This is a genomic window from Paraglaciecola sp. G1-13 (assembly GCF_055809255.1).
Genome location: NZ_CM147903.1, coordinates 690,633 through 921,318, shown reverse-complemented (window position 1 = coordinate 921,318; position 230,686 = coordinate 690,633). Strand labels below are relative to the sequence as shown.

188 protein-coding genes, 3 tRNA genes, 3 rRNA genes and 2 riboswitches (2 of these 196 only partly in view) are annotated in these 230,686 nt (G+C 44.3%); of the genes, 73 read left to right on the top strand and 121 right to left on the bottom strand.

The window, feature by feature from the left end; genetic code table 11:
- The 4 genes in view from AC0L6N_RS03805 to AC0L6N_RS03790 are tightly spaced (at most 21 nt apart) and all read right to left on the bottom strand, a layout consistent with a single transcriptional unit that may run on beyond the window.
- A protein-coding gene (locus AC0L6N_RS03805; protein ID WP_473478986.1) for an FkbM family methyltransferase crosses the window boundary here: on the bottom strand, nt 1–149 show its 5' portion. Its footprint begins 751 nt before the window's first position; only the first 149 of its 900 coding nucleotides appear in the window; it begins with the start codon at nt 147–149; its stop codon lies off the left edge, out of view.
- Nucleotides 150–160: 11 nt separating this feature from the next.
- Nucleotides 161–1,654 carry an exosortase A gene (gene xrtA / locus AC0L6N_RS03800; protein ID WP_473478984.1) on the bottom strand — a complete coding sequence of 498 codons (1,494 nt, stop codon included), beginning with the start codon at nt 1,652–1,654 and terminating at the stop codon, nt 161–163.
- Nucleotides 1,655–1,675: 21 nt separating this feature from the next.
- Nucleotides 1,676–2,521 (bottom strand): XrtA system polysaccharide deacetylase, encoded by an 846-nt coding sequence (locus AC0L6N_RS03795; RefSeq protein WP_011574032.1) that lies wholly within the window; start codon nt 2,519–2,521, stop codon nt 1,676–1,678.
- Nucleotides 2,522–2,523: 2 nt separating this feature from the next.
- Nucleotides 2,524–3,936 (bottom strand): TIGR03013 family XrtA/PEP-CTERM system glycosyltransferase, encoded by a 1,413-nt coding sequence (locus tag AC0L6N_RS03790; protein ID WP_473478982.1) that lies wholly within the window; start codon nt 3,934–3,936, stop codon nt 2,524–2,526.
- A gap of 173 nt (nt 3,937–4,109) precedes the next feature.
- Here AC0L6N_RS03790 and AC0L6N_RS03785 point away from each other — a divergent pair, with 173 nt between their 5' ends.
- The 4 genes from AC0L6N_RS03785 to AC0L6N_RS03770 are packed head-to-tail and all read left to right on the top strand — an operon-like array spanning nt 4,110 to nt 8,856.
- Nucleotides 4,110–4,745, top strand: a complete 636-nt coding sequence (locus AC0L6N_RS03785) for an XrtA/PEP-CTERM system exopolysaccharide export protein (RefSeq protein ID WP_006991419.1) — start codon at nt 4,110–4,112, stop codon at nt 4,743–4,745.
- A gap of 30 nt (nt 4,746–4,775) precedes the next feature.
- Nucleotides 4,776–6,356: an XrtA system polysaccharide chain length determinant gene (locus AC0L6N_RS03780; protein ID WP_473478980.1), complete on the top strand. Its 1,581-nt coding sequence runs from the start codon at nt 4,776–4,778 to the stop codon at nt 6,354–6,356.
- A complete protein-coding gene (locus AC0L6N_RS03775; RefSeq protein WP_473478978.1) occupies nt 6,353–7,249 on the top strand; it encodes an XrtA-associated tyrosine autokinase in 897 nt (298 codons plus the stop codon). The genes AC0L6N_RS03780 and AC0L6N_RS03775 overlap by 4 nt, the downstream gene beginning before the upstream one ends.
- On the top strand, nt 7,249–8,856 hold the full coding sequence (locus AC0L6N_RS03770) for a porin family protein (protein ID WP_473478976.1): 1,608 nt from the start codon (nt 7,249–7,251) through the stop codon (nt 8,854–8,856). The genes AC0L6N_RS03775 and AC0L6N_RS03770 overlap by 1 nt, the downstream gene beginning before the upstream one ends.
- A gap of 3 nt (nt 8,857–8,859) precedes the next feature.
- Here AC0L6N_RS03770 and AC0L6N_RS03765 read toward each other — a convergent pair whose 3' ends face one another.
- The gene (locus tag AC0L6N_RS03765; protein WP_011574026.1) at nt 8,860–10,617 is read right to left on the bottom strand and encodes a monovalent cation:proton antiporter-2 (CPA2) family protein; all 1,758 of its coding nucleotides are present in this window, start codon (nt 10,615–10,617) and stop codon (nt 8,860–8,862) included.
- A gap of 172 nt (nt 10,618–10,789) precedes the next feature.
- Here AC0L6N_RS03765 and AC0L6N_RS03760 point away from each other — a divergent pair, with 172 nt between their 5' ends.
- From AC0L6N_RS03760 to AC0L6N_RS03750, 3 genes are all read left to right on the top strand, one after another.
- Nucleotides 10,790–11,347, top strand: a complete 558-nt coding sequence (locus tag AC0L6N_RS03760) for a hypothetical protein (RefSeq protein WP_011574025.1) — start codon at nt 10,790–10,792, stop codon at nt 11,345–11,347.
- A 226-nt stretch (nt 11,348–11,573) separates the two neighbouring features.
- A complete protein-coding gene (locus tag AC0L6N_RS03755; RefSeq protein WP_473478975.1) occupies nt 11,574–12,209 on the top strand; it encodes a peptidylprolyl isomerase in 636 nt (211 codons plus the stop codon).
- 205 nt (nt 12,210–12,414) lie between these two features.
- Nucleotides 12,415–12,591 (top strand): DUF6435 family protein, encoded by a 177-nt coding sequence (locus AC0L6N_RS03750; protein ID WP_473478974.1) that lies wholly within the window; start codon nt 12,415–12,417, stop codon nt 12,589–12,591.
- 6 nt (nt 12,592–12,597) lie between these two features.
- Here AC0L6N_RS03750 and AC0L6N_RS03745 read toward each other — a convergent pair whose 3' ends face one another.
- On the bottom strand, nt 12,598–13,518 hold the full coding sequence (locus AC0L6N_RS03745) for a histone deacetylase family protein (RefSeq protein WP_473478973.1): 921 nt from the start codon (nt 13,516–13,518) through the stop codon (nt 12,598–12,600).
- A 102-nt stretch (nt 13,519–13,620) separates the two neighbouring features.
- On the opposite strand from AC0L6N_RS03745, the gene AC0L6N_RS03740 reads away from it, so the two are divergent.
- Entirely contained in the window at nt 13,621–14,313 is a 693-nt protein-coding gene (locus AC0L6N_RS03740; RefSeq protein ID WP_473478972.1) for a YceH family protein, read from the top strand.
- Nucleotides 14,314–14,432: 119 nt separating this feature from the next.
- Here the strand turns inward: AC0L6N_RS03740 and AC0L6N_RS03735 are convergent, their stop codons facing one another.
- Nucleotides 14,433–14,999, bottom strand: a complete 567-nt coding sequence (locus tag AC0L6N_RS03735) for a phosphoribosyltransferase (protein ID WP_473478971.1) — start codon at nt 14,997–14,999, stop codon at nt 14,433–14,435.
- A gap of 147 nt (nt 15,000–15,146) precedes the next feature.
- Here AC0L6N_RS03735 and AC0L6N_RS03730 point away from each other — a divergent pair, with 147 nt between their 5' ends.
- Nucleotides 15,147–15,728 carry a phosphoribosyltransferase gene (locus AC0L6N_RS03730; protein WP_473478970.1) on the top strand — a complete coding sequence of 194 codons (582 nt, stop codon included), beginning with the start codon at nt 15,147–15,149 and terminating at the stop codon, nt 15,726–15,728.
- Between the two features lie 68 nt (nt 15,729–15,796).
- Here AC0L6N_RS03730 and AC0L6N_RS03725 read toward each other — a convergent pair whose 3' ends face one another.
- Entirely contained in the window at nt 15,797–16,690 is an 894-nt protein-coding gene (locus tag AC0L6N_RS03725) for a sugar phosphate isomerase/epimerase family protein (RefSeq protein ID WP_473478969.1), read from the bottom strand.
- Between the two features lie 53 nt (nt 16,691–16,743).
- Nucleotides 16,744–16,908, bottom strand: a complete 165-nt coding sequence (locus tag AC0L6N_RS03720; protein WP_473478967.1) for a hypothetical protein — start codon at nt 16,906–16,908, stop codon at nt 16,744–16,746.
- 388 nt (nt 16,909–17,296) lie between these two features.
- On the opposite strand from AC0L6N_RS03720, the gene AC0L6N_RS03715 reads away from it, so the two are divergent.
- The gene (locus tag AC0L6N_RS03715) at nt 17,297–18,043 is read left to right on the top strand and encodes an AraC family transcriptional regulator (RefSeq protein WP_011574017.1); all 747 of its coding nucleotides are present in this window, start codon (nt 17,297–17,299) and stop codon (nt 18,041–18,043) included.
- 124 nt (nt 18,044–18,167) lie between these two features.
- Here the strand turns inward: AC0L6N_RS03715 and serA are convergent, their stop codons facing one another.
- The 7 genes from serA to AC0L6N_RS03680 all read right to left on the bottom strand — a co-directional run bounded on the left by serA (nt 18,168) and on the right by AC0L6N_RS03680 (nt 23,998).
- Nucleotides 18,168–19,397: a phosphoglycerate dehydrogenase gene (gene serA, locus AC0L6N_RS03710; protein WP_473478965.1), complete on the bottom strand. Its 1,230-nt coding sequence runs from the start codon at nt 19,395–19,397 to the stop codon at nt 18,168–18,170.
- A 133-nt stretch (nt 19,398–19,530) separates the two neighbouring features.
- A complete protein-coding gene (locus tag AC0L6N_RS03705; RefSeq protein ID WP_473478963.1) occupies nt 19,531–20,202 on the bottom strand; it encodes a TlpA family protein disulfide reductase in 672 nt (223 codons plus the stop codon).
- A gap of 138 nt (nt 20,203–20,340) precedes the next feature.
- On the bottom strand, nt 20,341–20,772 hold the full coding sequence (ruvX, locus tag AC0L6N_RS03700) for a Holliday junction resolvase RuvX (protein WP_011574014.1): 432 nt from the start codon (nt 20,770–20,772) through the stop codon (nt 20,341–20,343).
- 81 nt (nt 20,773–20,853) lie between these two features.
- Nucleotides 20,854–21,411: a YqgE/AlgH family protein gene (locus AC0L6N_RS03695; protein ID WP_033186426.1), complete on the bottom strand. Its 558-nt coding sequence runs from the start codon at nt 21,409–21,411 to the stop codon at nt 20,854–20,856.
- A 28-nt stretch (nt 21,412–21,439) separates the two neighbouring features.
- Nucleotides 21,440–22,402 (bottom strand): glutathione synthase, encoded by a 963-nt coding sequence (gene gshB / locus AC0L6N_RS03690; RefSeq protein WP_473478961.1) that lies wholly within the window; start codon nt 22,400–22,402, stop codon nt 21,440–21,442.
- Nucleotides 22,403–22,634: 232 nt separating this feature from the next.
- Nucleotides 22,635–23,465, bottom strand: a complete 831-nt coding sequence (locus AC0L6N_RS03685; RefSeq protein ID WP_473478960.1) for a LytR/AlgR family response regulator transcription factor — start codon at nt 23,463–23,465, stop codon at nt 22,635–22,637.
- Nucleotides 23,462–23,998, bottom strand: a complete 537-nt coding sequence (locus tag AC0L6N_RS03680; protein ID WP_473478958.1) for a sensor histidine kinase — start codon at nt 23,996–23,998, stop codon at nt 23,462–23,464. Before AC0L6N_RS03680 ends, AC0L6N_RS03685 begins: the two co-directional genes overlap by 4 nt.
- A 102-nt stretch (nt 23,999–24,100) precedes the next feature.
- Here AC0L6N_RS03680 and AC0L6N_RS03675 point away from each other — a divergent pair, with 102 nt between their 5' ends.
- Nucleotides 24,101–25,309: an IS4-like element ISPat1 family transposase gene (locus tag AC0L6N_RS03675; RefSeq protein WP_473478955.1), complete on the top strand. Its 1,209-nt coding sequence runs from the start codon at nt 24,101–24,103 to the stop codon at nt 25,307–25,309.
- On the opposite strand, the gene AC0L6N_RS03670 is transcribed toward AC0L6N_RS03675, so the two are convergent.
- The 4 genes from AC0L6N_RS03670 to AC0L6N_RS03655 all read right to left on the bottom strand — a co-directional run bounded on the left by AC0L6N_RS03670 (nt 25,282) and on the right by AC0L6N_RS03655 (nt 30,731).
- Nucleotides 25,282–25,935: a histidine kinase gene (locus AC0L6N_RS03670; protein WP_473478952.1), complete on the bottom strand. Its 654-nt coding sequence runs from the start codon at nt 25,933–25,935 to the stop codon at nt 25,282–25,284. The two genes, AC0L6N_RS03675 and AC0L6N_RS03670, sit on opposite strands and share 28 nt — an antisense overlap.
- A 27-nt stretch (nt 25,936–25,962) precedes the next feature.
- Nucleotides 25,963–26,682: a LytR/AlgR family response regulator transcription factor gene (locus tag AC0L6N_RS03665; protein WP_473481243.1), complete on the bottom strand. Its 720-nt coding sequence runs from the start codon at nt 26,680–26,682 to the stop codon at nt 25,963–25,965.
- Nucleotides 26,683–27,123: 441 nt separating this feature from the next.
- Nucleotides 27,124–30,147, bottom strand: a complete 3,024-nt coding sequence (locus AC0L6N_RS03660) for a TonB-dependent receptor (protein WP_473478950.1) — start codon at nt 30,145–30,147, stop codon at nt 27,124–27,126.
- Nucleotides 30,148–30,416: 269 nt separating this feature from the next.
- Nucleotides 30,417–30,731: a DUF3718 domain-containing protein gene (locus AC0L6N_RS03655; protein WP_011574007.1), complete on the bottom strand. Its 315-nt coding sequence runs from the start codon at nt 30,729–30,731 to the stop codon at nt 30,417–30,419.
- A gap of 280 nt (nt 30,732–31,011) precedes the next feature.
- On the opposite strand from AC0L6N_RS03655, the gene AC0L6N_RS03650 reads away from it, so the two are divergent.
- Nucleotides 31,012–31,677: a hypothetical protein gene (locus AC0L6N_RS03650; protein WP_473478947.1), complete on the top strand. Its 666-nt coding sequence runs from the start codon at nt 31,012–31,014 to the stop codon at nt 31,675–31,677.
- A gap of 117 nt (nt 31,678–31,794) precedes the next feature.
- On the opposite strand, the gene AC0L6N_RS03645 is transcribed toward AC0L6N_RS03650, so the two are convergent.
- Nucleotides 31,795–32,124, bottom strand: a complete 330-nt coding sequence (locus AC0L6N_RS03645) for a hypothetical protein (protein ID WP_006991390.1) — start codon at nt 32,122–32,124, stop codon at nt 31,795–31,797.
- A 418-nt stretch (nt 32,125–32,542) separates the two neighbouring features.
- On the opposite strand from AC0L6N_RS03645, the gene AC0L6N_RS03640 reads away from it, so the two are divergent.
- Both AC0L6N_RS03640 and AC0L6N_RS03635 read left to right on the top strand, forming a co-directional pair.
- Nucleotides 32,543–32,619: transfer RNA gene (locus AC0L6N_RS03640), tRNA-Ile, on the top strand.
- A 490-nt stretch (nt 32,620–33,109) separates the two neighbouring features.
- Nucleotides 33,110–33,487, top strand: a complete 378-nt coding sequence (locus tag AC0L6N_RS03635; RefSeq protein ID WP_473481242.1) for a Dabb family protein — start codon at nt 33,110–33,112, stop codon at nt 33,485–33,487.
- A 135-nt stretch (nt 33,488–33,622) separates the two neighbouring features.
- Here the strand turns inward: AC0L6N_RS03635 and AC0L6N_RS03630 are convergent, their stop codons facing one another.
- Both AC0L6N_RS03630 and AC0L6N_RS03625 read right to left on the bottom strand, forming a co-directional pair.
- Nucleotides 33,623–34,813 (bottom strand): PepSY-associated TM helix domain-containing protein, encoded by a 1,191-nt coding sequence (locus AC0L6N_RS03630; protein ID WP_473478945.1) that lies wholly within the window; start codon nt 34,811–34,813, stop codon nt 33,623–33,625.
- Nucleotides 34,814–34,902: 89 nt separating this feature from the next.
- Complete coding sequence (locus AC0L6N_RS03625; RefSeq protein WP_473478942.1) at nt 34,903–37,038, bottom strand: TonB-dependent siderophore receptor; 2,136 nt, start codon at nt 37,036–37,038, stop codon at nt 34,903–34,905.
- Between the two features lie 248 nt (nt 37,039–37,286).
- A riboswitch (cobalamin riboswitch) is annotated at nt 37,287–37,451 on the top strand.
- 110 nt (nt 37,452–37,561) lie between these two features.
- On the opposite strand from AC0L6N_RS03625, the gene AC0L6N_RS03620 reads away from it, so the two are divergent.
- The 12 genes from AC0L6N_RS03620 (at nt 37,562) to cobD (ending at nt 49,368) form a co-directional block, all read left to right on the top strand.
- Nucleotides 37,562–38,473, top strand: a complete 912-nt coding sequence (locus AC0L6N_RS03620) for an ABC transporter ATP-binding protein (RefSeq protein WP_473481241.1) — start codon at nt 37,562–37,564, stop codon at nt 38,471–38,473.
- Nucleotides 38,470–39,492: a FecCD family ABC transporter permease gene (locus AC0L6N_RS03615; RefSeq protein WP_473478940.1), complete on the top strand. Its 1,023-nt coding sequence runs from the start codon at nt 38,470–38,472 to the stop codon at nt 39,490–39,492. The genes AC0L6N_RS03620 and AC0L6N_RS03615 overlap by 4 nt, the downstream gene beginning before the upstream one ends.
- A gap of 238 nt (nt 39,493–39,730) precedes the next feature.
- Nucleotides 39,731–40,864 carry a nicotinate-nucleotide--dimethylbenzimidazole phosphoribosyltransferase gene (gene cobT, locus AC0L6N_RS03610; RefSeq protein WP_473481239.1) on the top strand — a complete coding sequence of 378 codons (1,134 nt, stop codon included), beginning with the start codon at nt 39,731–39,733 and terminating at the stop codon, nt 40,862–40,864.
- 35 nt (nt 40,865–40,899) lie between these two features.
- Nucleotides 40,900–41,709, top strand: a complete 810-nt coding sequence (locus AC0L6N_RS03605) for an adenosylcobinamide-GDP ribazoletransferase (protein WP_473478937.1) — start codon at nt 40,900–40,902, stop codon at nt 41,707–41,709.
- A gap of 85 nt (nt 41,710–41,794) precedes the next feature.
- A complete protein-coding gene (gene cobU / locus AC0L6N_RS03600; protein ID WP_473478935.1) occupies nt 41,795–42,349 on the top strand; it encodes a bifunctional adenosylcobinamide kinase/adenosylcobinamide-phosphate guanylyltransferase in 555 nt (184 codons plus the stop codon).
- 101 nt (nt 42,350–42,450) lie between these two features.
- Complete coding sequence (locus AC0L6N_RS03595; RefSeq protein WP_473481237.1) at nt 42,451–43,113, top strand: histidine phosphatase family protein; 663 nt, start codon at nt 42,451–42,453, stop codon at nt 43,111–43,113.
- Nucleotides 43,114–43,124: 11 nt separating this feature from the next.
- Nucleotides 43,125–44,654: a cobyric acid synthase gene (locus tag AC0L6N_RS03590; protein ID WP_473481235.1), complete on the top strand. Its 1,530-nt coding sequence runs from the start codon at nt 43,125–43,127 to the stop codon at nt 44,652–44,654.
- Nucleotides 44,655–44,658: 4 nt separating this feature from the next.
- The gene (gene cobO, locus AC0L6N_RS03585) at nt 44,659–45,291 is read left to right on the top strand and encodes a cob(I)yrinic acid a,c-diamide adenosyltransferase (protein WP_473478933.1); all 633 of its coding nucleotides are present in this window, start codon (nt 44,659–44,661) and stop codon (nt 45,289–45,291) included.
- The gene (locus AC0L6N_RS03580) at nt 45,291–46,340 is read left to right on the top strand and encodes a cobalamin-binding protein (protein ID WP_473478931.1); all 1,050 of its coding nucleotides are present in this window, start codon (nt 45,291–45,293) and stop codon (nt 46,338–46,340) included. Before cobO ends, AC0L6N_RS03580 begins: the two co-directional genes overlap by 1 nt.
- A 14-nt stretch (nt 46,341–46,354) precedes the next feature.
- The gene (locus AC0L6N_RS03575; RefSeq protein WP_473478929.1) at nt 46,355–47,098 is read left to right on the top strand and encodes a histidine phosphatase family protein; all 744 of its coding nucleotides are present in this window, start codon (nt 46,355–46,357) and stop codon (nt 47,096–47,098) included.
- A 22-nt stretch (nt 47,099–47,120) separates the two neighbouring features.
- Entirely contained in the window at nt 47,121–48,176 is a 1,056-nt protein-coding gene (locus AC0L6N_RS03570) for a cobalamin biosynthesis protein CobD/CbiB (RefSeq protein ID WP_473481234.1), read from the top strand.
- A 13-nt stretch (nt 48,177–48,189) separates the two neighbouring features.
- Nucleotides 48,190–49,368 carry a threonine-phosphate decarboxylase CobD gene (gene cobD, locus AC0L6N_RS03565; RefSeq protein WP_473478926.1) on the top strand — a complete coding sequence of 393 codons (1,179 nt, stop codon included), beginning with the start codon at nt 48,190–48,192 and terminating at the stop codon, nt 49,366–49,368.
- Nucleotides 49,369–49,377: 9 nt separating this feature from the next.
- On the opposite strand, the gene AC0L6N_RS03560 is transcribed toward cobD, so the two are convergent.
- Nucleotides 49,378–50,274, bottom strand: coding sequence for a LysR family transcriptional regulator (locus AC0L6N_RS03560; RefSeq protein WP_473478924.1), 897 nt, complete (start codon nt 50,272–50,274; stop codon nt 49,378–49,380).
- 177 nt (nt 50,275–50,451) lie between these two features.
- Here AC0L6N_RS03560 and AC0L6N_RS03555 point away from each other — a divergent pair, with 177 nt between their 5' ends.
- From AC0L6N_RS03555 to AC0L6N_RS03525, 7 genes are all read left to right on the top strand, one after another.
- Nucleotides 50,452–51,072, top strand: coding sequence for a glutathione S-transferase family protein (locus tag AC0L6N_RS03555; protein ID WP_473478921.1), 621 nt, complete (start codon nt 50,452–50,454; stop codon nt 51,070–51,072).
- 93 nt (nt 51,073–51,165) lie between these two features.
- Nucleotides 51,166–53,301, top strand: a complete 2,136-nt coding sequence (locus AC0L6N_RS03550) for a 2Fe-2S iron-sulfur cluster-binding protein (RefSeq protein WP_473478918.1) — start codon at nt 51,166–51,168, stop codon at nt 53,299–53,301.
- A 108-nt stretch (nt 53,302–53,409) separates the two neighbouring features.
- Entirely contained in the window at nt 53,410–53,877 is a 468-nt protein-coding gene (locus AC0L6N_RS03545) for a nuclear transport factor 2 family protein (RefSeq protein WP_473478916.1), read from the top strand.
- 361 nt (nt 53,878–54,238) lie between these two features.
- Nucleotides 54,239–55,315 carry a 4-hydroxyphenylpyruvate dioxygenase gene (hppD, locus tag AC0L6N_RS03540; protein ID WP_473478914.1) on the top strand — a complete coding sequence of 359 codons (1,077 nt, stop codon included), beginning with the start codon at nt 54,239–54,241 and terminating at the stop codon, nt 55,313–55,315.
- Nucleotides 55,316–55,388: 73 nt separating this feature from the next.
- Nucleotides 55,389–55,919 carry a VOC family protein gene (locus AC0L6N_RS03535; RefSeq protein WP_473478912.1) on the top strand — a complete coding sequence of 177 codons (531 nt, stop codon included), beginning with the start codon at nt 55,389–55,391 and terminating at the stop codon, nt 55,917–55,919.
- A gap of 65 nt (nt 55,920–55,984) precedes the next feature.
- Nucleotides 55,985–57,298, top strand: coding sequence for a fumarylacetoacetase (fahA, locus tag AC0L6N_RS03530; RefSeq protein ID WP_473478910.1), 1,314 nt, complete (start codon nt 55,985–55,987; stop codon nt 57,296–57,298).
- A gap of 332 nt (nt 57,299–57,630) precedes the next feature.
- The gene (locus tag AC0L6N_RS03525; protein WP_011573983.1) at nt 57,631–58,086 is read left to right on the top strand and encodes a MarR family winged helix-turn-helix transcriptional regulator; all 456 of its coding nucleotides are present in this window, start codon (nt 57,631–57,633) and stop codon (nt 58,084–58,086) included.
- A gap of 74 nt (nt 58,087–58,160) precedes the next feature.
- On the opposite strand, the gene AC0L6N_RS03520 is transcribed toward AC0L6N_RS03525, so the two are convergent.
- The 6 genes from AC0L6N_RS03520 to AC0L6N_RS03495 all read right to left on the bottom strand — a co-directional run bounded on the left by AC0L6N_RS03520 (nt 58,161) and on the right by AC0L6N_RS03495 (nt 67,444).
- Nucleotides 58,161–59,171: a LysR family transcriptional regulator gene (locus AC0L6N_RS03520; RefSeq protein ID WP_011573982.1), complete on the bottom strand. Its 1,011-nt coding sequence runs from the start codon at nt 59,169–59,171 to the stop codon at nt 58,161–58,163.
- 249 nt (nt 59,172–59,420) lie between these two features.
- Entirely contained in the window at nt 59,421–59,744 is a 324-nt protein-coding gene (locus AC0L6N_RS03515; RefSeq protein WP_473478908.1) for a DUF4387 domain-containing protein, read from the bottom strand.
- Between the two features lie 20 nt (nt 59,745–59,764).
- On the bottom strand, nt 59,765–61,123 hold the full coding sequence (locus AC0L6N_RS03510) for an acyclic terpene utilization AtuA family protein (RefSeq protein ID WP_473478905.1): 1,359 nt from the start codon (nt 61,121–61,123) through the stop codon (nt 59,765–59,767).
- Nucleotides 61,124–61,139: 16 nt separating this feature from the next.
- Nucleotides 61,140–62,429 carry a 2-hydroxycarboxylate transporter family protein gene (locus AC0L6N_RS03505; protein WP_473478903.1) on the bottom strand — a complete coding sequence of 430 codons (1,290 nt, stop codon included), beginning with the start codon at nt 62,427–62,429 and terminating at the stop codon, nt 61,140–61,142.
- Between the two features lie 224 nt (nt 62,430–62,653).
- On the bottom strand, nt 62,654–65,473 hold the full coding sequence (locus tag AC0L6N_RS03500) for a TonB-dependent receptor domain-containing protein (protein ID WP_473478901.1): 2,820 nt from the start codon (nt 65,471–65,473) through the stop codon (nt 62,654–62,656).
- A 516-nt stretch (nt 65,474–65,989) separates the two neighbouring features.
- Complete coding sequence (locus AC0L6N_RS03495; RefSeq protein ID WP_473478899.1) at nt 65,990–67,444, bottom strand: alpha/beta fold hydrolase; 1,455 nt, start codon at nt 67,442–67,444, stop codon at nt 65,990–65,992.
- Between the two features lie 708 nt (nt 67,445–68,152).
- Here AC0L6N_RS03495 and mdeB point away from each other — a divergent pair.
- Complete coding sequence (gene mdeB, locus AC0L6N_RS03490) at nt 68,153–70,852, top strand: alpha-ketoglutarate dehydrogenase (RefSeq protein ID WP_473478898.1); 2,700 nt, start codon at nt 68,153–68,155, stop codon at nt 70,850–70,852.
- Between the two features lie 2 nt (nt 70,853–70,854).
- On the top strand, nt 70,855–72,249 hold the full coding sequence (locus AC0L6N_RS03485) for a dihydrolipoyllysine-residue acetyltransferase (protein WP_473478895.1): 1,395 nt from the start codon (nt 70,855–70,857) through the stop codon (nt 72,247–72,249).
- Nucleotides 72,250–72,336: 87 nt separating this feature from the next.
- On the opposite strand, the gene AC0L6N_RS03480 is transcribed toward AC0L6N_RS03485, so the two are convergent.
- The gene (locus tag AC0L6N_RS03480) at nt 72,337–73,356 is read right to left on the bottom strand and encodes an AraC family transcriptional regulator (RefSeq protein ID WP_011573974.1); all 1,020 of its coding nucleotides are present in this window, start codon (nt 73,354–73,356) and stop codon (nt 72,337–72,339) included.
- Between the two features lie 173 nt (nt 73,357–73,529).
- Between AC0L6N_RS03480 and AC0L6N_RS03475 the strand changes: the two genes are divergently transcribed.
- The 3 genes from AC0L6N_RS03475 (at nt 73,530) to AC0L6N_RS03465 (ending at nt 79,172) form a co-directional block, all read left to right on the top strand.
- Nucleotides 73,530–74,837, top strand: a complete 1,308-nt coding sequence (locus tag AC0L6N_RS03475) for a DsbA family protein (protein WP_473478893.1) — start codon at nt 73,530–73,532, stop codon at nt 74,835–74,837.
- Between the two features lie 282 nt (nt 74,838–75,119).
- Nucleotides 75,120–76,103: a transposase gene (locus AC0L6N_RS03470; RefSeq protein WP_473478891.1), complete on the top strand. Its 984-nt coding sequence runs from the start codon at nt 75,120–75,122 to the stop codon at nt 76,101–76,103.
- An 832-nt stretch (nt 76,104–76,935) separates the two neighbouring features.
- Nucleotides 76,936–77,113, top strand: a riboswitch (cobalamin riboswitch).
- Between the two features lie 181 nt (nt 77,114–77,294).
- On the top strand, nt 77,295–79,172 hold the full coding sequence (locus tag AC0L6N_RS03465; protein ID WP_473478888.1) for a TonB-dependent receptor plug domain-containing protein: 1,878 nt from the start codon (nt 77,295–77,297) through the stop codon (nt 79,170–79,172).
- A 176-nt stretch (nt 79,173–79,348) separates the two neighbouring features.
- Here the strand turns inward: AC0L6N_RS03465 and AC0L6N_RS03460 are convergent, their stop codons facing one another.
- The 3 genes from AC0L6N_RS03460 to AC0L6N_RS03450 all read right to left on the bottom strand — a co-directional run bounded on the left by AC0L6N_RS03460 (nt 79,349) and on the right by AC0L6N_RS03450 (nt 83,492).
- Nucleotides 79,349–80,812 carry a carbon starvation CstA family protein gene (locus AC0L6N_RS03460; protein ID WP_473478886.1) on the bottom strand — a complete coding sequence of 488 codons (1,464 nt, stop codon included), beginning with the start codon at nt 80,810–80,812 and terminating at the stop codon, nt 79,349–79,351.
- A gap of 290 nt (nt 80,813–81,102) precedes the next feature.
- Complete coding sequence (locus tag AC0L6N_RS03455; protein WP_473478883.1) at nt 81,103–81,696, bottom strand: ankyrin repeat domain-containing protein; 594 nt, start codon at nt 81,694–81,696, stop codon at nt 81,103–81,105.
- Nucleotides 81,697–81,881: 185 nt separating this feature from the next.
- Nucleotides 81,882–83,492 (bottom strand): catalase, encoded by a 1,611-nt coding sequence (locus AC0L6N_RS03450; protein WP_011573968.1) that lies wholly within the window; start codon nt 83,490–83,492, stop codon nt 81,882–81,884.
- A gap of 582 nt (nt 83,493–84,074) precedes the next feature.
- On the opposite strand from AC0L6N_RS03450, the gene AC0L6N_RS03445 reads away from it, so the two are divergent.
- From AC0L6N_RS03445 to AC0L6N_RS03430, 4 genes are all read left to right on the top strand, one after another.
- The gene (locus tag AC0L6N_RS03445; protein WP_473478881.1) at nt 84,075–85,349 is read left to right on the top strand and encodes an alkaline phosphatase family protein; all 1,275 of its coding nucleotides are present in this window, start codon (nt 84,075–84,077) and stop codon (nt 85,347–85,349) included.
- Nucleotides 85,350–85,463: 114 nt separating this feature from the next.
- Nucleotides 85,464–86,876, top strand: a complete 1,413-nt coding sequence (locus tag AC0L6N_RS03440; RefSeq protein WP_011573966.1) for a hypothetical protein — start codon at nt 85,464–85,466, stop codon at nt 86,874–86,876.
- A gap of 149 nt (nt 86,877–87,025) precedes the next feature.
- Nucleotides 87,026–88,393 (top strand): oxygen-independent coproporphyrinogen III oxidase, encoded by a 1,368-nt coding sequence (hemN, locus tag AC0L6N_RS03435; RefSeq protein WP_473478880.1) that lies wholly within the window; start codon nt 87,026–87,028, stop codon nt 88,391–88,393.
- An 81-nt stretch (nt 88,394–88,474) separates the two neighbouring features.
- Nucleotides 88,475–88,894: a hypothetical protein gene (locus tag AC0L6N_RS03430; RefSeq protein WP_011573964.1), complete on the top strand. Its 420-nt coding sequence runs from the start codon at nt 88,475–88,477 to the stop codon at nt 88,892–88,894.
- A gap of 203 nt (nt 88,895–89,097) precedes the next feature.
- On the opposite strand, the gene AC0L6N_RS03425 is transcribed toward AC0L6N_RS03430, so the two are convergent.
- Nucleotides 89,098–91,500, bottom strand: coding sequence for a zinc-dependent metalloprotease (locus AC0L6N_RS03425; protein WP_473478879.1), 2,403 nt, complete (start codon nt 91,498–91,500; stop codon nt 89,098–89,100).
- A 177-nt stretch (nt 91,501–91,677) separates the two neighbouring features.
- On the bottom strand, nt 91,678–93,990 hold the full coding sequence (locus AC0L6N_RS03420; RefSeq protein ID WP_473478877.1) for a VanZ family protein: 2,313 nt from the start codon (nt 93,988–93,990) through the stop codon (nt 91,678–91,680).
- Nucleotides 93,991–94,633: 643 nt separating this feature from the next.
- Between AC0L6N_RS03420 and AC0L6N_RS03415 the strand changes: the two genes are divergently transcribed.
- A complete protein-coding gene (locus AC0L6N_RS03415; RefSeq protein WP_473478876.1) occupies nt 94,634–96,571 on the top strand; it encodes an acyltransferase family protein in 1,938 nt (645 codons plus the stop codon).
- A 396-nt stretch (nt 96,572–96,967) separates the two neighbouring features.
- Entirely contained in the window at nt 96,968–97,549 is a 582-nt protein-coding gene (locus AC0L6N_RS03410) for a golvesin C-terminal-like domain-containing protein (protein ID WP_473478873.1), read from the top strand.
- A 252-nt stretch (nt 97,550–97,801) separates the two neighbouring features.
- Here the strand turns inward: AC0L6N_RS03410 and AC0L6N_RS03405 are convergent, their stop codons facing one another.
- Nucleotides 97,802–98,716: a sulfotransferase domain-containing protein gene (locus AC0L6N_RS03405; protein ID WP_473478871.1), complete on the bottom strand. Its 915-nt coding sequence runs from the start codon at nt 98,714–98,716 to the stop codon at nt 97,802–97,804.
- A 223-nt stretch (nt 98,717–98,939) separates the two neighbouring features.
- Here AC0L6N_RS03405 and AC0L6N_RS03400 point away from each other — a divergent pair, with 223 nt between their 5' ends.
- The 4 genes from AC0L6N_RS03400 to AC0L6N_RS03385 all read left to right on the top strand — a co-directional run bounded on the left by AC0L6N_RS03400 (nt 98,940) and on the right by AC0L6N_RS03385 (nt 102,054).
- The gene (locus tag AC0L6N_RS03400; RefSeq protein WP_473478868.1) at nt 98,940–99,161 is read left to right on the top strand and encodes a hypothetical protein; all 222 of its coding nucleotides are present in this window, start codon (nt 98,940–98,942) and stop codon (nt 99,159–99,161) included.
- A gap of 35 nt (nt 99,162–99,196) precedes the next feature.
- Complete coding sequence (locus AC0L6N_RS03395; RefSeq protein WP_473478864.1) at nt 99,197–99,385, top strand: hypothetical protein; 189 nt, start codon at nt 99,197–99,199, stop codon at nt 99,383–99,385.
- Between the two features lie 396 nt (nt 99,386–99,781).
- Nucleotides 99,782–100,363 carry a golvesin C-terminal-like domain-containing protein gene (locus AC0L6N_RS03390; protein ID WP_473478863.1) on the top strand — a complete coding sequence of 194 codons (582 nt, stop codon included), beginning with the start codon at nt 99,782–99,784 and terminating at the stop codon, nt 100,361–100,363.
- A 242-nt stretch (nt 100,364–100,605) separates the two neighbouring features.
- Nucleotides 100,606–102,054, top strand: a complete 1,449-nt coding sequence (locus AC0L6N_RS03385; protein WP_473478860.1) for an oligosaccharide flippase family protein — start codon at nt 100,606–100,608, stop codon at nt 102,052–102,054.
- 39 nt (nt 102,055–102,093) lie between these two features.
- Here the strand turns inward: AC0L6N_RS03385 and AC0L6N_RS03380 are convergent, their stop codons facing one another.
- A complete protein-coding gene (locus tag AC0L6N_RS03380) occupies nt 102,094–103,068 on the bottom strand; it encodes a glycosyltransferase family protein (RefSeq protein WP_473478858.1) in 975 nt (324 codons plus the stop codon).
- A 97-nt stretch (nt 103,069–103,165) separates the two neighbouring features.
- A complete protein-coding gene (locus tag AC0L6N_RS03375; protein ID WP_473478856.1) occupies nt 103,166–104,029 on the bottom strand; it encodes a glycosyltransferase family 2 protein in 864 nt (287 codons plus the stop codon).
- Between the two features lie 649 nt (nt 104,030–104,678).
- Here AC0L6N_RS03375 and AC0L6N_RS03370 point away from each other — a divergent pair.
- Nucleotides 104,679–107,252: a right-handed parallel beta-helix repeat-containing protein gene (locus tag AC0L6N_RS03370; protein ID WP_473478854.1), complete on the top strand. Its 2,574-nt coding sequence runs from the start codon at nt 104,679–104,681 to the stop codon at nt 107,250–107,252.
- On the opposite strand, the gene AC0L6N_RS03365 is transcribed toward AC0L6N_RS03370, so the two are convergent.
- The 13 genes from AC0L6N_RS03365 to AC0L6N_RS03305 form a co-directional block, all read right to left on the bottom strand.
- Nucleotides 107,249–108,190: a glycosyltransferase gene (locus AC0L6N_RS03365; RefSeq protein WP_473478852.1), complete on the bottom strand. Its 942-nt coding sequence runs from the start codon at nt 108,188–108,190 to the stop codon at nt 107,249–107,251. The genes AC0L6N_RS03370 and AC0L6N_RS03365 overlap by 4 nt on opposite strands.
- Nucleotides 108,187–108,651 carry a serine O-acetyltransferase gene (locus AC0L6N_RS03360; protein ID WP_473478850.1) on the bottom strand — a complete coding sequence of 155 codons (465 nt, stop codon included), beginning with the start codon at nt 108,649–108,651 and terminating at the stop codon, nt 108,187–108,189. Before AC0L6N_RS03360 ends, AC0L6N_RS03365 begins: the two co-directional genes overlap by 4 nt.
- A gap of 58 nt (nt 108,652–108,709) precedes the next feature.
- A complete protein-coding gene (locus AC0L6N_RS03355) occupies nt 108,710–110,008 on the bottom strand; it encodes an oligosaccharide flippase family protein (protein ID WP_473478848.1) in 1,299 nt (432 codons plus the stop codon).
- 91 nt (nt 110,009–110,099) lie between these two features.
- Nucleotides 110,100–111,083, bottom strand: a complete 984-nt coding sequence (murB, locus tag AC0L6N_RS03350) for a UDP-N-acetylmuramate dehydrogenase (RefSeq protein ID WP_473478846.1) — start codon at nt 111,081–111,083, stop codon at nt 110,100–110,102.
- Nucleotides 111,084–111,102: 19 nt separating this feature from the next.
- The gene (locus AC0L6N_RS03345) at nt 111,103–112,407 is read right to left on the bottom strand and encodes a UDP-N-acetylglucosamine 1-carboxyvinyltransferase (protein ID WP_473478844.1); all 1,305 of its coding nucleotides are present in this window, start codon (nt 112,405–112,407) and stop codon (nt 111,103–111,105) included.
- Nucleotides 112,408–112,454: 47 nt separating this feature from the next.
- Nucleotides 112,455–113,024 (bottom strand): LbetaH domain-containing protein, encoded by a 570-nt coding sequence (locus AC0L6N_RS03340; protein WP_473478841.1) that lies wholly within the window; start codon nt 113,022–113,024, stop codon nt 112,455–112,457.
- 43 nt (nt 113,025–113,067) lie between these two features.
- A complete protein-coding gene (locus tag AC0L6N_RS03335; protein ID WP_473478838.1) occupies nt 113,068–114,174 on the bottom strand; it encodes a glycosyltransferase family 4 protein in 1,107 nt (368 codons plus the stop codon).
- Between the two features lie 39 nt (nt 114,175–114,213).
- Nucleotides 114,214–115,326: a glycosyltransferase gene (locus AC0L6N_RS03330; RefSeq protein WP_473478835.1), complete on the bottom strand. Its 1,113-nt coding sequence runs from the start codon at nt 115,324–115,326 to the stop codon at nt 114,214–114,216.
- A gap of 21 nt (nt 115,327–115,347) precedes the next feature.
- On the bottom strand, nt 115,348–116,337 hold the full coding sequence (locus tag AC0L6N_RS03325; RefSeq protein WP_473478833.1) for an NAD-dependent epimerase: 990 nt from the start codon (nt 116,335–116,337) through the stop codon (nt 115,348–115,350).
- Nucleotides 116,338–116,759: 422 nt separating this feature from the next.
- Complete coding sequence (locus AC0L6N_RS03320; protein ID WP_473478831.1) at nt 116,760–117,869, bottom strand: glycosyltransferase family 4 protein; 1,110 nt, start codon at nt 117,867–117,869, stop codon at nt 116,760–116,762.
- Nucleotides 117,866–119,146 (bottom strand): O-antigen ligase family protein, encoded by a 1,281-nt coding sequence (locus AC0L6N_RS03315; protein WP_473478828.1) that lies wholly within the window; start codon nt 119,144–119,146, stop codon nt 117,866–117,868. Before AC0L6N_RS03315 ends, AC0L6N_RS03320 begins: the two co-directional genes overlap by 4 nt.
- Nucleotides 119,147–119,181: 35 nt before the next feature.
- Nucleotides 119,182–119,772, bottom strand: a complete 591-nt coding sequence (locus AC0L6N_RS03310; protein ID WP_473478826.1) for a serine O-acetyltransferase — start codon at nt 119,770–119,772, stop codon at nt 119,182–119,184.
- A gap of 1 nt (nt 119,773) precedes the next feature.
- Complete coding sequence (locus tag AC0L6N_RS03305) at nt 119,774–120,937, bottom strand: glycosyltransferase (protein ID WP_473478823.1); 1,164 nt, start codon at nt 120,935–120,937, stop codon at nt 119,774–119,776.
- A 371-nt stretch (nt 120,938–121,308) separates the two neighbouring features.
- Here AC0L6N_RS03305 and AC0L6N_RS03300 point away from each other — a divergent pair, with 371 nt between their 5' ends.
- The 5 genes from AC0L6N_RS03300 to AC0L6N_RS03280 all read left to right on the top strand — a co-directional run bounded on the left by AC0L6N_RS03300 (nt 121,309) and on the right by AC0L6N_RS03280 (nt 126,770).
- Nucleotides 121,309–121,956 (top strand): transglutaminase-like cysteine peptidase, encoded by a 648-nt coding sequence (locus AC0L6N_RS03300; protein ID WP_473478820.1) that lies wholly within the window; start codon nt 121,309–121,311, stop codon nt 121,954–121,956.
- A gap of 21 nt (nt 121,957–121,977) precedes the next feature.
- Nucleotides 121,978–123,969, top strand: a complete 1,992-nt coding sequence (locus AC0L6N_RS03295) for a bifunctional diguanylate cyclase/phosphodiesterase (RefSeq protein ID WP_473478817.1) — start codon at nt 121,978–121,980, stop codon at nt 123,967–123,969.
- Between the two features lie 239 nt (nt 123,970–124,208).
- A complete protein-coding gene (locus AC0L6N_RS03290; protein WP_473478815.1) occupies nt 124,209–124,853 on the top strand; it encodes a hypothetical protein in 645 nt (214 codons plus the stop codon).
- 112 nt (nt 124,854–124,965) lie between these two features.
- Nucleotides 124,966–126,369 (top strand): O-antigen ligase family protein, encoded by a 1,404-nt coding sequence (locus AC0L6N_RS03285; protein WP_473478812.1) that lies wholly within the window; start codon nt 124,966–124,968, stop codon nt 126,367–126,369.
- Entirely contained in the window at nt 126,366–126,770 is a 405-nt protein-coding gene (locus AC0L6N_RS03280; protein WP_473478808.1) for a 3-phosphoshikimate 1-carboxyvinyltransferase, read from the top strand. Before AC0L6N_RS03285 ends, AC0L6N_RS03280 begins: the two co-directional genes overlap by 4 nt.
- Before the next feature lie 51 nt (nt 126,771–126,821).
- Here the strand turns inward: AC0L6N_RS03280 and AC0L6N_RS03275 are convergent, their stop codons facing one another.
- The 5 genes from AC0L6N_RS03275 to AC0L6N_RS03255 are packed head-to-tail and all read right to left on the bottom strand — an operon-like array spanning nt 126,822 to nt 132,310.
- On the bottom strand, nt 126,822–127,565 hold the full coding sequence (locus AC0L6N_RS03275; protein WP_473478805.1) for a VpsP family polysaccharide biosynthesis protein: 744 nt from the start codon (nt 127,563–127,565) through the stop codon (nt 126,822–126,824).
- Entirely contained in the window at nt 127,556–128,284 is a 729-nt protein-coding gene (locus AC0L6N_RS03270) for a tyrosine-protein phosphatase (protein ID WP_473478803.1), read from the bottom strand. Before AC0L6N_RS03270 ends, AC0L6N_RS03275 begins: the two co-directional genes overlap by 10 nt.
- A complete protein-coding gene (locus tag AC0L6N_RS03265; protein ID WP_473478801.1) occupies nt 128,281–130,548 on the bottom strand; it encodes a GumC family protein in 2,268 nt (755 codons plus the stop codon). Before AC0L6N_RS03265 ends, AC0L6N_RS03270 begins: the two co-directional genes overlap by 4 nt.
- 17 nt (nt 130,549–130,565) lie before the next feature.
- Complete coding sequence (locus AC0L6N_RS03260) at nt 130,566–131,102, bottom strand: polysaccharide biosynthesis/export family protein (protein WP_473478798.1); 537 nt, start codon at nt 131,100–131,102, stop codon at nt 130,566–130,568.
- 23 nt (nt 131,103–131,125) lie between these two features.
- Nucleotides 131,126–132,310: an outer membrane beta-barrel protein gene (locus AC0L6N_RS03255; RefSeq protein WP_473478795.1), complete on the bottom strand. Its 1,185-nt coding sequence runs from the start codon at nt 132,308–132,310 to the stop codon at nt 131,126–131,128.
- A gap of 874 nt (nt 132,311–133,184) precedes the next feature.
- On the opposite strand from AC0L6N_RS03255, the gene AC0L6N_RS03250 reads away from it, so the two are divergent.
- On the top strand, nt 133,185–134,594 hold the full coding sequence (locus tag AC0L6N_RS03250; protein WP_473478793.1) for an undecaprenyl-phosphate glucose phosphotransferase: 1,410 nt from the start codon (nt 133,185–133,187) through the stop codon (nt 134,592–134,594).
- Between the two features lie 145 nt (nt 134,595–134,739).
- Here the strand turns inward: AC0L6N_RS03250 and AC0L6N_RS03245 are convergent, their stop codons facing one another.
- The 10 genes from AC0L6N_RS03245 to AC0L6N_RS03200 all read right to left on the bottom strand — a co-directional run bounded on the left by AC0L6N_RS03245 (nt 134,740) and on the right by AC0L6N_RS03200 (nt 146,283).
- A complete protein-coding gene (locus AC0L6N_RS03245) occupies nt 134,740–137,478 on the bottom strand; it encodes a family 8 glycosyl hydrolase (protein WP_473478791.1) in 2,739 nt (912 codons plus the stop codon).
- Nucleotides 137,475–138,065: a hypothetical protein gene (locus AC0L6N_RS03240; protein ID WP_473478789.1), complete on the bottom strand. Its 591-nt coding sequence runs from the start codon at nt 138,063–138,065 to the stop codon at nt 137,475–137,477. The genes AC0L6N_RS03245 and AC0L6N_RS03240 overlap by 4 nt, the downstream gene beginning before the upstream one ends.
- A gap of 491 nt (nt 138,066–138,556) precedes the next feature.
- Complete coding sequence (gene ahpF, locus AC0L6N_RS03235) at nt 138,557–140,164, bottom strand: alkyl hydroperoxide reductase subunit F (protein ID WP_473478787.1); 1,608 nt, start codon at nt 140,162–140,164, stop codon at nt 138,557–138,559.
- A gap of 119 nt (nt 140,165–140,283) precedes the next feature.
- The gene (gene ahpC / locus AC0L6N_RS03230; RefSeq protein ID WP_473478785.1) at nt 140,284–140,853 is read right to left on the bottom strand and encodes an alkyl hydroperoxide reductase subunit C; all 570 of its coding nucleotides are present in this window, start codon (nt 140,851–140,853) and stop codon (nt 140,284–140,286) included.
- Nucleotides 140,854–141,157: 304 nt separating this feature from the next.
- Nucleotides 141,158–142,501 (bottom strand): tetratricopeptide repeat protein, encoded by a 1,344-nt coding sequence (locus tag AC0L6N_RS03225; RefSeq protein ID WP_473478782.1) that lies wholly within the window; start codon nt 142,499–142,501, stop codon nt 141,158–141,160.
- 11 nt (nt 142,502–142,512) lie between these two features.
- On the bottom strand, nt 142,513–143,121 hold the full coding sequence (locus tag AC0L6N_RS03220; protein ID WP_006991294.1) for an energy transducer TonB: 609 nt from the start codon (nt 143,119–143,121) through the stop codon (nt 142,513–142,515).
- 3 nt (nt 143,122–143,124) lie between these two features.
- Entirely contained in the window at nt 143,125–143,532 is a 408-nt protein-coding gene (locus AC0L6N_RS03215) for an ExbD/TolR family protein (RefSeq protein WP_006991295.1), read from the bottom strand.
- A gap of 30 nt (nt 143,533–143,562) precedes the next feature.
- Entirely contained in the window at nt 143,563–144,084 is a 522-nt protein-coding gene (locus AC0L6N_RS03210; RefSeq protein WP_006991296.1) for a MotA/TolQ/ExbB proton channel family protein, read from the bottom strand.
- A gap of 11 nt (nt 144,085–144,095) precedes the next feature.
- Nucleotides 144,096–145,499, bottom strand: a complete 1,404-nt coding sequence (locus tag AC0L6N_RS03205) for a MotA/TolQ/ExbB proton channel family protein (protein WP_473478778.1) — start codon at nt 145,497–145,499, stop codon at nt 144,096–144,098.
- A gap of 13 nt (nt 145,500–145,512) precedes the next feature.
- Complete coding sequence (locus AC0L6N_RS03200) at nt 145,513–146,283, bottom strand: DUF3450 domain-containing protein (RefSeq protein WP_011573924.1); 771 nt, start codon at nt 146,281–146,283, stop codon at nt 145,513–145,515.
- A 524-nt stretch (nt 146,284–146,807) separates the two neighbouring features.
- Between AC0L6N_RS03200 and AC0L6N_RS03195 the strand changes: the two genes are divergently transcribed.
- On the top strand, nt 146,808–149,141 hold the full coding sequence (locus tag AC0L6N_RS03195) for a TonB-dependent receptor (RefSeq protein WP_473478777.1): 2,334 nt from the start codon (nt 146,808–146,810) through the stop codon (nt 149,139–149,141).
- 93 nt (nt 149,142–149,234) lie between these two features.
- On the opposite strand, the gene AC0L6N_RS03190 is transcribed toward AC0L6N_RS03195, so the two are convergent.
- Nucleotides 149,235–151,136: a cytochrome c/FTR1 family iron permease gene (locus tag AC0L6N_RS03190; protein ID WP_473481232.1), complete on the bottom strand. Its 1,902-nt coding sequence runs from the start codon at nt 151,134–151,136 to the stop codon at nt 149,235–149,237.
- Nucleotides 151,137–151,456: 320 nt separating this feature from the next.
- Between AC0L6N_RS03190 and AC0L6N_RS03185 the strand changes: the two genes are divergently transcribed.
- Nucleotides 151,457–152,164 carry an alpha/beta fold hydrolase gene (locus tag AC0L6N_RS03185; RefSeq protein ID WP_473478774.1) on the top strand — a complete coding sequence of 236 codons (708 nt, stop codon included), beginning with the start codon at nt 151,457–151,459 and terminating at the stop codon, nt 152,162–152,164.
- Nucleotides 152,165–152,218: 54 nt separating this feature from the next.
- Here AC0L6N_RS03185 and AC0L6N_RS03180 read toward each other — a convergent pair whose 3' ends face one another.
- From AC0L6N_RS03180 to phoB, 4 genes are all read right to left on the bottom strand, one after another.
- Nucleotides 152,219–154,885 (bottom strand): TonB-dependent receptor domain-containing protein, encoded by a 2,667-nt coding sequence (locus AC0L6N_RS03180; RefSeq protein WP_473478771.1) that lies wholly within the window; start codon nt 154,883–154,885, stop codon nt 152,219–152,221.
- A gap of 67 nt (nt 154,886–154,952) precedes the next feature.
- A complete protein-coding gene (locus tag AC0L6N_RS03175; RefSeq protein ID WP_011573919.1) occupies nt 154,953–156,554 on the bottom strand; it encodes a hypothetical protein in 1,602 nt (533 codons plus the stop codon).
- Nucleotides 156,555–156,791: 237 nt separating this feature from the next.
- Entirely contained in the window at nt 156,792–158,102 is a 1,311-nt protein-coding gene (phoR, locus tag AC0L6N_RS03170; RefSeq protein WP_011573918.1) for a phosphate regulon sensor histidine kinase PhoR, read from the bottom strand.
- Between the two features lie 61 nt (nt 158,103–158,163).
- Nucleotides 158,164–158,853, bottom strand: coding sequence for a phosphate regulon transcriptional regulator PhoB (gene phoB / locus AC0L6N_RS03165; RefSeq protein ID WP_006991307.1), 690 nt, complete (start codon nt 158,851–158,853; stop codon nt 158,164–158,166).
- A 257-nt stretch (nt 158,854–159,110) separates the two neighbouring features.
- On the opposite strand from phoB, the gene AC0L6N_RS03160 reads away from it, so the two are divergent.
- A complete protein-coding gene (locus tag AC0L6N_RS03160) occupies nt 159,111–160,838 on the top strand; it encodes a sensor histidine kinase (RefSeq protein ID WP_473478769.1) in 1,728 nt (575 codons plus the stop codon).
- A gap of 99 nt (nt 160,839–160,937) precedes the next feature.
- Entirely contained in the window at nt 160,938–161,843 is a 906-nt protein-coding gene (rdgC, locus tag AC0L6N_RS03155) for a recombination-associated protein RdgC (RefSeq protein WP_006991309.1), read from the top strand.
- A gap of 74 nt (nt 161,844–161,917) precedes the next feature.
- Here the strand turns inward: rdgC and AC0L6N_RS03150 are convergent, their stop codons facing one another.
- Nucleotides 161,918–162,754, bottom strand: coding sequence for an HDOD domain-containing protein (locus AC0L6N_RS03150; RefSeq protein WP_011573916.1), 837 nt, complete (start codon nt 162,752–162,754; stop codon nt 161,918–161,920).
- 265 nt (nt 162,755–163,019) lie between these two features.
- Between AC0L6N_RS03150 and AC0L6N_RS03145 the strand changes: the two genes are divergently transcribed.
- Together AC0L6N_RS03145 and AC0L6N_RS03140 are read left to right on the top strand one after the other, a co-directional pair.
- Nucleotides 163,020–164,708 carry a dipeptidyl-peptidase 3 family protein gene (locus AC0L6N_RS03145; RefSeq protein WP_473478766.1) on the top strand — a complete coding sequence of 563 codons (1,689 nt, stop codon included), beginning with the start codon at nt 163,020–163,022 and terminating at the stop codon, nt 164,706–164,708.
- A gap of 40 nt (nt 164,709–164,748) precedes the next feature.
- Nucleotides 164,749–166,749, top strand: coding sequence for a putative bifunctional diguanylate cyclase/phosphodiesterase (locus tag AC0L6N_RS03140; protein WP_473478764.1), 2,001 nt, complete (start codon nt 164,749–164,751; stop codon nt 166,747–166,749).
- Between the two features lie 104 nt (nt 166,750–166,853).
- Here the strand turns inward: AC0L6N_RS03140 and AC0L6N_RS03135 are convergent, their stop codons facing one another.
- From AC0L6N_RS03135 to folB, 4 genes are read right to left on the bottom strand one after another with little or no spacing between them, the layout of a single operon-like run.
- A complete protein-coding gene (locus tag AC0L6N_RS03135) occupies nt 166,854–167,219 on the bottom strand; it encodes a histidine triad nucleotide-binding protein (RefSeq protein WP_473478762.1) in 366 nt (121 codons plus the stop codon).
- A 24-nt stretch (nt 167,220–167,243) separates the two neighbouring features.
- Entirely contained in the window at nt 167,244–168,044 is an 801-nt protein-coding gene (locus tag AC0L6N_RS03130) for an undecaprenyl-diphosphate phosphatase (protein ID WP_007991874.1), read from the bottom strand.
- The gene (folK, locus tag AC0L6N_RS03125; RefSeq protein ID WP_473478760.1) at nt 168,041–168,559 is read right to left on the bottom strand and encodes a 2-amino-4-hydroxy-6-hydroxymethyldihydropteridine diphosphokinase; all 519 of its coding nucleotides are present in this window, start codon (nt 168,557–168,559) and stop codon (nt 168,041–168,043) included. The genes AC0L6N_RS03130 and folK overlap by 4 nt, the downstream gene beginning before the upstream one ends.
- Nucleotides 168,556–168,915 (bottom strand): dihydroneopterin aldolase, encoded by a 360-nt coding sequence (gene folB / locus AC0L6N_RS03120; protein WP_473478758.1) that lies wholly within the window; start codon nt 168,913–168,915, stop codon nt 168,556–168,558. Before folB ends, folK begins: the two co-directional genes overlap by 4 nt.
- Before the next feature lie 76 nt (nt 168,916–168,991).
- Between folB and plsY the strand changes: the two genes are divergently transcribed.
- Nucleotides 168,992–169,594, top strand: a complete 603-nt coding sequence (gene plsY / locus AC0L6N_RS03115) for a glycerol-3-phosphate 1-O-acyltransferase PlsY (protein WP_011573909.1) — start codon at nt 168,992–168,994, stop codon at nt 169,592–169,594.
- Between the two features lie 79 nt (nt 169,595–169,673).
- Here the strand turns inward: plsY and tsaD are convergent, their stop codons facing one another.
- The gene (gene tsaD / locus AC0L6N_RS03110) at nt 169,674–170,687 is read right to left on the bottom strand and encodes a tRNA (adenosine(37)-N6)-threonylcarbamoyltransferase complex transferase subunit TsaD (RefSeq protein ID WP_011573908.1); all 1,014 of its coding nucleotides are present in this window, start codon (nt 170,685–170,687) and stop codon (nt 169,674–169,676) included.
- A gap of 218 nt (nt 170,688–170,905) precedes the next feature.
- Here tsaD and rpsU point away from each other — a divergent pair, with 218 nt between their 5' ends.
- From rpsU to rpoD, 4 genes are all read left to right on the top strand, one after another.
- The gene (rpsU, locus tag AC0L6N_RS03105; protein ID WP_006991319.1) at nt 170,906–171,121 is read left to right on the top strand and encodes a 30S ribosomal protein S21; all 216 of its coding nucleotides are present in this window, start codon (nt 170,906–170,908) and stop codon (nt 171,119–171,121) included.
- 84 nt (nt 171,122–171,205) lie between these two features.
- Nucleotides 171,206–171,664 (top strand): GatB/YqeY domain-containing protein, encoded by a 459-nt coding sequence (locus tag AC0L6N_RS03100; protein WP_473478754.1) that lies wholly within the window; start codon nt 171,206–171,208, stop codon nt 171,662–171,664.
- 130 nt (nt 171,665–171,794) lie between these two features.
- Entirely contained in the window at nt 171,795–173,561 is a 1,767-nt protein-coding gene (gene dnaG / locus AC0L6N_RS03095) for a DNA primase (RefSeq protein ID WP_473478752.1), read from the top strand.
- Nucleotides 173,562–173,706: 145 nt separating this feature from the next.
- Entirely contained in the window at nt 173,707–175,548 is a 1,842-nt protein-coding gene (gene rpoD, locus AC0L6N_RS03090; protein WP_011573905.1) for an RNA polymerase sigma factor RpoD, read from the top strand.
- A gap of 279 nt (nt 175,549–175,827) precedes the next feature.
- Here rpoD and AC0L6N_RS03085 read toward each other — a convergent pair whose 3' ends face one another.
- The 8 genes from AC0L6N_RS03085 to AC0L6N_RS03050 form a co-directional block, all read right to left on the bottom strand.
- Nucleotides 175,828–178,938 carry an efflux RND transporter permease subunit gene (locus tag AC0L6N_RS03085; RefSeq protein ID WP_473478750.1) on the bottom strand — a complete coding sequence of 1,037 codons (3,111 nt, stop codon included), beginning with the start codon at nt 178,936–178,938 and terminating at the stop codon, nt 175,828–175,830.
- A gap of 5 nt (nt 178,939–178,943) precedes the next feature.
- Nucleotides 178,944–180,008 (bottom strand): efflux RND transporter periplasmic adaptor subunit, encoded by a 1,065-nt coding sequence (locus tag AC0L6N_RS03080; protein WP_011573903.1) that lies wholly within the window; start codon nt 180,006–180,008, stop codon nt 178,944–178,946.
- Nucleotides 180,009–180,383: 375 nt separating this feature from the next.
- A complete protein-coding gene (locus tag AC0L6N_RS03075; RefSeq protein ID WP_473478748.1) occupies nt 180,384–184,808 on the bottom strand; it encodes a S8 family serine peptidase in 4,425 nt (1,474 codons plus the stop codon).
- Nucleotides 184,809–185,230: 422 nt separating this feature from the next.
- Nucleotides 185,231–185,752 (bottom strand): cohesin domain-containing protein, encoded by a 522-nt coding sequence (locus AC0L6N_RS03070; protein WP_473478746.1) that lies wholly within the window; start codon nt 185,750–185,752, stop codon nt 185,231–185,233.
- A 67-nt stretch (nt 185,753–185,819) separates the two neighbouring features.
- Nucleotides 185,820–190,346 (bottom strand): ExeM/NucH family extracellular endonuclease, encoded by a 4,527-nt coding sequence (locus tag AC0L6N_RS03065; protein ID WP_473478744.1) that lies wholly within the window; start codon nt 190,344–190,346, stop codon nt 185,820–185,822.
- A 449-nt stretch (nt 190,347–190,795) separates the two neighbouring features.
- Complete coding sequence (locus AC0L6N_RS03060; protein ID WP_473478742.1) at nt 190,796–191,533, bottom strand: choice-of-anchor H family protein; 738 nt, start codon at nt 191,531–191,533, stop codon at nt 190,796–190,798.
- A 121-nt stretch (nt 191,534–191,654) separates the two neighbouring features.
- Nucleotides 191,655–192,008 (bottom strand): ribonuclease E inhibitor RraB, encoded by a 354-nt coding sequence (rraB, locus tag AC0L6N_RS03055; protein WP_011573898.1) that lies wholly within the window; start codon nt 192,006–192,008, stop codon nt 191,655–191,657.
- A gap of 32 nt (nt 192,009–192,040) precedes the next feature.
- Entirely contained in the window at nt 192,041–192,760 is a 720-nt protein-coding gene (locus AC0L6N_RS03050; protein ID WP_011573897.1) for a 1-acylglycerol-3-phosphate O-acyltransferase, read from the bottom strand.
- A 185-nt stretch (nt 192,761–192,945) separates the two neighbouring features.
- On the opposite strand from AC0L6N_RS03050, the gene AC0L6N_RS03045 reads away from it, so the two are divergent.
- Nucleotides 192,946–194,085, top strand: a complete 1,140-nt coding sequence (locus AC0L6N_RS03045) for an HD-GYP domain-containing protein (protein ID WP_011573896.1) — start codon at nt 192,946–192,948, stop codon at nt 194,083–194,085.
- A gap of 66 nt (nt 194,086–194,151) precedes the next feature.
- Here AC0L6N_RS03045 and glnG read toward each other — a convergent pair whose 3' ends face one another.
- From glnG to glnA, 4 genes are all read right to left on the bottom strand, one after another.
- Nucleotides 194,152–195,558 carry a nitrogen regulation protein NR(I) gene (gene glnG / locus AC0L6N_RS03040; RefSeq protein WP_011573895.1) on the bottom strand — a complete coding sequence of 469 codons (1,407 nt, stop codon included), beginning with the start codon at nt 195,556–195,558 and terminating at the stop codon, nt 194,152–194,154.
- Nucleotides 195,555–196,634, bottom strand: coding sequence for a nitrogen regulation protein NR(II) (gene glnL, locus AC0L6N_RS03035; protein ID WP_011573894.1), 1,080 nt, complete (start codon nt 196,632–196,634; stop codon nt 195,555–195,557). The genes glnG and glnL overlap by 4 nt, the downstream gene beginning before the upstream one ends.
- Nucleotides 196,635–196,717: 83 nt before the next feature.
- Complete coding sequence (locus tag AC0L6N_RS03030; RefSeq protein ID WP_473478738.1) at nt 196,718–197,242, bottom strand: DUF4124 domain-containing protein; 525 nt, start codon at nt 197,240–197,242, stop codon at nt 196,718–196,720.
- Nucleotides 197,243–197,441: 199 nt separating this feature from the next.
- A complete protein-coding gene (glnA, locus tag AC0L6N_RS03025; RefSeq protein WP_473481231.1) occupies nt 197,442–198,851 on the bottom strand; it encodes a glutamate--ammonia ligase in 1,410 nt (469 codons plus the stop codon).
- Between the two features lie 375 nt (nt 198,852–199,226).
- Between glnA and typA the strand changes: the two genes are divergently transcribed.
- Entirely contained in the window at nt 199,227–201,062 is a 1,836-nt protein-coding gene (gene typA / locus AC0L6N_RS03020; protein ID WP_041713387.1) for a translational GTPase TypA, read from the top strand.
- A gap of 65 nt (nt 201,063–201,127) precedes the next feature.
- Here typA and AC0L6N_RS03015 read toward each other — a convergent pair whose 3' ends face one another.
- The 4 genes from AC0L6N_RS03015 to hutC all read right to left on the bottom strand — a co-directional run bounded on the left by AC0L6N_RS03015 (nt 201,128) and on the right by hutC (nt 205,957).
- Nucleotides 201,128–201,910 carry a peptidylprolyl isomerase gene (locus AC0L6N_RS03015; RefSeq protein WP_473478735.1) on the bottom strand — a complete coding sequence of 261 codons (783 nt, stop codon included), beginning with the start codon at nt 201,908–201,910 and terminating at the stop codon, nt 201,128–201,130.
- Between the two features lie 96 nt (nt 201,911–202,006).
- Complete coding sequence (gene hutH / locus AC0L6N_RS03010; protein ID WP_473478733.1) at nt 202,007–203,536, bottom strand: histidine ammonia-lyase; 1,530 nt, start codon at nt 203,534–203,536, stop codon at nt 202,007–202,009.
- Between the two features lie 2 nt (nt 203,537–203,538).
- Nucleotides 203,539–205,239, bottom strand: a complete 1,701-nt coding sequence (gene hutU / locus AC0L6N_RS03005; RefSeq protein ID WP_473478730.1) for a urocanate hydratase — start codon at nt 205,237–205,239, stop codon at nt 203,539–203,541.
- Entirely contained in the window at nt 205,223–205,957 is a 735-nt protein-coding gene (hutC, locus tag AC0L6N_RS03000) for a histidine utilization repressor (RefSeq protein ID WP_473478728.1), read from the bottom strand. Before hutC ends, hutU begins: the two co-directional genes overlap by 17 nt.
- A 96-nt stretch (nt 205,958–206,053) precedes the next feature.
- Between hutC and hutI the strand changes: the two genes are divergently transcribed.
- Together hutI and hutG are read left to right on the top strand one after the other, a co-directional pair.
- Nucleotides 206,054–207,277: an imidazolonepropionase gene (gene hutI / locus AC0L6N_RS02995; RefSeq protein ID WP_473478726.1), complete on the top strand. Its 1,224-nt coding sequence runs from the start codon at nt 206,054–206,056 to the stop codon at nt 207,275–207,277.
- A gap of 1 nt (nt 207,278) precedes the next feature.
- The gene (gene hutG / locus AC0L6N_RS02990) at nt 207,279–208,241 is read left to right on the top strand and encodes a formimidoylglutamase (RefSeq protein WP_473478724.1); all 963 of its coding nucleotides are present in this window, start codon (nt 207,279–207,281) and stop codon (nt 208,239–208,241) included.
- Nucleotides 208,242–208,311: 70 nt separating this feature from the next.
- On the opposite strand, the gene AC0L6N_RS02985 is transcribed toward hutG, so the two are convergent.
- The 6 genes from AC0L6N_RS02985 to AC0L6N_RS02960 all read right to left on the bottom strand — a co-directional run bounded on the left by AC0L6N_RS02985 (nt 208,312) and on the right by AC0L6N_RS02960 (nt 215,398).
- Nucleotides 208,312–208,968, bottom strand: coding sequence for a nitroreductase family protein (locus AC0L6N_RS02985; RefSeq protein WP_011573884.1), 657 nt, complete (start codon nt 208,966–208,968; stop codon nt 208,312–208,314).
- Nucleotides 208,969–209,797: 829 nt separating this feature from the next.
- A 5S ribosomal RNA gene (gene rrf, locus AC0L6N_RS02980) occupies nt 209,798–209,913 on the bottom strand.
- A gap of 265 nt (nt 209,914–210,178) precedes the next feature.
- Nucleotides 210,179–213,063, bottom strand: a 23S ribosomal RNA gene (locus tag AC0L6N_RS02975).
- Nucleotides 213,064–213,361: 298 nt separating this feature from the next.
- Nucleotides 213,362–213,437: transfer RNA gene (locus AC0L6N_RS02970), tRNA-Ala, on the bottom strand.
- A gap of 112 nt (nt 213,438–213,549) precedes the next feature.
- Nucleotides 213,550–213,626, bottom strand: a tRNA-Ile gene (locus AC0L6N_RS02965).
- A 239-nt stretch (nt 213,627–213,865) separates the two neighbouring features.
- A 16S ribosomal RNA gene (locus tag AC0L6N_RS02960) occupies nt 213,866–215,398 on the bottom strand.
- The 16S, 23S and 5S rRNA genes sit together here with 2 tRNA genes alongside, the layout of an rRNA operon.
- Before the next feature lie 137 nt (nt 215,399–215,535).
- On the opposite strand from AC0L6N_RS02960, the gene AC0L6N_RS02955 reads away from it, so the two are divergent.
- On the top strand, nt 215,536–215,805 hold the full coding sequence (locus AC0L6N_RS02955; RefSeq protein WP_473478721.1) for a hypothetical protein: 270 nt from the start codon (nt 215,536–215,538) through the stop codon (nt 215,803–215,805).
- A gap of 146 nt (nt 215,806–215,951) precedes the next feature.
- The gene (locus tag AC0L6N_RS02950) at nt 215,952–216,725 is read left to right on the top strand and encodes a hypothetical protein (RefSeq protein ID WP_473478718.1); all 774 of its coding nucleotides are present in this window, start codon (nt 215,952–215,954) and stop codon (nt 216,723–216,725) included.
- 414 nt (nt 216,726–217,139) lie between these two features.
- Here the strand turns inward: AC0L6N_RS02950 and rplQ are convergent, their stop codons facing one another.
- The 19 genes from rplQ to AC0L6N_RS02855 form a co-directional block, all read right to left on the bottom strand.
- Nucleotides 217,140–217,541, bottom strand: coding sequence for a 50S ribosomal protein L17 (gene rplQ / locus AC0L6N_RS02945; protein ID WP_006990557.1), 402 nt, complete (start codon nt 217,539–217,541; stop codon nt 217,140–217,142).
- A gap of 37 nt (nt 217,542–217,578) precedes the next feature.
- Complete coding sequence (locus tag AC0L6N_RS02940; RefSeq protein WP_006990558.1) at nt 217,579–218,568, bottom strand: DNA-directed RNA polymerase subunit alpha; 990 nt, start codon at nt 218,566–218,568, stop codon at nt 217,579–217,581.
- A gap of 22 nt (nt 218,569–218,590) precedes the next feature.
- Nucleotides 218,591–219,211: a 30S ribosomal protein S4 gene (rpsD, locus tag AC0L6N_RS02935; RefSeq protein ID WP_006990559.1), complete on the bottom strand. Its 621-nt coding sequence runs from the start codon at nt 219,209–219,211 to the stop codon at nt 218,591–218,593.
- A gap of 24 nt (nt 219,212–219,235) precedes the next feature.
- Nucleotides 219,236–219,628 carry a 30S ribosomal protein S11 gene (gene rpsK, locus AC0L6N_RS02930; protein ID WP_006990560.1) on the bottom strand — a complete coding sequence of 131 codons (393 nt, stop codon included), beginning with the start codon at nt 219,626–219,628 and terminating at the stop codon, nt 219,236–219,238.
- A 12-nt stretch (nt 219,629–219,640) separates the two neighbouring features.
- Nucleotides 219,641–219,997, bottom strand: coding sequence for a 30S ribosomal protein S13 (gene rpsM / locus AC0L6N_RS02925; protein ID WP_006990561.1), 357 nt, complete (start codon nt 219,995–219,997; stop codon nt 219,641–219,643).
- 125 nt (nt 219,998–220,122) lie between these two features.
- On the bottom strand, nt 220,123–220,239 hold the full coding sequence (gene rpmJ, locus AC0L6N_RS02920) for a 50S ribosomal protein L36 (RefSeq protein ID WP_007104309.1): 117 nt from the start codon (nt 220,237–220,239) through the stop codon (nt 220,123–220,125).
- 24 nt (nt 220,240–220,263) lie between these two features.
- Nucleotides 220,264–221,583 (bottom strand): preprotein translocase subunit SecY, encoded by a 1,320-nt coding sequence (gene secY, locus AC0L6N_RS02915; protein WP_006990562.1) that lies wholly within the window; start codon nt 221,581–221,583, stop codon nt 220,264–220,266.
- Nucleotides 221,584–221,588: 5 nt separating this feature from the next.
- Complete coding sequence (gene rplO, locus AC0L6N_RS02910) at nt 221,589–222,023, bottom strand: 50S ribosomal protein L15 (protein ID WP_006990563.1); 435 nt, start codon at nt 222,021–222,023, stop codon at nt 221,589–221,591.
- 3 nt (nt 222,024–222,026) lie between these two features.
- Nucleotides 222,027–222,209, bottom strand: a complete 183-nt coding sequence (rpmD, locus tag AC0L6N_RS02905) for a 50S ribosomal protein L30 (protein WP_006990564.1) — start codon at nt 222,207–222,209, stop codon at nt 222,027–222,029.
- A gap of 6 nt (nt 222,210–222,215) precedes the next feature.
- Nucleotides 222,216–222,719 (bottom strand): 30S ribosomal protein S5, encoded by a 504-nt coding sequence (rpsE, locus tag AC0L6N_RS02900; protein ID WP_006990565.1) that lies wholly within the window; start codon nt 222,717–222,719, stop codon nt 222,216–222,218.
- A gap of 9 nt (nt 222,720–222,728) precedes the next feature.
- The gene (rplR, locus tag AC0L6N_RS02895) at nt 222,729–223,082 is read right to left on the bottom strand and encodes a 50S ribosomal protein L18 (RefSeq protein WP_006990566.1); all 354 of its coding nucleotides are present in this window, start codon (nt 223,080–223,082) and stop codon (nt 222,729–222,731) included.
- A 12-nt stretch (nt 223,083–223,094) separates the two neighbouring features.
- Nucleotides 223,095–223,628 carry a 50S ribosomal protein L6 gene (rplF, locus tag AC0L6N_RS02890; RefSeq protein ID WP_006990567.1) on the bottom strand — a complete coding sequence of 178 codons (534 nt, stop codon included), beginning with the start codon at nt 223,626–223,628 and terminating at the stop codon, nt 223,095–223,097.
- Between the two features lie 10 nt (nt 223,629–223,638).
- Nucleotides 223,639–224,031 carry a 30S ribosomal protein S8 gene (gene rpsH, locus AC0L6N_RS02885; protein ID WP_006990568.1) on the bottom strand — a complete coding sequence of 131 codons (393 nt, stop codon included), beginning with the start codon at nt 224,029–224,031 and terminating at the stop codon, nt 223,639–223,641.
- A 12-nt stretch (nt 224,032–224,043) separates the two neighbouring features.
- Entirely contained in the window at nt 224,044–224,349 is a 306-nt protein-coding gene (gene rpsN, locus AC0L6N_RS02880; RefSeq protein WP_006990569.1) for a 30S ribosomal protein S14, read from the bottom strand.
- Nucleotides 224,350–224,359: 10 nt separating this feature from the next.
- Nucleotides 224,360–224,899, bottom strand: a complete 540-nt coding sequence (gene rplE / locus AC0L6N_RS02875; RefSeq protein WP_006990570.1) for a 50S ribosomal protein L5 — start codon at nt 224,897–224,899, stop codon at nt 224,360–224,362.
- A 15-nt stretch (nt 224,900–224,914) separates the two neighbouring features.
- Nucleotides 224,915–225,229 (bottom strand): 50S ribosomal protein L24, encoded by a 315-nt coding sequence (rplX, locus tag AC0L6N_RS02870; protein ID WP_006990571.1) that lies wholly within the window; start codon nt 225,227–225,229, stop codon nt 224,915–224,917.
- 12 nt (nt 225,230–225,241) lie between these two features.
- Nucleotides 225,242–225,607 carry a 50S ribosomal protein L14 gene (gene rplN / locus AC0L6N_RS02865; RefSeq protein ID WP_006990572.1) on the bottom strand — a complete coding sequence of 122 codons (366 nt, stop codon included), beginning with the start codon at nt 225,605–225,607 and terminating at the stop codon, nt 225,242–225,244.
- 626 nt (nt 225,608–226,233) lie between these two features.
- Nucleotides 226,234–227,874: an AMP-binding protein gene (locus AC0L6N_RS02860; RefSeq protein ID WP_473478710.1), complete on the bottom strand. Its 1,641-nt coding sequence runs from the start codon at nt 227,872–227,874 to the stop codon at nt 226,234–226,236.
- A 162-nt stretch (nt 227,875–228,036) separates the two neighbouring features.
- Nucleotides 228,037–228,930 carry a LysR substrate-binding domain-containing protein gene (locus AC0L6N_RS02855; RefSeq protein ID WP_473478707.1) on the bottom strand — a complete coding sequence of 298 codons (894 nt, stop codon included), beginning with the start codon at nt 228,928–228,930 and terminating at the stop codon, nt 228,037–228,039.
- 109 nt (nt 228,931–229,039) lie between these two features.
- Here AC0L6N_RS02855 and AC0L6N_RS02850 point away from each other — a divergent pair, with 109 nt between their 5' ends.
- Complete coding sequence (locus tag AC0L6N_RS02850) at nt 229,040–229,372, top strand: hypothetical protein (RefSeq protein ID WP_473478704.1); 333 nt, start codon at nt 229,040–229,042, stop codon at nt 229,370–229,372.
- Nucleotides 229,373–229,556: 184 nt separating this feature from the next.
- Here AC0L6N_RS02850 and rlmB read toward each other — a convergent pair whose 3' ends face one another.
- Together rlmB and rnr are read right to left on the bottom strand one after the other, a co-directional pair.
- Nucleotides 229,557–230,297, bottom strand: coding sequence for a 23S rRNA (guanosine(2251)-2'-O)-methyltransferase RlmB (gene rlmB, locus AC0L6N_RS02845; RefSeq protein WP_011573878.1), 741 nt, complete (start codon nt 230,295–230,297; stop codon nt 229,557–229,559).
- 2 nt (nt 230,298–230,299) lie between these two features.
- On the bottom strand, nt 230,300–230,686 hold the end of the coding sequence (gene rnr / locus AC0L6N_RS02840; protein ID WP_473478701.1) for a ribonuclease R. 2,046 nt of this gene lie beyond the right edge of the window; 387 of the gene's 2,433 nt are visible here — the last part of the coding sequence; its start codon lies off the right edge, out of view — the gene reads right to left on this strand; the stop codon is at nt 230,300–230,302.

The window sequence follows — 230,686 nt, the reverse complement described above, 5'->3', positions numbered from 1 at the left end:
ACTTTATAACGGATCAGTTTGTGCGGAAAATGCACACTCATCCATAGATAAAAGCGATGCTTTCCTCGCCATTCATGGGTCTGCGCCCAAACCAAGCAACGATTAACAAGAGGATTAAAGTGCCGCTCAGCGAAATTGAAAGATTGCATATTATTAGTCGTTACGGAAATATCTGATTGATAGCGTTAAACTTGTTGCTCATCATTCTACTGAACCATGCCTTATCAGTGTCTAACGTACTGTACTCAATTTCTGCTGAAACCATAACAAGACCACTTCCATAATGTTGCCCTAACATTATTTGATAAATTTCATATAACTTTGCATGATTTTTACTTGAAAATATCTCGCCATCAACGAAATACCAATACCCAAGCAAGCGAACTCCCCGAGCATTAACTATTTGCTCAACGTTGATCTTGTCCTCTGGATTTATAATGACTGAATAAGCAGACTCTAATGTCCAAGAGTCTTCCAAATACATACGATTAGCAAAACTCACCAACTCTCCGCGTCCTTTAGGATACCAAACCGCATACATATCAACCGCTTTGTTTTCGAACGCGAATCGAGAAGTATTTTTGTCATAATAATCGACAAACTCAGGCGACCAGTTAGCAGTTACTTGTGCACTTGTAAAAGGCAATGCTTTGAGACGCTCAGGTGAGGTTCCGGCTACTAGTTGGCTTTGGATAAGTTGGTACCAGAATAAGAAAAACAACATAGAAACCGATATTGTCACACTTGCCTTTATATAAACTTGATTAGAGGATACAAAGGGGATTGCAAGTGGTGTTTCTGGTTTTAGGTCAGAAGACTTTTCTCTTATTAACTCGCCCAGCCCTATTAAGCATATGATCACTAAACTAAAAAACACCCATCCATAGATAAGGTGATCCGCACCGACAGCATGCTCCATATTCGTCAAATGGCCGGTCAAAATAATGCCAAACACCCTTATAGCATTGGCGATAATAGGGAAAAAAATGGATATACACACGAACGAAAATCTACGAACACTCGACTGCATATTCATATAAGCATACAACGAACCAATCACAATAGATGCGATGAAAAAGCTGATACCTGAACATGCTTCTGCCACAAGAAACCGGCCCTCTGGGATCTCTATGTATAAGCCACTGCGATAGATTGGTACATTGACCCACTGCAGCATCATGACAGATAAGTCTGCGGTAACAGATTGCAACGTAGGAATTAACTCCTCGCCTACCGGAATACAAAAAACAATAAAGAATAAAGGAAATAAGATTCTTTTAGCTTGCTCGTTTCCTAATAGAAACCAAATGCTAAAAGGTAAGAAGGTAAATGTAGCAACATGCATGAAAAGCTGAACACCACCTGAGAGCCCCACCCCATATAGCCCTAAGCTACCAAAGCATAAAATTAAAACCCAGTAATTTGGTCTAATGGCTGAAAGCGAGAGTTGCTCTTTTTTACAATAAATAAAATAAATGCTGGCAGGGATTACAAATAAACAGTGATTAAAAATATCGGAAATAATCCAAATATCAATCGCGGAGACAAGCCCCTGCCAAAATGTAGCCACCCAAAACGCGACAACAATTAGCAGCGCAATAATCCCTATTACTGAATGACGTTCTTCAGGGGCACGCATACTTCCATCATTCATTGGAAAGACTCCGTCCTATTCCTAGCTAGTGCTTTCAATATTATAAACACTCTTCATGGTGTCCCATGAAAAATCATTAAGTAATCGCTCCAGTTTTCCTTGAGTTTTATTTAAGTTCACATAGTGACGAAATCTTGATTTAAGGGGTGCATTAGTCATGCGAGGTTGGTCAGCGTCTATTTCCCAGGGATGAAAATAGAAAGAGTACGGCTGTTTCTCTTTTTTCAGATAGCCGGTAATCAAAGACTTTGTCAAGGTATATGGGTACAAACGAAAGTAACCACCGCCACCTATGGGTGTTTGCCGGCCCATCACTTTATGGGTAGGGATTGGAATTTCTATAATGCCTTCTTTGCGCGTATAGGCAAAACGCGGCCAGTCTGGTGTACCGTACAAATCATGTTTCACAGGATAGGTGCTAGAACTATATTTAAAACCAAGTTCAGCTAATACCTCAAATGCCCATTCATTGTTGTAGCCTATGGAAAAGCTTGGGGCACGATAGCCAGTAAGAGCTTCCCCTAACAAATCTTCAAGATGCTCCTTCGACCGAGTTACATCAGCCGTAAACTGCTCTCGCGTTTGTTCTGTGGCGCGTCTATGCGCATACCCGTGGCTGGCGATTTCGTGCCCTTGGGCGTGAATTTCTTTTATTAATTCAGGATATCTCTCTGCAACCCAACCCAACACAAAAAAAGTTGATTTAACATTATGCTTGGCAAACATCTCAAGCAGGGTGCGTGTATTTTTATCTACTCTAGGCTGATAATCTTTCCATTGGTCAGGCGTAATAACTGACTCAAACGCAGAAACATGGAAGAAGTCTTCCACATCGACTGTCATCGCATTTAAACCTGTGACAGGCATCCCTATCTCCCTTTACCAAAAAGCACGACTTCAACGGTCCGAATTAAAATAAGGATATCCAACATTAAGCTTTGATGTTTAACGTAATACAAATCAAATTTCAGCTTTTCCATGGAGTCTTCAACGCTTGCTCCATAAGGATAATTCAACTGCGCCCAACCAGCTAAGCCAGGTTTTACATTATGTCTTTGATTGTAATACGGGATTTCTCGGATAAGTTGCTCAACGAATTGCGGACGCTCTGGCCGAGGACCAATAAATGACATCTCACCTCTGAACACATTCAGTAACTGAGGTAACTCATCAATACGATATTTCCGAATAAATTGCCCCACTCTGGTTACTCGATCATCATTTGTAGTAGCCCACTTAGCGCCATCTTTTTCCGCGTCAGGGCGCATACTTCTAAACTTAATGATATTGAATAACTTGCCGTTTAACCCTACGCGCTCTTGCTTATAAAAAACTGATGCTTTAGCCCCACTATTATCCTCAAAATAAATAATCAGCGCAGTAAGCAACATAAATGGCCATGTAAACATCAGTACGACGAATGCCAACAAACTATTCATTCCGTAGTCTAAAGCATCTCTAAGGTAATTTTGAGAATTGAAACCGTTGGAATAGATAACCCAACTTGGGTACATCAAATTTACTACAATCTGCCCTGTTTCGCGTTCCATAAAGTCAAGTAAATCAGTGACTTCAACTCCACGTAACCGGCAATCGAACAGGATCTCCACGGGTAATGTGCCACGCCTTTGGTCACACGCTATAACGACTTCGTCGATATCATTATCAGCAATAAAATTGCGAAAATTTTCATCCACTTTGACGTGAACTAATTTCTCATTTTGGATCCCTTCCTCACGGTTATCACCAGGAATCGGAATAAAACCTAAAAGCTCAAAGCCAAAACGATCCACTTCACGACGCATGCGTTTTTCAATAATCGACGCTCGCTCACCGGCTCCAATAACCACTATTTTAGTTTGCCCTAAACCAAGTAGTCCCAGCCGATTAATGAAATAACGAAAAATCACTAAGGCCACGATACACAAGCCTGCAGCTATGGGGAGGAAGTACTGATGCAAATCGATATAGGCAAGAAACGTATTTCCCAGGATTTCCATGACGAAATATCCTAGGGCGACGCTGACGAAAATGCGCCGGATAATGCCGCGGAATGTCTCTCTTAACTTTGATTCGTACAACCCTACTGATAGTGCAGATACAATCACTAAAAACGTAAATAAGCCGATATAGAGCGTCACATCACCTACAGTAGGGACAGATGAACCGGTAATCTCACTGACAATACCTAAGGTCAAATATAAAATATACGCCACAACTGATGCTTCTAATATCATCAGTATATTTGAGCGCCTAACTTCCTTTCGATTAACAAAACTCATTAATCATTTTCCTCTAATTGCAACAACTTCATCATTTACTGTTTCCCAAATATAAAATAGGTATTTGAGTTCGACTAACTTTTTATTATTGTTCATTATTTTATGTTTTGAAATAAGTCTAAATCTTGTTACATTGATGATCGATGAGTTCAACACACGGAGCTACAATTTACATGAAGACTAACAAAATAGCATTCTTCAATTTAGTATTTTTATTCATTTTAACCTTAGCAGGATGCTCAAGCAGTAATAGTAGCCTTCCTAATGCCTCAACCTATCCCTCATTGACTACTTCGGTAGGCAATTATCAGTATTTAATTGGCCCTGGCGATACTTTATCCATATTTGTTTGGCGTAACCCAGACATTTCTGGAACCTTTATCGTAAGGCCTGATGGAAAAGTAACCACCTCATTAGTTGAAGATATCGAAGTAACCGGCAAAACCCCGACAGTTCTCGCGAGAGAATTAGAAGAATCACTGGGCAAATATATTAACAGCCCACGCGTCACGGTTAGCGTAACGGGTTTTGCTGGTCCACTAAGCGAGCAAGTTCGTGTCATTGGCGAAGCCACTAACCCTAGTGCGATTAATTACACCCAACAAATGACGTTATTAGATTTGATGATATCAGTAGGTGGCTTAACCGAATTTGCTGCTGGTGATAATGCTAAACTTGTACGCACAATTGATGGTAAGCAACAAACCTTCGGTATTAATATTGATTCACTAATAAGAGATGGTGACATTGCACAAAATATCGATATTTTACCGGGCGACATCATTATTATTCCTGAAGCATGGTTTTAGTCGATACTATTAAAGGATATGGACATTTAAATGCAAGATTTACAGAAAACGCTTGAGCTTTTGCTCGACTACCTTAAAGGTGTTTGGGTAAAAAAGCGCTACGTTATGATTTGCAGTTGGCTTATATGCCCTATTGGCTTCGTGTATGTAGCTTCTATGCCGGACGTTTATCAGTCACAAGCGCGTGTCTACGTTGATACGCGCTCCGTATTACAACCTTTATTACGTGGACTTGCGATTCAAACCAATCCCCAACAAGAAATTTCAATGATGGTAAAGACTTTGCTAAGTCGTCCGAATCTTGAAATTATTGCAAGGGAATCAGATCTCGATGTGACAGCCCTCACTCCCGAAGATTACGAAGATATAATATCTGATCTTTCGAGTAATATTTCACTGCGCTCGGCAGGAAGAGACAACCTTTACACCATTGCTTACACTGACAGTGATCCTCAGATGGCTAAAACTGTGGTACAGGAAACACTCGATTTGTTTGTTGAAGGTGCTTTAGGAAGCTCGCGTAAAGACTCAGACTCAGCCAGTCGCTTCATTGAAACCCAGATTGCCGATTACGAGAGTCGCTTGTCATCCGCAGAGCAGCGTGTAGCTGATTTTCAGCGTAAATACGCTTCGCTCTTACCTGAGAAAGGTAATTTTTATCAAAATTACACTGAACTAAACGCGCAACTGGAACAGACCGTCCTCACGATTAAAGAGACAGAACAACAAATTAAAGCGCTTTCAGGTGAACTTCGGGGGCCAAATTCCCAAGTGGATAGCTTCGCAGTTAAACCTTCCGATGCTGACTCCATTTTGACTACTCGTTTCGATGCAAGGATAGAAAGTTTAGAAGAAAAGCTGGATGAATTATCCCTTAAATACACTGATTTGCATCCTGATGTGATAGAAACGAACAACCTACTTGAAGCTTTACAAAAATCTCGCCAAGAAGAAATAGACGATTACCTGTCGAATACTTCAAATGAAGATCCTAGTAATTCACTTGGCGGTCTTTCTAAAGAAATCCGTATTGAAGTCTCACGCTTAAAAAGCCTCATAGCATCTCTTAATGTGCGTAAAGATGATTTTCAGACCAAAATTGATGAGCTCAAACAGAAGATTGACCTTGTCCCTCAAGTTGAAGCTGAATTTACCGCGTTAAATCGTGATTACGGGATAACAAAACGCAAATATGAGGAGCTGTTGTCTCGTCGTGAATCAGCAGATTTAGCACAAAAAGCAGATGTTTCATCTGAAGACGTTCAGTTTAGGGTGATTGACCCTCCGCTAGCTCCACTCGCCCCAACAGGTCCTAATCGTTTAATTGGATATACCGCAGTAGTGTTTGTGGGCTTTGCTGCAGGCTTAGGGGTTGCGTTCTTAATTAGTCAACTTAACCCTATTTTAATACGAGGAAGCCAACTAACTGCATTAACGTCTTTTCCGGTCTTGGGTGTTGTTTCACACCTAAACGTCAAAGAGATTCGTAAAGTGAATCGAGCACGAATATTAGTATTTATGTTTTCTTCGGGTCTTATTCTAATGTTATATGGCGCCTTAATGGCCTCTGAAATAATGAACATCGATGTCATATCGAGGGTATTAGCATGAATACAATAGAACGCGCTTTATCTAAACAGGAAAAAGATAAGAAAGCTAAAGCCGATGAGAGTGGAACTTCTCATGATTCTGTCTCCAAAGACGATATCTTTGGCACGAGTAAGGCGGCTTCTCCCCCTCCAAAAGATCCTACTAAGCCTGCCTCCTCCGCTGGAAGCATCGAAATTGACCTGTTTAAGATGGAAGAAAAGGGTTTTGTTTCAACAAGTGCTAAGCGCCGGTTGATAAATGAAGAGTATCGCGCAATAAAACGCAAAATCATCGACAACGCTTTTGGTCCTCTTTCTAAATCCCTGAATAACAGCAACATTATTATGGTGACTAGTTCACGACCAGGTGAGGGAAAAACATTTACCGCAGTTAATTTGGCTTTAAGTATCGCGCTAGAACAAGACAAAACGGTCTTGTTAGTAGATGCAGACGTACTTAGGCCAAACGTTATGCGCACTTTGGAGTTGCAGAATCAAGATGGGCTGATGGAATATTTACTTGGTGAAAAGGCTGATATTGCCGAGGTTATGTGTCAAACCAATGTTCCAAACTTACGCATAATACCAGCTGGTAAATCACACCATTTATCTACTGAGCTGCTTGCGAGTGAAAAAATGTACGATGTGGTTCAGGAGTTCGCAAACCGTTACCCTGACAGAATTGTTATTGTAGATACCCCCCCGTTGTTAGGGATTAATGAAACCGCCATCTTAGCTAATTTAGCAGGTCAAGCAATTGTCGTAGCGGAAGAGCAAGCCACTAAGATATCAGATATTCAAGAAGCTGTAGGCCAGTTAAACCCGGATATGGCTATCGGCTTTGTCGTGAATAAAGGCCAGAAAATAAATCGCAATGGAACGGGGTATGGTTACTACTACGCAGGAGCAAATTAGTGACAATTAGAAAAGCACCATCAGTACAAAACAAGTTACTTCTGGCGGCGTCAGTCGCTTGCGGAAGTGCGAATTCAGCGTACGCTGGTGATTTAAAAATCGCTCCTTCAATTACTACGTCCGGTTATTATTACAACACGCAAACGGGTGTAGAGCCATCCGATAATACCGAAGCGGTTGCCGTAATCCCAAAGTTAGTAACGACATACCGTGGGAAAAAAGCATCTGCTGCATTTGTAATAGATAACACGACGGTTGAACAACGGAGCGACCAACCTAATACAGATAAAAGCTTCACAGAATTTAGCTATAATTCTTCTCTGCAGATCATTGATAATGTTCTAAGTATATCTGTTAACGGTGACCACAGGTACCGGGCAACTGAAGCCACTCAAGGGATAGTGGCTGACAAGATTTTATCTAGTGGGGAATTAACCAAAACGGCAAGTGATTCTTTGCAAGTTAATTTTGTAACGCCAAACCCCAAAACAGTTGGGCTATCATTACAAACAGGTTTTTCCAAAACAAGTTCTGACGAGACTCTTGAAAGCACTAGCGGAATAGACGGAGAGAATACGTTTGTCAGTGCCCAATTATATCAAGGCCGACGGTTTAAAGGTTTAACCTTTTTGCTATCCTCACAATACTACGATACCAAGCGGGAAAGCGCTCAAGACTTTTCATCTACTCTATCAAACGCTAGATTAGGGTTTGAAATTGTCAATGACATATCACTGGTCCTAGTAGGCTCTGACAGTAAATATGGACTCGATGAGAGTGGCTTCAGTACACAAAGACAAAACTTGGATACCACAAGTTACGGCGCCGGTTTCAACTGGCAACCATACGATGAAAATAGCATTGAAGTTACTTTTAATGAGTTGGATGAGGGTGAGCGTACCACCCGCTATATAGGCGTAAATACCGATTGGGCTTTTTCACAACGCACTGCATTACGGTTCAATTACAGCAAACGCTTTTATGGCGATGCTTACGCGTTTGACCTCGACTATAAATTAAAAACCTTCAGTGCTTCAGCGACTTACGATGAAGATGTGACATCTTATTCACGTTTAAGTTTTACCGAAGGCCCTAGTAGTTTATTTGTGTGTCCAATAGGCTCTACTGAATTCGCGGAGTGTTTCCAACCATCCTCTATAAATTACGTGCTGCAGGCAGGTGAGGAATACAGAAGTTTGAATAGCTTCACCACAGACGTGACCGATGAAACGCTTTTTAGAAAATCCGGCAAAATTAACTTTGGGTATGATAAGCGTAGATTTCAAGCGTCTCTTAGTTTGGCTTACATCACCACTGAATATCTAGAATCAGCAACAGAGCAAACAACTAAGACCGCTTTACTGTCTATGTCCTATGATTTGGGCCGCCGCAATAAATTAGGTCTATCATCGAGTTACTCGACCGTTGAATACAAAACGTCTGATCGTATTAATGATTCACTCAATGTGAGCATTAACTTCAATAGAGAACTAAGTCGTCAGCTCTCGATGAATGTATCAGCACGCTATGTAGAGCGAAAAACGGAAGACGAAAATCGAGATTTAACTGACTCTCGCCTAACGGTTAGTGTTAACTACCAATTCTAACTCTCATTTAATCCCTTTTTCGTCTCGCTCGAATAGGGATTGCAGCTCTGTCTTACCTTGCTCATTAATATCAATCATTTGCTGGAGGTTTAGGTTTTTAGTCGCGCTAATGTGCACTAATTTATCATCATGTTTCGCAAAAACTTCCACGGTACGAAGTGCTTTCTCCTCATCAAACCCATAAGCTTGTAACAGTTTTTCTGCAGCCTTTAAACCCGCAGGAAAGGCTTCCCGCACATAAGTATTCACACCTGCTCTTGCATAATTAATCACACTCATACGATTGCGTGCACGGGCGATAATTTTAATATCAGGGAAGTGATCACGCACCAAGTAGGCGATCTTAAGTGCCTCTTGCTCGTTATCTATTGCTATGAGTATAACCTTAACCTTGCTTATACCAGCCGTACGTAATAGATCCAGCCGACTAGCGTCTCCATAAAACACCTTACTGCCGAACTTTTTCAGAAACTCAATCTGCTCAGGATCTTTATCAAGCGCGATAAAAGGAATTTTGTTTGCCGTTAAGATACGTGCAGATACCTGACCAAAACGCCCGAGGCCCGCGATCAGAACTTTAGGCTCTTTCTCATCTGGCTCTGCATCATAAACCGCTGGGCAATTTTTACTGTTGAACCACACGCTATGCATTATGACCAGCGGAGATGTCAATGCCATTGAAATCCCTACAATTAGAGTTACTTGCTGAGAAATGAGTGTTTCAACAACACCCGTTACTTCCGCTTGTGACATCACTACAAAGGCAAATTCGCCACCTTGTGAGAGCATTAAACTTATTCTTACTGCATCAGTCGTGTTTTGCTTTGCCATTTTTAAAATGGTAAATATAACGCCGCCCTTGACCAATACAAGCACTGCACTCGCCCCCAGAATAAACAAAGGTTCTGAGACCAAAAGCGCTAGATTTAAGTTCATCCCAATCGCGATGAAAAACAACCCTAGAAATAGCCCTTTAAACGGTGCTATTTCCGTCTCAAGTTGATGTTTAAAGCTTGAGTTCGCCAGTAAAATACCCGCGACGAAGGCCCCCATCCCCATTGAAAGTCCAGCCTCCTGCATCCCCAGCGCAGTGGCGATAACAATTAATAAAGCCGATGCCGTCATCACCTCAGAATTGCCATACAATGAAATCAAGCTCAAGAAGGGGTTTATTAAGAAGCGCCCAACCACCAGCACCGCACACAAAGCCAATACACTTACCCACCAAGCTGGCCCAGTCGCTACATCACCTGAGGAAAGACTAGCAACAAGCAATAGTATCGGAATAACTGCCACATCTTGCATAAGCAGGATTGAAAAGCCCTGTTGACCAGGCGGCGTCTTTAATACTCCGTGCTCTTCCATTAGCTGTACAGCGAACGCAGTAGAAGAGAGTGCTACAGATAAACCAACCACCAATGAAGTGACGATTGATAAAGAAAGGATTGAAGAACACATTAGGGCGATAAAGGTTGCACTGAAAATAAGCTGTGAGCCGCCAGTTAGCATTATTTTTTTACGCATTTCCCAGAGCTGCTTGGGGTCGAGCTCTAAACCAATAATGAAAAGTAGGAAGACCACACCTAACTCAGCGACGTGCAAAATAGTCTGCGGATCGTTGACCCAATCCATGACAGATGGCCCAATTACAACGCCTGCAACAAGATACCCTAAAATAGCGCCTAATTTTAACTTTCTAAAAATAGGAACGGCCACCACTGCTGCCACCAAAAATACTACTGCCGAACCCATTAAACTCATCAATTTGCCCAGAAAATGTTATGCAGCCATGATCATATCAGAGCCTAAGCATTTAACACATCAGTTCAGCCGCGCTGGTAGTGTCCCCCCCAATACGTTTCTGCATGCTTTCTACCGGCACTGCTATACTTCACAGGTTAACAAGCGGTCAATAAACACTCTGGAGAAACCTATGTTTAGACATTACTACATAACTGATGATTTAGGAGATTTAGAACAAGTTGAAAGGGAACTAGTAGACAACGGCTTGACGGTACCTCAATTTCACGTACTTAGTGAAAATGACGCCGAGTTAGAAAAACACCATTTACATGCAATAGAATCCGTCTTAAAAAAAGACGTCGTTCACTCCACTCAGTTAGGCGCCGTTATTGGCATTATCGGCGCATTCCTCATTTTATTAGTGGCGTATTTATTTAATTGGCATATGACGGCTGTAGGCTGGATCCCGTTTGGTTTTTGTGCGGTGGTCGTTTTAGGGTTTTGTACATGGGAAGGTGGCTTGATAGGCATTCAAACACCTAATTACCAATTTAAGCGTTTCCAGCAACTCCTTGGGCAAGGCATGCATGTCTTTTTCGTTGATATCACCGCTGAGCAAGAATCCGTGTTACAACAGGTAACGAGTCAGCACCCCAGCTTGCGATACGCTGGTGCTGGCGAAGCCACACCAAGCTGGGTTGTTAACGGGCAACACAAGTTTAACCAAGCGATGAAAGCTATGCCGTAACAACACAAGTTGATTTTCGCTACTTCACAATACCTTAATGCCACAGCATGCCTTATCGCTGCGGCATTGTTACCGACAAGCCTTAAGCGACAGCGATACTAAACGTACAGTTAGCAAACGGCCCCAAAGTCATACCGTTGAACAATACTCGAATTCCACTCTCCATTGAAAAATGCTTACTGATGCCTTCTAATGACATACTCCCATTTAAAAAGGAATTTACAATATGTCTCCCTACCCTCGCTCTATACTTCTTTCGTTAGTGTTGCTTAGTTTAACAAATTCACTTTTTGCATCTGCGCAAACCCCACTGACGTCACAAAAAGCAACTCAACAAGCTGTCATTCAAACCGCTTTAGGGAATATTGAAATAGCACTATTTACGCAAAAAGCACCTGTTACTGTGGCTAATTTCATTGCATATATTCAACAATCAGCGTTCACGGGAGGCGAATTTTACCGCGTAGTGGGCCCTGATAACGACCAAGGCACACCACCAATATCGGTTATTCAAGGGCGCACTAACCCTCAGTTCGAGGACTTCCCGCCTATCGTGCTTGAAACCACTAAACTCAGCGGAATAAAACACAAAGACGGAACCTTATCGATGGCCAGAGGTGGGCCCAACACTGCTACTCAACAGTTTTTCATTTGTGTTGGGGAGCAGTCTTCTCTCGATTATGGCGGCGCTAGGAATCCTGATGGTCAAGGTTTTGCTGCATTTGGGAGAGTGACTGCAGGAATGGATATCGTCAAAAAAATTCAACGTAATCGACAGGCAAAAGTCGTTGAAGATCCCTACATTAAAAATCAGATCTTAGCCCAACCGATCAAAATAATAGCCATAACATTGGCTGAGTAACATCGCGAACGTGACGGCTAAGTTGACGATCAGCCCTTCTGTCACGTTCAGTTGGTGCGACCAAAAATTAAAAGGGTTGAGATAGGTGCCACATTCTAACTAAAGGCAGGTAATTGATCCCAAACACAATAACAACAGTAAGACTTTGACCCACTGATCAATGGCGTGTTGAATAACGTCTTCGTCACAACCAATAGGAAAATGTATGTTTGGCTTCTTAAAATCGTCTCCGTTAAAGAAAATGAAAAAACAATACGACCAGAAACTTGAACAAGCCATGTTAGCCCAGCGCAAAGGTGATATACGTAGCTATGCAATGTTGACCGCAGAAGCTGAGGCCCTGTGGAGCGAAATAGAGACGCTTGAAAAAAATAACAAGTAATTCGGGTCAAGCTACAACCCCTGCCGCCCTATATAGTTGTAAATGCACATCCACAAGTGCATCTATGTTTCGCTGGTATCCGCCCCCTATCACCGCGGCTACAGGGACACCGTATTTCTCACACGCTTCAAACACCATGCAATCGCGGGCGTACACACCGGGAGTCGAAACATGCAAATGCCCCAAATCATCGTTAATATGAATATCCACACCCGCATCATATATCACAGCATCGGGTTGAAACTCCGTAAACGCTTGGTTCAACGCGCGCTTCACTATCCCTAAATACTCGTCATCTGTCGCTCCCTTCGCCAAAGGAAAGTCTAAGTCAGAAGCTTGCTTACGATGGGGAAAGTTCTTTTCTGAGTGAATGGATACCGTGAAAACACGCTTATTATTGGAAGCGAGCTTGGCCGTACCATCCCCTTGATGCACATCACAGTCGAAGATCAGTACTTTTCTTATGGTGGGCGTTTGCAACATATTCAGCGCCGCTAAATACAAATCATTGAACAAGCAAAAGCCTGAACCAAAATTTGCGAACGCATGATGATACCCACCAGTTAAATTCAGGGCTTTACCGTGCTCAAGGGCAAGTGAGGAGGTTAAAACCGTCCCCCCTACTGCCGTAAGCGAACGCGCTATCAGCTGCTCAGACCAAGGGAAACCAATCCTACGCATGGCTTTAGGGTCCAGCATTCCTCGGGTAAGGTCATTCACATAGTCAGGACTGTAAACACGGTTTAACTGGCTAGGCGTGAGCGCGTGCGGCTGGTGAAATTGGCCTTGGGGGACACCTAAGCCGATAAGCTTATCGTAAATTGCTTGATACTTTTCAATGGGAAAGCGATGTTTAAATGGTAAATCTAGCTGACTGTAAATGGGGTGGAAAACTAAAGGTGTCGACAAAAGATGGCTCTCATTCATATACTTAGCTTCAGCCCGACATATAGACCAAAGCGTTATTTACCTTATTGTCTCGTCGGCTTTCCTTCGCTGCAAGGCATATTTATTTCCTAAGGAGTTATCTTGTTAGTTACCTTAACCCAGTCCCAAGCACGCGTTATCGGTGTATTACTTGAAAAAGAAGTCACCACACCTGAACAATATCCCCTTTCATTGAACAGTATCACCACCGCCTGTAACCAAAAAAGCAACCGCGAGCCTGTGATGGAGCTCACAGAGCTTGAAGTACAAAATACTTTGGATGAGTTACATGCCAAAAATATGATATTTGAGCAAAGCGGCAGTCGAGCCACACGCTATAAACATCGTTTTTGTAATACAGAATTCAGCGATTTACAGCTCACGCCACAACAGTTAGCCATTATTTGCGTGATGTTCTTACGCGGTCCGCAAACACCGGGTGAGCTGCGCACCCGTGCCCAGCGTATGGCTGGTTTTACTCATGTGGATGAAGTCGAAAAAGCCCTAAATGAATTAATGGATGTAAACGGCGAGCAGCTAGTGGTGCGCCTTGAACGAGAGCCAGGCAAGCGTGAATCACGCTACGCTCAGCAGTTTTACAGGGACACCAATGAAACCATTAGCTACGGACCTGCAACAGCGAGTAAAAGCAGTCAACCTAACGCCTCGAATACCACGGTCGATACCAACAGTCCCTCTCAAGAAGCACGCATCTGCGCCCTTGAAGATACCGTTACTGAGTTACGTGATGAACTGCAGCAGCTTAAGCAAACCTTAGATGAGTTAACCCGTTAAGAAGCCCGTTGGTATTGAGCATTAAATGTACGTTTTATTGTATCGATGGTAACTAGCGAGTTTTCGATGATGGAGCCCATAGCAATAACCGTGATTCAGACCATCGCGGTAGCTATGTTTTATGGTTTTTTGGCACCTTTTATAATGTCGTAAAGCTCAGGTCGGTGTTTGGCAATTTCTTCTTCTGTTAGGCCTTCTAACGAATGGGGGTATTTTAACCAGCTCTCAGTGGCGTGCAGATAGTAGTCGGGAACCATATCGGTTTTGTTACGCGTAGGTTTAAAGTAAGGCACAGCGACGCGAATATCACTAGGGGCGTTAAGACGTGTTTTTTCTTTGAGGTGATTGATAACCGCTTGAATCGTCAACCCCGTATCGAAAACGTCATCAACAATAAGCAATCGATCTTCTGCTCTGATGTGTTTAATGAGGTAGTTCATCCCATGAACGCGCACCTCTTTAGCCCTACCATCGATACCGCTATAGGACGATGTACGTATCGCAATGTGGTCGCTCTCAATACCGTGGTATTGCAGAATCTCTTGCACCGCTACGCCAATGGGCGTGCCACCGCGCCAAATAGCGATGATATAATTGGGTTTGAAACCATCGTTAAATACTTTGGCTCCGAGGCTAAAGGAGTCTATTAGCAGATCTTGCGCGCTGAGGTAGGTTTTTTCAGACATAATAGGCTTAATACAAACTTGGTAAAAAAGTGATTGAACGCGTATTGTACGCGATCTTCATAGAGCGTTGGTTAGTTTATTGACTTTTGACAGTCGGTAACACCGATGAACTGGCGTGGTGTTAGCCGCGATGTTAAGGACAAAGGTATGGAAAAAACATTTATTAGCGAAGATGCCCTGATCCAAGACTCATTTAGACTGGGGGTGGAGATATTTAATAGCGGCTATCGCCCCGACTTTGTGGTGGGTATTTGGCGTGGCGGCAGCACTGTGGGCATCTATGTGCAGGAATGCCTGCAGTATTTAGGCGTTGAGACTGATCATATTTCAATTCGTACTTCCTATCAGGGGCAACCAGGTTATCAACAGATGATTGATAGTGAACAAGGCATTAAAGTGCATGGTTTGCAGTACCTATTAGAGAACCTCAATCAAGATGATAAATTGCTGATTGTTGATGACGTATACAGCTCAGGCTTGAGCATTAAGGCCGTGCTTGACCAACTATCATCGCGAGCTAAGCGCAATATGCCTAAAGATTTCAAAGTAGCAGTGCCTTGGTTTAAGCCCGCCAACAATCGTACTGACAGGGTGCCTGACTATTATATTAATACCTCTGATAAATGGTTGATATTACCCTATGAACTGGTGGGGTTGACCCACCAGGAAATCATCGACAACAAGCCGGGTTTGAAAGCCGTTATGGATTCCATTGTCCCTACCCCATAGCGGACATAAATGGAGTCCAACATGCATTTCACACGCGGGGCTACTGGAGATGCGTCGCTCATTCAACGCTAGCGCGCGTCAAGAAACTCCGCTAAGCCCTGCTTTGATATTTTAACCGCTTCTAGCGGTTTTAAATCGTTAGGATATTCTTCTTGCTCAATCACAAGCCAGTGTGTTCCGCCAACGGTCATATTGGCGTCAATCAGATTCGGCCAGTTTATGGTGTCTTGACCAATTAACGGCAGCTTATCTTGAACATCGTCCGGTAGTTTGACCTTGTAATGAGTGGTAAAAGTGCGGCCAGGGTAGCGCTTAACATATTCGACAGGATCTTTCCCCGCATAGGTCGTCCAGCCCACATCTTGCTGCAAAATGACGTTTTTATGGGTGTTTTGCGCAATGTAATCCCAATAGGTACTTTGCTGGTAGTCATCAAACTCTTTTTCATGATTATGATAACCAATCTTTATGCCCTCTGGCGCTAGCTTATCAGACAACCGATTCAAATCTGCTACGACAGCGTTAACCTGCTGAGCATCAAACGCCCGAGCGTCGTAAGGTACTATCAAGCTATCACAGCCAATAGCTTGATAAAACGCCACTGTGTCAGCAAATTGCTGTTCGTCTAGTTTTTCAAACGGAATATGCGCGCCGCTGACTTTTAAACCCAGTCCATCAAGAAATGCTTTCAGTGCTTTCGGGTTTTGATCATATTTACCAAAGTCGCCTGCGAACTCAACACCATCAAAGCCCATGTCAGCCAATATAGTGAGGGTTCCTTCGAAATCACGCTTCACTTCATCTTTTACCGACCATAACTGCACACTCACTTGAGGTTCGATGGCTGAAGCTTTCTTTGCGCTTTTCTGTTTTTCAACTTGATCACAACCACTTAGCGTTATGGTGATAACGATGGCACTCATTATCAGAGCGACTCGTGATGTAAAGTTTGCTAATTTCATTTCTATTCCTTTCTATATTTTACATTTTGCATAATTTCTCACGTTGCGAAAAACTAAATGCGCCCTGGCCGCATTTCAGCGACAGCAGCCCCGACTAATGCACCTAACCCCAGAAGGAACGGGCGCATCTTTGGGCTCTCAATGGGCGTGCCTTTATCGTCTAATTGATTGGCGTCTTGTGACACCTCACCCACAACGCGTGTTGATAATTTATCCATAGAAAACGCTTTTACCTTCAAAATTGTGTTCAGCCGCTGTCAACTTATTTAACATCAAAATTTGTTAATCAAAGCGACGATTGCCCAGTTAGCCCGAGTCTTTCTCTTAGCTAAGTAGTTAATCCTGTGCATTAGTTCAAACCAATATTAGATAACCTCAGTAAAAGGGAAGCAAAGTTAACTAAGTGTAAATTATTGTAAGGCCATAAGTTAAGTCCAGATAACGTAAAATCGGATTAAACTAGGATTAAATCAGCGTTTGAAAAGAGACGTTGTTAATGTAAATCGCTATAACGCTAATAGTGAGTAGACTTTATGACTATACAGTGTGCGTTTATCTACCTATATTAAGCCTTCGGGAATATTTGACACGAGCAAGCCATTCACCATGACGACACACCACATAAGCAGTGAGCAAAGCGCACAATTTATTCAGCGCTGCAATATCAGTCAGCTGTTATCTATGTTTGATCTGCTACCGGACATTCTATTTTGGATAAAGGACACTCACAGTCGATTAATACACGCCAACCAATGCTTTTTGGAGCACGTGGGTATTCACACACTTGAACAAGCGCTTGGTCAGACCGATGCCGATTTTGCCCCAAGGCATATTGCCAAACAGTTTTTAAATGATGACCAGCGGGTGGTAAAAGGAGAAACGGTAACAGAACGTCTTGAAATGAATGTGCTTGAATCCGGTGAAGTGTGCTGGTTCACCACATCAAAACGCCCACTTTATGACGCTGACGGCACCATTATCGGCTCGTATGGGACGTCGCGCCATTTAGAGAAAACCTCAGTGGCGCTAAACAGCATGGACGCTCTCAAAACCCCTATGAGTCATATTCGCCAGCACTATATGCAAAACTTGTCTATGCAAGAGCTAGCATCTTTATCGCATCTGTCGATAAGCGCCCTTGAGAGACGGTTTAAAAAGTACTTGGGGCTCACCCCAAGGCACTACATTATTCAAGTCAGATTAGAAAATGCGAGGCGCTTATTAGTGGAAACCACCCTACCCATAAACGTGATTGCCGCAGAAGTAGGCTTTCAAGATGCCAGTTATTTCAGCCGTAAGTTTTACCAGCTATTTGAAACAAAACCGTCTGAATTTAGGCAAAGCTATCAGTAATTTTTGTGTACGAAACTGCATAAAGAGCGCGTAACAAGTATAAAAAAGCGCTATAGGTTGCCCTGTAGCGCTTTTTCTTTGTTTAGGTTTAGCTCGCTAGTCTGCATAACTAGCCCTTTTGGCTCTACAACAAAATACGTGACTTAATGGTGCCATCAATCAAGTTTAGCTGTTCTAACGCCTCATCTGCATCGTCAGTTTCAACATCAATCACCACATAACCAATGATGTCGTCGGTCTGCAGATACTGAGCTGCGATGTTGATATTCTTTTCTGCGAACGCTTGGTTAATCTGGGTTAATACACCCGGCGCATTCTTATGGATATGTAACAAACGTGAGCGGTCAGCATGAGAAGGCAAGGATACTTCAGGGAAGTTAACCGCTGACAAAGTCGAACCATTGTCGCTGTATTTCGCAAGCTTACCTGCCACTTCGATACCTATATTCTGCTGCGCTTCTTGTGTGCTGCCCCCCACATGAGGGGTCAAAATCACATTGTCGAATTTACGCAGGGGTGACTCGAATTCTTCTTTGTTTGACTTAGGCTCAACAGGGAAAACATCAATGGCCGCGCCACTTAGCTTACCCGCTTCAAGTACATCCACCAAAGCATCGATATCAATCACAGTACCACGTGCCGCGTTGATAAGAATAGCGCCTTGCTTCATCCACGATAACTCGGTCGCGCCAATCATGTTTTGAGTCTGTGCGGTTTCAGGTACATGCAAGCTCACGACATCAGAGGTGCTCATCAATTCTTTCATCGATTTGACTTGCGTCGAGTTACCCAACACCAATTTATCTTCGATATCAAAAAATTGCACGCGCATGCCCAAATGCTCAGCCAAAATACTCAGCTGAGTACCAATATGGCCGTAGCCAATAATGCCTAACGTTTTGCCACGGGCTTCAAACGAGCCATTTGCGCTCTTGTCCCACTCGCCGCGATGGGCTTTAGCGTTGCGCTGAGGCACACCGCGTAATAATAAAATCAGTTGACCTAGTACCAACTCAGCCACAGAACGCGTATTAGAGAATGGCGCGTTAAAAACAGGAATACCGCGCTTCTGGGTAGCTTTAAGATCGACTTGATTAGTACCAATACAGAAACAACCGACCGCAACTAATTTGTTCGCCGCTGCGATAACCGCCTCGGTTAGCTGAGTACGCGAGCGAATACCGATGAAATGCACATCTTTAATTTTTTCAATTAATTCGTCTTCAGGTAACGACGTTTTCAAGTACTCAATATTCTCATAACCATTTGCTTTCAGTGTATCCAAGCTGCTCTGGTGTAAACCTTCGAGAAGTAAAATTTTAATCTTGTCTTTTTGAAGCGAAACTTTGCTCATTGCGGTATCCAAGTTGATGAAGAATAAGAAGACATCTGGACGTCTATTTGCCAACGCAAAAGTAGCAGAAATCCGCCTTATAAGAAAGCAGATCTCTTAAAAACAATGATAAATAATGAACATAAGTCAGGCGTTATTTAACCAAGATAGATTTCACTACTTGCTCCAAGCGCGGATCATGTGGATCAGACAACCGAGTCGCCACCACCACTTGCCCTTTTGCATTAATGAAAAAGGTAGTTGGCGTACCTCGCACATAGAATTTATCCATGGCAACTTGGTCGCCATTGACTAACGTTTTGAACGTCATACCTCGTGCATTCAGCGCTTCTTGTGGCTTGGCGTCTTCATCTTCTCGCAAGCTAATAGCGATCATCTGTAGGCCCTGTTGTTGGTATTTCACATAGAGGCGCTCTAGCCCAGGCTGCAACTTTTTGCAGTACGGGCACCACGTCGCCCAGAAGTGAATAATCAGTGGTTTACCTGCAAAATCTGTTGAAGACACTTGATTACCGTCGGCATCTTGTAGGCTCCAGTTAGGTGCCATTTTGAGCGGCGCTGCTGACGCTGCACTTTTCTGCTCTGGCTCTGGCTTTGACTCTGGCTTTGGCTCAGTTGCATAGGTCAGTGGTGAGATAAACATCATGAGCAGTAAAACGCACAACACCGCGCTCACCCTTATAGTGCATGCGCTGTTGGTTTGTTTTAAGTCTTTTTGTAGGATCTGTTGTTGCTGGATATTCTTGAGTGGGGTACTCGTTTGCTGAGTGTTATTTGAGGTCAGAGATATAAGAGCGTGTTGCATTGGGCTTTCTCATTAACGTTGATGTAAACAAGAAAGCCAATCGGCCTTTAAACTTTCGTCACGCGATGATGTTTTATGCGTTTTCTTAACGCCGCGCACTTTCTCTACGCCTAGGTGCTCGGTACACACTAATAGAACTTAGGAGTAGGATTGCTCCACCCAACTCTCAAAGATTAGACAGGCAGATGCACTATCAATCTTCTGCTTATCGAGCTTTTTGAAACCGCCCATTTCAAACAAACGAGCTTTAGCATCGACGGTTGTCAGACGCTCGTCTACTGTTTCAACTGGGACTCTGTACTTCGCGCTTAATCGATTGCCAAACTTTTTCGCTGCAAACGTTACCTGTTGAAAGGTACCATCCATATTCAAGGGTAAGCCCACAAGCGCTAGGTCAGGTTGCCACTGCTCAAACACCTTAGCGACAACGTCCCAATTTGGTATCCCATCTACGGCTTTGATCGCATCTAGTGGCGAAGCCGTACCCGTCACCTCTTGGCCCACAGCAACGCCAATACTCTTTGTGCCAAAATCAAATGCGAGAACAGTACGCTGTCCAGTTTTTGCCATAGTTACACTCTAATGGGTAAATAAAGCGGCACACTCACACCGCTCTATGTTTGAAAGGTTGTCATTTTGGCCAGTACTGACCTAAGCATTACCTGCGGTGGGGGCTATCTGCCAAGTATCAATACCAAGCTTATGCACGGCCGCTTCCCATTTTTTATGGATAGGCGTGTCGAATAATAATTCAGTATCCGCTTCTACCATCAACCACGAGTTGGCACGAATTTCCTCTTCCAGTTGCCCAGCTGACCAACCTGCATAGCCCAGGGTGACAATTGACTTCTCAGGTGCTTCGCTGTTACCCAGTGACGACAAAATATCTTTTGAAGTGGTAACCATGATCTCTGACGTCAACGCTAAACTGGCACTCCAACCTGGTTGGGTGGTATGCAAAATAAAACCACGATCCTGACTCACTGGTCCGCCTGCTAAAACAATATTTTCGGCCTTTTCATCATCCACTATCGCTTCTTTATCAGTCTGGTTAATGAGCTCTTTCAAACTCATGCCTGCCGGCTGATTAATCACTAGGCCCATAGCGCCCTGCTCGTTGTGCTCACAGATGTAAGTCACCGAGCGGGAAAAATACGGATCTTCCATGCTAGGCATCGCAATCAGTAGATAGTTTTGAAAGCTATTCATTTTGTTATCACTCGTAGTGGGTAACATATTATTGGCTATCTCGGGCACTGAGACGCTTCTCTACGGCGTCAAACAACATGCCAATAATATCAACTGGGAAGGCCGCTTCAATTTCACGCACGCACGTTGGGCTGGTGACATTAATTTCCGTAATGCGGTCACCAATAACGTCTAAACCAACAAAAATTAGCCCTTTCTCTACCAACAAAGGTGCGATGGTATTAGCCAGCTTCAAATCACTTTCAGATAGAGGCTGCGCACGACCCGTGCCACCAGCCGCCAAGTTACCACGGGTTTCACCTTTCTGCGGTAAACGCGCTAAGGCATATGGCACAACTTGTCCGTCCACGATCAAAATGCGCTTGTCGCCATCTTTTATCTCAGGCAAATAACGTTGGAACATGGCGTACTGTGTACCCAAATGCGTCAACGTCTCAATAATAACGCCCAAGTTATTACCGTCAGGCTTAACACGAAAAATCGACGTACCACCCATGCCGTCAAGTGGCTTACAAATCATGTCTTGATGTTGTGCATGAAATTCGCGAATAAGCTTTGAACTGCGCGTTACCAAGGTATCGGGGATCAGTTCTGGGAACCAAGAGGTAAATAGCTTCTCATTAAAGTCGCGTAAACTTTGCGCTTTGTTCACCACCAACGTACCGGTTTGTTCCGCCAATTCGAACATCTGCGTGGCGTACAAGAACTCACCATCAAAAGGCGGATCTTTGCGCATTAAAATAACGTCAAGCTCACCTAAGCCGCGATTTTCTTCGTCTTGCAACTCAAACCAATTACTTGCATCTTCCTGCACCGTTAACCTGCGCATCTGCGCCATTGGTTTGCCGTTATTAAGGTACAAGTCACCCATTTCCATATAAAAAATTTCATAGCCACGGGCTTGTGCACCCAACAGCATCGCAAAGCTAGTGTCTTTCTTAATGTTGATCGATCCAATCGGATCCATCACTACGCCAAGTTTAATGGTCAAGGTCAGTCCTTAAAACGTTAGAAGGCAATCGAGAATAGGAGTTGCCATAGATTAAGCTAATTTTGAGGTAATTATCGTAATTTCAAGTACAAGATAAATAAACAGACAGGATTTTTAGATTTTAGCTTACACCGAATCAGCAATAAATTATCAGGACGTCAGAACATATAACTCGACACTCCCTAAGTCCCAATTGACTATGCCTGAAAAGGAAAGGAACTTATGCCGTTAATCATTGCGGTCTTAGTTCGTCGATACTGAACTTGTACTTACGGCCAACTTTCACCTGAATATCATTACCCAATTGTGCCACGTACTCTCCGTTTGAATTCGGAGTTAACGTCGTTAATTTTGCAATATTGATGATGGCTGAGCGGCTAACGCGAGGAAAATGCACGCTATCAAGCTCTTGTTCAAATTGCTTTAGGGTCTTGCGAATAATGTGGGTGTCACTGGTGGTATGTACACACATATAATCTCCCGCTGCTTCTATCCATACAATATCGTCTAACTTCACCCTGATCCAAACAGAGCCACTTTTAAGGGATATAACTTGCTGTAATTCGTTTAACTCGTGCGTGCTAGATAACTCGTTACTTACCTCTAAACTATGAATAAAACTGTCTATGGAATTACCGGTTTTACGACTCAGTAACCTTCCTAGTTTTTCATGCTGGCGCACGACTCGGGTAACATCACCAGCACGGGATAACTTTTCGATACACTCTTTCAATCGTTCGTCGGAAAATGGCTTAAGCAAGTAATCAGAAGCTTTAAAGTCGAAGGCGTTTACGGCAAATTCGCGAAAGGCAGTGACGAAAACAATCGTCGCTGGGTTTCCTTCTAAACGAAGTTGTTCCGCTAGTTCCAAACCTGTTTTACCGGGCATTTCGATATCTAGGAATATAACGTCAGGTTGCTTAACGCTAAGAGCATCGTATGCTTGGCTCGCATTGTTACAACACCCCAACACTGTGATGTTTTCATACTCAGCTAAACGCAGCGCTAGCCCTTCTCTTGCAAGAGGCTCATCGTCCACAACTAGGGCTGAAAAAACGCTCAAGCGCGCAGTTCCACAGGCAACACAATATTTACAGCGCAACCTGAATGCGGGCTTTTTTGAATAGAAAATTGATGATTCTCGGCATAAAGTACCTGCAAACGTTCCATTACGTTTTTCAAACCGACTCCGCCTCGTTGGCCTTCTTCGCGCAATTGCGCCGTTGATGAGGGGATACTATGTGAATTAGGACCGTTATCTGCAACCGTAAGATGTAACAAGTTGTTGTGGATTCTAGCATTGATTTCAATAATCCCTCCGGTTTCCATCTGCGCAATTGCATACTTAATCGCGTTCTCTACTAATGGCTGTAACAACAAGCCGGGTACCAGTAGATTATTAGTGGCCGCTTCAATATCAAAATGAACATTGAGCCTCTCAGCAAAGCGCTTTTTCTCAATATCCAAATAAAGCATCAAAGCTTTTATCTCGTCACGCAAACGGATTTTCTGCTCAGGGTCGTTATCCAGTGAAAAGCGTAAAAAGGTCGCTAAGCCGACTAGCATTTTATTCGCAGTACTTTTATCACCGCGCACTAACGAATCCCCTCATAATTATGAGCAGAAACAATAATATAGACACGCATAGCGCCATTTGATCTAATAAATTTCGCCAAAAACCAACTAGATAACAACACCATGCGTGATATTCATATCTTACACGATTTGCTTAAAAAACAATGTCCTAATCTACATGCCAAACGTCTTTCCTCTTTGATGGTTGCCACCCAATCTTTGCTAGATGGTCAGCAACTGTCGTTGACCCAATTAGGACGCAATATCTCAGGCTCCGTGGCCCCGAAACACAACATTAAACGCATCGACAGACTGCTTGGTAATAGCAACCTACATATTGAACGGCTCGACATCTATCGTTGGCACGCAAAGCTACTTTGCGGCGCTAACCCCATGCCGGTTGTTCTTGTGGATTGGTCTGATGTGCGTGAGCAGCTCAGGCATTTAACCTTACGTGCATCGGTCAGTGTTCAGGGGCGCTCTGTCACGCTTTATGAGCGCGTATTTTCATTCGGTGAATACAATTCACCTGTTAGTCATAATCCGTTTTTACGGGAGTTGGCGAGTATCCTGCCGTCGGGTTGTTGCCCGTTGATTGTGACCGATGCAGGCTATCGTAACCCTTGGTTTCGTGAAGTCGAAAAGCATGGATGGTTCTGGCTAGGCCGAGTGCGCGGTGATGTGGGATTTAAGCGTGATGGGCAAGCATCATGGCAAAGTAATAAGTCGTTTTATCCCAGTGCAAATTCTCGCGCCAAATACCTTGGGTGTGGTGAGTTGGGTCGCAAAAGCCCGCTTCATGCACACCTGCATTTGTACAAAGCAAAGGCCAAACATCGAAAGGATAAACGCTCTTCAAAGGCAGGGCGAAACCACACCGCCCAGCAAAGCTATCGTGCGGGTAGCAAAGAGCCTTGGCTACTCGCCACTAACCTTCCCGAGAACGATAAACTTAACTCAAAACAGCTGGTTTCCCTTTATGCAAGACGAATGCAAATAGAAGAAACTTTCCGTGATATTAAAAGCCCTCAATACGGCATGGGACTGCGTCACAGCAACAGTCGCTGTACCAAACGATTCGACATATTACTGCTGATAGCGATGCTCGCAGAATGGCTTTTACGGTTACTCGGTATCATTGCTCAAAAACAAAATTGGGAAAGAGCATTTCAAGCTAACACCATCCGTCATCGGCGCGTGTTATCTATCATTAGGCTAGGCAGAGAAGTCAGGAAAAGAGCAAAAGATTACAGGATGAACTCAGCCCAAATGACATGGGCTATCGCCCAATATATTACCCGGGTTCACAAAGAAGGAAGACCAATTCTATGAGGGGATCCCCCAGCACCGCGCAAAACCAACGTCGAAATAGCATTCAATGTATTAAATAAAAAATGCGGATTAATTTGATAGCGCAACATTTTAATTTGTGCCACATGAGACAAGCGGATAGCTTCTAAATGCAGCTGTTTTTCATGTAATAACTTGAAATGATAATTAATCCCAAAGTACAAACAACTCCATACCATAATCATAAGAAACGAATAGGTAACGGTTAAAAACAACTCCCCTACATGAAAACCTTCGGGCTGATTGCCTAAATACAAGTCGTACAAGGTTACGTGATCGAAAAAGTACATCAACAGCAGGTTTTTGATGGGAGTCCAAATTACGGCAATCAGCATGCAAACAGTAATAATCACTAACAATACTTGCAGTGGTGCACCCTTTGATAAATGCCCATAAATATAACGCAGCGGCCAAGTCAGGAGCCCACCAACTAATCCGGAAAACAACAGAGGCATTACGATTAAGTAGTTAGCATTCGCCGCATAAGGGTTAAATGCTGCATACTCAATGGTAAAAATCAGCACATAAAATGACCAGCCAAATAAGTGCAATGTCCAGAAACTAGGTTTTTCTTCACCTATTTCGCCAAAGGACTTGCGAAAACTCAAGATTCTTCTGCTGTATTAAACGATTGGCTATTCAGCATCGACGCCCAACGCAGAAAGTAATTGCGCCTTATATGATTGGCCGATTTTGACCTCATCGCCATTATCTAATTGAAGTAAAGAGAAACGACCTAATTCACTGTTCAGAGAATGGACATAATCTATATTAACGATAGCACTACGATGAACTCGGATAAACTGGGTAGGATCGAGTGTCTGCGCAAGTGCTGATAGGGTTTCCCGGTGCAAATGCATTTTCCCTTCGCAATATAATTCAACATAATTTGCCGAGCCCTTCACCCAAATAATATCTTGGGTATTAATGAACTTGACGCTGCCTACGGATCTAATAGGCAGTTGACGCCGAGTTTCGTATTTCGGTGTAATCGACTGGTGTTTTCTATGAATTTTCGCAATCACTTGCGCCAGGCGGCTATCTTGAAAGGGCTTCAATAAATAGTCGGTTGCCTCTAACTCAAATGCGGCTATAGCGTATTCGCTATGGGCAGTGGTAAACACCCAATGACACGAAACACTATTGTGCAGCTCTTTTGCTAGTTCAACTCCGCTGCCACCAATAATTTGAATATCCAAGAAGCAAATATCTGGTTGCTGTTCCAGTATCAGCTGTTTGGCATTTTTAAAGTTACTTGCTTCTGCTACGACCTCACAAAGCAGAGAGCGAGAAATATACTGCCCGATGCGCTCCCTCGCCAAAGCTTCGTCATCTATTACCACACATCGATACATCAAAGTCTCTCCATGCGCTGTTCGAAAATAAATGCGGAATATACAAGGTACATCAGGGATAAAAAACAGCGGTGAGACAAGGGACGGTAAAACAGGACAAAATGTAAAGATTAGGTAAATAAGCGTAAATAAACGTCAAAGAAAGAATAAAGAATAAACAAAGAAAAAGGACGATGCCAACGGCAACGTCCTCCGTCCAGGAAGCGATACATGTTCACTGAATGTATCGATCGGGTCACTACTCCGATGAACTAAGTATAAGGTATAGAATCGAACATTTAGTAAGCTTTGTGACCAATCTCGCATTTTTTGGGATAAACGTACTCAGTTACTATCAGAAACAACCAGAAACTTTTCGTCAATCCGAGTAATTACCCCTAACCGAAAAACAAAACCGGCAACCGAAGTTGCCGTTTGATTAATTTTGAATAATCCGTTTAATTAAAAGCGAGCTTCAAAACCTAGTTCAACATAACGCGGCGATTGCCATGTGTAAGCTGCACCGTAATAAGAATTAAATGAACCTTCCGCGCGATTATTTTCATAATGTTCATTTCGTGACGTCTCGGCTTGGCCATTTAACACATTGTACACGTTCAATGTGGCGCGCATATCTACATCACTAAAGGTAAAGTTGTAGTTTGCTGACAAATCTAGGTTAAATGTCCAAGGCGTACGTCCCCTAGTACCACGTGGGCTGAATTGATAGATTTTCTCATCCTGCCCGCATAACCCGTCTTCATTAGCGTCAGGACACTCATTGGTATAAAGGTAAAAAGTATCACCATAGCTACCATAAACTTTAGGATCATGAGAAGGATAGCCTTGACCAAAGGCACTTAACGGACGACCACTAGAAAGTGTAGAATTAAAGCCAACGGTTAAATCTTCCGTCACATCATATGAACCAAAGAATTTAAATACGTGACGTCGATCATTAGGCTGGTAACCATCTGAGCCATCCATTAGCGCTGGGAAATCGAAATCCTGTGTTACACCCGCATCGGCTTGGCCGATATCAGATTTAACCGCCCCCTCAAAGTTACCCACACTGCGGCTCCATGTATATATCAGAGACATACGCATGTTATCACCACGATAATTAACCTGTGGTTGCAATGCGGTATATTCGTTCACTGCATCAGGTAAACCAATTTCCTCCGCTGAATACGTTCTGCGGCTATCGGGATCGGTAACACTGTCAAAGTCATTATCTAATTGCCAAGTTGAAGACTTACCTGGGTTGAGCAAGGTACAGGTCGCTTGAGAAGCGAACGGCCCACAATAATCATCTAATGCTGTAGCGACTTCACGATAGATAGCGCGAACTGAGAACGAGAACTCATCGTTAATGGCTGTTTCATATCCCACGATATATTCGTCTTTACTGAAGGGTTCCGCTTCTTCCGCTTGGAATGTTTCTTTGGTGGCAGGGTTAGGTACAGAATTAACAATTTGCGAATCAGCAATCGTACCTGATACCGGCGTAGTACCAGTAGGAGCACCCGTTGCATCTGAGCCAGTGAAGGCATAATAAGTGGTTGTATCACTTAAGCCTGATGCAGCACGATAGTTAGTATTGTTGGCTACTGGTAAATAGTACGTACCGTACGTTCCGTATATTTTAGAGTCGCCCTCTCCAGTAGGATCCCAGCTGAAACCTAAGCGCGGAGCAATATCGGTTTTAAACGATGAGAAAACCTTGCCAGTTACGCCTGAGTTTTCAAACTCATCGCGACGAAGTCCTAATGACAACATCAAATCATCTGTCACTTGCCATTCATCTTCCACGTACCAGGCACTCAAATCAGTACTGAAACCACCACCACCTGTGAATATACGATCAGCGACAACATCAAATAAAGCACCGGTAGTATTAGTGAATAATGGACCATCGTTATTGTTTATTACAGCGTTCGGTTCAATCGAAGAATACGTCCAGCTGTGTCCAGTGATCGGCGAAGAAGTATGAAAAGTTTCACGCTCTTGTTTATCGTAGCCCACTCGTACTAAATGATCTTCGAACGCATACTCAATATCAATTCGCGTTTGCTTGTTTTTATCTTGATTGGTACCCGTGTTTCCACCGGCCCCACAGCTGCTTATCTTCTGATTGGTAGGAACGCTTCTGGTGTCTAGCACAGTGGGACAATCTAAATTACTTGGTGTATTGGTGTAATCCGTTTCGATTTCGCCGTACATAGCGGAGACAGTTAACTCGTCAGTAAAGTTACCCGTGTAGCTGATACTTTTGAGGTCGCCACCACGCTCTCTGATAGTGCTTTGTGTGGCCTCGCCAATTTCCCCCGTCTGTGAATCGAATTTATAAGAGGTAGACTCTGTGTCGCTCTTATTTGAATAGCCGAACAAGCTAATTTTATGATCATCGTTGATAAACCAATCGACCTTTGCTCCCCAGAACATATTGTCTGAGCCGCTTGATTCGCGTTTAATGAAAATGTTATCAGGTGCGTATTGCGAGTTACCACTAGATTGTGAAGCAAAGTTATTTTCAACGTCACGGGGGTTAACTAAGGCATAGAAAAACAAGGTGTCTTCTATCAATGCACCTGATGCTGATAAAGTGAATTCACTTTTGCTGTAGTCGTCTTGAGTTTGGTTGCGGAAAACTTCTTGACCACCCGCTCCACCGGCCGAGTATGAAATCTGACCATCTTCACGAAGCGATTTAGGAGTGAACAAAGCAGTGGCAGCAAATTCCCATTCGTTTGAACCACTTTTAGTCACCGCATTTAATACGCCGCCCGTTGTTCTGCCGAATTGAGCTGAGTACCCACCTGTTTTAACTTGGAATTCTTTATAGAATTCAAAGGGAACCGTACCACAGCCTAAACCTTGGCTCGTATTGGTTACTTCCATTCCATTAATATAACAAGAGTTTTCAGCAACTGAAGCGCCACCAAAGGAAGCCGTTCCACCTGAATTTGGCGAGCTAAAACTTGAATCGCCCATGACAGTGCCAGGAGCAAGTAAAGCAACGGCAGTAATGTTTCGAGAAACCGGCATTCTGTCCAACTCGACTTCATCAATAACTAATCCTGAGTCAGTAGAGCTTAAATCGATTGCTGAAATTCTTGCCCCGGTGACTTCAATGCGCTCGGTACCATCGTTATCGATAAAATCAAATGCTAAAGAGGTGTTTGAGCCCAAGCTAATACGCGTTTTTTGCTCCGCAACAACAGCGTCACCTTTCTTAACGGTGATGTCGTATACGCCAGTAGGTAATTTAGCGAAACGGAAACTTCCTTCGTCGCTCACCGAGATAACGCGCTCTAATCCAGTGGCCGGGTCTTTCGCGATAACGGTGTATGCTGAATAATCGTTTGCGTTAATTGAACCCGAGATATTTGCTGTTGTGTTATCCGCTAATGCAGGTAATGCAAAACCAAGTGACGCCGCTACCGCAAGAGCAGTAATACTTCGTCTAAATGATACTTGTTTCATGTGTGACTCCCTGAATTGAATTTTAATTGTTATTAATCGGTAAATTGCATACGCAATAACCCGATATTTCGAAATTAACAAAAAGTTCAACTAGGAAACTAAATGAGGGATGAAACTGACACTTGATGGTGTGAAAGCAACGTAACACAGCGGTATGATTAGAGCGTAGACACCAGCTACTTGTAGAATTTATCGTTCGCGGATGGGAAATTAACGTTACTGGCTGCGCTAACGTATCGTTAACACATCCAGTAAACAGGCTTCAATACTCATAATTTTGCCAACAACTCCTGGTAATCCACATTTAATCTGCTCGCCATTAAGGCGCCGGTTTTATTCGCGTTATTCAGCGCTGCAAACGTCACTGGATCGTGTCCATTGCAAACAAGCCCTTTGGCCAAGTGTCGTGCGTTAACGCCCGTGCGCTTCATCGCAACATGCAACCTAATGCGACTATCACTTTTAATGGCTTCACACACTCTCACTAGCTTTTTTTCCATAACCGGATCCATATACTCTGCGCTAACTGAAGTCGCGCATAAAGCACTTAGCCCAACAACACCCGCAATCATTACATTTTTCATGACATTCCTCTTTTATATTAGTTTTTTATCAATAAACCGAAATTTTAAAAAGCCACACAATCGGCTGGTTCAGCTAATAAGTAGATGATGAATGTGACATGGTTGTTTAAATATTGCTTAAGCGCGGTAAAATGAGATAAAGCGATTAAGTAAGGATTGTTCGGGTTCAACCGTCTTACAGTTAACAGCGTTCAACTGAATACATATTTATCTTGTTACGTGTCAGAATTTAGCTAGTATGAAAAACATACATGGATGTAGATATTTTTAGGGATGAAACATGACAATCTGCCAGCAACATCAACAAAGAAGCTATGCTCAAATTCGTGAAAAAATGCAACCTGGCGACATCATCGCCTTTGGCGGCAATAGTCTTTTTTCCAAATGGGCAAAGCTCACTACCCGTTCTGTGGTCACCCACGTTGCAGTTGTTATCAAAACTCAGGTTTTGGACGAAGGTAGTGGCCGGTATTTCAACCAAGCCATCGAAGCTACCAGTTATAACGGCAAATGCGGCGTCATGCTTACTCGATTGAGTGAGCGTGTTGCCACCTACGATGGCGACATGTGGTGGCTTCCTTTAGGTGATAAGGCTCGTGCCAATCTAGAGAACAACAAAAATGCTTTCTTCGACTTTTTATTTCAACAAAATCATAAACCCTACGACATCTGGCAACTATTTGGCTCTACTGTTGATGCAACAGATTCCATTCCCCTGCTTAAAGAAATGAGTTTAAACTCAGAAGACTTTTCCAGCTGGTTTTGTTCAGAGTTGGTAGCCGAAGCCATGGAAAGAGGAAAAATCATCGGTAGTGTTAATGCATCCGAGGTCACCCCAATTGATGTTTGTCGCTTTAATGTATTCGACGAGCAGTACGTACAATTCAGAGGGGAATCGAAAACAATTACCGGCTACAACTCTCTGCCGTTCGATACATGGCAGTAGCAGATTGAACAGGTTGAACGTGAAGATGTGCTAAGCGAGTTGAATGCGTAAGAACAACGCGAATGCCCAAACATAAACACTTTATGCTTGGACTTGGGCCTTAAAAAGAAGAGTTGCTTAAAACGCGTTGTCCTGATGGATTTTTATAAACAAGGGAGTGCCGTGCTTACTGTAATCAATTTTGTATTCTTTACCATTAATCGTTTGAATAAACAGTAAGGTTTTTTCCTCACCAAAAACATCACCGACCGTCACATCAACCAGTTCCATATCTTGCTGTTTAGCTTCACGTTTATTATCGGGGATCGTCCCGGTAAACTCTTTAATACTTTTGTGGCTCACAATAATCGCTGGATTATCTTCCCCATTTGTGACTAACAAATCTAACTTTCTGATTTTATGGATTAAGGTATTACGCCCACTGACGAGGAAAGGTTTTTCGGTCATGCTTATCTCCAACTGCCCTTTTGATTTTTTTGCTAAGGCCCACTCTATACCCTGCAAGATAACAAAGTTTATTTATCCTTGCACAACTTTGTTATGTGCTTGTTAAGTTTATAGTTAAAGCGCGATTTAAGTGTATATAAAACCGTCAAACGCCTTTCATTTAGTGACGCCTGCTAATGGATACTATAAACCAGTTGGGCATATCTTATTGAGTGATACAAACAAAGCGGCTAAAGCACAAACAAAGCACAGTGAAAAAGCTCTAATCCAATGCTAAAAACAGTCGTTTGCACATTTTTCCAGCAAACTATCCGACAAAGCTTCGCAAACAGATGACAAGCCTAAAAAAACTGCTTATACTGCGCGTCGTTTTATACCTTCGCTCAATTATTTGGCGAGTAAAACGGCGTTTCAGAATGGCCCAATAGCTCAGTTGGTTAGAGCACCCGACTCATAATCGGTAGGTCCCCTGTTCAAGTCAGGGTTGGGCCACCATTTTTTCTTATTTAAAACCAATCAGTTACACCTCTCCCTACCTTGAGTAGAAAGAAGAATTTAGGACCCCATCGCACCTATATCGCATAGGAAAAATGTTTTTCATACAAAAACTGACGCTTCGCATTCGATGTTATTATTGTGCTGGCTTTAAGAGCTTTGCTTCAATTATCTAACGCACACTACCTCCCGTATTCCTTACAATCCACGCAAGCAAGTCTGTATAGAAGGTAAACAAACGGCCTGCGGTCAGCATTGAAAATACAAAAAATATATACCGCTAAACCACTTCTATTGTCTTTACAAAAGGCGCCACCTCGCGGTTAAATTGAGTGCCTCTCATGTGTCCAGCAAGAGAGCTCAATGTTTAACCAACCACGAAAGGGAGATGAACATGCAGCAAAGTAACGGGTTCGGTGTTTTTATAACGTCGCTCAAGAATGTGAGCAAGAATACAATTAAGACTGCCGGTAAGAGCGCAGCTCTGGCGATGGGTTTATTGATTGCTGTATCGCTATCGGCAAAGGCAGACACAAACCACGAAATTAGCGCAGCACCTGCGGTTATTCATTCGGTGTTTTTCTGGCTTAATAATCCTGAATCAGTTGACGATCGCAAATCCCTGATAGAGGGGCTAAACAGTTTGCGTGACATTCCGCAAATCCAAGCGCTACATGTTGGGGTACCCGCATCTACCGTTTCTCGGGATGTAATTGACAGCAGCTATCAAGTCTCAGAGCTCATGTTCTTCAATAGCGTTGAGGATCAAGACGAATACCAACGCCATCCTATTCACAAGAAGTTTGTGAAGGACTACGCTCACCTGTGGCAGAAAGTAGTTGTATACGACTCGCTAAATACGTTTTAGCTAGCCCTTGAAGCGCGGATGGTAGGTCAACTGATATGGCCTACAACACTGGTTCAAAACATTCCTTAGAGATAACAAACGGAGCGCATTAGATGCTCCGTTTTTATGCGTTTAGCCGTTCATACGCACTGCAGTTTATAAAAAAGTAAAAGCGCCGTAACCGACACTGGCCATTACGCCTATCGCCGACACCCAGCCCAGCGCTTTCATTTGACTCCCTGCCCGGCGCCAAATACGTCGCCTTGGTTTTGTGTCATGCCGGGAAATACGCGCAACGCGCATACCGTACATATAGGTACCCGTAACGGTGAGGCCCGTTAAAAAAATACCGAAAATAAAATACAAAAATTTGCTAAACATACCGCCCCATTGCCCAAAATGCAGTGGGTCAGCAGCTTCTGAAATACGATTGTGCAAGGTTAAGCTAACTCCGTCATGTTGTTGAATGAGTTGCCCGTTTGCAGGTTCAAAACTGACAAAGTTCGCTCTTGGGCGAACAAGTATTGCATCTGCTTGGCCTTGCATTTCCACCACATCAGCTGATTTTTGCGGGAAGTTAATTCTGGTAATAGACAGCGCTGGAAATTTTTCATGGGCTTGCGCTAACATTAACGCTAGGTATTCAGTGTCTGGCATGAGCGAATTCGCTGTAGACTTTGCGCCGCTGGCGGTTAACTGCTCTGGGCTAGGGGCACCTGCCCCCCAGCGTTCAGCTAAATACCAGCAGCCAGTCACACTAATGATCAGCAAAAACCATAAGCTCCATACACCCACTAACCGGTGTAAATCTACCCATCTTGTTTGGCGGTGCTGCCAGCGCGGCGCACGAAAAAAGTGCTTCCACCATCCTTTATAGATATACAAACTCGACACTAACATCGCCAGCATCACCACTGCGAATAGGCTCACTACCGTGATGCCTAACGTGAGCGGCAACATCAAGTGGCGATGCAACATGCGAAAGAAACGCTGCCAGTTTTGCCAGCGCCCATCTCCAAGGTATGCCCCTGTGGTAGGATGAAAAAACAAGCGGTGGCGCTGTTCATCTCCATCAAGGTAAATAACTTCGGCGCTATACCAAGGGTGCAAAGGCGCTTGAATTGAGCGTAGTGTGCTAGCGGGGACTTCTTGCTGAGCACGGGCGTACACCGCTTGCCAGTTCATCCCCTCAACACTTGACGGTGTAACTCGCATGGCGGGGTTGCTTAGCCAGTCCATTTCGTTTGAGAGCACAGCCAACGTGCCGCTTAACACAATGAAGCACAACATAATGGCCAGTTTCACACCTAGCCAACTGTGAACGCTGAACCAAGTTGCTCTATTCAATTTTCCTACTCAAGTCACTTTGCTCTGGTTGCTTTACGCCATTTTTTACTCTAATGCCCGTGCTAGCTCAGCTCTCGCTCCAATCTAGATTAAAAACTGTATTTCAACTGGGCAATCACTTCTCTAGGTTGCCCTGGGAAATGGCCATTACGTTCGCTGAAACCGCTCACGGCATATTCTTTATCAAACAAATTATTCACGTTTACGCTTAGGAGTATATTGTCCCACTTGGTAGTCCAACTCGCGTCAAATACAGTAAATGCCTTGACCTTTTGGGCGTCAGAGCTGATTTGCTCACTGACGTAATTAACGCCCAATGCAATTGACGAATTCATGCTATGTATAGCGTAACGCCCCCATAAACCAGCTTGCTGTCGCGGCGCATTTACAAAGCGATCCCCAGCCCCAAAGGTATTGCTTGAACTGCCGTCAACCACTATGGTGTCATTGTATGCATAGTTGGCAGTGATGCTCAGCTCATCCGTAATATCCCCCACAAGCGTAAACTCAGCGCCGTCACTTTCCACGTTGCCAAAGTTTATCAAGGCTGATTCAGTGTCCTCATTCTCGCCTTCAATAAAATTAGGGTTACTGGCGATCAAATTCTCTTTGTTGATGTGATACACCGCCAAGGTGGTCAGAATGCTACCGCCTAACCATTCATTTTTCACACCGACTTCAATTGAGTCCCCAGTAACAGGCTCAAGATCTGTCACACTCGCATCAGCTTGGTCTGTGGCATCTACAGGATTAAAACTTTCAGAATAATTCACATAAAATGACATACTTTCAAGTGGTTTAAAGCTAATCCCAGCACGATAAGAAACATCTTGATCGCCATACTCAAAGGCGCTTTGTTTATCACGCTCTTCAAAGTGATCAAACCGCGCCCCTAACATCAGCGTCCACTTGTCGCCCAGTTGCAGCATGTCTTGCACGTACAAGCCTTGGCGATTACGCCTGATGCCATCGCGATTTTGATCCGTCAGGTTGTAGCTATACGGGTCGGTTTCACCATAATTAAGGTTGAATATATTCAGGTTACCCACGCCATCGGCTTCGTAGCGGGCGCGCAGATACTCGTAATCAGTGTCTATGTAATGCCAATCACCACCAAACAATAATTGGTGCTGCATGCCAGCAACACTAAAATCATAAACAAAATCAGTGGTTAAGCTAATTTCATCATTGGCTCTGTATTGATCCCGATATTCTCGGCGAATGGTTTCATCATCAATGTTTGCTTCACCGTCGCCGTTAACATCTACCCAACTTTGCGATTCGTGATAGGCCTGATCACGCTCATTAGTCATCAATCGTAAGGTTGAATTCACGCTAAACGCATCACTAAATACGTGCTCAAGTTGAGACTGCACAACCCAAGCTTCAAGATCTTGGTAATCACTTTTTTCATTGGCGTTGTAGGTGCGATCAACCAAAAAATTACCGTTATCGTCCACCGGCACGCCTCGCAGTCTGTGCCCACCCAGATTCTGCACAATGTAATCAAAAGTGGTGGTTAAGCGGGTATCGTCACTGAAATCATGTAATAGCCCCCCAGCAAGTTCGATGTTTTCCATATCAGCATTGTTACGAAAGCTATCTTGGGCTTCATAAAAGCCGCCCAACCGATACGCAGTGGTGTCGGTTAATGCTCCCGTCGCTTCCCCTGAAATACCGTGCAAGTCGAAGTTACCTAACGTCAGATTAATTTCTGCGCTTTCATTGAAGGCTGGCTTTTTGGTTATATAGTTGATCATGCCACCGGGCTCACCACCACCATACAGCGCAGCCGCTGGGCCTTTTAGCACCTCAACCCGATCAACATTAAATAAATCAGGCACGCTGAATCCTGAATAAGGATCACCTCTTACACCATCATAAAAAACATTGCCATCATCGCGAAAACCGCGAAATGTCACCCCTGAATAACTGTATTCACTGACCCCAGCGATAGAGCGATATAAATCGGTGATATCTCGCGCCGCTTGGTCAGAAATCAGCTGAGCGGTAAGCACTTGCGCTGACATGGGTATATCAAGTAAATCGGCATCAGTCTTAGTGCCTAACTTCGTGCGGGTGTCTAAATAAAACTGCTGTGCTCGCCCAGTCACTTCTAAATGCTCAATGTCATCGCTGGGTTGCTGAGCTAAAACACCAGAGCTTAATCCTAAAGCGGTGATACCGGATAAAAAACAACCAAGTGAAGCTGCACTACGAGCCATGAAATAAACATCCTACTAATATAAGGGCTGGAAAGGCGCACACCATACAGTTAATACGAATGATTTTCAATTGCAAGTATAGCTTGGTAATGTAAGATCTTGATCAATTGGCCAAATTCGCGCATTTACTGGCAGTCAATTCTTCAGGATAGGAGTCACCGCATTCATTAGGTAGGTATTTTACCCACTGACATTTACCGCTCGTAGATGGTCAATTTACTTGCTATATTGCGCGCCATATATAGGTTTTATGCTGTGCTTATTTCGGATTTAACGAATATGACGAAGGCGTAAATTAAATGGGAATCTGGTGAGATACCAGAACTGTACCCGCAACTGTAAACAAGCCACGTGTCGATGATAATCGCTCAGGTGCTTGTAAGTCAGATACCAGCCTTATTCACCCTTTATTTATTTTCACGCGGGAATACGTGAATAACAGATTGTCCTTTTAGTATGTGATACTGAGCGCACTGTGTATTCCCCCTTGGATCGTATTTTGATCGATAACAATACAGGTGCCATGCTAAATTCAGCTAACCTACAGGCGAAACAGCTTTCCTACCAGATAGCGCACAAAAGTATTTTGTCTGACATTAATCTTTCTCTTGAGCGCGGTAAAGTGCTGGGGGTGCTCGGCCCTAACGGTGCCGGCAAAACCAGCTTGCTAAAAATGTTATCCGGCCAAACTGCTAGTAAAAACCAAGTGGATTGGTGCGGTAAAGCACTTGAAGAATACAGCCCACTCGAACGCGCTCGGCAAATTGCAGTGGTCAATCAATTAAATGAAAGCGTATTCGCTTTGAGCTTGCAGCAAATTGTTCGCATGGGCTGGCTACCCCATAAAACGTTGTTGTCTCGAGAAACCGAGCAGGATCATCAACACCTCGCGGCATCAATCGCCAAGGTAGGCCTTAGCGATAAAACGCATCAAACGTTTAGCTCACTGTCAGGAGGTGAGCAACAACGGGGATTGATCGCCCGGGCATTAGTCCAAAAAGCGGCGCTCATTGTGTTAGATGAGCCCGTCAATCACCTAGATATTTATTATCAACACCAAGTACTTAAGTTACTGCGCACCCTCGCCCATCAGCAACAAATGACCGTAGTGATGAGTTTGCATGATATTAATTTAGCCGCCAGTTACTGCGATCACTTATGTTTACTAAATGACGGCAAGATGATCGCACAAGGGCCAGTTGAGAGTGTGCTAAAAGCGACAACGTTAGAGCACGTTTTTAACATTCCTTGTCGTATTCGCCGCGATGAAGTGACCGAAAATCTACGGGTAGACTTTTATCCTCCCGATGAACAAGAGCGCCCTCCTCTGCCTGAGGTAACTCAACAGTCAAAAGTGCATTCAAGCGAAGCGAGTAACAAATCAGATAAAGAAGCACATAAAGAAATAAGCGATAAGAAGGGCAAATTGAAATGACTAACCGCTGGTCGTTGCTATTTGTACTTGCGGCACTCTCGCCCATTATCGGCATATTTTTTGGTGCTGCAGACTTGCCTGCATCTGAGCTGTATCACTGCATAGTTGACCAGTGTAGCACTGACGTTAACGCGCTAATATTTTGGGAGATTCGCTTACCTAGAGTGCTCGTGGGCTTTTTAGTTGGCGCAGGCCTTGCTGTTGCCGGGGCCACATTGCAAAACATTACCCGCAACGGATTGGCTGATCCTTACCTATTCGGCGTAGTATCTGGCGCAGGGCTCGGAGCGAGTATCGCAACACTGTTGTTTGACAGTCAAATAGGCGAAACCTTAACGATATTCGGTATGTTGCCTGATGTGCCTTTTTCAATCGCACTGCCAGTCGCCGCCTTTTTAGGCGCAGTATTTGCCGTTACCTTAGTGCAAGCGCTGGCCGCAACATCTTTTGGAGGGCGCGGCGAGCACATGCTGTTAGCCGGTGTGGCGGTGTCATTTATGCTCAGTGCTCTGAGTCACTTTTTACTGTTTTTAGGTGACCCTTTCGCTGCCAACAAAGTTATTTTCTGGCTAATGGGCAGTCTTGCTCGCACTGAAATGTGGTACGCCTGGATCATGCTACCTGTGGTTATGGGCAGCGTGGTACTGCTGTTACTTTTCGGTCGGCGCTTAGATGCCCTCTTGCTAGGCGACGAAAATGCCAAAACCCTAGGCATTAACGTCACCGCTCTTCGCTTAATGGCTTTAGGTATTTGCGCTGCACTAACCGCGTGCATTGTGGCTTACTGCGGCGGCATTGGGTTCGTTGGCTTACTTATCCCCCATATTGTGCGACGCTGGGTTGGGGTGACGAGCCGCGCTTTAATTTTAGGCTGTGTACTTATCGGCGGCAGTTTTATGGTGCTAGTTGATATCGTTGCCCGCTCGGCCCTTTCAGACCAAGAAATCCCTATCGGCATTATCACTTCAGCCATCGGCAGCGTGTTTTTCTTACTCGCTATTCGTCAGCGACAGGCATAAAAACAATGCATAGTCCAAATAGTGCAAATAGAGAAAATCGGGGCAATCAAGAAAATAGAGAAAATGGCGCTCGAGCAATGAATATTAAGAACCCAATCAAATCACGATTGGAACAACACATATGTTAGATCCTGAAGTAACTGCAGCGCCAGCATCTGTAGACTCAGAGAAAGCACCCTCACGCTCAATGCAAGAAGCGATAAAGCCAGTTCACAAGACATCAAGGAAGGCACAAAAAATGTCAGAACAACAACACTCATTATCTTCATCCGTATTCGATCAGTCTCACTGGCAAATATCCCCCGTCGATACCAGTAACCTCAGCGATATAGATGAGCGAATTAACAATAAAACTAAACCCTTAGGAGCCCTAGGCCAGCTTGAAGATCTCGCTCGCCAGCTTGCTCAAATACAAGAAAGCCTCTCGCAAACAGGCAGCCGTATTGACACCCGAATCGACATAAATAAGCCAGTTATGCTGGTATTTGCCGCCGATCACGGCATTGCCGCCAATGGCATCAGTATTGCCCCATCTGACGTCACCCAGCAAATGGTGAGCAATTTTCTCAATGGTGGCGCGGCAATCAACTGCTTTAGCACCACGCTAGGCTGGCAGATGAAAGTCGTCGATGCCGGTATGCTCAGCCCAGTGAGTGGCAATGCCCGCCTGTCAGCAAGCAATATGTTGATTGAACAGCAAATAGGCCAAGGTACGGCTGATTTTTCAAAACAAGCTGCGATGACACCAGCCCAAGCAGAGCTAGCGCTGACGATGGGCGCAAACGTTGCTGCACAGCATATTGCCCAAGGCAGCAATGTGCTGGCATTTGGCGAAATGGGCATTGGCAATACCAGTAGTGCATCAGCCTTGTTATCCCTCATTTGCGGGTTGAGCCCACAGCGCACAACAGGCAAAGGCACGGGCATAACGGATGAACAACTAACGAAAAAAATTCAGCTCATCGAAGATGCTTTAGAGCGAGTCAATAAAGCCCACGGTACAAAGGCCTTTACCCCTAAAACCGCACTGATGGAAGTAGGTGGTTTTGAAATCGCACAAATTGTGGGTGCCATACTCGAAACCGCTAAAGCCGGTAAAAGCATCTTAGTGGATGGATTCATTGTCAGTGTAGCAGCGCTGATTGCCGTGCGTATTGCGCCGCGCGCACGGGATTATATGCTATTTGCCCACTGTTCAGCAGAATATGCCCACCAGCAAGTGTTGGCTCAATTAGACGCTCGGCCGCTATTGTCTTTAGGTTTGCGCCTTGGCGAGGGCACTGGTGCAGCGCTGGCTTTACCCTTGTTGCAAGCAGCAGCCAGTTTCTACAATGATATGGCCACATTTGAGAGCGCTGGCGTAACGGTATAAATGACTAGCACCACGTTAGCGAAATAAAGACGAACATGACTCGATTTTTAAAATATCAGTTCAATTTAATACTATTAGCAGTGAGTTTTTTCACCCGCTTACCGGTGCCGACTGCAATTGTTTACAGCCCACAAAAATTGCACCAAGCGGGACGATATTTCCCATTAGTTGGCTGGCTGCTGGCTGCTTTATTAAGCGCATTTTACTGCTTCATGCTGCCCTATGTAGGACGAGAACCGACAGTATGCTTGCTTATTATATTTAGTTTAATGCTAACGGGCGCAATACATGAAGATGGCCTAGCAGATACGGCCGACGGTTTTTGGGGGGGTCAGAGTATCACGCGCAAGTTGACCATCATGAAAGACAGCCAAATTGGCACATACGGCACGTGCGCACTGATTTGTGCGCTATTGAGCAAGTTTATACTGCTGAGCTCGCTAGCCGCGGATCAGCACCTACTGCTGGCCCTAGCCATTGCCTACCCTTTGTCTCGCGGGTTGGCTATTTCGCATGTGCAACACCTCGCCTATGCACGCAAAAATAGTGATAACAGTAAAAGTGACTCGTTAGCACAGCCTATGCAACCTCGGGTGTTACTTTGGCTGCTCGCCTCAAGTGTACCTGCGGTACTATGGTTACCACTATACAGTGCAATACTCGTCATAGTCAGTGCATGTGTGCTGCGCTTTGCCCTCAAACATTGGTTTAAAAAACACATTGATGGCTATACAGGGGACTGCTTAGGCTTTGCTCAACAAACCCAAGAGTTACTCATCTATCTTTTGTTGATTATCACGTTACCTAAAACAGTGAATGAGCAGACCATAGGCTTTCTTTTATGAACGTCCTATTGATAAAAACAGTCTTAAACTTACCCCTCAAACGTCGCGTTGAATCATTACAAATATTTTGTTGGAGAGCTTAACAATGCTGCATTTAATTATTGGCGGTGCTCGCTCTGGCAAATCAAACTTTGCGTTGCAACAAGCCCTCACTCTAAGCCAACAATCCGGCAAAGATGTCACCTTTGTCGCTACCGCCACCGCGACAGACACAGAAATGAGCAAGCGTATTATGCGCCATCAACAGGAGCGCCCAGCACATTGGGCGTTAGCTGAAGTGCCTCTGAATTTAATTGAGTATATCGAGCTCTATTCAGATAAGGGCGTTACAACTGATAGCGAACAGCCGATACTGCTCATCGACTGTTTAACCCTTTGGCTCAACAACCAGCTTTACCATCAACCACAACAAGATTTCAGCATCCTATTTCAAGGCTTCACCCAGGCCCTTCGCGCAAGTGAATCAAGTATAATTATGGTGGCAAACGAAGTTGGCTTGGGCGTTATCCCTATGGGGGAAGTCACTCGAGAGTTCGTTGATCAAGCGGGTTGGTTGAATCAAGCTGTGGCAAGTATTGCAGATCACGTCACCTTTGTTGCCGCAGGGTTACCCATGGCATTAAAGAGTCCTCAAAAATGAGTAGCAAACCTGTGAAAGATAGCGCAGCGAATGATAACGCGGTAAATCATGTCGCTGTGAATAGTAATACTGACGATAGCCCTGCACTGAGCAGCCGTTCAATGGGTAGCCGTTCAGTGGGTAGCCATCGACTTGACCATGGCGCAGCAACCACGTTCAATTTACTGCGCCATGGTCAAGTTGATGGCCCCAGCGCACTTTATGGCAAGACCGACATTCCCCTTAGTGAACAAGGTTTACACGCTATGCAAGCGCAAATGCAAAAAACGTCAAAAGTGGATGTCATCATTTCATCCCCTCGCCTGCGTTGCCTGCATTTTGCCAAGGCATTCGCTGAATTTTTATCCGTACCCCTGGTGATTGAAGACGACCTTCAAGAGTGTGATTTTGGTTTGTATGACGGTATCCCCTTTGATGACTTAAGCGAGCAATGGCTTGAGCTAAATGCGTTTTGGCAAGAACCTATGCATAACACCTTACCAAACGCCGAATCCTTAGAACGTTTTCATCAACGGGTAGTAAATTGTTGGCAGCGTTTAACCAGCCAGCACCAAGGGCAAAACTGCTTAGTGGTTAGCCATGGCGGCGTGATACGCCAAATTTTAGCTGATGTGTTATCAGCAAATTGGCAACAGGGTGATTGGTACGCCAAGTTGCAAATTGGCTATGCCAGCCTAACGCGTATCGCTATCGCAGAATACGAGCAAGCGGTTCCTGTGGTGAGCTTTATCGCCAAACCAGCGTTTAACGAGAACGCACTATGACCGCTAAAAGCATGAGCGCTAAAAGCGCGACCATCATGATCCAAGGCACTACGTCAGATGCAGGTAAAAGCATGCTCGTGGCGGGGTTTTGTCGCTGCCTGAAAAACAGCGGCGTTCGGGTGGCTCCCTTTAAGCCACAAAATATGGCCCTCAATAGCGCTGTTACTAAAGATGGCGGTGAAATAGGCCGTGCGCAAGCGGTTCAAGCACAAGCGGCCGGCGTTGAGCCCAGTGTTCACATGAACCCAGTGTTACTGAAACCCAGTTCAGATACTGGCGCACAGGTGATCATTCAGGGTAAAGCGGTGTCAGACATGCAAGCCAAGAAATACCATGACTACAAAAAAGTCGCTATGCAAGCCGTACTGAGTTCCCATCAGCGCTTAACGCAAGAGTACGACGTGATTGTGGTAGAAGGCGCAGGCAGCCCAGCGGAGATTAATTTGCGCAAAGGCGACATCGCCAATATGGGTTTTGCTGAAGCGGTTGATTGCCCGGTGATCATAGTGGCGGATATCGATCGCGGCGGCGTATTTGCCCAACTTGTTGGCACATTAGATTTACTCTCAGAATCTGAACAAAACCGCGTCGTCGGCTTTGTCATTAACAAGTTTCGTGGTGACATCAAACTACTCGAGTCAGGTTTAACCTGGTTAGAAGACCGAACGAAAAAACCGGTGTTAGGTGTACTGCCCTATATTCACAACTTACAATTGGCCGCTGAAGACGCCATTCAAGCAGAACAGAATTTAGATGAAAAAAACATACGAATACACATATGTGTTCCTGTGTTTAAACGCATCAGTAATCACACCGATTTCGATATGCTGCGCGTACACCCCCAAGTAAAACTGACCTTTGTGGCCCAAGGCCGCCCTATTCCAGCGTGTGATTTGATCATATTGCCGGGTAGCAAGAATGTGCGTGCCGACCTAGCATTGCTAAAAAAGATGCGATGGGACGAAAGCTTACAACGTCACCTACGCTACTCCGGTAAAGTATTGGGTATTTGCGGTGGCTATCAAATGTTGGGCCAAAGTATTGCGGATCCCAGCGGCGTTGAAGATACGCCAGGCACCAGCGAAGGCTTAGGTTATTTGCCTATCACCACGCAATTACAAGCACAAAAACAGCTTACCCAAAGTCACGGAGACTTATTAATCCATGAAAATGGCAGCGCACCTATTCGAGGCTACGAAATTCACATAGGCACTAGCGTGCGAGCTGATAATGCCAAGCCGATGATCTTATTAAACAACGGCGAGTATGAAGGCTGTATCAGTGAAGACAACCAAGTTGCGGGTAGTTATTTACATGGCTTGTTCGATTCACCACAGGCTTTGCAGCATATACTTGCTTGGGCGGGTGCCAATACAGAACTCGCCGAGGATTACGGGGCGCAACAAGAGCGCGAAATAGAGCGCTTAGCTCAGGTGTGCCAAGGGCATCTCAACTGGGATGCCATTCACACCATTATCGAACAACAATTTACCGCGCCGTCTTTTTCCAGCGCGGCCACCCACAGCAAAGAGGGAGCATAAACTCATGTCTGACACCCCATCTAACGACAATAAAGAAGAAAAAAAAGACGAAAACAATCGCCATAAAGCACGTATGCAGCAGCAAAAAGCCAAAGTGGACGAGCGTATCGCCAACGCGCAAGTCGAAAAAGGTGTATTGATTGTCATCACAGGTAATGGCAAAGGTAAGTCTACCTCGGGTTTTGGCACAGTCGCCCGAGCAGTCGGTCATGGCTTAAAAGCTTGCGTCGTGCAATACGTAAAAGGCACTTGGCCCTGCGGTGAGCGTGATTTATTAGAAAAACTAGGCGTGGAGTTTCACGTTATGGGCACGGGCTTCACTTGGGAAACCCAAGACAAGGAAACCGACAAAGCCGCAGCACAAAAAGCCTGGGAATTTAGCAAAGCCTGCTTGCAAGACCCAAGCATCGATTTGCTGCTACTCGATGAAATCACCTACATGTTGACCTACAAATACATCGATTTGGATGACGTATTAGCCGCTCTGGAAAATCGTCCTGCCAATCAGCATGTGGTAATAACGGGCCGCGCCTGTCACCGCGCGGTTATCGAATTAGCCGACACCGTCAGCGAAGTACGCCCTATCAAGCATGCATTTGAAGCAGGTATTAAGGCGCAAAAGGGAATTGATTGGTAATGGCACCGACAAAGCAAAATAGGCTCGTTTGTCTGTTAACCTGTATTGTCGTGCTAGCGTTCAATGCATCAAGCGTTTCTGCCCAAAATGAAACAACTAAAAGTGAACGTGCCAATGCTAATACCGCTGTTGATGATGTGCCTGGCAATGAGGTAAATAACGCGGCCAGCAACCCAAGCAATAGAGCGCAATCTGAAATATCAGAAGCTGACGCTATCTTTGATGAAATAAGTCAACTTAGCAAAGATAAACGGCAAAAACTGCGCATTATTGCGTTAGCGCCACATATCGTCGAATCGCTTTTTGAAGTAGGTGCGGGCCAGCAAATTATCGCCACAACCGCCCATGCAGATTACCCAGAAGCGGCCAAAGACATTCTACAAATTGGTAACTACGCCCGTCTACAAATCGAAAAGATCGTGCAACTGCAGCCTGACGTAGTGATTGCTTGGAAAACCGGTAATCCGGGAGATGATTTAGCACGGCTGAAGCAGTACAAAATTAAGGTTATATATTCAAACCCTAGGACCTTGTCACAGGTCGGTGACGAACTTCTCATGCTAGGTCAGCTTACGGGGCGCGAAGACCTTGCCGAACAGGCCGCTTCACATTATACGGCGCAGCTCGACAGGCTCAAAGCGCGCTATTCCAAAAAGCCCCCTATGCGCACCTTTTATGAGCTTTGGTCTAGGCCACTGCGCACCGTGGCAAACAATGCATGGCCGCAACAACAATTAGCCCTTTGTGGTGCCAAAAACCCGTTTGCCAACGCCAGTGATGACTATCCGTCTGTCGGTTTAGAGCAAGTGCTAGTGGCGTTGCCACAAGTCATTATTCAACCCACGCAGCATGCCTCCGATACGCCTGACGCTTTGAATTGGGCCCAGTGGCAACACATTCCAGCAGCCAAGAACGGTTTTATCTTTCACCCCAATGCTGACAAAGTACACCGCATGACCAGCCGCATGTTGGATGAAGTGGCACTGATGTGCGAACAAATCGATAAGGCCCGTCAGTTTTACCAGACTGATACGCCGTTACCCCATTAACCGAGTTTGCATACGTGATCTCTATTACCGCTGCTCCCCCTGATACGGTCCATTTTTACCTTTGCCGTCATGGGCAAAGTGAATTTAACGCCAAGGGGTTATTACAAGGGCACTTAGAAAGCTCGCTAACCGCAAAGGGAATAGCGCAAGCACAAGCCCTAGCGTTGAAAGCCAAGCATTGGAAAATCAATCATATCGTTAGTTCGCATCTTGGCCGAGCTCAGCAAACGGCGGACATTTGCGCCCAAGCACTCAACAACGGCGCAAAAGGCTCATTGCGCCTCGAGCCACAAAACTTTGCAGATTTAGCAGAACGCCATTTAGGCGATTGGCAAGGCAAACCCATAAAGCAATTACCGGAATTCCATGCATTTAATCAGCTGTGCTACCAACAAACGCACATCACTCCGCCGAACAGCCTTGAGCCAGAAAACAGCCTTGAGCTAGAAAACAGCCCTGAGCCAGAAAACAGCCTTAAGCGAACGAACAGCCGTGACCTTAATAACAACTTAAAGCAGAGTGAAAGCACAGCCACGGTTCGCGAGCGAATGCAAAAAGCGCTCGTCTGTATTGCGTATTCCAAAGCACTAAACAGCAAGCCATCACAAGCGCAGCACAATGTGCTCGTTATCAGCCATGGCGACGCCATTGCCTGCTTAATGAGCTTATTTAGGCCACCTATGTTGCTCCCAAACACCCAAGGCATATTGCTTAGCTATCAAAATGACACGCTGGAATGGGGCGGCTTGCTTGACTGAGCTCAGCGCTTGGGTGGCGACCATGTTATCTTTTTCAAGCTTGGCTGTAATAGGCGCGCAAATGCTGTTCGCCTTGCTGCTTGATAAAGTATTAGGTGAGCCTAAACGCTTTCATCCCCTTGTGGGGTTTGGGCATTTAGCAAATCGCTTAGAGGCTAAAGTTAACGCTCAACTATTCACGGCACAGCAAGCATCCCTAGCAAAAAAACGCATCAAAGGTGCTCTGTGTTGGCTCATACTTGTCCTGCCTCTACCAATGACGTTATGGGTGCTCAACTATGGCGTCATGCAATATGCCCTGAGCAACGACGCTGTATTGCTAGCGGGCTGCATGTCCTTATTAAACGCCTCGATATTGTATTTAGCTATTGGCATGCAAAGCCTCAAAGAGCACGCCATGCAGATATACCAGCCATTAGCAGAAGGAGATTTAGCCCAAGCGCGACATTTCACCAGCTATATGGTTAGCCGAGATACTACCGAGTTAACGCCAAACAACATGAGCCGCGCCGCAGTAGAATCTGTTCTAGAAAATGGTCATGACGGCGTGATAGCCAGCTTGTTTTATTTTGCCATCGGCGGCGCTCCACTGGCGGCTCTTCATCGTCTTAGCAATACCCTTGATGCTATGTGGGGCTATAAATCACCGCGCTTTTTGCACTTTGGTTGGTGGGCCGCCCGAACGGACGACCATCTTGGTTGGTTAAGCGCTTATTGCACCTCCCTACTGTATGTATTGGCCGCTCCGGCACCTATTCGTTTCACACATTTAGCACGCGCATGGCAGCAAGCTAAGGGCTACAAGAGCAAAAACGGCGGTCGCTGTATGGCCACTGGCGCCGGTGCGCTTGGCTTCACAATTGGGGGAGCATCACAATATCAAGGCAACACAGTACATAGCCCAATATTAGGCAGTGGAGAGCGCGTTACCTTGACCGACATACCCCGCAGCATTCGCCTGGTGCAGCGCAGTGCCTGGCTATTTTCAAGTGCTATTTTGCTTTGTGGGTTATTGGGGTTGATAGGGCTAATCGCACTATGCAGCTTTTGCGGCCTCAGTACCGACATCATTTTCTAAAGGATTTATTTTTATGGATAAAAATACAACGGCCGTAACCCGCGCTCCAACACAGGTCAATCAAACGGGTGATGGGGCAACCGATATACTAAAAAGTGCGCCAAGCGATGCGACAAACGTTGATGCAGAACAGCCATTAATGCACGGCGGGCAATTAAGCACCATGGCCCAGCGTTACCATATAGAGGAAAAAGACTGGCTTGATTTATCCACTGGCATTGCGCCTATCGCCTATCCTGTTGGCATAATTCCCACAGCTTGCTGGCAACGTTTACCACAAAATAATGAAGGGCTATTACACGCCGCACGTGGCTACTATCAAACCCACCATTTGCTGCCAACCCCTGGCAGCCAAAGCATTATTCAAATGCTACCGCAACTGTGCCGCGCCCGAGGCTTTGCGAACAGCAGGGTATGGCTGCCAAAAGTAGGCTATCAAGAACATCGCAAAGCATGGCAAAAAGACCAGTATCAAACTCTCGATTACACTGACGTTACTGAGTTAAGCCAAATAGGGCACAAGGATATTGTGCTACTGATCAATCCAAACAATCCTACGGGTGAACATTATCCAAAGGCGTACGTCGACCAATTACACAAAGACATTCATGCCAAACAAGGGCTTTTGATCATTGACGAAGCCTTTATGGATGCAACACCGGAAGAATCCATGGTGCAAGCATTTAGGCGGCGTAATAGCGCAACTCCGCAGCAGGCAGGCGCTAAGCACCAAGACTACAGCGACGCCTTGATTATATTACGCTCAGTGGGCAAGTTTTTCGGGTTAGCAGGTATCCGCTTAGGGTTCGTACTGGCAAATGAAACTTGGCTTAATGCAATGGCCTTATTATTAGGCCCTTGGGCGGTAAGCGGCCCTGCGCTTTTCGTTGGCGAACAGGCACTAGCAGATAAACGCTGGCAAGAAGAACAAAGGGTTGTACTCTGGCGTTTAAGTAGCGCATTACAAAGCACACTGAAACAACTATTCACACAACCTGTGCATGGCACGTTACTATTCAAAACGGTTCACACACCCAACGCCCCCGCAATTTTTGACGCTTTATGCCAGCAAGGGATTTACGTGCGCTTATGCGACGAAAAAGACGCCCTACGATTTGGTATTGCGAACGAACAGGGCCTGATAAGGTTAAAAGACGCATTACACACATCGCCGATTCAGCGACTCTTGTAAGTGACTTTATCAAAAGCACTGCTGTTGGCTAAACGTGCTCGCTAAATGATCAAGCAATGCTCTAATGCGTGCCGGCAGATGCCGGTTTGATGCATACACTGCACTCAACGTCAGTTGGTTCGCTTCGAATTCCTCAAACAATATCTGCAAGCTCCCCTCTTTTACGTAAGGTTCAGTGACATAAATTGGCCCCATGCCTATGCCCAGCCCCTGCGCCGCCATCTGCGTAACAGCCCGAGGGGAGTTTGACGCAAACACCCCATGCACATTCACATTAAACGTCAGGCCATTTTCTTTGAATTTCCAATTTAGCGGATCCACTTGTGACTTTTGCAATAAGCAGTGGTGAGTGGCTAAGGCATTCGGATGACTTGGTGCACCTTTTTGCGCTAAATACTCGGGGGAAGCAAATACCACAACGCGCATATCCATCAACTTTTTGGCGATAAGAGTCGAGTCCTGTAGATCGCCAAAGCGAATTGCCACGTCTACCCCTTCGTCGATAATGGCCACCCGCTGATCTGACAAACTAAGCTCTACGCTGATATCAGGGTGTTGTTTTAAAAACGGCGCTAGGGCGTCCACCAACTTAGTGCTGCCAAATGCGGTGGGTGCCGTTAGTCTTATAGTACCTGAAAGTGCAGATTGACGATGTTGGATCACATCTTCTAATTCATCAAATTGCTCCAACAGGGGCACACATCGCTCGAAATAAGCCCGCCCGGTCTCAGTCAATGTGACACTACGAGTAGTACGATGAAACAACAAGGCATCGTGTTTTTTTTCCAACTGGCCAATATATTTGCTTGCCAATTTTGTGCTAATACCCAGCTGTTTTGCGCCACTTGTAAACGATTTTTGCCGCGCCACTGCAATAAAAGTCCGCATACCTTCTAGTGTGTCCATCGACTTCGCCCATTTGATATCTGAATTTTCACAATTTAATTGAGAACATATTGTACATAGTAATTCTACAAATCAACATATTGTTCACAGAAATGAGCGCGTCTATTATTTGTTCAACACGACGACACTGAACAGCTTTAGGTTCAGCGCTTTAATTAATCACCAGAGGACATCTTTATGGTCAATCCCATTAAAATTTATTCATTCCCGTTATCAGGCCACGCCCAACGCGTAGAGCTTTTCGCAAATATCGCCGGCATTGCCCACGAAGTGATCAATGTGGACTTAGCTGCTGGCGAGCACAAACAAGCCGCCTTTTTAACACTCAACCCAGCGGGTCAAGTTCCTGTGGTGCAAGATGGCGAAGCCGTTATTAGCGATTCAAATGCGATCTTGGTTTATTTGGCACGCAAGTACGCGCCTGACTACTTACCTACCGATGCGGTGCTCGAAGCGCAAGTACAACAGTTTTTGTCATTAGCCGCAGGTGAAATAGCGTTTGGCCCATGTAATGCCCGCTTAATTACCGTGTTTAATGCACCCCTTGATGCTGATTTTGCTATCGCCACGGCAAACAAAGTACTAGGGAAACTAGAAGCGCATTTAGAGGGCAGAGAATTTTTGGTCGGTGAGAGCCCGAGCATCGCTGACATCGCTATTTACACTTACACAGCGCATGCGCCAGAGGGCAATGTGTCCTTGGCCAATTTCCCAAATGTTCGTCGCTTTTTAGCAAATGTAGAAGCGCTAAATGGGTTTAAACCCATGACAACCACAAAGGCAGGTCTTGTTGCCTAACGTTTAGCGTTTTTTGTTTATCTTTTGGCTGGGTAGTGCATCCAGCCATATCACTTGAATGTAGCAAATTAAATTACCTGTACTGGAGTATTCATGAAACTTACCCACACTCATACCCCATTTCACAACGGTGAGCGTCAGTTACAAGCCAGTGTAGGTGCTCTTGAGCAGATGGACGACATTGGCCGTCGCGCAATCCGCGCATACATGCCAGAGCAGCATAGGCAGTTTTTCCAGCAACTGCCGTTTATGATCCTGGGCAGTACGACAAATGAAGGGCAACTTTGGGCGTCTATTTTGCCTGGAAAGCCAGGCTTCGTGCAGTCCCCCTTCCCTACAAAACTTACGGTAAATACGCCTATTCTAACAGGAGACCCACTAGCATCCGCCGTCAAGCAAGGGGCTCGCTTGGGTCTGCTTGGGTTGGAAATGCCTACGCGGCGACGCAACCGGGTAAATGCCACCGTTACTGGGGTTTCAAATCATCAGCTTGAATTAGACGTTGAGCAATCTTTTGGCAATTGCCCGCAATATATTCAAACCCGAGAAATTCAATTTGTCCGCTCACCAGATGCCCCTATTAAGGCACCTGTTATTGAGGAATTTACTGAACTGAGTGCCTCATTAACAGCTTTTATTGGTCAAGCAGATACGTTTTTTGTCGCCAGTTCGGCGGGGCAAAACCCTCAACACACAGTGAGTAATGGAGAACCTACGCGCAGTACTATGGGGGTTGATGTCTCGCACCGTGGTGGCATGCCTGGCTTTATAAAAGTACAAGGTAATACCTTGACGATCCCAGATTATGCAGGGAATAACTTTTTCAACACCTTAGGCAACTTTGTTATCAACCCCAAAGCAGGCTTACTCTTCGTCGATTTCACAACAGGCGATGTTTTTATGTTGACCGGTGAAGTCACACTGCTTGCTAGTGACTCCCCTTTGATCGAAGGCTTTCAAGGGGCACTACGCGGCTGGCAATTTACGTTAACCCGCGGCATAACCTTAAAAGCGGCCTTACCGTTTCGGGCAGCCTTTGAAAGCTACTCTCCTAACGCAAAAGCAACTGGCACCTGGGCACAAGCAGAAGCGATAATAAAAGCACAAGCACAACGTAACCAGTGGCGCCCATTTATCGTCACTAAAATAGAAGACGAAAGCAGTACAATTCGCTCATTCTACTTATGCCCAAGTGACAATGTACCTGTATTGCCCTTTTCCCCAGGCCAACATCTCACCTTGCGTATCAAACTGCCCAACACTGACAAATGGCTCGTGCGCAATTACACCGTATCCAGCGCCCCGACAGGCAATTATTATCGCATTTCGGTCAAGCGTGAATGCCATGGCCAGGTATCAAGCGCGCTACATGCCAACGTACGCGTGGGCAGTGAAATATACATAAAATCGCCGAGCGGACACTTTTTTATCGACAACAAACAACGGCGCCCTGCTGTTTTGATAGGGGCTGGCGTCGGTATAACCCCTATGTTATCTATGGCAAATGATGCCCTTGGTGAAGAGTTACGCAGTCGTTATGTTCGCCCGATGGCCGTAATTCAAGCGGCTAAAGATAGACACCAGCGGGGGTTCTACCAAGAGCTCACTGATATCGCTAATCGCAGTGCTGGGCGTATTCAGTATTACTCTGTGTTAAGTGATATTGACGCTGGCAAGCCGCCTAAACCAATGCCATCTATAGACTACACAACTCAAGGGCGGATAAACCACACCTTATTACTCGGCGTACTCAATACAATGGGCACTGCGAATAGCAACGATGCAACATCACTATTCGACAAAGACTTTTATCTTTGTGGCCCCCAAGGCTTTATGCAAAGCATATACGACGTATTAATTGAACTTGGCGTACAAGATAACGACATTCATGCTGAAGCGTTCGGACCATCATCTTTAGTGCGCCAAACAGTAGATCTCCGTGCTCGCGCGGAGCAAGAAGCTGAATCGGCTTTAATAATATTTGCCCAATCTGGTATTGAACAAAGCTGGAACAGGGGTGACAAGTCCCTACTTGAAGTTGCCGAAAGTAGCGGGCTAACGCCAGAATACAGTTGTCGCAATGGCCAATGCGGATCATGTGCAGCAAAGCTACTAAGTGGTAGCGTAACGTATCGCAATAACCCTAGTGCCCACGTCGACGAGTCAGAAATATTACTTTGTTGTGCTGTCCCCGCTAAAGATAGCCAAACCATCGCGCTGGCCTTGTAAATAAAGCAAAAAATTCAGTTTCAATAAAAACGTTTTTTAGTAAATAACCTGAGTTCTGGTTAAATAGTTCCATCATGGAATATTAATCGACCTAAAGAGGATGTAAACATGAGTACACGCCCACCGTTACCCCCGTTCAATGAGCAAAGCGCCATGGAAAAAGTTCGTTTAGCTGAAGATGGCTGGAACAGCCGAAACCCTGAAAAGGTATCACTGGCGTATACAGCCGATACCAAATGGCGCAATCGCAGCACCTTTGTGAACAACCGCGAAGAAGCTGCCGCTTTTTTAAAAGCAAAATGGGATAAAGAACTAGAATATCGCCTCATTAAAGAATTGTGGGCCTACACAGAAAACCGTATTGCTGTGCGTTATGCCTACGAGTGGCACGACGACAGTGGCAACTGGTTCCGATCGTATGGTAATGAAAACTGGGAGTTTGACGAAAATGGCTTAATGCAAAATCGTTTCGCTTGCATCAACGACTTACCCATCAAAGAATCAGAGCGTAAATTCCACTGGCCGCAAGGTCGCCGCCCTGATGATCACCCAAACTTATCTGAACTTGGGCTATAACTTAAAAAGTAAACATAGCTAGCGCTAATCTACAACTTAGCGCTACTCGAGTGCTTCTCACTACGCGTACTGCTTCCTTTACAGTGTAAAGGACTACTTACAAATATCAGTTTTGTGGGCTGCCAAATGGGTGATTATTACCCATTTGCGTTTTAGCCACACTAGGCTCGTTTTCATTTCCTCATACAAAACATAATAACAACAATAGGTTAACAAAAAATATTTTTTTCCTGTCGCACTATTCCAACCGGGGAGAGGTCCTATTTATCTAATTCCCCCTCGTTTTTGACTTTGTCTATGGAACGGAATAGCCTACATAAAATAGTAACATTTGTTACCAAATTAATGTGAGGACGTGAAGATGACAGATCTGTTTGAAAATCCGATGGGACTTGATGGTTTCGAGTTCGTTGAATTTACCGCACCGGAAAAAGGCATATTAGAGCCTGCGTTTTTAGCTATGGGGTTCACCTTAGTCGCTAAGCATAAGTCTAAAAGTGTCGAACTTTGGAGACAAGGTGACATTAACTTGATCACCAATTATGAAAAGAACAGTCATGCATATCACTATGCAAAAGAACACGGGCCTTCAGCTTGCGGGCTAGCGTTTCGCGTTAAAAACGCTCAATTTGCTTATTCTGAAGCGATTAGAAAAGGGGCTCAAGCGGTAGACATTCCCACAGCACCAATGGAGCTACGTTTACCAGCAATAAAAGGTATTGGCGGCGCCACCCTTTATTTAATTGACCGTTATGCGCAAGGTCAGACGATCTATGACATCGATTTTAACTGGCTTGAGGGCGTAGACCGAAACCCAGAAGGGTGCGGTTTCCACACTCTTGACCATCTTACCCACAATGTTTATCGCGGCAGAATGGATCATTGGGCCCGATACTATGAAGACCTATTTAATTTTCGTGAAATCCGCTATTTCGACATCAAAGGCGAATACACAGGTTTATTATCAAAAGCGATGACCGCACCAGATGGAAAAATTCGTATTCCATTAAATGAGGAAGCTGCCGGAGGCGGAGGTCAAATTGAAGAGTTTTTGATGCAATACAATGGCGAAGGCATACAGCACATCGCATTTTCGTGTGACGATTTATATAGCTGCTGGGATCGGTTAAAAAAGTCAGGGGTTAAATTCATGACCGCCCCCCCAGAAACCTACTACGAAATGCTAGCTGAACGCTTACCTGGTCATGGTGAGCCTGTTGATGAATTGCAATCAAGAGGTATTCTGTTAGATGGCACAACTCAAAACGGCGATCCTAGGCTCTTATTGCAGATATTCTCAGAAACTACCCTTGGCCCAGTCTTTTTCGAATTCATTCAACGTAAACAAGATGACGGGTTTGGTGAAGGTAATTTCAAAGCATTATTTGAATCCATAGAGCGCGATCAACTCGAACGCGGCGTGTTGGCAAACAGCTAATCACATCGGTTAAGAAGCAGCTCTGTGTTATGACAAAGCAAGTCAAATGATTTACTAAGAGGAAGGTATACATATGGTAAAGGTAGCAGGAGTTCATCATGTCGCTTATCGATGTATAGACGCAAAAGAGACGGCTCAATGGTACAAAGACATACTGGGCATGAACTTGGTATTGTCCATTGCGGAAAACGAAGTTCCGTCTACGAAAGAGCCCGATCCGTACATGCATATTTTTCTAAACGCCGGTAATGAAAATGTTTTAGCATTCTTCGAGATCCCTAACTCACCTGACATGGGGCGAGACGAAAATACGCCAATTTGGGTCCAGCACCTTGCTCTAAAAGTAGCCAGTGTTGACGAATTGCTCGCAGCCAAAGTGCATATTGAAAGCCAGGGTGTTGAAGTGTTAGGGCCGATAGATCATACAATTTTCAAATCCATTTACTTCTTTGATCCTAACGGTCATCGTATGGAGCTTGCCGCTAATACGGGTACGCCAGAACAATACAAAATGTTAAACAGCGTGGCCCAATTAATGGTTGATGAATGGTCAGAAACCAAAGTCGCACCCAATCATGCCGCATGGCTTCATGAAGCTAAATAACGTTGGCTAGCAAGTGTGCGAAATACTGATTTAGTCGTTAAACCTGATCTAATGGATATATTCTTATGACCTTATTAAACGAAACCCATGATATTAAATTGACCAGCTGGGTAAGCTCGGCTAACCGAGACGGTGACTTTCCTATTCAGAATTTGCCTTTTGCCACGTTTCGCCGAAAAAATAGCAACGAACGCGTTCGAGGCGGTGTCGCTATTGGTAAATACGTCATTGATATGGCGGCACTCGCTCAAGCAAGCAATTTTACCGGCCTTGCACTAAAAGCAGCTAAAGCCGCCGCCCAAACGAGCTTGAACGAATTAATGGACATGGGTAAAGAAGCGAACTCCGCTTTGCGCCTAGCGCTGTCTCGCGCACTTCGCACCGAGGCCCGTGAACAAGAATGGTTGCGCGACTGCTTAATTTTACAAAGCGATATCGAGTATGCAATGCCTTGCACAATCGGTGATTACACTGATTTTTATACTTCAATTCACCATGCTACTGCGGTTGGTTCGCTTTTTCGCCCAGACAACCCCTTGCTACCAAACTACAAATGGGTACCGATTGGCTATCACGGCAGATCTTCCACCATTGATATTTCAGGGCAAGCGTTTCCGCGTCCTGTTGGCCAAATCAAAGCGCCTGATGCAGAAGCCCCCGTATTAGCGCCCTGTAAACGACTTGATTATGAAGTAGAGATGGGTATTTTCGTCGGCCAAAGCACCACCTTGGGCGAGCGAATCGATATCACGTGCGCAGAAGATCACATTTTCGGTTTATGCTTATTCAACGACTGGTCAGCACGCGATATTCAAGCCTGGGAATACCAACCACTAGGGCCTTTTCTCGCCAAAAACTTTGCATCTACCATTTCCCCATGGATTGTCACCATAGAGGCATTAGCCCCCTACCGAACCCAATTTGAACGCCCTGAAAGCGATCCGCAACCACTGCCGTACTTAAGCAGTAGCGAAAACGACAAGCAAGGGGGATTAAACATTCATTTAGAGTGCCTGATTCAAACTGAAAAAATGCGTAACAACGACGAAGATCCTTACAAGATAAGTGATAGTAATTTTAAGTACTCTTATTGGACGATTGCTCAGCTTGTTGCTCATCACAGTGTAAACGGCTGCACCATGAGAGCTGGAGACCTACTTGGGTCAGGTACACAGTCAGGGCCTGAGCATGATCAGGCAGGCTCAATGCTAGAGCTATCTAGGGGCGGTAAGGAAGCATTCAAGCTGGGCAATGGGGAAAAGCGTACGTTTTTAGAAGACGGCGACAGCGTAATCATGCGTGGCTATTGCCAGAAAGACGGCGCAGCCCGTATCGGCTTTGGTGAAGTACAAGGCACTGTGCTGCCGGCAAGTCTTTAAGGTTTTGTAGCATCAGTGTGATATTAAAGCTGTCTTGTCAAAAACGAGTACTTGTGCGGTAAAGTAGCCCGAAATAGCATAAGGTAATGTTATGAACGTAACGTTGCCTTTTCATAACATTTCGCATCACGTTCGTGTAAATAGGTAAATAATAAACTTGTCATAACATGGCGGCTGTTGGCCGAAACGTATTAATCGTCAGCCCTTGCACCAAAGCAATTTGGTCTATAACCAGCAGCCAATTTAGCCATAACGTGCAGATGTTTAGCAGTGGAGATGTGGCATATCAGGTGGTAATGTGAAGTCCCTACATGACTAATCTGTATTTTTAAATGCCCAAAGATGACGACATATTATTAGATTTAAATCAGTTTTTTCCGTATCAGCTGTCGATATTGGCGCAGCAAGTCACTGAATTTATAGCTAAAATATATGAAAAACACGGCTTAACGAGAACCGACTGGCGCGTGCTCGCTGCGGTTGGCTTTCATGGTGAAATATCCGCTCGAGACATATGCAAGTTCACACGATTAGAAAAGATGCCAGTGAGTCGTGCTATTGCAAAACTGATTCGAGCAGGCTTATTGCTACAACATCCGGGCTCCTTGGACCGGCGCACAAACGTGCTTAACCTAACGTCTGAGGGAGCGAAGGTGCATCAACACATTATTCCTTTGGTGAAGGCCCAGGAAGAACGTTTACTCGAGGGATTATCCACACAAGAGCGAGAACAATTGAAAGCGCTAACAGTCAAGCTAGGCCAACAATTAGAAGTGGCCACTAAATAAATATTGTCAAAACAGCTTACGCGTATCGACTAGTCTGCACCAGTCAACCCAAGTCTAGCGCTCAGTGAACTCAACTACACAACATCGTGAACCAATGCAGAACGTAGCACCTCACCTACCAGCTCTTTTACTAATCTAGTCGTATCAGAGACCTCTAAATCATTGGCATAACACAGCACGATATCACGCTCTATACGGTAACCCTGTAATGGATGCAGGCGTAAGCTTGGCCGCCGTGTAAACAACTCAGCGAAAGATGATGGCAGCACCACGATACACTGCCCAGATAGCACCAGATCAATCATGATCTCAGTATTGTTGGTGTAGCCATAGTGGGAAATATTGAGGTCGTGTTTCTGTGCTAACCAATCAATGATGCCTGATATGCCATGATCTTCTGAAAACAAACACAGCGGCGCCGTTTCGAGAATTTCAACCGGCAACTCTTGCAAAATAACTTGTTCTTGGCCGCCGGAGGTTGTTGCGCTATCCACATCACTTGGCAAGCAGATTAAGAACCGCTCAACGGCAATTTCTTCCACCAAAGAAGAGCCGAGGCTCAAGTTCTCAGCACGATGCACTACAGTGCGATCGCTCGTACTTAACTCGATAGCTGAACTGGTAATATAAAAATCGAGCTCAGCTGCCACGACAGACTGCTGTAGCGCTGTGCCACCTAAAGCTTGAATGGATGGTATTAGCTTGGGAAATCGATGCTTTAAACTCATCATCAAATTCGCCCCAATGGAGTTGGCAAGGCTATTAGCACAGCCTATGGTAAACGATCCTGACACGTGCTTTGAACTCGATTTGAGTTCTGCCACCGCATGTGAAAAATACTTAAGAATAGATTTTGCATGCACCAAAAACTGTTCACCGGCCTCAGTGACCTGCATTCCTTTTGGTGTTCGGACAAATAAATCAGCCCCCAAAATGTGTTCTAGCTGCTGTAACTGCGTGCTTAACGCAGGTTGCGCCGTATAAAGCAACTTAGCAGCTTTAGTAATACTGCCCGCTTCCGCAACCGCAACTACCGTGCGCAAATGCTTAAATTCTATGCCCGTGCGTGAATATTTTAAGTCCATAACACTCTGTACTAAACGACTTGAGGAAGGTCATTGTATATGGCTAAGTTAACATTACAAACCGTAAAGCATAGCTTTTGGCTACAGCCTACAAAGACATGCAATGGGGTACTTCGCGCTTTGCAAATACAGTCAGAAAAATTGTATTTCAGCTTTATGAACAAACTAGCGCGAGTCTCTTACAACAGGTGTACGCCTTGCAAAGCAAGGCTACCCTCTGTCATTTCCATCAACATACCCAAACTCAAATTAATTCCAAGGGATTTCAATATCGAATAATGGCGCATGTTGCTGTGCACCATACACATCAGAATCTCCTACACTGCCTGAAGAAACAGGCCTGGGAAAAGACACTTTAATCGCCTCTGCGGGATCAAATTCGATGATGGAAATATCCTCCTCATCGATACGGTAAAGCTGCGAAATAAGACGCTTATTGATAAGCCCCGTGCTTTTCGCTTTCAAGTAATCCTCTTTGCCGTAGAAAAAAATATCAAGGGTAAGATAAAACGGACCCGCATTTTTACTTCTGAGAAACTTGGCCAACTGACCAAGTGTTTTAGTTTCTGTCATAGCAAGTGAACTCCTAATCGTTACAGGTCTGAGATAGTTATAGGGAATTGGCTCACACCTTCATCCACGTTGAGGAGATGATATATATTGAACTCATACACTTCCCCCATGTTGAAATTCGATGGTGAATACAGAAACGCTAAGTTACCAGAAATCTGTTTTCGCCCTTCATAGGGGTAATGAAGGAGTATTTTGTGAAAAAAGGAACACACGGCATAGGCAATTTCCTGAGTCGTTGCCACGGCTTCACCTACCAAACCGATTTCGTGACCTACAAAGTCAACATTAGGCTCACGATCCCTCATGACGGCGTTTTTGCCATAGGTATGGAATATTAATTGGTAGTCTTCATCAATCTTATAAGGGAGCTGTTTAACCATTTCATTTTTGGCTTGCTCGATGATGCTATCCACAGATTTAATGAAAATAGGATCTTTGATGCCCGCAATAAACACCGCTCTGTGGCCTACTTTCTTAGCGCCTTCTAACTTCAACGTATACTGCTTCGCAGGGATAAATTTAGTCTTTGCAATACGCACTGTACGATCTGTTTCTTGCACAAATGTCGTTTCAGATAAATCGATCATGCCACCAGGAAACACCAACTGTACTGGGTTAGTGTTTTCATAAAAGGTATGTGCAGCAACCGACTTAACCGTCGCTTTTCTGTTTTTATTGAGCGGCTCTATGGTAAATGAATCATCTCTAACGGTCGCCAAAATGGCATCTGCGCCAGCGGCAGGCTCTGCGGCCATGGCCCCACACTCTAAAATTTGCCCCATGTGATATGCTAATCCAGGATCAAATCCTTTATAGATTGGCAGAGCAGCGAAAATGGCTGGATCATAAGCTCGTCCGGCGATAATAACGTCTGCGCCCAATTTCAACGCTTCAATCAAAGGTTCAACTCCCATTTGAGCAACAATGTGCTCAGACTTGTCAATCTCTTGGGCGCTTAGTTCTGTTCTATCTTCAAAGCGTTGAATTTTATCTTCGGTGACACATTTCTTGAGAAAATCCTTTTCGAAATCAGCCTCAATTTTAGCTAATTTAAAGTGGTAGTTATTCTCTTCTGCGATCTCCTCAATAATACGAATTGTCTCATTGAGCACCGAGAGGCACCCCGGTCCACCAGCGGAGCCAATTATTAAAGGAATATTAAGTCTTTGCTGGGCTTCAAGGTAGATTTCTAAATCCTTCCTCTGAGGCCCCCAGCCGAGAATAGTTTGTCCCGTTCCAAGATAATACGGACCAGGATCCGTTGAGCCTGCATCAACGCCAATGGCATCGGGCATTCTCCTCAATCCTTCTTCGAAAGATTCAGTTGGGCATCCAAAACCTAAAGCTGCTGAAGGACACAGTATTTTAATTTCTTTCATTTTAAATCCAATTAAATCAAGTGAATAGTTTAAAAAAGTAGCTGGCAAGAACCAACATGAGAGCTCCGCCGATACGAGAAGATATTTGCGCATAGGGGTATAAACTTAAACGTCGTGCAGCACTTAACACCTGTAAATCACCTGCTCCACCGGCGTTTGCCATACAAAGTCCCCCGGCAAGGGCCCCCTCGATCGGATAACACTTAACAAAGTGGGCAACGACTCCCGCGCCAATTGCGGCGCCCAAAACGATGGAAACAATGATAAAAAGACTTCCGGGGTCAAAGAGTTGAGCAATCACCTCAAAGTCTGCAGACAACCCAAAGGCTGCCAAAATGGTGACCAAAAAAGCTTTAATGCACCATTGTGATAACAAAAGCAGCGCAGTTTTCATCGAGTCACTGACGACGCCAGTCAGGTTCATCACAACAGCAATCACAGTGACCCAAGCAAATAAGTGCATCAGTCCTACTGTCGCCGAAAGCACGACGCCAACAAGCAACAAACTGACAACCAAGACTGTCGCTGCATGAGTATTTACGTCTGTCGGCTGTGCCGACTTGAGTTCATCATCAACATCTTCTTGTCCCTTTACTAACTGCCCCTTCCCACTTAGAAAAGTTAACTTATTACCCAGCATATTGAGTGATGATGCTGTGATAATCGCGACGATATTACCTAGCGTCAGTACGCCGATTGCATAATTGAAGTAATCTGCGGCGCTGTTCCCTGTCGCTTCGGCATACACTTCAGACATAGGAATAGCACCGGCGCCTGTTCCACCTCCCATAATCGGTAAAAAGTACATTATCAATACGCGCTCTGTAGGCACACCTGCCATCATTCCGGCAAGAACCCCGAATATGGCAGCAAGCGACAACCCACCTAAAATGATAGGGGCGTAAGACATCAAAGCCGCTTTTAATACCTCTGTCTTAACACTGATAATGCTGCTGATAAGTAATGCAGCGAGAACAAAGTACAAAAAACGGTTTTCAATAATGAAAGATTGGACATACTCAATATCTCCCGTATTAATGGCTCCTGAGTTAGCCGTTAGTGCCGCACCGAAATAAGCGACCACTAGCCCGCCACCCAATACCGATTTCAACAGCTTCACCCGTTCTCCCAGTGCATAAAAAAACAAACCTATCGTCCATAACACTGCAAACGCGCCCACCACACCAACCGTTTTCAACTCGTCAAGTTGAAGTATCGCCACTGACGTTATCGCTATCAGTACAAAGAGCCCCATCGGTATACCTTGAAGGTCAAACGATTTACTCGTATCGAAAAGTGTATTCATCACAGTTCTCTTGTTGTTTGACGTTTCCACGTCAGCGCGCTTTGTTTGCATATTCTTCTCTCAAAAAACAGGTTTATAGACCCGTAGTGTAACAGTGAGCTGAATCGAACTTTTTTGAACATCCAACACAAACAGACTTAGCGACAGAGCCGCTTGATGTAGGCTCGCCCCGCACCATAATGCTCAAGGCGCTGGCTAATCCAAGCGCCTGCGGGTCATTGAGATCAAAACTCAACACGCGCCCCAATACGTATAGTTCGTCCAATTGTGTCGTATAAAGCGCCATTGGTAGGTAGATCTAATGGTGACGTACCTTGAAGCGAAACAACCACCGGAGGGTCTCGATCGAATACGTTATCGACTACAGCGAATACCTTTAAGGTGCCCGAGGATAAATCGAATTTCTGGGAGATATTCAAATCGAGATAAGTGCGTGACGGCACGTCGTTGCCCTGCAAGTAATTACTGGCAAAGTCGCTCTCTACTTTAGCTTCACCAATGAAGCGCAATGTGGCGCCAATATTTGTTCCGCCATGTGTTTCATAACCAATGTTGCCAATTCCGCGCCAATCTGGGGCACCTGAATCAGCTCCACCAGCATTGTTGCCAACCTCTCCCTTGCGACTAACAAAGTTGAGCGTTCCTGGTACGCCTATAGAAAGCTTGGTAACGTGGGTAGCGAAAGCGCGCATTTTTAACTCGCCCTCCCCTAGCTCCATGGTGTAAGCGAATTCCATGTCAACGCCGGTCATTTGCTCGGCTTGAAAGTTAAATGGTAGTTTCGATATCTGGGTGACAAGACCGTCACTATTGCGCGCGACATAGGCGCAGTATTCTGTTTGGCCTTCAAAGCAATTGTCGAGAATATTTTGCGATGAAATATCGCCAATCGCATCGTTTATATCTATATCGAAATAATCTACAGACATGCTAAAACCTGGCAACCAATCTGGGGCATATGAACCTCCCACAGTCAAAGTGTCAGCTTCTTCGGGGCGAAGATCTGGGTTACCGCCTGAACGCTCTAAATACTGGGTAGATTCACCGTCTCTGAATGGGTCATTCACTGCTGAGGCTCTAACGAGTCCCCCACTGAATAAATCGTTGATGTTTGGCGCACGAATATCGCTAGAACGTGTTACGCGAAAACGAAGCTCATCAATAGGAGAGTAGATAACCCCTGCCTTCCACGTTCTAACTGAGCCACTATTGCTATAATCGGTCCAGCGAATAGCAGAGTTGATGTCTATTGTTCCGTAGTCCATATCATCCAGAACCGGTAAGCCAAGTTCTAAATATCCCTCTTTGACATTTACCTTGCCTGAGAAGGGTTTGAAATTCCCCACAAAAAATTCATTGTTGATAGATTGCTCATCAGCATCCCCTGAGCCGGACTCTTTGCGATAATCAGCGCCAAAAGCCGCAGTCAGCGGCCCAGCCCAAAGATCTGCAACAACACCCGTCATGCTCGCTGACCAAACGTGTTGCTTTAATTTTTGGTTAGACACGGCAGTGCCAGTAAGGTAGGCCTTTACATCATCAGCAACAGGTTGATTGCCAAATACATTGTAAGGTAAACAACCATTGCCTGAATCGCTTAGCGATGATCGGCATACAACGTTACCAGCATCATCGGTAACGGCATCAGCAGCCAAAATAAAACGCGATACGATTGGGTTATTTTGGGCACGAACATTAATATCGACATCCCCATACTGATAATAAGCGCTCCACGACCAATCACCGCTTAGTTCGCCGTCAACTCCCACAAGGTAACGTTGAATTTCCCTTTCACCAACCGGTTCAGCCACACCAAGGTTCACACCTAATTTGCCGAGTACGAAAGTACTTTCACCGGCATCGCTTAGTCTTTGCGCAGTCACAGCGTCAAGATACGGGTTATCATTCTGCACCACTTGATTTGCAAAGCGGAATAACGGTAACGTTTCTTGGCGAACGGTGGATTTGCCGTAAGACGCTTCACCATAAATGGTCGTGTTTTCAGTCAGATCGTAAGTGGCGTGCATAAAACCGCTGTATCGCTCTAACGGTGCAATAAGTTGTTGCAACGCAATAGGGTTATAGGCGTCTGGGCTGACTGCGATAAACCCGTTTCCCGTGGGCGCGCCGAAATCGAAGGGAACAGGGTTACCATTGTCGTCAAATTGCGTACCACGCAGAGGAGTGTTGATGATTAAGCCCCCTGGTGTTGCTAGGCCCAATCCACTGTCTACAATAATGCGCTCATGCTCTGCGCCACCTTGGGTGTAATTTGGATTCGGGACAATACTTTTGCTTTTAGCCCAGTCTCGTTCTCTCGCAAAAGCGGCCTTGTTTTCAGCGTATTCAATGTTACCTACTACGTGACCTCGACCGTTGGCAAAACTGGTCCCTCCAGCAATTGAGCCGGACTTACTCTCTGCATCACCTTCAGATGAACTGCCGCCTTGAATATGGGCTTTTACACCTGTGTATTTTGTATCAAGTACTAAGTTTACGACGCCAGCTACTGCGTCAGCCCCATATGCTGCAGAAGCCCCTCCGGTTACGATATCTACGCGTTTAACCAATGCACTTGGCAACAGACTTAAATCAACGGAGCCCGTAGGTACCCCAGGAACAACGCGGCGACCGTCAAGTAAAACCAGTGTTCGGTTTGTTCCAAGGTTACGCAGATTCAGTAAATTTGCGCCTTGTAAACCTGAGCTAGACGTAAAACCAATAGAACGGGGCGTGCTTGAGTTTTGTAATTGTGGCAAATCATTAATAAAGTCTGCGATATTGGTTTTGCCACCAGCTTCAATTTCATCACTTGAAAGAACTGTGACGGGAGTTGGAGCCATGGACCCATCTTGACGCAATCGTGAACCTGTTATGACAACCTGTTCAATATCAGATGCGTCTGCTTGCTTTTCTTGCTTGGTCAATTCACTTGTTTCTTGCTGGGCATGTGTGAATGACGGAAAACATGACAGAAGCACTATTCCTGGTACTAAACTACTAAACATATTATTTTTAAGGCGGAACTGCTTATGGACGCTCATATTTCTTCCTCTTTAAAGAATATTCCGTGGTTAGTCGAATCCAACATTTCTCTACACATAGTGGAGACTCCGTATATCGGTGATCTGTCACAAGCGATGCATCTCATGACGTTTGTTAGCATTTATTAAATTGAGAAGCATAATGCGTGCTTTAAGATGCTTTTCACTGTACGTCATGCGTTGTTCTTAATTTTAATCTTCGCTCAGCAACGATTGTTACAATGACGTTAAGTGGATGTTAAGAAACTAAGGATGCTATTGCTAATATCAAATATCGATGCGCTATCGATTAAACTTATGGCTCAATTTATACACGTTAAGGTGCGGGTAAATTACCGCTTAAAAAAACACTGAAATTTGCTCACAGGGCCTGTTGTATAAGGATTCAACCTTTACTTTCTTTCTAAAAACAGTCTGTAGGTACGTGAATTAAATACGCTAAAATGGAAGAAGCTAAGCACGCTCTAACGCACTTAGCTGAGAGTAAAATCAGGGTACATATTGCATATGTGTTTACTATTTTGGAGCGCCTATAAAGTCTTTCGCCGTAGGAACCCACACACGATTGTATTTCTTCACACCGCTATAATTATAGAATTGCGTCTCATCGTCTGGGTCTAACCTTTTGCCTAAAGCATTAAGAGAATCAGGTGATGTACTGGGCCACTCCCCTGTTTTAATCCGCTGCTCAACGGTATCAATAGCCGCAGCAACCTCCGCCACGCTATAGGTACAATGCCCCGCTCGATTAACATAAGCGCTGCGAAACAACTCTGAATAACCGTTTTCAGCCACTAAAGATTCATACCCTTTGACCATGCTCGGGTACACTAACAAATCACCATTATCATGCAGACGTAACAAAGGTACTTTTGGCTTTCCTACATGTGTTCGCCCCGGAGCGCTCCACCAACGTATCGCTTCGGGATCGGCCGCGACTCTAGTAGATGAATTCACCTGATTAAGCTCATCAATTAAATTCAATCCAGCTTTTTCATAAAGCGCTTCAACGGCCTTTTGATAAGATGGATTACCATTTTTGAAGAACGCTCGATAATCGATACCGGTATTCCAGCGTAGCTGCCCCGGTGCCGCGCGTTCGAGCATAGTGTGACCAAAAGTACGCTCAGAAGGCAGCACCAAAGATACGGTTTGATACATACTTTCTTGCAACGCATCCACATCGTTAACGTCGGGTTCCGGCATACTGGCTTGCGCATTTAGACCAAACGTCCCCCCCCAACCAGGCCATTGACCGATAGTGACGGCCAGCGCAATACGTGCCCGACCTTCAGGCGTTTTTTGGGCGTTTTCTATGGCTTCACGCCAAGCTGCACCAATTTCTTTGATCTCATCCCCATGCAATGGAAGGTTCACTATGGGCAACTCTGGAGCGATCAAAGATTTCAAAACAAAGAAACCATCAAGTGAAGAATTCGTAAACCAAGGACTCGTTGGCGCACCAGCTGAAATAGCACCATCGATACGATCTGGATGAATTTCAGCCATGCCTGTTGCCACATTACCACCGCCAGAACAACCGTACTGAATTGTCCGTTGTGGTTTACCAAATTTTTCTGCGAAAATGTCCAGTACTGAGACCAAATCATGTATCTCATGAGCAGGATCGTAATGTTCAAGTCGCTCAGGACGACGCAGCGTTCCCGAAAAAGCATAACCTCGCTCAAGTAGCTTCAGATACTTCGGTGATTCGGCCGCGTGATAATAATCAAGATCACTTATCAAAGTGCCGTTCCAATTTTCAGGTACCCGAATACGATACTCTGTCCCTCTGATTGCAATGGTGTCTTTGATGTCTATGTATTTTAATTTTGACGGCGTCATGCTGGTTGACTCTGGAGCTTGTGGAAAATTCCAATAATGTGCAGGCTCTTTTTGTTCTTCGGCTCGAGCCGATACCGTAAGGCTTACTCCAAGAGAAACGACAACAGCCCCGAGCAACTGCAACATTGAGCACCTATGACCCCGACAGCTCACTTGATAACCAGTTATCTTCGAAAGTTGTGAATACAGATAAGTGGTACGCATAGGTATTGATCCGATCATTTTCATTTTAATACTATCCTCGAGAATTCAACTTTTAAACGAGTTGAATATACAACCCCAAATTTGTCATCGTTGCTTTGCCTGATGTGACAGCCCACGTGATTAGTTATATCAGTGCCCTGATCTCATAATCAAAAAGACAAAATAATAATCACAGCCGGGGTCAAAACCCCAACCTCATTTAACAATAAATAAATATTAATTTAACAACCAATAGCAATATTTAATACCGCATTAGAATTTCCTATTTGCTAACTCCCCCTGCAACAAGCATCTTTTGAAACACATTAAACCTCCCCTCTAGGCGAGGCGACACAATGAATTTTGCCTGCTAAATGCAGCCTTCAATACCTTTGCAAAGCCACTACCAACGAGTCTGAGCAACGCTTGGAAGTGATTGAATGTTACAAATATTGAAACAGCCCCGTTGCGAATAACGCAGGTAGGCTGATTAAAGTGCAAAACCAGTTTTATGGGTATGGCCTACCCCAAGACAACCAGTAAAAGTGAGTCTTAAACAGCCGAAACAGCGCGCTACCCCTCAAACCCAGAGGAACTCAGGTACGTTTTAACAATAAAAACTTTGTAGTAGTCCTATCGAGAGGAATAAAAATGAATCACTATATCAATACGTATTTACGTGATGCGGTTAATGATGAAGATGCCCAAGAACTAGCTGAGTGGTGCGAGGCACTGCAAGCGCTAGTCGCTCACGCTGGCCCTGAACGCACACGCACAATACTGGATGTGATCACAAAAATTGCTCGCGACCCAGGTATCGGCTGGCAACCCGTACACGGCACTCCCTATGTGAATACCGTCACCGTAGATCAACAGCCTGCCTACCCAGGTGATCTCGCTATCGAAGAAAAACTAGTATCGATTATGCGCTGGAACGCCCTTGCAATGGTGATACGCGCCAACAAGGCTTATGGTGAATTAGGCGGTCACATTTCCAGCTATGCCAGCGCCGCTGATTTATTCGAAGTTGGATTCAATCACTTTTTCCATGCTGATGGCGATGACATCAATGGTGATTTAGTCTTTTACCAGCCGCACTCCGCGCCGGGCGTTTATGCCCGTGCATTTTTAGAAGGGCGCCTGAGCGAAAATGATTTACTCCATTATCGCCAAGAAGTCACTGCGTCGACCGCTGGCGCGCAAGGTCTATGCAGTTACCCGCATCCATGGTTAATGCCAGATTTTTGGCAGTTTCCTACTGGTTCAATGGGGCTAGGGCCTATCAGTTCCATTTATCAAGCCCGCTTTATGCGTTATTTGCAGCACCGCGGTTTGAAGGATAATTCTCAGCGCAAAGTATGGGGGGTGTTCGGCGACGGGGAAATGGATGAGCCAGAGAGCATGTCTGCGCTAACCATGGCGGCGCGTGAGGGATTAGATAACCTCGTATGGGTAATCAATTGCAACCTACAAAGGTTAGACGGCCCAGTTAGAGGCAATAGCCGTATCATCGATGAACTAGAAGCACTGTTTAGTGGCGCAGGTTGGAACACCGTCAAACTAGTTTGGGGCTCTGACTGGGATGGACTATTCGCCCGAGATACTCAAGGTGCGTTAGTACGCGCATTTGCTGATACCGTTGATGGTCAATTTCAGACATTTGCCGCCAAAGACGGGCGCTTTAATCGAGACAGCTTTTTTGGCCAAAACGAGGCCCTGAAAAACCTTGTTCAAGGACTTACAGATGAACAGATCGACCAACTCAAACGCGGCGGGCACGATCTGGTAAAAATTTACGCTGCTTATCACGCTGCAGCCCAGCACAAAGGTCGTCCCACTGTCATTCTTGCCCAAACCAAAAAAGGCTTCGGTATGGGCGAAGCTGGACAAGGAAAAATGACAACGCACCAACAGAAAAAATTAGATAAAGACGCCCTTCTCGATTTCCGTGACCGTTTTCAACTCCCTCTCGATGATGAGCAAGCTGCATCCCTTTCATTCTATAGGCCTGATGAAGACAGCGAAGAGATGCGTTACTTACGGAAAAAGCGTGAAAATTTAGGGGGGTACATGCCAAAACGTGCTAATCACGCTGACGTGGTTGAGGTACCTGATTTATCTAAATTCGGTGGCTTTGCCCTAAACGCCGACAACAAAGAAATGTCTACCACGATGGCCTTTGTGCGCATGATGACGAATTTGCTTAAAGACAAAAAGTTGGGCCCAAGAGTGGTACCAATAGTCGCTGATGAAGCCCGCACGTTCGGCATGGCGAATCTATTTAAACAGGTCGGTATCTATTCCCGCGTGGGTCAAAGCTACGAGCCTGAAGACATAGGCTCAATCCTCAGTTACCGAGAAGCATTGGACGGCCAGATACTGGAAGAAGGTATCAACGAAGCCGGGGCCATCAGTTCATGGACTGCGGCGGCCACCAGCTACTCAGCCCATGGCGTCAGCATGTTGCCATTTTACATCTACTACTCCATGTTTGGCTTTCAACGAATAGGAGACCTGATTTGGGCAGCCGCCGATCAGCGCGCGCGTGGCTTTCTATTGGGCGCAACCGCCGGTAAAACAACACTAAGTGGTGAGGGGTTACAACATCAAGACGGCCACAGCCATCTCATTGCTTCAACCGTTCCCAATTGCCGCGCCTACGATCCCGCATTTGCTTGTGAGCTCGCAGTGATCATCGATCATGGCGCAAGGCGCATGTTAGAAGAGCAACAAGACGAGTTTTACTACATCACTGTAATGAACGAAAACTACGCGCAACCTTCGATCCCTGAAGGCGTTGAGAGCCATATTATTAAAGGTATGTACCATTACGACACCAGCCATGTGAATAAAGCAGTTGCAAAAGTGCGCCTGCTTGGTTCAGGCACTATTTTGCTCGAGGCTATCGCAGCAGCTGAAATTTTAGCGAATGACTGGAATATTGAATCTGAAATTTGGAGTGTTACTAGTTATACCGAATTAGCCAGAGATGCTCGAGAAATAGAGCGTCATAACAGGTTACATCCCAATTCAGCGCAACACTCGAGCCACTTAACAAGCTGTTTGGGAGGGAGTGATCCTGTTATTGCCGTTTCCGATTATGTACGTGCCGTACCGCAACTAATCGCATCTTACCTTCAACCTCGCTTTACGGTGCTAGGCACAGATGGTTTTGGCCGCAGCGACACACGAACAGCTTTGCGTGATTTCTTCGAAATCGACCGCTATCACGTGTGTCTTGCGGCGCTGACCTCTTTAGCTGACCAAGGTGCTATCGAACGAGATATTTGTCGCCAAGCGATTGAGCGCTACGGTATAAATTCAGACGCAATAGCGTCATGGGAGTGCTGATAATGAATGCACCAGTAAAACATATTTCGCAAGAAGTTCTAGTACCCGATATTGGTGGCGGCACAGACGTTGAAATCATAGAAATATCAGTCGAAGTGGGTTACAACATCGAGGTAAATGACGCGCTGATAATACTTGAAACCGACAAGGCAACGATGGAGGTTCCCTCGCCGATCGCTGGAATCATCACGCGTATATTTGTTGCCCAAGGAGACAGAGTCAGTGAAGGAAGTGTTATTCTTGAAATTGAGGCTGCTCCAGAAGCCCCCATTCAAACGGATAACGCAGAAGGCAATACCGAAGCTAGCATCGAGGAAGAATTACGTTCCGAGGAAGTTGGCACTGAAGAAGTAAGTGCTAATAAAGACGATTCGCCAAGGTCAGTTGCGCCTCGCAGCAACGAATCCACCAAGGACGTTCATTTTCATACTTCTGCGTCAACTGCGAATGCCATGGGGATAAGCGCGGTAGATAGAGATAGCATCGCATACGCCTCCCCTTCCGTGAGGAAACTAGCACATCAATTAGACATCAACCTCAATAACGTCACCGGGAGTGGCCCCAAAGGTCGCATTACTAAAGAAGACACCCACGCCTATGTGAAATCGTTAATGCAAGAGGATCGCAACAGTGGTGATACACAAATTGCTGCTGAAGGTCCGCTGAAAGATATGTTGGCATGGCCCCAAGTCGATTTTGCTAAGTTTGGTCCCATTCAACGCCAACCGATTTCTCGGATCCGCAAAATAAGCGCCGCAAATTTACATCGCAATTGGGTCAGTATTCCTCATGTGACTAATCATGAAGATGCAGATATAACTGACCTTGACGCATTTCGCGTTGAGCTCAATCAGCAACAGGAAAAATCAGGGATAAAGGTCACCATGGTTGCCCTTTTGATAAAGGTTGTCACCGCTGCCTTGAAAAAATTCCCTGAATTTAACGCCAGTCTCGACGGTGATGACATCATATTGAAAGATTATTTTCATATTGGCTTTGCAGCTGATACGCCAAACGGTCTCGTCGTACCGGTACTGCGAGATGCCGATAAGAAAGGGATTTTACAGGTCGCCAAAGAAGTGAGTGAACTGGCGGCAAAAGCCAGAGACAGTAAGCTAAGCGCTAATGATATGAGTGGTGGATGTATCTCTATATCTTCATTAGGAGGAATAGGCGGTACGTATTTCACCCCTATTATTAACGCGCCTGAAGTAGCTATTTTAGGAGTAGCAAAGGCGCGAACTGAACTCAAGTGGAACGGCAAAGAAGCGATACCAAGATTGATCCTTCCCATGAGTCTAAGTTGGGATCATAGAGCCTTAGACGGTGCTCAAGCTGGACGTTTCAATGCCTATATAGCTTCTCTGCTTGCTGACATCAGGCGAATAATGCTCTAACTTGCTAATGCTTATTATGGGTTAGTCAAATTACAAATATGGTTAAGGTAATTGCTGGACGTCAATTACCTTAACAATTTGTCCACACTAAAAAAGGTTATAGCGATTGCGGTATTGGCTGGCAGAAAGGGTTGTCCAGCGTTTAAATGCTCGAGCAAAACTGGGCGCATTTATGTAGCCTAAACGCTGGGAAATCGTTTCAATGGGCAAAGTAGTACTACTCAAATACTCCATAGCAATGCGTCTACGTATTACGTCTAACTCTTTTTGATATGTCGTTCCGAGACTTTGTAGCTCCCTGCGCAACGTACGTGGTGATGTGGCGAGTGCCTTAGCCGCTTCCTCGAGTTTAGGAAACTGATCTGGTTGACGCAAAATAACGTGTGATAATCGTGTAATTAACCCTTCTTGCTGGCTGATTTTTGCAAGCATGTTCTGGCACAGTTGTTTGATCACTATCTGGGTTTTGATATCAACACTGCCCAAAGGTGCACTAAGATGTATCGCATCAAAATGTACACTGTGTTGCGCTTGGTTAAATTTGAATGCTAGGGGGCTTAATTGCGCGTCCCAATCATCCGGTTTTACATAAGTAACCGTGGCGTATTGTACAATGTCATCGCCTGCTAACAGTTTAATAATATTACGAATTGTGACTAAAGCCGCTTCACACATAAACGCGCGGATGGTGTCGTAATTTAAGACTTCAAACACCTCTAAGATTGCCTTTTCGCCACTGACGTTTAACGTTAACTTGAGCAGTGGCCCGCGTAACTTAAAGTAATCCACAATGACCTGCAATGCTTCACGCAAACTTGCACTGCTCGATGCAGCGTAACCAAGTAAACCGAGGTCAGTAAGTTTTAGGTGTTTGCCGAATGCGAGCCCTAAACGAGGGTTTTGCGTAACGTTGATACAGCGGGTAATAAACGCTTTGTGCTGGTTAAACGTGACGTTCACTTCGCCTCGTTCAAATTCTTTCTCAGTGAAAGGTAAGTCTACGAGTAACGCATCTGCTTGATAGCCTTCGCTTAGCAACCAACGGAAAAGTGCACTGGGGAAGTAAGTCGGCACCGCAGGCTCCGTGGCACCAAATGTGTCGCGCATATTGTTAGTCTCCAACGAGTGAGAACAAAGCTTACCACAGGTCAGCGCTTTGGCCACATATGCTAAGCAAGTGGCCAATTAGGCTATTCCACTGATCTCTTGTCTCCCTAGAATGGGACAACATTATTTTGACCTACTGCACTTACAGTCATTAGACCCATAGAGATATAACAATGCTAAAAAAACACCTTATGCGCTATATGACCAAAGCCATCTCAAGCGATGTACTGCTTAATATTAAGCGCTCTGTCGCAGAAAGTAAGCGAGCAATAACACTTAGAAAACATACACTTGAAATTTTTGTCAGTATAACTGATCCCTATAGCTATTTACTTCTTCAAGTATTACCTGAAATCAAAGTACGCTATGGCGTTCAAATCAGGCTGTTCACCGTACACGATAAACAACAAGAGATGTTTCCCGATTTAGAAAAATGGCAGAGCAATAGTTTACTTGATTGCACTAGGCTCGCTGCTTTATACGAGCTAGAGTTTCCGCCATTAGCATCTTACCGCCCTAAAGCTGAGTTCGAACTCGCCCAGTATTGGGGAGCGATGCTGGAAGCTGAGCATAGCGATACAGCAGTAGAGGATATGCGGGGAATTTTTCAACAATACTGGCAAGACATTCCCTGCCCACTCGTTACTAAAAACCGGAATGAAAATATTTCGATGCCACTAACGCTGTCTAAGACAATTGCAGATAATGAGGGGTATCTTGCCGAACAAGGGCACTATTTACCTGGCACAATCAAATATGCAGGTGAATGGTATTGGGCGATAGATCGGCTTGTTCACCTTGAAAAGCGTCTAAACTCATTGCTCTTTGCACCTAGCTCGCAAGAGATAAAATACGACCGCCAGACGAAAATCTCTTTGACTTCCCCGTTGAAGTTAAAGGCTATTGCAGATCCAGTCATTCTGTATTTTTCAGCTCGTAGTCCCTATTCCTATTTAGGCTTAGAGTTAGCGATAAAATTGTGCCAACAGTATGCTTGCGAACTGATTGTAAAACCTGTGTTACCCATGATGATGCGCGGCATGAACGTACCACAAACCAAGAAGATGTATATTTTTCATGACACGAAACGCGAAGCTAAGAAACAGGGCATTCCTTACGGTTTTGTGGCCGATCCCTTGGGCAAAGCCGTGGAAAACTGCTATTCACTATTTGCTATGGCCAAGGCCCAAGGCAAAGAGATAACCTACCTGCTCGAATTCGCTCGCGCCGTGAACAGCCAAGGCATATTGGCTGACAACGAGAAAGGTATGCGCATCATCGCACAGCGCAGTGGCCTTGAGTGGGAAGAGGCGAAAAAAGAACTTCGTAGCCAGTCGTGGCGTAAAGACGTTGAAGCCAATATGGATGAACTTAACGCATTGGGTTTATGGGGCGTTCCCTGTTTTCGATTTCAGGATACGGTCACTTGGGGTCAGGATCGCCTCTGGGTCATCGATCAAGCGATACAGGCCAATACCTGACCTTAAATGCGGGCCTAAAGTGTGGACTAGAGTATGTAGCCAGCCGAGAAAACTCACGCGATAGCGATTGGCTTAAGCCGCAGACATCACAACCTTATAAGATTTTTATTTTATCATGACACCCATGCTAATTTTACCTAGCTCATATCTTATTGTGACACCCACGTTAATCTGATCTAGCTCAGGTTAAAAACACTATGCTGACATCCATGATAAAACCCTTCTCGTTTCAAAAACTGAACTAAAATCATTAAGTATCTTATTCATCATGGTGTACGCATTGTGCCTCAACCTAGAAAAAACCAAATCAGCCTAATTGATACCCCCTATTACCACTGCATTTCACGATGTGTTCGGCGCTCTTACCTGTGTGGGATTGATAAATACTCTGGTCAAAGTTACGAGCACCGTCGAGGTTGGGTTGAGGATCGTTTACTATTTTTGTCGACCGTATTTTCCATCAGCATTTGTGCATACGCAGTAATGAGTAATCACACACATATAGTACTACACGTAGATGATTCAGCAGCGAATGATTGGAAAATTGACGAGGTATTACGCCGCTATCACAAAATACATAAGGGCACCTTACTCACGCAAAAGTACGTCTGTGGTGATAAACTCACTCCAGGTGAGCTGATTACCTTTGATGAAACTGTTGAGCTATATCGAAAGCGTTTGTACGACATCAGTTGGTTTATGCGTGACATCAATGAATATATTGCCAGAGAGGCGAATAAAGAGGACTGTTGCACTGGTCGATTTTGGGAAGGGCGATTTAAATCTCAAGCATTGTTAGATGAAAGTGCACTGTTAGCATGTATGGCCTATGTTGACTTAAACCCCGTTCGAGCTAAAGTTGAAAAAACGCCTAAAACCTCAAAATACAGCAGTATAAAAAAACGACTGCAAGCTTTTAATAATAAGCAACAACAACCAAAAAATTTGATGCCCTTTATAGGCAATCCGAAACAAAACTCCCCTAAGGGCCTCAGCTATTCACTTGAAAACTATTGCGACCTAGTACAAACCACCAGCCGCAGTATTATTGATGACAAAGCCGATCATATCGAAAAATACCAAAGCCCAATTTTACAACAGTTAGGCTTAGATTCAGCGCAATGGTTAATTTTAGTGACTGAGTTCGAAAAGCACTTCTTTTGTGCCGCAGGTGCAGAGCTGATAATGAACACCTTCAAACGGCATACCCATCATCAACGTATTAGAGGTATGGGAAAAGCCAGAGAGTTACTTAAACGAGCGTAACTTTAACTATTAAAATCTGCGAAAATCATCTCGGATGTACATTTTCGCAGGCGCTTTACGCCTTAAATTCATGCCATCCTTCATTTCTACTCACAAGACGCAAATATCAGATAAATAAAAGTAACACGTACCCACTAATCTCTTTTATCACGAAAGCACTCGCCTACTTTGAGCCTGAGCTACTTTCACCAAATCTTATTATCGGTGTGACAGTAACGGTCTTAGGTCTAAACATGGGTGTCTTGATATTAGTTTTAGAGGTATGGGAAAAGCCAGAGAGTTACTTAAACGAGCGTAACTTTAACCATTAAAATCTGCGAAAATCATCTCGGATATACATTTTCGCAAGCGCTTTACGCCGTAAATTCATGCCATCCTTCATTTTTACTCACAAGACGCAAAAATCAGATAAATAAAAGTAACGTATACCCACTAGTCTCTTTTATCACGAAAGCACTCGCCTACCTTGAGCCTGAGCTACTTTCACCAAATCTTATTATCGGTGTGACAGTAACGGTCTTAGGTCTAAACATGGGTGTCTTGATATTAGTTTGTGCGTGATGGAGTTCACGAAGTAATGATGTGGTAGGGCAACGAGATAACACCGGTGGTGCGGCGACATTAACGGCTAGGGTTTGAAGCTGGGCGGCTGTTTACTTAGACAATTTATCATGGGTGTCATTTTATCGGTTTCATTTTATCGGTTCTCACTTAGACAATGTATTATGGGTGTCATGATATTGGTTGGTTGGTGGTGAGGCGTGATACTACTGTGTATCAACTGCTGGGGTTGCGGCCTTATTCATTGACTTTGTAGCCCAGTGTTTGTATCGTCTCGCCCGCTATTCTAGGTGCCTGTTGGTTGTGAGCCATTTCAACTGAACAGGGTAAACGGGAAGTATGGTGTCACCAGACAAACATGGCTGTCTAGGTTAACCCATCGCTGCCCCCGCAACGGTAAGCGTCCTTTGAGATGTCAGCCCGACACCGGCCTATGAACTAGTTATTTACGAATGAAGCGGAGGGCTTCATTAGAATGCACCTATCAAATTAACTTGTTGGTGGCTTTAGTTTTGACGCTATCTTATCCTTTTTAAACGTCATTTCACTGCATATCGCCGCAAGATTATTATAATTCACGCATTTTACCCCTCCTTCGATCGTTAACTTTTTTCAGATTGAGGAACACACATGCAACACCGTCCATTGGCTATCGCCATCTCTCTCGCCTTTGCTGTAAGCCCAGCTATCGCACAAACTACTGATGCTCAGGCAGCTAATTCAACAGACGTTGCTAGCAAAACCGACCGCCCGCTTGAACGTATGGTTGTAGTGTCAAGCCGGGTAGCTATGCCCATTCGTGAAATCGCTACGTCTGTATCAATTATGACCCGGGATGAAATTGAAACCCGTGGTTATATCAATTTAGCAGATGTGCTACGCACCCAGCCATCAGTGACTGTGACAGGCAGTGGTAGCGTAGGCTCAGCCACCAGCTTACGTATTCGCGGTGAAGAAGGTTACCGCACGTTGGTACGTATTGATGGCGTTGATGTTTCTGACCCAACCGGCACTCAAGTCGGCCCTAAATTTGGGCAAATACAAAGTAGCAACATCAACCGTGTTGAAATACTCCGTGGTAGCCAGGGTTTAGTGTATGGCGCGGATGCTGGCGGGGTGATCAATATTGAAACCGCTAACGGAGTGGGCGCGCCCTCTGGTCACGTTTCAGCAGAATATGGGCGCTATAACGCGACCAATTTGGCGGCTGATGTAGGAGGCTCAAGAGATAAATTCGACTACTATGTTGCCGCATCTGACTTTTCAACCGATGGTTTTAACTCACTCATTGCTGACAATGAAACCCCAGACGCTGACGGATATGACAACACCACCCTTCATGCCCGGTTAGGCTACCAAGCCAGCGACAGTCTGCAACTTGGTTTTGTCGCACGTAATACCGATGCTGATGGCAAGTTTGATAATTGCGGCTTTGGTGAAACGGCTACCAATAACTGTACTAATGATTTCGAACAAACCAATGTTCGCGCCACGGCCAACTATGCACATGGAGCATCGGAGCATAAGTTTGCGCTGTCAAAAATGTTTATTGAGCGCAACAATTACACGCAAGGCGTGTTCAGTTTTGGCGCCAAGGGCTATACAGAAAGAGCGGAGTATTTAGGTAACACGGAACTGAATCAAGACTCTAGCTTAATTTACGGTATTGACTGGGAAAAAGAAGCCATTACCAGTACCGATGACGCGCGAATTCAGCGAGGTTATTACCTTGAATACCAAAGTGAAGTACTGAAAGACTTTTTCATTACCGCAGGTGTGCGCCATGACGACAACGAAGATTTCGGCGAGCACACGAGCTATCGGTTAAGCAGTGCTTATATTTGGGCAATCGGTGAGAACGAACTTAAGCTTCGCGGGGCCTACGGTACCGGTTTTAGAGCGCCAAGCTTATACGAAATCGGCTATAACGCTGGGCCTTTTGCTAGGGCACCAGCCACTGAAACCGATTTAAAAGAAGAAACCACCAAAGGCTATGAGGTTGGCCTAACCTACTCTTTGGCCTCTGGCTCACAGTTTGAAGCCACTTACTTTGATCAAAAGATAGAAGACAGCATTTACTTTGATCTCGCCGCTTTTTCGGGTTACTTACAAGACTTAGGCGAAAGCTCGTCCAAGGGTATCGAGCTCATTGCAGACGTGCTTGTTACCGATACTATTGGTGTCACCGCTAATTATACCTACAACGATACTGAAGATACCGCTGGCGACCAGCGCCGCCGTCGCCCCCGTAACTCAGGTAGCGTCAGCGTGTATTACGACAATAACACTTGGAAGTTAGCCGCTAGCCTGCGCTCATCTCATGATTCGGTCGATGGCGTAGCACTCAAAGGCTATGAAGTGATGGATATCAGTGCACGTTATACGGTTAATCAAAATTTAAGCCTGACCGCCCGTATTGAAAATGCCTTTGATGCGAACTACCAAGACATTGCAGCTTATAACACCTCAGGTGCGGCGGGTTACATTGGTGCTCAGTACCAGTTTTAATCGCTGAATATTGAAAAGCATTTACGTTTTATCTAACTCAAAAGGGATGCCGCGGCATCCCTTTTTTAAGGGTTAGTTTTGTCCAAATCAGCCTTAGCTTCCCATAAAAAAAGCTAACCGTTTCGGGTTAGCTTTGTTAATCAGTCATTGTTAGTTAAAGCCTATGCACTAGGCAGTTAAGCCGCAACCTGTTTATGTTTATTATGTGCTAGCACTAATAAAATCAAACCAATCACCACCACGACTGCACCGATTGGCTTGCCTAAATCTGGTGATAAGTTAAAGCCGATAGCCGCAGTCATAATATAAGAAACGGTAACGCCAGTGGTGATCACAGCTGGAATACTCGCAATCCAATGGAAGGTGCCTCTGTCAAACAAGTACTTGGTCGCTAACCACAACACGCTAGTTGAAAGCAACATATTGGAAAACGCGAAGTAACGCCAAATCACCGTGAAGTCTAACTTTGTCATAAAATAGGCAATGGTCAAAATAGGCAGTGCTAGCAACAAGCGGTTACGGATACTTTGGGGAATGTTAAACGCGTCAACCACCGTCAAACGAAGCGAGCGAAACGCTGTATCACCAGAAGTGATCGGGAACACCGCGACCGCAACAATAGCCATGATTCCGCCAAATACACCTAAGTAACTATTGGCTACATGATTAACGACCAAACCTGGACCGCCCGTATCAAGCATAGCTTTGAGACCAGCGTATCCTTCGGGGAAGGCCGCAATACCTGCTAGTGCCCAAACACAGGCCACTATACCTTCACACACCATGGCGCCGTAATAGACTGGACGCACGTACTTTTCGTTAGTTAAACAACGGGCAATAATAGGGGCTTGGGTAGAATGAAAACCGCTGATCGCACCACAGGTGATAGTAACGAATAACAGGGGCCAAGTTGGCAACCCATCAGGATTAGGTGCTAAGAAATCATGAGCATGATCCGCTTCGAAGTATGCCCAAAAATCGCCGGTAACCGGCAAGTGCGGCGCATCAATAAGTAGGGCCACGGCAATCATACTGGTCATTACAATCATCAATAAACCAAAGATTGGGTAAAACTTAGTGATAATTTTATCGATAGGTAACAAGGTCGCTAAAAAGTAGTAACCCAAAATCACTAATACCCAGAAGGTATTGTCCGCCAATATGGTCCCTTGAAACGAGTCTAAGTTACTTAATAGACCCGCCGGACTCATAATAAACACCACCCCCACAAAAAATAAGAGCATAGCGGTAAATATCAGCATGAATCCCTTAAAGACCACATTGTAATAGTGCCCAGCAATCTCAGGCAGACTCTTGCCATCTTCTTTGATGCTCATCACACCTGAGAAATAATCATGCACAGCGCCGCCTAACACATTACCAATCACAATCCACACTAATGCGACCGGGCCGTATAAAGCACCTAATATCGGCCCGAAGATAGGCCCAACACCGGCGATGTTCAAAAACTGAATGAGAAACGCACGTACCGGGTGAATAGGCACATAATCCACGCCTTCGCTAAAGCGAGTTTGTGGCGTGGCAACCGTGGGGTCGATCCCTGCTTGTTTTTCAACAAAGGGGCTATAAAACTTATAACCGAGGATCAAGATAGTGATACAAATAAAAAAAACGATCATAACAGCGCGTATCTCTGTTCAAAGTGATTCGAATTAGAGCGCGCCCAGCGCACCCCGCTTTTCATTCCATGAAGTTGTTTCATTGATTAACAGAACGTTAATTTGAGCGCGAGATAATAACAAAGTCCGTTAAAACAAAACATGATAAACGAGACTATTTCAGACGTTGATCACAAGAAAATGTAACTAAGTTGCATTTATGCCTAACTATTAAGCACACATATAAACTGGTAAGACCTATATTTACAGCGAGTGAGTATACACAGGGCTTACAGCGCTGTTCGACAGGTTTAGTTTGCTGTTCTTTTTTCCATCAACGCCTCAGCCAATTCATAATTACCTTGACTTAACGCTATATCCACCAAGCTATTGCCTGAACTGTCTTTGGCCGTTAAATTGGCTCCCGCTTCGGTTAACGCTGAGATAGTATCCGTGCGATTGAAAAGCGTAGCAAACATAGCGGCGGTTTGGCCGTTGCTATTGGCTTGATCAATATCGCAATCAGCGCTAATAAGTGCCTTTATCGCTCCGAAATTCCCCTTGAAGATAGCGCCCATCAAAGCGGTGTTTCCTGAGTTGTCTTCTTGACAAGCATTTACATCAGCATGAGCTAACAAATATTCTACCGCATCGGTTTTGCCATGATAGGCCGATAGAATAAGCGCGGTATAGCCTTTTTGGTCTGCAACATTTGGGCTTAGCCCGGCAGTGTAATACGCACGTAAAGTGGGGATATCACCTTGCCGTGCTGCATCAAAGTAAACCGTTTGTAGGTGTGTGCCATCAACAGGCTGTGTTTGGCCCGCAAAGGCTAATGTTGACGCTAATATCAAAAAGCAGCATGTCATTAAAATTTTTAGTGGTAAATAGATGATGCTATTCATGCCTTATTCCTCTTATGCTTGCTAAAACATAATGTTTAGCAAAAAAATTGGCGTGCCGGGTGTTCTACCCTTAACACGCCATTATTACTGATTTTACCTGAGCCTTGCTTTTACACATCGCATCTTGCTCGAGCGCATATTTGTGATGACATGCAAGCAGCGGCTAGATGCTAGATGTGAACTGCTTACAACTCAGCCTTGTATGAAATACGGCTGAAATCATCAGCGACTTTCTTGGCACGCTTTTCAAGTGCAGCTTGGTTGTCCATCAATTGCTTGGCGGTCGCTTTCACTTTGCTTATTGGTGCACTGGCTAATTTAGCCACGCCTGTTCCGTAATGTTTGTCAGCGTTGTACATATATGCACTGATAATCACGCGGATTTCTTCTTCAGGAACACCTGCTAAGGTTGTGCCTAAGTTTTCAATCAAGTGCTGCTGCTCTACTTTGCTAAATGAACGGAATTTCTCACCGGCTTGGGCAAAGTTACGCTGTTTGTAGAACGGCGCTTGTTGAGTCGTTCCCGACAAAGGCGTTTGGGCATATTTGTACTGGTTGTCGTCATCTAATGCTACGCGGCGACTTGGTTGATAATTCACATCACGTGTGCTGTTGGTGGTGCGCAATTTACCGTGTTGCTCGTGGTTATTGATCGCAGCATTACGTGGTGCATTAATCGGAATTCGGTATGCGTTTACGCCGATTCTGTAACGCTGCGTATCAGCATAAGAGAATAAACGACCTTGTAGCATTCTGTCTTCAGATGGCTCAATACCGGGTATCAAGTTACTTGGTGCAAACGCGGCTTGTTCTGTTTCTTCAAAAAAGTTATCAGGCACACGGTTAAGGGTTAACTTGCCGATTTTCTTGGCTGGAATAAGCGATTCAGGCCAGATTTTGGTGGTATCTAACGGGTTAAAGTCGAAGTCATCAAGTTGCTGGGGCTCCATCGTTTGTAAGTACAGATCCCAAGAAGCGGTTTCGCCTTTTTCACCAATACGGGTGTAAATATCCGTCGTCATCGGCTGAAAGTCTTTACCTTGCATTTCTTGCGCTTCTTGGGCGGTAAAGTTCTTCTGACCTTGCTTGGTTTTCCACGTTAGTTTGAAATATTTCACTTGGCCTTTGGCATTCACAAATTTAAAGGCATGAACACTTGAGCCATCCATATTCAGGTAGCTCTTTGGCGTACCCATGTCTGAAAACAAATGCGTTAGCATGTGAGTGGACTCAGGCACATGAGAGAAAAAGTCGAACAAACGTGCTGCGCTTTGTTTGTTCGTCACGGGTGACGGCTTAAGGCTGTGCACCATATCTGGGAATTTGATTGCATCACGAATAAAGAAAATCGGGAAGTTGTTACCAACTAAATCCCAGTTACCTTGCTCGGTGTAAAACTTGACTGCGAATCCACGAGGGTCGCGCAACGTTTCAGGAGATTGATGACCATGGATAACCGCAGAGAAACGCACAAATACGTCTGTTTTCTTGTTTTCGCTTTGAAACGGTGCTGCAACCGTTATGTCTGAAAGGTCAACGTAGTTTTCATAGTAGCCGTGAACGCCGGTGCCACGGGCATGCACTACTCGCTCTGGTGTGCGCTCTCTGTCAAACGCAGCTAATTTTTCAATTAAGTGGCTGTCTTGTAATAACACTGGGCCCCATGGTCCAGCAGTTTGTGAATTTTGGTTATCGCCCACTGGCGCACCATTTTGGCGAGTCAACGTTTCTGCGCTGGACATAGTAGCAACGCTAAAAAGCGTAGCCGCAATAAGAAGTGAAGCTTTTATTTTCATTTTAGTTCTCCGAGGAAATCTTAAGTATCCCAAGCGCCTTTGTGTGTTCGGTACTTAATCAACTTTTATTATTTTTATAACCAGAAGACGACGCCTTAAAGGGCAAGTACTTCTGGTTACGTGAGTTGAAAGCAAGCCGCTATCTGTTGTTGCGAACTACTTTTAACGGCCTATTTCTGGGCTGGACTGAAGTATGCTGAGAAAGGGAAAATCAATAAAATGATTAAACAAGATTGTGGCAATCTAGAAATACGATGAAAGGAAAGTACGGTGACGTGCTAGCAAGATTACTAATACTGGCCCAGTGAATTTAAGCAGCAGTTAATTTAAGGAGCCGTTAATTCAAGGAGCAGTTAATTGAAAGTGCAATGACGTTAAAAATTCGGCGTACTTTTGCTACAGCGCCTTCCATTCAAGCGAGCAAGGTATACATTGCCATGAAAAGTTCATACACCTTTGTGTAGTCGTCAGCATTTATTCGCTATAGTGAGCCCTCAAAATGAGGCTATTAAGCGTGTTATTCGTTAGCTTGTGAAAATACCTGTTTTAACAACTTTCAGTTACCACTTTGTAGGAAATTGTATGCCCCTTTCTCGCTGGTTAATCGCTCTGGTTTCACTGACACTGAGCAGCTTTGCTCATGCTCAAGCAGGCAAGCCTTATATCATCATGGTGGGTGTTGATGGTTTGCGCCCTGCTAGCGTTACCCAAAAAAACATGCCGAATTTATACGCCCTTGGGCAGCAAGGCGTCACTGCAAAAAGCATGACGCCAGCGATGCCAACGAAGACCTTTGTCAATTTTTATTCTATCGCCACCGGGCTGCACCCAAAGCATCATGGGATAGTATCTAACTACCCGTTTGACAGGCCGCTCAATCGTAAATTTTCGCGCAATACGGATGCAACAGACCCTTACTGGTGGGGAGGAGAGCCCATTTGGATCACCGCTGAAAAGCAGGGGATGAAGGCTGCCACGTATTTTTGGGTCGGTTCAGAAGTGGATATTAATGAAGTCAGCCCTTCTTATCGAAAGACCTACAATCAAAACAAGGATTACGCTGAGCGAGTTACTGAAGTGTTGCAATGGTTGTCGCTTCCCGAAGCGCAACGACCACATCTTGTTACTTTGTATTTTTCCGCAGTGGACAGCGCGGCTCATGATTTCGGCGTCAATTCTACAGAAGAAATAAGTGCACTTGCACGCATTGACCAACATATTGGAGAGTTGCTCGCTGGGCTGCAGAAACTAAAGGGTTATCAAGACATAAATGTGGTGGTGGTTTCCGATCACGGCATGATTGACTTGAGCTCTGAACGAGTCATCAACCTAGACACTTTGGTAAATTGGTCAGATTTTGTCGTTTCAGACTGGCCTAAAGACACTTCCTCCGTATTTTCCCCCTTTTTGAACTTATATGGTGAACGTTCGCACGTAGACAGTGCATATCAAGCACTAACGATGAACCACATTGCGCATCTACGCGTGATAAAGCGCCCTGCACTCGCACAAAAATATCAGTTCAATCATCCTCAACGCGGCCCTGATCTTATGCTGTTAGCAGACCCTGGCTGGAGTATTTATGCCAGTCAAGATAAAAGCCAACCGAATGCATCGACATTAACACACACCGCAACCCATGGTTATGATAACCAAGCACCAGAAATGGCAGCGACCTTTATTGCGAACGGCCCAGCTTTTGCTAAACAGACGACTTCCAATCGTTTCGATAACATCGAAGTGTATAACTTAATTGCTTGTGCGCTGGGCATAAAACCCGCCCAAAACGACGGCAAGATGTCGAATGTTCGACACATTTTAAGTGCCGAGAAACAATCATGCTTGGCAGAACGCTGAGTTAGCTTAGGCTAAAAACGCTAACACCTTACGCAATAAGGGTTTTATTGCGTATAATGGCAACTAACAAACCAATCACCATGTTGGTACATCCCCTACAATTTTGGAGAGACCATGGACAAACAGACCAGTTCGCGAAATACCAGCGCCAAAGCATTACGCCTAAACCTAGACGAGAAAAAGTACGGCACGATCGTAGAAATTGGCGCAGGCCAAGAAGTCGCGAGGCAGTTTTTCTTAGCGGGTGCGGCGGCGGGTACCATCGCTAAAACCATGTCTGCTTATGATATGAAGTTCTCTGATGCTATTTACGGCGTACAAGAAGACAGACGTTATGTAAGTAAAGCGCGAGTCAAAGCCATGATGGAACAGGAGTTCGAGCTGGTACTTGATCGCGTCGGCGATACCCGTTCTCGCTCGTCTCGTTATTTTGCCTATGCCGCCACTGTTGCGGCAAAGAGTTTCAATCGTGCGAATGAATGCCATGCTTGGTGTGGTGTTCGCGTACAAATGTATCCTGGTGCTGAACCATCTGATATCACGGTTCACGTGCGCATGCTTGACGATAACGCGGAAGCCCAGCAGCAAGCGTTAGGTGTAATCGGTGTAAACCTCATTTATGCTGCTTACTACTATTTTGAAAATCCGAAAAAAATTATCGACTCGTTAACGGATAACATCAAAGCCAATCGAATCGAAATAGACTCAATTGAATTCAAGGGCCCCTACTTTGAAGATGTTGATAACCGCGCGAAAAACATTCATCTGATCAGAAGCTGGAAGACCCGCGCCATTATGTTTAAACCGGATGGTACCGTGGCGGTTCCTGCTGAAATGCTCTACAAAAAGAACGTACTGACCATTCGTGGTTCTTTTAGGCCCGTTACCAAACTGAACGTAGACATGATAGAGCAAGGGCAACTGGCTTTTGGCAAGCTACCCGGGGTAGAAAAAGGCAATACGGTTGCTATTGCCGAAATCACCCTGAACGACAGCCGAGGTAATGACGCAAAAGTCCCCTCTAAAGACATTATCGCCAGAGTGCAATTGCTTAACTCTTTGGGTTACAACGTGATGGTTTCGGATTACACCCGTTACTTCTCGCTACGTGCTTATTTCAGGCAATATACCAAGTTACAGATTGGTATAGTGGTGGGTATGATCAACATTAAACAAATTTTCGACGAGGAATCATACCGCGGGGTTGAAGGCGGAATTCTAGAAGGCTTTGGTAAGTTATTCCCGGATAACACCCGACTATTTGTTTACCCTGAACTGGATAGCGAAGGTGAATTAAACGACTTTACTTCGGTAAAAGTACCTGATCATCTGCGCTTTTTATATCGCCACTTATTAGAAAATAACTTTATTCAGGGCATCGATTGCAGCGACCCCAACTTGTTTAAGATATTCTCCCGAGACGTACTGAAACAGGTGACCAAAGGTAGAGGTGAGTGGGAAAATGCCCTACCTGAAGGCGCGGTCGAAGAAATTATGAAAAATAACTTTTTTGGATTTAAAGGCTAAATTCTAACTCCCGCCTATCGATAGATGACAAGGCTGACTCACATTTCAGCCTTGTGGTTTATTGTTCTAGATCAATTTTGATTTCTGTACGTTATTTATACTGCGCTTGTTACCCCTTATTTCACTGAGTTAACTTGCGAGCACACTTCATGCACCCATCTGTTACGTTAGATCCCGCTTTACTTGAAAAATATCCACTTCGTGGACCGCGATATACGTCTTATCCGACAGCGCCAAACTTCACCCCCTTATTCAAGCAAGCCGATTTCTTAAACGCTGCAGAGCAAAGTGATAACAAAAACCTCTCTTTATATGTACACATCCCGTTTTGCCATTATCTTTGCTACTACTGTGGCTGCAATAAAATTGTGACCCAGTTACAGACCAAAGCAAATGTGTACCTTAAGCATCTAATTGAAGAAATAAAGCAGCAAGCTAAGCACTTTGGGGCGAAAGCGGTTACTCACTTACACTTCGGCGGCGGAACACCCAATTTTCTAACAGACGATCAGTTACTGCAACTGATGAACGAGCTCAAAACGCATTTTTATTTCACCACTGACGCACAAATAAGTATCGAGATAGACCCAAGAGATATGACCGTTGGGCGTATTGATGCCATGGCAGACATGGGATTCAACCGTTTGAGTATCGGTTTACAAGATACAGATCCTAAAGTACAAAAAGCGATCAATAGAGTACAGTCGACGGAACTCATAGCGTCTTTGGTGGCTCGTGCCAAAGAGCGTCACTTTCGTTCAGTCAACTTGGATCTTATTTACGGCCTGCCTTTTCAAACCCCTGAAAGTTTTGCCAATACATTAGAGGCCGTACATGCGATGCAAGTGGAGCGGGTGTCACTGTTTAGCTATGCCCACTTACCAGAGCGTTTTGCTGCACAGCGAAAATTGTCAGTAGACGCCCTACCGGACACAGAGCAAAAGCTCGCGTTAATGCATCTAGCTGTAGATAAACTTACCCAATTTGGATATCAATTCATCGGCATAGATCACTTTGCTTTACCGAATGATGAATTAGCGCTAGCCCAACAAAACAACAGTTTAATGCGTAACTTCCAAGGCTATACCACGGGGCAAAATACCGACCTGCTAGGGTTAGGAGTATCTGCAATTAGCGCCGTGGGCGAGAGTTACAGCCAGAACCAAAAAGGACTTGCTGATTACTACTACGCCATCGAACACCAGAAATGCGCCCTTGAGAAAGGGTTGAAACTCAGCAAGGACGACCGTATTCGACGCCGAGTGATTAGCGACATTATGTGTAATTCCATGGTTGATAAAACCGCTATCTCTGTGTGCTTTGATATAGATTTTGATGAGTACTTTGCTAGCGAATTGCGTGGATTAACTATGTTTATTCAAGATGGTTTGATGCTAAATTTACCCCACGCACTTTACGTTCAGCCCAAAGCCCAACTCTTGTTACGCAGCATTTGCATGGCATTTGATGCCTATCTGGGGCTCGATACACAGCAGAAGTTTTCAGCGACGATATAGTAAAATACTACGCTATGTGATCAAGGAAGATCTGTGTTATACCTAAGGTGTATTTTGAGTTAAATCAAAGGAATAGACTCGATGGTCAACAGAAGTTTTCCTATTCATGGAAGTTTGTATATATGCGTAGAACTAGAGTTAATGATTATTCGTGCTCGCGGCCCAGCTAACACTGAAATGGTGTTGCAATACCAGCGCGAAATAAATCAATATAGAGAGCAGTTATGTGACAAACCATGGACCAGTTTGACTGTACTGAGTGGTGAGCCCTTATTGCCACCTGAAGCGGCAGGGATGATGGTTGAATCAATCAAGCAAGCTGAGCATATGAACCTTGTGGCCACAGCAATTGTGTTTGATGATGTACAATACAAATCTATAGCAGAGCAGTTTTGGGAAAGCATATATCAACGTACTTCCTTAAAATACGCATTTTTTGACGATGAAACATCCGCTAAAAAATGGCTGAAAGAAGAATTAAACGCAGCCCAGTCACAGTAGAACGTGCGTTTTTAGCTTTTAAATAAATCCCCTGAATGCATATGTCGTTGACGCTTTAGAAGTCATCGACAACGCAAACCCTTTACACCTTGCCTTACTTGCAGTGACCAACCTCTCCTTTCTAACTTGAGAACGAATGACTTGAGTACGAATGACTTGAGCATAAGCTATTAAGCGCGCTTAATAGCTTATTGCGAAAGGCGTTAAATGGGTGAGCCTGGTGGCAAAGGCTTAGGTTCAAAATGCGTTGGCCATTTTCCAGTTTGCCAAAACTGATTAAGCTGTTCCGCTAACACTCGGTTTTGCCCACGCTTTTTCAAGCTGCCTAACCACTGGGTTAAATCGCGCAGTTGTAATTCAATCGCGCCTGCCACTTCCGGTGCTAATTCAGGCGAAGCCAACAATTTGACTAAACCGTCGAGCACCACATAATTGATCCGCTGTGCAAGTTGGTTAGCGCTGTCTTGTTTTAAGCTACGTGCCAACAAAGTGGATATAACACTATGAACGCTCGGGGCTTCTTTATTCAGACTATGTTGCTGCGCCAATCGATTTAAACGCTGAGGTTGTAGTAACAAGGACAAGCTGTAATTTGCCGCGGACTCCCCAGCCGATACTGGGTCGAACGTTAGCCCAGTACGACCTTTAAAGCTCTCGCGGTTGCGTGATTCACCATAGGCTTTAGGCGGGATTAATTTTACGATATGTCCAGGCACACTCAAAAAGGCAGGTTGCATGGTATCCAAAATCGCATTTAATGCTCTTTGTTGCGCTTTACCATCAACCGGCTTTGCGCCTCTAGCTTTATTATAATCCCCCTTACTTTCATACTCATATTCCACCCCGCCAATCAGTTTTGCCGCTGCATCTAACTGATAACGATGAAGTAAATATATTGGTACAAAACGCTCTTCTAATGAAGATAACGTATCGCCAGTAGGAATGCTGTTAATACCGAACTGCTGCATTGCAACGCTGCGAACATCGCTAATTCGCTTTAACTCAGCCACGGCATCTTCACCGTTATCCCATAAACTGCCTGATGGGTTAGCCGCGTGTAGAGGCCGAGCATCGGGATCGGATTGATAACGCATGCCACTGGCACGTGCTTGTGTCACCAATTCGTTTAAGCCTGTCGTTTCATCTTGAGTATTGACATAGGTTTGGTAGCCATAGGCAATCACGTAGTCATCCCATTTACCCATGCCTGTCGCGTAAGCACCTTCTAAACTGATTCTGTCATTTTTTAAGGTGATAAGCGGATGCGGATAATCCATTACTGACTCACGGCCATACTCGCTGGCAGCGAAGTTATGGGAAATACCTAAGGTGTGCCCCACTTCATGGGCAGACAATTGACGAATACGCGCCAGCGCCATCTCTTGTTGCGCTTGCGTATCAGTAACGCCTTCCGCTTTAGTAAAGGGGCTGGTTAAGCCAAGAGCGATTAAATAATCTTGGCGAACACGCAACGAACCAAGCGTTACGTGGCCTTTAATGATTTCCCCGGTGCGAGGGTCAACCACAGAGCTGCCGTAAGACCAACCGCGAGTGGCTCTGTGTACCCACTGGATCACGTTGTAGCGCACATCCATTGGGTCAGCACCTTTTGGTAGCACCTTCACTTGAAACGCATCTTTGTAGCCAATTTTACTAAAGGCTTGGTTCCACCAGCGCGCACCGTCAAGTAATGCACCTAAAACTGGTTCAGGAATGCCTGGGTCGAGGTAGTACACGATAGGCTCAACCGCTTCACTGGTTTTAGCCTTGGGGTTTTTCTTACTTAGGCGATGGCGAGGGATAAACTGCGTCGTCATGCTTTGATCAAGCGGCGCTGAATAGTCCTGATAACCCAACGCCCAATAGCCTGAAAACGGGACAAACTTGCGTGGTTGGTACTTATTGTCAGGTAAGCGAACAAGCGAGTGGTGCAAATGCACCGAAATACTCTTTGGCGCAGGCGTCACTTGTTTTACATACTCCCCGGGCTGGCTACCAGCAAACGTCACCAGTGATTCAAGCTCGGTATTATCCACAAAGGCTTTGCTGCGCGCTAGATATACACCGCTTCGGGAAGCATCAGGGCTATAGCTGCCCTGCTTGGTCGTATTTAAACGATCGCTAATCTGGTGAATATCAGACAGTAGAAAATCCGTGTAATCCACCAGCACCATCTTTTCGTTAGAGGCGACAACAGGCAACCCTACTAATACAGAGTCAGCGAACGCTTCATCGATACTGGCCTGTTCAGCGGGATTAGCTGATGTCGCTCGATACGCTGTATTTAACTGTTTGAGCATCACTTTGTTACCAAAGCGTTGAAACTCGACCAAACGCGTCTTGCCTAACTGACCACGATCAAGGCCGATATCGTTCGAGCCAATACCTTGGGGCATGCTGCTTTGAAATAAGAACGGCTGCGACAGCTTATCGATGCGTAAATAGACTTTGTCGTTCTCGCCGTCGTAATAAAAATCAAAAAAGCCAGCTTTGTGCTCCATCCCATCGGTGAATTCAGCAATACTCTGTGCGTTCGCCGCGCCAGCCATTAAACACATTAGCGTGCTTAATAAAAAAACAACGCCCCTTCCCCTTAATAACCGCATCTGCGCTCCTTTTATCGTGAATATGAGTATGAGTATGAATATAAATATAATTATTGGTTTGATTTTATAGTTATTCTTGGCAATACATTAGCGAGATCCGCACCGCACTGACAGTAATAACCGTCCAGTAAAAACACTGGTGTATCGGTTTTCTCAGTGCACATTACAATGGATCTTTTAAGAGCTCGCCTCGGTGCGCTGAGAATGTAAAATAGGACGCTCATTTTTATTGCCATTAGCGCTAAAAGAAAACGCCCGAGCAGAAAACCCCGCAATAAAGAACATCCCCAACAGCACAAAATGCAACATTGTGTATCTAATAAACATTTGATCTGCGGTTAATAAATTATCTCTAGATGGGCTGAGAATAAACTGCAAACCAGAAAATACCCGACCATATTTGATAATGACATCTTGCATACCATGCTGTAGCAAGTAAAAACCTAGCGGTGCAGATCCCAAGGTGAGCGCGAAATAAACGAGCAACTTGAAGGAACGGGTGGCAGTGCCATTCTTAACCCACCACGCAGAAACCCAGACCAGCAGAATAATGTAAGCCACAAGGTTAAGTAGCTTAAATGAATACCCATTGTTAGGCAGTAGTTCAGTAATATTATCTGTACCGGCTTGGACCACCACTATCAAGTAAGCAACTGGTAAAATTAGGCAGCCATACAATACCGAAAATGCGAATCGACTGGCTTTGAACCCCACGGATTGAGTAGTAATAAACCAGCTATACACCACAAAAAACGCGCCAGAAATAGGCAGGTAAAACCCGAGAAAGCGATAACATAACTCGAGATAATGTGACTGCTCTCGCCATGTGGGATACCCCAAAATGTCATGCAAGCTCTCAATGGGAAAGCTTAGGTAAAAGAGATTAAATACCAGCAAGGTATGCACTAGCGTCAATGTAAATAACCACAAAGCTGAGGTTTTGCCTAGCTTTAAGGCCAGATTAAGCGCGATGCCGGGCAAACCTAACGCCACTAAAAAAGAAAATGACATCATAGCCGCACTTAGCCAAACCCAATCAGAATCAAATAACTCTTTTATATTGTAGGGCGTTCGAGAGTCTCCCTGTACAAATACGAGCCCCAAAAAGATAAGCCCAAATACTACCAATGGATAAAACTTGATAAACCTGCCACTGGCATTCACTGAGGTAGTATTTTCTCCTCGATTGTCCTCTTTTAGTGCAACGCCATCTGCTCCCTGTTGCAGCGTCGGCGTTCTGTGTGGACCACTGTCGTATTCATCAGTGTCTTGTTTATCAATGCCTTGTTTATCTGAATGCATCTGAAAAACTTTCCAACCTAAAAACAAGCCAAATAGATTTAATACGACGTCAGTTGCAACCGCTACCTTATTGGCCATAACTATTTGCAATAACTCAAGACCGAACAGGAACATCACCGCAAATAGGCAAAACAGTATACGGTTCTCTTTTTTCAGTTGGTGCTTAGCTGAAATAGACGCGAGCAACAAGCCCAGAGGTATAACGAGCAGCACCTTACGTAGTAGTTGCGTAACAGCCTGCAAAGGCCCTTCCCGCCAATAGGTTTCTAACGGCGCAGAGAAAAAATTGTGCCAATTACCAAGTACGGCTTGCTTATTTGCGACCAACTCAAAAGGGTAGATAGCGAAAAGAAACAACATGATGCACCAAGCGAACAGAATCAGCTCTTGCGTATACGAAATGAGCCCCATGTTCGCCTCAATGGTACCTGATTGTGGCGCGCCGTCTTTACTGCGGCTAGCACCTAAATTAGCGAAGAATTTAAGCGCAAGCATAATACCAATAAACGCTGTTACGATATCGGTCGAATCAGTATATCGACTGAGTACCAATAGTTGTGCTAATTCAATGCCAACGGCATAGAGGAGACATTTTTTTACTATCTGGATCGGCGTGTACTTACCACTTTTCACGTAAAGCCAAGTAATAAATCCCCACAGAAAAATGTCGGATAAAATACCAAATAGCCACTCGCTGATGCTTGAGTCGAATGAGGTAAAGGGAAGTAATGTAATGCGCCCTTCTTGCCATTTTTTGAACAGCTCCACAGGGCTTATGGATAAATCCAGTGGCATGACACTGTAAATAACCAATACGGTTAATGCGCCATTGGCATAGGCGATCCATTTGTTGTCTCCGCCATGACGGTTGAGCTCATGCACCATGGAAGTGAATTTATCACGGGTAAATAAGTATAAAACGAAGCTGGTGATCATACCCAAGAATTGAGCGAAGACGTCTTTGAACGACGAAACCCTATCGTTCAAAAACAGCTGAACAAACTCAATACCAACTGAAAGGCTGAGTAATACAATACAGATAGAGATCAGTTGAAGGGTGCGCGCCGGCGCAGAACTTTGCCGTGAGCTCAGAATAAAAAGCAAGTACGACAAAGGCATAAACAGCAGAAAGTTAGTGAACCAATCAGAGCGATTAACAATACTGAAATCGAGTTTCTTCAATTCCATAAACGCGTGCACTGCGTCCGTAAAAGACAGCGAATTGACATTAAATGGCACCCAGCTACCAAAGATAACGAATATCCCGTAACACAGAGTTATTTTTAGCAGTAACGCTTTGTCTCGACTCAGAACATTTTCACCTTAGAAGTACAAGTCCGTATGAGATGCAGATAAGCATCTTCATTTCGCCAATCTTATGCAATCAACATAAGCGGGATAAAATTTATTTTTTTGACGTTAACTAAATTCGAGTCACGAGTCTATGTTTCAGTTTCGCTCTGATGGCGCTAAGCATCTGTTAACTCAAAATTTTCAGAACGATTCCTGTGCTAACGCTGTATTTAGGCGTTAGCACTTCACATTCTACGTCGCGCAATTTATTTACCGTAATGTTGAGTGAGCGTTGATAGTGTATTGCAACAGGCGCTTGTAAAGTTTATTTTATGGCCAGTACATGAAGTGGAATGATCTTGATTAAGTAGTCGATCAATCTTCTAACAGGGATGCCAGTAGTGTTTTATACGGACATAGTAATGACTCACCTCACAAAAAACTGCCTCGTTGCACAATGTGCTTTACCACACAGAGTGCGATCAAATATCCAACCTACATGTTGTTGTGTATGCTCAATTTATGGGGCATTTAACCAATGAAATACAGAGCGGATATAGACGGCCTGCGCGCCGTTGCTGTCATACTGGTTATTCTTTTTCATGCAAAAATCAACCTGTTTCCTGGTGGGTATATAGGCGTAGATATATTCTTCGCCATCAGCGGTTTTTTGATTACCTCTATTATTTATCCCAAAATACTGGCCGGTAATTTCTCGTTTTTCGACTTCTATAAAAGAAGAGCGAGGCGCTTACTGCCTGCCAGTATTTTCATGACGCTGGTGACCTTGCTGGTTTTTGCGTTTATTTATCCACCTAATTTATTTCAAACCTTGGCTAAGTCAGCCATGGCTTCATTGCTGTTTTCATCGAACTTATATTTTTGGCAGACCTCTAGTTACTTTAGCCCCAATTTAGAATTACAGCCGCTGCTACACACCTGGAGCTTAAGCGTTGAAGAACAGTTTTATTTTTTATTCCCATTATCGCTGGTGTTATTAGGGCTGTTTAAATTAAAGAAAAGTGCTGTTCTCAGCCTCGTTGGATTAGCCTGCGCAGTATCGTTATTTTTAGCTTATTGGTTCGCCCCTAATAATTTAAGCTTTGTTAGTTTCTATGTGCTGCCTACCCGCTTTTACGAAATGGGCTTGGGCGCGCTGTTTGCCATACACTTAACCCACAAACCTAACGCCTTTAACCGAGTTAAGTATTTACGTGAAATAGGGCTGGTTATGATCGCCATTGCCGCTATTCAATACGACCGCAAACTTGCCTTTCCCAGTTTTTACGCTGTGTTACCTGTCATGGGCACTTTACTGATGCTGATTGACCACAGAACTAAGGGCCTGCTTTACAAAGTGATGTGCTCAAAACCTGTGGTATTTACCGGCTTGCTGTCCTACTCACTTTATTTATGGCACTGGCCGATATGGGTATGTTTTGAATGGCTGACAGAAAACACATCACCGGCCTACATGGGGGCTTATTTCACACTCACGTTTGTGGTGTCGTATTTATCTTACCGATTTATTGAACAACCATTGAGACAGCCCACTTTTTATCAAAGTACATACAGCAAAACTGCCTTGGGCGGATTCGCTGCAATACTGATAGCGAGCGTTTCATTCTCCTCACTACAATCGAATAATCGTTTATTGCCGATCTCTGAGCCCAGCATATCCGCTTATACCAACTCTTTAGTGAGTGAACCCTTTCGTGATAAATGCACCGACACCAAAAGGCTCAAAGGCCAATATTCGGTGTGCGTGTTAAAAGAAGGCACCAACGCAGAGTACTCTATTTTATTGTGGGGCGATTCTCACGCGTCAGCATTGATGTCAGCATTAGACAATTTTTCTGAGCGCTTCACTATCCATGCGATGAATACATCAGGCTGCCCTAGCCTAGTGGATACTAAGCGCAAAGGAAGCAGTGATTGCCATTTGCACAACCAATACATGCAATCCTATTTATTGGAGCAAACTAATCAATACGATCTTATCTTGGATGTGAGCGCATGGGACAATTACATCGAATATGAATTACTGGAAACAGAATCTTCGCAATTAGAAGAAATGCACGCGGCCTTGCAACGCACCATCGCATTTTTTGAGCAAAATCATTTGAAATATGTTTTTGTACCGCAAATTCCAAAGCAAAAAACCAATATCCCAAGGGCGTTTTTTAGGCAACAACTGGGTTTGAATGATGAACAAGAATACGTCCTCAGAAGTGAATACGCTACTAAGCTAAAACGTTTCGAAGAGATGCTTTACCCCAGTAAAAACATGATCGCCCTAGACAGTTTCTTCTGTGAAGAAGACAAGTGCGGCGGCAGTAAAGACGGCAAAATAATGTACAAAGACGCCCACCACATTTCAGTGTCAGCAGGTGAAACCATCAGTTATTACCTTGAAGGTAAAATTTTGAATGCGATTGAAGGCAGTGGCGAAACGCTAGCAACCTCCGTAGAGTAAGGCAGCAGAATGCTTACGCTCGACATCTACCAGAGCGAGTAAAAGCGCATCATGCTACACGTGCCTCAGAAATTGCTAAGCCCGAACCTACAACTTAACATCAAGACCGTTAGGCACGACAAATCATCTGTGTTGAGCGCCATTTGCCGCATGAGTAAAATAATCACCCAAACTAGCCGTAATTTAGAGACAGGTACGCATTAATTTGTCAGTATTTTTTACACATAAAATATTAAAACCATCAAAAATAACATAACCATATGATTTACATGGTTAATTGTTAATGGCTCAAAATTTGCTTTACTATACTTTAGTCTAAGTTTCATACACCTTCCTTCACATGAAGTGTAGTTACTCAGATATGCCATATTTTTAACTTAGTAGGAACACTAAAAAATGGATTTAAGAAGTATATTTACCCGTTTGGCAGCAGGTGCGTTTTTAACTGCCTCTGTGGCCGCAAATGCAGCAGTCATTACCGTTGATAACACAGACGCTGGCTTTACCTCTAGCGGCTTGAATTTCAGCACCTATGAGTCAGGTTATTTTGGTGCCAACTACATGGCCGATACACGCGACTCTGCAGGTGACTTTGGTTTGTGGGATCCAACAGGTAGCAGCGATTGGGTTGCTGGTATTTGGAAAGTAGAAATGCTTTGGAACTCAGGTCCAACAAGAGCAAATAATGCTGCTGTAACCGTTGACTCTGGTTCATCCACTGCTAGCTTGGTTATCAATCAGTTGCTCAATGGTACGGTTTGGAATGACCTAGGTGAGTACGATTTTGATCTTACAGGTGCTTCAGTGAAGATTGACGACAGCAATTCCACATCAGGCCAAAACATTATTGCCGATGCGGTACGCTTCACTTTCGTTTCAGCATCAACACCAGCTTCACCAACTGACGTACCTGCTCCTGGTACATTGTTAGTATTACTAGGTGCTGCGGCTGCAGTATTTAGATTGCGCCGTAAGTAAATTGATTGCAGTACGCCGCCCAGCGCGTACTCATATGAAAAAATGAAGAATATACAAACCAGCTAAATGAACAATTTAGCTGGTTTTTATTTTTAGTGCCTAAAGATCGTTATTACTTAGATTTGTAAGAGCAAACTCCCCTTTCACTTATACCCAGATCCCTCAATTTTATTACTTACACCTTATAGATATTCCACGTAGCGCCCGTTCGATGAATCAAATCGTATATTTTCCCACTCGACCTTAGAAGCGTTATAGAAGCCAATCACTGGGATCGCGATAAAAGGTTAACGACGTTTCTAAAACCCCCTCCCGCAGTGCGTTTAATTGCTCAGGCGTGAGCTTACTTTTCCACTTCTGAGCCGTTAGTTTTGAATTTCTCGCGGTTTGGAAGCCACTACTTAAATCATCTTTGGAATAACAGTATTGCTCGATAATTGAATCAAAATCTTCTGGTACGTCAACGCCACAATCAGTAAAAATGTTAGAAAACTGCTGCTTAGGGTCATCCACTAAGTCTTCATATTTAATTATCTTTGCATTTGGATAGTGATTCACCACGTCGACAGCTTCTGCCAAGAACGTGCCATATAACTGACCAAAACGCCCCCATTCATCAAGCTCAGACTCACCATCTAGTAACTCAGCGTGTCTTGTTAACCAACCTCTTTCGTGAAAACTTAATGCCACCGCGGCAGGGTGACGCAACAATATTAATAGGAAAGGTTTGTAATGCTTACAGTAAAAACTGGCTGCTGCAGGGTTCACCTCTTTAATCAGTAATTTTTGTGGTGTTGAATTTGAAAAAGGTAGAAAATCTCTTTTGTGATCCACAACCCCTCTGTGAACACTTGGTATACCGCCAAAGGCGTCATCAGCCAATGTCTGGTAAATGCTAATGTCCTTGTGGTTATCTTCGGCTCTAAACACTGCTTGTTCACCACCAAATCGTTTTAAGTAAGGCTGAGTAACGGGCTCTCTCAAGTATGCAAACTGTTTTGAGGTAGCCAGTATTTCACCCGCCCACGAAGAGCCGCTTCTGGGGTAAGACAATAGTAAAATAGAGGGTGTTATAAAACGCTTAGGCTTAATTTTGCTTAATAAACGAATAAAGTAGAGACTAGTAACAACTTTAATTTTTCTAAGATATTGTTTTACCCTACCCATGTAAATTCCTATATATTCAGATAGTTAGAAAATAACTGTCACACAGTGCCAATTGTATTGCAATTTAAAAAATGTTAAGAGATTCGAATAATCGCCTGCTACCCATCACTGAGCCTAGCATATCAGCTGCTACCAGCTCTTTAATTAGTAACCCCTTTGCTCAGAACACTTTTCACGCTAAATGCACTGACACCAACAGTTCAAAGGCCAATATACGGTGTGCATGTATAAAGGAAGTGAAATAGCCGAGAAATCAATTTTTGCTTTGGACCTACTCTGGCGTATCCGTATTGATATCATGTTAGATAACCTTTCGAATCGCTTCATTATCCATGCAATGAATACTTCAGACCATATTAACCTAATAGTGACTAAGCGTAGAGGTAACAAAGCTCGAATGATGAACAAGAATACGTCCTCAGAAGTGAATACGCTACTAAGCTAAAACGTTTCGAAGAGATGCTTTACCCCAGTAAAAACATGATCGCCCTAGACAGTTTCTTCTGTGAAGAAGACAAGTGCGGCGGCAGTAAAGACGGCAAAATAATGTACAAAGACGCCCACCACATTTCAGTGTCAGCAGGTGAAACCATCAGTTATTACCTTGAAGGTGAAATTTTGAATGCGATTGAAGGCAGTGGCGAAACGCTAGCAACCTCCGTAGAGTAAGGCAGCAGAGTGCTTACGCTCGCCATCTATCAGAGCGAGTAATAGCGCATCATGCTACACGTGCCTAAGAAATTGCTAAGCCCGAACCTACAACTTAACATCAAGACCATTAGGCACGAAAAATCATCTGTGTTGAGCGCCATTTGGCGAATGAGTAAAATAACCACCCAAATCAGCCGTAATTTAGAGACAGATATGCATCAACTTGTCAGTATTTTTTACACATAAAACAATAAAACCATCAAAAAAAACATAACCATATGATTTACATGGTTAATTGTTAATGGCTCAAAACTTGCTTTATTATACTTTGGTCTAAGTTTCATACACCTTCCTTCACACGAAGTGTAGTTACTCAGATATGCCATATTTTTCACTTAGTAGGAACACTAAAAAATGGATTTAAGAAGTATTTTTACCCGTTTGGCAGCAGGTGCGCTTTTAACTGCCTCTGTGGCCGCAAACGCAGCAGTCATTACCGTTGATAACACAGACGCTGGCTTTACCTCTAGCGGCTTGAATTTCAGCACCTATGAGTCAGGTTATTTTGGTGCCAACTACATGGCCGATACACGCGACTCTGCAGGTGACTTTGGTTTGTGGGATCCAACAGGTAGCAGCGATTGGGTTGCTGGTATTTGGAAAGTAGAAATGCTTTGGAACTCAGGTCCAACAAGAGCAAATAACGCTGCTGTCACCGTTGACTCTGGTTCATCCACTGCTAGCTTGGTTATCAATCAGTTGCTCAATGGTACGGTTTGGAATGACCTAGGTGAGTACGATTTTGATCTTACAGGTGCTTCAGTGAAGATTGACGACAGTAATTCCACATTAGGCCAAAACATTATTGCTGATGCGGTACGCTTCACTTTCGTTTCAGCATCAACACCAGCTTCACCAACTGACGTACCTGCTCCTGGTACATTGCTTGTTTTGCTAGGTGCAGCGGCTGCCGTATTCAGATTGCGCCGCAAGTAAGCTTGTTATTTGCGCATCATCTATGCGTGCAGACAAAAACAAATACTAAAATCCAGTTGAATGTATAATTCAGCTGGATTTTTACGTTCGCAACGGGACTGTCGTATACTGACGCGCAAAGAAACTAATGTATTTTTGAAGAACTTAATCGAATAAAACGAAAATTTCTCGACGTTATATCTTTTTAGGTTGTTACAATCCAAATATAGCTTTTTTCAGTCACTTCCCAATAAGACCAAAATATGTCATACGCCAAAAAAACCATTATTGGTACCCTCTGGAATACCATGAGCAACATGGGCAATCAGCTCATATCGTTGCTAGTTTACGTGTTGCTCGCTCGATTACTGAGCGTTGAAGAGTTTGGCCTTATCGCCTTTAGTTTCCTTATTTTGGAACTCGGTAATCTTTTTGTAGGTTTTGGTATCAACCAAAACTTAATCCAAAAAAACGAATGGGATGATACGTTCGCCAAAACCTGCTTCTGGTTTTTGCTTGGAATATCAACGCTTATCGGCACAGTCATTGCTTTGGTCATTGCACCTCTTAGCAATTATTTTTACCAAGCCGGCTCAGGCACTGTTTTACTATTTCTAGCACTAGTGCCTGTTTTTAATGGTGTTTCGCTGGTTAACTCTGCAAAACTAGAACGTGAATTCAAAAACAAACAGTTGTCAGCCATTACACTAACATCAGTCACCGTAGGTGGTATTGTTTCCGTTAGCTTGGCTTTGAATGATTTCGGCGTTTGGTCCGTCATATGGGGGCGATTACTCCAATCAGCTTTAAATAGTATCTTATTGATTACAGCAACTCACTTTCGCCCAGCTCTGACAATAAATAGAGTGCATATTACAGAGCTAGTACATTTTGGCCTGCCCCTTATGTGGATTGCACTAATGCGGTTTTTCGCAGAGAAAACCATGAATTTTGTTGTCGCTCTCGTTTTAGGCAATGCCGCATTTGCGTTTGTATCAGTCGCCCAGCGGGGCCAAACTACACTGACGTCTCTTACAATTAGCCCGCTAAATAAGATGATGGTACCGTCATTCTCGCGCATCAGTAATGATAAAGTGGCTGAATCTTATTACCGTGTGTTACGCACATCCTCGTTCATTGTTTTACCTGTGATCATAGGTTTCGCAGCGATTGCAGAGTTAGCCGTGCTACTCACTTTCGGTGACAAATGGTTAGTCAGTGCAGAGCTCATCAGTATTTTGTCGTTTGTGATTATCGCTAGTATTCTGGGCTGGTTTCTACCAGCAATTATGATATCTCAAGCGCGAACACGAGCTGCATTTCAGTTAGGTGTTATAACGCTAATTGGCAACGTATCAGCGGCTATAGCAGCAGCCTTCTTTGGGATTTATGCAATAGCTGTCGCCGTGACGTTAGTCTCTTTTATCACCTTACCTATGCGCTATCGTATTATCCAAAAATTTGTGAATATCAGCTTCAAAAAATCGCTTGAAAGCGTTTTCCCTAGCACTTTAGCCGCTTTGACTATGTTTGCTGTGGTATACAGTTCACTGCAGTTTAACGTCATTCAGACTGGCTTACTGCCATTAGACTTGGCACTGTATATGCTATTGGGGGGAGTATGCTATTTAGCTGTACTGCTACTATTATTCAGGCCCTTCTTTTACACATCACTCAAAGAGCTTAAGGCTCTAAAAAGAACGAAAAAATAACGTGAAATGTCCGAGGTTAGGCGCTTTCTAGCCTTTATTTCAAGAGAGTAAAGTACGCCACGCATTCCGTATTTTCTCACGAGAATAATGCAGTAGAGCTTCTTGCATGACCTGCTTTTTTGGGATTAAAGGCAATCTTTCAATATTATCCGGAGTAAACTCGCTAGGCGTTAGAACATGCACGAAATCATGTTCCGCAGCTTTAGCTAAAGTAAACTTTGAAGGTAAGCAAAGTAAATTACAGCCAAACGTAATGGCATGATAAAAGGTGCCAGATGAAATCATTCGGTTATCTTCGTGGGCTAAGACTATAAAGTCATAAGATTTTAGAATGCCTTCGAGTGCATGATCACTCAAATAGCCATAACGGCATTCGACCTCTAACTCGCGATCTTCAATAATTGCTTCAAGTCTTTGTGCGTAGGCGATATCGTCACATGCACCAGCAATTAACATAGGCTGACATTTAGGCCAACTAGCTAACGCCTTATGGATCCCTTTATACGATTTAATTGCGCCTACAAAAGCGAAGCGAGGGCGGGAGCACACTTCGGACTCAATCTCTGCTAGTTGAAACTGAATCTGTTCGTCAGTTAAATAAAGCGGATGAGGTATAGTTTGTTGACCATAATAAGTTTCTAAACAAATTTGCTTAGTGCTTAGCAGCTTCAATATTCTGCACATCAGAGCGTGTAAATTAAGATTACCCTTGGCATTGTGAGGAACATAATTGTGCCGAACCCAAACAATGTTCTTAGTCATCACTTTTCCTAACAGAGCAATGATAAAGAACCAGACGAAAAGCGCTAATGCACGAAACAAGGAGATACCGCTGCGGTACATTTGATCTTCAACCCAATTGAGTATCAACGCATTATTTTTACGAGCCCGCCACGTCCCAAACGAAAATAGCTGGCGAACCGAGGCAATGTTAAATCCTAAACTTTGAATTTCTTTCTGATTAATATCTATGAAATCATTATTGTGAGAATAAGGATAAAAGTAAACTGACAAGCGTTTTCTCTTTTTTATTATGTAGAGTTAATATATGGATAACAACAGCTGTATTTCACTTTAGTTCATCCACCGTTAAGTAAAGAGGAAAATGTCATTACACCAATTTAACTCGATGTAGAACTTTACTGAATAAAGTTTGAATTGTCGCCTTAACTCCTGCCAATTCTATTGATTTCTGTATCCAGCCAAATTTATTACTTTTGTTGGGCAAATAGCTTAATATTTGCTCCGCAACACGCCTATTGAAAGGCGCTTTCCCGAGCCAGTTTTTGTGTTTATATGCCGCTCTTAACCTTACATCTATTCTGGATACGCACATTTTTTTTACTTCCTCGGTGATACCACCAGGAGTACCTTTCCTATAAAAAAATAAAGCTCGAGGTAGGTTGATAAATCGAGCATTCGCTTGAACTAATCGTACAAATAGATCCCAGTCCTGACCATTTTTTAGTTCTGGGTCAAACGGGGTTTTAAGTAAAACTGAGCGTTTGCCGCTAAAACCACTCATCCCTGAATAGCGATTACCATAGCGCAACTCTTGCGCTGTGACATGATTGCCAGGATTTACGTTTATTTTATTTTCTGATCCCATTAATAAATACCCACAAATAATAGCTTCGACGTCGCTATCACCTCGGTAAACACTTTCATGGACTTCCAAAAAATTTTCTAGCCAAACATCGTCATCGTCCAAAAAACAAACAACATCGCCAGTCGCCTTCGCAACCCCTATATTACGCGCCGTGTTTGCTCCGCTCTTGGAGTTCAAACGAATATAGTCTATGTCATATTCTGAAAATTCGGCCATTACCGGCTGATAATCCGCTTCGGAACAGTCGTTAACAATAATGATTTCGAAAGGCTGAACAGTTTGAGCAAGTACACTTTTCAAAGCCGATTGAAGAAAGTCTGGCCTCTCATGAGTAATTATGACAACGGAAGGTCTGAGGCTATTCATAACATAAATTTCATGTCTTTAAGTTCGGTAATTATAGAGCTCTAATCATTTGCTAATTCATCATTGAACAATTCACACAACGTTGACGCTGTTAATCAGAGAGACTGACTTGTAAAAAATGTGATGGCTCAATGTCGTTAACGTAAGCTTGAAGAGTATATAGACTATATTAACTGAAAAATAGTTGTTGCCATTAAAAATAGCTTAAAGACTATTCAGTAGCAGGTAAATACCCACACGGATTTGTGCTTTATTACCTCCATCAATGTAATTTGAATTAACTCGATAACTCCGTAGGCTCAGTCCATTAATATAAGCTAATGACCCATAAGTAATTTTAATGCACATTATGGTTACCACTTTTCAACGATTGTCCTTTTATGTATCAAATCAATGATAAATACGTAAAATAAAGTAAGGTGCTCGTTTTCAGTCTTATTGCTTAAGGTACCCCCTCGAACTCACTTTATGGAAAGGTATGTAGTAGCTTAAAAACCGTTGAATAAACATACCTGTTAATCTAGTGCTTTGCCTTGAACAAGCTGCCATGTGAAGTATAATAATTTTACCTCCCGCTATCCTGTAATAGTTAATAACCAGCTTACAAATGCAGCTAGGCTGCCGATTAACGCAATCTTTAGGAGTAGTTATGTATAACCATTATGGATCCACCAGTATCTCTTTAACTAACTATTTAATGATAACTTTGCTTACAGTGGGAATATCAGGCTGTTCCGTTTTTCACGCCCCTCCGACGCAACCGATAGCACAACCAGCAGCTACCCTCATTAATGAGATAAAAGCTGAGCAACTTTCCACAGAAACTCAGATTATCTCGATGTTTAGTACTCAAGGCACAAATGACACGCTTCCAACGAGTACGCAAAAAGCGTTGAAAACCTATCCCGTTTTAGCAGCAAACTTGCTCATTACAATGAGCAAGAGTGAAAATATTCAACAGAGCATCATCAATTTCATTGAAAAACACATAGAAAACCAAAGCGAATACATATACGTTGCGCTGACATTGTATCCTATCGACGGTTATCGTTTAGCTGAAAAATTAGCATTACGTGATGATGTAGATAATGAAATTATTACAACTGCGAGTTTGAGAGCCGGTTTTGATCCAGCGCTAATTTTCCCTGCTACATCGTCAAGCGACTTAGATTATCGAATAGTCCCCTTAATAGAGTCTGCCAGTATAACCTTGTATAACAAAAATGAAGATTCATCGGCGGCAATATGGTTTAAAGCGCAAAATGACGCACAATGGCAAGAAGGGTTAGCACTGCAATGGGAGCCAATCCAAGGTGCCCTATCTGGGTCTATGGTGTATCTAGAATCCGATACCCAGTACACAGTTAAAGTATCACTAAGCGAGAACAATGAGGTTGTATCTGAAGACGAATATACCTTTACCACCCGCGCCGAATCTCCCCCTATCGACCCAGAAAAAATCTATTACCTCAGTGATATCTATCAAGGTGGGCAACTTGATTTAGAGGCCCTAGGTATTGAAGGTAGCGAAAGTGGCTGGGCCAAAATAGTAGGTGACGGAGTCACGGTTGAAGCAAACGACGGCGATCTTTCAGCTGTTTACTTGGGCAGTCAGAATTATGTGATGCTTGAGAACGTTACGACTAAAGGCGGTGAGCGTTATGGAATTCACGGTTATAAAGGTCACCACACGTGGATAAAAGGTTGTGATATTTCTAATTATGGTCGTGTGCCTGATGATATCCGAGATGGTAAAGCATATTCGAGCACTGAGAGCACTTCCCCAATAAATTATGATTCAGGTATTTATTTAGAACGCAGTGGTGTTGTGGTAATTGAAGACTGCGAGGTTCACTCACCTAACGGCAAAGCCAACAGTTGGGAATATGGCCATCCAAATGGTCCCAATGCTTTACAAGTATGGGGTAAGCACGACAATCTTGCTTACCGAGGTCAGTATATCGTACGTAATAACCGTTTTTACGGCACACCTAAACATCGATTCAATGATGTCATTGAAGGTCGTGGAAATCGTAGTCGTGAAGGAGGATTTGTACGGGACTCGGCGATATACAATAATTACATAGCCTATTCGAATGATGATCTAATTGAATTAGACGGTGGGCAAGCTAATGTACTCTTTTACAATAACGAATTGACTCAGGGCTACTGTGGTATCAGTACCGCGCCGAACATGATTGGCCCTAGTTACGTATTTCACAATTACATACATGACCTAGGGGACGAGAGAGGCAAAGAGTGGACCGCAATAAAAATGGGTGGCCTAATGAGCAGCCCATCCGGTATTACCAATGTTTTTGAAAATCTTATCATCACTGATAGAAACGGTATTTCTGCCTCAAGGGTTGATGGTGACTACACTTTTTGGGTTAATGCAGTTAATAATATCATCATCAATAGACGAACGAACAATCTCGTTGGTTATGGTATATTCGATAGAGAGTTATACGCCCAGTCAGAGTTCGTCAATAATCTTATTCACAATACATCCCTAGACACCCCTAAAATACAAGCAATTGAGAGCAAAGACTTCTATCACCCTTCCTCGTTCGAGCCAGCGTTTGTTAGTGATATAATACAATCACCATTTCCAACTTTGCTTGAAATTGACAGTAGCTTTATTTTGGCCAATTTTTCTCGTTTAGCACGGGAGCGTGCTTCATCTTCAGAGCAACTTGGCACCGTAACACCGCTTATCTTTAATGCATCAGAACTTACTTCGTTTGCAAATCAAAATAAAGATAATCTATTTCAGATAGATCCAAATGGACTGGGACTAACCCTAATTGGCAATACTTGGAAAGCACTGAATTATACATACACCTTAACCGACAGTACCATCATTGAGTTCGATTTAACTCATAACGGGCTCGGGGAGATAATAGGACTCGCTGTTGAAACAGATAATCAACTAAGCCATGACCGTCTCTTTAAGTTTTACGGCTCACAGTCTTGGGAGTTAGATGATCTGGTTGCAGAGTCAATAGATGATGTTGCAACCATTCGTTTAAACGTAGGACAGTACGTTACCGGCGAGATAACCAAAATCGTATTTGTATCAGATTATGATCAAACTCAAGGCTCCATCAAGCCTAGTACAACATTCGAAAACATCAGAATCTACGAAGGGGTAGCAGTAACCAGCGATTCAGTCGAAACAAACACGACGAGCCTAATTCCCATAGGTTCGTCGGCCTTTTAAACACGAACTAACAGCTTACTAATATAAAAGGTAACCTTCGGCAGGGCATCATACAACAAGTAGTAAGGGTAAAATATAAGCCCTTTCCCTTGCAAAACATGAGGCCGATAAAAGTCTAAAATATCGGTCTTTTCTTCGGCAACAGATCTTACTGAGCGCTTAAATAAATCTCTTATTACTTCAGTACTCGGTCGATAGAACAACAAGGCGTCTTCTAAGCTTACATCTGTATTTTCGTTAAAATTATTGACGTGCATATAAACCGAGAAATCAGAGAGGTAACGCTGCTTCATTGACTTTTTAAAATCTGCCGAAACTGAACCGCCAACAGACTTATACCTTCTAACTAAAGGTGACTCGATCATTGAAAACTTGCAATGACGGCTCATTCTACACCAGAGATCACGATCTTGTGCGAACTTGAATAGACTACGGTAACCACCTGCTCTGAGGTACTCAGCTCTCCTAAACATAACCGTACTATGCCCAAACGGGTTATATTGAGCCATAGTTTTAACGTTATCTTGCGGTAACGCTTTACCTACAACTTTAGAGGAATTTCGCACCACATCAAAATCTTCATACCAAGTGCCTACAAGACCAATATCCGGATTGGCATCCAGCACCGCAGCTTGCTTTTCGAAACGTCCTGGCAACGATAGATCCCCAGCGCCATGTACTGCGATGTATTGTGAGTCAACGCTGTCAATGGCGCGCCTGATCGCATTTACGAAACCTGAATTTTCGTAACTTACTACTTGTACATTATTGCTACGATAAGCCTCTAGCTTCGACTTGGTATCATCCTTTGAACCGTCATCCACCAGTAACAATAAATCATATTGCGATAGTTGTTCAGTAATACTTCGGATTGACTCGTCAACCATAGCTGCTCGGTTGTAATAAACTGACACGATCAGTGTTCGGGGTGTTTTCATAATTTAGCAACTTTTAAAATTGGCTTCGCAGGAATTCCTACAACGGTTTGGTTAGGCTGAACATCACGATTTACAACGGCATTGGCACCAATGACTGCATTGTCACCGATATGAATTCCCCCAATGATTACCGCCCCAGCATAAACAGTTACATTAGCCCCAAGTCGGGGATATTTGTTTTCTGTTGACTCACCTCTTCTTGCTGCGCCAAAAGTGACATTTTGATAAATGGTGGTGCCATGACCTATCTCTGCGCCTTCGCCGATAACAATACCCGTAGGGTGAGGAAATCTTACAGAATCAGCAATATTAGACTTTGGAGATATATAGCATCCGAAACTATAAATAACTTTTTTCTTAATTCTGTCAGCTATAAACCTACCAATAAGCCCATATTTACTAAGTTTACTTGCTCGTAAGTGCAATTTTAAAACCTTATCACCCGCTCTAAACCGGAACATAACCCCTCACTAAAGTCTCTTTAATTGAACTACAATTTTTAACTCTCGAAGCATCTTTTTACTTTTTCTTTAACCGAGCTAAAATTGGAGAAAAGTCAGACGTTTTACAAATCAACAAGTCTTTAAACGGCACGTTTTCTCGTTTTGAAAAAATGACAGCGGCCCCAATCGCAGAAAAGGTGTAACTTACCGTGGAAGCAAGAGCCGCACCAACTCCATCATAAATAGGTATAAGTATGAAATTTAAGATCACATTAATCAAAACAACCGCTCCCATTAGATAAATAGTAAAGTATGGGTTACCCTGCCCCGCATAATATGCATTTATTGATTTGAAAACGGATGCCATCACAAGACCTAGGCTAAGCATCAAAAGCATATTAAACGTGAGAGAAAAGCCCTCTCCAAATACAGGCTCTACCAAAAAATAAGATATAAAGAGCAAGCCGAAGCCAGAGGCGGTGGTAACAAGTAAAGTTAAACGGGAAGTTTTGCAGACAGTTTGAATAATCGTTTTTGGATCAGAATTGGCACTTTTAGACATCAAAACAACCAACACCGCAGCTGGTAATTGCCATAAAAGCTCACCTATTTGCACCGCTACAGCATAGTTACCGAGCTCATTCGGTGTAGATAGCCAACTTAGAAAAAGTATATCCAATTTATAATTAGCTTGAATAAAAAACAGTGCTAAAGCATAGATAATACCTAACTTAAACATACTTTTAAAAACACTAAAATCGAATTCAAAACTGAAAAGCTGATTTTTCTTTAGATAATATAAGGCTTGAAATAAATTAAACAACGCTGCAAATGTAGTCATAACTACTGCTGAAAATACAGTCAAGTACCCTGCAAAATGAAGTGCAGCTATCCCTGTCAAATAAACTAATTTTTGAATCCAAGTAGCTTCATTGAATTTGCTAATTTTTTCCTTACCCAGGAAAATGCCTTTAAGTGCGTTAACCGCTATAGATAACGGTAAAATTATTGCCGCCAACATCAGGGTCGAATCGCTAAACCCAGTCGGCCCGAACCATCGCATTAATGCATAAACGGCAAGGGTCCCCACTGCACCAGCGAAGAGTATATAGCTAAATAAAGCACCAATAATTTGGGCATCGCTAGCCTTCTTTTGTCCTAAATAGAAGACCGCTGATTGGCGCATACCACCCTCGGTGATGGCTACAAGTAAAGTGGGGTAAATAAGGATAGCCGCTAAAAGTCCCCTCCCTTCAGGGCCTAATGCTCGGGCTAAAATAATGGTACTGATTAGGCCAAAGCCTAAAACGAACACTTTCGTCATAAAGACCGAAATAATATTCTTTAAATAAGACCACTCATTAGTTTTGGTCATACATCGAAACATCCATGGTGTTGCATGTGGTTAATTTTCATATACTGCCAGTGTTTATTAGGAAACATTACAACCGCCTAGGAACGATAACTCACTTGCTAAGTTCATCATTCCATCGCCGCTCAGCAACTGAATGCGCCGGTGTTTGTTTGCCCCATTTATCGATAAAAATGGCTTCAGCTCTAAGGCTATATCCAGTATTGATTTGTACGCTCTTTCGCGCTAGGTGGATAAGATACAAAACATCATCTGATGAAGCATGGCCCTGATTAACAATAAAATTGGCGTGCAACTCTGAAATGGCAGCCTTGCCCCGTATAGTGCCTTTTAGTCCTGCATCTTCAATCACTTTGCCAGGCGGGCCGTAATCAGCATACATGGCGGGGTCGCTCACAAATACCGAGCCACAGTTGGGCAATTTATTTGGGAACTTTAAACGCCGAGAACGCAATATAGACAGCACTTCGCGCTTAATGGCTTTGGGCTCTCTAGGGGTCAGCGCCAACTCACAGCGCACGATTGTCTCGCTCTTATGCTGAAAAACAGACGCTCGATAAGCAAACTCACATTCACTCTGCGAGTAAACGTTTAGTTCGCCCCGCTCATCAATAGTTGTCACACTAACGATATTACTTCCGATGCCCTTTCGCTGACTGCCACCATTCATATAAATCAAGCCCCCTAATGTACCTGGGATACCGCAAATATGCTCTAAACCACTTAACCCATAAGAAGCGAGCAAACGGGCAAATCCAGGTACCCAAATACCGCTTTCACAAACGACTTTAGTACCCTCAATGACTACATTAGACAAAGCCCCCCCCATCTGAATTAACGGAATATCTAACCCTTCATCACTGAAGAGCAAGTTACTGGTAGAGCCAACCACAAGTTTAGGGATCTTATACTCGTAAAAGATTTTAAGTAAAGCTGATAAGCCCACTATCGATTTTGGCTTAATAACTAACTTAGCCAGACCGCCAATGCGCCAGCGAGTGATATCACAAAGAGGAACATTCTCAGTGATATCACAATCAACGCCACGTAATAACTGTGAAATATATGAAGCATCCATTTCCTAATTAACGCCTCAATTAATCTTTGTAAGTGGGTTGAATGGTAGCGCCAAGGCTATTCATTTTCTCAATAAAACGGTCATAGCCACGGGTAATTTGCCATGCGCTTTCAATTTTAGTTTCGCCGTCAGCAAAAAGCCCCGCTAACGATAGTGCGATACCAGCACGTAAATCAAGGGCTTTAACTGTGGCACCGTTAAGAGGATTTCCACCATTAATTTTCAATAAGTTCTCATCCACTGAAGAATCCAACCCCATCTTATTTAACTCATTTGCATAGCCATAACGACCCGGAAAGCGCAAATCGACAAACTTTGATTGGCCTAGAGCTTTAGCTGCATAGACCGCAAATATGGGCTGCATATCTGAGTTAATGCCTGGGTAAGGACCGGTACTCATTTCTAACGGGTAGCATTTTGAACCGCGCACAATCAATGAATTGTCATTTCGATACAAATTTGCACCCGACTCACGTAAAAAAATCAACGGAATCTCAAGGTGTTGATAAGGGAAATCGATTATTTCGATTTCACCATTTGTTACTGCAGACCCGACCAACCAAGTCAATGCTTCAACATTATCAGGGATAACCGTATGAGACGTGCCGCGAAGTGAGTCTTTACCTACAATTTCGATGTGTTCTTGACCGAATACGGTAATTTGAGCCCCCATTGAATTCATCATATCAATCAAATCGAGTATCTCTGGGCGTACGTGAGGGTTCCATATTCGTGTAACCCCATTTGCTAACGAACCAGCAATAATAGCATTTTCAGTCGCGCCAGTTGAGCGTATAGGCAAATGAATATCTGCACCTATCAGCTTACCTCCTTTAGACTCAGCACATAAATAGCCTTCTTCTTCCCAGACTCTAGCGCCGAGTTTTTCCAGTAACATCACATGTAGGTCATACGCGCGATCACCACCACCACCACCTATGCTACATCCACCAGGTAGTGGTACTGCGCCAAAGCCAGTGCGAGCCACAAGACCGCCTAAAATGAGCAAGGTATTACGAATAGAGCGACTGTCCCACTCTAGCTTGTTTTTAATACCAGCAGGCTCTTTAACAAACAAAATGTCTTCTTCAACAACACACTCTTTTCCCAACACTTCCAACATATCTTTGTGCACGATGGCATCTAACAAGGTTGCAGGGTAATTGTGAATAGAGATGGTTTCGTCGCTAAGCAAGGTGGCAGCCATAAGGCGCAGCACAGAGTTTTTGGCTCCGCTGACTTTAACCTTTCCGCTCAATCGAGCTGGGGTAACAATGACAGATTCAATTTCTTTGTTGCTTACATTACTATCCAAAACTGACATATTTAAAATTCCTATTGATTTATTAATTTACTTAAAACTTATGAAGCTCATTGTTTCTCCAACAGCCCATACACGCGTAAAGTCTCTTCCGAAACGTCATCGATAATCTTGGCCGGAATGCCTACCGCTAACTTATGTGCCGGAATGTTTTTTGTTACTACGGCATTAGCTCCCAATAAACACCCATCTCCTATTTCTACTTTGCCGAAAATCTTGACGCCAGGAGCTAAAAATACGCTCTTACCTATTATCGGTACTAACTCTTTTGAACCAGGGTGGCGACCGATACAAACTCCAACGTTCAACACTGACCTTTCCCCTATAAAGGCGCGAGAGTTTACAACAATGTAACCATAGTGAGGAATATAAACTCCTTTACCTAAAGTATTAATTGGTATGGAAAAACCTAGCTTGCGTGATAAAGACAAAAATAAATATTTGCTAAAGAAATAAAAAGGCTTCAAGTACGCCTTATATTGCAAAGACTCAGTTGCTCTCAAATACCAATGAAACCTCGTAATTGGATCGATTAGGAACTTCATCAGGCTTAATTTTTGCCCGCGCGAATTTAAATCAGCTTTGATTACTTCAATAAAACGTTCTTTTTTCCTACTCATCACATTGAACTCCTAAAATTCGACACCATTGGAGCTGTGTACTTTAGTTAATCGATTTGGATAATTGATAGAATTTTTCACTTGTTGTAGACCAACTGTATTCCATTTGAGCTCGTCCTTTAAGCCGGCTCCCCAAAGTTGCACAAAACTCACTATCGGTTGAAAGCACTTCCAATTTACTTTGTAATTCAATTACATCGTCTGCTGTAAACAACGCATCTTTAAATTCAACCAAGTCACTATTCGCCGGTACATCAGCAGCAAGAACTGGCTTACCCGCTGCCATAGCAGAAAGAATACTATTTGACATACCCTCTAACACAGACGGTAATATAAAGGCTCGGCAATGGGCCATGAGAGGATCTAAGTCTTTCTTTGAAATGTGCCCAACAAATATAACATCTGAAGCAGCCATATCGATTAGTTGTTGCTCGTATTGCTTGTCTTTAACATGTCCGCCAGCGACGACCAAAGGAGGGCGTATTTCTTGAGGGAGCTTACTGTGTGCTTCGAGTAAAATGTGTAAGCGCTTAACTGGGTCAAGGCGTGCGGCAAACAAAAAATAACCGTACGCAGTTAATCCGAGTTCGTTTAACTTGCCTTCGCCTTTGGTTTCTATCCCTTTTGCACCGTTAGGAATAAATTTAACATCACTGCGCTTAGGTGCATAGATTTCAACCATCTCTTTGCTGTTGACAGTAAAGGCATTTGAAAAACGCCAAGAGCAATATTCTCCCATCTGAAGAATTTTTTGACTGACTTTGCCCCATTTATCTCTGGCGCTATCCACAGCGCGCAGGCTAGTGATAACTTTAATCCCACCTAACCTTAACAAAGGCGTAAAAATACATGGGCCCGAAGCAAATAGATAGACAACTTTCGGTCTACCTACAAATAGCGCGTGTAAAACACAGAACAGAATAAGACCATGCTGTCCTAATTGTTTATAAATCAATAACGGGCAATCAACTCGAGTTAAGTTTTGCGGCAGGCTAAATACGTTTTCATTTTCATTAGACGCACCATATACGATTATATTTTCGCTTTTTTTAGCCACTTCCAATGCGATTTCTCGAATAGCGTTTTCAACACCACCATAGTTCGAAAACAGCCCTCGCCCACCAATAAAGGCCATATCTACTTTAGACAAAACGCGTACCTCATTAATCTAAAACTTGTTATAAAGTTTTTATGTAAATGCTTTGCTTAGAATGAACTGAAAGTTTGCGTAGAAATTCTCTGGAGAATACTTTTCAATGCATTTAAAACTTAATTTTTCGTAACGTGAGCGTAATGTGAGGTCGTCTTCCAATAAACTTAAACCTTTGGCAAGTCCAACGTCGTCACTTACATTAACTAGAGCGCCGAACTCAGCTTGATGGACTTCGCTGAGCTCAATAGTTGCCTCCAAGTTCAATATCTCTCTTGGGCCGTCCGTACAATCTGTTGATAATACAGCCTTCCCCAAGCTCAAAGCTTCCACTAGAGAGTTTGGAAAGCCTTCTAACTGCGATGGAAGCACAAAGAACTCACTTTGCGCTATATATGGATAAGGGTTACTTCTAAAACCTTCGAAATAGACCTTTTCTGTAACTCCTAGCTCACTGCATATGCCTTGCAAATACTCTTTTTCAGGCCCATCACCAAGTATTCTGAGGTCGCTCTGCACTTTAGATGAAGCATATGCCTTAATCAGTGTGTCGAACCCCTTGGTTTTCACCAAACGCCCCATTGCAACGATATACTTGTTATAAGGGACGGCATCGCTGCCCGTTACAAGGGCTTGTACAGCCTTGACATCGATTGCGTTGTTCAAAACAAAAATCTTGTTCGACGTAATATTAAAATCATCAACCAAACAGTCTTTTACGCCTTGTGATACAGCAATGACCAGCGCTGCTCGTTTATAAATAAACTGCACTAACAAACGTTTTAATGCTATGAAACTTCCCTTCAAGCGGCCATTTGTATTACTCCGTTCACTGACTAAGGCTTTGTAGGTGGCAAAAAAGCTACCGAAAACGTTATACATATTGGCTCTGGTTAAAAAGCTCACCACATAATCAGGTTTCGCCTTTTTCACGATAGACATATATCTAAGAAATGATCGAAATGAACTCATCTCACCAATTCGGTGAACGATGACCTGCTCAGGTAACGCATAAATGTCCTTTCTATCATCAATTAAAATGATTTCTATATCGTCGCCGTTAGCGTCATTTTGGATCAAAGAAACAAGCGAAGAAAACACCCTCTCAGCGCCTCCTCCTTCGAGTGAGTTTATTATATAAATCCCTTTCACTTAATTCTCCTATGCGCGAGATTAATGATAGTTTTTAAACCATTCGACGAAATTATTGATCCCATCTTGTAATTTTGTTTGTGGCTTAAAGCCTATTTCGTTTTCTAAATTTGTAATGTCGGCGAAGGTTCTAACTACGTCGCCATCTTGCATAGGTAAGTAGTTTTTAACTGCTTTTTTACCTAACGCATTTTCTATACAAGTGATAAATTCTTCTAGTTCTACAGGGGTATTGTTACCTATATTATACAGTTTATAAAAAGGTGAATATTCTGACGTAGAGACGTCGTTTTCGATTGGCTTAGGTATTACATTCTGAATGCGCAATATCCCTTCAACAATGTCATCTATATACGTGAAATCTCGTTGCATCTTGCCTTCATTGAATACTTTTATCGGGCGATCGTTTACAACAGCATCGGTAAAAAGGAAAGGCGCCATATCGGGTCGGCCCCAAGGCCCGTAAACAGTAAAGAAACGTAGGCCAGTTGTGGGCAATGAATACAGATGGCTATAAGTATGCGCCATTAATTCGTTAGACTTTTTAGTCGCAGCATAAAGTGATACAGGATAGTCTACTCGGTCATTTTCAGAGAAAGGTATTTTTTTATTGGCGCCGTATACTGAACTTGAAGACGCGTACACCAAATGCTCAACTTTATTATGCCGACAACCCTCAAGAATGGTGGCCATTCCCGTCATATTGGAGTCAATATAAGCCATCGGATTTTCTATGGAGTAACGAACACCAGCTTGTGCCGCTAAATGGATCACACGATCAAATTTTTCGTTTGCAAATAACGTAGCGATACCGTCACGATCAGAAATGTCTAATTTTATAAAGGTAAAATTATCCAAATGCTCAATACGCGCTAAACGCGCTAATTTTAATTTTGGATCGTAATAATCATTAAGGTTATCCAATCCAACGACCTCATGGTCTTGTGAGCAAAGCTTTTCAGCGACATAGTTTCCGATAAATCCGGCGGCGCCCGTTACTAAATATTTCATATATTATCTCGTTTAATATGTGTGATTGATCTGAGTGTTAGTTTGCACAAGTCGTCCAACATGATAGCTCCATGCTAAAAGTGAAACCATTTTCGGGCTGTGCTTTAACCATATTCACTGTCGTCATGCTTTATTTTTTGGGAAATAAAGTAGCTCCCCCATGCGTTCAGCAGAATATTTCGCATTTTGACCAGTTAGCATAATTCTCATCCATGTCCATGTCAGCTAATCGCTCTATAGCCACAACATTAAGCACACCCAACAAAAAGTGCGTAAGTTAGCACAAATTGAATCGAAAAGTGGGAGCCTTTATTATATCAAAATCACAATAACCAAATTATACATGTTCTTTTTCTGAAGTAAGCAATTTTAAGGCCAACGACAGCAATAAGATGTTACCCTTAATAGTATGTTCAATGTAATTAGGTACTGATTGAATGCTTTGTAGCTGTGGCATACATCAGCACGTAAGTTTGCTCTGCAATTTTATTCCAATCGAATTTGTCCAATATATCGTCTCGGAATGAACGAGGTATGGGTAGCTGTAATTTTTTAGCTAAGTCCGCCAAGTCCCCTGTCGAAAAGTAATTATCTGGTTTTAAATCAATATCTAAGTTGGGCAGGATATCGCTAAGTAATACAGGTGTGTTTGCACTTATCGCTTCTAACGCAACAATGGGTAACCCTTCGTGATACGAAGGTAATACAAATAACTTAGCGAACTTATATAACGCTTTTAACTGAAGGCCTTCACGCCTTCCTGCGAAAATGACTCGCTCAGATGCTTGCTGTAATAAGTCATCAGAATAAGCGTCTTGGTGATCAGCACTTCCTACTATCACCAACTTCTGTGGTATGTCAGCCATAAGATAAGCTTTCACTAAGTCGTGAAAGCCCTTTTCAGGTACTAACCGACCCACTGTCACTATGTAACTCTGCTCTTCTATTGTAAGGCCGGTTGCGTGCAGATCGCTTAGAGTCACGTTGCTATCAAAATCCGCGATTGCGCCGTTAGGTACAAACTCAATCTTGTGGGCTTGCTTAGGGTTCTCTTGCTTTAAGCGTTCAGTAAGAGAATTGCCTACCACCAAAATTTTATTTGCAAATTTAATTGCCATTTTCTCGCCTGTTTTAAGTAAGCCTTTGGCAAAGGCATTCCATTTTTGGCGATCATAGTCTGCCCCATGATGGGTCACGACGACCTTCATGCCTAACAAGCGTGCCAACGGAGTGAATAGCGCAGGGGCGATGGCATGTAAGTGAATAACATCAGGGTGCACAAATAAGCGCGCAAAAAATATAGCGACAAACGTATGCAAAAACGTTTCTAGAAATTTGTGGCGCATCGCCCAAACAGGAACAACCTTTACCCCTTGGAATTCATACGCCGTTTTTTGCACGTAGGGTGAGCGTGCCAAAACGGTCACTTCAGTGCCCTGAGCAACGAGTCGCGGATAAAGCTGCTGGCAATGAGACTCAATGCCACCCATAACTCTCGGTATTCCACGCAGTCCAATTGCACATATTTTCATTTCATCTCACTAGCTCGGGGATTTGCAAATGTTATACTTAGGAGTATTGCATACACAATAAGACCTTCTATAGCCCATATGGGCATAGTAGCCAAATTCATAATTAAAAAGCCGACTAGAGAGAAAAACACTTTTTTAGATAAATTTTTATCTTTCATTTTCCATGCAGACACCAGAACAATGAGATTGAGAAAAAGGAAAGAACTAAGCCCTAAATACCCAAACTCATAAACGTATGATACATAAGTATTATGAGCATATTTTGGAAATAAACCGACCCAAGACTCCGGACCGTTTCCAAAAAGCTGCTGCCAAAAATCCCCTGCCCCAAAGGCATATAGATAATCGCTCCATATATATACACGAGCGGAAAAAATATCTTTCTCAAACTCTGTATAGTAAAACGGTGCTTTGATTAATTCATCAAAATTACTTATGAATATGATTATGTCTTGAAAGCGTTCTTGTTGGGTACTGAAAAAAAATGAGAGCACAGCGACTGACGTTAACCCACCAAATACGATTGCAGGCAATTGGTAGCGAGGTTCCATTTTTTGTTGCATTCCAGAAAGTAAGAATATTATAACGACCGGTAGTACTGCTATAACGGCAGTCCTATAGTTCGCCAGAAATATAAATATTACACCAGTAAAAAACAATGTTGACTGCCAGCGAATTACTTTTTTAGGCATCAAACCAACCAATATTACAAAGGCGACTAACATCATGGAAAATGCAGCTTCGTGGTTATAACCGCCTATGTAACTTGCTGAATTATCGGCTTCAGATGCTTTTACTTCACCCAATAAGATCGATAGAAATTGCAACGCAACTGGCATTATAAAGGGTATCAAAGCTCTCTTAAGGGTTTCTCGAATGCCACTCAATTTGAAAGCAAGAAAGAGCGCGATTGCGATAGTGAGAAAGTAGGTCCACTTAACCAAAACTTTAATCAAGCCAACATATTCCTCGTTGAATAGAGCGCTAATTAAAACAGTCAATAGGAAAAAATAGATGGTAGCAAATTTTTTCAACCCAAAAAAAGCGGTCGGTATAATAAATACACCAAAAGCTGTTATTCCGATAGAACCTAGCGCGTTTAAGGAAAACCCAGCAACCAAAGATGGAAAAGTAATAGTATGGAATGCAGATAAGAAAAACCGAATCCATAGAGCTAACATTACAAATGCGATATATTTATTGGATGACTTTTTTATGGATTTTACAACATAAAAGAGTGTGATCAGGCCGACTATTAGTTTCACTAACTCAAACATGCGCGATCCCCGAGTAAACCTTCATTCGCAGCAACTTATTTTTCATCAGTCCCCGCACCAACTATTGACTCATGTCTGAAATCTAAGGGCCCCTTTTCAGCAATTACTTTTGCAGGTGAGCCTGCCAATGTCACGTTGCTGGCAAAAGACTTATTTACTACTGCATTTGCGCCAGTAGCGACATTATTACCCAGGCTTATGTCACCATATATTTTTGCGCCTGGTGCAATATAGCAATTGTCACCAATGATCGGAGCCTTGCTACCGTCAGAAGCACTTGCACCGATGTTCACGCAAACATGTACTCGGCAATTTGCGCCAATACGTGTGTTATTGTTAACCACTATTGTCCCAGCATGAGCTATAGATAACCCGGGACCAAATACATTTGCAGGAATAGAAAACCCCAGATTTCTACCTAACTTTCTCACTCTGAACTGCAGATAAAGTGCATAGAATTTAGTCACGATATTTGACGATGTATTTTTGTAATATTCGAGTTTTCTCAGCGCTTTCTGAAAGTGCCAAATGTCATGTGTCAACCTATCTTTAAGCCCACCCTTGATATTGAGTGCCTTTTTGTCTTGCTCTAGATAGCGTAAATAATCAGATTTTGTTTTTATCATCTTAATTTCTTTTGACTTCAGAATTATTTAAGGCTTTTTTTACAATTTGCTCGAAGGTGTGTTGCATCGCTGCATACGAGAAAAATGCAGCTCTATGTTCGCTTTTAACTTCGTATCGTTGAAGATTATCGGCTAATTCCATGTCATATATTGCACCTTTAAGTGCATCAACATCATTCACTTTACACAAAATGCCGTGCTCGGCCGTTAAATAGTTATCTGTTTGTGTGTTGTTATCGCCCGTTAGTATTTCAGCGGGGCCAGATTGGCAGTTTGTTGCAATAACAGGCTTACCTAAACACATTGCTTCTGCAATACCATTGGGGAACCCTTCTGCATTTGATGAGGAAACTAAGTAATCTGCATTCACTAGGTAGGGATAAGGATTTTCTCGAAAACCGAGTAGGTGTACTCTCGATTCAGCACCCAATTGTTTCGCTAGGGCTTTTAAATCAAGCATCTCGGGCCCTTGGCCTAGGATCACTAAATCTCGCTGGCTCGCACTTTTCGCAAATGCCTTGATTAATAAAGAGAAATTTTTATTAGGCACTAAGCGCCCAATGCCAATCATGTAAGGCTTGGTCGGTAAATCGTTGACTGCTGCTTGTGACTTTTCCAGCAAGGTGCTTCTGTCATATGCATTATACATGACGGTGCATTTGGATTGTGGCACACTGTAATTATCGACTAAGTCTTGCATAACGCCTTGTGACACAGGCACTACGCATGTCGCTTTAGGATAGAGTAATTTAATTAAGAATTTACTGATAAAACCCGTACGAGATGTTGCAAAATGGCTACTAGTATTAACCCTTTCACTGATCACAGTAGGTATGTTTTGTTGCTTACCAATAACGGTAGCAACGAGGTTACTGCGCGTTAAAAAGCTGACCAATAAGTCAGGTTTGTTATTTTTAACCCATTGGCTTAGTTGGTAATAACTGGAAATAAGTTTGCCATTGGCATCAAGGGTGATTTTAGTTGCATAGTCTGGGCACTGCTGCTCTTCGGGCAAATCATCGAGCAAGATCAAGTAAACGTTACAGCCATTGGCAGTAAAACTGTCTTGTATGTTGCATATTAGGTTACATATAACCCGCTCCGCTCCGCCCCCTTCCAATGAGTTGATCACGAAGGCGATAGTCTTATTGTGGTAATTTAACATCAATGCTACTTCTGTAAATTAAATCAAAATCCATATTGCTTAAGTTGCAGCAATGTTCAGTGGCGCTTACAACGCATTCTTGCACTTCTGTGGAAGAGCCCAAAACTTTGATACAGCGCCGATAAAGCAAGCATAATACCAAGGTTACACCAAAGCGTTAATTAAGAATACTTTGCCAATGTTCAGTAGGTTAACGTACTATTCCTTTCACTTGCGCCACGGGCGTCCTCATACTTAGATTTATTATAATGCGTGCGGATTTAGTTATTATGACACGAGTTGCTAGCCATTGTCTCGTTGAGCGATAGTCACAACGCACCAGCGGAAATCTCATTCGCTGGCCAAAAATAGGTAAAGGATTTTATTTTCTAATGCGTTTTTTGTGTATTTTTCTTTCAATAGTGTTTGTTTTATTCATGTTGCGCGCGCTAGCGGATAGCAACATTGTATTTAACGACGCGTTGTTTAATAAAATACGCAGCGAGTATGACAATGAAGCACTAAAGCGTGTTAGAGCATGGCAGGAACTCCTCAGCGATAACCTCGATATTCCCGTTGATGAAAAACTCTACAGGGTGAACAATTTCTTCAATGAGCTTGAATTTGTCGACGACATCAAGCATTGGGGGAAAGACGATTACTGGGCCACGCCAGTCGAGTTTTTAGCCACCGAGGGCGGTGATTGCGAAGACTTTGTAATAGCTAAATATTTCAGCTTAAAAGAATTGGGCGTTCCCGCCGAAAAATTACGCTTGATGTATGTTACTGCAACCCGCCTGCGCCAGGCCCATATGGTGCTGGCCTACTACGAACAATCAAATTCAGTGCCTTTGGTACTCGATAATATTAATAGACGTATTTTACCCGCTTCACGCCGCCGCGACTTATTACCCGTTTACAGCTTTAACGGTGACGGCCTTTGGTTGGCTAAAGAACAAGGCCGAGGCCAGAAAGTACAGCAAGGGGGTAATAATAATTTATGGAACGATTTAAACCAACGAATGCAATTAGGCGATTAATGATGCTTGAGGAAACCCGTTATGCCACTGTCTAGACAATTGAGCTTAAGCTTGCTCGCTGTGTTGATACTCGTGTTTATAGGCACACTTTGGATCAATACTAACAACACGCGAGATTTTGTTGACCAGCAACTAGCGTCACACGCACAAGACACGGCGACATCGCTCGGTTTATCCATTGCCCCCTACGTGGCAGTGCAGGAAGACTTGCCTTTGGTAGATACCATGATGAATGCTATTTTTGACCGTGGTTTTTACCAAAGCATGGTGCTGCGTGATGCCAACCAAAATATATTGCTCGAAAAACACAACCCAAGTACGGTTGAAGGTGTGCCTAAGTGGTTTCGGGAGTTATTGCCCCTTACCCCACCAGAAAGCGTTACTGATCTGAATGACGGCTGGACGATGGCAGGCACTTTAGCAGTGCAAAGTCACCCTGGGTTTGGGTATCAACAATTGTGGCAAAATGCGGTGCAGTCTTTTTGGATGATATTGGCCGTATTTATCGGTGCTCTAGTCCTGTTATATGCTTTGGTCAAAATGATCACTACGCCTTTATTGGCTGTGGTGAAACAGGCTGACGCCATCAGTAAACAGCAATTTGAACAAATTGCGACGATCCCCCGCACCCCTGAATTGAAACGTATCGTGCTAGCGGTAAATAGAATGTCAGCTCAGCTAGCTAAACTGTTTACTCAGCTGTCGAGCCAAGCTGAACGTTACCGCGATTTTGCCTATCAGGACACGCTCACAGGTGTGGCTAACCGCCGGGCGTTTGAATTGGCTTTTGAACAATTACTCGCTGATAGCGAACAACATTCACAAGGTTATTTACTGCTTATCCGTTTGACCAGCTTAAACGAAGTTAACAGTAGTTTGGGTTACCAGGCGGGGGACGAATATGTCACTCTTGTCAGTCAAGAATTGCAAAATGCGCTTGCTCAACAAGACCTCAATGGAACCTTGTTTAGAGTTTCAGGGGCTGATTTTGTGGTGTTATTAGAAGATATTGCTCAGCAACCCACTGTTAGCTTTGCGCAAAGTGTTATTAGCCAACTCAATGCCATTGAAAAAAGCGAGTATAGACTAGGCACGGCTCATGTCGGTGTGGGGTCATTTAGTTTTGGCGACACTCGCACGGATGTATTAGAACGAGCAGATAATGCCCTTTCTGGTGCGAGTGTTAGCACAGATAGATGGCAGTTAGCACAACAGGAAGACGTACATCACAGCAACTGTGAATGGCGCGCGCAATTAAACACCATTTTGCAGCAGAATCACGCAGACTTTGTCGCTCAGCCAATTCAGACTAAGCAAGGCGAGACGCTCTACGCCGAGTGGTTTGCGCGTTTCAGTTCAGGTACTGGTGCATCTGCGAATAAGGCTGATAGCTCAGAACATAATAAGACTGATAGCGACAATAAAGCTCACGGTTACTTGCCCATGGGCCAACTGGTACCGGCGTCGGTCAGGCTCAATTACGCGCAAAAACTTGATGAGTTGTTAATCGCGAGCGCATTGGCGCAGTTGCCTAATCAGCAGCATGCGATTGGCCTTAATGTATCTCGTTTATCACTCAGCCAAACTAGTTTTCACCAGTGGCTTATTAGCGCCCTCCCCCAAGATAGTGCAGCCTGCGCTAAATTAGTGCTCGAAATACCAGAACGGGCTTTGGTTAATGGCACACAGGACTTAATGCGCTTTATTCAGCAGCTGAAGTCGCGCGGCGTTAGGATCACAGTGGAGCGCTTTGGCGCACAATTAGCTGCAATCACACACCTTCGCAAAATCCGCCCTGATTATTTAAAGCTAGACGGGCGTTACGTGCGCAATATTCACAATGAGCCTGACAACCAATTATTTGTTCAATCTTTGGTCAACATCGCACACGGTCTGAACATCCAAGTCATCGCTGAAATGGTGGAAAGTGAAGCTGAAGCGAAATGCTTGACTGGTTTATTCGTTGACCATTTACAGGGCTATTACATCGGTATGCCGGTCGATACTAAATAAGTAAATGAGTGTAGTAATGTCAAAGGGGTTCAATTGCGCTTAAGTCAATATAAACAAGGCATAAGTTGTCAGTTAACTCTCACTCAATGAGTATTTAACTTCCATCAGCAAAATACTGATAAGACTCGTTTTTTTACCTGGTCGACCTTAGTCTAGTATTGCTTTTTCGACCGTCTAAACTTATGATTGCAGCGTTTGTTGTGAGTTTTAAGCTCACACCTCTATTTTTCGGAGTTTTTATGCGACATTTTTTAACCTATTTATTTTTGTCTAGCGTGATGCTTGTATCACCCGTCCATGCTCAACAGACAGAATCCACTCAACAGGTGAGTGCAAATGACGCGGCTCTAACTGAGCAGGAAATCATTCTCTTTGGAGATGAAGATCAACCTGGGCGCACTATTCATAGCGCGATAGTCACTCTGGTTCAAAGCGGAGCGACGTTGGACGAAGCGGTAAGTCAAACCATTGCAGATGTGACGCGAGAAGACGATGCTTTGATCAGTGGCACAGCGAGATTAGTCGTTGGGTTAAACACAAAAATTAGTGCAAACTTCATGCGCAACATGGTTGATTTGAACACGTTAACTGACTCAACCAAAGGTTCAATCGAAGCATTTCCTGGTGACGCTGGTGAGATCATACGATTGGCGGTCACACTTTACCCCAGCTTTGCTCAAGACGTTATTGACTCAGCCATTACGACCGGTGAAATTGAACCTAACGATGCACTATTAGCCGCAATCTCGGCAGGTGCTGACCCAACAACCGTCTCAGCAGCTACCGCAGCAGGTGCTAACGTTGCTGTAACAGCGACGCCAGCTGGAACAGGTGTCGGCGCAGGTGGTACGGGTGGCGGGGATACCACTGCCTCAACCAATTAAATGATTTAGTATTTTTAAAAGCCAGCGAAAATCGCTGGCTTTTTTGTTTACAATCATTCAGTTGTCACTTTCATTTCGTTTACCACGCATTCAAAATAGCTAAAGGGATCCTTTGAATACCAAACTTCATAGCTACTCGTTTTATATCTTATTAGGTTTGCTGGTGTGGTTACCTATCCCATTAGGCTCAAACCGCCCTTGGGCTTGGGGCTTGATGGAAGTCGTTATTTTCTCATTGTCTCTGGCGTGCGCGTATTTGCGAAGAACAAGACCTTGGATGGGGTTACGTGCTTACCGGCTGCCAATAGGTCTCTGGTTGGTTTTCTTGGGATTCGCCATCATTCAGATTATCCCCTTACCCGCCTCTATTATAAATGCCCTGAGCCCGATGAGTTATGAAGCTCAACTACATTATGGTGTTGAGCAGTTTCATCTATCGTTAGATATTGGTCAAAGCTATATCAATTTGCTCAAAAGCCTTAGCTATTTCTGCTTGCTCATTGTTGTATTAGTGTTAGTGGATACTGAAAAGCGCTTACGATTGATTTTGCTTACCATGTTAGCAAGTGGCGCGATTCAAGCTCTGTATGGCGCATTAGAGGTTTTATCAGGCAGCGAGTACAGCATGATTTTCGGCTTACCTGTCAGTGATGTGGCGACGGGTAGCTTTGTTTACAAAAATCACTTCGCTAATTTCTTAGTGCTGACTTTATCAGCTGGTATAGGCTTAATGGTAGCCAGCCTGCAAGGTAACCAAAGTGGCAGTCCTAGAGATATTATGCGCTCAATATTGTCGACATTACTGGGCAGTAAGGCACTGATTCGCATTAGTTTGGCCATCATGGTAATTGCGCTGGTAATGTCTCGCTCACGGATGGGGAACGCAGCATTTTTTGCGACTATGACCCTGATAGGAGTTTTGGCTCTAGTGATAATTAAAAACCGCAGCCGAGGCTTGTCCATTTTAATTGTTAGTATGTTCGTGATTGATGTTTTTATAGTCAGCGCATGGTTTGGACTCGATAAAGTGCAAGAGCGTTTAGAGAGCACCAACCTATCTCAAGAAGGCAGAGGTGATGTTGTTACGGACGCTATCCCTATGCTCTTAGACTTCCCCTTATTCGGTAGTGGTGGTGGTAGTTTCTATAGTACCTTTCCTAGCTACAAGGTATCTAATATTCACTCTTTTTACGACCATGCGCATAATGATTATCTGCAAATGGCGATTGAATACGGAGTCCCCGCGACACTATTTTTAGCTTTGCTTGTTTTATGGTGTTTTGCCAAGAGCGTGCGAGCGATGCGCAAACATCGCCCCTCTATTTTAAAGGGAACCGCATTCGCATGCTGTATGGCTATCCTAGGAATGTCATTACACATGACGGTTGATTTCCCGCTGCAAGCACCTGCGAATACATGTTATTTTGTCGTTTTTTTAGCTTTGTCTTTAGCCATCAATCAGCTAAAAATAACAAGGGGTAAAAAGCGACATTTAAATAAGAAGGTAGCGGTATGAGCAAGAAATTTAGTGGGCCAATAGAGCAAGACCCGGCGATTGTAAACTTGCTAGAACGCATGCCAAAATCCGTTCAAGCATCATTTAGTGAAGAGCAGCTATCTCACCTCAGAAATGCTGTGAGTAGCCGTCAGTGGGGTCACCACCCGATAGATTTACGTGGCACTATTCCTTGGTTTAAATATCGTTACTATTATGTTTTGTTGGCGGGAAAGAACCATCGCAGCATGACCCGCTCTCAATTACGAGCCAGCCGCTTTATTAACGCGCTGCTGCTTGCTGGTTTCATGACGTTTTCTGCATTAACAGGTATTTTGCTAATTTACTTGCTTAAATCAGCATTAGGCATTGATTTACTGCCAGATTATTCACTTGGTGTGTGGGATTGGTTTAAGAGCTGAGACTAATTAGTTACTTTTTCGATAGTCAACTTACAAATAGCATTTGGATGCTTAGCGTTTTCTCTTACTGGCTGGGCAATTTGGTACTTTCCGTTGGACCGACAAGGGTTCATTTCTAAGCCATCTGCACACGCGTTTTTCAGCCTTGTATTGTGTGATCAGTTCTAGCACTTGCTTCCGGCTCTGAGGAGCGCTTAAACCAAGAGCCACTCGATGGTAAAACTCTTTTCGAATGGTCAGCAGCATTGGGTGATTATTCGCATACAAAGCCATACCTAACTTCACGTATAAAATGTGCACCTCGGGCTTTTGTGGCCCTAACTCACTCGCTCGTTGCAGATACAATAGCATTTCGTCATCGAATTCTTGTAGACGCCACTTAACCATGGCTAAAGAAGCCCAGGTGACAGGCCACAGCGGGCGCAACTGGGTCGCTCGCAGATAATGCGCTTTTGCCAAGCCTAGTGAGCTTTCTGACTCTTCGTAGCCTGCTATTGCCCCCCATTCAGACACTTGCCCTAGTAAATCTCGATACAAAGGATGGCTAGGCTGGCTATCAACCGCAGACTCTATGGCCGTTTTGGCGGACTGATACTCTTCGATAGTCAGCGTATCGCCTTGTTCTTGCCAAGACGTCACCATGTTTTGCACTTTATAAAAGTCAAAACTAGCGCTGGTGAAACGCAGCGCCACAAATAAGCAGACTAATGCAAGCAAAGCAAAACTGAGCACTGCCACATATCGTTTTATAAATACACGCGTGTGAGTGATGTTGCTAATAGGAGTTATTGCCATGCGTTACCTTGGGATATTGACCATGGAAACGTTTTGAATAAGTTCACAGCATACTCTTTACCCTTGAGTGCCGTTACCGCAATAAACGCCTCAGCCATATCATTGGGCCGACGATTGATACTATGGGTGTCAGATGCCACGTATGAAATAAGATCACGCGCCAATAAAAGCTCTACGGTGTTTTTCGCTGATTCAGAGAAGCGACCGATTATGGCACCCGCTGTCGCTTGAAATAAACAACCCGCTCGCTTCAATGCAAAAATTTTATCCGGGTTAGCAATTATATCTCGGTTACGCTCAGGGTGAGCAATTACAGGTTGAATTTTATTTTTGATTAACCAGCGCACTAAATTATCTGTACCGGGGGGAATATGACTATGAGGTAGCTCGAGCAGCATTACGTCTTTATCTTGCCACCTGCCGATAAACGGAATTTGGCCGCGTTTTTGCCAGATCATGATATCTGGAGTAATACGGACTTCTGCACCAAATGACAGTTTAAGAGGGCAGTTAGCTTGGGCTAAATGCGTTACTAGCGTTTGATAAGTCTGAGCGATATTAGCTATATCATTATCGAAATAGCTCTGGTGGATATGCGGGGTACACACCATATGAGTGACCCCAACAGACACAGATTGTTCAGCCATGGCTAATGACGCCGCTAAATCAGGGGCCCCATCGTCTATTCCTGGTAATATATGACTGTGTAAGTCGATCAAGATTGTTTAGTCTTTTCAGCCTTATAGTGGTTATCTTGATTATAACTGTGATAACCATATTGGTCGTAGAAGCCAGTGTATTCCCCATGCTTTTTCGCTTTACGCAAATCCACTTGGTTTAACACAACGCCGTCAACCCTATGTCCCACTTGCAAGAAGCGACTTAAACCGTTACTTATAAGTTTGTCGCTCGTACTGTCGGCTTTAACCACATAGACCACTGAGTCACATACCTTTGACACTACAATAGCGTCACTCACGGCCTGGGTAGGTGCGCTATCAACAATGATATGCTCATAGCGCTCTTTTAAGTCTTGCATCAAGGCCTTAAAGCTATCAGAAGCAAGTAGTTCTTGAGGATTCGGTGGTACGGTTCCTGCGCAAATAATATCAATACCTGACATTTCATCCGTTACAATACACTCTTCAAGCGTGTGCGTACCTGCAATCAAGTTTGCAACACCTGGTTGAAAACCTGGCAAGCTGAATTGATTGGCAATAGTTGGGCGCCTCAGATCCGTATCTATTAGTAGTACTTTACTCAGCTGACCAATAGCAAAGGCCAAGTTAATGGATACCGTACTTTTACCTTCTTTGGGCACACTAGAGGTCACGAGGATCGTTTTCGATGGTTTATCAATATTCAGCAATTGTAAACTCGTTCTTAACGTTCGCACTGCCTCACTAAACGTATGGCGCTTACCGTCGAAGAAATGACGTAGTGAAAGGTTGGCTTTCTTGCTGTGCGCTTCCCAGGGGATTAAGCCCAACATGCGTTGGCCTAGTTTACGCTCCACATCTTCCACTGAACGAATACCGCTATTCAATGCATCCATTGCTAAAGCTAAAAACACTCCGAAGCCTAAACTCACAATAAAGGCTGCGGCAATGATCAAGCCCTTTTTAGGCTTCGACGGGAACGAAGGAGGCACAGCCAAATCTAACATGCGTGCATTCGCAGATTCGAACCCACCTAATTCTGAGGTTTCATTTAAGCGTGTAAAGAACGAGCTATAAAGCTGCTGATTGATATCCACTTCACGCTGCAGTGCTTTGTGTCGACTTTCAAGGTTGGTGAGTTTACGGAAACTTTCCTTATTAACATTCACTTCCTCTCGCAACGCATCCAATTTCAACTTTGCAGTACTGAATTCAGTATTCACCCCGGACACCAATGAGCGAATTTGATCGTTGAGACTATTCTGGATAGAGCTGAGTTCAGCTTGGGCTGCAATCATCTTAGGATGTTTAGGACCGTATACCTCACTTAGCTCAGACACTCGGCTTTGAGCGCCTATTTGCTGCCTTTTGACATTCTGTACCGCTGGATGGTTAATGACTTCAGGTAAATCAGCTAACTCGGCGATCGTCGCTCCTGAGTTAACCTGATTGTACAGCGTTTCAGCGCGATTATAGGCCGCTTGAGCATCAATCAACTGACGGCTAAGATCTTGTAATTCATCAGCCGCTAGGCCCACTACACCGTCGATATTGACCAGTTTTTCTTGCTCATAAAACGCTGAAAGGCGTCGCTCCGCAGTATCGAGCTTAGTGCGCAAACCTTGTAAGCTTTCATTTAGCCAAGTGGTCGCCTTGGTGGTCATATCAAGCTTCGATTCCAGGTAGTTTTCGATGTATACGTCACCTACTGCGTTTGCTGCTAGCGCCGCGAATTGCCGATCTTCGTGCTCAAAACTAATTTCTACGATTTGTGTATTAATAAGCGGGTTAATTGCTAACGCTTGCATCACCTTGACAGTGGCGTAACGTTTGCGTGCATCAAGTTGTTGAGCTTCAGTTAAAACCACTTTTTCTTTTTGCGGTAAGAAAGGAAGCGATGAAATAACGCCTGCTTTTATTGCCGCTATTTGCTTGCTCACAAAGTTAGCTTGACTGTTTTCATAACCTGGTGCGAAGGTGGGGTTTTCATATAACTTTAGCTTTTCGACCACCTTCTCGGCGATCTGTCTTGATTGCAATATCTCGTATTGAGTTTGAAAATACTCCTTTCTTGAAGAATCTAAACCATACACTTCTTCAATCGAAAGCACTTTGGCTTGTTTAGACTCAATCAATAACTTAGCAGTCGCCTTATATTGCGGCGTGATAGACATTACGATAAGTGCGACTAATACTGTAATGAATACTGCTAATCCAATAATGCGCCACAAGTAACGTCGAACTGTTTGCCAGTAATGACCTAAATCGATCGTTTCTGAGTCCAGTAACTTAGCCTCTAATTGTCCATTTGATTGCGCTGACATAATAAACTACATACCTTTTAAAAGAAGCTTTGTTGGACGGTAACTATGTCACCGGGTAAAACTATATCGTTAGAGTCTGCATTTAGTTGTTCCGCTTGGCCAGACTCATTTTCTCGACGAATAAATATCTTTGTTTTCGACGCCCTTTCTGTATAACCTCCTGCTAACGCAGCGGCTTTATTTACCGATAATCCAGGCTGGTATGGGTAACCGCCAGGCCTTTTGACTTCACCGTCGATAAAGAAAGGGCGATATTCAATCACGGTTACCGATACTGAGGGCTCAACTAAATAATCGCCTTTGAGGCCTGCATAAAGTTTTGCTTCAAGTTCTGACCCGGTTAAACCTGTGACTCTTAAATCCCCCAAAAATGGGTAGTTGATCACACCATGATTTGGCAACTTAGTGGTCAGGGAAAGATCTTGTTGACCAAATACGATAATTTTAATCACATCGCCAGAGCCTAACTTATACTGACTCAAACTAGCATCTAACGACCAAGCGGCACTGCTGAAAAGCACAAGCCACAACAAAAGTATGGTTTTTGATTTCATATTCACTCCAAATAAAACAAAGACTATAAAGTCACTTTTGCTGACAAACGATATACATTTTGGTCAAAATCAATTGCATTTTGGTTACTGTTTCTATCGCTAAAGGTGTAACCTAAATTAAAGGTTAACCAGCGCCTAAATTCATAAATAACAGCAAGGTTTATATCTTGCAAATCATCTGTTCGACCACTGCCTTCATAATCATCCGTACCAACGGTAAACCTCGCTTCTGTTCGTAAACGTTGTAACCATTCATGACGCCAAGTCAAGGAGATATCTTTGCGGCGAATGAAATCACCTTCGCCGTTGGTTTCACGGGCTTCATTTTGTGTATCGAGAATAAGGGTGGCGCGCTCTAACGGCTCCCAAACCACGCCAGCTTGCCACGTGGTGCCAGAGAAATTCCCACGCTCAGCAGCGTCAAAGTCTTTGTCTTGGTAACCGATCTTGGCATAGCCTGAAGTAGAAGCGGTTGACTGCCATTGCGCTCCAATCAAATAGCTAGTTTCTACACTATCAAATGAATTTGCATCATTCACTGAAAATGCATATTCCACGTCGGTAACAGTGGTTTCAAAAAGTAAGTCTGTCGCGGCGCCGATATTGTAATAGAACGTCCCTCCGACTTTACTTTTGGTTCTATCACGGGCCTTGTATTCATCGGTATCGATTTTATAGTCAAGGTCCCGGTAGTTTAGGTTTAAATCCAATCTTGCCTGGGCGCTTAGGGCACCGTAAGAATAGGTAAAGTCCACTTCACTTTCTATAAATTCATCTGGAGAGGTTAATTCGTCTCCGCGACCAATTGAAAAACGCTCCCCCCTATCATCATGGCCATCTTCAAGATCAATACGGGTTTTAATTCGATGACGGCTATTAAGTTCATAATCTAATGAGGCAAAGATCAAATGATCTGTGTAATCATCTGCAGAACTTGAGAAGTAATCACCGCGAGAAAGCTGATAGCCAAAACGTAAGCTGTTTAAGCCAAAGTTATTTACCAATGTAAATTTTGGGACGATCGAACTAAACCAGCTTTCTATCTCATTATTATTCGAGCGGGTGACGTTGTCATTAAAACCAACCGTTGTTGTCAGTGTTGGTACTAATTCGAATGCCCCAAGGTCAATCCCGGCCTCCTCTTGGGCAAATGACGACGAACATACACATACCATTCCTATGGTGCTTGCTAATTTAGTCTTACTCATTCAATCATCTCTGTTTTAAAGTTAAAATAAGCTCTTGCTTATACTAAGTGTATCAATTTTCTAATGAAATTAGCGTCTTGTTATCTATATATTTTGACACAAATTAACAGTAAAAAACCACCAGTTACGACTCGTAAAATCGGCGAAGCGAGATATTAAGCGAATTTTATGCCATTAAAGACCGCGATAAAGCTAAATTATCCAGTTTCGCCTATTAGTATACCGTTCTCGTTAAACCAAGATGACACCATATAAAGGATGTAGCGATTGCAAATATTGCAAAAAAACCGCGGGATATTCAATTTTTCTGATTATAAAACGAGAAATACACCGTTGTAGCGCGATGCAAACGGGTAAATCGACTCAAAAACGCGTCGGTCATCTTCTACTAGTTATTCTTATTAAGTGAAAATGTCGCTTAATTTTCATGCACTTTGTCATGGAGTGCCCAGAGCCATATAGAGCTACTGAATTTCTGAGACCAAAGTGTTAATAAATGGCCTCATACTTGCTTATTCTCTGGTCAGCTGCTTGGCTCGTCAGTGCTAAGTTCGGTTATATCTGAAAATAATAAACAAAAAACACACTCGCTATTGTGGAAAGTACCAGCAATGTCACAAAAAAAACAAAAATATGTCGTAATTATACAACAGAATAGCGTGATATAATGTTTGCGGTCCAGAGCAGGCTAACTTCTATATCAACTCAAGATATTGAAGCTAAAAGGAATTTTTTAGGTTTATAGGTTTTTAGATGTTGGGAATTAGCGACATTAACCTGTCGCAAAATTAAGACTCCGCTCGATATTGGAGCAATTTCTTTTACAAGCACTGTAAATTTAAATGTAGTACGCAACTTTAATGGTAGAGACATCATGCATAATAAAAGCCCCGGGGGCATAATTCAGAGCAACCAAAGTAGTTTTTCTACACTTTATCGTTTAGTCGATATGGTTGTTATCACCTTAGTGTATTTTCTTGTGTTGTTATATCAAGGATTACCGATTAATTCCTCAGATTTATTGTTACTTTTTGTCAGCATCATTTCTTATATGTTGTGTGCAGAAGCAGTTGATTTGTATCGCTCTTGGCGGACCGCCCCAAACACTTTAATGATAAAGTGGGCCATGATTGCCTGGGGTGTATCTTCTTTAGTGACGACTGCTTATGCCTTTATTTTCCCAGAAAGTATCGCTGCATCTAATTTTGTGATTTTAAGTTGGTTGGTGCTTTGTGCACCGACCTTAGTTAGCTGGCGCGTGGCGTTTCGCGAAATATTGTTTAGGCACCGTAAAAAAGGCCACAATACGCGCAGAGCGATTGTGATTGGGGCGACACAATCGGGATACAACTTAGCAACCCAGATTATGGAAAATGATCAATTAGGGATCATTTTCAAAGGCATGTACGATGACCGAGCTCCGGCTCGTATCCCCCATGAAATTCAGCATCAAGTGATGGGCAGCATTCAAGATGCCATTAAACTAGCCAAAGAAGGCGAGGTTGATTACATCTATATTGCCATGCCCATGAGCGCCGAGAAGCGTATCATGCAAATTTTAAACATGTGCAGTGACTCTACCGCTACGGTCTATATCATCCCTAACTTCTTTATGTATAACCTGTTGAATGCTCGCTGGCAGAGTGTTGGTTCGATTCAAACCTTGAGCGTATTTGATACGCCCTTTCAAGGTGCAGGCGATATCACTAAGCGTTTAGAAGATATTGTTGTGTCGTCATTAATTTTGACGATGATCGCCATCCCCATGCTATTTATTGCCATGGCAGTGAAATTAACCTCTAAAGGCCCTGTGATTTTCAAGCAAAACCGATACGGTTTAGATGGCAAGAAAATCAAAGTGTATAAGTTTCGCTCCATGACGGTGCAAGACAACGGCGATAAAGTGCAGCAAGCGACCAAAAATGATGCACGCATTACGCCCCTTGGTGCCTTTTTACGTAAAACTTCGTTGGATGAATTGCCACAATTTATCAACGTGTTACAAGGCCGTATGTCAGTCGTTGGGCCTCGCCCGCATGCGGTTGCGCACAATGAAGAATATCGAAAGTTGATTGAAGGCTATATGCTGCGTCATAAAGTACGCCCTGGCATCACTGGCTGGGCGCAAATCAACGGCTTTCGCGGTGAGACTGAAACCATTAACAAGATGATTAAGCGCGTAGAATATGATTTGGATTATATACACCGCTGGTCAGTGTGGATGGATATTCGAATTATACTCGCCACCGTTACCCGTGGGTTTATTAATAAAAATGCTTATTAATAGGTCATTTAGTTAAATAAAAAGCGCCGAGCAATTGCTCGGCGTTTTTGTGTCTACTATGAGCTGACTTTAGCTAATTGATACTCCCCTAATTCGACAGCCGAGTGCACCACACTTTAATTGACTCACCTTATTCAGGCGCATGTTATTCAGGCTCGTTTTCATTTGGCCTATAGATTTTAAACTCGCCTCCTGCGTGCAATAACCCAAACATATGCAGTAGCCCATCGTAATAGCGATACATTCCTGTGGGCGCGTCTTGTTGCCATAAGTAATTCAGCATTTCGGTAGAAAACGGGTTTTCGCTTATTGTGGCCCCTACCCCATTCATTGCAGTGCGACCATGACTACGGTAATCGATACCAGGCTCACGTGTTCCGTCGACCTCATACACAGCAATGAAATCACCGTACTGCTCAACTTCGCCTGTAAAAAAGGTAACTTGCTGCTCCACCAGAGACTGCAGAACAGGTGACTGACTTACCCAGTGATAATCCATGGCCATGTTACCCATCACCCGGAATGAATCGTAGGCACTTTTATGACTATCAGGGTTAAAGCTAGTCGTCTGGGGCTCACCTTCGTGACTAGCATAGTCACTGAATAGGCCCGTAACTGGATGAGCTGATTTCGCCAAATACTGACGACTTATGGCAGCGGTCTCGTGCCAATAATCGTTGTTTTCATCCGCCCACAACGCCCACATTTCGTAAAAAGCCGGTAGGTGATATGAGGGGTCGGAGAAACTCGCCACATTGGTCGTCGTCACAAATTCAACTTGTTGATAAACGGGATGCATCATAAGCCGCGTGCTGCTGTTATCAGATTTGGTGAAGATCATATCGTGGAGTATGTCATTTGCCTCTTGCTGATAATCAAAGATACCATCAGCACTCCCCCAGCGGTTATTCGCAAAAAATAGTGCCATTGCAAAATACTCTTCGCCGTCTGGTGCAGGGTTGGTATCAATCGCATTATAAGGAGCATTGCCACTGAGTCGCCACGCGAAAAAGTCTTTGCTATTGCCGGACGTATTTTGCATTTTAGCTTTAGTAAATCGCCACAGCTTGTTGAAGGTTTCTTGGTCGTCCATCATCACAGAGATCATCATGCCGTAAGACATGCCTTCAGAGCGAATATCGTTTGAATCTATTGCCTTGATGAATGCCATGTTGTCACCCACACCATACAGCAGTGTGGTATCAGAAAGTTCAGGTGCCGGCTCACTGGGCGCTTGCCCCGCAACGAAGACATTGTCTATTTGGATATCGCCTGCCAGTTCCGGCGTTTTGCCATTTGCGACAAATTGCACGCCAATACCGCGCAGTTGGCTAAAATCAAAACTGTCACTGATATAGCCAAATTCAGTGGCAGCACTAACATCGCTAAAACTAAGGGTGATAAATTCATCTTTAGGGAATCCATCGACCATGGTGTAACCCAAAAAGGCAGGCTGATAATTGGCATCCTCCAGCATTATTTGCACGACTAAGTTGCCGTCTACTACGTAATTAGCGGGTATCTTTACGTCGAAACTGATATCGCGCCCGTCCGTGATATCAACCCCGGCGAACTGTTGGTATTTAACGGTAAATACGTCACTATCACTTAGCCAATTCGGGCTGATTGATAACACATTATTACTTTGGCCATCGTCGTCTATCACATTGCCCACTGTCAGCGCTGGCTCAATAGCACTTCCATTGTTCGCCCCCGCACGCCACTGTGCAATACCATGGTCGAATGAATCTAAGAAACTAGGGCTGTTATCTGTTTCTGAGTCACCAACTGGTTGGTAAACGCTTACTTCTGAAACAATGATATTGCCACCAATATCAGCGCCTTTACCATTTGCTAAAAACTGGAACCCTATGGTGTTGATTTGGCTAAAATCGAACCCTTCAGATAAGTAACCGAAATTCGTATCAGGCCCTAAATCTTTGACTAAAATGGTGCTTTCATCGGGTTGGGTTATTGTACGATACGCAAAAAAGCCTATTCCACCAGATGAGTCTTGAATAAAGAGCTGCGCCGCCATAGCACCGTCATCAGCGTAGGCTTGATCAACAGCCATTTTGTATTCAACATCAACGCCCTGCGTTGCATCAATGGGCTCAAACGGGCTTGAAAGAACCGCGAGCGCGTCACCGCCGCTTTGCCAATTTGGCGTGATGATTAAAGCTCCCCCGTGTTGAGAAAGTGTCGCCTCAACCTGCGAACCGTTATCCGCATGCCACTGCCAGTTATCAATACTGTCATCAAAACCTGCATGGTAAATTCGTTCGCCTTTACTGGGCTGCGGTACAGCTTGGTCGGGCACCAATTTGAACAATTGCTGATAGGTGGCATTAATTTTTGCGGTGACTTGTTCTTGGGTTGCTAAGCCACGCTCAACAAAGAAATTTTTATATTCACCCGTGTGATAAGCAGCGTTCGGCGAAAAGTCATCGCTAATGGCATTGCCGCTTTGCTGGTAGTCGATAACCCAACTTAAGTCCTGCTCATTGAATCGTGCTCGGCGGTTTTGGACTAGTACGAACGGCTCTGTTAGCTCAAGCACGCAGTTAGCGGGTATTTCTATAACACTGACACCAGAAGATTCTATTCGTGAATGAGGGGTACTCGAAGTCACGTCTATTTGTACGTCTTGAACGCGCTCGGCGTCATTTTTAACGAACACCGAAAACTCGTACCGGTAATCACTTCGCCCTATCCGCGTTTTGTTTGTTAGCGTTAAGTGATCAATGCTCACTTCAGCATATGACGGCATACTGAAAGATGTTAAGAGCAGAGTTCCTAGTGCTAATGAGACCCTCTTTTTTATAGAAACCATTTTCACGCTGGGGGCACTGCTCATCGTATTGCTGACTGATAAAGTGCTCATGCTGTCACTCCTTCGCCCACGCGAAGATGATTTCCACCTAGGTCCCCTGCAAAATGTGATTTACCTTGGCGTCTTATAAAACGGCCCATTACACCAACTAACGCGATGAAGAATAATGCACTCATTGGCGCACTAACGGCTCGCGTTGTGCTTAGTTGATACTCACCTTCGCTTGTTATATCGAAAGAGTTGGCGTTATACGTTTCGAAGCGCTGTGTGGTGCTGATTAACTCTGCGTTATTGGTCCAATCGAACACAACCGATAGCCCGGTTAATGTTTCCCCTGCCTGTAACGGGCTGGCTAATGCTAAGGCATCGACGAATCCGTCTTCTTCTAGGCCAAATATGCTTTGTGACGGCGCAACATATACGTCCCAATCAACAGGGCTAAAAAGCAACCCTATGTTGTCGAACACACCATATTGAAAATATACAGTGAGCCCATCGATGGCATTTTGGCTATCATTAAAAAATTGATAGTCAGCTTGATATTGCTGTTCGCCTAGTTTGGTTACATCAGAATTAATGATGAGTGCATGGGCGTTTAAGCAACTAAATAATAAGGTCAGTATCAGTAGTGTCTTCATCGGCTTCCTCTTATGTTCTATATGTGTTGTGTTTTGTGTCGCCGTATTAGGTATCAGTGAGCTGGTGATGCCTAACGGCGTTGTGTACGTATGGGCATTGCGCGTAAAGCGGTGCTGAGAATGCTGGTCTACTTACTTCAGCAAACATTCGCCTCGCCTTATGGTCATAAAGACTACACAAAGAAACCGCCGCCATTAACACAAACTTTACATTTAGAAATATTTCATAAGACGTAAGTAAGACTGCGTAAAAATCGAGCGAGGAAAAAGCTGAGGAAAATACCGAACAAAGTAACGAAAAAGTGCCGAAGGAGCTAACAAGCGAACTAACAATAGCCGTAAAGAAGTACGCAGAGGGAATTTGCTAACGTAAAAAAGCCGAGACATATCTCAGATATGCTCGGCAAAGGTGTCACACAATGAACTTGGTGCGAGTTAAGGTGTTAGGTATTAGCGCTTTGAGTTGTAAACTTACATCTTACGTTCACCGTTCAAGCTGCCTTTTCACCGATATTACTTTCAACTGACGGGGCATTTTCGTCAGCCGGCGCTCTAAGTAAGAAATCAAACGCACCGAGTGCAGCATTTGCTCCGTCGCCCATGGCGATGATAATTTGCTTGTAAGGCGAAGTCGTTACATCACCTGCGGCAAATACACCTTCAATCGAGGTTTCACCGCGCTGGCCTACTTCAATTTCACCTCGAGCAGTTAAGGCAATATCACCTTTTAACCATTCGGTGTTCGGCACCAAACCAATTTGCACAAAAATGCCAGCCAATTCGACTTGATGACTTTCTTGGCTAGCTCGGTCTTGATAGGTTAGACCGGTAACACGTTTGCCATCGCCTAGCACTTCTGTCGTCATGGCATTTAAGATAATGTCGATATTGTTAGCAGCTTTCGCTTTACGCTGAAGTACCTCGTCAGCACGCAATTTTGTATCAAATTCGAGTACGGTGACATGCTCAACGATATTGGCTAAATCAAGAGCCGCTTCGATACCTGAATTACCGCCACCAATCACCGCGACGCGTTTGCCTTTAAATAGCGGCCCATCACAGTGTGGGCAATAAGCAACGCCTGCCCCGCGGTATTGTTGTTCGCCAGGCACGTTCATTTCACGCCATCTTGCGCCGGTGGCTAACATCACTGTTTTACTGGATAACAATGCGCCATTCTCAAGCTCGATATTAAGCAAGCCGTCTTTTGTTAACTTCACGGCTTTATTATTCGCCATGATGTCCACATCATAATCTTTAACATGTTGTTCTAGGCCTGACACAAGTTTAGGGCCGTCAGTCGCTTTAACGGAAATAAAGTTTTCGATAGCCATGGTGTCAGTCACTTGCCCACCAAACTTTTCGGCCACAATACCAGTACGAATGCCTTTTCTTGCTGCGTAAATCGCAGCGGCTGCACCCGCTGGACCGCCGCCTACAATGAGCATGTCATAGGGTGCTTTGTCATTGAGTGACTGGGCTTGCTTGGCATCTGCCTGAGGGTCAATTTTGCTTAAAATTTTCTCTATGGTCACTGCCCCTTGGGTAAACAGTTCGCCATTTAAGTAAACACTTGGTACTGACATGATATTGCGCTGGCTCACCTCTTCTTGAAACAGTGAACCATCAATCATGGTATTAGTAATATTTGGGTTGATAACAGAAAACACGTTTAATGCTTGCACTACCCCAGGGCAGGTCTGACAGCTCAACGAAACGTATGTCTCAAATTGGTACGAGCCTGAAAGTGACTTAATTTCAGCTACTTGCTGCTCACTTATTTTCACTGGGTGGCCGCCACTGTTTAATAACGCGAGTATTAATGAAGTGAATTCATGGCCCATAGGTACACCAGCAAAAGTAATTGAGGTGCTATTTGTTATGGAAACCACTTCCATAGACGGTTTTCGAATGTCGCTTTTACTTTGCGCCACAACGCTGACTAACGGCGATAACGCAGCTATTTCGTTCGCCAAATCTGTGAGTTCTGCGGATTTCTTAGCTTGATGTTGCTCATCAACAGCAATGCGTAACTCCACGGGTGAAGTTAAATTTTCTAAATAAATCGCCAATTGGCCTTTTAATTTTGCGTCTAACATAGGTTACTCCAATAGACTGATGATGGGCGGTGTCTTTTTTGCCATCAATTGTTTGCTAATTGATGGTAATTGGCTGGCTTGAACACTCTAGCCAGCCCTTACTTAACGCACGCCTAGTGTTAGATTTTGCCTACTAAGTCAAGTGAAGGCGTCAATGTTTCTTCGCCTGGCTGCCATGCTGCTGGGCACACTTCACCATCGTGATTGGCTACATATTGTGCAGCTTGCACTTTACGCAGAAGCTCGCTTGCAGAGCGGCCGATGCCTAGATCGTGAATTTCAGCAATTTTGATTTCGCCTTCAGGGTTCACTACGAAAGTGCCACGAAGTGCTAAGCCATCTTCTTCGATCATTACACCGAAATTACGAGTAATTTTGCCCGTTGGGTCGCCGATCATCGCAAATTCAATTTTGTTGATGGTGTCTGAGCTGCTATGCCATGCTTTGTGCGTAAAATGGGTGTCAGTTGATACAGAGTAAACATCAACACCTAGTTCTTGTAATTTCGCATAATGGTCAGCTAAATCGCCTAGTTCTGTGGGGCAAACAAACGTGAAGTCTGCAGGATAAAACATGAAGATTGCCCATTTGCCTTCAATGTCCTTTTCTGACACTTCAACAAACTCGCCATTTTTGAATGCTGTTGCTTTAAACGGTAAAACTTTGGTATTGATAAGAGATTGTGTCATTGAAATATTCCTCGTTTCATTTGATTGTGGGTGACTTCGAGGAAAATAATATGACGGAGGATGATAAGTTTAAATTAATTAAAATCGATTATTGAAATCTATTTTTAAGATTAGATGTACGGGTGAGTTTTAACGGCAGTTTTGTCACGGGAGGTTAAACGTAAAAAACCACTCAACACTGCCTATTAAGACAACGTATGAGCGGTGAGAGGTTCTCTGCTAGCGCGAAAGACACGCTAGAATTATAGATTTTATTATACTGAGCAAAACCTAATGCTTTGTTATTTCAAAGCTTAAAACAACATTACTGAGAAAGTGAAACAGTGAGTCGGTCAGCGCTGGCTTTTTCAGTTTCTACAAACTTTGACCATTGCTGCGCCATACCCTTACTGCTATTAAATTTCTCGGCTTCGGCCAATTCATTCAATGCTTCGTTGTATTGCCCTACGTTAAAAAATGCCATGCCTTTAACTAAATGCACCGTGCCTTCGTTCCGTAAACCGCCTTTTCCTAACGCCGCCTCTGACGCTGAAATAGCTTGTTGCCACTTCTCCATGTTGAGATAAATTTGCCCTAACTGCGCATCTAGTTCGCCATCATCAGACAAATCAGCGGCAGCCTTCATAACAGGTACCGCTTCTTCGTTTTCTTTAGCGAGCACCCAACATTGGGAAAGGAACTTCAAATTTTTAAGGTTCTTATCAAGCACGCCGCTCTCAAGGCCCTTTTCAATTAAACGAGCACCTTTAAACGGCATTTGGTGGTAGTAATAAAGCTGCGCGAGGTTAAACATATCAGAGCCGCTTTCGATGTAGCCTTGCTGATACGCGGTTTCAAGAATGGCTAATTGCTTTTGCTCTTCGCCTAGTTCTCCGTACATGCCAGCAAGTTGCACCCAATATTTGGGCTTATCAAAATGCCTGACCAATTTCAGCAGTACGTCTTTCACGTTTTCAGATTGCTTTAGTTCGTAATACACCGCACGTTGCAATACATACCAATTTTCATCTGGAATATCGTCTTGTGCTTCAACAATCTCAATCGCTTTTTCGATATAACTCGCGGCTTTATCGTAAGACTTTTGCTGGTACATAGCCTGCGCTTTTAACACGTAGTTTTTAGCGGGTATTTCAGAGTTTGGATTAACCGAGGCATTTAACGTTTCCCAGCGCTCTAAAAAGGCCACTGTTTTGTCAAAATTGCCGCGCATCATGTGCAGTTGCGCCAAACTAAATAAGGTGCTTAGCTCAAATGACTCTGGGATTGGCTGTTGCTCTACCACGGTTTCAAACGAGGCAATCGCTTCATCAAAGCGCTCAACGTTATAGTAAATAAAACCATAGAAGTTATACATCATGGCCAGCTCATAGCTGTTCATTGAACTCGCTTTACCTTTCACGTTTTCCAAGGCTTCGAGGGCTTCGTCAGTTTTACCTTCATCTGCCAATTTTTGCGCTCGGGAAAGTTGGTCGTACACTTTCACTCTAAGGGCTGGCGTTCTTCGGGTTTCACGTTGACTGTCTTCTTGTGCCTGGGCATTTTTCATTGCCACCGGCGTGACATTAATGCCCAGACCAATCACTGCACATAATGCCAAACCTAGAACCTGGCGTGAGAGGTTACTGCTTTTTTTATTGTTTAATTTCATCAAGCCCCCAATTAACCATCAATCTGGAAAGAAATACGGTTTTGCACACCAGCCACTTCAGCAGGTTCACCGTTGACTACCCGAGGTTTGTATTTAAATTTAAGCGCTGCATCAATTGCCGCTTGATTAAACAGATCAGCTGGCTGGGCATCTACCACAAACGGATTTTTCACCGAACCCTGCTTCGACACTGTAAATTCAACAATAACGTAGCCTTCGATACCACGAGATAACGCACGTCGAGGATAAACCGGTGCCACTTTCACAATCGGCAGATATTCCCCGTCACCCGATTCAAGTGCTAAGCCGCCATCTAACGATAAACCTTCGTTAACGTCGGCTCCAAAGTCCATTCCATTGCCCTCGGCATTCGGCGTAGGCGAATCCATCTGCGGTTGCTCCATCGCTGGAGGTGGCGCTTCTGGCTTAGGCGGCTTCTTGGGTTTACGATCTTTCTTCTGGGCGGATTCTTCTTTTTTCACCCGCACGAAATCCAGCACACTGCCCTTTGCAGGCTCAGTTAATGCGCTACCACCACTTTTGATCAGTGATTGCATCACGAAAAACAGGCTCAGCGTCACAATGGCTGACAATGCTATCGCTATGAGATATCTAAGCATGATCTAGGGCTCTTGCGCTGCAATCGAAACATCGGTAATACCGGCGGCACGAGAGGCATCCATGACCTTAATTAAGGTTTCGGTAGTCGATTTTTTATCCGCTTGGATCACCACAGTACCTTGTGGGTTTTCCGCATGCAGACGCTCAATATTCGCTTGAACTGCACGCACATCAATTTTACGTTTGTTGATCCATATTTCGCCTTTGTCACTGATGGCTATCAGAATATTGGCGCGGTCTTTCTTGACCGCTGTTGCCGCTTCAGGACGATTCACATCAATACCCGATTCTTTAACAAAAGACGCGGTGACGATAAAGAAAATCAACATGATAAATACCACATCGAGCATCGGCGTCATGTCGATTGCTGCTTCTTCTTCGTCCATCAAATTTTGAAAATGTTGTTTCATAACTGTCTCTTTTAAGGCGCAGTAGGCAGGCTACTTGCGCTCTATTGTCAATGCGTCTTCTAAATGCGTACGTTCTGATTTTGTGGTGCGGGCTAACCAAGTTGAGGCAAAAACCCCGGATAACGCACCGACCATACCGGCCATGGTAGGAATGGTCGCTTTTGATACACCAGAGGCCATCGAGCGCGCACTACCTGAACCAGAAATAGCCATAACATCAAACACTTCTATCATGCCGGTTACCGTTCCCATTAAGCCCAATAGAGGGCACAAGGCAACTAAAGCCTGAATAATCGGAATGCCCGCGCCCAAGCGCAGGCTAACGCGAGAAATCATCGCTTGACGTATTTGTTCTGCGTTCCATGAGCGTCTGTCTTTACGTGCTTTCCAAGTGGCAATGGTTTCTTTCTTATAGGCTTTATGCCAGATGAACACGTACAACGCTCGTTCAAGGATCAGCAACCACATGACGAATATTAAAAACCCGATGACCAAGAGAACTTGGCCACCTGTTTCCGTAAAATCACGTATTGCTTCGAAAAATTCCAACATAGCTAATTACCTTAGGCGCTTGGAGCTGACTTTGTTTCCATGCGCTCAGCACGCTCGGCAATCACACCTGACGCTTGTTCTTGCAGAATAAAGACTACGTCTTTAGAGCGTGTGTTGAGCATCGCGTAGAGCAAGGTCATTGGGATAGCCACAACCAAACCAAGTACGGTCGTCACCAATGCGGTGGAGATACCACCCGCCATCAATTTAGGGTCACCCGTTCCGAACAAAGTAATTGCTTGGAAGGTGTTAATCATACCCGTCACCGTACCAAGTAGACCCATAAGAGGCGCTACCACAGAGATGATTTTGATGATCGTAAGGTTCCGAGACAACTTAGGTATTTCACCCAAGATAGCTTCTGTCAGGTGTAGCTCAAGCGACTCAGTATCCGCTTGTGGGTATTTGTCACGCACTTGCATCACGCGACCAAGCGGGTTGTTAGAGGTAAACTTGTCAGATTTGAGCTGCTTGTTTACTTTGGTTTTAATCACAGTCAAAGTGATTAAACGCTCAAGGGCTAACAATAAACCAATTGCACCAACGATAAGGATGATGTACCCGACTAAACCACCTTGTTCAACACGCTCTTTTAAGCTTGGTGCCTGAACCAATAATTTAAGAATTGACCCGCCGGTTGGGTCTAAACCAAACTCAACTAGCTCGCCATTTGACGCCTGAAGCGCTTCTGCACTTGCGGTATAACGACCAGCAGGCTGACGAATTAACTCGCCAAGTGAGTTAGTTGAACCTTCATAATCAAGATATTTGCCATCAGCAACCAAGGCAAACGTCCCCACGCGCACCACTTCTTTGCTGACTTTAGCGCCGCCGGCTTCAACTACGTCGGCGTTGAAACGCGTGACTTTTCCTGATTCGGTCATTTCACGTTGCATTTCAAACCAAACACGCTCAATTTCTTCTATAGAGGCAAGCTTTGAGCTTGAGCCCATGGACTGTGCCATTTCATCTAGAAACTCTGCACGGTTAGGGATTTGAGCGGAGATAACAGAATTAAAGAACTTGCTCTTAGTGTCACCAGCGACTTGTTGAAGTACACCGAACAACTCTTTAAGTGAGCCTAAACGCTTAGTTAATGCGTCGTTTAAGTCACCTAATTTAAATTCGTTTTCTTCGAATTGCGTTTCTAACGTTTCAGATGTGCGCAACGCGTTGTCACGGTTTTTGCCTGCATCGCGAAGCATTTGATCTTGCTCAGCACGCTTGGCAACAAACTCTTTCTCACGTTGGTTGTTCTGTTGAGTCTGCTGAAACTGACCTTGCTCTAATTGCTTAAGCAGCGCATCTAAATCCAGTGCTGACTCTTTCTTCGGTAACGGATCGGCCGCCATTGCTGAAGTTGCTGTTAATGTAACAAGCAAGGTAAGTGCGATATTTTTAATTAATTGATTCATCTTCATCGTGCTCTTAATCTGTGATCGCAACAGGCAACATCAGTAGGTCTGGTGCCATTTGTTTTTTAGCCATACGCAGGCCTTTAGTAACTTGGGTGCGGTAACTAGACGGTAAGGCATCCCACTGACGAGTTTGCGCATTCCACATACCTTGCATGCTTGCGTCACGCGTTTGATATATTAAAGCGGTACGGCCAACGCGCAGAAAATCAACGTTACGCTCTTGCCCATCAATATTTTGTAAACCGGCGTAAGCTTCTAATGTGCGTCCGTAGTCCATTTCCACTTGGTAGGCTTCCATCACGCGGCGAAATTTCTCAGAGGGCGCCACATCAGCTTTGTCCATCATACTTTTCAAGCCGGCAATACGTGTTGCTCGCTCTTGGGCTAAAAAAGGCACATCAAGAGCAATGAACTGCTCGAGACCATCAATCATGCGCATCATCAACGGCGTAATTTGACGCTCAATAACACTCACATCATCGATTGCAGCGTTTAAGTCGGCCATTTCCTGTGCTTGGTTCTCAATTTGCTTGCGCAACTGAGTGTTATATACCTCTAGGCCTTCAGTCTCTTTATTAATGGCTTTGAATTGCTGCAACTTATTATCAATCTGATCATTGAGCTTGTTGATTTTCTGCTGTGAACTCGCTGCTGAGTTGTTAATCTTCGTCGCTTTTTCAACAGCTGGCTTCAGGTATGCATCTTCCTGGGCATTGCCAGATGCAGATAAAAGCAAACTTACACTGAGTAAGCTGGCTGATAACATAGTGGTAGACTTCATTACTCAAACCCTATTTGAAGGAAATGGTGAAACAGTGTGCTCCTCTCGGATCAGTCTATTTCATTCAGAATTTGCGCAAGGATAGGGGCTAGTCGTGGCATTTTTATGACAGCTATATGACGTATAGGTGACAGTAATATTTCAGTATTATGACAGCCTTTTATGGCGCGGTTTATGTGTGCGTGCAAAGCGCTGAATACTCAGCGTACGTGGCTCTTTTTTGCGCTCACTCAGCCTCGAAGCTGTATGTTATCGTTTTGATTGTCAGCCAAATGTGACATTTAAGTGATCCCTTAACTGCTACAATTAACGAGACTTTAAAAGGACATTTAGGCACAATACGCCCCCTTCGCTCAGCCTACTTATTTGTTCTTGTTTTATATCCGGACAACGCTTCATAAATGAACGTGTGATGTTAAAGAAATAAAGAAGCTAATTAGCAACATGGGCGATGGGAGTAACGCGATGACACAATCGCAGAGTGACATACTGACTATAACCACACATTTACTAGCGGTGACACAATGACCAATTTTCACAAAGCAGCATTAGCCGTCTGTATCCAAGGTGCTCTATTTAGCCATACTCTTCATGCACAGGAAGTACCTGCAGCAAAAGATAAAGGGTTAGAAAAGATCACGGTTACAGCGCAAAAACGTACGCAAAGTATTCAAGAAGTGCCAATCTCAATTGCTACCTTAAACGGAGAGCGATTTGAAAGCATATTTTCAGGTGGTGACGATATTATCGCCCTAGCAGTGCGCGTTCCAGGCTTATACGCCGAATCATCCAATGGCCGTGTAGCGCCGCGTTTTTATATCCGCGGTTTAGGTAACACAGATTTTGACTTAGCAGCCTCTCAGCCGGTTTCCATCGTGATGGATGACGTGGTCAAAGAGAACGTTATTTTGAAAAGCTTCCCATTGTTTGATGTTGAGCAAGTCGAGGTTATTCGTGGCCCACAAGGTACCTTGTTTGGGCGCAACACTACTGCTGGTATAGTCAAGTTTGACTCAGTTAAACCCACAGAAGATTTCGATGCTTACGCCAAGTTAGGTGTGGGTAATTTAGGGACAGTCAATTTTGAAGCAGCTGTTGGCGGCGGACTTGCTGAAGATTTATCAGGACGTTTATCTGTGTTATCCCAAGACCGGGATGACTGGATAGACAATGGCTTTACTGGCGAGAAAGATGCGATTGGCGGCTTTGACGAAAAAGCATGGCGCGGTCAGTTGTTATTTACCCCAAGCGAAGACTTTTCAGCGTTGTTAAACGTGCACGGCCGTGAGTTAGATGGCACCGCATCGGTCTTTCGCGCTAACGTATTTACTAAAGGCAGTAACGATTTAAATCAGAATTTCGATCGCGACACTGTCTATTACGATGGCGACATCGACGGTAATGGCACAGACAATAACCCGCAAGAATACGAAAACTATGGCGCATCTTTAAAGTTAGAGTTTGGCTTAGATGAAATGTCGTTCACGTCAATCACTGCCTATGAAGAAGCAGAAGGCTCAAGCCTTGGTGATATTGATGGCGGTGTGTATACCAATGATTTAACCACGCCAGTACCTGACGGCCTTACTTCTGCCAATTTCAACTCTGGTTTTGAAGACGTGTTAACGTTTCCTGGCGCCATAGGCTTTAGTGCTGTCACCCAAGATAACTTAGACGACTTGGAGCAATTTACGCAAGAAATCCGCTTGGCCAGTGAAACTGACGATGCCCTTAGCTGGCAAACCGGTGCGTTTTACTATGACTCGTCGTTCAACGTGACGAGCATCGATGGCTACTTTGGCGCGACCACAGTATTCCATGAAAACACCACTTGGGCTGTTTTTGGGCAAACAACTTACGAATTGAACGAGCGTTTGAATGTGACCGGTGGTGTGCGTTATACCCACGACAAAAAATCACTTCGTGTTGGTGAGCAAAACGTCGACGGCTTCGCATTAATCACTGGTGATGCCAGTGTTCAAGACTACGACGACATTGATGTGGATGATGGTCAAATTAGCTGGGAGCTAAGCGCTAACTACAAAGTAAGCGATGACACCTCGGTGTTTGCTCGTTTTGCTAATGGCTTTAGAGCTCAGTCGATTCAAGGGCGTGATGTGGCTTTTGAAGGTGCACCTTCAGTGGCTGACGCAGAAACCATTAACTCAATCGAGTTTGGTTTTAAGTCTGACTTGTTGGAAAACACCTTGCGCTTAAACGCTGCCACTTTCTATTACCAAATCGACGATATGCAGTTCTCTGCAATCGGTGGTGGTGCAAATAACGTAGCATTAGTAAACGCAGATAAAGGTGTGGGTTACGGTTTTGAAATCGACGCACAATACGTGGCGAACGATTACTTAACCCTTACCGCAGGTTATAGCTACAACAAAACAGAAATTAAAGATGATTCATTAACGTTACTGCCTTGTGGCACAAATGAAGCATTTGGCTCAACAGGTAACTGTACCGTACTTGACCCTCGCCCGAATGGCTTTAACGCTGTTATTGACGGAAACCCTTTCCCGCAAGCGCCAGAGACGATCTTCACGTTCACAGCACGTTATGCGGTACCTTTGGGTAATGATGGTGAATTCTTTGCGTTTACGGATTGGGCGTACCAAGGGGACACGAACCTGTTCTTGTACGAATCTGTTGAGTTTCAAACAGACGGCAACGTAGAAGGCGGTTTGCGCATCGGTTATGAAAACTTCGAGCATAACTATACCGTAGCCTTATTCGGTCGCAACATTACCGATGAAGAGAACGTAAAAGGTGCGGTGGATTTCAATAACCTAACGGGTATTGTGAATCAGCCGCGCATCTTTGGTATCGAAGCGAAGGTCAGCTTCTACTAAGCAAGCGACAAGAAACAGTGGTCTAAATACTTAGGCTCGTTCTCAAAAAAGGCAGATAATCATCTGCCTTTTTTATGCGCTCGATATTGGCCCTTATGCTGACGCTGTATCTTTGCGCGTCATCATGACGATGAACAACGCAAGTATGACACCTTGCACCAGTACGCCCTGCCATGTGGCAGAAATACCCAACCAGCTTATCGAAACATCTAGTGGAAATGCATTGATGCCAATGATCGCAGCTTCTTGCAGTGCAGAAATCCCCTTGCCCGCCAAAATAAAGGCCAATATCAACATAAAGTAAGCGCTCATAGAGAAAAAGCGGGCGATAGGTAACTTGACGGTGTACTTAAGCATCAGCCAGGTGATCAGTGCGAGTATGGCAACCGCAGCGACGAGTCCGTACCACACAAAGCTTACTTGGCTACCATCCCCTACCGATTGAGTTAACAGTGACTGATAAAACAAAATCGTTTCGAATACCTCTCGATAAACTGAAATAAACGCTAACCCAGTTAAGCCCCATAAGGTGCCGGTGCTTAAATGACGTTCGACGTTGTCATTGATGTACTTCTGCCACACTGATGCTTGGGTTTTGCTATGCATCCAATAACCGACGTAAAACAAAATGCCGGCGGCTAATAAGGCCGCGCCGCCTTCCATGAGTTCTCTTGATGCGCCACTGATCGTGATCAGGTTTTCAGCCGCCCACCAAGTGACGCCACCAGCAATAAGTGCTGATGCCCAGCCAAAATGTACGTAGCGAATGGCGTCTTGGCGCTGGGTTTTTATCAGTACGGTGATGAGCGCTAACACGATAAGCAGTGCTTCTAACCCTTCACGCAGCAAAATGATCAACGAAGCCGAAAACATAGCGTTGTTCGATAACGTCGCTGAGTTCAGTGTGCTATCGACTTGTTCAAGTTGCTGCAATATTTGTTGTGATTCAGCGCTTACTTGCTGCTCATTATTGGGTGAGCTCAGCACATTACGGAAATTCAACAACTGCTTTTCTACCGATTTTCGTAAACCACTATCTCTGGCGTCGAGGTTATTTTCGATCAGTTCAAAACCATCTAAATAGGCACTGACGGCGAGTGTTTGTGCTTGCGCAAAATTGCCTTCGTTGTAAGCATCGACAGCGGCGATCAGGTTGTTTTTTGCTGTGGCGATAGGCGTATTGGCTTGTCCGAAAAATACCTCTGGCGAGGCGCGCCACTGCTCAACTTGCATCTGGCTAATCGCATCATTTTGCGCTGCAATTTGTACTGGATTATTGTTTATCCAGCTTTGCAGGGGCAGCGTCGGTTTAACATCTAAATCATTTCCCGCCGCACCTTTAAACGCCAAACTGCCAGCATAAAACGCTAAAGACCAACGCTGCTGATCGTTGAGCTCGGTAAACGCGCGCATTGCGGTATCGTCTAGCCCCGCGCTGATAGCGTCGTAAAGCCCCAACAAAGAACGGTTTTGTGCGCGCTCTTTTTCAGTAAAGTCTGTTGGCTGAGGGCTAAACGACTTCGCTAGTGGACCGTCGCCTTGACCGGCTGGGCCATGGCATGCAGAGCAGTTATCAACAAAGAGTTTATCTATTTCTGCTTGAGGCAACAGTTGTGCTGGCAATTTTAGCGCGGGCGACATGGCTAATAACTCTTGGCGAATTTGTAATGTCAGGCTTTGAATTTTCCCCATTGGTGACTTAGCTAAAATAGCCTGCTGCAGTGCTTGGGCATTGGCGATGACCGACGTTTTCTGTAAATCAAAGTCACTTAGCGCGGCAGTTTGTAATGCCTCCGCCTTTTGCAAAATTAGCTTGGCGAATTGTTGCATTTCAGCAAATTCGTCTTCGCTTGATACTTCACCATCGACCACGGCTTCTGAGTAATCAACACCTATGTATTCCGCCATTTGTAAAATCTGACGACTCTCTTTAACCGCATCTAGTTGAGAAGCTGATTGAGCTAAACTCGGCGCCGATTGAGTAAGGCTCAGCATGATGCAGAAACTGAACGCCAGCTCAGCAAAGAGTTGACGACGACTTTGCATAAGATGAACGAATGAAACCAAAAAGCGTTTAAAACAAATAGCAGAAGAGTACAAAACTAAAACCTTAACGTTTAAGTGTGTGAATGCGTATGGCGACATCTATACGGCATACCCAAAACAAATGAGAATAATTATTATTTTACTTTTAACCGGCCATCGAAGCAACGCTTTCAGCTTATTGCCGCAGTGCTAAAGTACTATGTCTGTTTCAATGCGCGCGCCCTATATTCATTGCTGTCACTTAGAAAACAACAACTAAAGAGGACACCATGAATATAATAAAAGAATGTTACAGAATACGAATATTGGCGCTGTTAATGTGCTTGGCTCTGCCGTTCAATGCATTTGCCTGTAAAGACGCAGTGGTATTAGTCCATGGCAATACGGCCACACCTGCCAGTTGGGATAACACCTATGATCATCTGCTAGCTAATGGCTACAGTAGTAGCGAAATCTATAAACCGGATTGGGGTTCGAAGAACTGCGCCGCCTGCAACAACCATAGCGGCAATGAAGAAACGCCCGTGCGCCAAGCAATACAAAGTGCTCTAGCCTCATCCTGTACAGGCAAGATTGATGTGATCGGTCATTCGATGGGAGCAACATTAGCCGCTCAGCAAATTGATAAACTTGCCATTGCCAACCAGGTAGATACCTTTGTGGGGATTGCCGGGGCATTTTTAGGCCTTAAAAGCTGCGGTTATTACCCGTTTAATGTGTGGAGCTCTACTTGTGGCTCAGCGGGATTATCCGTAGGCAGCCCATTTTTAGACAGCATTTATAATGTGCCGCTAGCTTCAAAAGTATATTCGATTAAGAGCTATATTGACCAAATTGTATGCTCAACCGGTGGCTGCACTGTCGGCGGTGTGCATAGTAGTCGTATCGTGAATGAAGACGCTACGTTCAATTACGCATTAGGACATTTTGGTTTGCAAACCGACACCACCGTAAAACAATACGAGCTAATTCAGTGAAGTCACAGGCAAAAAAGTAGCCGCTAATGCGGCTATTTTGAAAACAAAACATGATTAAAAATCGTACTTATAGCTCAACTTAACTGTTGTGCCGATAGAGCGAGTTCTAACCGAAAGACCACTTTGTGTCACTTCTTGGTCTTCACCCAATAGATTTTTAACCGTTAATTTAACGGTAGTGTTAAAGTCTGGGTAGTAAGAATACGTCGCATCTAACGAATGAAAGGGTTGCTCAAATGAGTCGTCACGACCATTAATACCCGATGCGAGGATACGCTCACCAAAGGCGTTATACACCAAAGAGCCACTGTGGTTGCCATTCGCAGAGTCATAGCTAAGTTGCATGTTCACAACATATTGAGAATGACCTGTCATACGTTTTTCTGTATTGGTTAAGTTACCTGCTGAAGCAGCGTCAATCTGCACTTCTGAATCACTCAAGGTAATATTACCAGAGGTAAAAAAGCCATCTGATACAAAACTCAAATCATATAACCATTCAGCTTCGACACCGTATACTTCCGCGGTCTCACCGTTCGTAAAACTAGCGGTGTAACTTGAATCACCTACGTTCAGCACGGTTTCAATTGGGTTAGCAATGTCTTTGTAGAAACCTGAAATGGCTAAGTTATCGCCGTCATCAAAGTACAACTCGTAACGCAAATCAAAGTTTTTCAGCGTGGTTGAGCTCAACGTGGTGCTGCCCGTAGTACGGATATCCGTTAACGGGTCGTTGTAACCTACTGGAACAACCTCTCTTAAATCAGGGCGTACTACCGTTTCTCCGTATCCGAAGCGCAGCTGGTAATCTTCGCCACCCACGTAGGTCAAACTCAAGGCTGGATAAAAATCATCATCGTTAACGGTACCGTTAAGAATATCTTCTTCGCTGTAGTAGTTATCAGAATCTTCTTTGGTAAAAATTAAGCTCGAAGACGATAACGACACTTGTTTGAATGATTCATAGCGCAAACCACCACTTATGCGCCAAATACCTTTATAGAACACATCGAAAGCCGCATAACCGGCATCAATTTTTTGCGCCGCTAAATAGTCATCTGCTTCTGGTGCGATAGGCTCATTGAAGTTAATCAACATATTGGTATCAATGAATTCGTCGGTCAAATAGCTGCTTAACGACAAGATATCTGACTCATTGTCATTCACAACGATTGATGAATTGGTGTTATCGAGGAAAAAGCTAGATGTGGTATACAAACGCGCTCTGTCTACGAAGTCCCAACCGCCTTTCAATTCCACTTCCAAATTCTTGAAGGTAAGAGGAAGCGTGACGTTTCCTCCCCAAGATTTCATGTTGTCTTCCATGTCAACGAACTGATAGTTAGCTCGACCTTGGGCACCATCAATGAACGAGCCAGTGTAGGCGCCGTTGTCGTAGGTGTCAGTGAATTCATAGGCCACATTCAATGGGTTGTTTGTTTCAGCGCTTGATTCTGTGTACTGCCAATCAACGCCAACGCCCATGTAATCTAAGAACGTATGCTGACCGCGGAATTGGTCAACATCTAACGTGCGCTCTTCGAAATTAAAACTATGAGTGCGGTCTGCTTCATTATCAGCGGCGATAGTAATGTTTTGACTCGGATTCTGTGAAATAGAGATTTGCGATTCATCTTCATTATCTTCGATGTAAATCTTGGTGTAGGTCAGGCTATGGGTGTCTAATTTGTAACCCACGCTGACTAAGCCGTTCAAACGCTCTTCTTCAGTCGTCATTTCTGATGACGCAACGGTATCAAAACAGGAGTTTTGTACGTCTTCTGCTGTCACCAACTGACTAGAACAATTATCGATAGGGGTTGCACTTGTCACCGCACTGGTGCGGTCGGAATATGTCCATTTATTGTCGTATGCAACCGATGCTAGGAATCCAATTTTTCCATCGAAAAAATCTTCATCAAAACTATTGCCAATAAACGCTTGAGCAGAATAGTTAGGGTCTAACGACTCATCTTTCAGTGCTAAGTCGCGAGGTAGTGATTTCGCCAACGTTCTATTTAACACTCGAGCTTGATCCGCTGCAGATGTGTCACCTGTGACCAAATTATCTTTGTTGATAATATTCGCTAGGCTAAAGTCACCACGATAATAAGGGATGGCATCTGTTAGTGTTTGCGGGATCCCCTGCTCGTTCCGATCATAGGTATACCCATCGGAGTTATTACTGTTGGCCTCGATACCGACTTGAATGCCCGATACAAATTCTGTCGGGATGGCTTTTGTTCGAATATCAACGTTACCGCCACCGAATGCTGCTGGCATATTGGGCGAATAAGCTTTTTGTACAGATAGACTTTCAATCACGTTAGCAGGAAAGATATCTAGCGGTATGACGTTTCGGGTTAAATCAGGGCTGGGAATGCTGGCACCGTTCAAACGTGCACTTGAATATCGCTGACCAAGACCACGCACATAGATAAATTTGCCATCGACCAGCGTGAGGCCTGTTACCCGGCGCAGTGCCGACGCAGCATCGCTGTCGCCAGTGCGTGAAATTTGCTCAGAGCCTAGTATATCCGCAACGAAGGCTTGATTTTTACGCTCTTCGATAACGGCAGCAGCGGTTCCCTGTAATCGAGAACCCGTTGCCACAACTTCTTCCATTACCTGGCTTTCTTGCGCGACTGCGCTTACTGCACTCACCAAAAGCCCGAGTCCTACCGAGTAGGCGACTTTTTTAAGTTTGTATTGATTGCTCACCTTAAACTCCTAGCTATAAATCGAAAAATAGGCGCTCCTAGGCGCCTATTTATCTTATGCAAATTGGTTACTCGTCAGCAGCTGCGTTGGTAAACGCATCGTTTGCCCAGTTGTACCAATCAGAAGAAGTGTCAGTGTCAGATACCGCACCTATGTAGTCAGTTGATTCAAAAAATGCATCTAGTGTCGAGGCATCAAATGCTGAAATAGTGATATCTGTGCCAGTCGTTAACGTTGCAAAGCCATTTGCAGCAAGCACGTCAGCATTACCACCAACGACTTCACTGTCATTCGCTTCGAACCATTCTTGAACCGTGGTTGAATCACTACCAAAGGTAACAGTTTCGTTGCCAGCATTAGCTAATTGAGCACAAGCTGCTACTGAGTTATGGATAGACGCTGAGCCATTAACAATAACTTCAGCGGCGTCACCACTGTAATTAATACACCAGGTTTGCGTAGCAACTGGCTTAACCAATAATGTGTTGTACCAAGTAGCTGAAATCATATCGTCTAACTTCATGGCGATTGACTCATCGTCATCACGAATAGACAAGCCATCAGTGGTTAATACGGTTACATTAGCAATCACAGGCGCTGACGCAGGCGCTTCAGCTGAAGAAGTTCCTTTCACCCCATCAGACTCGAAACCGCCGTTACCCATGTTCACGGTCACGCCATTTGCATTAACCACTGTACCTTGCTTGATAAGAACGTACTGCGCACGACCCTGCCAACCTGCATCAATGTCTAAGCTGTCATCTTGAGTATCGGTAATAACGATGTGCTTAAGGTCAACGGCACCACCGAATAATTCAATACCATCATCGAACCCTTGATAGATATCGATATAGTCAATTTCAGTCCCTGAACCAACAGCAAACAAGCTGAGCGAGTTCAAATCGTTTCCGGCTTCTTGGCCTGCTGGTAAACCACCTGCATAATGAATTTTAACGAATTTAAGCGTACCGCTATCGTCAGCGTTGTCGCTACCACCGTAGTAACTGGTTACGCCTTCGCTCTCTGCGCTACAGGTATTTGCACCACGCTGAGCATCGGTACATTGGTCAGTAATACCGAAACCGTCGATCATCATGCCGCCCCAATCGCCGTATTGAGCACCATTTCCGACTGAATCAAGACGTGTAAACGCATTCACTGAAGTAAATGTGATTGGGTCAGCAAGGGTTCCTTCAGCTTCAATATTCGCACCACGATTCACTAATAAGAAAGAAGTAGACTGGTTAAAAGCAACTGTTGCACCTGCTTCTACAGTCAGGGTGGGGCCGTCAGTTTCAATAGTGCACGTTCCGCCGTCGGTATTACAACCTTCACCAACCACCAATGAGCCTAGGAAATAATGCACACCATCGTTGCTCAAATCATCAAGCGTCACGTTTGTTGTAAGAGGGTTACTTGCGCTAACGAACGTTGTTGAGTAAGAACAATCTTGGCCGTCATACGTACCTTGAACCGTCTCGCCGCTATCATTCTCGTAAGAGGCACAAACGTTAGTTGTGCTATCGCCACCACCTGTAGTCGGGTTGGTTACGCTATTATCAACGCTATTATCGATGACCGTCGGAGTCACTTTTATATCTCCGCCACAACCAGCAAGTATTAGAGCAGTCGCTACTGCAGACGCGTTGAAAAAATTCTTAAGTTCCATGGTGTTCTCCGATAAACGAGTGATTTTTTAATGTGTTTTAAAATTTGCACGAAGATTACCGAAGCTCGGTGACATTTTTGTTACATATAAAAACTGTCAGAAAAGTTTAATAAAAGTGTCACGAACTAAGTGCTGCGACGAAAGGAATAACGCGGAAAATTTATAAAATATGTTTAATTTCAGACATCTAGAGAGAGTCATGGGCAATACACGCTTTTCGCCTAAAAAGCGCAGTGTCTAAGACGTGGACTGTTTCACCGATAACTCGTGAGAAAACGCAAATGAAAACTCACTGCCCTCTCCGACTTTGCTTTTGATACGTAAGCGAGAGTTATGATGATTAAGCACATGTTTAACAATAGATAAACCTAACCCCGAGCCACCTGTTTTACGCGAGCGCGCCTTATCGACTCGATAGAATCGCTCAGTCAGGCGACCTAAGTGTTTGGCCTCAATCCCATAACCGTTGTCGGTGACCAAATACGTTGCTTGGCCATCCACTAACGACCATTGCACGTGAATTTTGCCGCCTTCTTGGGTGTAGTGAATGGCATTAAATAATAAATTGGAAAACGCACTGCGTAATTCAGTTTCGACACCGTAGACTTTCAGACCTTGGTCAACGTCCATTGTGATCGTATGCTGCTTTGCGCCATTGAGGGTATCGGCTTCAATCTTGATCGTATTGAGAATTTGCGGCACATCGACAATGTTTTCCGTAGAGCGCTCACTACTGGCTTCGATTCGAGATAACACTAATAGCTCCTCGATCAAGCACTGCATGCGCGTGGATTGAGAGCGCATTTCTTCAAACGCTTTTGCCAAAAAGGCCTCTGGGATATTAGTCGCCCCGGGCAGAGTCTCTAAATAACCATTGATCACCGTTAAAGGCGTTCGTAGCTCGTGAGACACATTAGCGACAAAATCTTTGCGCATTTTCTCTATTTGGGTGAGCTTGGTAACGTCCCTAATCAAAAGCAGTAAATGTTCATCGCCGTAAGGCATAATACGATATTCAAGAATACGCTGATCGTTTACCGGAGACGGCACTTCTATCGGCTTTTCATAATCTTTGTTGTGATAAAATTCGACAAATTGTGGATGGCGCACCAAATTGTAAATTCGACGACCTGCATCGTCCGGCCAGCGTAGCCCTAACTCAATTCTAGCTAATCGGTTACACCAAATAATCGCTGCGTTTGCATCCACCACGACGGCGGCATCAGGCAGCGCTTCGGACCCTTCACGGAAGCGTTTAACTAATAACCCTAGTTCTTTGCGTTTAGCGCGGTTTCGCCTTTGCAGTGTGTAGATACCGTCGTATATATGCTCCCACACGCCATTGACTCTGGGAGGCGTAATTTTTTTACTCTGCCACAACCAATGGTTTAGTCGATAAATATTCCAGTAATGGCTCGCCAAGAGCAGTAACGCACCAATAGCGACTGCTAAGCTTGGCTCTGAGAAATACCAGCCAAGTAAGATAACCACCAAAAAGTAGGCCGCTAAACGGCCTAGGCTTCTAAGCCATGAGAAAGGGTAATACATGGCAGCAACTGTTCTCCTGTGCAGCCGACGAATACGGAAGTTTCAGTATAGACGGGCTAGATTACACTTTTACTGAAAAGCGGTAGCCTGAGCCGCGAACGGTTTGAATCATGCTGTCATGCCCAAAGCGTGATATCGCTTTGCGCAAGCGACGAATGTGTACATCTACAGTACGGTCTTCCACGTATACATTTGTACCCCAAACGTTATCCAGTAATTGCTCACGGCTATAAACCCGCTCGGAGTGCGACATAAAGAAATGCAGTAATTTGAATTCAGTCGGGCCCATATCAAGCGGCTCATCATTGGCGGTCGCACGGTGCGAAACAGGATCGAGTTTTAAACCATTGAATTCAATAAGTTCATCACTAGATGTAGGCGTAACGCGACGAATAACCGCTTTTATTCGGGCAACCAATTCCTTGGGAGAGAAAGGTTTTGTCACGTAATCATCAGCACCTGAATCAAGCCCACGTACTTTGTCTTCTTCTTCGCCCCGGGCCGTTACCATTATAATGGGAATATCACGGGTAAATTCATGTTGCTTTAAACGCTTCGCGAGTTGTACACCGCTGCCACCTGGCAACATCCAGTCCAACAAGATAAGGTCCGGGTATGGCTCAACGACCTTTTCCAAGGCGACATCAAAATCTTCTGCCTCAATCGTTTCATAGCCAGATTGCTCTAAGACAAATTTTAACATTTCCCTGATCGGCGCTTCATCTTCAACCAGTAATACTCGTTTGGCCATTTTCATTTTCCTGTTCATGACAAAGTCCGCAATTATTCGTTAGGTCTGTGACATTTTTATTAAAGTTACCATAAACAGCGTAATAACCTTGCCTAAAACACTTAAGTAACCCTAAGTTTTTGTCATATTATGGAAATAAAGCAAATATTTTCAGTTACTTGTATTTCATTACAAGGAGATTGCAGTTCGTTACTGTGACTTGTTAATTTAATCCATAGGGCATATTCTTAATTTTCATCTATCTCATGGATTGGCATATGACTAACGAAAAAAGCACATTATCAAAGAAACTTTTGACACGTGTGCTATCGGTGTACTTTATATTGACCCTTATAGTCACCGTGGGACAAATAGTTACCGAGTATGTAAATGCTAAGAGTCATATAGAAGGTGAGCTTCAAACATTAAAAAACACCTTTAGTACCAGTTTGACTAGAGCCATGTGGGAACTAAACATGGCGCAGGCTAAATCGATTGCCACAGGGTTAATGGAATTACCCATAGTAGAAGGTGTACAAATCCGTGACGAAAACGGTCAGTATATTGCTAACTTAGGGCTGACCTCAGAGCAACCTGAATCCCCTATCACAAAAGGTGTGGTAAAAGATCATACGGGCAGCACCTTTGGCTATAGTTTTCCTTTAATTTTCGAGTTTTCAGGGCGTACATCATTGGTCGGTGATGTCACCTTGTACTCCAGCGCGCAAATAATTTTTAGCCGTATTGAAGTGGGTATATTCTTTCTTATTGGTAATGCGATTATCAAAACCGCGTTTCTAGTGTTTTTGTTTATGAGCGCTTTTCGCACCATGCTGACGAATCCCTTAAATGAGTTGCGCCAGCAAATTTCAGACTTTGATATCAATGACTTAGAATCTTCAAAATTACATTTAAATGTGCCTGAAAAAAATGAGTTCACGGTTTTAGAGCAAGCCTATAACAGCTTGGTTGACGGCATGGTGGACTTTCAAAAGCGCCTAAATGGGACACAAGCCGAGTTGCGAGAAGCCAACCGAATGCTGGATGACCATAATATATCGCTAGAGCAAGAAGTGGCTAAAAAGACTGCGACATTGAGCAAGATCATGCTCGATTTGGAGCAGCAAAAAGACGAACTGATAGTGAACCAACGAGAGCTTCGCCAAGAAAACGAAAATCGTCAATTTATTGAAGACGAGCTACGTAAAAGAAACAGTGAGTTAGCGTCGTCCATGGATACCCTTCAACTGGCTAAAGATCAGTTAGTCGAATCAGAGCGAATGGCATCACTAGGAGGATTGGTTGCCGGTATAGCCCATGATGTAAATACCCCGTTGGGCGTCGGTGTCACGGCCACCAGCTTCTTGCAAGAGAGATTAAATACGTTGGAGAAAGCCTACCAAGAGAAAACCCTGACTGGCAGCACAATGAACACGTTTTTGTCTGATGCTCAACAAACCATTACCTTGCTTACTAACAATTTAAATCGTGCATCAAACTTGATATCGAGCTTTAAACAAGTGGCTGTTGATCAGGCAAGCGAAGCTGAAAGAGAAATCGACTTAAAAGAATATCTCAATGAAATTATTCAATCATTAGCCCCAAGCTTGAAGAAAACCCAACACATCATCAATATAAGTTGCCCTGACGACGTTGTTATTGTTTGTGCTCCGGGTATGTTGGCGCAAATTTTTACCAACATGGTGATGAACTCTGTCATTCATGGCTTTGAAGATATGAGTAAAGGCACTATCGACATTGCAATAACCAAGCAACCTGAAACGCTAACCATTGATTATCGCGACAATGGCAGAGGTTTGCCGAAAGACTCATTAGCTAAGCACTTTGAAGCTTTCTACACTACTCGGCGCGAGAAAGGCGGCAGCGGTTTAGGAACACACATCATGTATAATCTGGTTACCCAAACGTTAAAAGGTGATATTGAAGTATTCAGTGAGCCAGGTAAGGGTTTACGATACGTACTGACTATCCCGCTACATTCTTAACGCTAGATTTGGCAGTTTTGCGTAAAGACTGCTAGGCTAGCGACCGTTTTTTATTTATCCCCAATTGTTTTCATCCCCTTATCAACGGACATTACTTTTATGTGGTTCAAAAACCTAAAACTCTATCATTTGACGCAAACTCTCGACTTAACAGAAGAAGACATACAAGACAAACTCGCTGAATTCCCCTTTCGCCCTTGTGGCTCGCAAGAGCTGGCAACTATGGGTTGGACATCGCCAGTTGGCCAAGGCGATATGTTAGTACACAGTGCGGGCGGCAAGTTTTGGTTAACGTTGAAGAAGCAAGAGCGGATCCTGCCAGCGGCTGTCGTGAACGCCGAGTTAGCGGACAAAGTGGCACTAATGGAAGCTGAAACAGGCTCAAATGTAGGTAAAAAAGCGCAGCAGGAAATGAAAGAAGAGATCATTCAGCGCTTACTTCCACAAGCTTTTACTAAAAATAGCTTTAGTCACGGCTTTATCTCTACTCAAGATAACTTAGTCGTAGTTGACGCCAGTGCAGATGGCAAAGCTGAGACTTTCTTGGCCATGTTGCGTAAAGCAATTGGCTCATTGCCGGTTGTGCCCCTAGCAAAACAAAGCGTGCAGGAAGAATTAACGCATTGGTTAACGGACGACTCTGTGCCTAATGATGTGGTGATTTTAGAAGAAGCGGAACTTCGCTCTATGGAAGAAGACGGTGCGATCGTGCGCTGTAAAAACCAAGATCTTGGCAGTGAAGAAATTGCGAATCACTTGAGTGCTGGCAAAACCGTTCAAAAAATAGCTATCGAATGGGATGAAACCTTTAGCGCATTGTTACAAGAAGACATGGCAGTTAAACGCCTTAAATTCACCGATGTCATGACAGAGCAAAATGACGACATTCCTAAAGAAGATAAATTAGCTAAAATGGATGCCGATTTCGCCTTGATGTCTGCTGAAATAGTGCGCTTTTCAAAGCGCTTAGTGGAGATATTTAATCTGCAGCAAGATCAAGAATAATCCCGCTGATCAGTTATAAGAAAGCCAGCATAATGCTGGCTTTTCGCTAATACATGTACTTGGGCATTAACGCCTTAAGCGAATACAGCAATGGCGCTATCGTAAAGCTCTTGATACTCATCTGATTGTAAGACTGTCAAGTCTGCCAATATCCCCTTTTGCACCGCTAAATTAAGCAGAGCGTCTTTCTGTGAGTCATATAAGCCTGCCATAACAGCGCCTAAACGAGTGAAATCAAGATAGGAAATCATATCCGTCTGGACTGACATATCGCGCCAGTTTTCAGCAACATTAACAAATTCTTGCTCGAAGCCCCATTCACGCATGATGCTTGCACCAATTCGTCCAGCTAATTTATCGATCGCCACATTTAAAAAGGTAGGATTGGCAAACACTTCCGGGTGACGTTCGGCTTCGGTCAAAATCGGTAGTACACCAATATTGTGGACTAAGGCAGCAAGGGTCATGGTGTCTAGATTAAGGGTGCGATTTTTGGTTTCTTTAACGTGCAGTTGCATAACCGACATCGCGGCCGCAACCACTTTCAGGTTTTGTTGCCACACATTATCCAAGTAGTTTTTCACGATATCGTTTTTAGAGACAAACAGTTGCTCCATGGCTAGCGCAGTCGCAATATTCTTTATCTGACGTAAACCGATACGTGTAACAGCTTGTGAGGTAGACGTTACTTTGACGCTTCTACCCATGTAAGAACTGTTGGATATTTTGATCATCCGCGCGGAGAGTGACGGATCTTGGCCAATGACATCAGCCATGGCATTTAGGTTAATATTCGGATCGTCCGCAGCCTTTCTAACTTTCAAAGCAATTGCGGGAAGCGTTGGTAGCACTAATGTATCGTTGTTTATTTTTTCGACCAAGATGGTTAATAACGCATTTTCTGTAGACATTTTCCAACCTATTGTGTGTCACTCATTATTTAGCCAGTTCACTTACTATAGCAACCTAGCACCAATCTGCATCCAAGCGTTTGATATAATTGACTAAGCTAAACGTCTTCAGCCAGTATTTTCTCATTCGCAACGTTCAAATAATCCTAACATAGAATATTCATTTAACGATCAGTCTTTAGCAGCATCTCAAAATTGAGCTAATTTACTCGAAGCAGATGGCATGTTAAAAGGTTCTTTTATTTTGCAATTTTAAGGTTTTGTTATGTGGAAAAAGTCCATTGTCAGCGCAGTATGTTTCGCCGTTTTTGCAACCGCTTGTACACCTTCGTCAAATAAGGCTCCGGTAGCGGCTCAAGCAGTAAGCGATTCATTATCCGGCCTCACTGTGCTTGCTAATAGTAAAGACCGATTAGACATATACCAATCAGTGCCGTTAACGGCCGACCTCTCCTCCCTATCGGCGAATCAAAAGCAAATGCTAGGCCTGCTTATTGACGCAAGTAAGATAATGGACGATTTATTTTGGCAACAAGCTTATGGCGATAATAAAGAGCAGTTCTTGAGCCGCATTGCCGATGAAAGCGGCCGTCGCTTTGCCGACATTAATTATGGTCCTTGGGATAGATTAAATGGTGACAAGGCGTTTTTAAGCCAGACCAGTGAGAAACCGGTAGGTGCCCAGTTTTACCCTGAAGACATGAGCAAAACTGAGTTTGAAAAAAGTGAATTTGCAGACAAAACAGGTTTGTATTCCATGGTTGTTCGTGACCAAGAAGGCTCATTAAAAGCCGTTCCTTACGCCGAATATTTTGCCGAACCATTACAACAAGCAGCGAGTCTGTTAAATGAGGCTGCTGAATTAGCTGACGATCCTGCTTTTGCCAATTACTTACGCTTGCGCGCAGACGCTTTACTTAGTAACGAATATCAGAAATCTGATTTCGCTTGGATGGACATGAAAAGCAATCCAATTGAATTAGTGATTGGCCCCATTGAAACTTACGAAGACCAGTTATTTGGTTATCGAGCAGCGTTTGAAGCCTACGTGCTACTCAAAGATTTAACTTGGAGCGAACGCCTTAGTAAATACGCGGCTTACTTACCTGAATTACAAACTAATTTGCCCGTAGGCGAAGCCTATAAAAAAGAGATGCCTGGCGCCAATGCTGATCTCAACGCTTACGATGTCATTTATTACGCAGGACACTCAAATGCGGGCAGTAAAACAATTGCTATTAACTTACCGAATGATGAGCAAGTGCAGTTAGAAAAAGGCACACGACGTTTACAGTTAAAAAATGCGATGCGTGCAAAGTTTGAAAATATCTTGTTGCCGATTGCCAATGAGTTAATGGTCCCAGAGCAAAGAAAGCATATTACCTTTGATGCGTTCTTCGCCAATACCATGTTTCATGAAGTGGCTCATGGGTTAGGGGTTAAAAATACAATTAATGGCAAAGGAACGGTGCGCCAAGCATTAAAAGAGCACGCCTCAGCGTTAGAGGAAGGTAAGGCGGATATTCTCGGCTTGTACATGGTTAGTCAATTATTGGACAAGGGCGTTATCACTGAGGGAGAAATTGAAGATTACTACACAACCTTTATGGCGGGAATCTTTCGCTCAGTTCGCTTCGGTGCTAGCTCTGCCCACGGCAAAGCAAATATGATCCGCTTTAACTTTTTCCAAGAATATGGCGCTTTTAGTCGAAATGATGAAGGGTTATACCAGGTCAACATGGCCAAGATGAGTAAAGCCATAGATGCATTGTCGCGGTTAATTTTGACCTTACAAGGTGATGGAGATTATGCAGGTGTTAGCCAGTTGGTGGCGGACAAAGGGCTGATTAAGGAAACGTTAGCAACAGATTTAAAACGCCTAACAGATGCAAATATTCCGGTGGATATCACCTTTGAGCAGGGCAAAAATATACTTAAGTTGAAAATGCCATAACTTAATAGCTTGATATTTATACTATAGATCTACTCTTGCTGTGCTAAATTTATCTTTATCCGAGCCGGATGGACGAAACTTTATCACTAGCAATCAATCTCTTTCAAAAAGCACAGAACAAGATGCCGCCGAGCTGCTGTACCAAAACAGCATAGGCGGCATTCTTGTTTCGCTGTTCGCTGCGACCATGCTGGTTTTCGCTTTTGACAATACCAACTTAGTGACATTTAAACACACTTGGTGGTGGGTGATGCTTGCTGTCATTTGTGTTCGATTGCTTGATTCAATTTGGTGGCGTACCAAACAAAAAGGGCAAAAATACGACGGCCACCGCGCAACGCTCAGATTTGTCACCGGCACATTTGCGACAGCTGCAATGTGGTGTATTTATTGTTTAGGCGTCTACGCTACTGCCGACACCGTCGAATTAGCCAGTACCATCATTATTGTGGCCGCCATGGCAGGCGGTGCTGCCAGTGTCTTAGCGGCTCATAAAAAAACGGCAATGGCCTATTCAGTCATATTGCTGGTACCATTTTCAATCGCCCTGCTCCTTTCCGATGATGATTACCGTCAAGTGCTGGGAGTATTGGGATTATCCTTCGGATTGGTGATGAGTATCAGCGCTAAAAAGGCTGCTGACTTTACTACCCAAGCGATTCGATTAAAAAATGAAAATGCTTCGTTAGTACAGCACATGGAAGCGCAAGTAGAAAAACGTACGCGTAAAATCTACGAGCTTTCTAATCTCGACCCTCTTACTGGTTTATTCAATCGCACTGCTTTTCTCAATCACTTGAAATTAAGCCTTCAGGAGTGTATAGAACAGCATCAGCCAATGGCACTTCTGTTTATTGATTTAGACGGTTTTAAAAAAATTAATGACACCATAGGCCACGATGCCGGTGATCAGATACTGACTCAGACAGCGTTACGTTTGAAGGAGCATTGCAAAGATCATCAACTATTGTGTCGTTGGGGCGGTGATGAATTTTTAATTGCGTTACCCAACACTCAGCAAGCATCAGCGGTGGCTCAGTCAAAAGCATTGATAGATTATATCTCAGAGGCTTATACCTACGATAATGCGCAACTCTCATTAGGCGCGACCATTGGAATATCCCTCTACCCGCAACATGCAAGCGACGAGTTAAAGCTCATTCAACTTGCTGACATGGCAATGTATTATCAGAAGAAACGCGCTATATCGACCTCTGGGGTATTTTCAAAAGAATTAGGCAGCAAATTAACCCGGGAGCAATTTTTAAAAGATGGATTAGCGCGCGCCATAGAAAACAAAGAGCTTAGCGTGTCCTTTCAACCCATAATGGCCTCGGATAACAGCGAAATATGTGCGTTTGAAGCATTGCTACGCTGGCAAAAAGAAGATGAGCATATTTCACCCGTTGAGTTTATTCCGATTGCTGAGCAACATGGGTTTATCCGTAAAATAGGCACCTGGGTGTTAAATAAAGCCTGCTTTGTCGCCGCATCTTGGCCTAAACCGATTGCCGTAAGTGTTAATGTGTCGGTCAGTCAATTGCAATCTGATGACTTCATCACCATTGTCGAAGAAGCCCTGCTTGCTAGTGGCCTTGCGGCCAATTTGCTGCATTTAGAAATAACGGAATCTGTCTTTTCTTTTGACAAAGACATCATGATATCGCGCATTAAGATATTGCAAAGTCGCGGAATTAAGGTCTCAATTGACGACTTTGGTACCGAATACTCTTCTTTATCAGTCATGCAAGACTTGGCGGTTAATACCGTTAAAATAGACCGTTCATTTGTCAACCGATTAGATTCTAGTGGGCTAGCAATTGTTCAGGCTGTTATCAATATTGCCCATGCATTTGATTATTTGGTTGTTGCTGAGGGTGTGGAAACGAAAGAACAAGCCCTTGCGTTGCAAAAATTAGGCGTGCATTTTTCCCAAGGGTTTTACTTTTCTAAACCCATACCTGAACACAAGGTACTGCAGTTCATCAAAAAGCCGTGTGCCAAATTAACAGATGACATCGCCATTCTGACAAAGGTATAGCGATTTAGGGTGTAACAAAGGACGTACACTGGGAGCATAAAACAAGCGAAGCATTTCGCTTCGCCTTTAATTATCTTTTTGTCACTTTCGTTTTATCGATGCTATCACTCGATTTTTAATTTATCGCTATAAGGCGGCCAGCCAAGTGGCTTACCTGCCAGCACATGTAAATGAATGTGATAGACAGTTTGCCCGCCATATTCATTGCAATTCATCACTGTACGAAAGCCTTGCTCAGCCAAACCGTGCTCTTTCAATATATGAGAAGCAACCCAAGACAGATGCCCGACCACTTCACGATCTTCTTTTTCAATGTCATTGATGGTTGCAATGGCCTTCTTCGGTATCACTAAAAAGTGTATCGGCGCTTGGGGGTTGATATCCCTAAACGCCAAAGACATTTCATCTTCATATAAGATCTCAGCGGGGATTTCTTTATTAATGATTTTAGTAAAAATTGTTTCACTCATACTAATACTCCTTTTTCGTGATGATTACGCGAAAACAAACAACAGCAGAATAACGCCAAGCAACATGCGGTAGATAACAAACGGCAGCATACCAATACGCGAAATCCACGCTAGAAACAGGTAAATACACGCGTAAGCACTGACAAAAGATAAAACCGCTCCCACTATTAAGGCGTTCCAATCTACCGCATCAGGGGCGCTGACTAAGTCTAACGTGGCTAGAAGGCCAGCCCCAAGGATCACCGGTATTGACAGTAAGAACGAAAAACGCGCTGCGCTTTCTCTATCAAGCCCTAGCATTAGGCCAGCGGTCATCGTAATACCGGAGCGTGAAGTACCGGGTATCAAAGCAATCGCTTGTGCCATACCTACGATAAGGGCACTTTTCCATGTCATGTCATAAATGTGTTTATTCAAGGCCGCTTTTTTATCGGCATACCAAAGCAATAAGCCAAAACCAATTGTGGTACAAGCAATCACCAATGCAGAACGGGCGTACTCTTCAATAAACGCTTTACCTGCAAAACCAAAGATAAGCGCAGGTATCGTAGCAATAATCACCCACCACGCTAGTCTACTGTCATCAGTTTGGTTTTTACTGAAACCAGAACCAAACCAGGCCACCAACATACGGCCGATATCGCCTCTAAAATAGATCATGACGGCTAATAAACTGCCCACATGAACGGCAACATCAAACGCTAAGCCTTGGTTTTCCCACCCTAGCAGCACGGACGGTAAAATAAGATGAGCAGAGCTCGAAATTGGTAAAAACTCGGTAATGCCTTGGATAATAGCAAGGATAATAATTTCGGTGAGAGTCATTGGCGATTAGCGCTCCATGTAAATTTGATAGGCCATAACTGTTGTTGGGATTTATCGTATTGCTGCCATAAGGAAAGGTAGCTTTTATTCGCTAGCGGATGCTCTACTTCAGGTGCAATTTCCGCTAAAGGCTGCAACACAAACGCATTGTAGAGGATCTCAGGGCGTGGAAGTTCCATCGGTGTTTGAATAATGACATCATCGTATGTCAGTAAATCAAGATCTAACGTTCGCGGAGCAAATTTTTTGCTTTCGCGGGTGCGCAGGTTTTCGGTTTCTATTTTCTTTAAGTGCTCTACCACTTCAATGATGGGTAAGTGAGTGTCGGCCTGTACCACTAAGTTGTAAAAGTTATTTCCATCGAATCCAACGGATTTGCTTTCGTAAACCGATGATAAAATGAGTTCACCAAACGCTGCATACATAGCATCAAGACCAGCACTGATATGCTGCTCTCGATTAATGTTACTGCCAACACTGATGAAAATAGTATGCTGAGGTGCTTGTGCACTCATGTGTCTTTGCGCTCACGAGTAAACTCGACCGCGACATTTTGAGCTGTAGGTAAAATGTCAGGTTTGCTCAATTTCAAGGTCATTTTTTGCACAGGAAATTGGCTGAAGACTTGGTTGATCATGGCTTGAGCTAGCGCTTCAATTAACGCAAATTGACTCTTTGCAGCCACATCTGTGACAGCTTGTGCTACCTCCGCGTAATTCAGCGTATCGTCAACATCATCGCTATAGGCAGGCTTTTGTAAATCACTAAATAACACTATATCGACCAGCAATCGCTGCGTCGCATCCCGCTCCCAATCGTACACGCCTATTAGAGATTGTACCTCTAAGCCTTCAATGTAAATTTTATCCATGAAAGATCCGCGCTGTTATTGGTTAAATTTTAAGGTAATCTTGGTGAATTGTACCTCGTTTACAGAACATAAGTACATGACGTCACTTAGCATTTTACTCTTTTGTAGCGCTTATTTGTTGGGCTCAATATCCAGCGCAGTCTTGATCTGTCGCGTGTTTATGCTGCCCGATCCGCGTAAAACGGGCTCTAACAACCCAGGAGCGACAAATGTTTTACGCATTGGCGGTCGGCTACCGGCAGCCTTAGTCTTTATTTTCGATGTGCTAAAAGGAACCCTTCCAGTATACGTGGGGTATCTGCTAGGCATGCCTCCAATCACTCTAGGGCTAGTCGGCATTGCTGCCTGCTTAGGGCACATCTATCCTTTGTATTTTAATTTCAATGGAGGAAAAGGCGTCGCCACTGCAATTGGCGCGATGCTGCCATTGGGCTGGGAGTTAGTCAGTTTACTATTGGCCTGCTGGCTCGTGATAGTCTTTATCACCGGGTATTCGTCTTTGGCCGCGATTATTTCAGTCAGCGTGGCGCCTTTTATCACATGGTTTGTCAAACCGGCTTACACAGCACCAGTCACCATGTTATGCATACTGATAATTGTGCGCCACAGACAAAACATCATTCGTTTGATGAGTGGCCAGGAAAGTAAGATATGGGATAAAGGGCGAACGAAAGAATAATTCCACAAGGCGAGTGTTATCACCTAACTAAAAATGTACTCAGTAATTCTCTGTGTGTTTAAAGCACCAGCCCTTAACGTTAAATGGCTGGCAATTCATCAAGAGACCAGCGAGGTTGAGCTTTGGTGGCTAAGCCTTCAGTTTCGCCAGCTTTCAATCTTTTGAGCCCTGCATAAGCAATCATAGCGCCGTTATCGGTGCAAAATTCTAAGCGTGGGTAATACACGGTGCCATGTAGCTTTTTCATCATGGTTTCAAATTCAATGCGCAACTGTTTATTAGCACTTACTCCGCCTGCAATGACCAAGCGTTTTAGCCCTGTTTGTTTAAGTGCTCGCTTACACTTAATCGCGAGGGTGTCTACGACTGCTTCTTGAAACGCATAAGCGATATTGGCTTTGGTCTGCGCTGATTGATCTGAACTACGAATGGTATTGGCTGCGAACGTTTTTAAACCGCTAAAGCTAAAATCCAGTCCTGGACGGTCGGTCATAGGGCGAGGAAACTTGTAATGCCCTGCTTCACCTTGCTCAGCCATCTTAGCTAACAAAGGCCCACCGGGGTAATCTAACCCTAAAAGCTTAGCCGTTTTATCAAACGCCTCACCTGCGGCATCATCCACCGATTCACCTAAAATTTCGTATTGCCCGATACCATCAACGCGAACCATCATCGAGTGACCACCGGAGACTAACAACGCCACAAACGGAAACTCCGGCGCGGGTTCATCTAACATAGGGGCCAGTAAGTGGCCTTCCATGTGGTGCACCCCAACTGCAGGCACATCCCAAGCAAACGCTAAGCTGCGAGCGACAGATGAGCCAACTAACAAGGCGCCTACTAAGCCAGGTCCTTTTGTAAAGGCGATACCGTCAATATCATCCTTTGTGCAATTGGCATCAAGCAATGCTTGCTTTATTAGAGGTACAATTTTGCGCACGTGATCACGAGAAGCCAGCTCAGGTACCACACCGCCATAATCGGCATGCAACTTTACTTGGCTATAGAGTTGATGAGATAATAAACCTTGATGTTCATCGTAAACAGCAATGCCTGTTTCATCGCAAGATGTTTCAATACCAATAACGCGCATAGTAGATGTGGTGTTCCGTGTAATGTTAGGCCGCGCATTCTACCTTTCTCATGATGATTTCACCATATTAGAGTGAATAATCCGCGACTAATCTAATATTTCCTATATCGGGTCTTTACATTGTTAGCGTATATGATTAAAATTCCGCACCATTTTTAACCGAGCCGGTTATTTTTTGCGCTGGCAGACAAAGTATTTATTTTTGAGGTGAGATTTTAATGCCAATCGTTAAAGTTAGAGAAAACGAACCATTTGACGTAGCGTTGCGTCGTTTTAAACGTTCATGTGAAAAAGCAGGTGTTCTTTCTGAAGTTCGTCGTCGCGAATTTTTTGAAAAGCCTACTTGGGAACGTAAGCGTAAGAAAGCAGCTGCTAAAAAACGTCTTTTGAAGAAGTTGTCTCGCGAAAACGCACGTCGCATCAGATTGTACTAATTCTCTCCTAGGGTGTTTAACGTATTAAACACCCTTTGCAGTTTTATCTTAGGTTCATTTTAAGTATTTCTTCGAGTCAATTTCATGTCCTTGTTAGATGATTTAAAAAATGCCCAAAAAGACGCAATGCGTGCCAAAGACAAAGTTCGTCTAGGTACTATTCGTATGGCGTTAGCAGCGGTTAAGCAACGTGAAATCGATGAGCGTATTGAGCTCAACGACAGCGATGTCATTGCTCTGCTTACTAAGATGGTAAAACAGAGAAAAGACGCTGCGAGTCAGTTCGAACAAGCCAATCGTCAAGATTTAGTTGATGTAGAACTTACTGAAATTGATATTTTGCACACTTTTTTGCCTCAGCCTTTGAGCGAAGAAGAAGTCAGCACCTTAATTGACCAAGCAATGGTTGAAACACAGGCAAGCGGAATGCAAGATATGGGTAAAGTAATGGCTTGGTTGAAACCTAAGGTTCAAGGTCGAGCTGACATGGGAAAATTAAGCGGTCAAATAAAAGCCAAGCTAGACCTCTTGAGTTCGCCTTAATCAATATTAAGGCACCCAAATATCTATTGAAATCAAGCCGCATTTATTTGCGGCTTGTTTGTTTATGCAGACCAAGTATAGTGCTTTTTTGCATCCCTCATGCTTTGCCCGAATAAATTGAGAAGTTGACATGAACGGCCGTATACCTCGTGAATTTATTGATGATTTAATCGCTCGCACCGATATTGTTGAGGTGGTAGACAATCGCGTTAAGCTCAAAAAAGCAGGTAGAAACTATCAAGCATGCTGCCCTTTTCATAATGAAAAAAGCCCCTCATTTACGGTAAGCCAAGATAAACAGTTTTATCACTGCTTCGGTTGCGGTGCCCATGGCAATGTTATTTCTTTTTTGATGGAATATGACCGACTTGAATTCCCAGAAGCCATTGAAGAACTAGCGCAATATCACAGTGTTGATGTACCTAGAGAAAAAAGCTCAACCCCCGCTCCTACTGCTGAACAAAAACAGCAAAAGGCAGATGATTATGAGCTTATGGAAACCATATCCCGTTATTTTTCTCAGCAACTTAAAGTGCATAGCGATAAAGACAAGGCTATCGACTATTTAAAAAAGCGCGGCCTAAGTGGTGAAGTCGTTAAGGCCTTTGGTATAGGGTATGCCCCAACCGAGTGGGATGCGGTGCTTAGTACCTTCGGCCGTACGCCAGAGGCCCAACAGCAACTGCTTGATTTAAAGTTGATTACTGAGAATGATAATCGCCGCAGATTTGATTTCTTTCGCGAACGTATCATGTTCCCTATTCGCGATAAGCGTGGCCGCATAGTTGGTTTTGGTGGTCGAGTGTTAGGTGATGGTACGCCTAAATACCTTAACTCTCCTGAGACGCGCATATTCCATAAAGGCAACGAACTTTATGGTTTTTATCAAGCGAAACAAGCACATCGCAACTTGCCGCGAGTCATGATTGTTGAAGGTTATATGGATGTGGTGGCCCTCGCCCAATTTGATATTAAGTACGCGGTCGCATCGTTAGGCACAGCCACTACCCCTGAACACATACAAATGCTATTTCGCACTACCAGCGAGGTAGTTTGTTGCTATGACGGCGATCGAGCTGGGCGAGAAGCAGCTTGGCGTGCATTAGAAAATGCCTTGGCATATCTAAAAGACGGCGTTGAAATGAAATTCCTGTTTTTACCCGATGGGGAAGACCCAGATACTTTGGTGCGCCAAATTGGCAAAGAAGCATTTGAGCAAAAACTGGTGAGCGACTCTGTACCTCTGTCTAAATTTTTCTTTGATAATTTACTACAGCGTCACCATATAGGTAGTGCAGAAGGTAAAGCGGCGTTAAAAGCAGAAGCCATGCCGCTAATCGAGCAAATATTAGGGGATAATCAACGGGCTATTTTAACCTCTGAGCTCAGTACGCATATGGGTGATAGAAATCGCCACCGCCTAGAGCAAGACGTAGCCAAAGCGAATCAGCATAAAGCAGGCGCAAAACTGGACTTTACCGCTTTAAATAAAGCCAAGATTTCCCCTGTAAGGATGATGATCCGCTTATTACTTGACCAGCCGGGGATTGCTATCGAGTGTCAACATGCTAATCCCGCGGCGCTGGGCGATATGCAAGTGCCTGGCCTGGACTTTTTAAGCGAACTGTTTCAGTTCTGTTTAGGCAAACCCTCTGCCAATACCGCCCAAGTATTAGAGCATTTTAGGGATCATCCTCAGAGTAAGAATCTCGCTAAATTGCTCAGCTGGGAATACGCTGAAGAAAACCAAGCATTGGTATTTAAAGATAGTTTTGCCAAGTTACTGGATTGGCATTTTAAAAGTAGGATGGACGAGCTCATGTCAAAAGCGCGCTTAGGAAATCTCAGTGTAGATGAAAAACAAGAGCTGAACCTACTTGTAAAAGAACAAAAATGACCCAACATCTAGCCCAAGGGTAGTCGAGTCTGCTATACTGGCTAATTCGCTACAGCCTCGAGCCCAAGCAAAGTATTTAGCATTTTGAGCCCATTAATTGGTCCTCAGGGTGCAATTTTAACCCAAATCGAGAAGTGTAAGGTATATGGTGCAAAGCAAGCAGTCGCAGATAAAACTCCTCATTGCAAAAGGTAAAGAACAAGGCTACTTGACCTTTGCCGAAGTAAATGATCACCTGCCTCAAGACATAGTTGACTCGGATCAAATCGAAGACATTATCCGCATGATCAACGACATGGGGATCAAAGTGTTTGAAAACGCTCCTGATTCCGATGAACTATTGATGCAAGAAACCACGACAGATGAAGAAGTCGCGGAAGCCGCCGCCCAAGCCCTAGCTACGGTAGAAAGCGAGATTGGTAGAACGACAGATCCTGTGCGTATGTACATGCGTGAGATGGGTACGGTTGAGCTGTTAACTCGTGAAGGCGAAATTGTTATCGCCAAGCGCATCGAAGAAGGTATCAATCAGGTTCAATGTTCTGTTGCAGAATACCCTGAGGCAATCACCTACTTGCTTGATCAGTGGGACATGTTCGAAGCTGAAGAAATTCGCTTAAGTGACATCATTGTTGGTTTCGTTGATCCTAACGAAGCAGACAATATTGCCCCTACCGCTACCCATATTGGTTCTGAGTTATCTGAAGAAGAGTTGGAAGACGAAGATGATGATGGCGACGATAGCGATGATGAAGACGAAGAAGAAGAAGATACAGGCCCAGATCCAGAAGAGGCCCGTGAGAAGTTTTCTGAATTACGTGTTCAATACGAAAAAACGCGCGATGTAATTGCATCTGAAGGCCGTTCTCACGCTAAGTCGCGCAAAGAAATTGATGAATTAAGCGAGATTTTCAAAGAGTTCCGCTTAGTGCCCAAGCAGTTTGACCGTATGGTTAAAAACATGCGTAGCATGATGGATCGTATCCGTGTGCAAGAACGCATCGTGATGAAACACTGTGTTGCTGCGGCAAAAATGCCGAAGAAAGACTTCATCAAAGCGTTCTCTGGAAACGAAACCAGTACTGATTGGTTGTTCGAAATTCTTGCTTCTGACGCGCCTTATGTTGAAGAGCTTAAAGTACATCAAGAAGAACTAGAGCGTAGCATCGGTAAAATGAATGCCGTTGAAGACGAAACCGGCTTGATCATTGCCGACATAAAAGACATTAACCGTCGTATGTCAATTGGTGAAGCGAAAGCGCGCCGGGCGAAGAAAGAAATGGTGGAAGCTAACCTACGGTTGGTTATCTCAATTGCGAAGAAGTACACCAACCGTGGTTTACAATTCTTGGATCTGATTCAAGAAGGTAATATCGGTTTGATGAAAGCTGTTGATAAATTCGAATACCGTCGTGGTTACAAGTTCTCGACTTATGCTACTTGGTGGATCCGCCAAGCAATCACACGTTCGATTGCAGATCAGGCACGTACTATTCGTATTCCTGTGCATATGATTGAAACAATCAATAAATTGAACCGTATTTCTCGTCAAATGTTACAAGAGATGGGCCGCGAACCAACGCCAGAAGAATTGTCAGAGCGCATGTTAATGCCTGAAGACAAAATCCGTAAGGTGTTGAAAATTGCTAAAGAGCCCATTTCAATGGAAACCCCTATTGGCGATGATGAAGATTCACATTTAGGTGATTTCATTGAAGATAGCACCATTGTGCAGCCTCTTGACTCTGCCACTGGCGGTAGCTTGAAGAACGCCACTCAAGAAGTATTAGCAGGCCTAACCGCCCGTGAAGCGAAAGTATTGAGAATGCGTTTTGGTATCGACATGAACACGGACCACACGCTTGAAGAAGTCGGCAAGCAGTTTGACGTTACTCGTGAGCGTATTCGTCAAATCGAAGCGAAGGCACTGCGTAAACTACGTCATCCAAGTCGCTCTGAGCAGCTACGCAGCTTCTTAGACGAATAATGATCACGCATAAGCAATGCGCTTATGTCTTGTATTAGCAAGTACAAAAAACCGGATTCAATATCCGGTTTTTTTTCGCTTATTTTTTGTCGCCTGCAATATGGTAAGTATCAAGACATACAGCTTTAACGTTCATCAACGACTCCATTACAAACCATAAGCAGGATTGAGCCACATCGCAGGGTTCATAGATCGCGCCGGACACAAAAAAGCGGCATAAGTTAAAACACTTAGCCGCTTTAGGTATGCTCAGTTTTTTAGCTGAATTTCAGCAATGCGTTAAAAATCATCACCCTTAACGTAAGGAATTTCATCTTCGAGTTTTTCTAGCTTATGAGTGATAGCCAGCGGTGAGCCAGTGTTACGTGCCAACCAATAGTAGGCAGTGGGAACCACAAACAAGGTCAGTAGCGTTGATACAAGCACCCCAGCGAATATCACCATGCCGATAACGGTTCTGCTTTCGGAGCCTGCACCACTTGCAAACACCAGTGGCAATGAGCTAAAGATAGTAGTGAAACTGGTCATCACGATAGGTCTAAGGCGCAGCATGGCGGCGCGTTTAAGGGCTGATTCAAACTCAGCACCAGCATCACGTAGTTGATTGGCAAATTCTACAATCAGAATGCCGTTTTTGGCCGCAAGTCCAATCAACATCACTAAGCCAATTTGGCTGTATATATTCAGCGTCATTCCCGCAAAATATAGCCCGATAAAGGCCCCTACTAACGCCAATGGCACAGTGAGCATGATAACTAACGGATGCACCCAACTTTCAAACTGAGCCGCAAGGATCAGATACACGATGACCAATGCCATTAGGAAGATAAAAATAATCGAATTACCCGACTCCTGATAGAGTTGAGACTCTCCCTTGTAATCTACCGACACACCTTCTGGTAATTCGGTATCAACAATGTTATTTAGGTAAGTCAGTGCTTCGCCCACCGTGTAACCGTCAGCCAAGTTTGCACTGATGGTGATACTGCGCATCCGATTGTAGCGATTCAAGCGCGAAGAGGTGGCTCGCTCTTCCACTTTCAGTAGGTTATCCATTGGGATCAGCTCGCCTGTCCTAAACGAGCGCACGTACAGGTTATCAATACTCTGTGGGCTGCGATAGTCCTCACGGCGACCTTCTAAAATCACATCGTATTCTTGGCCACGATCTAGGAAAGTCGACACACGGCGCTGGCCTAACATCGTTTCTAACGTGGTGCCAATGTCGCTCACCGATACCCCTAAATCTGCTGCACGCTCGGTATCGATATTAATCAAGAGTTGCGGCAAGGTTTCTTTGTAATCTGAGTCCAACCGCAGCAAGTTAGGGTTTTGTCGGGCAATTGACAGAAGCTTATCCCGCCACTCAACCAGCTCTTCATAAGTATTCCCCTGAAGAACAAACTGTACTGGACGCCCGACGCCTCGCCCGCCCAAACTTGAGCGCATGATTGCGAACGCTCGCACATCAGGGATAACGGATAACTTTTGACTGATTTCATCCATCAAATCAAACGTTGAGCGTTTTTTCTCATCCCCTATTGGGGTGCCTACAATGGCAATGCCTGCACTGCTGCCAAAGCCCGGTAATCGAACGAGTACCCGTGTTGCTTCTCCGCTGTCTAAATACGGCAGAATGATCTCTTCTACCTTTTTCATGCTTCTACTGTTTTCTTTAAAGCTTGCGCCCTCTGCTGCTTGGATCTGTATAAAGAAATTTCCTCTGTCTTCTTTTGGTACAAATTCACTAGGTAATATTTCCACCAATCGTAATAAACCAACAACACTCACCAGAATAAGCAACGCCATCAGAATAGGTTGATGGATGGTTTTGCCAAGCACCTTAAAGTAACTGCCTTCAAACTTGGTGAACGACCTGTTCATCCACGCATTTAACCCTTTAGAACTTTTGGTTTTTGTTAATAGTTTAGAGCTCAACATAGGTATCAGCGTTAATGCAGTGACACTTGAAAATGCCACTGCTGCAGCTATTGCCAAAGCGAACTCGGTAAATAACCGACCTATATTTCCTTGTAAAAACACTAAGGGTACAAACACCGCAATCAACACTAATGTTGTTGCTATAACAGCAAACCCGACCTCACGCGCTCCACGATAGGCAGCTAATAACGGCGGCTCACCTAACTCTATACGACGTGAGATATTTTCAAGTACCACAATGGCGTCATCCACCACCAACCCGATAGCTAACACTAATGCGAGAAGCGTTAATAAGTTGATAGAAAAGCCCAAGGCGTACATCACAGTAAACGCAGCGACTAACGACACAGGTACGGTCACCGCAGGGATGATCGTCGCACGGATATTGCCAAGGAAAATATAAATGACTAACACCACCATCAACATCGCAATGGCTAGTGTTTCATATACTTCGTTTATTGAGGCTTCAATAAACACTGAGGAGTCATAACTAGGTACAATAAAAATATTATCCGGCAAGGTCTGCTGAATTTCATCTATCGCTTCTTTTGCCGCTCTTGCTACTTCTAATGTATTGGCTTTCGATTGCTTAGTAATACCTAAGCCAATCATGTTCACGCCATTACCTCGAAACTCTGTTTCGTCGTCTTCTGCGCCTAGCTCAACCGTAGCCACTTCCCCTAAACGGATAAGATACCCGTCAGCGCCAGCTTTAACAGGAAGTTTTGAGAAATCATCCGGGCTTAAATAACTACGTGCAACACGCACATCAAAATCTCGTTGATCTGACTGCACTTCTCCCGCGGGGAGCTCCACATTTTCAGCCTGAATAACCTGCTCTATGTCTGCAACGGTAATACCTCTAGCCGCCATAGCATTACGATTAAGCCAAACTTTCATGGCATAACTGCGACCGCCTCCTAACCGCACGTTTGCCACCCCCTCGGCTACAGATAATCGGTCTACCAAGTAACGGTCGGCGTAATCGGTCAGCTCCATAACACTCATGTTGTCACTGCGCAGGTTATACCAAACGATGACGTCATCATCTGAGGTTGATTTTGATACCTCAGGAGGATCTGCTTGATCAGGCAAGTTATTCAGCGCCCGGCTTACCCGCTCACGCACATCATTTGAAGCGGCGTCAATGTCTCTGGAAAGGTTAAATTCTACATCGATTGAGGACCGTCCATTTCTGCTGGTCGACTCAATATTTTTAATCCCTTCTATACCACTGATACGGTCTTCTAATAATTGGGTGATCCGGCTTTCGATGATGGCTGCTGATGCGCCGGTATAGGTTGTGTTAATTGACACAATGGGAGGGTCAACATCTGGGTATTCCCGCAGTGACAGAAACGTCACAGCAACAATCCCGAATACCACTAAAAGTAAATTGACGACCGAAGCGAATACTGGGCGTTTGATGGAGATGTCAGATAACAACATTACATTTACCCTTGAGATGTGTGCATAGATAGCACATTAACATCCGAGCCTTCGCGCAGACGAAGTGCACCTTGAATCACAACCTGCTCGCCTTCCTTCAAACCAGACGTTATCTGTGCAATACCCGGTTTTCGCAAGCCGACTTTCACTTCCTTACGAGTCACTTTGTTGTCCTCAATAACAAACACGAATTGCTTGTCTTCAATGGGGACTAAAGCGCCTTCCGGTATTGTCAGCGTCTCGAGAATTTCTTTTTCAAGATGAATTTGCAATAACATGCCTGGGCGAAGTTTTAACTCTTTGTTATCGATAATAGCGCGAATTTGAATAGCGCGAGTGACAGGGTCCACACGGGACGCAATACTGGAGATCTCACCTTCAAATGTTTCTCCTGGGTATGCCACCGATGTAGCCGACACCTGCTGACCTTTACGTACGCTGGGTAAATGCGACTCAGCGATAGTGAAGTCCATTTTGATAACATGTAAATCATCTAATGTTGCAATTAAATCCCCAGGCATCACCAAGGCCCCTAAACTGACTTGACGTACGCCTAGCAAGCCGCCAAATGGAGCACGCAACTCTAGTTCTTCTAATTGTGCCTTAGCGACTTCTAATTGTGCTTTGAGGGCTTTTACGTTGGCTTCTTGTTCATCTAATAACTGGGCAGAAGCAACACTTTTTTGTGCTAAATTGTCGATACGCTTTAACTGGCGTTTCGCTTCTTGTAAATTAATGTCGAGTTCATTTAATCGTGCTCGTTCTTCACGGTCGCTCAACTTAATCAGTAGCTGGCCTTTCTTAACCAAATCCCCATCGTCAAATTCTATACTTTGCACAATGTCTGACTTTTGCGCCGTCAACATAACAGATTCGTTCGCATTCGCGGTACCTAGCGCTTCCACCGTCACAGGAAACTTTTCTTTCACCATAGTATAAGCAGTCACAGGAGTCGCACTCGGCTTCTGCCGCTGCTCCTCTACTTCAGTGGGCAAATACAAATAAATAAGCAAACCACTCGCCAAAATCAGCGCGATTAGAATGGGTGAAAATGAAATTCCTTTGGACATGGAGAAACCTTTTTATACGTTAAATTTTGAGTGTATGCTTTCTACGACTAAAGCCGTAATTTGGCTCGATAGTACGTTAAATTACTGCACTTACTTAGTAACATTTACGCTTTCTTACACTTTTTTACTACGCAAGTTATTGAACTGAAAAGTATGGTATTTCACCGCATTAGAGTTTGTGATAACGCACCAAAAATACGCAAAACATGCCCTTTTATCGAACATTCTGTCTTCTACCACACGAGATAACATGACTAACACACTCCGCTAACGCTACACATTTGCGGGCACAAAAAAAAGGCGCTCTTGATGAGCGCCTTTGGTGTGATTTTACAGCTCCATTTTGGAGCCGTTAATTAACGCAATATCTGCTAATTAATTCACTGCACAAGCTGAACGGGTACACATACGTTGGAGTAATCTAACGTCTGTATAAGTGACTTGACCATCGTCATTAAAATCGAAACTCATATCGATATCCTGACGAAGCTGAATCGCTCTTGTTAAAGCACGTATATCCATCATATCTACGTCGCCATCACCATCCCAATCTCCTTTCACTGCAACAACGGCATTCGCATTAATCTCACTATTTTCCGCTTTGGTACCAACATTAGCTGGTAAAGAAGAGGTTGCAAACAGCTCGATTGGACCACCAGCATTATCTTCAGTAACAACTAAGCTAAATGTTAGAAGTTGAGTGTTATCAGGATCTTGTAACGTGAAGCAAAGTTGTGAACCGGACGTAATATCACTTCCAATGTCACCAATAGGCTCACCATCTCCCACGTAGTGAGTTGTCAAACCTGTCTGCCCATCTACTGATTCAAAACCAATCGATGTTCCTAAGGTATCAGCTGTAGCATGAGACACATTATCATAAGTAAATATGATACTAGGTTGGTCACCCTCAGCTTCATTCATAAAGACAACTTGGAAATCAAGAACATCTGCATCGCCTGAGAAAGGACGCATATCATCCCATTCGACTATAGTGACAGCCGAGCCTGCCGTTGCCACTGTGATCCCCGACCCATTCGCGACATCGAGTATCATGTCACGCCATAGTGGAGCAACGAGACCATTAGCCGGTGTCTCATCAGGCATGAGTTGGTTCACCCATGGAGTTGCACCAGCATCTCCCGTAAACGTGATAAACCCATCATCTGTCACACCGATTGAGTCGTACAATTGACCAAGGAATGACGCTGGCACACTAAAGTTTGCCGTTGTGGTATCACCATCAGCATCCGAGAATCCAAGACCAAATCCGGCTAAATCAATATAACCAGACCCTTGGCCAAAGTTAGGGTTTGCACACAATGGATTGTTTGCATTAGTTGAAGCAGTATAAGACGCCGTTTGTCCTTTAATGGATTCTTGAACCACATTCCATGTTAGGGAACCGTCATCAGCAACGGTGCCATCAAGCAAAGAACCTTCAACTAACTCTACACCTGCTGGCAAGGCTAATGAAATATCGTATAGACGATCATCGTTTGTAAAGTTAGGTCCTACTTGTATAGCGTAGTCAATAACATCACCAGCCATCAGAGCGTCATCTGAGCCCCCTATGACTTGTACGTCATCAGCGATCCTATCTAACTCAACAATAACAAGACCAAAATTACCTGCAGATTCAGCACTAGAACCCACATCAAACGCACCATAGTATTTATCACCTTCGACAGCGTCAATATCCCAGCCAACGCGAATGTCAAACGGAGTAATAGCAGGGATAGAAGAAGGAGCGTCTACAGTTAAGTTGTCACCGACTTCTGCGTCAATTATTGCTGTAGCAATCATAAATTCATCACTCGCATCAGAGGCTGAAGCGCTCCAATTCTGAATGACAACCCAATACATACCTTGCTCTGGTTCAGTGACTTCTACTTTCTCTAAAGCAGTTGCCGTTGCACTTGACCCAATAATCTCACTTGCATCTGGAATGCCGTTCTCATTGAAGTCGCGCACCAAAAACAAATCCAAATCAGGTGATTCAGAAGCCGTTATCTCAGCGACCAAGTATTTAGCGTCTTCGGGAACCATCATAGGAATAATGTGAACACCGTCGTTCAAATCATCTAGAGCACTACTGTTATTGCTATCTTCTGGAATGCTCGCGACGGTATTTGTCGCTTTAGTCAGCCCATATGAACGCGCCGTAAAGTCATTGATTTCCACCGCTAATATATCTGAAAGGACACGCGTATCTGCGTCTCTGTCAGCTGAAATATTCATGGTGTCTGGAATATTACTCGTCGTAGCAATTACAGCCACAGGCAAATGTAAATCAGGCGAGCTATCAGAGGTAAGATTCACTTGACCAAACAAGAAGTCTTGACCGCTCTGGCTGGCTGAAGCAGTAACCGTAATTTGCTGACTTTGACCGGCTAAGATATCAAACGATTCAGGACTAACTGTGACACTCACACCATCAGATATGCCTACTCCTGATACAGTCCATGAACCGTCTTTCGTAGCGGTAAATGTTCTTGTCCAGCGACATGCTCCAACGCAGTTATCATCCGCCATACTAGGAATGTTAAGCGTGCGTGGATCGCCACCATCATTTGGATTTGCAGCTAAGTAATTAGCCCCAGACTCATCCATGATAAGTCCGGTTTGATTGGCTAAATTAACCTGAATACGACCAGAGCCCATATCAAACCAATCAGCAGGAGTAACGCCATCTTCTTTGCGCATATTGGTGGTTGCAGTCATCATTAATGCTGAACGCACATTATCAGGAGACCAACTAGGATTTGCTTCCATTAACAATGCGGCTGCGCCTGCTACATGCGGGCTTGCCATTGACGTACCACTTAAGAACGCAAAATCGCTAGGATCAGCTACATGTCCATCATGACCAAACATTTGATCCGCTGAAGCGGCATAAATACTAACACCAGGCGCTGCTATTTGTGGCGTAATGGTGCTAATGGAGGGATTAGGCCCTCTAGAGGAGAAATCAGCAATATCATCCCCTTCACTTAGAATTAACTCACCTGCAGAAGCGGTAATGGTAGCCATGTGACCTTCGCCACTTGCTAACCAACTACGTAACATGTCCGCTTTTTCAGCATTAATGTGAATGCCAGGAATGACATAAGCGTCATTATCGACTGTGCTGCCACCGCCTAGTACGTTACCTAAAACAAATCCATCTGCACCACCAGCGGCGACATTCTGTGCTTTTGCGACTCGTGCAATTGCACCTCTATCACAGAGCACTATTTCTCCGCTGAAGGTACCATCAGGAAATGGTTGTAAGCACTGCGCGGGATCGCCATCGGGATCGTTAGCATTGCTGTAATCACCAGCATAAACGATGGAAGCTGTGATCCCACCAGAATTACTGTTACCGGTTAGCGTACCTAACTCAGTATCACCGCCAGTAAACTCGCCTATCTCTTTGGCATAATCTATTTCACGACCGTGAGTAGAGGCAGCAACGGCAGTATACCAAGGGGCATGCTTTGATGTCGTTTCCGCATCTGGGCCTGAGTTACCTGCTGAAGTAGCCACAAAAATACCCGCGTTTCTGGCTGACAAAAACGCCATATCGACGTCACTGCTCCAAGGGAATCCGCCACCACTGATGGAATAGTTGATGATATCGACACCATCTTCAATTGCATCATCAATACCCGCTAGAATAGCGGCACCAGGGCAATCACCATAGGTATCCCCTGCATCAGCGCGCCCGGGGTAACAAATTTGATAGGCAATGATGTTAGCGTGAGGCGCAACACCAGATATTTGACCAAACTCAAACTCACCTGGAATACCGTCACTTTCTTCGCCTTCACCAGGCGTAAGAACAGGCACGTCTAGCAATATGTTGCCAGCAAACGTACCAGCGGTGTGCGAGCCATGACCGCTATAATCTTCACCATTACGTGGTAAATTCGGTGGGAAAACATTGGTGTCCCCATAATCATCCGTGATCCGAGTGTAGCTGCGCACGCCAATCAGTTTATCATTACACATTTCTGGGAAGTTTTCGGCACAATCGCCAACATATACACCGGCCCCACGAGGGTTAGTATGATCGTATCCGTCATCGCCTACATCGGCAAACGAGCGACTATCGGTATTCACACCGGAATCGACCGTAGCAATAACGATACCTTCACCCAGCGCGCCGACACCGCTATTCGTTACTGTTCCGTCCCACAGGTCCGGTGCTCCGATCTTTACCGGCCCGGTGTCCGTGTCCATTTTATAGGTTGCTTCACGCTCGACTCGTTCTACACCGGGTAATTTAGATAGTGCCTCTGCTTCGTCAGGCGTAACACGCACGGCAACACCGTTTACGCTGTACTTAAAGGTATCAACGACACGTAAGTCTCTTGTTTCCCTTGAAGCGCGTGTAATAAACGAGGCTTGTGCCTCTTTAAGGTAAGATACATACGCTTTAACTTCCGGCGACTCAACATCGATTTTGGGCGCCTTCTGAGGTGCCTGCGTTCTTGCAGTACTCGATTTTGTCGCTTTCGGGTTGGTGGCTTTAAGGTCTTTAATTCCACCATCATAGGTGGCTACGGGTTTGTCAGTTAATCTAACGATATAAACGTAGGGTTTATTTTCAATGCCTTTCTCAAAGACGAATCGTTGGGCAATACTGTTTACGATAGGTTTTTGATTTTTGTTTTTATTGACTGATGCTGGACTTGCACCTTTAAGTTCAGATGGCGAAATATCAAACTTCGATACTCCGTCTGCTAACTCTCCGGCAGAGTGCGCTGACATTGACATCAATGCAGCGGATACAGCAATGGACAGTGTATTTTTCATCTTATCTCCGTTTCCCTGATGGGTTAATTTATAACCTTGTTATTAGATGTTTTACTTCGAAATGACGGATAAATAAAATGCCTTAATATTTTGCATATCTCGGCTACAACAGTAGTTTACCCGAAGGGGGTGTTAGCTTATTTTTAACTTACATATAACGCAATTGCAACCGCGTAATTCGAATATGACTGAATTTAAAACAAGTCAATTGTATTGCCATGTTTGCAGTCCAAGAATATCTCGTTGCCAGTGGTGATAGAGTGAGTTCTGGAATGAAGTGTCAGGCTATATTTCTTGAATAGATATCACAACAGTGGGTAATAAAAAAGGCGGTTAGTCTAAGATTAACCGCCTTTCAATATTAGTTAATGTACATCAAAACCCTTCACTATCAGTGGATGGTTCTAATTTTCAGATAACACTTACGCTTTACGGCGAACACCAAACAAGCCTAGAACCGCTAAGCCTATAAAGGCCATTGCACCCGGTGCCGGTACAGCTATGCTAGTTGCAGATGCACTAACATCCAGAGCCGTTTCATCACCGGGGAACGGAGCGAACAGAGATGAAGCAACTAGAGAGAATGAAGATTGACCTGCACCAATAGCCAGCAAATCGAAGCTCGCTACTAGATAATCGCCAGCGCCATAAACTACCGGAGCGAAGAAGTCTTCGTAAAGGTTAATAGAAACAAGCCCTGGACCCGTAGTGTCAACATCTAGCCCACTTGCTGTAAACGGATCAAAAGGTGGGAAGTCAGAGCTGGCACTACCATCTACATATGCAAAAAGGTTGCTATCATAATTCAGGCCAGTGAAGATGGCCGAAAAATCTTCGGTAACACCAGTCAAGTTGATATTCACAGACACCGTATCCCCCACTGATGGGTTTACATTGTCCAGTTCGATATTGATCATATTGGCGTTAGCGGTGCCAAAAAACATTGTACAAACTAATAAAAGTACTTTTTTCATTTTTATTTTTCCTACTGTTTGTTAACGGTACAACTCATTAAATAGCGCAACGTGTGCGAGTACACATACGTTGCAATAATCTTACATCTGTATAACTTACTTGCCCATCTTCGTTAAAATCGAAGCTGTTGTCTATAGTTTGACGAAGTTGAATTGCTCTAGTCAGTGCTCGAATATCCATCATATCCACATCACCATCGCCGTCGTAGTCACCCTCTACTACTTGTACCTCTGATTCTAGTAGTAGCGAAATCACCACAGGGTCGTGATCTGACATGCGATACGCGTCAGGCGCATAGTAATCAATCAGCTGCTGATCAGACTTAAACTCAACGTTATAATCGAAGACTATGGGTTCATCAGCGTTGATGTGCCATTCAGTGGTATCAACAATTTGGTCAATTAATGTTGCGCTAGCTAGCGCATGGTCTAGGTAACCAAATTCACCACCAAATGAGTAAGAGTATGCTTCATTGCCACCAAATTTATTGGCAAGATCAGTGTAACCCTGCTGCAAAATTTTAAGGATAGGCTCTTCCATCGCATAAGAGTTTAAATCACCAATAATCAACGTAGGGGTGTCAGAGAACTGCTGTGACAAGAACGTCGTTAATGCTTCAGCGGCTCTCGTACGAGTCAGGTTACAGTTACCTTGCCCTGTCGTTGTATCGTCATCGCCAGCGCCACAACTTGATCCTTTGGATTTGAAATGATTTACGCTGACAACCAGCTCTTCATTGTTTGCAACTAAAGCAAACTTTTGATTTAACGCTGGGCGGTTCTTGGTGTCTAAGAATAAAGGACCATCGTCATCAGAAATAGAATTACTGCTGTCTAATATGGCCGGTTGTCCAACGACTGAAACCACCGCGGGTTTGTATATTAACGCAACCGTGATCGCATCAGTGCCGATAGCGCTCCCCGCATCAACTGTTGCATAGGTGTTAGCACCTAATACATCGTTTAAACCAGAAACTAAGTCTCCAACGGCGCTGTTTGCCCCAAATCCGTTATTCTCGACTTCCATCAAGCCTACGATATCTGCGTCCATAGCAAGTAAAGCAGCTAGGGTTTTAGCGCGTTGACGCTCAAGCTCTATTTCGCTATCAGCACCACGACATTCTAGATTAGAAGGGCCACACACGTTCGGGCTAACATCTAACGTGTTGAAGTAATTCAATACGTTCAAGCTTGCCACTTTAAGGTTACCTAATTCAAGATCAGGCGCGTCAGTTCTTGGATTGCTTGCCACAATAGTCGGCTGTTCAACCGGAATAATCCGATAAAGACTGAAGCTAAAATCCATTACGCCTGTTAACGCAGTGACCGTGTCACCGCCACGAAGCGGATTACTGGCAGACAAACCACCAGCAGGATAAACAACAACGTCTGGGTTCTGGCCATTTACACCATCATCTAACGTAATCTGATTGAGCTCATTCTGAGCCGCTAACGCAATCGCTTCAGGACTACCAGCTGTATACAGGTTGGTAGGTATAAACAAACGCCCATTGGACAATAAGACTTCACCGTATCGCCCAAGACTGTATGTGTCAGTCACTGTCAGCTCACCAGAACTGGCTACTAACATGCCCTCTAGCGCTTCCATCGAATCAACAGAATCAAACGGTAATGTCAATGCAGTGGCTGTAACTGAACCAGTTCCGCAGTCAGGGTTAATCTCAGACACGACAAGTTGCGTCTTGTTAAATGCTTCCGCTACGTCACCTAAAACGCGCACCACTTTTCCGGCTTCGGGTAATGCTAACGATGGACTGTAAACAAATACACCTTCTGATGTGGCACTGTCTGCATCTTGATCGCTATCTTCTTCTTGTACAAAGTAGCCACTAAGATTTGGGAAACTCGCGGTAACAATACCTTCAATGATATGAGTTTCGCCAACAGCTGGGGAAATATCCGTAGAACCTTGAATTGCGCTAATTAAGGTTGCTGGGTCTGCACACATACCTAATAGAGGTGTTTCACCACCGCCATTGTCGCCGCCGCCGTTATTTCCGCTGCCAGCAAAGCTGCCAAGGGGGAAAGGGGTTGACACAGTCGCATTATTGCTTGAACCATCAAGTACATTGGTGCCGCTGAATGTCCAGTTAGCCAACACAAAGGTTGTGCCATCTGGGCCTGAATCGGCCACACGGTAAGCCCAACCATCTAAGTAATCCCAAGGCTGGCCAGTGCCGTCGACATTAATATCTCCGAACACGTCAACCACTTCCCCCTCGTGGAACAATTCAATGGCGTCATCACCGTTAATACCCGCTGCACCTGAGATGAATGTTGGATCAAACCCAAAGTAAGCATTAAAACCTGATGTTTCCATAGCGACATAGAAATATTCACCGGCAGAGACAGAGCCAGAAAACGTAAATTCTTGATCGTCTGTTCCACCACCGTTATTTGCAGAGCCAAAACCAAATACGCTTAAATCTTGTATGTCGGTTACCGCATAGAATTCAATCGCTTTGGGCGTTCCGCCCGATAGAGGGCCGTCAAATACACCAGATATTAACAGGACTTCTTTACTGGTGTATGAACCGATTGGAAATTGACTAGCCGCAGTGGCATTCGTTGCTTCGCCATCTAATGCATTAGCCCCACTGAACACCCAATTGCTAAGCGTAAAGGTAGAGCCGTCAGGACCTGTACTAGCAACGCGATATGCCCAACCATCCACATGGTCCCATGGTTCACCGGTGCCGTCTGTATTGATATCACCGAATACGTCAACGACTTCTCCGTCACAGAATAATTCAATCGCATCATCACCGTTTATTCCTGCAGCGCCAGCCGTATCCGTTGGAGAAAATCCAAAATAAGCATCGAAATTACTGCCTTCAGAGGCGATATAAATAAAATCACCTGCAGCTGCAGAGCCAGAGAAAGTATATTCTTGGCCGTCAGAGCCTCCGCCGTTATTAGCAGAGCCAAAACCACATGTGCTTAAATCAGCAATATCATTACGCACAAAGAACTCAATCGCTTTAGGTGTGCCACCAGAAAGAGGTCCATCAATCACACCTGAGATGACAATATCGCCCGCAGAGGCCGAGCCGCCATTGTCGCCACCAGTGTCACCACCTGTGTCTCCACCCGTGTCGCCATCGTCTTCACCACCAGTATCACCGCCGTCGGTACCACATGCTGGTGTTTGATATAAAATATCAACCCACTCAGGGTGGTCGATAAACGGATTACGGTTACCTTGGTACTCGTAAATCGTGTCGTTACGTGTTTGTTCCGTTGCATCTACCGGATCAGCATTATGCCACTCCACTAAGCGACACAAACGCCCCAACTCTGGAGCACCGGTTGAGGTTAAGCGGTCTACCAAAACAAGATCGGGTGTCGAGTCACCAAAACCTTCGTAACGCGTGTCCATATAGAACATCATGCGCGCAACATCGCCTTTCACGGCATCACGTGGTTCAAACGAATCATCATCAACACGATTGTTATCGGCTTCAGATAAAGCATTATCGCTGTTATCGAAATCTAAATTGCCACGCGATGAATTAACCGAAATATCGGTGGGCCGTAAATGATGAATATCGGTATAAGCTTCTTGGGATTCATTTGGAAACCCATGGCTTTTTGCCCAGCTATGTTCACGATTCCAGTTGTCAGGATCACTGCTCTGTGAGCCGCTACCATTACTACTTTTCGCGATTGATGTACCTTTGTACCAAAGGATCACGTTATCAGGGTTATTTGGATCTTCATCTGTGTGGGTTAATGCGCTCCACACTTCTGAATACGTTAAATTCTTTTGCCCTTGCGTAATAGCGCTGGTAATAGCACTTTTAATCGTAGCAGCAGGCGAGTTGGCGTTTATTTCTGCGCTGACAGCTGCATAATAACTTTCACTATCAAACGTACTTGCATCAGCAATAGGATCTAGCGCTGGGCAGTTAAAACATGGAGCGTTCGGGTCTGTTGAGCCACCGCCTGTATCGCCACCACCGACCTCTTCAGCGAATGCCTTTAAAGGAAATGGAGCGGCTGCTGTTGTATTGTTAGTTTCCCCGTCAAATGCATTGGGACCACTAAACGTCCAGTTACCTAATACAAACGAACTAGCATCAGGCCCAGTATCGACATTACGATATGCCCAACCGTCTAGGTATTCCCAAGGTTCACCATTGCCATCGACGTTAATATCACCGAACACATCTACCACGGCACCGTCACAGAACAACTCTATGGCATCATCGCCATTGATGTTGGCGGCACTATTAGTGTAAGTCGGTTCAAAACCGAAAAAAGCAGCGAATTGAGGTGATTCAGACGCGAGGTAAATGTAGGTACCTGCAGTTGCTGCCCTAGCGGGAAAAGTGAATTCTTGATTATCGGTGCCGCCACCATTGTTGGCCGAACCTACACCGCATGTACTTAAATCGGCAATATCTTGGGTAACAAATAATTCAATGCCTTTTGGCAGTCCACCGGGAAGTGGGCCGTCAAAAACACCAGATATTACAAGCTCCCCTGCTTGCACTGCGGACGCGCTTAATAGCGCCAGCAGAGCTGGGTATTTTAATTTCATAGTTTCTCCTGAGAATATTATCGCCAGTTATCCGGCTTCTTATAATTTTTTAGGGCGGCAATGTTCTTATATTTCTATGACATCTAGATGACGACAAAATACCTAATGTCGTGCAGCACCTGAATCGATATTGTCATAGGGTTGTTCAATATTCCAGCACACCTGACCAAATAGTCAGCAATTATTTTTTAGGCGCCAACTTTCTTTACCGTTCAAGGAGTTAGTTGCATCAAAAATACTATATTTACAAAAGAAATGAGGTTGTTAGGTGGGTGAGATTTAAACCAAGAAGATGCATGCTGACGGTAAAGGGCTGCGCAAAGCTGACTAAAAATGGCGTAACTTTAAAACAAAAGAGCACGCCATTTGTGGCGTGCTCTTTTACCGATGGAATTCAGTGTGGGGTTAATTTGACACTAACAATCTGTAAACCTCAGCGTAAAGACAGCTTAGTGTGACTGCCTAGTTATTCTAAAAAGCGCTATAGGCAACAGCAATGCAATCAACCACCCAGCACTGCCGCCGCTTGCTTCAACAACCACGACATCAGGCTCCACATATATCACTTCTTTGTCTTGGCTTTCGATACTCAGTAAATAGAGGTCTGTATCACTGTATCCATCTGACACCGCAACAAGTTCATTTGTGTAAGCATCGTAAATTTCAATTAGCATTTCATAGTCATCTGGGTAAAAGCCGCTAAGAAGCTCTGTTTCAACGGTGATTTGGTCTTCGGTAATATCACCCTTAATATAGAAGTCTCCAGTGGTGTGATACTCTCGAAATACCTCGTTCACCCCAAGATAAAGCCTTGCGTAGACTTCACTACGGGCGTAAATAGAGTCCACATCAAAACCTACACTGAAGTGATGATAATACCCGTCATAATCGCTGTCAGTGTGCAATGAAACGTATGCATCATATACCCAAAATTCTTGATTAATATCGCTTTGTGCTGGCCTTGCTGCTAACGTTTTGGCAGCCTGCGATTGAGGAGTTACCTTGGCCGCTGTTTTAAGCGCTTGACCTTGATCGATGTTAGATAAAGAAGAGGTTTTTTTTGCAGTATTCAACACCTTCCCTGCTTGCGACTCACTAGACTTTGCTGACCAATCAACATCATCTGCTTGAGCATAAAAGCAAAAGATGGCACTGAATATGACACTGTGAACAACTGATATTTTCATGACGCACTCCCTATAATTTATGTAAGGAGTGTCGTTTTTTCACCATGAACAAACACTGAAGATAAACTTACTGCCAGTTAAGCGACGTCAAAATAATAGCCGCCATTGGCACTAGGTAACACTATGACTCGATAAAGTAGGTGCCCCAGCCATCAAATTGTACGTTTTGTTTTTGCGCAATAGCTAGCAACTTAACGGTATCAGCATTGATTAAGTCTACGTCTAGCAAGCGTTCAACAACCGCATCAAAACAAAAAATAGTGCCTCCGTCGTCAAGCATCAACTCTTCTGCATCGCCCACTTCAAAACCCGCTTTGAATGCGTCAACAGCCGCTTTCTCTAGCACATCAAAATCGTCTCCCGCAAAGTGATATTCAATAGTGTGTGGCTTGGTACTATCGCTGCCATCTTCAATTAATGCTTCGACTGTTTCTTGGTTAAATTCAAACCATTCTGCTTGTTCTTCTGTACTCATGAGTTGTCCTGTGTTCAATTTAGGTCGCTAGTTTAGCGGTTGCCAGCGGCAACTTCACTGTCTAATTCTGCTATTTTTTGCGCCATGGCAGTATGAAAATATGCCGTCCATTCTTTAGTAGAGCGGCTACTGTCGAGTTCTTGCGGTTTACCTACATCAATGATTACAGTGCCATTGTCCCATCTGTTCAGTTTAATTTTATTATGCAGATTACTCGCCGCGACTATGACCACTGGGCGTTTAGCGAGCTGGGCAATACGAAACGCACCTGTTTTAAAAGGCAGTAGTCCCCGGCCATAACTGCGTGTACCTTCGGGGAAAAACCACACAGAAAGTTTGCGTTTATGCATCTTTTTCACTGTCCCCTTCAACGTATCCATAGCTCGCCCAGAGTTTTTACGATCAATCATAATATTGCCTGACAACCAATATACTTGGCCAAATAACGGGATCCACTTCAGGCTTTTTTTACCAACTGTCACTGTTCCCTTCAATGCAGCCGCGCAAATAGTAAAAATATCATAACTATTCTGATGATTGGCGATAAGTATAAAAGGGCCACCGTTTAACGCTTCAGGGGCGATTCTAACCTCCAACTTGAGCCCTAATAATTTGCACGTTGAACTATACAACTTGCCCGCTACATGCACATTATCTCGGTGAAAAGGGCGAAGAATACAAATTATCACCAGCAACAAATTGATAAAAAGAAAGTAAAAGAAAATACTGATAATCCGAAGCAAAGCTAGCACGTGTATTCCTATGATCAAAAACGGGCGCTGATTATACCTATATTTTGTGGTTAGGATGTCTGATCAGTGCTTAACTTTAGTGGTATAACATTGATTTTAGGTTAAAAATCTCATTATTATAATTGAGCGGCCGATACAATTAAAAATCGTATCGTAAACATACCAGGGTTAGGGCGTCAGTATACATGCAACAGTTTACTCATGAAGATTTGGATGAAGACATCCTCACAGACTTACTCGAAGAAATTAATGAGCTTTACGAAGCGAGTGAGCAGACCCTAATTGAACTGGAAATAAAACCCACCGACAAAGAACTTCAACGCGCCCTGTTTCGCTCTATTCATACGATAAAGGGCGATTTGGGTTTGGTTAACTTCACGCCTATGATCCCTTTACTGCAGCACGTTGAAGATCTATTAGATTTCCTCAGAAAAGGCCAAATTGAATACACCAGCAACATGAGTGACTTGGTGTTACTCAGCATGGACAGAGTCAAAATTTTTGTCGAGAGCTGTATTCAAAACGGCAGTGCACAATACGATGCTAGCCTATTCAACTTACTGATCCTACAGATCACAAAAATAGAACCGAGTAACAGTGCCGAGCATGAGAAGATCTTGTCAGAGGCCGTGCTGCTGTTAGATCCCAGTTTGGATGTTCGCGCTTTCATCAAAGGAGAAAATGCAGAAAACCATCGACCTCCTTCATCTAATCTTGCGACGACTGGGATTCCGAAGCACCTAAGCGATCTTAAACGCGGTGATATTTTGTTCTTCCGTGAACTTATGAAACCTATCGAAAAGCGCTCTTCTTATTGGCTTGGTCGTGGCGATCGTATCGCTAAACTAGCAGCCTATGTGAATAAAGTAGCCGGCATGCCAATCGATGAGGACCAGTTAGCCGTAGCCTGTTACATGCACGACTTTGGAATGGCGTTTATGCCAATCGAGATATTGCACAAAAACGGGCGAATGACGGAGACTGAATTTAACTTAATGCGCTCTCATGTTTATAAAAGTGCACGTCTGTTAGAGCACTTAGATCATTGGAATGAAGCGCGGAAAATCGTAATGCAACACCATGAACGGATGGATGGCAGCGGTTATCCTCTAGGCTTGAAAGAAGTGGATATCTGCGACGGAGCAAAACTTCTAGGCATTTTAGATACCTTCAACGCCATTACCCACTCACGGGCACATACCACGCAAGCTGTTCACCCCAAAAAGCGTGCAGTGATTGAGATGAATCGCGTTAAGGATGGTCAGTTTTGTCCTAAATGGCTAGGTATGTTTAACCGCGCGATGGCCGTTTTGCTGACTAAATAAGCCTTCTATTATCAACCAAGAAAATCGATTCAGTGCCAATATGTATCGGCACTGAGTCTAGGCTCACTACATATTAAGCTCTTTTAGCTTACGCGTTAGCGTGTTACGCCCCCACCCCAGTCGTTTTGCCGCATCTTGTTTATGGCCATGAGTATGGAACAAGGCCCGTTCGAGTAACACCCTTTCAAATACCAGCATCGCTTCATCTAAGATATTATTACGACCTGACTGTAGCTGTTCATCAGCCCAAGTTGCAAGCAAGGTTTGCCAATCACCTGACGCTTCCTGACTGTCCTTGCTTAAGGGGAGCTCATGGATCTCTGGCGGCAAATCATGGGGCAAAACTTCTTGCCCACTTGCCATCACTGTTAACCATCGACATACGTTCTCAAGCTGACGTACGTTTCCTGGCCACGGCAACTGCATCAAGATCTTTTTAGTTTCTTTACTCAGACTTTTGACTTCTACCCCTAGCTCCGCTCCTGCTTTTTGTAAGAAGTGCGCAGCGAGTAAAGGTACATCCTCTCGTCGCTCAGTTAAGCGCGGTATATGAATACGAATAACATTTAAGCGATGAAATAAGTCTTCTCTAAATTTGCCATCCGCTACGCGCTGCTCGAGGTTTTGGTGAGTGGCCGCAATGATCCTTACATCAACGCTGACAGGGTTATGACCGCCCACGCGATAAAATTGCCCATCCGCTAACACACGCAACAATCGAGTTTGAACATCAAGTGGCATGTCACCTATTTCATCGAGAAACAAGGTACCACCATCGGCTTGCTCGAATCGTCCTTGCCGGGCATTCTGTGCTCCAGTAAATGCGCCTTTTTCATGGCCGAACAATTCAGACTCAATTAAATCGGCCGGTATAGCCGCCATATTTAAGGCGATAAATGTTTGCTTTGCTCTAGGACTATGGCGATGCAAGGCTTGTGCAACAAGCTCTTTACCTGTGCCCGATTGACCATTAATCAACACACTGATACTCGAGCGAGATAAGCGCCCTACTGCTCTGAAGACTTCTTGCATAGCAGGAGCTTCACCGATGATTTCGGTCGCGGTCGCTAAAATCGGACGTTGATTACTTTTTGCTTGTTCTCGCACGTGAGTGAGTGCTCTGCGCACTAGGCCTACCGCTTCATCAATATCGAAAGGTTTTGGCAAATATTCAAACGCGCCGCTTTGATAAGCGTTTACCGCGCTGTCTAAATCAGAATGCGCAGTCATAATGATGACGGGAATGTTCGGATATCGCTTGTGCACTTCTTCAAGTAATGCCATACCATCCATTTGCGGCATACGAATATCCGATACAATCACTTCTGGTGGTTGATCCGTCTGCAACTGTAACAATAAATCTTCAGGATTCTCAAAGCTGAAACATGGAATGCTCGCAGCTTGCAGCGCTTTTTGTAACACCCAACGAATAGAACTATCGTCATCAACTATCCAAACTGGTTCTGTGCTCATGAATTAAGTTCCTTCCTGTTAATAGGAATATATAAAGTAAATTCCGTATGGCCTGACCAACTTTCTACGTCAATCTTGCCTTTGTGGTGGTCTATCAAAGTTTGTGCGATCGACAACCCAAGCCCCGTGCCTTCTTTTTTGCCGGTAACCATGGGATAAAACAAAGTGTCTTTTAACTCGCTAGGTATCCCTGGGCCGTTATCAACCAAGCTGATTTTCATCGCCAATGGGTGTCGTTCACCGTGGATTGTGACTTGGCGTTCAATTCGTGTGACCACGTTAATTTTCCCCTCACTTTGCTCACTTTGCATCAAGGCCTGAACGCTATTACGCATAATATTAAGCACGGCCTGCTGCACCATGTCTTGGTCAATAATACTCTCGGGAATACTTGGGTCGTAGTCACGATCAATCACAATATCGTGACTAAGATCCAGTTGAACCAAAGTGATGACTTTTTCCAATACACGATGGATATTGTGACTTTGAAAATTAGGCCGGGAATTGGGGCCAAGCAAACGATCCACCAAATTACGTAAGCGATCAGATTGCTCAATAATCATGGTAGTGAACTCTTTCAAGTCTGCCGACGGTAGCTCTTTTTCAAGTAATTGCGCAGCACCGCGAATGCCCCCTAGAGGGTTCTTTATCTCGTGGGCGAGCCCACGGATTAACTCACGAGCGGCCTGTTGCTGCGCCCACTGCTGTGTTTCTTGGCTGATCTTCTTTTGCTGTTCAATTAAACGAACTTCTAATAGTAGCGTTACTCCTTCTGCCGTATGTAAACAGGTGACGGTTACATCGGCGTGAGTGTGGCGACCATCGGCAAAGCTGATTTGTACATCACCGTCGGAATAACCTTCCCCGTGTTGCATGTCTTGAGTAAAACGAATGAAATCTAGACTTGAGTCAGCAATAAGTTGCTTAATGGGGCAATCTATCAACAGATTTAAACTGCGCTCAAACATTGCCTGAGCAGCGTGATTTGCTTCTACGATGGCAAGTTTTTCATTCAACAGGATAACCGCAGTCGATAAGTTATCCAGCAAGGTGTCGGTTTTCATTTTGAACGGCATAATCACAACAAGTTGCTACGCACCATTTTGGTGCTTAAAAATAAATTTCAGCGCATCATGTCCGTTTGGTCAAGTGAATGTTCCTAATTAGGGCGATTCAGCACTGAGGCTTGGTGCAAATAAAAGGTCTGCTTAGGAGTGGATGCAAGTATCTTGCCCGACTTGTGGGCAAGATCTACATGAAATGTATAAGCTCCTCGATTTAAACCATTAAGATTGAATAATCCCTTATTTTGGGAGATTACTTGATCATTTAAGTGCAATGTATACGTCCCTTGCACCTGTGGCTCCAGGGCGGTGCGAATCGTTACCTTTCCGTTATTATCTCTGATAGTTTGCTCTGGCTTAGGAGAAATAACACTGAGATGTACTTCCTTGGTTTTTTTGCGAACGATTGGTGGTGTGGTGATAGATGAGGCAGAAACGCTTTTCAATGTCATGACTGAGCCAGATGACATGGGAACATGCTCACCCAGCTCGGTAGGAGCGTCGGTATAAATAATCCGGCCATCGTCTGTCGTAATTTTATATATCCTATCACTTGGTATAACAGCTAAAGACCAAGTACAAAGTATAAACGCCGCGATAATTGTCTTTATGTGAAACACTGATGACCTACCGTTATTATCTGAAAGCACAGTCTTAAAAACACCATAAAGTTTATACCAATCTCCCTATTGAGCATCATCCATTAGGCATACTTGAGCAACTATACGTATAAAACCCACTCTATAGATACAAAAAAGCCTGCATAAAGCAGGCTTTGAATCATTCACAGTGGCAGCTGCGCTACCTCAATGAAATATATTACACGCTGTAATACATATCGAATTCAACTGGATGAACAGAGGTATTCAATAGTTCAACTTCTTGCAATTTAAGTGCAATGTAAGCGTCAATCATATCATCGCTCATAACGCCGCCAGCGGTTAAGAATTCACGATCACCGTCAAGTGCTGCAAGCGCTTCTTCTAGAGAAGTGGCAACAGTTGGGATTTCAGCAGCTTCTTCTGGAGGTAGATCGTATAAATCTTTATCCATTGCATCGCCAGGGTGAATTTTGTTCTTAATTCCGTCAAGGCCAGCCATCAACATGGCAGAGAATGCCAAGTAAGGGTTAGCAGTTGGATCAGGGAAACGAACTTCGATACGACGTGCTTTTTCGCTGTTCACGTGAGGAATACGAATTGAAGCAGAGCGGTTACGTGCAGAGTACGCAAGCATTACAGGTGCTTCAAATCCAGGTACGAGACGCTTGTACGAGTTAGTTGATGCGTTAGCGAATGCGTTAATAGCACGAGCATGTTTGATAATACCGCCTATATAGAACAAGGCTTCTTCAGACATACCTGCGTATTTGTCGCCAGCGAAGATGTTTTTACCATCTTTAGAGATAGATTGGTGACAATGCATACCAGAGCCATTATCGCCAACAAGAGGCTTAGGCATAAACGTGGCAGTTTGACCGTAAGCATGGGCAACATTATGCACTACGTACTTATAAATTTGTATCTCATCGGCTTTCTTAACAAGCGTATTGAAAAGACAAGCGATTTCGTTCTGACCAGCTGTAGCAACCTCATGGTGATGTGCTTCTACCGTCAAGCCCATCTCTTCCATAACCATACACATTGCGGCGCGAGTGTCATGCGACGAATCAACAGGAGGAACAGGGAAATAACCGCCTTTCACACCTGGACGGTGGGCCATGTTGCCGTCTTCAAACTCAGCGCCTGAATTCCACTTAGCTTCTGAAGAATCGATTTTGAAGAAAGAACCCGCCATATCAGTGTGGAAGCGAACATCGTCAAACAAAAAGAATTCTGGCTCAGGGCCGAATAACACCGTGTCACCGATACCTGTAGATTTAAGGTACTCTTCCGCACGATTTGCCACAGAGCGTGGGTCACGGTCGTAGCCTTGCATAGTATTTGGCTCAAGAATGTCACAACGAATGTTCACTTGTGTTTCTTCAGCAAATGGATCAACGACCAATGTATCTGTATCTGGCATCAATACCATGTCAGATTCGTTTATGCCTTTCCAACCCGCAATTGACGAACCATCGAACATTTTCCCTTCTTCAAAGAAGTCTTCATGAACTTGATGAGATGGAATAGAGATATGCTGCTCTTTACCTTTAGTGTCCGTAAATCGCAAATCTACAAATTTAGCTTCGTTTTCTTTAATAAACTGTAAAGCCTTTTCTACTGACATTTCGTCCTCCAGAATAAACGGTAATGTATAAATAACGTTGGTATTGGTTAACTTAGCAATTTTCGAAGCGATAATCATGCCAATCATAATAAAGGCGAAATCGCGGTTATTTGGGCTTTTCAAGTGGACACGGCTTGTTGCGCCCAGCACCAATGCACCAATCGAGAGCAAAAGCGCACCATTACCGTGCATAAGAGGATTTATCCCTTCTCTATGCCAAAGTAGGTGACACTTAATAGTGCAAATACAAATCTAAAAAGTTAAATCCGCATAAAAACTAAATGGTGTTCGCAAAATGCACATTATAACTGTACAATCCGCGCCCTATAAATTCCGTTAATGGTGGGTAAATCCACCCATACTAGAGAAAATATCATGAGCGCATCGCAAACCTCGACTGACAACTTGAGGAACATAGCAATTATTGCCCACGTTGACCACGGTAAAACCACCTTAGTCGACAAACTTTTACAACAGTCCGGTACGCTTGAGAGCAGAGGCGCTGCTGAAGAACGGGTTATGGATTCTAACGATATCGAGAAAGAACGCGGTATTACCATACTTGCTAAGAACACTGCGATCCGTTGGAATGACTACCGCATTAACATTGTAGACACCCCTGGACACGCCGATTTCGGTGGTGAAGTAGAGCGTGTTATGTCAATGGCCGACTCCGTATTGTTGTTAGTTGATGCACAAGAAGGCCCCATGCCACAAACGCGCTTTGTAACACAAAAAGCGTTTGCTCAAGGCTTGAAGCCGATTGTTGTTATTAACAAAATCGATAAGCCTGGCGCGCGTCCTGATTGGGTTATTGATCAAGTTTTTGATTTGTTTGACAATTTAGGTGCCACTGACGATCAGCTTGATTTTCAAGTCGTTTACGCTTCTGCACTTAACGGTTGGGCTTCAAACGATGCCGATAAGCCAAGCGAAGATATGACACCGTTGTTCGAAACTATCGTTAAGCATGTAAATGCACCTGATGCAGACATCGATGGTCCTTTCCAAATGCAAATTTCTCAGCTTGATTACAACTCATATGTTGGTGTAATCGGTGTTGGCCGTGTTACACGTGGTTCAATTAAAACCAACCAAGCAGTAACGGTTATCGGTGCTGATGGTAAGAAACGTAACGGCAAAATGGGCCAAGTTTTAGGCTACATGGGCTTAGACAGAATGGAAGTCGATGTTGCTAACGCTGGTGACATTATTGCGGTTACCGGTTTAGGTGAGCTTAAAATTTCTGACACTATTTGTGATCAGAACACAGTTGAAGCCTTACCGCCGTTATCAGTTGATGAACCAACAGTAACCATGACATTCCAAGTGAACACCTCACCATTTTGTGGTAAAGAAGGTAAATACGTCACTTCGCGTAACATCCTTGAACGTTTACAAGATGAGCTAATTCACAACGTTGCACTACGTGTAGACGAGACACCTGATCCGGACAAATTCCGTGTATCTGGTCGTGGTGAATTACACTTGGGTATCTTAATTGAAAACATGCGTCGTGAAGGTTATGAGCTTGCTGTATCACGCCCAGAAGTAATTTTGCGTGAAGTTGACGGTAAACTAGAAGAACCGTTTGAAACTGTAACTATCGATGTTCAAGAAGACCATCAAGGTTCAATCATGGAGCAAATTGGCTTACGTAAAGGTGAGCTAACTAACATGTCTCCAGATGGTAAAGGCCGTATTCGTATGGACTTCATCATTCCTAGCCGTGGCTTGATTGGTTTCCAAACTGATTTCATGACCATGACTTCAGGCTCTGGCTTGATGTATCACACGTTTGACCATTATGGTCCGCACAAAGGTGGTAACATTGGTCAGCGTAAAAACGGTGTATTGATTGCTAACGCAACAGGTAAAGCCCTAACTAACGCATTGTTTAACCTACAAGAGCGCGGCCGTTTATTTATCGGTCACGGTGTTGAAGTTTACGAAGGCATGGTTATTGGTATCCACAGCCGTGATAACGACCTTACAGTTAACGCCCTTAAAGGCAAGCAGTTAACCAACGTTCGTGCATCTGGTACAGATGAAGCACAATCTTTGGTTCCACCAGTCGTGCTTTCACTTGAGCAAGCGTTGGAATTCATTGATAACGACGAGCTAGTTGAAGTGACACCTAAGAGCATTCGTATCCGTAAGAAGTTATTAACGGAAAACGATCGTAAGCGCGCGGGTCGTTCAAAAGACTAATCAGTCTTACCTATTTAATAAAAACGGCTCACATGAGCCGTTTTTTTTGCTTTCACAAAGTGTTACTACGCAGATAACCTGCGCACAAAACGCAGTGCTGCTAAGCCTATCAAACTTAAAAATCCAAGACTACCGCCAGAGCTACCTGAACTTCCTCCCCCGCTGGTGTCTTGATTGATTAATGTGTTGGCCACAGGATTCAATTCTGAGTGTGTCACACTGGCTGAGTCAGTCACCACTACATCACTGATAATCACCAAGTGTTGGTCTGTTACCTCTGCCCCTGCTGACAAATCTGCTTGAGTATAATCGCGCAAAGGCGCTGCGCTTGCCGCGCCCCCTAAATCAAATCGGTTAAGGGCGGCGATCGCATCGATAATATCCATACCGTCACCTAGGACTTGACCAAAAACGGTGAAACCGCCATTTTGCACATCGAGGTTTGCGCTGTTGTTGTTAAGATTAATAAACCACTGAGATGTTGCACTGTTCGCATTGCCGCTCAATTTGGCCATAGCAATAGTGCCGCGCACGTTCGAAAGCTCAGGCTCATTTACAACCGAACTCCCCGTTGGTACGCCATCGAGTGGTAGTGCGTTATTGTATTGAAAACCACCCGCTTGAATAACGAACCCAGGCTCTGAACGGTGTACTACGTTATTAGCATAAGCCCCAGAATTTACGTAGCTCAGGAAGTTATCTACTGTTTGCGGGGTTGTGTTATCGAACAGATTGATGTTTACATCACCGAGTACCGTTCGAATTTGCACTTCCGTCGCATGCGTAATATTCACTGCCAAGCAGCATAATCCTGCGACGAGCACAGTGTGTTTTAATTTAGGCTTCATGTATTAAATCATTTAAGTGGTTAAACAAGCCGCTAGATTAAAGCAATTGCACTGAGTGATTCTTAACAAATTGTAATCTTTTTCAGGTACACACTTTCAAAGAAGCTGAATATCTTGCTGCACCAAGTCGCTTAGAGAATGGCGAGTAATTAATAATTTGGCTTGCTCAATGTCCGGAGAAAAGTACCTGTCTTTATCGTAGAAAGTGATCTTGCTGCGCATCAAAGCGTGCACACTTTGCAACTGCGTACTGGTTTTTAAGGGAAATCGAAAATCGATACCTTGAGAAGCCGCCAACCATTCAATAGCCAAAATGCCCGCGACGTTATCAAAGATATCTCGTAGCCTGCGTCCCGCAAACGTCGCCATGGAGACGTGATCTTCCTGATTAGCAGAGGTGGGCAAGGAATCGATCGACGCAGGATGAGCGTAGGTTTTATTCTCGCTGGCTAGCGCGGCGCTTGTTACTTGTGCAATCATAAAACCAGAATTCACCCCGCCATTGTCCACCAAAAAAGGCGGCAAACCGCTTAAGCTAGAGTCAATGAGTAACGCCATGCGTCGCTCTGAAAGCGCGCCAATTTCTGCGAGGGCAATGGCGAGCATATCAGCGGCCATGGCCACGGTTTCAGCATGAAAATTACCGCCAGAAAGAATGTCGTCCGACTCTGAAAAGACGATTGGGTTATCCGACACGCCATTTGCTTCGGTGACAAGAATCTGTTTGGCGAAACGCATTTGCTGCAGGCATGCTCCCATCACTTGTGGCTGGCACCTTAAAGAGTATGGGTCTTGTACCTTCTCACACCCTCCATGTGATTTGCCTATCTCAGATTCCTGTAGCAAAGTTCTAAATCCTGTTGCCACGTCTATTTGTGCTTGATGCCCCCTGACAATATGAATACGCTCGTTGAAAGGCACACGAGAGCCAAGCGCTGCATCAACAGATAACGCGCCAATAGCGATAGAACTCGTTAAGGCATTTTCAGCATAAAACAGCCCTTGCAAGGCAAACGCCGTTGATGCCTGCGTACCATTTAACAGTGCTAAGCCTTCCTTAGGCGCTAATGAAATAGGCTGCAAGCCAGCGATCATCAGCCCTTTTTCGGCGGAAATCCGATTTCCTTGATATATGACCTCACCTTCCCCTAAAAGAACCGCGCTCATATGCGCAAGGGGGGCTAAATCACCAGACGCGCCCACTGAACCTTTTTCGGGTATTGCCGGATACACCTGATGATTGTATAAAGCGATCAATGCTTCTATAACGATTAATCGAATACCTGAGTAGCCTCTTGCTAGTGAATTGATCTTCAATAGCATAAGGAGTCTAACGGTCGATGCAGACATAAGTGTGCCAATACCAGCCGCATGCGACAGCACGATACTTCGCTGCAATAACTCGAGTTCATCCACCCCAATCTTAGTATTCGCCAGAAGCCCAAAACCGGTATTGATACCATATACGGTGCGACCTTGGGTTATGACATCTCGTACGGTTTGTTCTGCGCTATGAATGCGCTCAAAACTATCGGGGCCGAGCGTGATTGGCACATGACGCCTGTGTACTTGACGCATCGTTTCTATGGTTAACTTCCCAGGTTGAAGAAGATACTTCAGCTCCATTATTACACCTCCCCCTGTGGGTTTATGCTAGTCACTCGATCGCTTTGCATGGGTAAATCGAGCTTATGACGTTTAGCGCACTGCTTAGCGATTTCGTAGCCTGCGTCAGCGTGGCGCATAACGCCGGTGGCCGGGTCATTATGTAAAACGCGAGCTGTGCGCTTATCAGCTTCTTCGCTACCGTCACAGACAATCACCATGCCCGAGTGCTGGCTGAACCCCATCCCAACACCACCACCGTGATGCAAGCTCACCCATGTCGCGCCCGAAGCCGTATTCAACATGGCGTTTAGTAAAGGCCAATCAGAAACAGCATCAGAGTCATCAAGCATACCTTCAGTCTCGCGGTTCGGTGATGCCACTGAGCCTGAATCCAAATGATCTCGCCCAATAACAATAGGAGCGGTCAATTCGCCGGTGCGCACCATTTCATTAAAAGCCAATCCCAATTTTTGCCTTTCCCCCAAGCCAACCCAACAAATACGCGCTGGTAAACCTTGAAATTGAATACGCTGTCTGGCCATATCTAGCCAATGATGCAAATGTTCGTTGTCGGGAATAAGCTCTTTTACCTTAGCATCAGTTTTGTAGATGTCTTGTGGGTCACCTGATAAGGCCACCCAGCGAAATGGCCCTATGCCTTGGCAGAATAAAGGGCGAATGTAAGCAGGCACAAAGCCTGGAAAATCAAAGGCGTTTAGTACTCCTTCCTCCAGCGCCATCTGACGAATATTATTGCCATAGTCTAGTGTTGCAGCGCCTTTAGCTTGCAAACCAAGCATGGCTTCAACATGTATTGCCATAGACTGTTTCGCTGCTTTTACCACGCTCGCTTCGTTTACGGCGCGCGTTTGGGCTGCTTGGGCCAACGTCCAACCCTTAGGTAAATATCCGTTCAAAGGGTCGTGGGCACTCGTCTGATCCGTAACCACGTCGGGGGTAATGCCCTTGGCGAGTATGTCGGGAAAGACGTCCGCGGCATTACCAACCAAGCCGATAGATATTGGTTTATTAGCGGCTCTTGCCGCATCAATTCGCGCTATCGCTTGGCTTAGCGAAGCTGCTTTTTCATCTAAATAACCTGTTTTAATTCGAAAATCGATCCGACTTTCATCCACCTCTACCGCCAACATTGAGAACCCGGCCATGGTAGCGGCCAGTGGTTGAGCGCCCCCCATTCCCCCGAGCCCAGCAGTTAATATCCATCGTCCCTGTGAGTTGCCCTCAAAGTGTGCTTTGGCCACGCTGACGAAGGTTTCGTATGTGCCTTGTACTATGCCCTGAGAGCCAATATAGATCCAAGAGCCAGCCGTCATTTGCCCATACATCATCAAGCCTTTTTTATCGAGCTCGTTGAAGTGCTCCCAGTTAGCCCAATGAGGAACAAGATTTGAGTTCGCTATCAGTACCCTAGGCGCATTCTCATGGGTTGTGAAAACGCCCACAGGCTTTCCGCTTTGCACTAATAGCGTTTCGTCATTGTTCATACGGGTTAGCACTTCAACGATTTTGTCATAGCAAGACCAATCCCTCGCGGCTCGTCCGATGCCGCCATACACAACAAGCGCATGAGGATGTTCTGCCACTTCGGCATCAAGGTTATTCATTAACATTCGTAGGGCCGCTTCTGTCTGCCAACTCTTAGCTGTCAAAGTGCTCCCTCTTGCTGCTCGGATGGTGCGACTTTTATCGAGACGTTGCATTCTCACTCCTAATAGAAAGGGAGAAATCGAGATGTCCTCCGATGCGGTAACGATTTCCTGGGTGGAATAACAAGGCGTAACTCACGATCCCTTTGGCTGAAAATGTACGACGACTCACTTGCAAACAGGGTTGGTTATTATCGATTGCTAAAACTTGAGCCACACTGTTAGTAGGCAATATCGCTTCAATAGCATGATCCGCTTGAGTCAACGGCGCGACGCTATTTAGATAATGGTTAGCCGTCGTCTGGCTGAAGTCCTGTTCTAGGTATTGCGGAGCCCATTTAGGATTAACCAGACGATCTTCAAGTTGTACTGGCTGGGCATTCTCTAAGTGTACGACTCGAGTATGAAACAGGTCGGTACCGACCACAATATCAAACCAAGCGGCTTGCTGATTATTGGCTTTAACGCATTTTTGACTGAGTACCTCATTGCTGTAGTCATGGCCACGGCGCATAATTTCATCGTCTATACTTCGAATTTCCAGCAATGCGCTCATGGGACGATGATCGCTTACAAATGTACCTACCCCTTGGCTGCGCGCCAGTACTCCTTCATCGACCAGTTCAGTTAATGCGCGCCTTGCAGTCATGCGGCTGACCTGAAATGTTTCTGCTAACTGATTTTCTGAGCCAACCTTGTCTCCGGGCTTCATTTTCCCAGACTCGATTTTATCTATTATGGCCGACTTAATTAAAACGTATCTTGGTTGCATTAATAGCTCCTGTTAGTTTGGCTAACTTACTCCAATAAACTTGTATATACAAGTATGTACAAGTAAGCTTAATTCTAAAATGGCGCGAGGTAGTAAATGAATCAGAATGCAGATTTCTGTATTAACAATGTCAATATAGCGACGATGCGCTCCACTAAGCAGACAGAAAATGATCCATACGGCATAAGAGAAAACGCCTGTATTTTCATTAAAAACGGCCTTATAGACGCAATTGAGCCGGCGAAAAGACGACTAAGTAGCACAATTAAAACGTTTGACGCACAAAGGAAATGGCTACTACCCGGTTTGATTGATTGTCACACTCATTTAGTGTTTGCAGGCAACCGCGCACTAGAGTTTGAGATGCGCCAGCAGGGCATGAGTTACGCGCAAATAGCGCAGCGAGGTGGGGGTATTCGAAGTACAGTTAATGCCACACGTTTAGCCTCCTATGAGGGCTTACTCAATTCTGCCATAGGCCGCGCAGCACGCTTAGTTGAAGAAGGGGTAACCACGATTGAAATCAAGTCTGGTTATGGTCTTGATTTAGCAACAGAGCTTCGTATGTTGCAGGTGGCCAAAGATATCGAATCATATTTACTGGTCAATATTCAGCCGACCTATCTCGGAGCACATAGCGTACCGTTTGAATTTCACGAAGACCCAGATACTTATGTGGACTTTGTTTGTGAGCACGTCATGCCAGAAGTCATTAAGCAAGGGATAGCGACCAGTGTTGACGTGTTCTGTGAGTCAATCGCGTTTAGCCCAGTGCAATGTGAAAAAGTATTCCGTTCGGCTAAGCATTATGGTTTGAATATAAAAGCCCATGTAGAGCAATTATCTGATCTGAAAGGTGCGAGGTTAGCTGCCAAATTTAACGCATTGTCCGTTGACCATATCGAATACCTGTCACCTGACGATGTACCCGCAATCGCCAAATCTAATACCGTAGCTGTACTGTTACCTGGTGCGTTTTATCACCTACGCGAGACGCAACTCCCCCCTTTAACAGCACTTCGCCGACATCATGTACCAATAGCCTTGGCGAGCGACCTCAATCCCGGCAGCTCGCCTGTAGCATCATTACTAACGATCATGAATATGGGTTGCATATTATTTGGTATGACACCCGCAGAAGCGTTATCGGGTGTCACACGAAATGCGGCGCAGGCTCTAGGTCTAGCTCAGAAGGGACAAATTTCATCAGGTTTTGATGCAGATATGTGTTTATGGGACATACAACATCCTAATGAACTAAGCTACGGCATTAACCAAATTCGTCCGACTCGTGTTTGGGTTAATGGTAAAGAGCGCTGATATGAACAATACATTTATATGGCAGGGGCGCACTGATGATGAAGATAAGGCGCGTGGGTTAAGGTGGCATCAGGTTGTAAACCAAAAAGCGAGCTCTACAACTAACCCGCACTGTTGTTTAATTGGCCTCGCATGCGATCTGGGCGTGAAAGAAAACAAAGGTAGAATTGGTGCAAAAACGGGCCCAAATGCCATTCGTTCCGCGCTAGCCAACTTACCGTATCAGCACAATGTCAGTTTGCTTGATAAAGGCGATGTAGTTGCCAATGAATGCCTAGATTCCTGTCAGCAAAATTATGCAACTGAGGTATCAAAAGCGCTTAAGCAAAACTGTTTTGTTATTGGTTTAGGCGGCGGTCATGAGATAGCTTGGGGAAGTTACCTAGGTTTACAGCATGCATTCAACAACTCTGATGTAGCAAAGGATAATTTAAAACGTATCGGCATTATTAACTTCGACGCGCACTTTGATCTACGTTTACCAGCACCGCATGCTAGTTCTGGAACCCCGTTTAGACAAATTCACCAGTACTGTACCGAGCATTCTCTACCATTTGACTACGCGTGTTTAGGAATAGCTAAGACCGCCAACACATTAGCATTATTTGATAGTGCAGCAATGACGGGCACACGATTTTTACTCGACGAAGATTGCTCAGTAGATAAAGCGATATCATTGCTTACTCCAATGTTGAGCGAAATTGACTTGCTGTATGTCACGATATGTCTTGATGCATTCTCAAGCGCTAATGCGCCGGGGGTTAGCGCGCCAAGCACATTAGGCATCGAGATACCCTTTGTGTTGCAAATCCTGAGATGGCTCGCCGCAAATCAGAACAAACTTGGTTATCAGTGGGCTTTATTGGATGTAGCAGAAATGAATCCCACTTACGATATCGACCAGCGAACAACTAAACTAGCAGCAAGGCTGTTATTCGAAGTAGTAAATGCGAAATTCCCTTAACAACGTCCAAGAGTAACCAGAGATTAAGTCTTGACTGGTTACTCTTGGACAGAACAGTTAATTCAATGCCTTATACAACCGCAATGATTTCCTCGATGGCTAGGCGAGCTTTAGGTAAGCCATAGTTCCAATCGTCGTCGGTGTTTTGATAGCCCATAGCCAAGGCTACTTCACAAATGTGACCATCAAGCTCGTCACTGAATTTCTCACCAATCAACTCTTTATCAACTCCTTCCATCGGTGTAGATGCGATACCTAATCGTGCAAGTGTGTGCATAATATTGCCAAGTGCTAGATACACTTGCGCTTTGGTCCAACTGCCATTGTATCCACTCTCGTCCGTATTCATTTCAGCAAAAGCGTATGCACCCATAAAGGAATCTCGCATGTCCGCGGGCAAGTGACCTGAACTCACCTCTGCATCAACACGCTTAACAAACTTTTCTTTAGTAAAGTGCGGGTCGTATGCTAGTAGAAGAGTATGTGATGCTTCTTTCGCATGGTGCTGGTTAAACTGATGTTTATTTGCAAACGTATCATGTAAGCGTTGCTTCCCTTCATCACTTTCAACTAGGATAAATTTCCAAGGTTGCGAATTGATCGATGAAGCGGATAAGCGGATCGCTTCTTTAATAACGGCGATATCTTCATCCGAAATCCGCTTAGACGTATCGTATTTTTTCACTGTATAACGCGTGCTTAAATCTTTGATAATTTGGTGAGACATTATTAACCGCCTTGTTTGTAAGGTTATCTAAAAGTATGGATGCAAGTGTATGCGCTTTTGAGGCAACTGATAATTAGGCAAAACATTGAAAGACTTTATTGATTACTTTGACAATCTAAATGAACTGGAAGGCCCTTTTTTAGAAGCGCTAAATCCCCCCTTGCCATACACCAACTCCATTAAATAATTAGCCACACAACGAAAATTTAAAGGACTTATACCAATCCGCATTAATACAGGATTTATCATTGCTCGATTATCGTTTGCGCGAGAGCGCTTAGGATGAAGTCACCTTGGTGATGTGTCTCGGTTGCCTTTGGTATTTTCTGTGCGGCAGAAACGAAAAAAGCCACCCGATATAGGTGGCTTCATTCTAAATGGGAGTCTGGGTAAGGCTGGTATCTTTAGTTGCACAGTAACGTCCAGCCGCACGACACGCCAAGGAAGGCGTGGCAGCCACTTTGTCGCGGGGAATGCTTCATCATGGACGTGTCTATACCGTATTTGATACTTCCCTGGAGGTTTATTGCTGATTCGCTTTGCGCGAAGCGCATATACGAAAAAGCCCTGACCGTTTTTTGGTCAGGGCTTTTCGTGTAATGGGCGTCTGGCGGTGTCTTCCGCCAACCGCGTTGTCACGCAACGCGGTTGGCGCATGTGATGCCCCGCATGACACTCGAGGAATTTGGTTTATCCGTGTGTGGGTAGCATTGCGCGACAGCGTTTAAGGAAAAGGGCTATCCGTTGATGCCGTATCAACCTTGCATTACTTTATTCTGCACATGCAAAAAAGGGCTACCCTTACGGATAGCCCTTTTTCTAAATGGGAGTCTGGCAGTGTGCTACTCTCGCATGGGGAAACCCCATACTACCATCGCCGCTAATGCGTTTCACTTCTGAGTTCGAGATGGGATCAGGTGGGGCCGCATCGCTATGGCCGCCAGACATAAACTGTTATTTATCAAGCCGTAGCTCAATAAATCAATATGTAAAAAGCTGATGCCGTTCCCTTGCAGGTCTGGCTGTAATCATCGCTAAATCTCTTTAGTCTTACTCTTGATTTTAATACTTGTCATACATGCAACACTCAAACATTTTATTTAGCTCTAACTTTAGCGAGTAGGTAATTGGTCAGGAAGGTTTCCTTCCGTTTAAGCCATTTAACACGACTCGTTCGCTAGAACGATATAAAAAGTCATTTGGGCGTTGTATGGTTAAGCCTCACGGGCAATTAGTACAGGTTAGCTTAACGCCTTGCAACGCTTCCACATCCTGCCTATCAACGTCGTAGTCTTCAACAACCCTTTAGGACAGTTAAACTGCCAGGGATGACTCATCTTGGGGCTCGCTTCCCGCTTAGATGCTTTCAGCGGTTATCGATTCCGAACGTAGCTACCGGGCAATGCTTTTGGCAAAACAACCCGAACACCAGCGGTTCGTCCACTCCGGTCCTCTCGTACTAGGAGCAGCTCCCCTCAATCATCCAACGCCCACACCAGATAGGGACCGAACTGTCTCACGACGTTCTAAACCCAGCTCGCGTACCACTTTAAATGGCGAACAGCCATACCCTTGGGACCGACTTCAGCCCCAGGATGTGATGAGCCGACATCGAGGTGCCAAACACCGCCGTCGATATGAACTCTTGGGCGGTATCAGCCTGTTATCCCCGGAGTACCTTTTATCCGTTGAGCGATGGCCCTTCCATACAGAACCACCGGATCACTATGACCTACTTTCGTACCTGCTCGACGTGTCTGTCTCGCAGTTAAGCTGGCTTATGCCATTGCACTAACCTCCTGATGTCCGACCAGGATTAGCCAACCTTCGTGCTCCTCCGTTACTCTTTGGGAGGAGACCGCCCCAGTCAAACTACCCACCAGGCACTGTCCGCATTCCCGATAAGGGAACAACGTTAGAACATCAAACGTACAAGGGTGGTATTTCAAGGTTGACTCCACGCAAACTGGCGTTCACGCTTCGAAGTCTCCCACCTATCCTACACATGTAGGGTCAATGTTCAGTGCCAAGCTATAGTAAAGGTTCACGGGGTCTTTCCGTCTAGGTGCGGGTACACAGCATCTTCACTGCGATTTCAATTTCACTGAGTCTCGGGTGGAGACAGCGTGGCCATGGTTACACCATTCGTGCAGGTCGGAACTTACCCGACAAGGAATTTCGCTACCTTAGGACCGTTATAGTTACGGCCGCCGTTTACCGGGGCTTCGATCAAGAGCTTCGCTTGCGCTAACCCCATCAATTAACCTTCCGGCACCGGGCAGGTGTCACACCGTATACGTCATCTTTCGATTTAGCACAGTGCTGTGTTTTTAATAAACAGTCCCAGCCACCTTTTCACTGCGGCCCCCATTCGCTCAAAGAGCAAGTCTCATCACAAACAGGGGCGTACCTTCTCCCGAAGTTACGGTACGATTTTGCCGAGTTCCTTCACCCGAGTTCTCTCAAGCGCCTTAGTATTCTCTACCTGACCACCTGTGTCGGTTTGGGGTACGGTTCGATATATCATAAGTTTAGAGGCTTTTCCTGGAAGCAGGGTATTTGCAACTTCAATTCCGTAGAATCTCGTCTCGTGTCTCAGGCATGTAGAATCCCGGATTTACCTAAGATTCAACCCTACACACTTTCACATAGACAACCAACGCTATGCTTGCATAACCTTCTCCGTCCCCCCATCACTGATATACCAAGTACGGAAATATTAATCCGTTTCCCATCGACTACGCATTTCTGCCTCGCCTTAGGGGCCGACTTACCCTGCCCTGATTAGCATGGGACAGGAAACCTTGGTCTTCCGGCGTGCGGGTTTTTCACCCGCATTATCGTTACTCATGTCAGCATTCGCACTTGTGATATGTCCAGCAAACCTCTCAGTTCACCTTCAGCCACTTACACAACGCTCCCCTACCACGCAAAGTAAACTTTGCGTCCGCAGCTTCGGTATATTGCTTAGCCCCGTTACATCTTCCGCGCAGGCCGACTCGACTAGTGAGCTATTACGCTTTCTTTAAAGGGTGGCTGCTTCTAAGCCAACCTCCTAGCTGTCTTAGCCTTCCCACATCGTTTCCCACTTAGCAATAATTTTGGGACCTTAGCTGGCGGTCTGGGTTGTTTCCCTCTTCACGACGGACGTTAGCACCCGCCGTGTGTCTCCCGGATAGTACTCACTGGTATTCGGAGTTTGCAAAGGGTTGGTAAGTCGGGATGACCCCCTAGCCTTAACAGTGCTCTACCCCCAGTGGTATTCGTCCGAGGCGCTACCTAAATAGCTTTCGGGGAGAACCAGCTATCTCCCGGTTTGATTGGCCTTTCACCCCCAGCCACAAGTCATCCGCTAACTTTTCAACGTTAGTCGGTTCGGTCCTCCAGTTGATGTTACTCAACCTTCAACCTGCCCATGGCTAGATCACCGGGTTTCGGGTCTATACCTTGCAACTAAAACGCGCAGTTAACACTCGCTTTCGCTACGGCTCCCCTATTCGGTTAACCTTGCTACAAAATATAAGTCGCTGACCCATTATACAAAAGGTACGCAGTCACAGAACAAGTCTGCTCCCACTGCTTGTACGTATACGGTTTCAGGTTCTATTTCACTCCCCTCACAGGGGTTCTTTTCGCCTTTCCCTCACGGTACTAGTTCACTATCGGTCAGTTAGGAGTATTTAGCCTTGGAGGATGGTCCCCCCATGTTCAGTCAAGATAACACGTGTCCCGACCTACTCGATTTCACTTAAAATTCGCGTTCGTGTACAGGGCTATCACCTTGTATCGCTGTGCTTTCCAACACCTTCCACTCGCTTATCATTAGCTTAAGGGCTAATCCCCGTTCGCTCGCCGCTACTAGGGGAATCTCGGTTGATTTCTTTTCCTAAGGGTACTTAGATGTTTCAGTTCCCCTCGTTTGCCTCATACAGCTATGTATTCACTGTATGATACCGCCGAAGCGGTGGGTTTCCCCATTCGGACATTTGTGGATCAAAGCATTTTGTCGGCTCCCCACAACTTTTCGCAGACTTACACGTCCTTCATCGCCTCTAACTGCCTAGGCATCCACCGTATACGCTTAGTCACTTAACCATACAACCCCAAATAACCTTCAATATTTGACGTATAGACATTACTCATAACCGAAGTTATCAGTGTATCTACTGTGTATGCGTGACAAGTATTCATTTTCAAATCAGATAGAGTAAGCTCTTAAAGAGTTCTCTTAGTTTTGATTACTTTTATCAGCTTTCCATATTGTTAAAGAACATTGTGATACCGAAGTACGCACAATTAAGGTTTAAAAAACCTTAATCAATAAACATTTAATGTAATGCGTATTGATTAAGGCTACTTAATCTTTTTGAGCAAAAATCACTTTCTTAGAAAGTGGTGGAGCTAAGCAGGATCGAACTGCTGACCTCCTGCGTGCAAGGCAGGCGCTCTCCCAGCTGAGCTATAGCCCCTCAAAATCATTGAGGATTTTATTTTTTGGCCAGTTCGTATTTAGGCTAGGCGGATACCGAGGACGTTTAGCCTGCTAAACGACGAGGTGTCCAACACCGCATAAATGCGAAATGGTAGGCTTGGGCAGACTTGAACTGCCGACCTCACCCTTATCAGGGGTGCGCTCTAACCAGCTGAGCTACAAGCCTCTTGCTCGGTCTTTGTCATTGATACTGCCTTGCTGCAGAATTTGCTTGGTCATTAACAGACGTTAACTCCCGGCGACAAATTCTTCGCGGCGTTGTCTCAATAACAAATCCACTTCGCAATCTTCTTTCGAACATTGCGACAAGTTGCTTGAATATCCCAAGCACTTCTTTTTTGCTCTTCTTTACTAACAACAAAACAATCTGTGTGAACACTCAGCCTGATGAGGCCGACCTAATAGTAAGGAGGTGATCCAACCCCAGGTTCCCCTAGGGTTACCTTGTTACGACTTCACCCCAGTCATGAATCACAAAGTGGTAACCGTCCTCCCGAAGGTTAAACTAGCTACTTCTTTTGCAACCCACTCCCATGGTGTGACGGGCGGTGTGTACAAGGCCCGGGAACGTATTCACCGCAACATTCTGATTTGCGATTACTAGCGATTCCGACTTCATGGAGTCGAGTTGCAGACTCCAATCCGGACTACGACGAGCTTTAAGGGATCCGCTTACTCTCGCAAGTTTGCTTCCCTCTGTACTCGCCATTGTAGCACGTGTGTAGCCCTACTCGTAAGGGCCATGATGACTTGACGTCGTCCCCACCTTCCTCCGGTTTGTCACCGGCAGTCTCCTTAGAGTGCCCAACTTAAGGCTGGCAACTAAGGACAGGGGTTGCGCTCGTTGCGGGACTTAACCCAACATCTCACGACACGAGCTGACGACAGCCATGCAGCACCTGTATCTAGATTCCCGAAGGCACCAATTCATCTCTGAAAAGTTTCTAGTATGTCAAGAGTAGGTAAGGTTCTTCGCGTTGCATCGAATTAAACCACATGCTCCACCGCTTGTGCGGGCCCCCGTCAATTCATTTGAGTTTTAACCTTGCGGCCGTACTCCCCAGGCGGTCTACTTATCGCGTTAGCTTCGCTACTCACGGATTAAATCCACAAACAGCTAGTAGACAGCGTTTACGGTGTGGACTACCAGGGTATCTAATCCTGTTCGCTACCCACACTTTCGCACATGAGCGTCAGTTACTGACCAGGGAGTCGCCTTCGCCACTGATGTTCCTCCAGATATCTACGCATTTCACCGCTACACCTGGAATTCCACTCCCCTCTCCAAAACTCTAGCCTGCCAGTTCTAAATGCAATTCCCAGGTTGAGCCCAGGGCTTTCACATCTAGCTTAACAAACCGCCTGCGTGCGCTTTACGCCCAGTAATTCCGATTAACGCTCGGACCCTCCGTATTACCGCGGCTGCTGGCACGGAGTTAGCCGGTCCTTCTTCTGTTGCTAACGTCACAGCTAACGGGTATTAACCGTTAACCTTTCCTCACAACTGAAAGTGCTTTACAACCCGAAGGCCTTCTTCACACACGCGGCATGGCTGCATCAGGGTTTCCCCCATTGTGCAATATTCCCCACTGCTGCCTCCCGTAGGAGTCTGGACCGTGTCTCAGTTCCAGTGTGGCTGATCTTCCTCTCAGAACAGCTAGAGATCGTCGCCTTGGTGAGCCTTTACCTCACCAACAAGCTAATCTCGCTTAGGCTACTCTTTGCGCGGGAGCCGAAGCCCCCTTTGGTCCGAAGACGTTATGCGGTATTAGCTATCGTTTCCAATAGTTATCCCCCACACAAAGGCATATTCCTAAGTATTACTCACCCGTCCGCCACTCGTCATCTTCTAGCAAGCTAGAAATGTTACCGTTCGACTTGCATGTGTTAGGCCTGCCGCCAGCGTTCAATCTGAGCCATGATCAAACTCTTCAATTAAATATTTATCGAACATGAATTTTTTTTGGTAGACACTCATCAAGTGAGTGCCCACACAGATTGTCTTGTTATTAATTGTTAAAGAACAGTGCTACCGAAGTAGCGTGCTTCCTTGGAAGCGGCTTAAGATGCTGTCCGTGGACCCTCTTAAGCGGGAGGCGTATAATACGCTCTCAAGTTTCGATGTCAAGGCGTTATTTTTATTTAATTTTAAATCAATTTTTGACGTGAATCACAAACTGAAAAACCAAACTAAACTGCCTTACATCACGCTTATTAAAGTCTTTATAAAAGGCTTAAATCACCTGGTGAAAACCAGTGTCGGTGCAGCTGTTTTAGCGGCTGTCCCGAAGCGAGAGGCGCATTATAGAGATCCCTTTTTTGATAGCAAGTGTTTATTTCAATAAATGCTAAATAAAGCCAGTAGAGAATGTTTTTTGAACAAAACTCGCGCTTTACTGTCTATTTAGTAAATTTGTTGTTAAGTTTAGACTCTTAAGTGGCACGGATGTCATAACGTAGAAGTCAGTTTTAGTTATTGGATATCTGAAAAATGAAAAAAATAATAAAAGTAGCGTTCATTGCGAGCTTAATTTCGTCCGTATACAGTGTCGGTGCTCAAGAAGCTGAGGTTTCGAATGATAACCATGCAACTAGTTCATTCGTAAAACGTCAAGTCGCTCAAAATATGTCGATAGGTCGTGCCGTTAAAAGCATTGCTAGTAATTACCCACAAGAAACATCCAGTGTGGTGAGCACGGCATTAGATATGTATCCAAATAAGTATCAAGAAATTATACACGCCGCAATATCCGCTCAGCCTATGTTGACAGAAGATATCGTCAAGATTGCTTTAGAAAAGGAAATCGCTAGTTGCACTGCGATTGTTAAAACCGCAATTAATGCTGAACCAAGCTATGTTGACTTTGTGGTAACAGCTGCAGCTAATTCAACGCCTGATGAACTGAACGAGATTGTGAGAGTCGCAGTCATTACAGAACCTGATTCCGCTGACTTTATTGTTCAGTCGTTAGCGCAACAGCACCCTAACAAAATCGTTGATATACTAACTTCTGCGATTGATGCAGTTCCGCTCGTCGGTGAGTATGTGGTTGAGGCATTGCTTGCTATCTTTCCTAACGATGCCGAAAGTGTCGTTAGTACAGCTGTTCGTGAGTCTGGGCCGCAAAGAGATAATGTTAGAAGAATTATTGAGACGGCACAGAATTTCGGACTTGATGAAGACAGCATATATAAGTATGCAAAGGAAGGTGGCGCTACTGATGAAGAAATCACAGCCGCACTAAAAATTGTTACTGAACAATAGCTATCTAATTTTCAAAGATTTTAATATTATCAAACCGGATTATTATCCGGTTTTTTTATAACTGTTATCACCTTGCCCTTAGCCTACATATCCGTCTTATGCACTACCCAAAAGTCCTCTGTGCATTGTCCCGCTGAAATAGCTGTTCTGTCACAGTCTGTTGCTGTTGTTAATATATGATTATTAATATTCGTAAGGCGACTCTTAGAGCATTTGCCTTAGGATAGTTAGCGGTGAAAGATAAGTAATGAAAACCAATAGGGAGATATAATGGACTGCACACTTTGTTCTCCAGGATAGGTCTTAAAAACGGTACGCTCCTACTCAGTAGCTACAAAGCAATGCTTAGTTATTCTATGAATTTCAGACATAAAAAAACCGGATTTTAATCCGGTTTTTTTATTGTAGGAATTTTTATTCCGCAGCTGCGTCTTCAGTCTCTACGACTTCTTCCACTTCTGGGCGGTCTACTAATTCTACATATGCCATTGGAGCATTATCGCCGGTACGGAAACCGCATTTTAAAATGCGAATATATCCACCAGGACGCTCTTCATAGCGAGGGCCAAGTTCATTAAATAACTTACCTACAACTTCTTTATCACCAGTACGTGCAAACGCTAAACGGCGATTTGCAACACTGTCTTGCTTAGCAAGTGTGATAAGAGGTTCAATTACGCGACGTAGTTCTTTCGCTTTAGGAAGAGTTGTTTTAATCAACTCACTCTTCACCAATGAGCCAGCCATATTGCGAAACATCGCTTGACGGTGACTACTATTACGATTCAACTGACGACCACTCTTACGATGGCGCATAGTCCTATCCTTCTTTAAAAATCAGTTTTAAATCTGATTAATCTTTTTCTGCGATGCTTTCTGGTGGCCAGTTCTCTAAGCGCATGCCTAGTGAAAGTCCACGAGAAGCTAGTACATCTTTGATCTCAGTAAGAGATTTTTTACCTAAGTTAGGAGTTTTTAACAACTCAACTTCGGTGCGTTGTACTAGATCACCAATATATTGTATCGCTTCTGCTTTAAGGCAGTTAGCTGAACGTACTGTAAGTTCTAAATCATCAACTGGGCGAAGAAGAATCGGATCAAATTCCGGCTTCTCTTCTTTCTCAACAGGCTCTGACATATCACGAAGTTCAACGAATGCGTCTAATTGCTCAGCTAATATAGTTGCTGAGCGACGAATCGCTTCTTCGGGATCGATAGTGCCATTGGTTTCCATATCGATAATTAACTTGTCTAAATCAGTGCGTTGTTCAACACGCGCAGACTCAACGTTGTACGAAATACGTGATACTGGACTAAATGAAGCATCAACCAATAAACGACCAATTGGGCGATCATCTTCTTCAGAAGAGCGACGAGTTGACGCTGGAACGTACCCACGACCCATTTCTACTTTAATGCGCATGCTGAGTTCAGCTTCGCCAGTTAAAGTACAAAGAACGTGACTTGGGTTTACGATTTCAACATCACCATCATGCTGGATGTCTCCAGCTAATACTGGGCCCGCACCGGACTTCACTAATGTTAGTGTTGCTTCGGTTTTGCCTTCAAGACGTACCGCCAAACCTTTAAGGTTAAGCAATATTTCGATAACGTCTTCTTGAACGCCTTCTTTGGTGCTGTACTCGTGTAATACACCGTCGATCTCAACTTCAGTCACTGCACAACCTGGCATAGATGACAAAAGAATACGACGTAACGCATTACCCAATGTATGACCAAAACCACGCTCCAAAGGCTCTAAAGTGACCTTTGCACGTGTAGGCGAAACGTTATCAATTTCAACTAACCTTGGTTTTAAGAATTCAGTTACAGAACCCGACATTGTTACCTCTCTTCTTTAAGCTTTACTTAGAGTAAAGTTCGACAATCAACTGTTCGTTTATTTCAGCAGACAAATCAGTTCTTTCAGGAACACGTTTAAATGTGCCTTCCATCTTTTTGCTGTCCACTTCAATCCAAGTTGGTTTCTCACGTTGCTCAGCAAGCTCTAAAGCAGAAACAATACGAGCTTGTTTTTTAGCTTTTTCACGTACAGATACAACATCATCAGCAGAAACATTAAAAGAAGGAACGTTAACAACTTGACCGTTAACCAAAATTGCTTTGTGGCTAACTAGTTGACGCGCTTCAGAACGAGTGCTAGCAAAACCAATGCGGTAAACAACATTGTCTAAACGTTGCTCTAAAAGTTGCAACAAGTTTTCACCTGTATTGCCTTTTAAGCGTGCCGCTTCTTTATAGTAGTTACGGAATTGCTTTTCAAGAACACCGTACATACGACGAACTTTTTGCTTTTCACGTAATTGAACACCGTAGTCAGACAAACGTCCACGACGTGCGCCGTGTTGACCAGGTGCGTTATCAATTTTACATTTTGATTCGATTGCTCGAACGCCACTTTTCAGGAACAAGTCTGTTCCTTCGCGGCGGCTAAGTTTGAGTTTTGGACCCAAATATCTTGCCATTATCTTTCTCCAACAGTCCGTCGATTAAACGCGACGTTTTTTCGGTGGACGACAACCGTTGTGAGGAATAGGCGTCACATCGGTAATATTAGTGATTTTATAACCAGCAGCATTCAAAGCACGGATAGCAGATTCACGACCTGGACCTGGACCTTTAACGAATACTTCTAGATTTTTCAAACCGTAATCCTGAGCGGCTGTACCAGCACGTTCAGCAGCTACCTGAGCAGCAAAAGGGGTAGATTTACGTGAACCACGGAAACCAGAACCACCAGATGTAGCCCAAGACAAAGCGTTGCCTTGACGATCTGTAATTGTCACTATTGTGTTGTTGAAAGAGGCATGGATATGAGCCATACCGTCAGCAACTTGACGTTTTGCGCGCTTACGCGTGCTTTTAGTAGGAGCTTTAGCCATCTTAATCCCCGCTTACTTTTTAATTGCTTTGCGAGGACCTTTACGGGTACGCGCATTAGTTTTAGTGCGTTGACCACGTAGAGGAAGACTACGACGGTGGCGAATACCACGGAAGCAACCTAGGTCCATCAAACGTTTAATACTCATTGATACTTCACGACGAAGATCACCTTCGACAGTGAATTTCGCGACTTCGTCACGCAATTTATCAATTTGTGCTTCATCAAGATCTTTGATCTTGGTTGTCTCTGCAACACCAGCAGCTTCACAAATGCTTTGTGCACGTGTAGAGCCTACACCGAAGATCGCGGTTAGCGCGATTACAGTGTGCTTGTGCTCAGGGATGTTAATGCCAGCGATACGGGCCATTAACAGTACTCCTCATAGTTTATGTCATCAGCCTAAAAAGCCCGATAGGATACTTACCCGATGACAAAATTGCAAATTAAGGTTTGCGGATACTATCGTATTTAGCAATTCCGCAAACCATACGATTAACCTTGCCTTTGCTTATGCTTAGGGTCAGAACTGCAAATCACACGCACAACACCGTTGCGCTTAATGACTTTACAGTTACGGCAAATCCGCTTGACGGATGCACGAACTTTCATTTCATCACTCCGTAAATCGCTAACTTAACGGCCGTAGCCCTTAAGGTTAGCTTTCTTAAGAACAGACTCATATTGATGAGACATCAAATGGGTCTGCACTTGCGCCATGAAATCCATGATAACCACTACCATAATAAGTAGAGAGGTCCCACCGAAGTAAAACGGTACGTTCCAAGCTATCAACATGAATTCAGGCACCAAACAAATAAAGGTTATATAAAGCGCGCCAGCTAGGGTTAAGCGAGTCATTACCTTATCAACGTATCGTGAGGTCTGCTCACCAGGACGAATCCCAGGAACGAACGCACCAGACTTCTTCAAATTGTCCGCTGTTTCGCGAGGGTTAAAAACCAACGCAGTATAGAAGAAACAAAAGAAGATGATCGCAGCAGCGTAAAACATCACATACAGAGGCTGTCCAGGAGACAACATCAATGCCACTTCTTGTAACCAAGAGAATGACTCATTCTGACCAAACCAATTTGCAATGGTTCCAGGGAACAGAATGATGCTTGACGCGAAAATCGGAGGAATAACACCTGCCATATTTACTTTTAACGGTAAATGCGTGCTTTGTGCTGCAAACACCTTACGGCCCTGCTGACGCTTTGCATAGTTAACGACGATACGACGTTGGCCACGCTCTACGAACACAACAAAATACGTGATAGCAATTATTATTACGCCAATAAGTAACAAGAACAGTAAGTTCAAATCACCTTGTCGTGCTTGCTCTGCCGTTTGACCTATGGCCGTTGGCAAACCTGACACGATACCCGCGAAAATCAATATAGAAATACCGTTACCGATACCTCTCTCTGTAATTTGCTCACCTAACCACATTAAAAACATGGTACCGGTGACCAAACTCACAACAGCTGTGAAGTAAAAACCGAACCCCGGATTAATCACCAAACCTGAAATCAGATTAGGTAGATTTGTCGCTATCCCAATTGCTTGGAATGTAGCCAACACTAGCGTGAAATAACGTGTGTATTGACTAATTTTACGACGTCCTGCTTCGCCTTCTTTTTTAAGTTCCATCATCGGTGGATGCATAACAGTAAGCAACTGAATGATAATGGAAGCTGTAATGTATGGCATTATACCCAGGGCAAGAACCGAGGCACGCTCAAGAGCACCACCAGAGAACATGTTAAACATTTCTACAATGGTACCCTTTTGCTGGTCGAATAATTCAGCCAACACCGCGGCATCGATACCAGGAATAGGCACATATGAGCCAAGCCTAAACACAATTATCGCACCAAGTACGAACAACAATCTTGACTTAAGCTCACTCAAGCCGCCTTTTGCGCTTGAATTTGATCCTGGTTTAGCCATCTAGCTTATTCCTCTACCTTACCGCCGGCCGCTTCGATTGCTTCGCGCGCGCCTTTTGTAACCTTCAAACCATTGATAGTAACAGCTCGTGAAATTTCACCGCTCTTAAGCACTTTAACAAACAGCATTTCTTTCTTAACAAGACCTGCTGCTTTTAAAGTTTCAAGTGAAACCACTTCACCCTCTACCTTTGCAATTTCACTCAACGTCACTTGGTCAGAAACCAAAGATTTACGTGATGTGAAACCGAATTTAGGTAGACGACGCTGAATTGGCATTTGTCCGCCTTCAAAACCAGGCTTTACAGAACCGCCAGAGCGAGACTTTTGACCTTTGTGACCACGGCCACCAGTTTTTCCAAGACCTGAACCCATACCGCGTCCAACGCGCTTACTAGATTTTTTTGCTCCTGGTGCAGGAGCAAGAGTATTTAAATGCATCTGTTACTCCTCCACTACTTCAACCATGTAAAATACACGGTTGATCATGCCACGAACAGAAGGGGTATCTTCGAGTTCACGAACATGACCGATGCGACGTAAACCTAGACCCGTAAGAGTTGCCTTATGCTTTGGAAGGCGACCGATAGCGCTTTTGGTTTGCTTAACTTTTATCATCTTAGCCATGTTCAATTACCCCAAAATCTGCGTTACAGACAATCCACGTTTAGCAGCAACTTGATCAGGCGAAGTCATTTCTGTCAACGCATTGATAGTTGCACGCACAACGTTAATTGGATTGGTAGATCCGTAACATTTTGAAAGTACGTTTTGAACGCCAGCGACTTCAAGTACCGCACGCATTGCACCACCGGCAATAATACCAGTACCTTCTGATGCAGGTTGCATGTAGACTTTTGAGCCTGAATGACGACCTTTAATTGGATGCTGTAGCGTGTTGCCATTTAGATCCACGTCCACAAGATTGCGGCGCGCTTTTTCCATAGCTTTTTGAATTGCAGCAGGCACTTCACGTGCTTTACCGTAACCAAAACCAACACGACCATTCCCGTCACCTACTACTGTCAAAGCAGTAAAGCTAAAGATACGACCACCTTTAACTACTTTAGATACACGGTTTACAGCAATTAGTTTTTCTAACAGGTCACCCTGTTGTTGAACTTCTACTTTAGCCATAATTAACTCCTAGAACTGAAGACCTGCTTCACGAGCAGCATCAGCCAATGCCTTAACTCGACCGTGATACTTAAAACCGCTGCGATCGAAAGCGACAGTCTTAATGCCTTTCTCGATAGCTCGTTCTGCAATCGCTTTACCAACTGCTACAGCAGCTTCTGCATTACCCGTTGACTTAACGGTAGTGCGAAGATCTGCTTCAACAGTAGAAGCCGCCGCCAAAACCTGTGAACCGCAAGGAGCGATTAACTGGGCATATATATGGCGTGGTGTGCGGTTAATAACCAAGCGATGCGCGGCCAGTTCACTAATTTTTTTGCGTGCACGTGTAGCGCGACGCAAGCGAGCTGATTTCTTATCCATCGTATCACCTACCTACTTTTTCTTAGCTTCTTTACGACGCACAACTTCATCAGCGTAACGAACACCTTTACCTTTATAAGGCTCTGGCGGACGGTATCCACGGATGTTAGCTGCAACCTGACCTACCAACTGCTTATCGGCGCCTTTAACGACGATTTCAGTTTGACTAGGAGTTTCAACCGAAATACCTTCAGGCATTTCGTATGCTACTGGGTGTGAGAAACCAAGCGTTAGATTTAGTTTTTTACCCTGCGCTGCCGCACGATAACCAACACCATTTAACTGAAGTTTTTTCTCAAAACCTTGAGATACACCAATTACCATTGCATCTAACAAAGAGCGAGCTGTACCAGCTTGAGCCCAACCGTTAGCAACACCTTCACGAGGTGAGGCTTTTAGTTGGTTCTCTTCTTGAACAACTTCAACTGCATCGTTGAATACACGGCTTAATGTACCGTTTTTACCTTTTACTGTGACTTCTTGCCCAGCGATAGTAACTTCTACGCCAGATAAAACGTCTACAGGAGCTTTTGCTATACGTGACATTTTTATCCCCTTACGCTACGTAGCCGATGATCTCACCACCCATACCCGCTTTACGCGCGGCACGGTCAGTCATCACACCTTTAGAGGTAGAAACGATAGCAACACCTAAACCACCCAATACTTTTGGCAACTCATCTTTTTTCTTATAGATGCGAAGACCAGGGCGACTTACGCGCTCAATGCTTTCAATTACTTTCTTGCCTTCGAAGTACTTAAGCGTCACTTCTAAAACAGGTTTAACGTCACCAGAAACTGCGAAGTCTGAAACATAACCTTCTTCTTTAAGTACGGCTGCAATTGCAACACGTAGCTTAGATGAAGGCATTGATACAGAAACTTTGCTAGCCATCTGACCGTTACGAACACGTGTAAACATGTCCGCGATAGGATCTTGCATACTCATATTAGCTACTCCTTACCAGCTGGCTTTTTTAAGGCCAGGTACTTCGCCGCGCATAGCTGCTTCACGCAACTTAATACGGCTAAGACCAAACTTGCGTAGGAAACCATGTGGACGGCCAGTAATGCGACAACGATTTTGTTGACGCGTACGAGCTGAATCACGTGGAAGTTGTTGTAGCTTAAGAACAGCGTCCCAACGTTCTTCGTCAGAAGAGTTGACGTTGCTGATAGTTGCTTTAAGTTCAGCTCGTTTAGTAGCGAACTTTGCAACTAGCTTGGCGCGTTTAACTTCGCGCGCTTTCATTGATTCTTTTGCCATAACCCTACCCTTACTTTTTAAATGGGAAACTAAACGCACTAAGAAGTGCATGTGCTTCCGCATCGGTTTCAGCGCTAGTCGTGATAGTAATATCCATACCGCGAATTTTATCTACCTTATCGAAATCGATTTCTGGGAAGATAATTTGCTCACGAACACCCATGCTATAGTTTCCACGGCCGTCAAACGACTTAGGATTCAAGCCACGGAAGTCACGGATACGAGGAATTGCTATTGATACTAAACGTTCAAAGAATTCCCACATACGCTCACCACGTAGGGTTACTTTACAGCCAATCGGATAACCTTCACGGATTTTAAAACCCGCTACAGATTTGCGAGCAACAGTTACAACAGGTTTCTGACCAGCAATTGCTTGCATGTCAGCAGTTGCGTTTTCCAACACCTTCTTGTCTGCTACCGCTTCACCTAAACCCATGTTTAGAGTGATTTTCTCAATCCGAGGGACTTGCATGACGCTTTTGTAGTTGAACTGCTTCGCAAGTTCCGCTACTACTGTTTCTTTATAGAAATCATGCAGTTTCGCCATCGTACTCTCCAATTATTAAACCAGTTCACCGTCAGATTTGAAGAAACGAACTTTTTTGTCGTCTTCAAAACGGAAACCTATGCGATCTGCTTTACCCGTTTTAGGGTTAACAATCGCTACATTTGACACGTGAATTGATGCTTCTTTCTCAATAACGCCACCAGTAACACCCAATTGAGGGTTAGGTTTCTGATGCTTCTTCACCAAGTTCACACCTTCAACGATTAAGCGGTCAGCCGCTGGAAGAACTTTAAGCACTTTGCCTAGTTTTCCTTTGTCTTTACCTGCCAAAACGATGATTTCATCATCACGACGAATTTTTCTAGCCATTATCGTGACTCCTTATAGTACCTCAGGGGCCAGTGAGACGATTTTCATGTTATTAACACGAAGCTCACGAGTGACCGGGCCAAAGATACGCGTACCAATTGGTTGCTTGTTTGCGTTAAGCAAAACAGCTGCGTTGTTATCGAAACGGATCGAAGATCCATCAGAACGACGAACGCCTTTTCTAGTACGCACCACCACTGCAGTTAGCACATCACCTTTTTTTACTTTACCGCGAGGAATTGCTTCTTTAACGGTAACTTTAATGATGTCGCCAATATGTGCATAACGGCGATGCGAGCCACCAAGAACCTTAATACACTGAACCCTGCGAGCACCCGAGTTATCGGCTACATCCAGGTTAGTTTGCATTTGGATCATGTTAGTGCTCCGCTGTTAATTAAGACTCTCACGAGTCGTTTTGTTTCCTAAAAAACCAGCGTTATTGCTGACTTTTTATACATACCCCTATTAAAAGGGCGCGAAATACTAACAGAAAATAACCAGTGGCGATAGTCGAATTTGCAAAAAAAAGTGACTAATCAATAGATAATTCCCTCTCATCAGCGAAGAGCTCATAAAACATATTTAAAACAGTGGCTTAGATAATTTTAATACACGCAAAAAAGTTGTTAGCCACTAATGTATAGATACCTCTTACAAAACTCTCTCGAGTCTATTGATGTTATCAACGTAGCTTCACTAAATGGCCATTCTACTTCGCTAATGTACAGCCTGGAATTAGTCGACCGCTACACTTCATCCGATGAAAAGCCAGAGGTTTCGTATAATTGGAATTGCTCTATCAACAGATAATGTTCGAAATTTCACCTTGCAACGAATAGTTGATATTCATCATCTCTTAAGCGCATCATCCGCACCTATCAAGGACAACAAAGGAACAGATTAGTATGGTGGTGATAAGGTATTTAGGAGAGCCCCTCTACGTGTTACTTACATTCTATAAATGACTTTACACATAAAGAGGCGGTTAAAGCGGGCGCGAACTATTTTTGATAAATTAACTTTTCTCTCTCGGGAGCGTTAATTAGTCCATCGTATTTTTCTTCCAGTAAATGGCGCTTTATCTTTAGCGTAGGTGTTAGTAGGCCGTTTTCTACAGTCCAATCATCTTTCATAATCACTAAACGGTCGAGTACTGCGTGACTCTCTAAACCAGCGTTAACCGATTCCAAGGTTGCTAACAGGCTCTTTTCTACTTTGTCTTTGTCTTGTTTGTTGGCATCTTCTGATAATACGACTAACGCAATAGGCTGTTTTAATTGCGAGCCGGTGACACAGACTTGCTCTACAGAAGAGTTGCCCATAATGAGAGCTTCAATCGGTACTGGCGCGATATACTTACCCTTGGCTGTTTTAAATATCTCTTTTAAGCGCCCGGTAATTTTAATATAGCCATCACTATCGATTGCGCCCTTATCACCTGTGCGCAAGTATCCGTCTTCGGTAAAGGTTTCAGCGGTTTTTTCAGGCTCCAGATAATATTCCTGCATATTACAAGGCCCTTTAACTTGTATCTCGCCCTCTTCGCCAATTCTAATATCGACACCTTCATAAGCGCGGCCAATACTACCAATTTTGTCCTCTCTAAATGGAACACAACAGGTACCGTAAGCACTGTTTTCTGTCATTCCCCATCCTTCAGATATTTTAACGCCTACTTTCAAAAACCATTTAAGGGTGGCTGGCGAAATAGGAGCGGATCCACTGGCGCACATACGAGCCTTATCTAAGCCAAGTTTAGTTCTAATCTTACTCGCGACTATATTGCCGACAAACGGTATTTTCAGCAGAAAATCGAGTTTCTTTTGGGGCATGTTTGCTAAAACCCCCATTTGAAAACGAGTCCAAAGACGCGGAACAGAAATAAATAACGTAGGCCTTAGGTGGCAAATATCGCGATTGAATGTATCAAGCGACTCTATAAAACCAATTTGAGTGTTTGCGTAGAAACTAGCCATTTCCACCAAAACGCGCTCGGTGATATGCGCCAATGGCAAGTAACTCAATATACGGTCTTCATCGCCAACGCTTAATTCATTCCTTGAATTGCTCGCAGCCCAACTAATCGAATTATAGGTATGCACTACACCTTTAGGGTTACCCGTGCTGCCCGACGTATAGATAATCGTCATAGTGCTGTTCATATCGGGTACTGGGCGCTCTAAATAGGGCTCATTTGCCATCAATGAATCCCAATCCTTATGGGCTTCAATATCAGGATAAGGAAATGCTAGCTTAGTAACGCCCTCAGGGATCGCTGCTACTTGCTCAGCAGTATCATCTAACTTGCCCACAAAAATAACAGGACATGCTGCGTGATTTAATACATATTGAATCGTTTTCTCGCCGGCTGTTGAATAAATTGGTACGGATATATGACCGGCCAACATAATAGCTAAGTCAGCAATGAACCATTCAGCACAGTTCTTAGATAATACGGCAATGTGGCTACCCGCTGGTAAGTTCAGCGCAATTAATCCAGCTGCCGCGCGGCGTACTTTGTCTGCCGTCTGTGCCCATGTATAACTAATAACAGCACCGTTAATCGGTTGCTTCAAATATACCTTCTGCGGCGTTGTATCTTCCCAGTGGTACATCATTTCTAAGGGCGTCTTTAACGACATGTTGTCTCCAGTACATAAATCTACATTTTGATAACAACGTTATAACGATTGAAACCCCACAGGTCAAACAACTATAAGACTTAAGCATTTATTTTGCGTATTCACTTCGATAAACAGAATCAATTCAGCTTATCTTTTCAGCAAAAAGGTGTTTTTTTAGCCTCATTGTGGGATTTCGCTAAACATTCCCTCCAGCCAATTCGAAAAACACTGAATCTTTTCGCGCTTAAAATGCGCTTCAGGCGCCACCAAATAATATGCGTAATGACACTTGAAACTAAAATTGAACAGTTTCACCAATTGCCCTTTTTCTAACTGTTCGAATATCAGGCTATTACGCACCATTGCTATGCCCTGCCCCGCTAGCGCCGCTTCAATAATAGTGACACTGGAATCATCTACATGTAGAGCATTGCGCCCCACGTCTGGGTTTATCCGATGCAGTTGATAGAAAGATTTCCAGGCGGGCAAAATATCGCTGCTTTTCTCGGTTAAAGTGGGATGACGGGAAACAGACTGAGCAGTGTCAATCTGTTTAGCTAACCCAGGATGACAAACTAGGTGAATAGTATCCTGAGCCAACTTTCTGCTTTTTAACTGACGGTAATCGCCGATGCCAAATCGTATCGCCAAATCTAATTCATTTTGGTCAAAATCTAATAAACGGTTTGTTGGCTGGATCCTTACATTTATGTGGGGATATTCTTGCTGGAACAAATACAAACGCGGTACAAGCCAACGAGAAGATAACGACTCAATCACGGTTAAGTTTAAAATATTGGGTCTTGGATCCATCACCAAGTTGCCTACGCCTTTATCTAGAAAGCTGAAGCCTGTGGCAATATCAGGTAATAGTCTTTCCCCCGCCTTTGTTAAAGACACATGCCGGTGACCTCTTACAAACAGCTGACAACCGAAGAAGACTTCTAGCGTTTTAATGTGCTGGCTGATAGCAGCTTGAGTAACAAACATTTGTTCCGCTGCTGCTTTAAAACTCAATGTTTCTGCAGCCGCTAAAAAATAACGAAGCGCATTGAGGGGCGGGAGTTTATTCATATAAAATGGAATTCAGTTAAGTTTTTCTTAACTGTAGTTTAGTTTTAATCGTTTGTCAGTAGAAGAGTATCTGCCTATCGTTAAACCTCCAAACCATGAGGAATTAACGATGAAAAACACCATAAAATCTTGCCTAGCGTTTAGCATTACCCTGCTATTTCTCAGCCTGAGCTCGGCCGTTTTTGCAGGCCAAGGATTAGAAAAACTATACACAAAAACGGGTTATCCATTTGAACCTTTGGTCAAGCGTTCGCAATTGGTTCGTATTTTGTATCAACGACAAGATGAAACGGTGACCTGCCGAACGGAAATAACTCAAGGCTCGATTGTGTGGGAAGGGCAAGAAAAAAAGGCCCGGCATGATGATTTCATTACCGAGCCATTGCGATCTTGTTTAGAGCGCTCAGAAGCGAAAAGGTTATTGAAGAACACCTACCAATAACCGGTAGTGTCACGCCTGTTACTGTAGCTACTGTCATATCTGATTGTGGCAGTAGTTATAGCTGCGCTTAATGTATAGGGCTCACCTCCTATGGTATGAACAGCGCCCCATACTCTTATATAGAAACTACAAAGCATAAAAAAGGTGTGACAAAACCCGAAATTATCAGTGCCAAACGTTACGACTAGCTAGTGCGCTGACGTACAATTTCATACAAGCAAATACCGGTCGCCACCGATACATTCAAGCTAGAAACCGAACCTGCCATGGGCAGCTTTATTAGCTCGTCGCAATGTTCTCGGGTCAGCCTGCGCATTCCTTTACCTTCGGCGCCCATCACCAGCGCTATCGGTCCTTGCATCTTACAATCGTATATACTCTGGGTTGCTTCACCTGCAGTACCCACCACCCATACGCCTGCATCTTTAATCTCTCGTAAAGTACGTGCCAGGTTAGTCACCTGTATAAGGGGGATCAAATCAGCTGCACCGCAAGCGACTTTCCTCACCACTGGCGTTAACGCTACCGAGTTGTCTTTGGGCACCACAATAGCGTCAATACCTGCTGCATCGGCGGTACGCAAACACGCACCTAAATTATGAGGGTCAGTTACACCATCGAGTATTAACAAAAAAGGCGTGGCGCTTTTTTTAATGATTTCGTCTAAATCATTTTCGTTAAACTGTTTACCGGGCTTCGCTTTTGCTACAACACCTTGGTGCTGTTCACCATTGACTTTATCGTCTAAGGTTTTGCGCTGGCAAAATTGCACCGCAATACCAAACTTACGCGCATGATTGATGATTGAATTAATCGGTTTGTCGTCACGACCTTTAAGGACAAACAACTCAATCAAACGCTCTGGCTCACGCTCTATCACTGCTTCTAATGCATGAATACCATACAACCACTCATGTTGAGCCATATCTATTTGTTCCTTTTACTGGACGAAGAGCGACGTGACTTAGCCGCTGGTTTATCGGCTGCCCCCCCTTTACCACTCGAACGACGAGTGCGTGGTTTCTTTTTAGCGCCACCAGCTTTGTCGTTCTCATTTGCCGCTTTGGCCCCGGCTTTGGATACAGGGCTTTCTTTGCCTGAAGTATTTTTTGCTGAACCTTTTTTAGCGGAAGACGATTTCTTTGTTCCGCGTTTTCCACCTCTTGGTTTTGGTGGCGCTTTGGCTAATACAAAGTCTATTTTTCGTTCATCCAAATTCACCCCTGCCACCTTCACTTCAAGCGGATCGCCAAGTCGGTAAACTATGCCCGAATTTTCTCCGACTAAGTGCTGCTTCGTTTCATCAAACTGATA

What these genes read in the sequence shown, in the direction of transcription:
- cobO (WP_473478933.1), top strand. Translation starts at nt 44,659, where the DNA reads ATGTCTGACACCCCATCTAACGACAATAAAGAAGAAAAAAAAGACGAA.
- phoR (WP_011573918.1), bottom strand. Translation starts at nt 158,102, where the DNA reads ATGTATTACCCTTTCTCATGGCTTAGAAGCCTAGGCCGTTTAGCGGCC.
- AC0L6N_RS03325 (WP_473478833.1), bottom strand. Translation starts at nt 116,337, where the DNA reads ATGAAATATTTAGTAACGGGCGCCGCCGGATTTATCGGAAACTATGTC.
- AC0L6N_RS03645 (WP_006991390.1), bottom strand. Translation starts at nt 32,124, where the DNA reads ATGACCGAAAAACCTTTCCTCGTCAGTGGGCGTAATACCTTAATCCAT.
- hutH (WP_473478733.1), bottom strand. Translation starts at nt 203,536, where the DNA reads ATGGAGCTGAAGTATCTTCTTCAACCTGGGAAGTTAACCATAGAAACG.
- AC0L6N_RS03675 (WP_473478955.1), top strand. Translation starts at nt 24,101, where the DNA reads ATGCGTGATATTCATATCTTACACGATTTGCTTAAAAAACAATGTCCT.
- mdeB (WP_473478898.1), top strand. Translation starts at nt 68,153, where the DNA reads ATGAATCACTATATCAATACGTATTTACGTGATGCGGTTAATGATGAA.
- rpsH (WP_006990568.1), bottom strand. Translation starts at nt 224,031, where the DNA reads ATGAGTATGCAAGATCCTATCGCGGACATGTTTACACGTGTTCGTAAC.
- rpmJ (WP_007104309.1), bottom strand. Translation starts at nt 220,239, where the DNA reads ATGAAAGTTCGTGCATCCGTCAAGCGGATTTGCCGTAACTGTAAAGTC.
- tsaD (WP_011573908.1), bottom strand. Translation starts at nt 170,687, where the DNA reads ATGCGCGTTATTGGTATTGAAACATCTTGCGATGAAACAGGCATTGCT.
- AC0L6N_RS03220 (WP_006991294.1), bottom strand. Translation starts at nt 143,121, where the DNA reads ATGCTTAGATATCTCATAGCGATAGCATTGTCAGCCATTGTGACGCTG.
- AC0L6N_RS03265 (WP_473478801.1), bottom strand. Translation starts at nt 130,548, where the DNA reads ATGTCAGCGCAATCAAATGGACAATTAGAGGCTAAGTTACTGGACTCA.
- rpsU (WP_006991319.1), top strand. Translation starts at nt 170,906, where the DNA reads ATGCCAATCGTTAAAGTTAGAGAAAACGAACCATTTGACGTAGCGTTG.
- AC0L6N_RS03070 (WP_473478746.1), bottom strand. Translation starts at nt 185,752, where the DNA reads ATGTTTTTTGGCACCGCTAACGCCAATATGATCAATATCGAACTGGAC.
- AC0L6N_RS03775 (WP_473478978.1), top strand. Translation starts at nt 6,353, where the DNA reads ATGAATACAATAGAACGCGCTTTATCTAAACAGGAAAAAGATAAGAAA.
- AC0L6N_RS03175 (WP_011573919.1), bottom strand. Translation starts at nt 156,554, where the DNA reads ATGGAACTTAAGAATTTTTTCAACGCGTCTGCAGTAGCGACTGCTCTA.
- AC0L6N_RS03075 (WP_473478748.1), bottom strand. Translation starts at nt 184,808, where the DNA reads ATGAAAAATACACTGTCCATTGCTGTATCCGCTGCATTGATGTCAATG.
- AC0L6N_RS03495 (WP_473478899.1), bottom strand. Translation starts at nt 67,444, where the DNA reads ATGTTGCAGTTGCTCGGGGCTGTTGTCGTTTCTCTTGGAGTAAGCCTT.
- AC0L6N_RS03360 (WP_473478850.1), bottom strand. Translation starts at nt 108,651, where the DNA reads ATGTTCCGGTTTAGAGCGGGTGATAAGGTTTTAAAATTGCACTTACGA.
- rplN (WP_006990572.1), bottom strand. Translation starts at nt 225,607, where the DNA reads ATGATCCAAATGCAAACTAACCTGGATGTAGCCGATAACTCGGGTGCT.
- glnG (WP_011573895.1), bottom strand. Translation starts at nt 195,558, where the DNA reads ATGAGCACAGAACCAGTTTGGATAGTTGATGACGATAGTTCTATTCGT.
- folK (WP_473478760.1), bottom strand. Translation starts at nt 168,559, where the DNA reads ATGAGTGCACAAGCACCTCAGCATACTATTTTCATCAGTGTTGGCAGT.
- AC0L6N_RS03355 (WP_473478848.1), bottom strand. Translation starts at nt 110,008, where the DNA reads ATGACCAAAACTAATGAGTGGTCTTATTTAAAGAATATTATTTCGGTC.
- AC0L6N_RS03130 (WP_007991874.1), bottom strand. Translation starts at nt 168,044, where the DNA reads ATGACTCTCACCGAAATTATTATCCTTGCTATTATCCAAGGCATTACC.
- AC0L6N_RS03080 (WP_011573903.1), bottom strand. Translation starts at nt 180,008, where the DNA reads ATGTCCAAAGGAATTTCATTTTCACCCATTCTAATCGCGCTGATTTTG.
- AC0L6N_RS03440 (WP_011573966.1), top strand. Translation starts at nt 85,464, where the DNA reads ATGGACAAACAGACCAGTTCGCGAAATACCAGCGCCAAAGCATTACGC.
- AC0L6N_RS02950 (WP_473478718.1), top strand. Translation starts at nt 215,952, where the DNA reads ATGAAAAAAATAATAAAAGTAGCGTTCATTGCGAGCTTAATTTCGTCC.
- AC0L6N_RS03240 (WP_473478789.1), bottom strand. Translation starts at nt 138,065, where the DNA reads ATGAAGACACTACTGATACTGACCTTATTATTTAGTTGCTTAAACGCC.
- rplE (WP_006990570.1), bottom strand. Translation starts at nt 224,899, where the DNA reads ATGGCGAAACTGCATGATTTCTATAAAGAAACAGTAGTAGCGGAACTT.
- AC0L6N_RS03300 (WP_473478820.1), top strand. Translation starts at nt 121,309, where the DNA reads ATGCGTTTTTTGTGTATTTTTCTTTCAATAGTGTTTGTTTTATTCATG.
- AC0L6N_RS03730 (WP_473478970.1), top strand. Translation starts at nt 15,147, where the DNA reads ATGGAAAAAACATTTATTAGCGAAGATGCCCTGATCCAAGACTCATTT.
- AC0L6N_RS03590 (WP_473481235.1), top strand. Translation starts at nt 43,125, where the DNA reads ATGAGCGCTAAAAGCGCGACCATCATGATCCAAGGCACTACGTCAGAT.
- AC0L6N_RS03250 (WP_473478793.1), top strand. Translation starts at nt 133,185, where the DNA reads ATGCATAATAAAAGCCCCGGGGGCATAATTCAGAGCAACCAAAGTAGT.
- AC0L6N_RS03060 (WP_473478742.1), bottom strand. Translation starts at nt 191,533, where the DNA reads ATGAAAATATCAGTTGTTCACAGTGTCATATTCAGTGCCATCTTTTGC.
- rplR (WP_006990566.1), bottom strand. Translation starts at nt 223,082, where the DNA reads ATGGATAAGAAATCAGCTCGCTTGCGTCGCGCTACACGTGCACGCAAA.
- AC0L6N_RS03295 (WP_473478817.1), top strand. Translation starts at nt 121,978, where the DNA reads ATGCCACTGTCTAGACAATTGAGCTTAAGCTTGCTCGCTGTGTTGATA.
- AC0L6N_RS02985 (WP_011573884.1), bottom strand. Translation starts at nt 208,968, where the DNA reads ATGTCTCACCAAATTATCAAAGATTTAAGCACGCGTTATACAGTGAAA.
- rplX (WP_006990571.1), bottom strand. Translation starts at nt 225,229, where the DNA reads ATGGCTAGAAAAATTCGTCGTGATGATGAAATCATCGTTTTGGCAGGT.
- AC0L6N_RS03430 (WP_011573964.1), top strand. Translation starts at nt 88,475, where the DNA reads ATGGTCAACAGAAGTTTTCCTATTCATGGAAGTTTGTATATATGCGTA.
- AC0L6N_RS03735 (WP_473478971.1), bottom strand. Translation starts at nt 14,999, where the DNA reads ATGTCTGAAAAAACCTACCTCAGCGCGCAAGATCTGCTAATAGACTCC.
- rlmB (WP_011573878.1), bottom strand. Translation starts at nt 230,297, where the DNA reads ATGGCTCAACATGAGTGGTTGTATGGTATTCATGCATTAGAAGCAGTG.
- AC0L6N_RS03650 (WP_473478947.1), top strand. Translation starts at nt 31,012, where the DNA reads ATGACAATCTGCCAGCAACATCAACAAAGAAGCTATGCTCAAATTCGT.
- AC0L6N_RS03520 (WP_011573982.1), bottom strand. Translation starts at nt 59,171, where the DNA reads ATGGACTTAAAATATTCACGCACGGGCATAGAATTTAAGCATTTGCGC.
- hutU (WP_473478730.1), bottom strand. Translation starts at nt 205,239, where the DNA reads ATGCAACGTCTCGATAAAAGTCGCACCATCCGAGCAGCAAGAGGGAGC.
- typA (WP_041713387.1), top strand. Translation starts at nt 199,227, where the DNA reads ATGAGCGCATCGCAAACCTCGACTGACAACTTGAGGAACATAGCAATT.
- xrtA (WP_473478984.1), bottom strand. Translation starts at nt 1,654, where the DNA reads ATGAATGATGGAAGTATGCGTGCCCCTGAAGAACGTCATTCAGTAATA.
- rpsK (WP_006990560.1), bottom strand. Translation starts at nt 219,628, where the DNA reads ATGGCTAAAGCTCCTACTAAAAGCACGCGTAAGCGCGCAAAACGTCAA.
- AC0L6N_RS03570 (WP_473481234.1), top strand. Translation starts at nt 47,121, where the DNA reads ATGTTATCTTTTTCAAGCTTGGCTGTAATAGGCGCGCAAATGCTGTTC.
- glnL (WP_011573894.1), bottom strand. Translation starts at nt 196,634, where the DNA reads ATGCCGTTCAAAATGAAAACCGACACCTTGCTGGATAACTTATCGACT.
- AC0L6N_RS03455 (WP_473478883.1), bottom strand. Translation starts at nt 81,696, where the DNA reads ATGAATAGCATCATCTATTTACCACTAAAAATTTTAATGACATGCTGC.
- AC0L6N_RS03480 (WP_011573974.1), bottom strand. Translation starts at nt 73,356, where the DNA reads ATGCGCGACACATTTGGTGCCACGGAGCCTGCGGTGCCGACTTACTTC.
- AC0L6N_RS03510 (WP_473478905.1), bottom strand. Translation starts at nt 61,123, where the DNA reads ATGAAAGAAATTAAAATACTGTGTCCTTCAGCAGCTTTAGGTTTTGGA.
- rpsN (WP_006990569.1), bottom strand. Translation starts at nt 224,349, where the DNA reads ATGGCAAAAGAATCAATGAAAGCGCGCGAAGTTAAACGCGCCAAGCTA.
- AC0L6N_RS03555 (WP_473478921.1), top strand. Translation starts at nt 50,452, where the DNA reads ATGGTCAATCCCATTAAAATTTATTCATTCCCGTTATCAGGCCACGCC.
- AC0L6N_RS03515 (WP_473478908.1), bottom strand. Translation starts at nt 59,744, where the DNA reads ATGACAGAAACTAAAACACTTGGTCAGTTGGCCAAGTTTCTCAGAAGT.
- AC0L6N_RS03200 (WP_011573924.1), bottom strand. Translation starts at nt 146,283, where the DNA reads ATGAAGTCTACCACTATGTTATCAGCCAGCTTACTCAGTGTAAGTTTG.
- AC0L6N_RS03465 (WP_473478888.1), top strand. Translation starts at nt 77,295, where the DNA reads ATGCAACACCGTCCATTGGCTATCGCCATCTCTCTCGCCTTTGCTGTA.
- AC0L6N_RS03415 (WP_473478876.1), top strand. Translation starts at nt 94,634, where the DNA reads ATGAAATACAGAGCGGATATAGACGGCCTGCGCGCCGTTGCTGTCATA.
- ahpF (WP_473478787.1), bottom strand. Translation starts at nt 140,164, where the DNA reads ATGTTAGACGCAAAATTAAAAGGCCAATTGGCGATTTATTTAGAAAAT.
- rpmD (WP_006990564.1), bottom strand. Translation starts at nt 222,209, where the DNA reads ATGGCTAAGATGATAAAAGTTAAGCAAACCAAAAGCGCTATCGGTCGC.
- AC0L6N_RS03100 (WP_473478754.1), top strand. Translation starts at nt 171,206, where the DNA reads ATGTCCTTGTTAGATGATTTAAAAAATGCCCAAAAAGACGCAATGCGT.
- AC0L6N_RS03275 (WP_473478805.1), bottom strand. Translation starts at nt 127,565, where the DNA reads ATGGCAATAACTCCTATTAGCAACATCACTCACACGCGTGTATTTATA.
- AC0L6N_RS03705 (WP_473478963.1), bottom strand. Translation starts at nt 20,202, where the DNA reads ATGCAACACGCTCTTATATCTCTGACCTCAAATAACACTCAGCAAACG.
- AC0L6N_RS03150 (WP_011573916.1), bottom strand. Translation starts at nt 162,754, where the DNA reads ATGTCTACAGAAAATGCGTTATTAACCATCTTGGTCGAAAAAATAAAC.
- AC0L6N_RS03015 (WP_473478735.1), bottom strand. Translation starts at nt 201,910, where the DNA reads ATGAAGCCTAAATTAAAACACACTGTGCTCGTCGCAGGATTATGCTGC.
- hutI (WP_473478726.1), top strand. Translation starts at nt 206,054, where the DNA reads ATGAATCAGAATGCAGATTTCTGTATTAACAATGTCAATATAGCGACG.
- AC0L6N_RS02855 (WP_473478707.1), bottom strand. Translation starts at nt 228,930, where the DNA reads ATGAATAAACTCCCGCCCCTCAATGCGCTTCGTTATTTTTTAGCGGCT.
- AC0L6N_RS03260 (WP_473478798.1), bottom strand. Translation starts at nt 131,102, where the DNA reads ATGAAATCAAAAACCATACTTTTGTTGTGGCTTGTGCTTTTCAGCAGT.
- serA (WP_473478965.1), bottom strand. Translation starts at nt 19,397, where the DNA reads ATGAGCAAAGTTTCGCTTCAAAAAGACAAGATTAAAATTTTACTTCTC.
- AC0L6N_RS03665 (WP_473481243.1), bottom strand. Translation starts at nt 26,682, where the DNA reads ATGTATCGATGTGTGGTAATAGATGACGAAGCTTTGGCGAGGGAGCGC.
- AC0L6N_RS03340 (WP_473478841.1), bottom strand. Translation starts at nt 113,024, where the DNA reads ATGAGTAGGAAAAAAGAACGTTTTATTGAAGTAATCAAAGCTGATTTA.
- AC0L6N_RS03365 (WP_473478852.1), bottom strand. Translation starts at nt 108,190, where the DNA reads ATGAAAACACCCCGAACACTGATCGTGTCAGTTTATTACAACCGAGCA.
- cobT (WP_473481239.1), top strand. Translation starts at nt 39,731, where the DNA reads ATGTCAGAACAACAACACTCATTATCTTCATCCGTATTCGATCAGTCT.
- AC0L6N_RS03765 (WP_011574026.1), bottom strand. Translation starts at nt 10,617, where the DNA reads ATGAGTTTAATGGGTTCGGCAGTAGTATTTTTGGTGGCAGCAGTGGTG.
- AC0L6N_RS03605 (WP_473478937.1), top strand. Translation starts at nt 40,900, where the DNA reads ATGACTCGATTTTTAAAATATCAGTTCAATTTAATACTATTAGCAGTG.
- hutC (WP_473478728.1), bottom strand. Translation starts at nt 205,957, where the DNA reads ATGCAACCAAGATACGTTTTAATTAAGTCGGCCATAATAGATAAAATC.
- AC0L6N_RS03720 (WP_473478967.1), bottom strand. Translation starts at nt 16,908, where the DNA reads ATGGATAAATTATCAACACGCGTTGTGGGTGAGGTGTCACAAGACGCC.
- AC0L6N_RS03755 (WP_473478975.1), top strand. Translation starts at nt 11,574, where the DNA reads ATGTCTCCCTACCCTCGCTCTATACTTCTTTCGTTAGTGTTGCTTAGT.
- AC0L6N_RS03385 (WP_473478860.1), top strand. Translation starts at nt 100,606, where the DNA reads ATGTCATACGCCAAAAAAACCATTATTGGTACCCTCTGGAATACCATG.
- ruvX (WP_011574014.1), bottom strand. Translation starts at nt 20,772, where the DNA reads ATGGCAAAAACTGGACAGCGTACTGTTCTCGCATTTGATTTTGGCACA.
- AC0L6N_RS02860 (WP_473478710.1), bottom strand. Translation starts at nt 227,874, where the DNA reads ATGTCGTTAAAGACGCCCTTAGAAATGATGTACCACTGGGAAGATACA.
- rraB (WP_011573898.1), bottom strand. Translation starts at nt 192,008, where the DNA reads ATGAGTACAGAAGAACAAGCAGAATGGTTTGAATTTAACCAAGAAACA.
- AC0L6N_RS03315 (WP_473478828.1), bottom strand. Translation starts at nt 119,146, where the DNA reads ATGTTTGAGTTAGTGAAACTAATAGTCGGCCTGATCACACTCTTTTAT.
- AC0L6N_RS03045 (WP_011573896.1), top strand. Translation starts at nt 192,946, where the DNA reads ATGCAACAGTTTACTCATGAAGATTTGGATGAAGACATCCTCACAGAC.
- rpsM (WP_006990561.1), bottom strand. Translation starts at nt 219,997, where the DNA reads ATGGCCCGTATCGCTGGCATTAACATCCCTGAGCACAAGCACACTGTA.
- AC0L6N_RS03780 (WP_473478980.1), top strand. Translation starts at nt 4,776, where the DNA reads ATGCAAGATTTACAGAAAACGCTTGAGCTTTTGCTCGACTACCTTAAA.
- dnaG (WP_473478752.1), top strand. Translation starts at nt 171,795, where the DNA reads ATGAACGGCCGTATACCTCGTGAATTTATTGATGATTTAATCGCTCGC.
- AC0L6N_RS03475 (WP_473478893.1), top strand. Translation starts at nt 73,530, where the DNA reads ATGCTAAAAAAACACCTTATGCGCTATATGACCAAAGCCATCTCAAGC.
- AC0L6N_RS03395 (WP_473478864.1), top strand. Translation starts at nt 99,197, where the DNA reads ATGATCGCCCTAGACAGTTTCTTCTGTGAAGAAGACAAGTGCGGCGGC.
- phoB (WP_006991307.1), bottom strand. Translation starts at nt 158,853, where the DNA reads ATGGCCAAACGAGTATTACTGGTTGAAGATGAAGCGCCGATCAGGGAA.
- AC0L6N_RS03400 (WP_473478868.1), top strand. Translation starts at nt 98,940, where the DNA reads ATGTATAAAGGAAGTGAAATAGCCGAGAAATCAATTTTTGCTTTGGAC.
- AC0L6N_RS03255 (WP_473478795.1), bottom strand. Translation starts at nt 132,310, where the DNA reads ATGAGTAAGACTAAATTAGCAAGCACCATAGGAATGGTATGTGTATGT.
- AC0L6N_RS03500 (WP_473478901.1), bottom strand. Translation starts at nt 65,473, where the DNA reads ATGAGCGTCCATAAGCAGTTCCGCCTTAAAAATAATATGTTTAGTAGT.
- AC0L6N_RS03445 (WP_473478881.1), top strand. Translation starts at nt 84,075, where the DNA reads ATGCCCCTTTCTCGCTGGTTAATCGCTCTGGTTTCACTGACACTGAGC.
- plsY (WP_011573909.1), top strand. Translation starts at nt 168,992, where the DNA reads ATGACGTCACTTAGCATTTTACTCTTTTGTAGCGCTTATTTGTTGGGC.
- AC0L6N_RS03425 (WP_473478879.1), bottom strand. Translation starts at nt 91,500, where the DNA reads ATGCGGTTATTAAGGGGAAGGGGCGTTGTTTTTTTATTAAGCACGCTA.
- AC0L6N_RS03210 (WP_006991296.1), bottom strand. Translation starts at nt 144,084, where the DNA reads ATGTTGGAATTTTTCGAAGCAATACGTGATTTTACGGAAACAGGTGGC.
- ahpC (WP_473478785.1), bottom strand. Translation starts at nt 140,853, where the DNA reads ATGACACAATCTCTTATCAATACCAAAGTTTTACCGTTTAAAGCAACA.
- AC0L6N_RS03375 (WP_473478856.1), bottom strand. Translation starts at nt 104,029, where the DNA reads ATGAATAGCCTCAGACCTTCCGTTGTCATAATTACTCATGAGAGGCCA.
- AC0L6N_RS03205 (WP_473478778.1), bottom strand. Translation starts at nt 145,499, where the DNA reads ATGAATCAATTAATTAAAAATATCGCACTTACCTTGCTTGTTACATTA.
- AC0L6N_RS03795 (WP_011574032.1), bottom strand. Translation starts at nt 2,521, where the DNA reads ATGCCTGTCACAGGTTTAAATGCGATGACAGTCGATGTGGAAGACTTC.
- AC0L6N_RS03715 (WP_011574017.1), top strand. Translation starts at nt 17,297, where the DNA reads ATGACGACACACCACATAAGCAGTGAGCAAAGCGCACAATTTATTCAG.
- rpoD (WP_011573905.1), top strand. Translation starts at nt 173,707, where the DNA reads ATGGTGCAAAGCAAGCAGTCGCAGATAAAACTCCTCATTGCAAAAGGT.
- AC0L6N_RS03725 (WP_473478969.1), bottom strand. Translation starts at nt 16,690, where the DNA reads ATGAAATTAGCAAACTTTACATCACGAGTCGCTCTGATAATGAGTGCC.
- AC0L6N_RS03750 (WP_473478974.1), top strand. Translation starts at nt 12,415, where the DNA reads ATGTTTGGCTTCTTAAAATCGTCTCCGTTAAAGAAAATGAAAAAACAA.
- AC0L6N_RS03320 (WP_473478831.1), bottom strand. Translation starts at nt 117,869, where the DNA reads ATGAAAATATGTGCAATTGGACTGCGTGGAATACCGAGAGTTATGGGT.
- rdgC (WP_006991309.1), top strand. Translation starts at nt 160,938, where the DNA reads ATGTGGTTCAAAAACCTAAAACTCTATCATTTGACGCAAACTCTCGAC.
- AC0L6N_RS03545 (WP_473478916.1), top strand. Translation starts at nt 53,410, where the DNA reads ATGAGTACACGCCCACCGTTACCCCCGTTCAATGAGCAAAGCGCCATG.
- rpsD (WP_006990559.1), bottom strand. Translation starts at nt 219,211, where the DNA reads ATGGCAAGATATTTGGGTCCAAAACTCAAACTTAGCCGCCGCGAAGGA.
- rplF (WP_006990567.1), bottom strand. Translation starts at nt 223,628, where the DNA reads ATGTCACGTATAGCAAAAGCTCCTGTAGACGTTTTATCTGGCGTAGAA.
- AC0L6N_RS03525 (WP_011573983.1), top strand. Translation starts at nt 57,631, where the DNA reads ATGCCCAAAGATGACGACATATTATTAGATTTAAATCAGTTTTTTCCG.
- AC0L6N_RS03550 (WP_473478918.1), top strand. Translation starts at nt 51,166, where the DNA reads ATGAAACTTACCCACACTCATACCCCATTTCACAACGGTGAGCGTCAG.
- AC0L6N_RS03185 (WP_473478774.1), top strand. Translation starts at nt 151,457, where the DNA reads ATGAATATAATAAAAGAATGTTACAGAATACGAATATTGGCGCTGTTA.
- AC0L6N_RS03745 (WP_473478973.1), bottom strand. Translation starts at nt 13,518, where the DNA reads ATGAATGAGAGCCATCTTTTGTCGACACCTTTAGTTTTCCACCCCATT.
- AC0L6N_RS03505 (WP_473478903.1), bottom strand. Translation starts at nt 62,429, where the DNA reads ATGAATACACTTTTCGATACGAGTAAATCGTTTGACCTTCAAGGTATA.
- rplQ (WP_006990557.1), bottom strand. Translation starts at nt 217,541, where the DNA reads ATGCGCCATCGTAAGAGTGGTCGTCAGTTGAATCGTAATAGTAGTCAC.
- AC0L6N_RS03390 (WP_473478863.1), top strand. Translation starts at nt 99,782, where the DNA reads ATGGATTTAAGAAGTATTTTTACCCGTTTGGCAGCAGGTGCGCTTTTA.
- secY (WP_006990562.1), bottom strand. Translation starts at nt 221,583, where the DNA reads ATGGCTAAACCAGGATCAAATTCAAGCGCAAAAGGCGGCTTGAGTGAG.
- AC0L6N_RS03560 (WP_473478924.1), bottom strand. Translation starts at nt 50,274, where the DNA reads ATGGACACACTAGAAGGTATGCGGACTTTTATTGCAGTGGCGCGGCAA.
- AC0L6N_RS03615 (WP_473478940.1), top strand. Translation starts at nt 38,470, where the DNA reads ATGACTAACCGCTGGTCGTTGCTATTTGTACTTGCGGCACTCTCGCCC.
- AC0L6N_RS03595 (WP_473481237.1), top strand. Translation starts at nt 42,451, where the DNA reads ATGGGTAGCCGTTCAGTGGGTAGCCATCGACTTGACCATGGCGCAGCA.
- AC0L6N_RS03460 (WP_473478886.1), bottom strand. Translation starts at nt 80,812, where the DNA reads ATGATCGTTTTTTTTATTTGTATCACTATCTTGATCCTCGGTTATAAG.
- cobD (WP_473478926.1), top strand. Translation starts at nt 48,190, where the DNA reads ATGGATAAAAATACAACGGCCGTAACCCGCGCTCCAACACAGGTCAAT.
- fahA (WP_473478910.1), top strand. Translation starts at nt 55,985, where the DNA reads ATGACCTTATTAAACGAAACCCATGATATTAAATTGACCAGCTGGGTA.
- AC0L6N_RS03405 (WP_473478871.1), bottom strand. Translation starts at nt 98,716, where the DNA reads ATGGGTAGGGTAAAACAATATCTTAGAAAAATTAAAGTTGTTACTAGT.
- AC0L6N_RS03410 (WP_473478873.1), top strand. Translation starts at nt 96,968, where the DNA reads ATGGATTTAAGAAGTATATTTACCCGTTTGGCAGCAGGTGCGTTTTTA.
- AC0L6N_RS03215 (WP_006991295.1), bottom strand. Translation starts at nt 143,532, where the DNA reads ATGAAACAACATTTTCAAAATTTGATGGACGAAGAAGAAGCAGCAATC.
- AC0L6N_RS03305 (WP_473478823.1), bottom strand. Translation starts at nt 120,937, where the DNA reads ATGTTAAATTACCACAATAAGACTATCGCCTTCGTGATCAACTCATTG.
- AC0L6N_RS03290 (WP_473478815.1), top strand. Translation starts at nt 124,209, where the DNA reads ATGCGACATTTTTTAACCTATTTATTTTTGTCTAGCGTGATGCTTGTA.
- AC0L6N_RS03450 (WP_011573968.1), bottom strand. Translation starts at nt 83,492, where the DNA reads ATGAAAATAAAAGCTTCACTTCTTATTGCGGCTACGCTTTTTAGCGTT.
- AC0L6N_RS03310 (WP_473478826.1), bottom strand. Translation starts at nt 119,772, where the DNA reads ATGATAAAAACAAAATCTGATTATTTACGCTATCTAGAGCAAGACAAA.
- AC0L6N_RS03625 (WP_473478942.1), bottom strand. Translation starts at nt 37,038, where the DNA reads ATGGCTCGTAGTGCAGCTTCACTTGGTTGTTTTTTATCCGGTATCACC.
- AC0L6N_RS03370 (WP_473478854.1), top strand. Translation starts at nt 104,679, where the DNA reads ATGTATAACCATTATGGATCCACCAGTATCTCTTTAACTAACTATTTA.
- rpsE (WP_006990565.1), bottom strand. Translation starts at nt 222,719, where the DNA reads ATGGCTAAAGTAGAAGTTCAACAACAGGGTGACCTGTTAGAAAAACTA.
- AC0L6N_RS03535 (WP_473478912.1), top strand. Translation starts at nt 55,389, where the DNA reads ATGGTAAAGGTAGCAGGAGTTCATCATGTCGCTTATCGATGTATAGAC.
- hppD (WP_473478914.1), top strand. Translation starts at nt 54,239, where the DNA reads ATGACAGATCTGTTTGAAAATCCGATGGGACTTGATGGTTTCGAGTTC.
- hemN (WP_473478880.1), top strand. Translation starts at nt 87,026, where the DNA reads ATGCACCCATCTGTTACGTTAGATCCCGCTTTACTTGAAAAATATCCA.
- rplO (WP_006990563.1), bottom strand. Translation starts at nt 222,023, where the DNA reads ATGCATTTAAATACTCTTGCTCCTGCACCAGGAGCAAAAAAATCTAGT.
- AC0L6N_RS03345 (WP_473478844.1), bottom strand. Translation starts at nt 112,407, where the DNA reads ATGTCAGTTTTGGATAGTAATGTAAGCAACAAAGAAATTGAATCTGTC.
- folB (WP_473478758.1), bottom strand. Translation starts at nt 168,915, where the DNA reads ATGGATAAAATTTACATTGAAGGCTTAGAGGTACAATCTCTAATAGGC.
- glnA (WP_473481231.1), bottom strand. Translation starts at nt 198,851, where the DNA reads ATGTCAGTAGAAAAGGCTTTACAGTTTATTAAAGAAAACGAAGCTAAA.
- AC0L6N_RS03225 (WP_473478782.1), bottom strand. Translation starts at nt 142,501, where the DNA reads ATGAAATTAAACAATAAAAAAAGCAGTAACCTCTCACGCCAGGTTCTA.
- AC0L6N_RS02850 (WP_473478704.1), top strand. Translation starts at nt 229,040, where the DNA reads ATGAAAAACACCATAAAATCTTGCCTAGCGTTTAGCATTACCCTGCTA.
- AC0L6N_RS03635 (WP_473481242.1), top strand. Translation starts at nt 33,110, where the DNA reads ATGGGTTTATTGATTGCTGTATCGCTATCGGCAAAGGCAGACACAAAC.
- AC0L6N_RS03655 (WP_011574007.1), bottom strand. Translation starts at nt 30,731, where the DNA reads ATGAAAAATGTAATGATTGCGGGTGTTGTTGGGCTAAGTGCTTTATGC.
- AC0L6N_RS03485 (WP_473478895.1), top strand. Translation starts at nt 70,855, where the DNA reads ATGAATGCACCAGTAAAACATATTTCGCAAGAAGTTCTAGTACCCGAT.
- AC0L6N_RS03135 (WP_473478762.1), bottom strand. Translation starts at nt 167,219, where the DNA reads ATGAGTGAAACAATTTTTACTAAAATCATTAATAAAGAAATCCCCGCT.
- AC0L6N_RS03145 (WP_473478766.1), top strand. Translation starts at nt 163,020, where the DNA reads ATGTGGAAAAAGTCCATTGTCAGCGCAGTATGTTTCGCCGTTTTTGCA.
- AC0L6N_RS03420 (WP_473478877.1), bottom strand. Translation starts at nt 93,990, where the DNA reads ATGGAATTGAAGAAACTCGATTTCAGTATTGTTAATCGCTCTGATTGG.
- AC0L6N_RS03065 (WP_473478744.1), bottom strand. Translation starts at nt 190,346, where the DNA reads ATGAAATTAAAATACCCAGCTCTGCTGGCGCTATTAAGCGCGTCCGCA.
- AC0L6N_RS03620 (WP_473481241.1), top strand. Translation starts at nt 37,562, where the DNA reads ATGCTAAATTCAGCTAACCTACAGGCGAAACAGCTTTCCTACCAGATA.
- AC0L6N_RS03160 (WP_473478769.1), top strand. Translation starts at nt 159,111, where the DNA reads ATGACTAACGAAAAAAGCACATTATCAAAGAAACTTTTGACACGTGTG.
- hutG (WP_473478724.1), top strand. Translation starts at nt 207,279, where the DNA reads ATGAACAATACATTTATATGGCAGGGGCGCACTGATGATGAAGATAAG.
- AC0L6N_RS03790 (WP_473478982.1), bottom strand. Translation starts at nt 3,936, where the DNA reads ATGAGTTTTGTTAATCGAAAGGAAGTTAGGCGCTCAAATATACTGATG.
- AC0L6N_RS02940 (WP_006990558.1), bottom strand. Translation starts at nt 218,568, where the DNA reads ATGTCGGGTTCTGTAACTGAATTCTTAAAACCAAGGTTAGTTGAAATT.
- AC0L6N_RS03695 (WP_033186426.1), bottom strand. Translation starts at nt 21,411, where the DNA reads ATGAATAGCTTTCAAAACTATCTACTGATTGCGATGCCTAGCATGGAA.
- AC0L6N_RS03190 (WP_473481232.1), bottom strand. Translation starts at nt 151,136, where the DNA reads ATGCTGAGCCTTACTCAATCGGCGCCGAGTTTAGCTCAATCAGCTTCT.
- cobU (WP_473478935.1), top strand. Translation starts at nt 41,795, where the DNA reads ATGCTGCATTTAATTATTGGCGGTGCTCGCTCTGGCAAATCAAACTTT.
- AC0L6N_RS03760 (WP_011574025.1), top strand. Translation starts at nt 10,790, where the DNA reads ATGTTTAGACATTACTACATAACTGATGATTTAGGAGATTTAGAACAA.
- AC0L6N_RS03280 (WP_473478808.1), top strand. Translation starts at nt 126,366, where the DNA reads ATGAGCAAGAAATTTAGTGGGCCAATAGAGCAAGACCCGGCGATTGTA.
- AC0L6N_RS03580 (WP_473478931.1), top strand. Translation starts at nt 45,291, where the DNA reads ATGGCACCGACAAAGCAAAATAGGCTCGTTTGTCTGTTAACCTGTATT.
- AC0L6N_RS03195 (WP_473478777.1), top strand. Translation starts at nt 146,808, where the DNA reads ATGACCAATTTTCACAAAGCAGCATTAGCCGTCTGTATCCAAGGTGCT.
- murB (WP_473478846.1), bottom strand. Translation starts at nt 111,083, where the DNA reads ATGGATGCTTCATATATTTCACAGTTATTACGTGGCGTTGATTGTGAT.
- AC0L6N_RS03785 (WP_006991419.1), top strand. Translation starts at nt 4,110, where the DNA reads ATGAAGACTAACAAAATAGCATTCTTCAATTTAGTATTTTTATTCATT.
- AC0L6N_RS03085 (WP_473478750.1), bottom strand. Translation starts at nt 178,938, where the DNA reads ATGTTGTTATCTGACATCTCCATCAAACGCCCAGTATTCGCTTCGGTC.
- AC0L6N_RS03660 (WP_473478950.1), bottom strand. Translation starts at nt 30,147, where the DNA reads ATGAAACAAGTATCATTTAGACGAAGTATTACTGCTCTTGCGGTAGCG.
- AC0L6N_RS03245 (WP_473478791.1), bottom strand. Translation starts at nt 137,478, where the DNA reads ATGAGCACTTTATCAGTCAGCAATACGATGAGCAGTGCCCCCAGCGTG.